This window comes from Streptomyces sp. BHT-5-2 (assembly GCF_019774615.1).
In the GTDB taxonomy this organism is placed as follows: domain Bacteria; phylum Actinomycetota; class Actinomycetes; order Streptomycetales; family Streptomycetaceae; genus Streptomyces.
The window spans coordinates 1,888,169-2,116,220 of sequence record NZ_CP081496.1 but is presented as its reverse complement, the minus strand read 5'-3'; the positions used below and the strand labels follow the sequence as shown (position 1 = coordinate 2,116,220).

Annotated in this window: 211 protein-coding genes, 1 tRNA gene, 3 rRNA genes, 1 pseudogene and 1 riboswitch (2 of these 217 cut by a window edge); of the genes and pseudogenes, 91 read left to right on the top strand and 125 right to left on the bottom strand. The window is 72.2% G+C overall.

The genetic code is table 11. The annotated features are described in order from the left end of the window. Together nagA and K2224_RS09430 are read left to right on the top strand one after the other, a co-directional pair. A protein-coding gene (gene nagA / locus K2224_RS09435; RefSeq protein ID WP_221906133.1) for an N-acetylglucosamine-6-phosphate deacetylase crosses the window boundary here: on the top strand, positions 1-742 show its 3' portion. Its footprint begins 503 nt before the window's first position; the window shows 742 of its 1,245 coding nt (coding positions 504-1,245); its start codon lies off the left edge, out of view; its stop codon occupies positions 740-742. Between the two features lie 186 nt (positions 743-928). Beyond that, positions 929-1,858: a 1-phosphofructokinase family hexose kinase gene (locus tag K2224_RS09430; RefSeq protein ID WP_221906132.1), complete on the top strand. Its 930-nt coding sequence runs from the start codon at positions 929-931 to the stop codon at positions 1,856-1,858. Between the two features lie 49 nt (positions 1,859-1,907). Here the strand turns inward: K2224_RS09430 and K2224_RS09425 are convergent, their stop codons facing one another. Together K2224_RS09425 and cdgB are read right to left on the bottom strand one after the other, a co-directional pair. Next, positions 1,908-2,801, bottom strand: coding sequence for a carbohydrate-binding protein (locus tag K2224_RS09425; RefSeq protein ID WP_221906131.1), 894 nt, complete (start codon positions 2,799-2,801; stop codon positions 1,908-1,910). A gap of 264 nt (positions 2,802-3,065) precedes the next feature. Continuing rightward, complete coding sequence (gene cdgB, locus K2224_RS09420; protein ID WP_221906130.1) at positions 3,066-4,757, bottom strand: diguanylate cyclase CdgB; 1,692 nt, start codon at positions 4,755-4,757, stop codon at positions 3,066-3,068. Positions 4,758-5,115: 358 nt separating this feature from the next. Between cdgB and K2224_RS09415 the strand changes: the two genes are divergently transcribed. Beyond that, entirely contained in the window at positions 5,116-5,724 is a 609-nt protein-coding gene (locus tag K2224_RS09415; protein ID WP_260692429.1) for a flavin reductase family protein, read from the top strand. Between the two features lie 84 nt (positions 5,725-5,808). Here K2224_RS09415 and arfB read toward each other — a convergent pair whose 3' ends face one another. Further along, the gene (gene arfB, locus K2224_RS09410; RefSeq protein ID WP_221906129.1) at positions 5,809-6,237 is read right to left on the bottom strand and encodes an alternative ribosome rescue aminoacyl-tRNA hydrolase ArfB; all 429 of its coding nucleotides are present in this window, start codon (positions 6,235-6,237) and stop codon (positions 5,809-5,811) included. Positions 6,238-6,416: 179 nt separating this feature from the next. Here arfB and K2224_RS40350 point away from each other — a divergent pair, with 179 nt between their 5' ends. Then, positions 6,417-6,545 carry a hypothetical protein gene (locus tag K2224_RS40350; protein WP_260692428.1) on the top strand — a complete coding sequence of 43 codons (129 nt, stop codon included), beginning with the start codon at positions 6,417-6,419 and terminating at the stop codon, positions 6,543-6,545. Next, positions 6,536-7,111, top strand: coding sequence for a TerD family protein (locus K2224_RS09405; RefSeq protein ID WP_221906128.1), 576 nt, complete (start codon positions 6,536-6,538; stop codon positions 7,109-7,111). The genes K2224_RS40350 and K2224_RS09405 overlap by 10 nt, the downstream gene beginning before the upstream one ends. Before the next feature lie 195 nt (positions 7,112-7,306). On the opposite strand, the gene K2224_RS09400 is transcribed toward K2224_RS09405, so the two are convergent. Next, positions 7,307-7,693: a helix-turn-helix domain-containing protein gene (locus K2224_RS09400; protein ID WP_221906127.1), complete on the bottom strand. Its 387-nt coding sequence runs from the start codon at positions 7,691-7,693 to the stop codon at positions 7,307-7,309. 146 nt (positions 7,694-7,839) lie between these two features. On the opposite strand from K2224_RS09400, the gene map reads away from it, so the two are divergent. Both map and K2224_RS09390 read left to right on the top strand, forming a co-directional pair. Continuing rightward, positions 7,840-8,607: a type I methionyl aminopeptidase gene (gene map / locus K2224_RS09395; RefSeq protein ID WP_221906126.1), complete on the top strand. Its 768-nt coding sequence runs from the start codon at positions 7,840-7,842 to the stop codon at positions 8,605-8,607. Between the two features lie 147 nt (positions 8,608-8,754). Then, positions 8,755-9,252 carry a hypothetical protein gene (locus tag K2224_RS09390; protein WP_221906125.1) on the top strand — a complete coding sequence of 166 codons (498 nt, stop codon included), beginning with the start codon at positions 8,755-8,757 and terminating at the stop codon, positions 9,250-9,252. Between the two features lie 133 nt (positions 9,253-9,385). On the opposite strand, the gene K2224_RS09385 is transcribed toward K2224_RS09390, so the two are convergent. Beyond that, complete coding sequence (locus tag K2224_RS09385) at positions 9,386-10,030, bottom strand: pentapeptide repeat-containing protein (protein WP_221909534.1); 645 nt, start codon at positions 10,028-10,030, stop codon at positions 9,386-9,388. Between the two features lie 380 nt (positions 10,031-10,410). On the opposite strand from K2224_RS09385, the gene K2224_RS09380 reads away from it, so the two are divergent. Further along, positions 10,411-11,628: an NAD(P)-binding protein gene (locus K2224_RS09380; RefSeq protein WP_221906124.1), complete on the top strand. Its 1,218-nt coding sequence runs from the start codon at positions 10,411-10,413 to the stop codon at positions 11,626-11,628. Between the two features lie 148 nt (positions 11,629-11,776). Beyond that, the gene (locus K2224_RS09375) at positions 11,777-12,775 is read left to right on the top strand and encodes a zinc-binding dehydrogenase (protein WP_221906123.1); all 999 of its coding nucleotides are present in this window, start codon (positions 11,777-11,779) and stop codon (positions 12,773-12,775) included. A 59-nt stretch (positions 12,776-12,834) separates the two neighbouring features. Here the strand turns inward: K2224_RS09375 and K2224_RS09370 are convergent, their stop codons facing one another. Continuing rightward, positions 12,835-13,938 (bottom strand): aminopeptidase P family protein, encoded by a 1,104-nt coding sequence (locus K2224_RS09370; RefSeq protein ID WP_221909533.1) that lies wholly within the window; start codon positions 13,936-13,938, stop codon positions 12,835-12,837. Positions 13,939-14,250: 312 nt separating this feature from the next. Between K2224_RS09370 and K2224_RS09365 the strand changes: the two genes are divergently transcribed. The 4 genes from K2224_RS09365 (at position 14,251) to K2224_RS09350 (ending at position 18,043) form a co-directional block, all read left to right on the top strand. Further along, positions 14,251-14,772, top strand: a complete 522-nt coding sequence (locus K2224_RS09365) for a hypothetical protein (protein ID WP_221906122.1) — start codon at positions 14,251-14,253, stop codon at positions 14,770-14,772. A gap of 138 nt (positions 14,773-14,910) precedes the next feature. Continuing rightward, positions 14,911-15,759: a DUF4097 family beta strand repeat-containing protein gene (locus K2224_RS09360; protein ID WP_221906121.1), complete on the top strand. Its 849-nt coding sequence runs from the start codon at positions 14,911-14,913 to the stop codon at positions 15,757-15,759. Positions 15,760-16,217: 458 nt separating this feature from the next. Continuing rightward, complete coding sequence (locus K2224_RS09355) at positions 16,218-17,219, top strand: ATP-binding cassette domain-containing protein (RefSeq protein ID WP_221906120.1); 1,002 nt, start codon at positions 16,218-16,220, stop codon at positions 17,217-17,219. Beyond that, a complete protein-coding gene (locus K2224_RS09350) occupies positions 17,216-18,043 on the top strand; it encodes an ABC transporter permease (RefSeq protein ID WP_221906119.1) in 828 nt (275 codons plus the stop codon). The genes K2224_RS09355 and K2224_RS09350 overlap by 4 nt, the downstream gene beginning before the upstream one ends. Before the next feature lie 100 nt (positions 18,044-18,143). Here K2224_RS09350 and K2224_RS09345 read toward each other — a convergent pair. Then, positions 18,144-18,217 (bottom strand) — tRNA-Thr (locus tag K2224_RS09345). 263 nt (positions 18,218-18,480) lie between these two features. On the opposite strand from K2224_RS09345, the gene K2224_RS09340 reads away from it, so the two are divergent. The 3 genes from K2224_RS09340 to K2224_RS09330 all read left to right on the top strand — a co-directional run bounded on the left by K2224_RS09340 (position 18,481) and on the right by K2224_RS09330 (position 21,203). Next, complete coding sequence (locus K2224_RS09340) at positions 18,481-19,611, top strand: ABC transporter ATP-binding protein (protein WP_221906118.1); 1,131 nt, start codon at positions 18,481-18,483, stop codon at positions 19,609-19,611. 417 nt (positions 19,612-20,028) lie between these two features. Next, positions 20,029-20,445, top strand: a complete 417-nt coding sequence (locus K2224_RS09335) for a hypothetical protein (protein WP_221906117.1) — start codon at positions 20,029-20,031, stop codon at positions 20,443-20,445. A gap of 29 nt (positions 20,446-20,474) precedes the next feature. Then, on the top strand, positions 20,475-21,203 hold the full coding sequence (locus K2224_RS09330; RefSeq protein ID WP_221906116.1) for a nucleotidyltransferase family protein: 729 nt from the start codon (positions 20,475-20,477) through the stop codon (positions 21,201-21,203). A gap of 348 nt (positions 21,204-21,551) precedes the next feature. On the opposite strand, the gene K2224_RS09325 is transcribed toward K2224_RS09330, so the two are convergent. From K2224_RS09325 to K2224_RS09295, 7 genes are all read right to left on the bottom strand, one after another. Beyond that, a complete protein-coding gene (locus K2224_RS09325; RefSeq protein WP_260692427.1) occupies positions 21,552-23,141 on the bottom strand; it encodes a DoxX family protein in 1,590 nt (529 codons plus the stop codon). A gap of 201 nt (positions 23,142-23,342) precedes the next feature. Continuing rightward, the gene (rlmB, locus tag K2224_RS09320; RefSeq protein ID WP_221906115.1) at positions 23,343-24,296 is read right to left on the bottom strand and encodes a 23S rRNA (guanosine(2251)-2'-O)-methyltransferase RlmB; all 954 of its coding nucleotides are present in this window, start codon (positions 24,294-24,296) and stop codon (positions 23,343-23,345) included. Between the two features lie 152 nt (positions 24,297-24,448). After that, a complete protein-coding gene (gene cysS / locus K2224_RS09315) occupies positions 24,449-25,843 on the bottom strand; it encodes a cysteine--tRNA ligase (protein ID WP_221906114.1) in 1,395 nt (464 codons plus the stop codon). A gap of 141 nt (positions 25,844-25,984) precedes the next feature. Continuing rightward, positions 25,985-26,389 carry a PPOX class F420-dependent oxidoreductase gene (locus tag K2224_RS09310; protein ID WP_221906113.1) on the bottom strand — a complete coding sequence of 135 codons (405 nt, stop codon included), beginning with the start codon at positions 26,387-26,389 and terminating at the stop codon, positions 25,985-25,987. 153 nt (positions 26,390-26,542) lie between these two features. After that, a complete protein-coding gene (gene ispF / locus K2224_RS09305; protein ID WP_260692426.1) occupies positions 26,543-27,073 on the bottom strand; it encodes a 2-C-methyl-D-erythritol 2,4-cyclodiphosphate synthase in 531 nt (176 codons plus the stop codon). After that, positions 27,060-27,821 (bottom strand): 2-C-methyl-D-erythritol 4-phosphate cytidylyltransferase, encoded by a 762-nt coding sequence (ispD, locus tag K2224_RS09300; RefSeq protein ID WP_221906112.1) that lies wholly within the window; start codon positions 27,819-27,821, stop codon positions 27,060-27,062. The genes ispF and ispD overlap by 14 nt, the downstream gene beginning before the upstream one ends. A gap of 411 nt (positions 27,822-28,232) precedes the next feature. Beyond that, positions 28,233-28,715, bottom strand: coding sequence for a CarD family transcriptional regulator (locus K2224_RS09295; protein ID WP_003953493.1), 483 nt, complete (start codon positions 28,713-28,715; stop codon positions 28,233-28,235). Positions 28,716-29,548: 833 nt separating this feature from the next. Between K2224_RS09295 and K2224_RS09290 the strand changes: the two genes are divergently transcribed. Next, a complete protein-coding gene (locus tag K2224_RS09290) occupies positions 29,549-30,166 on the top strand; it encodes a copper chaperone PCu(A)C (protein WP_221906111.1) in 618 nt (205 codons plus the stop codon). A 79-nt stretch (positions 30,167-30,245) separates the two neighbouring features. On the opposite strand, the gene K2224_RS09285 is transcribed toward K2224_RS09290, so the two are convergent. Continuing rightward, on the bottom strand, positions 30,246-30,926 hold the full coding sequence (locus K2224_RS09285; protein WP_016572018.1) for a response regulator transcription factor: 681 nt from the start codon (positions 30,924-30,926) through the stop codon (positions 30,246-30,248). Further along, a complete protein-coding gene (locus K2224_RS09280) occupies positions 30,923-32,191 on the bottom strand; it encodes a cell wall metabolism sensor histidine kinase WalK (protein ID WP_221906110.1) in 1,269 nt (422 codons plus the stop codon). Before K2224_RS09280 ends, K2224_RS09285 begins: the two co-directional genes overlap by 4 nt. A 388-nt stretch (positions 32,192-32,579) precedes the next feature. Here K2224_RS09280 and phoU point away from each other — a divergent pair, with 388 nt between their 5' ends. Beyond that, the gene (gene phoU / locus K2224_RS09275; protein WP_221906109.1) at positions 32,580-33,257 is read left to right on the top strand and encodes a phosphate signaling complex protein PhoU; all 678 of its coding nucleotides are present in this window, start codon (positions 32,580-32,582) and stop codon (positions 33,255-33,257) included. Positions 33,258-33,697: 440 nt separating this feature from the next. On the opposite strand, the gene K2224_RS09270 is transcribed toward phoU, so the two are convergent. After that, on the bottom strand, positions 33,698-34,459 hold the full coding sequence (locus K2224_RS09270; protein WP_221906108.1) for a phosphoglyceromutase: 762 nt from the start codon (positions 34,457-34,459) through the stop codon (positions 33,698-33,700). Between the two features lie 280 nt (positions 34,460-34,739). Between K2224_RS09270 and K2224_RS09265 the strand changes: the two genes are divergently transcribed. After that, positions 34,740-36,062 (top strand): MFS transporter, encoded by a 1,323-nt coding sequence (locus K2224_RS09265; RefSeq protein WP_260692425.1) that lies wholly within the window; start codon positions 34,740-34,742, stop codon positions 36,060-36,062. A gap of 58 nt (positions 36,063-36,120) precedes the next feature. On the opposite strand, the gene K2224_RS09260 is transcribed toward K2224_RS09265, so the two are convergent. Together K2224_RS09260 and mshA are read right to left on the bottom strand one after the other, a co-directional pair. Continuing rightward, positions 36,121-36,666: a YbjN domain-containing protein gene (locus K2224_RS09260; protein WP_221906107.1), complete on the bottom strand. Its 546-nt coding sequence runs from the start codon at positions 36,664-36,666 to the stop codon at positions 36,121-36,123. Then, positions 36,659-38,083 (bottom strand): D-inositol-3-phosphate glycosyltransferase, encoded by a 1,425-nt coding sequence (mshA, locus tag K2224_RS09255; RefSeq protein WP_399018107.1) that lies wholly within the window; start codon positions 38,081-38,083, stop codon positions 36,659-36,661. Before mshA ends, K2224_RS09260 begins: the two co-directional genes overlap by 8 nt. A gap of 195 nt (positions 38,084-38,278) precedes the next feature. On the opposite strand from mshA, the gene K2224_RS09250 reads away from it, so the two are divergent. After that, a complete protein-coding gene (locus K2224_RS09250; RefSeq protein ID WP_221906106.1) occupies positions 38,279-39,136 on the top strand; it encodes a class I SAM-dependent methyltransferase in 858 nt (285 codons plus the stop codon). Between the two features lie 76 nt (positions 39,137-39,212). Here K2224_RS09250 and K2224_RS09245 read toward each other — a convergent pair whose 3' ends face one another. From K2224_RS09245 to K2224_RS09230, 4 genes are all read right to left on the bottom strand, one after another. Then, the gene (locus K2224_RS09245; protein ID WP_221906105.1) at positions 39,213-40,088 is read right to left on the bottom strand and encodes a helix-turn-helix transcriptional regulator; all 876 of its coding nucleotides are present in this window, start codon (positions 40,086-40,088) and stop codon (positions 39,213-39,215) included. A 70-nt stretch (positions 40,089-40,158) separates the two neighbouring features. Next, positions 40,159-40,647 (bottom strand): NUDIX hydrolase, encoded by a 489-nt coding sequence (locus K2224_RS09240; protein ID WP_260692422.1) that lies wholly within the window; start codon positions 40,645-40,647, stop codon positions 40,159-40,161. 86 nt (positions 40,648-40,733) lie between these two features. Next, positions 40,734-41,885 (bottom strand): CHAD domain-containing protein, encoded by a 1,152-nt coding sequence (locus tag K2224_RS09235; RefSeq protein ID WP_398203057.1) that lies wholly within the window; start codon positions 41,883-41,885, stop codon positions 40,734-40,736. Between the two features lie 193 nt (positions 41,886-42,078). Continuing rightward, positions 42,079-44,394 (bottom strand): RNA degradosome polyphosphate kinase, encoded by a 2,316-nt coding sequence (locus K2224_RS09230; protein WP_221906104.1) that lies wholly within the window; start codon positions 44,392-44,394, stop codon positions 42,079-42,081. 319 nt (positions 44,395-44,713) lie between these two features. Here K2224_RS09230 and K2224_RS09225 point away from each other — a divergent pair, with 319 nt between their 5' ends. Next, on the top strand, positions 44,714-45,391 hold the full coding sequence (locus K2224_RS09225; protein ID WP_221906103.1) for a GNAT family N-acetyltransferase: 678 nt from the start codon (positions 44,714-44,716) through the stop codon (positions 45,389-45,391). 61 nt (positions 45,392-45,452) lie between these two features. On the opposite strand, the gene mshD is transcribed toward K2224_RS09225, so the two are convergent. Continuing rightward, a complete protein-coding gene (mshD, locus tag K2224_RS09220; RefSeq protein WP_221906102.1) occupies positions 45,453-46,391 on the bottom strand; it encodes a mycothiol synthase in 939 nt (312 codons plus the stop codon). 165 nt (positions 46,392-46,556) lie between these two features. Here mshD and K2224_RS09215 point away from each other — a divergent pair, with 165 nt between their 5' ends. Next, the gene (locus K2224_RS09215; RefSeq protein ID WP_221906101.1) at positions 46,557-48,413 is read left to right on the top strand and encodes a bifunctional UDP-sugar hydrolase/5'-nucleotidase; all 1,857 of its coding nucleotides are present in this window, start codon (positions 46,557-46,559) and stop codon (positions 48,411-48,413) included. A 101-nt stretch (positions 48,414-48,514) separates the two neighbouring features. On the opposite strand, the gene K2224_RS09210 is transcribed toward K2224_RS09215, so the two are convergent. From K2224_RS09210 to K2224_RS09195, 5 genes are all read right to left on the bottom strand, one after another. Then, complete coding sequence (locus K2224_RS09210) at positions 48,515-48,778, bottom strand: hypothetical protein (RefSeq protein WP_221906100.1); 264 nt, start codon at positions 48,776-48,778, stop codon at positions 48,515-48,517. A gap of 3 nt (positions 48,779-48,781) precedes the next feature. Further along, positions 48,782-49,939, bottom strand: a complete 1,158-nt coding sequence (locus K2224_RS09205; protein ID WP_221906099.1) for a WXG100 family type VII secretion target — start codon at positions 49,937-49,939, stop codon at positions 48,782-48,784. Between the two features lie 2 nt (positions 49,940-49,941). Then, positions 49,942-50,271: a type VII secretion target gene (locus tag K2224_RS09200; protein ID WP_221906098.1), complete on the bottom strand. Its 330-nt coding sequence runs from the start codon at positions 50,269-50,271 to the stop codon at positions 49,942-49,944. A 266-nt stretch (positions 50,272-50,537) separates the two neighbouring features. After that, positions 50,538-50,669, bottom strand: coding sequence for a hypothetical protein (locus K2224_RS40345; RefSeq protein ID WP_260692420.1), 132 nt, complete (start codon positions 50,667-50,669; stop codon positions 50,538-50,540). Between the two features lie 45 nt (positions 50,670-50,714). Then, positions 50,715-51,629, bottom strand: a complete 915-nt coding sequence (locus K2224_RS09195; RefSeq protein WP_313904765.1) for an NAD(P)H-binding protein — start codon at positions 51,627-51,629, stop codon at positions 50,715-50,717. A gap of 146 nt (positions 51,630-51,775) precedes the next feature. On the opposite strand from K2224_RS09195, the gene K2224_RS09190 reads away from it, so the two are divergent. Continuing rightward, entirely contained in the window at positions 51,776-53,353 is a 1,578-nt protein-coding gene (locus tag K2224_RS09190; protein WP_260692419.1) for a DUF2993 domain-containing protein, read from the top strand. Positions 53,354-53,365: 12 nt separating this feature from the next. Here the strand turns inward: K2224_RS09190 and K2224_RS09185 are convergent, their stop codons facing one another. The 5 genes from K2224_RS09185 to K2224_RS09165 form a co-directional block, all read right to left on the bottom strand. Beyond that, the gene (locus tag K2224_RS09185; RefSeq protein ID WP_260692418.1) at positions 53,366-55,045 is read right to left on the bottom strand and encodes a cell wall metabolism sensor histidine kinase WalK; all 1,680 of its coding nucleotides are present in this window, start codon (positions 55,043-55,045) and stop codon (positions 53,366-53,368) included. After that, positions 55,042-55,779 carry a response regulator transcription factor gene (locus K2224_RS09180; RefSeq protein ID WP_221906097.1) on the bottom strand — a complete coding sequence of 246 codons (738 nt, stop codon included), beginning with the start codon at positions 55,777-55,779 and terminating at the stop codon, positions 55,042-55,044. Before K2224_RS09180 ends, K2224_RS09185 begins: the two co-directional genes overlap by 4 nt. 160 nt (positions 55,780-55,939) lie before the next feature. Further along, positions 55,940-57,046, bottom strand: a complete 1,107-nt coding sequence (locus K2224_RS09175) for a S1C family serine protease (RefSeq protein ID WP_221906096.1) — start codon at positions 57,044-57,046, stop codon at positions 55,940-55,942. A gap of 122 nt (positions 57,047-57,168) precedes the next feature. Beyond that, entirely contained in the window at positions 57,169-58,200 is a 1,032-nt protein-coding gene (locus K2224_RS09170; RefSeq protein ID WP_221906095.1) for a LacI family DNA-binding transcriptional regulator, read from the bottom strand. 24 nt (positions 58,201-58,224) lie between these two features. Beyond that, positions 58,225-59,052 carry a response regulator transcription factor gene (locus tag K2224_RS09165; protein ID WP_221906094.1) on the bottom strand — a complete coding sequence of 276 codons (828 nt, stop codon included), beginning with the start codon at positions 59,050-59,052 and terminating at the stop codon, positions 58,225-58,227. Between the two features lie 247 nt (positions 59,053-59,299). Between K2224_RS09165 and K2224_RS09160 the strand changes: the two genes are divergently transcribed. After that, positions 59,300-60,223, top strand: coding sequence for a S9 family peptidase (locus K2224_RS09160; RefSeq protein ID WP_221906093.1), 924 nt, complete (start codon positions 59,300-59,302; stop codon positions 60,221-60,223). A 30-nt stretch (positions 60,224-60,253) separates the two neighbouring features. Here K2224_RS09160 and K2224_RS09155 read toward each other — a convergent pair whose 3' ends face one another. Continuing rightward, a complete protein-coding gene (locus tag K2224_RS09155) occupies positions 60,254-62,293 on the bottom strand; it encodes an ABC transporter ATP-binding protein (RefSeq protein WP_313904764.1) in 2,040 nt (679 codons plus the stop codon). After that, on the bottom strand, positions 62,290-64,023 hold the full coding sequence (locus K2224_RS09150) for an ABC transporter ATP-binding protein (RefSeq protein WP_221906092.1): 1,734 nt from the start codon (positions 64,021-64,023) through the stop codon (positions 62,290-62,292). Before K2224_RS09150 ends, K2224_RS09155 begins: the two co-directional genes overlap by 4 nt. A gap of 198 nt (positions 64,024-64,221) precedes the next feature. On the opposite strand from K2224_RS09150, the gene K2224_RS09145 reads away from it, so the two are divergent. From K2224_RS09145 to K2224_RS09120, 7 genes are all read left to right on the top strand, one after another. After that, positions 64,222-64,467, top strand: coding sequence for a MoaD/ThiS family protein (locus K2224_RS09145; RefSeq protein ID WP_221909522.1), 246 nt, complete (start codon positions 64,222-64,224; stop codon positions 64,465-64,467). A gap of 10 nt (positions 64,468-64,477) precedes the next feature. Continuing rightward, complete coding sequence (locus K2224_RS09140) at positions 64,478-65,755, top strand: hypothetical protein (RefSeq protein WP_221906091.1); 1,278 nt, start codon at positions 64,478-64,480, stop codon at positions 65,753-65,755. Between the two features lie 255 nt (positions 65,756-66,010). Continuing rightward, the gene (locus K2224_RS09135) at positions 66,011-66,712 is read left to right on the top strand and encodes a DUF2993 domain-containing protein (protein ID WP_221906090.1); all 702 of its coding nucleotides are present in this window, start codon (positions 66,011-66,013) and stop codon (positions 66,710-66,712) included. Between the two features lie 242 nt (positions 66,713-66,954). Further along, a complete protein-coding gene (locus K2224_RS41570; RefSeq protein ID WP_351473977.1) occupies positions 66,955-67,062 on the top strand; it encodes an Ms5788A family Cys-rich leader peptide in 108 nt (35 codons plus the stop codon). Positions 67,063-67,221: 159 nt separating this feature from the next. After that, complete coding sequence (locus tag K2224_RS09130; protein ID WP_221906089.1) at positions 67,222-68,067, top strand: sulfurtransferase; 846 nt, start codon at positions 67,222-67,224, stop codon at positions 68,065-68,067. A gap of 38 nt (positions 68,068-68,105) precedes the next feature. Next, a complete protein-coding gene (locus K2224_RS09125; protein WP_221906088.1) occupies positions 68,106-68,393 on the top strand; it encodes a DUF1416 domain-containing protein in 288 nt (95 codons plus the stop codon). 178 nt (positions 68,394-68,571) lie between these two features. Next, complete coding sequence (locus tag K2224_RS09120; RefSeq protein WP_221906087.1) at positions 68,572-68,871, top strand: DUF3099 domain-containing protein; 300 nt, start codon at positions 68,572-68,574, stop codon at positions 68,869-68,871. 17 nt (positions 68,872-68,888) lie between these two features. On the opposite strand, the gene K2224_RS09115 is transcribed toward K2224_RS09120, so the two are convergent. Continuing rightward, the gene (locus tag K2224_RS09115) at positions 68,889-69,254 is read right to left on the bottom strand and encodes a DsrE family protein (protein ID WP_221906086.1); all 366 of its coding nucleotides are present in this window, start codon (positions 69,252-69,254) and stop codon (positions 68,889-68,891) included. A 259-nt stretch (positions 69,255-69,513) separates the two neighbouring features. On the opposite strand from K2224_RS09115, the gene K2224_RS09110 reads away from it, so the two are divergent. The 6 genes from K2224_RS09110 to K2224_RS09085 all read left to right on the top strand — a co-directional run bounded on the left by K2224_RS09110 (position 69,514) and on the right by K2224_RS09085 (position 74,788). Continuing rightward, positions 69,514-70,125, top strand: coding sequence for an FABP family protein (locus K2224_RS09110; RefSeq protein WP_221906085.1), 612 nt, complete (start codon positions 69,514-69,516; stop codon positions 70,123-70,125). Positions 70,126-70,173: 48 nt separating this feature from the next. Next, a riboswitch (cobalamin riboswitch) is annotated at positions 70,174-70,259 on the top strand. Positions 70,260-70,378: 119 nt separating this feature from the next. Continuing rightward, entirely contained in the window at positions 70,379-71,422 is a 1,044-nt protein-coding gene (locus K2224_RS09105) for an iron ABC transporter permease (RefSeq protein ID WP_221906084.1), read from the top strand. Continuing rightward, positions 71,422-72,195, top strand: coding sequence for an ABC transporter ATP-binding protein (locus K2224_RS09100; protein WP_221906083.1), 774 nt, complete (start codon positions 71,422-71,424; stop codon positions 72,193-72,195). The genes K2224_RS09105 and K2224_RS09100 overlap by 1 nt, the downstream gene beginning before the upstream one ends. A gap of 18 nt (positions 72,196-72,213) precedes the next feature. Continuing rightward, positions 72,214-73,254: an ABC transporter substrate-binding protein gene (locus tag K2224_RS09095; RefSeq protein ID WP_221906082.1), complete on the top strand. Its 1,041-nt coding sequence runs from the start codon at positions 72,214-72,216 to the stop codon at positions 73,252-73,254. Between the two features lie 67 nt (positions 73,255-73,321). After that, on the top strand, positions 73,322-73,777 hold the full coding sequence (locus K2224_RS09090) for a Fur family transcriptional regulator (RefSeq protein WP_260692415.1): 456 nt from the start codon (positions 73,322-73,324) through the stop codon (positions 73,775-73,777). Between the two features lie 30 nt (positions 73,778-73,807). After that, positions 73,808-74,788 (top strand): folate-binding protein YgfZ, encoded by a 981-nt coding sequence (locus tag K2224_RS09085; RefSeq protein ID WP_221906080.1) that lies wholly within the window; start codon positions 73,808-73,810, stop codon positions 74,786-74,788. Positions 74,789-74,852: 64 nt separating this feature from the next. On the opposite strand, the gene dtd is transcribed toward K2224_RS09085, so the two are convergent. Next, on the bottom strand, positions 74,853-75,278 hold the full coding sequence (dtd, locus tag K2224_RS09080) for a D-aminoacyl-tRNA deacylase (RefSeq protein ID WP_221906079.1): 426 nt from the start codon (positions 75,276-75,278) through the stop codon (positions 74,853-74,855). 174 nt (positions 75,279-75,452) lie between these two features. On the opposite strand from dtd, the gene K2224_RS09075 reads away from it, so the two are divergent. From K2224_RS09075 to K2224_RS09055, 5 genes are all read left to right on the top strand, one after another. Beyond that, positions 75,453-76,211: an ABC transporter substrate-binding protein gene (locus tag K2224_RS09075; protein ID WP_221906078.1), complete on the top strand. Its 759-nt coding sequence runs from the start codon at positions 75,453-75,455 to the stop codon at positions 76,209-76,211. A gap of 53 nt (positions 76,212-76,264) precedes the next feature. Next, positions 76,265-77,287, top strand: coding sequence for an asparaginase (locus K2224_RS09070; protein WP_398202997.1), 1,023 nt, complete (start codon positions 76,265-76,267; stop codon positions 77,285-77,287). Between the two features lie 245 nt (positions 77,288-77,532). After that, positions 77,533-77,964 (top strand): ankyrin repeat domain-containing protein, encoded by a 432-nt coding sequence (locus K2224_RS09065; protein WP_221906077.1) that lies wholly within the window; start codon positions 77,533-77,535, stop codon positions 77,962-77,964. A gap of 194 nt (positions 77,965-78,158) precedes the next feature. After that, positions 78,159-78,728, top strand: coding sequence for an NADPH-dependent FMN reductase (locus tag K2224_RS09060; RefSeq protein WP_221906076.1), 570 nt, complete (start codon positions 78,159-78,161; stop codon positions 78,726-78,728). A 161-nt stretch (positions 78,729-78,889) separates the two neighbouring features. Next, positions 78,890-79,249: a helix-turn-helix domain-containing protein gene (locus tag K2224_RS09055; RefSeq protein WP_221906075.1), complete on the top strand. Its 360-nt coding sequence runs from the start codon at positions 78,890-78,892 to the stop codon at positions 79,247-79,249. 18 nt (positions 79,250-79,267) lie between these two features. On the opposite strand, the gene K2224_RS09050 is transcribed toward K2224_RS09055, so the two are convergent. Continuing rightward, positions 79,268-79,693: a VOC family protein gene (locus K2224_RS09050; protein ID WP_221906074.1), complete on the bottom strand. Its 426-nt coding sequence runs from the start codon at positions 79,691-79,693 to the stop codon at positions 79,268-79,270. Positions 79,694-80,006: 313 nt separating this feature from the next. On the opposite strand from K2224_RS09050, the gene K2224_RS09045 reads away from it, so the two are divergent. Continuing rightward, positions 80,007-80,612, top strand: a complete 606-nt coding sequence (locus K2224_RS09045; protein ID WP_260692414.1) for a TetR/AcrR family transcriptional regulator — start codon at positions 80,007-80,009, stop codon at positions 80,610-80,612. Beyond that, positions 80,612-80,986: a VOC family protein gene (locus tag K2224_RS09040; RefSeq protein ID WP_221906073.1), complete on the top strand. Its 375-nt coding sequence runs from the start codon at positions 80,612-80,614 to the stop codon at positions 80,984-80,986. Before K2224_RS09045 ends, K2224_RS09040 begins: the two co-directional genes overlap by 1 nt. Positions 80,987-81,044: 58 nt before the next feature. Here K2224_RS09040 and K2224_RS09035 read toward each other — a convergent pair whose 3' ends face one another. The 3 genes from K2224_RS09035 to K2224_RS09025 form a co-directional block, all read right to left on the bottom strand. Continuing rightward, on the bottom strand, positions 81,045-82,031 hold the full coding sequence (locus K2224_RS09035; protein ID WP_221906072.1) for an aldo/keto reductase: 987 nt from the start codon (positions 82,029-82,031) through the stop codon (positions 81,045-81,047). Positions 82,032-82,234: 203 nt separating this feature from the next. Continuing rightward, positions 82,235-82,549, bottom strand: a complete 315-nt coding sequence (locus K2224_RS09030) for a transcriptional regulator (protein ID WP_221909519.1) — start codon at positions 82,547-82,549, stop codon at positions 82,235-82,237. A gap of 56 nt (positions 82,550-82,605) precedes the next feature. Further along, positions 82,606-83,025 (bottom strand): hypothetical protein, encoded by a 420-nt coding sequence (locus K2224_RS09025; protein ID WP_221906071.1) that lies wholly within the window; start codon positions 83,023-83,025, stop codon positions 82,606-82,608. Between the two features lie 374 nt (positions 83,026-83,399). On the opposite strand from K2224_RS09025, the gene K2224_RS09020 reads away from it, so the two are divergent. Both K2224_RS09020 and K2224_RS09015 read left to right on the top strand, forming a co-directional pair. Further along, complete coding sequence (locus K2224_RS09020) at positions 83,400-84,317, top strand: putative protein N(5)-glutamine methyltransferase (RefSeq protein ID WP_221906070.1); 918 nt, start codon at positions 83,400-83,402, stop codon at positions 84,315-84,317. A 32-nt stretch (positions 84,318-84,349) separates the two neighbouring features. After that, entirely contained in the window at positions 84,350-85,228 is an 879-nt protein-coding gene (locus K2224_RS09015) for a maleylpyruvate isomerase N-terminal domain-containing protein (RefSeq protein ID WP_221906069.1), read from the top strand. Between the two features lie 142 nt (positions 85,229-85,370). On the opposite strand, the gene thrS is transcribed toward K2224_RS09015, so the two are convergent. From thrS to K2224_RS08995, 4 genes are all read right to left on the bottom strand, one after another. Beyond that, positions 85,371-86,606 (bottom strand): threonine--tRNA ligase, encoded by a 1,236-nt coding sequence (gene thrS, locus K2224_RS09010; protein WP_221906068.1) that lies wholly within the window; start codon positions 86,604-86,606, stop codon positions 85,371-85,373. A 236-nt stretch (positions 86,607-86,842) separates the two neighbouring features. Next, positions 86,843-88,039 carry a glutathionylspermidine synthase family protein gene (locus K2224_RS09005; protein ID WP_221906067.1) on the bottom strand — a complete coding sequence of 399 codons (1,197 nt, stop codon included), beginning with the start codon at positions 88,037-88,039 and terminating at the stop codon, positions 86,843-86,845. A gap of 6 nt (positions 88,040-88,045) precedes the next feature. Further along, the gene (locus K2224_RS09000; RefSeq protein WP_221906066.1) at positions 88,046-88,384 is read right to left on the bottom strand and encodes a hypothetical protein; all 339 of its coding nucleotides are present in this window, start codon (positions 88,382-88,384) and stop codon (positions 88,046-88,048) included. A 190-nt stretch (positions 88,385-88,574) separates the two neighbouring features. Next, complete coding sequence (locus K2224_RS08995) at positions 88,575-90,149, bottom strand: FG-GAP-like repeat-containing protein (protein ID WP_221906065.1); 1,575 nt, start codon at positions 90,147-90,149, stop codon at positions 88,575-88,577. 630 nt (positions 90,150-90,779) lie between these two features. Between K2224_RS08995 and K2224_RS08990 the strand changes: the two genes are divergently transcribed. From K2224_RS08990 to K2224_RS08980, 3 genes are all read left to right on the top strand, one after another. Further along, positions 90,780-91,235: a helix-turn-helix domain-containing protein gene (locus tag K2224_RS08990; protein WP_221906064.1), complete on the top strand. Its 456-nt coding sequence runs from the start codon at positions 90,780-90,782 to the stop codon at positions 91,233-91,235. Positions 91,236-91,267: 32 nt separating this feature from the next. Further along, complete coding sequence (locus K2224_RS08985) at positions 91,268-91,906, top strand: hypothetical protein (RefSeq protein ID WP_221906063.1); 639 nt, start codon at positions 91,268-91,270, stop codon at positions 91,904-91,906. Positions 91,907-92,052: 146 nt separating this feature from the next. After that, the gene (locus tag K2224_RS08980; protein WP_221906062.1) at positions 92,053-92,397 is read left to right on the top strand and encodes a DUF2516 family protein; all 345 of its coding nucleotides are present in this window, start codon (positions 92,053-92,055) and stop codon (positions 92,395-92,397) included. Between the two features lie 90 nt (positions 92,398-92,487). Here K2224_RS08980 and K2224_RS08975 read toward each other — a convergent pair whose 3' ends face one another. Continuing rightward, complete coding sequence (locus K2224_RS08975; protein ID WP_221906061.1) at positions 92,488-94,050, bottom strand: PP2C family protein-serine/threonine phosphatase; 1,563 nt, start codon at positions 94,048-94,050, stop codon at positions 92,488-92,490. A gap of 514 nt (positions 94,051-94,564) precedes the next feature. Beyond that, positions 94,565-95,686 carry a C40 family peptidase gene (locus K2224_RS08970; RefSeq protein ID WP_260692413.1) on the bottom strand — a complete coding sequence of 374 codons (1,122 nt, stop codon included), beginning with the start codon at positions 95,684-95,686 and terminating at the stop codon, positions 94,565-94,567. Between the two features lie 429 nt (positions 95,687-96,115). Here K2224_RS08970 and pstS point away from each other — a divergent pair, with 429 nt between their 5' ends. The 4 genes from pstS (at position 96,116) to pstB (ending at position 100,215) form a co-directional block, all read left to right on the top strand. Next, entirely contained in the window at positions 96,116-97,243 is a 1,128-nt protein-coding gene (gene pstS / locus K2224_RS08965) for a phosphate ABC transporter substrate-binding protein PstS (RefSeq protein ID WP_221906060.1), read from the top strand. Between the two features lie 93 nt (positions 97,244-97,336). Then, positions 97,337-98,329: a phosphate ABC transporter permease subunit PstC gene (pstC, locus tag K2224_RS08960; protein ID WP_221906059.1), complete on the top strand. Its 993-nt coding sequence runs from the start codon at positions 97,337-97,339 to the stop codon at positions 98,327-98,329. Beyond that, the gene (gene pstA, locus K2224_RS08955) at positions 98,326-99,405 is read left to right on the top strand and encodes a phosphate ABC transporter permease PstA (protein ID WP_221906058.1); all 1,080 of its coding nucleotides are present in this window, start codon (positions 98,326-98,328) and stop codon (positions 99,403-99,405) included. Before pstC ends, pstA begins: the two co-directional genes overlap by 4 nt. Before the next feature lie 33 nt (positions 99,406-99,438). Beyond that, positions 99,439-100,215, top strand: a complete 777-nt coding sequence (gene pstB, locus K2224_RS08950) for a phosphate ABC transporter ATP-binding protein PstB (protein WP_016570946.1) — start codon at positions 99,439-99,441, stop codon at positions 100,213-100,215. A 163-nt stretch (positions 100,216-100,378) separates the two neighbouring features. Here pstB and K2224_RS08945 read toward each other — a convergent pair whose 3' ends face one another. Both K2224_RS08945 and K2224_RS08940 read right to left on the bottom strand, forming a co-directional pair. Further along, a complete protein-coding gene (locus K2224_RS08945; protein WP_221906057.1) occupies positions 100,379-101,377 on the bottom strand; it encodes an inorganic phosphate transporter in 999 nt (332 codons plus the stop codon). 10 nt (positions 101,378-101,387) lie between these two features. Then, a complete protein-coding gene (locus K2224_RS08940) occupies positions 101,388-102,008 on the bottom strand; it encodes a DUF47 domain-containing protein (protein WP_067348233.1) in 621 nt (206 codons plus the stop codon). Positions 102,009-102,202: 194 nt separating this feature from the next. Between K2224_RS08940 and K2224_RS08935 the strand changes: the two genes are divergently transcribed. Continuing rightward, positions 102,203-102,619, top strand: coding sequence for a metal-sensitive transcriptional regulator (locus tag K2224_RS08935; RefSeq protein WP_260692412.1), 417 nt, complete (start codon positions 102,203-102,205; stop codon positions 102,617-102,619). Positions 102,620-102,638: 19 nt separating this feature from the next. Here K2224_RS08935 and K2224_RS08930 read toward each other — a convergent pair whose 3' ends face one another. Then, entirely contained in the window at positions 102,639-102,842 is a 204-nt protein-coding gene (locus K2224_RS08930) for a hypothetical protein (protein WP_221906056.1), read from the bottom strand. 157 nt (positions 102,843-102,999) lie between these two features. Further along, complete coding sequence (locus tag K2224_RS08925; protein ID WP_221906055.1) at positions 103,000-103,860, bottom strand: hypothetical protein; 861 nt, start codon at positions 103,858-103,860, stop codon at positions 103,000-103,002. Positions 103,861-104,110: 250 nt separating this feature from the next. Between K2224_RS08925 and K2224_RS08920 the strand changes: the two genes are divergently transcribed. Beyond that, positions 104,111-104,296: a hypothetical protein gene (locus K2224_RS08920; protein ID WP_221906054.1), complete on the top strand. Its 186-nt coding sequence runs from the start codon at positions 104,111-104,113 to the stop codon at positions 104,294-104,296. Positions 104,297-104,549: 253 nt separating this feature from the next. Continuing rightward, positions 104,550-106,130 carry an FAD-binding oxidoreductase gene (locus K2224_RS08915; protein WP_221906053.1) on the top strand — a complete coding sequence of 527 codons (1,581 nt, stop codon included), beginning with the start codon at positions 104,550-104,552 and terminating at the stop codon, positions 106,128-106,130. 76 nt (positions 106,131-106,206) lie between these two features. On the opposite strand, the gene K2224_RS08910 is transcribed toward K2224_RS08915, so the two are convergent. Next, entirely contained in the window at positions 106,207-106,947 is a 741-nt protein-coding gene (locus K2224_RS08910) for a phosphatase PAP2 family protein (protein WP_221906052.1), read from the bottom strand. 220 nt (positions 106,948-107,167) lie between these two features. After that, positions 107,168-108,172 carry a bifunctional lytic transglycosylase/C40 family peptidase gene (locus K2224_RS08905; RefSeq protein ID WP_313904763.1) on the bottom strand — a complete coding sequence of 335 codons (1,005 nt, stop codon included), beginning with the start codon at positions 108,170-108,172 and terminating at the stop codon, positions 107,168-107,170. A gap of 395 nt (positions 108,173-108,567) precedes the next feature. On the opposite strand from K2224_RS08905, the gene K2224_RS08900 reads away from it, so the two are divergent. The 6 genes from K2224_RS08900 (at position 108,568) to K2224_RS08875 (ending at position 116,391) form a co-directional block, all read left to right on the top strand. Then, positions 108,568-108,876, top strand: coding sequence for a hypothetical protein (locus K2224_RS08900; protein WP_221906050.1), 309 nt, complete (start codon positions 108,568-108,570; stop codon positions 108,874-108,876). Positions 108,877-109,490: 614 nt separating this feature from the next. Next, complete coding sequence (locus K2224_RS08895; protein ID WP_221906049.1) at positions 109,491-110,345, top strand: hypothetical protein; 855 nt, start codon at positions 109,491-109,493, stop codon at positions 110,343-110,345. Beyond that, a complete protein-coding gene (locus K2224_RS08890; protein WP_221906048.1) occupies positions 110,335-111,612 on the top strand; it encodes a hypothetical protein in 1,278 nt (425 codons plus the stop codon). The genes K2224_RS08895 and K2224_RS08890 overlap by 11 nt, the downstream gene beginning before the upstream one ends. Beyond that, positions 111,609-113,174, top strand: a complete 1,566-nt coding sequence (locus K2224_RS08885) for an SCO6880 family protein (RefSeq protein ID WP_221906047.1) — start codon at positions 111,609-111,611, stop codon at positions 113,172-113,174. Before K2224_RS08890 ends, K2224_RS08885 begins: the two co-directional genes overlap by 4 nt. Positions 113,175-113,230: 56 nt before the next feature. Then, positions 113,231-114,706 (top strand): ATP-binding protein, encoded by a 1,476-nt coding sequence (locus tag K2224_RS08880; RefSeq protein ID WP_221909516.1) that lies wholly within the window; start codon positions 113,231-113,233, stop codon positions 114,704-114,706. A 14-nt stretch (positions 114,707-114,720) separates the two neighbouring features. Next, positions 114,721-116,391: a type VI secretion protein gene (locus tag K2224_RS08875; protein WP_398203052.1), complete on the top strand. Its 1,671-nt coding sequence runs from the start codon at positions 114,721-114,723 to the stop codon at positions 116,389-116,391. A 16-nt stretch (positions 116,392-116,407) separates the two neighbouring features. On the opposite strand, the gene K2224_RS08870 is transcribed toward K2224_RS08875, so the two are convergent. The 14 genes from K2224_RS08870 to K2224_RS08805 form a co-directional block, all read right to left on the bottom strand. Then, positions 116,408-117,244: a thioesterase II family protein gene (locus tag K2224_RS08870; RefSeq protein WP_221906046.1), complete on the bottom strand. Its 837-nt coding sequence runs from the start codon at positions 117,242-117,244 to the stop codon at positions 116,408-116,410. Continuing rightward, on the bottom strand, positions 117,234-118,052 hold the full coding sequence (locus K2224_RS08865) for an SDR family NAD(P)-dependent oxidoreductase (protein WP_260692411.1): 819 nt from the start codon (positions 118,050-118,052) through the stop codon (positions 117,234-117,236). Before K2224_RS08865 ends, K2224_RS08870 begins: the two co-directional genes overlap by 11 nt. A gap of 10 nt (positions 118,053-118,062) precedes the next feature. Continuing rightward, positions 118,063-118,809, bottom strand: a complete 747-nt coding sequence (locus K2224_RS08860; protein WP_221906045.1) for a 3-oxoacyl-ACP reductase family protein — start codon at positions 118,807-118,809, stop codon at positions 118,063-118,065. A 131-nt stretch (positions 118,810-118,940) separates the two neighbouring features. Then, complete coding sequence (locus K2224_RS08855; protein WP_221906044.1) at positions 118,941-121,844, bottom strand: aminotransferase class III-fold pyridoxal phosphate-dependent enzyme; 2,904 nt, start codon at positions 121,842-121,844, stop codon at positions 118,941-118,943. A 13-nt stretch (positions 121,845-121,857) separates the two neighbouring features. Continuing rightward, entirely contained in the window at positions 121,858-123,237 is a 1,380-nt protein-coding gene (locus tag K2224_RS08850; protein ID WP_221906043.1) for a beta-ketoacyl synthase N-terminal-like domain-containing protein, read from the bottom strand. Then, entirely contained in the window at positions 123,227-124,504 is a 1,278-nt protein-coding gene (locus tag K2224_RS08845; RefSeq protein ID WP_221906042.1) for a beta-ketoacyl synthase, read from the bottom strand. Before K2224_RS08845 ends, K2224_RS08850 begins: the two co-directional genes overlap by 11 nt. Continuing rightward, positions 124,501-125,700, bottom strand: a complete 1,200-nt coding sequence (locus tag K2224_RS08840) for a beta-ketoacyl synthase N-terminal-like domain-containing protein (RefSeq protein WP_221906041.1) — start codon at positions 125,698-125,700, stop codon at positions 124,501-124,503. Before K2224_RS08840 ends, K2224_RS08845 begins: the two co-directional genes overlap by 4 nt. A 20-nt stretch (positions 125,701-125,720) precedes the next feature. Then, complete coding sequence (locus K2224_RS08835) at positions 125,721-127,076, bottom strand: beta-ketoacyl synthase (protein ID WP_260692410.1); 1,356 nt, start codon at positions 127,074-127,076, stop codon at positions 125,721-125,723. A 55-nt stretch (positions 127,077-127,131) separates the two neighbouring features. After that, positions 127,132-127,710, bottom strand: coding sequence for an acyl carrier protein (locus tag K2224_RS08830; protein ID WP_221906039.1), 579 nt, complete (start codon positions 127,708-127,710; stop codon positions 127,132-127,134). 764 nt (positions 127,711-128,474) lie between these two features. Beyond that, complete coding sequence (locus K2224_RS08825; protein WP_260692409.1) at positions 128,475-129,797, bottom strand: NAD(P)/FAD-dependent oxidoreductase; 1,323 nt, start codon at positions 129,795-129,797, stop codon at positions 128,475-128,477. 3 nt (positions 129,798-129,800) lie between these two features. Next, the gene (locus K2224_RS08820; protein WP_221906038.1) at positions 129,801-129,998 is read right to left on the bottom strand and encodes a ferredoxin; all 198 of its coding nucleotides are present in this window, start codon (positions 129,996-129,998) and stop codon (positions 129,801-129,803) included. A 125-nt stretch (positions 129,999-130,123) separates the two neighbouring features. After that, on the bottom strand, positions 130,124-131,311 hold the full coding sequence (locus K2224_RS08815) for a cytochrome P450 (RefSeq protein ID WP_221906037.1): 1,188 nt from the start codon (positions 131,309-131,311) through the stop codon (positions 130,124-130,126). A 175-nt stretch (positions 131,312-131,486) separates the two neighbouring features. Then, entirely contained in the window at positions 131,487-132,131 is a 645-nt protein-coding gene (locus tag K2224_RS08810; RefSeq protein WP_221906036.1) for a TetR/AcrR family transcriptional regulator, read from the bottom strand. Beyond that, positions 132,128-133,153, bottom strand: coding sequence for a saccharopine dehydrogenase (locus K2224_RS08805; RefSeq protein ID WP_221909512.1), 1,026 nt, complete (start codon positions 133,151-133,153; stop codon positions 132,128-132,130). The genes K2224_RS08810 and K2224_RS08805 overlap by 4 nt, the downstream gene beginning before the upstream one ends. A gap of 158 nt (positions 133,154-133,311) precedes the next feature. On the opposite strand from K2224_RS08805, the gene K2224_RS08800 reads away from it, so the two are divergent. Then, complete coding sequence (locus tag K2224_RS08800) at positions 133,312-133,980, top strand: 4'-phosphopantetheinyl transferase (RefSeq protein WP_221906035.1); 669 nt, start codon at positions 133,312-133,314, stop codon at positions 133,978-133,980. A 121-nt stretch (positions 133,981-134,101) separates the two neighbouring features. Here K2224_RS08800 and rrf read toward each other — a convergent pair. From rrf to proC, 4 genes are all read right to left on the bottom strand, one after another. After that, positions 134,102-134,218, bottom strand: a 5S ribosomal RNA gene (gene rrf, locus K2224_RS08795). 71 nt (positions 134,219-134,289) lie between these two features. Continuing rightward, a 23S ribosomal RNA gene (locus tag K2224_RS08790) occupies positions 134,290-137,412 on the bottom strand. A gap of 302 nt (positions 137,413-137,714) precedes the next feature. Then, positions 137,715-139,243: ribosomal RNA gene (locus K2224_RS08785) — 16S ribosomal RNA — on the bottom strand. Together the 16S, 23S and 5S rRNA genes form the textbook arrangement of a ribosomal RNA operon. Positions 139,244-140,365: 1,122 nt before the next feature. Beyond that, complete coding sequence (gene proC / locus K2224_RS08780) at positions 140,366-141,178, bottom strand: pyrroline-5-carboxylate reductase (RefSeq protein WP_221906034.1); 813 nt, start codon at positions 141,176-141,178, stop codon at positions 140,366-140,368. 319 nt (positions 141,179-141,497) lie between these two features. Here proC and K2224_RS08775 point away from each other — a divergent pair, with 319 nt between their 5' ends. After that, positions 141,498-142,916 (top strand): M1 family metallopeptidase, encoded by a 1,419-nt coding sequence (locus K2224_RS08775; protein WP_221906033.1) that lies wholly within the window; start codon positions 141,498-141,500, stop codon positions 142,914-142,916. 39 nt (positions 142,917-142,955) lie between these two features. Here the strand turns inward: K2224_RS08775 and sigJ are convergent, their stop codons facing one another. From sigJ to K2224_RS08755, 4 genes are all read right to left on the bottom strand, one after another. After that, complete coding sequence (gene sigJ / locus K2224_RS08770; RefSeq protein WP_221906032.1) at positions 142,956-143,921, bottom strand: RNA polymerase sigma factor SigJ; 966 nt, start codon at positions 143,919-143,921, stop codon at positions 142,956-142,958. Between the two features lie 251 nt (positions 143,922-144,172). Continuing rightward, on the bottom strand, positions 144,173-144,952 hold the full coding sequence (locus K2224_RS08765; protein ID WP_260692407.1) for a class I SAM-dependent methyltransferase: 780 nt from the start codon (positions 144,950-144,952) through the stop codon (positions 144,173-144,175). A gap of 223 nt (positions 144,953-145,175) precedes the next feature. Further along, positions 145,176-145,703 (bottom strand): hypothetical protein, encoded by a 528-nt coding sequence (locus tag K2224_RS08760; RefSeq protein WP_221906030.1) that lies wholly within the window; start codon positions 145,701-145,703, stop codon positions 145,176-145,178. Positions 145,704-145,767: 64 nt separating this feature from the next. After that, the gene (locus K2224_RS08755) at positions 145,768-146,151 is read right to left on the bottom strand and encodes an SH3 domain-containing protein (protein WP_260692406.1); all 384 of its coding nucleotides are present in this window, start codon (positions 146,149-146,151) and stop codon (positions 145,768-145,770) included. A 192-nt stretch (positions 146,152-146,343) separates the two neighbouring features. Here K2224_RS08755 and K2224_RS08750 point away from each other — a divergent pair, with 192 nt between their 5' ends. Then, on the top strand, positions 146,344-148,740 hold the full coding sequence (locus K2224_RS08750; protein WP_221906029.1) for a serine/threonine-protein kinase: 2,397 nt from the start codon (positions 146,344-146,346) through the stop codon (positions 148,738-148,740). Positions 148,741-148,767: 27 nt separating this feature from the next. Here the strand turns inward: K2224_RS08750 and K2224_RS08745 are convergent, their stop codons facing one another. Together K2224_RS08745 and K2224_RS08740 are read right to left on the bottom strand one after the other, a co-directional pair. After that, on the bottom strand, positions 148,768-148,989 hold the full coding sequence (locus K2224_RS08745; protein ID WP_221906028.1) for a hypothetical protein: 222 nt from the start codon (positions 148,987-148,989) through the stop codon (positions 148,768-148,770). Further along, on the bottom strand, positions 148,986-149,198 hold the full coding sequence (locus K2224_RS08740) for a hypothetical protein (protein ID WP_221906027.1): 213 nt from the start codon (positions 149,196-149,198) through the stop codon (positions 148,986-148,988). The genes K2224_RS08745 and K2224_RS08740 overlap by 4 nt, the downstream gene beginning before the upstream one ends. A 169-nt stretch (positions 149,199-149,367) precedes the next feature. On the opposite strand from K2224_RS08740, the gene K2224_RS08735 reads away from it, so the two are divergent. Together K2224_RS08735 and K2224_RS08730 are read left to right on the top strand one after the other, a co-directional pair. After that, positions 149,368-150,210, top strand: a complete 843-nt coding sequence (locus K2224_RS08735; protein WP_221906026.1) for a helix-turn-helix transcriptional regulator — start codon at positions 149,368-149,370, stop codon at positions 150,208-150,210. Next, positions 150,192-150,500, top strand: coding sequence for a DUF397 domain-containing protein (locus K2224_RS08730; RefSeq protein WP_221906025.1), 309 nt, complete (start codon positions 150,192-150,194; stop codon positions 150,498-150,500). The genes K2224_RS08735 and K2224_RS08730 overlap by 19 nt, the downstream gene beginning before the upstream one ends. Here K2224_RS08730 and K2224_RS08725 read toward each other — a convergent pair. The 4 genes from K2224_RS08725 to K2224_RS08710 all read right to left on the bottom strand — a co-directional run bounded on the left by K2224_RS08725 (position 150,464) and on the right by K2224_RS08710 (position 155,796). Then, positions 150,464-151,372: a S1 family peptidase gene (locus tag K2224_RS08725; RefSeq protein ID WP_221906024.1), complete on the bottom strand. Its 909-nt coding sequence runs from the start codon at positions 151,370-151,372 to the stop codon at positions 150,464-150,466. The genes K2224_RS08730 and K2224_RS08725 overlap by 37 nt on opposite strands. A 172-nt stretch (positions 151,373-151,544) precedes the next feature. Next, the gene (gene ilvD, locus K2224_RS08720) at positions 151,545-153,395 is read right to left on the bottom strand and encodes a dihydroxy-acid dehydratase (RefSeq protein WP_221906023.1); all 1,851 of its coding nucleotides are present in this window, start codon (positions 153,393-153,395) and stop codon (positions 151,545-151,547) included. Between the two features lie 163 nt (positions 153,396-153,558). After that, positions 153,559-154,383: a sugar phosphate isomerase/epimerase gene (locus K2224_RS08715; protein WP_260692405.1), complete on the bottom strand. Its 825-nt coding sequence runs from the start codon at positions 154,381-154,383 to the stop codon at positions 153,559-153,561. Positions 154,384-154,869: 486 nt separating this feature from the next. Then, positions 154,870-155,796, bottom strand: coding sequence for a Ppx/GppA phosphatase family protein (locus tag K2224_RS08710; RefSeq protein WP_221906022.1), 927 nt, complete (start codon positions 155,794-155,796; stop codon positions 154,870-154,872). Between the two features lie 57 nt (positions 155,797-155,853). On the opposite strand from K2224_RS08710, the gene K2224_RS08705 reads away from it, so the two are divergent. Continuing rightward, positions 155,854-156,744, top strand: a complete 891-nt coding sequence (locus tag K2224_RS08705) for a hypothetical protein (RefSeq protein ID WP_221906021.1) — start codon at positions 155,854-155,856, stop codon at positions 156,742-156,744. 13 nt (positions 156,745-156,757) lie between these two features. Here the strand turns inward: K2224_RS08705 and K2224_RS08700 are convergent, their stop codons facing one another. Then, a complete protein-coding gene (locus K2224_RS08700) occupies positions 156,758-158,614 on the bottom strand; it encodes a BACON domain-containing protein (RefSeq protein ID WP_221906020.1) in 1,857 nt (618 codons plus the stop codon). A 230-nt stretch (positions 158,615-158,844) separates the two neighbouring features. Here K2224_RS08700 and radA point away from each other — a divergent pair, with 230 nt between their 5' ends. Together radA and disA are read left to right on the top strand one after the other, a co-directional pair. Next, positions 158,845-160,257 (top strand): DNA repair protein RadA, encoded by a 1,413-nt coding sequence (gene radA / locus K2224_RS08695; RefSeq protein WP_221906019.1) that lies wholly within the window; start codon positions 158,845-158,847, stop codon positions 160,255-160,257. Between the two features lie 154 nt (positions 160,258-160,411). Beyond that, positions 160,412-161,533 carry a DNA integrity scanning diadenylate cyclase DisA gene (gene disA / locus K2224_RS08690; protein WP_026247638.1) on the top strand — a complete coding sequence of 374 codons (1,122 nt, stop codon included), beginning with the start codon at positions 160,412-160,414 and terminating at the stop codon, positions 161,531-161,533. Between the two features lie 240 nt (positions 161,534-161,773). Here disA and K2224_RS08685 read toward each other — a convergent pair whose 3' ends face one another. From K2224_RS08685 to K2224_RS08675, 3 genes are all read right to left on the bottom strand, one after another. Continuing rightward, a complete protein-coding gene (locus tag K2224_RS08685; RefSeq protein ID WP_221906018.1) occupies positions 161,774-162,757 on the bottom strand; it encodes an NAD-dependent epimerase/dehydratase family protein in 984 nt (327 codons plus the stop codon). A 278-nt stretch (positions 162,758-163,035) separates the two neighbouring features. Next, a complete protein-coding gene (locus K2224_RS08680) occupies positions 163,036-163,881 on the bottom strand; it encodes a hypothetical protein (protein ID WP_221906017.1) in 846 nt (281 codons plus the stop codon). Positions 163,882-164,140: 259 nt separating this feature from the next. Next, positions 164,141-164,599, bottom strand: coding sequence for a pyridoxamine 5'-phosphate oxidase family protein (locus K2224_RS08675; protein ID WP_260692404.1), 459 nt, complete (start codon positions 164,597-164,599; stop codon positions 164,141-164,143). Between the two features lie 296 nt (positions 164,600-164,895). Between K2224_RS08675 and K2224_RS08670 the strand changes: the two genes are divergently transcribed. The 5 genes from K2224_RS08670 (at position 164,896) to cseC (ending at position 170,007) form a co-directional block, all read left to right on the top strand. After that, a complete protein-coding gene (locus K2224_RS08670) occupies positions 164,896-165,855 on the top strand; it encodes an A/G-specific adenine glycosylase (RefSeq protein ID WP_260692403.1) in 960 nt (319 codons plus the stop codon). A 636-nt stretch (positions 165,856-166,491) separates the two neighbouring features. After that, positions 166,492-167,043, top strand: a complete 552-nt coding sequence (locus K2224_RS08665) for a SigE family RNA polymerase sigma factor (RefSeq protein WP_221909508.1) — start codon at positions 166,492-166,494, stop codon at positions 167,041-167,043. 209 nt (positions 167,044-167,252) lie between these two features. Then, on the top strand, positions 167,253-167,972 hold the full coding sequence (locus K2224_RS08660; RefSeq protein ID WP_221909507.1) for a hypothetical protein: 720 nt from the start codon (positions 167,253-167,255) through the stop codon (positions 167,970-167,972). A gap of 9 nt (positions 167,973-167,981) precedes the next feature. Next, on the top strand, positions 167,982-168,695 hold the full coding sequence (gene cseB / locus K2224_RS08655; protein ID WP_221906015.1) for a two-component system response regulator CseB: 714 nt from the start codon (positions 167,982-167,984) through the stop codon (positions 168,693-168,695). A 7-nt stretch (positions 168,696-168,702) separates the two neighbouring features. Beyond that, positions 168,703-170,007 carry a two-component system sensor histidine kinase CseC gene (gene cseC, locus K2224_RS08650; RefSeq protein ID WP_221906014.1) on the top strand — a complete coding sequence of 435 codons (1,305 nt, stop codon included), beginning with the start codon at positions 168,703-168,705 and terminating at the stop codon, positions 170,005-170,007. A 201-nt stretch (positions 170,008-170,208) separates the two neighbouring features. On the opposite strand, the gene K2224_RS08645 is transcribed toward cseC, so the two are convergent. Continuing rightward, complete coding sequence (locus K2224_RS08645; protein ID WP_221906013.1) at positions 170,209-170,583, bottom strand: ATP-binding protein; 375 nt, start codon at positions 170,581-170,583, stop codon at positions 170,209-170,211. After that, positions 170,583-170,777, bottom strand: a complete 195-nt coding sequence (locus tag K2224_RS08640) for a hypothetical protein (protein WP_221906012.1) — start codon at positions 170,775-170,777, stop codon at positions 170,583-170,585. The genes K2224_RS08645 and K2224_RS08640 overlap by 1 nt, the downstream gene beginning before the upstream one ends. Before the next feature lie 118 nt (positions 170,778-170,895). Here K2224_RS08640 and K2224_RS08635 point away from each other — a divergent pair, with 118 nt between their 5' ends. Then, the gene (locus K2224_RS08635) at positions 170,896-171,750 is read left to right on the top strand and encodes a helix-turn-helix transcriptional regulator (RefSeq protein ID WP_221906011.1); all 855 of its coding nucleotides are present in this window, start codon (positions 170,896-170,898) and stop codon (positions 171,748-171,750) included. Next, on the top strand, positions 171,728-172,027 hold the full coding sequence (locus tag K2224_RS08630) for a DUF397 domain-containing protein (protein WP_221906010.1): 300 nt from the start codon (positions 171,728-171,730) through the stop codon (positions 172,025-172,027). Before K2224_RS08635 ends, K2224_RS08630 begins: the two co-directional genes overlap by 23 nt. Positions 172,028-172,103: 76 nt before the next feature. Here K2224_RS08630 and K2224_RS08625 read toward each other — a convergent pair whose 3' ends face one another. Beyond that, the gene (locus K2224_RS08625; RefSeq protein ID WP_221906009.1) at positions 172,104-173,708 is read right to left on the bottom strand and encodes an MDR family MFS transporter; all 1,605 of its coding nucleotides are present in this window, start codon (positions 173,706-173,708) and stop codon (positions 172,104-172,106) included. A gap of 214 nt (positions 173,709-173,922) precedes the next feature. Between K2224_RS08625 and K2224_RS08620 the strand changes: the two genes are divergently transcribed. Further along, a complete protein-coding gene (locus tag K2224_RS08620; protein WP_221906008.1) occupies positions 173,923-174,540 on the top strand; it encodes a TetR/AcrR family transcriptional regulator in 618 nt (205 codons plus the stop codon). Here the strand turns inward: K2224_RS08620 and K2224_RS08615 are convergent. Further along, entirely contained in the window at positions 174,522-175,211 is a 690-nt protein-coding gene (locus tag K2224_RS08615; protein ID WP_221906007.1) for a M23 family metallopeptidase, read from the bottom strand. The two genes, K2224_RS08620 and K2224_RS08615, sit on opposite strands and share 19 nt — an antisense overlap. Positions 175,212-175,797: 586 nt before the next feature. On the opposite strand from K2224_RS08615, the gene K2224_RS08610 reads away from it, so the two are divergent. Further along, positions 175,798-177,243: a hypothetical protein gene (locus K2224_RS08610; protein WP_221906006.1), complete on the top strand. Its 1,446-nt coding sequence runs from the start codon at positions 175,798-175,800 to the stop codon at positions 177,241-177,243. A gap of 83 nt (positions 177,244-177,326) precedes the next feature. On the opposite strand, the gene K2224_RS08605 is transcribed toward K2224_RS08610, so the two are convergent. Then, a complete protein-coding gene (locus K2224_RS08605; protein WP_221906005.1) occupies positions 177,327-179,852 on the bottom strand; it encodes an ATP-dependent Clp protease ATP-binding subunit in 2,526 nt (841 codons plus the stop codon). A gap of 497 nt (positions 179,853-180,349) precedes the next feature. On the opposite strand from K2224_RS08605, the gene K2224_RS08600 reads away from it, so the two are divergent. Continuing rightward, positions 180,350-181,030, top strand: coding sequence for an SCO3374 family protein (locus K2224_RS08600; RefSeq protein WP_221906004.1), 681 nt, complete (start codon positions 180,350-180,352; stop codon positions 181,028-181,030). Here the strand turns inward: K2224_RS08600 and K2224_RS08595 are convergent. The 10 genes from K2224_RS08595 to K2224_RS08550 all read right to left on the bottom strand — a co-directional run bounded on the left by K2224_RS08595 (position 180,961) and on the right by K2224_RS08550 (position 189,783). Beyond that, positions 180,961-181,293 carry an Lsr2 family protein gene (locus K2224_RS08595; protein ID WP_221906003.1) on the bottom strand — a complete coding sequence of 111 codons (333 nt, stop codon included), beginning with the start codon at positions 181,291-181,293 and terminating at the stop codon, positions 180,961-180,963. The genes K2224_RS08600 and K2224_RS08595 overlap by 70 nt on opposite strands. Positions 181,294-181,450: 157 nt before the next feature. Then, positions 181,451-181,969, bottom strand: a complete 519-nt coding sequence (locus K2224_RS08590) for an amino-acid N-acetyltransferase (RefSeq protein WP_221906002.1) — start codon at positions 181,967-181,969, stop codon at positions 181,451-181,453. Positions 181,970-181,978: 9 nt separating this feature from the next. Beyond that, entirely contained in the window at positions 181,979-182,437 is a 459-nt protein-coding gene (locus K2224_RS08585) for a BlaI/MecI/CopY family transcriptional regulator (RefSeq protein WP_398204413.1), read from the bottom strand. A 169-nt stretch (positions 182,438-182,606) separates the two neighbouring features. Beyond that, positions 182,607-182,786: a hypothetical protein gene (locus K2224_RS08580; protein WP_221906000.1), complete on the bottom strand. Its 180-nt coding sequence runs from the start codon at positions 182,784-182,786 to the stop codon at positions 182,607-182,609. 58 nt (positions 182,787-182,844) lie between these two features. After that, on the bottom strand, positions 182,845-183,558 hold the full coding sequence (locus K2224_RS08575; protein ID WP_221909506.1) for a hypothetical protein: 714 nt from the start codon (positions 183,556-183,558) through the stop codon (positions 182,845-182,847). Positions 183,559-183,712: 154 nt separating this feature from the next. After that, on the bottom strand, positions 183,713-184,510 hold the full coding sequence (locus tag K2224_RS08570; RefSeq protein WP_221905999.1) for a type III pantothenate kinase: 798 nt from the start codon (positions 184,508-184,510) through the stop codon (positions 183,713-183,715). Between the two features lie 5 nt (positions 184,511-184,515). Further along, positions 184,516-185,580 (bottom strand): carboxylating nicotinate-nucleotide diphosphorylase, encoded by a 1,065-nt coding sequence (gene nadC, locus K2224_RS08565; RefSeq protein ID WP_221905998.1) that lies wholly within the window; start codon positions 185,578-185,580, stop codon positions 184,516-184,518. After that, entirely contained in the window at positions 185,577-187,340 is a 1,764-nt protein-coding gene (locus K2224_RS08560; protein ID WP_221905997.1) for an L-aspartate oxidase, read from the bottom strand. The genes nadC and K2224_RS08560 overlap by 4 nt, the downstream gene beginning before the upstream one ends. Next, positions 187,337-188,542 (bottom strand): pantoate--beta-alanine ligase, encoded by a 1,206-nt coding sequence (gene panC, locus K2224_RS08555; protein ID WP_221905996.1) that lies wholly within the window; start codon positions 188,540-188,542, stop codon positions 187,337-187,339. The genes K2224_RS08560 and panC overlap by 4 nt, the downstream gene beginning before the upstream one ends. Next, positions 188,539-189,783 carry a DUF2520 domain-containing protein gene (locus tag K2224_RS08550; protein ID WP_369357985.1) on the bottom strand — a complete coding sequence of 415 codons (1,245 nt, stop codon included), beginning with the start codon at positions 189,781-189,783 and terminating at the stop codon, positions 188,539-188,541. The genes panC and K2224_RS08550 overlap by 4 nt, the downstream gene beginning before the upstream one ends. Before the next feature lie 269 nt (positions 189,784-190,052). Between K2224_RS08550 and K2224_RS08545 the strand changes: the two genes are divergently transcribed. Next, on the top strand, positions 190,053-191,480 hold the full coding sequence (locus K2224_RS08545; RefSeq protein ID WP_260692399.1) for a low specificity L-threonine aldolase: 1,428 nt from the start codon (positions 190,053-190,055) through the stop codon (positions 191,478-191,480). A 361-nt stretch (positions 191,481-191,841) separates the two neighbouring features. On the opposite strand, the gene K2224_RS08540 is transcribed toward K2224_RS08545, so the two are convergent. Next, positions 191,842-192,189 (bottom strand): hypothetical protein, encoded by a 348-nt coding sequence (locus K2224_RS08540; protein WP_221905995.1) that lies wholly within the window; start codon positions 192,187-192,189, stop codon positions 191,842-191,844. Positions 192,190-192,289: 100 nt separating this feature from the next. Here K2224_RS08540 and K2224_RS08535 point away from each other — a divergent pair, with 100 nt between their 5' ends. Beyond that, positions 192,290-193,399: a DUF5937 family protein gene (locus K2224_RS08535; RefSeq protein ID WP_221905994.1), complete on the top strand. Its 1,110-nt coding sequence runs from the start codon at positions 192,290-192,292 to the stop codon at positions 193,397-193,399. 218 nt (positions 193,400-193,617) lie between these two features. On the opposite strand, the pseudogene K2224_RS08530 reads toward K2224_RS08535, so the two are convergent. From K2224_RS08530 to K2224_RS08520, 3 genes and pseudogenes are all read right to left on the bottom strand, one after another. After that, a pseudogene (locus tag K2224_RS08530) lies at positions 193,618-193,899 on the bottom strand (glycoside hydrolase family 75 protein); the annotation flags it as partial. 46 nt (positions 193,900-193,945) lie between these two features. After that, entirely contained in the window at positions 193,946-194,629 is a 684-nt protein-coding gene (locus K2224_RS08525) for a response regulator transcription factor (protein ID WP_221905993.1), read from the bottom strand. Between the two features lie 439 nt (positions 194,630-195,068). Continuing rightward, complete coding sequence (locus K2224_RS08520; protein ID WP_221905992.1) at positions 195,069-196,274, bottom strand: sensor histidine kinase; 1,206 nt, start codon at positions 196,272-196,274, stop codon at positions 195,069-195,071. Positions 196,275-196,591: 317 nt separating this feature from the next. On the opposite strand from K2224_RS08520, the gene K2224_RS08515 reads away from it, so the two are divergent. Then, a complete protein-coding gene (locus K2224_RS08515; protein ID WP_260692398.1) occupies positions 196,592-197,920 on the top strand; it encodes an SAM-dependent methyltransferase in 1,329 nt (442 codons plus the stop codon). Between the two features lie 101 nt (positions 197,921-198,021). After that, positions 198,022-199,164, top strand: coding sequence for an NADH-quinone oxidoreductase subunit D (locus K2224_RS08510; protein WP_221905991.1), 1,143 nt, complete (start codon positions 198,022-198,024; stop codon positions 199,162-199,164). A 238-nt stretch (positions 199,165-199,402) separates the two neighbouring features. Here K2224_RS08510 and K2224_RS08505 read toward each other — a convergent pair whose 3' ends face one another. The 4 genes from K2224_RS08505 to K2224_RS08490 all read right to left on the bottom strand — a co-directional run bounded on the left by K2224_RS08505 (position 199,403) and on the right by K2224_RS08490 (position 203,298). After that, the gene (locus tag K2224_RS08505) at positions 199,403-200,584 is read right to left on the bottom strand and encodes a hypothetical protein (RefSeq protein ID WP_260692397.1); all 1,182 of its coding nucleotides are present in this window, start codon (positions 200,582-200,584) and stop codon (positions 199,403-199,405) included. A gap of 64 nt (positions 200,585-200,648) precedes the next feature. After that, positions 200,649-201,617, bottom strand: coding sequence for an ABC transporter substrate-binding protein (locus tag K2224_RS08500; protein WP_221905990.1), 969 nt, complete (start codon positions 201,615-201,617; stop codon positions 200,649-200,651). A 71-nt stretch (positions 201,618-201,688) separates the two neighbouring features. After that, a complete protein-coding gene (locus K2224_RS08495) occupies positions 201,689-202,570 on the bottom strand; it encodes an ABC transporter permease (protein WP_260692396.1) in 882 nt (293 codons plus the stop codon). A gap of 2 nt (positions 202,571-202,572) precedes the next feature. Beyond that, positions 202,573-203,298, bottom strand: coding sequence for an ABC transporter permease (locus tag K2224_RS08490; RefSeq protein WP_221909502.1), 726 nt, complete (start codon positions 203,296-203,298; stop codon positions 202,573-202,575). Positions 203,299-203,505: 207 nt separating this feature from the next. On the opposite strand from K2224_RS08490, the gene K2224_RS08485 reads away from it, so the two are divergent. Further along, positions 203,506-204,669, top strand: a complete 1,164-nt coding sequence (locus K2224_RS08485) for an ABC transporter ATP-binding protein (RefSeq protein WP_221905989.1) — start codon at positions 203,506-203,508, stop codon at positions 204,667-204,669. 51 nt (positions 204,670-204,720) lie between these two features. On the opposite strand, the gene K2224_RS08480 is transcribed toward K2224_RS08485, so the two are convergent. The 6 genes from K2224_RS08480 to K2224_RS08455 all read right to left on the bottom strand — a co-directional run bounded on the left by K2224_RS08480 (position 204,721) and on the right by K2224_RS08455 (position 210,182). Beyond that, entirely contained in the window at positions 204,721-205,206 is a 486-nt protein-coding gene (locus K2224_RS08480) for a DUF3180 domain-containing protein (protein WP_221905988.1), read from the bottom strand. Positions 205,207-205,424: 218 nt separating this feature from the next. After that, positions 205,425-206,069, bottom strand: coding sequence for a 2-amino-4-hydroxy-6-hydroxymethyldihydropteridine diphosphokinase (gene folK, locus K2224_RS08475; RefSeq protein ID WP_221905987.1), 645 nt, complete (start codon positions 206,067-206,069; stop codon positions 205,425-205,427). Next, a complete protein-coding gene (folB, locus tag K2224_RS08470; RefSeq protein ID WP_016574864.1) occupies positions 206,066-206,425 on the bottom strand; it encodes a dihydroneopterin aldolase in 360 nt (119 codons plus the stop codon). The genes folK and folB overlap by 4 nt, the downstream gene beginning before the upstream one ends. A 382-nt stretch (positions 206,426-206,807) precedes the next feature. After that, positions 206,808-207,287, bottom strand: coding sequence for a nuclear transport factor 2 family protein (locus tag K2224_RS08465; protein ID WP_221905986.1), 480 nt, complete (start codon positions 207,285-207,287; stop codon positions 206,808-206,810). Positions 207,288-207,292: 5 nt separating this feature from the next. Beyond that, positions 207,293-208,219, bottom strand: a complete 927-nt coding sequence (gene folP, locus K2224_RS08460) for a dihydropteroate synthase (RefSeq protein WP_221905985.1) — start codon at positions 208,217-208,219, stop codon at positions 207,293-207,295. A 121-nt stretch (positions 208,220-208,340) separates the two neighbouring features. Next, positions 208,341-210,182 (bottom strand): phosphatidylglycerol lysyltransferase domain-containing protein, encoded by a 1,842-nt coding sequence (locus K2224_RS08455; protein WP_221905984.1) that lies wholly within the window; start codon positions 210,180-210,182, stop codon positions 208,341-208,343. 141 nt (positions 210,183-210,323) lie between these two features. Here K2224_RS08455 and K2224_RS08450 point away from each other — a divergent pair, with 141 nt between their 5' ends. Next, a complete protein-coding gene (locus tag K2224_RS08450) occupies positions 210,324-211,439 on the top strand; it encodes an esterase family protein (RefSeq protein WP_221905983.1) in 1,116 nt (371 codons plus the stop codon). A gap of 127 nt (positions 211,440-211,566) precedes the next feature. Here the strand turns inward: K2224_RS08450 and folE are convergent, their stop codons facing one another. The 6 genes from folE to dacB all read right to left on the bottom strand — a co-directional run bounded on the left by folE (position 211,567) and on the right by dacB (position 219,367). After that, on the bottom strand, positions 211,567-212,172 hold the full coding sequence (gene folE, locus K2224_RS08445; RefSeq protein WP_221905982.1) for a GTP cyclohydrolase I FolE: 606 nt from the start codon (positions 212,170-212,172) through the stop codon (positions 211,567-211,569). A 107-nt stretch (positions 212,173-212,279) separates the two neighbouring features. Further along, positions 212,280-214,286: an ATP-dependent zinc metalloprotease FtsH gene (gene ftsH / locus K2224_RS08440; RefSeq protein ID WP_221905981.1), complete on the bottom strand. Its 2,007-nt coding sequence runs from the start codon at positions 214,284-214,286 to the stop codon at positions 212,280-212,282. Between the two features lie 295 nt (positions 214,287-214,581). Then, positions 214,582-215,121 (bottom strand): hypoxanthine phosphoribosyltransferase, encoded by a 540-nt coding sequence (hpt, locus tag K2224_RS08435; protein ID WP_221909501.1) that lies wholly within the window; start codon positions 215,119-215,121, stop codon positions 214,582-214,584. A gap of 115 nt (positions 215,122-215,236) precedes the next feature. Beyond that, complete coding sequence (gene tilS / locus K2224_RS08430; RefSeq protein ID WP_221905980.1) at positions 215,237-216,244, bottom strand: tRNA lysidine(34) synthetase TilS; 1,008 nt, start codon at positions 216,242-216,244, stop codon at positions 215,237-215,239. Between the two features lie 195 nt (positions 216,245-216,439). Then, the gene (locus K2224_RS08425) at positions 216,440-217,594 is read right to left on the bottom strand and encodes a zinc-dependent metalloprotease (RefSeq protein WP_221905979.1); all 1,155 of its coding nucleotides are present in this window, start codon (positions 217,592-217,594) and stop codon (positions 216,440-216,442) included. Positions 217,595-217,765: 171 nt separating this feature from the next. Beyond that, on the bottom strand, positions 217,766-219,367 hold the full coding sequence (gene dacB / locus K2224_RS08420; protein ID WP_221909500.1) for a D-alanyl-D-alanine carboxypeptidase/D-alanyl-D-alanine-endopeptidase: 1,602 nt from the start codon (positions 219,365-219,367) through the stop codon (positions 217,766-217,768). A gap of 101 nt (positions 219,368-219,468) precedes the next feature. Here dacB and K2224_RS08415 point away from each other — a divergent pair, with 101 nt between their 5' ends. Further along, positions 219,469-219,960, top strand: a complete 492-nt coding sequence (locus K2224_RS08415) for an inorganic diphosphatase (protein WP_018540386.1) — start codon at positions 219,469-219,471, stop codon at positions 219,958-219,960. 147 nt (positions 219,961-220,107) lie between these two features. Here the strand turns inward: K2224_RS08415 and K2224_RS08410 are convergent, their stop codons facing one another. Together K2224_RS08410 and K2224_RS08405 are read right to left on the bottom strand one after the other, a co-directional pair. Then, a complete protein-coding gene (locus K2224_RS08410; protein WP_221905978.1) occupies positions 220,108-221,787 on the bottom strand; it encodes a threonine/serine exporter ThrE family protein in 1,680 nt (559 codons plus the stop codon). A 704-nt stretch (positions 221,788-222,491) separates the two neighbouring features. Then, a complete protein-coding gene (locus K2224_RS08405; RefSeq protein ID WP_221905977.1) occupies positions 222,492-223,181 on the bottom strand; it encodes a DedA family protein in 690 nt (229 codons plus the stop codon). A 273-nt stretch (positions 223,182-223,454) separates the two neighbouring features. Between K2224_RS08405 and K2224_RS08400 the strand changes: the two genes are divergently transcribed. Further along, the gene (locus K2224_RS08400; protein ID WP_018536454.1) at positions 223,455-223,823 is read left to right on the top strand and encodes a YbjQ family protein; all 369 of its coding nucleotides are present in this window, start codon (positions 223,455-223,457) and stop codon (positions 223,821-223,823) included. A 48-nt stretch (positions 223,824-223,871) separates the two neighbouring features. Here the strand turns inward: K2224_RS08400 and K2224_RS08395 are convergent, their stop codons facing one another. Further along, positions 223,872-224,630 (bottom strand): MerR family transcriptional regulator, encoded by a 759-nt coding sequence (locus K2224_RS08395; protein WP_221905976.1) that lies wholly within the window; start codon positions 224,628-224,630, stop codon positions 223,872-223,874. A 121-nt stretch (positions 224,631-224,751) separates the two neighbouring features. Between K2224_RS08395 and leuE the strand changes: the two genes are divergently transcribed. From leuE to K2224_RS08380, 3 genes are all read left to right on the top strand, one after another. After that, positions 224,752-225,450 (top strand): leucine efflux protein LeuE, encoded by a 699-nt coding sequence (gene leuE, locus K2224_RS08390; protein ID WP_221905975.1) that lies wholly within the window; start codon positions 224,752-224,754, stop codon positions 225,448-225,450. Between the two features lie 145 nt (positions 225,451-225,595). Continuing rightward, the gene (gene wrbA, locus K2224_RS08385; protein WP_221905974.1) at positions 225,596-226,219 is read left to right on the top strand and encodes an NAD(P)H:quinone oxidoreductase; all 624 of its coding nucleotides are present in this window, start codon (positions 225,596-225,598) and stop codon (positions 226,217-226,219) included. A 16-nt stretch (positions 226,220-226,235) separates the two neighbouring features. After that, on the top strand, positions 226,236-227,651 hold the full coding sequence (locus tag K2224_RS08380; protein ID WP_221905973.1) for a glutamate decarboxylase: 1,416 nt from the start codon (positions 226,236-226,238) through the stop codon (positions 227,649-227,651). Positions 227,652-227,736: 85 nt separating this feature from the next. Here the strand turns inward: K2224_RS08380 and K2224_RS08375 are convergent, their stop codons facing one another. Then, positions 227,737-228,052 carry the end of a PadR family transcriptional regulator gene (locus K2224_RS08375; RefSeq protein ID WP_221905972.1) on the bottom strand. The gene runs 356 nt beyond the window's last position, so 316 of the gene's 672 nt are visible here — the last part of the coding sequence; its start codon lies off the right edge, out of view; it ends in the stop codon at positions 227,737-227,739.

The following is a 228,052-nucleotide window of genomic DNA, read 5'->3' as shown; positions in this document are numbered from 1 at the left end:
GCTGCTGCGCGACCCGGACCCGGCCGAGGTCCGCCGGCTGGTCGAGGCCGCCCGCGGCACCGCCGCGATGATGACGATCGCCCCCGAACTGGAGGGCGGCCTGGACTCCGTCCGGCTGCTCGCCGACGCCGGGGTGATCGCCGCCGTCGGCCACACCGACTCCAGCTACGACGCCACCCGCCGGGCCATCGACGCCGGGGCCACCGTCGCCACCCACCTGTTCAACGCGATGCCGCCGCTCGGCCACCGTGCCCCCGGCCCGGTCGCCGCGCTCCTGGAGGACGAGCGGGTCACCGTCGAGCTGATCGACGACGGCACCCATCTGCACCCGGCGGTCCTGCAGATGGCGTTCCGCGAGGCGGGCGCCGGACGGGTCGCCTTCATCACCGACGCGATGGGCGCGGCCGGCATGAGCGACGGGATGTATCCGCTCGGGCCGATGCGGGTGGAGGTCAGGGACGGCGTCGCGCGGATCAGCGAGGGCCCCACCGCCGGCTCCATCGCGGGCTCCACGCTCACCATGGACCGCGCCTTCAAACGGGCCGTCACCGTCGACGGGCTCAGCGTCGAACAGGCCGTGCAGGCGCTCTCGTCCACGCCGGCCCGGCTGCTGGGCATCGCCGACCGGACCGGCTCCCTGGAGCCCGGCAAGGACGCCGACCTGGTCGTCCTGGACGCCGGTCACGACGTCGTCGGTGTCCTGCGGCAGGGCACCTGGCTGCGCCGCCCGCCCGGCGTCTGACGGCCCGTCGCGGCACCCCGCCCGGCCGCCCGCACCGGCGGCCGGGCGCACGGAGTGACCGACACGGGTCTGGGCCTACGGCCGTTCGCGATGGCATGATCGCTCGCGCACTTGTCCGTATGCCACCGCGGAACGCGGTGTCCTCACCCACGGCCGTCCGGCCGGCCTCCTCCTGGAGGGGAGACCATGATCCTCACGGTCACGCTGAACGCCGCCCTGGACATCACCTATCGCGTCCCCCGGCTCCACCCGCACACCACCCACCGCGTCACCGAGGTCACCGAACGCCCCGGCGGCAAGGGCCTGAACGTCGCCCGGGTGCTGGCCGCGCTGGGCCACCGCACGGTCGCCACCGGCTTCGCGGGCGGCGGCACCGGCGAGGCGCTGCGCGCCCTGCTCGCCCAGGAGCCCTTCGTCACCGACGCCCTGGTCCCGGTCGGCGGCGCCACCCGCCGCACCGTCGCCGTGGTCGACGGCGCCACCGGCGACACCACCCAGCTCAACGAGCCCGGCCCCACCGTCTCCCCCGCCGAATGGGCCGCCTTCCTCACCACCTACCGCGAACTGCTGGGCGGGGCACGGGCGGTGGCGCTCTGCGGCAGCCTGCCGCCCGGCGTCCCGGTGGACGTCTACGCCCGGCTCATCCGCACCGCCCGCACCGCCGGCGTCCCCGTCGTGCTGGACACCAGCGGCGAACCCCTGCGCCGCGGTCTGGCCGCCCGCCCCGACCTCGCCAAGCCCAACGCCGACGAGCTGGCCGCCCTCACCGGCAGCACCGAACCGCTGCGCGCCGCCCGCGACGCCCGCCGCCGCGGCGCCCACGCGGTGGCCGCCTCGCTCGGCCCGGACGGCATACTCGCGGTGACCGCCGACGGCGCCTGGCAGGCCGTCCCGCCCCGCCGGTTCGCCGGCAACCCCACCGGCGCCGGCGACTCCGCGGTCGCCGGCCTGCTCTCCGGCCTCGTCGAGGACCTCCCCTGGCCCGACCGCCTGCGCCGCGCGGTGGCCCTCTCCGCCGCCACCGTCCGCTCCCCCACCGCAGGCGAGTTCGACCCCACGATTTACCAAGACCTACTGCCGCACGTGGTGGTGACGGAACGTCCGACGGCGGCCTGAGGGCGCTGCGGCCGGGTGCCCGGCGTCAGGGGCGGCCGCCTGCCCGGTGTCAGGGCCGGTCGAGCCAGACCTGGTCGAGGTTGACCTCGCACTGGTTGCCGTTCTCGCAGGACAGCTTGACGGTGTTGGTGCCCTTGTTGAGCTGGATGAGCGACCAGGACCTGGTCCAGCCCTTGTCCCAGGCGCCCTCGGGGGCGTGGGCGAAGTTGTGCAGGCTTATCGGCCGGGTCAGCGCCTGCCCGTTGATGGTGAGCGTGAGGTTGGCGTCCTTGCCCGGTACGCCGTAGCCGACCCAGAGCTTGTACTGGCCGGGGGCGTCCACGTTGAGGGTCCAAGTGGCCGACGCGCCGGGGGTGTTCATCCCGCCGACGTACGACCCGCTGGCCGAGCGGGCGCCCGGGACGTCCTTGGCGGTCGTCGCGCCGCCTTCGAGGCGCAGGGCGCCCGCGTCGTCCTTGGGGAGGGCGCCCGGGGTGGGCTTGGTGGAGGGCTGTGTGCTGGGCTGGACGGAGTCGGCGGCCGTCGGGCCCGGATCGCCGGCGGTGTTGTCCTTGGACTGGCCGGAGTTGGTCAGCATGGCCACGCCGATGCCTATGCAGACCACGGCGACCACCGCGACCGCGCCGATCAGCAGGCCGTTGCGGCTCTTCCGGGGCGCCGGGACGGGCGGGGCCGGGCGGCTGCGGTCGGCGCCGCCGCCGGGCAGCGTCTCGGGCGCGGCGTAGTGCGCGTTCTGCCGGCCGTACGCCGACGGGCCCTGGTTGCCGTACTGGCGCTGGCCGACCGTGCGCACCTGGTTGTAGGAGGTCCGCGGGACGCCGGGCTGCCGCGCGGTGCCGGCGCCCGACGCGGCCCCGCCGCCCTCGCCGCCCTCCGAGCGGTAGAGGTGGGCGAACGGGTCGTCGTTCTCCGGCGTGTCGGCGCCGTTGTTGCCGGCCGTCATTCCGTGTCACTCCCAAGCGGTCTCTACGCGCCTGTGCGCGTCCGTGTCGCGTGCGCGGGGCTCCGCGCGGACTGCCTCTTACGGGCCTCCGGCGTCGCCGCGCCGCATCGGCGCAGCCTACCCCGTCGGGGCGCGGCCACACCGTCCCCGGACGTTCACAAGATCGCTACGGATCGGTGAACACGCGATGCCCAGGCAGGACACCGCGGATGTGAGATGCGCGGCAGCGGGCGGGGCCGCCGGCGCCCGGGCGGGTCGGGCCGCTCAGCCGGCCGCCCGCCGGTTGCTCTTCGACCGCCGCTTCTCGACGTACATCCGCTGGTCGGCCGACTCCAGCACCTCCTCGGCGGTCATGCCGCAGCTCGCCCAGCCGATGCCGAAGCTGGCGCCGACCCGGACGGCCCGGCCCTCGACCCGGATCGGCGGGACGATCGCGTTCCGCAGCCGGACCGCGAGGTCCTGGGCGTCGGCCGTGCCCAGCCCGTCGGCGAGCACCACGAACTCGTCGCCGCCGAGCCGGGCGACGGTGTCGCCGTCGCGGACGCCGCTGGTCAGCCGGCGGGCGACCTCGATCAGCACCGCGTCACCGGTGTTGTGCCCGAAGCGGTCGTTGATCGACTTGAAGCCGTCCAGGTCGCAGAAGAGGACAGCCAGGCCCTTGGCACCGTCGTCCGCGGCGCCGTCGGCGGGCGCGGAGAGGTGGACGTGGTGGTCGAAGGGGAGAGCGCCGCGGGGCGTCGGCCGGGGCTTCTCGCCCTCGAAGCCGTCGAGGCCGTCGAACGGTTCCGGCCCCTCCCCCGCGAAGCCGAGCGGGGCGCGCGGGTCGGCGCCGGCACCGGCGGAGGCGTAGGCGTCGGCGAGCGCGCTGGGCGGGCGGGAGCACAGCCGGGCGGAGAGCCGGGCCCGCAGTTCGGCGCTGTTGGGCAGGCCGGTCAGCGAGTCGTGGCTGGCCCGGTGCGCGAGCTGGAGCTCGTGCCGCTTGCGCTCCTCGATGTCCTCGACGTGGGTGAGCAGGAAGCGGGGGCCGTCGGCGGTGTCGGCGACCACGGAGTTGCGCAGCGAGACCCACACGTACGTGCCGTCGCGGCGCAGCAGCCGCAGCTCGGCGCGGCCGCCCTCGGCGGAGGTGCGCAGCAGCGTGCCGATGTCCTCGGGGTGGCAGATGTCGGAGAACGACATCCGGCGCATCGTGGAGGCCGGCCGGCCCAGCAGCCGGCACAGCGCGTCGTTGGTGCGCAGCAGCCGTCCGTGCTGGTCGCCGCCCATCTCGGCGACGGCCATCCCGCTCGGCGCGTACTCGAACGCCTGCCGGAAGCTTTCCTCACTGGCCCGCAGGGCCTGCTGCTCGCGCTCCAGGCGGACCAGCGCGCGCTGCATGTTGGCCCGCAGCCGGGCGTTGCTGATCGCGATGGCGGACTGGAACGCGTACATCTGGAGCGCCTCCTGGCCCCAGGGGCCCGGGCGGCGGCCGTTGCGCGGCCGGTCCACGGAGAGCACGCCGAGCAGTTCGCCGTTGCCGTTGGCGGCGGTGTACATGGGCGCGAAGAGGCGGTCCATCGGGTGCCACTCGTCGGGGAACCGGGGGGCGGGCCCGGCGGTGTGCCACTGCGGGACGTCGTCGTCGTCCAGCACCCAGCCCTCGGTGTACGGGATGAAGCACAGGTCGCCCCAGCGCTCGCCCATGGACAGCCGGCGCTCCCACGAGGCGCGCGAGCCGACCCGTCCGGCCATCAGCGCCTCCGCGCCCGCGCTGCCGGCCACCGCGGCGACGACGAGGTCACCGTCCGGCCGGACGAGGTTGACCGCGGCGAGCTCGAAGCCGAGCCCGGCGATCGCCCCGTCGGCGACGGACTGCAAGGTGTCCGCGAGACTGCGCGCGGTGTTCAGTTCGGCGACCACTTGGTGCAGCTGCCGCAGGGTCGCAAGACGGACATAGGGCTCCGACTCGGTCTCCATCGCTCGCTCTCCCTGAGACCTCGACAGCAACTCCACCGATTTCTTTGTCGTCCGATTCCACGCTCACTGAATCACAGTGAGCTGTTCACTCGGTACACAGGGTCAACAATTAGCGGCTCATGTGACTCAAGTCACAGTCCGTGACGGGTCGTTACCTCTCGTCGACCAGCGGCGCCGCGGCGCGCGCAAACGCCGCCCGGACGCCTCCTGAAAACTTCCTGAACGCAAATTCCGGCCACCGCCGCGGCCGGTTCCCCACCCCGGGGGCGGCGGCCGGCACCTCCGCCCCGGGACCTAGGACGCGGGTGGTCCCGGGGCCCGATGCGCACCACACCCGGGCGACGTTAGCGTGCATGGCGTGTTCACGAAGACTCCTGCCGTCACCCCGGCCACCGGCCCCGCCGCCACGGCCACCGTCGCCCTCGCCTCCCCGCCGGGCGACGGGCCGATCGCGCATGCTGTGGGGGTGAGTGACGACGAGTTCCGCGCCGCCCTGTCCCGCCTCGCCGCCGGCGTGGTGCTGATCACCGCCCACGATCCGGACGCCGGAGCGCGCGGCGAGGACGTCGGCATGACCGCGACGGCGTTCCTTTCGGTGTCCCTCGATCCGCCGCTGGTGATGGTGAGCGTTCGCAACGACTCACGGATGGACGACCTGCTGGCGCAGCAGCCGCTGTGGGCGGTTTCGGTGCTGTCGGGCCACCAACGGCACGTAGCGGGACGATTCGCGATGAAGGGCCGGATCAGCGACCGGCTGCTCTTCCAGGACATTCCTTGCGAACGGGGCGAAGCCTCCGGTGCGCCGCTCATCGGGGGCGCACTGGCGACGCTGGAGTGCCGGACCGAGCAGCGGGTGGCGGCCGGCGACCACACCCTCGTCATCGGCCGCGTCCTGGCGACGACCACGTCCGAGGTGGACGACGGGCCGCTGACGTACTTCCGGGGGAAGTACCGACAGCTGGGGTGAACGGGGCCGGCGCCAGGGAGCCGGGGGCCTGAGGGTCTGAGGGCCTGAGGCGAAGCGGCGCGGGACCCGGCGCCGGTGCGGGCCTCAGCCCCAATCGCGGCCGGAGCGGCCCCGCTTGGTGTCGCCGCGCTGCTTCTTCTCGCGCAGCCGGCGCTCGTTGATCCCCCGCGGAATGCGGGTCTTGCGCCGGGGCTTGGCCGGCGGGGCGGTGGCCTCGGCGAGCAGCGCGGCGAGCCGGACGGCCGCGGTCTCGCGGTTGCGCCACTGGGAGCGGTGGTCGGAGGCCCGCACCGTGAGCACGCCGTCGACCAGCCGGTCCGCCAGCCGCTCCAGCGCCCGCTCCTGCCACACCGGGGGCAGCGCCGTCGTCCGCGCCAGGTCGAAGCGCAACTCGACGCGGCTGTCGCTGGTGTTGACGTGCTGGCCGCCCGGGCCGGAGGAGCGCGAGAACCGCCAGACCAGCTCGGCCTCCGGGAGGACGACCGAACCTCGGATGACATGGGGCCCGGACATGCCCCCATGATCCCGCGCCGGCGGCCGCCCGTCACCTCGGTTTTCCCGGCCGGAGCGGGCCGCGGCCCTCGGGAGCGGGCATGGCGCGCCAACAGAATCGGGCGTGGCGCGCCATCAGAATCGGGCAAAGAAAGTAAAGCGGGCTGGAACCACCCGGTCGTCCCGGGGCGTTGAGATGGGTGACGGCGGCTCCGCTCCGGGCGGACCGCCGCGGCATCACCGACACCACCGACATCGGTGGCGTCAGCGGCACCACCGGCCCCAGGTCGGCGCGACTCGACGAGGAAAGGGACTTCCCATGGCTGTAAGCCTGTCCAAGGGCGGCAACGTCTCGCTCACCAAGGAGGCACCGGGCCTGACCGCCGTCACGGTCGGCCTCGGCTGGGACGTCCGCACGACCACGGGCACGGACTTCGACCTCGACGCCAGCGCCATCGCGGTCAACGCGACCGGCAAGGTCCACTCCGACCAGCACTTCGTCTTCTTCAACAACAAGTCGACGCCGGACCAGTCCATCGTCCACGCCGGCGACAACACCACCGGCCAGGGCGACGGCGACGACGAGAGCATCAACGTCAACCTCGGCGCGCTGCCGCCCGAGATCGACAAGATCGTCTTCCCGGTCTCCATCTACGACGCCGAGAACCGCGGCCAGAACTTCGGCCAGGTGCGGAACGCCTTCATCCGCATCGTCAACCAGGCCGGCGGCGCCGAGATCGCGCGCTACGACCTCAGCGAGGACGCCGCCACCGAGACCGCCATGGTCTTCGGCGAGCTGTACCGCAATGGCACGGAGTGGAAGTTCCGCGCCGTGGGCCAGGGTTACGCCTCCGGCCTGCGGGGCATCGCGCAGGACTTCGGCGTCAGCGTCTGAGACACGACGCGCGCCGCCGTGGGGCGGCGCCACCATCACCACGGCCGGGCACGCCCGGCAACGAGAGCCGGTCTCCGGGAGGGGGCCGGCTCTTGGCGTGTTCGGGGGAGTGGGTGGGTGTGGGGGGGTGTGGGCGGGGGTGGCGGCCGGCGGTCGATGAGCTTGCGGCCACCGGCCCGGTCGGCTCCGGCCGCCTCAGGCGGCTGCGCTGCTGCGCGAGGTGCGGGCCGCGCGCGGTGGGTGTTCGGTGCGTGGTGGGTGTTCGGTGCGTGGTGGATGTTCGGCGCGTGCCGGGTGGGCGGTGTGTGCGGCGCGCCGGGCGTCGTCCGGTGCCGCGTCCGGGGGCGTGGCCTGGATGACGACCTCTTCCAGCGACAGTCCGAGCGTCCCGGCGAGCGCGGCGACGGTGAAGAACGCCGGGGTCGGCGCCCGGCCGGTCTCGATCTTGCGCAACGTCTCCGCGGACAGTCCGGCCGCCGCGGCGACCTCGACCATACTCCGCGCGCCGCGCGCCGCGCGCAGCAACGCACCCAGCCGCTCGCCGCGTTCGCGTTCCCAGGGGGTCAGTGGAGTCCGCACCATGCCCGTGATACTAATACCGGTAAAGAAATACCGGTAAAGAAATACCGGTCCAAGGAAGCGGATACCGGCCCGCCTGGCCGCCCGGCGCACACTGCGGCGCACACCGGGCGGCGTGACGCGGAACGGAAAATGGGGAGGCGTATCCAATGGTGGAGATCAAGACCGACGCGGCGCTGGACGCGATGCGAGTGGCGGGCCGGGTGGTCGCGGACGCCCTGGCCGCGGCCCGCGCCGCGGCCGCCCCCGGGGTGCGGCTGACCGAGCTGGACGAGGCCGCGCGCACGGTGCTGGACGAGGCCGGTGCCACCTCGCCGTTCCTCGGCTACCGCCCGTCCTTCGCCCCCACCCCCTTCCCCGCGGTGCTCTGCGCCTCCGTCAACGACGCGATCGTGCACGGCATCCCGAACGGCTACCGACTGCGCGACGGCGACCTGGTGAGCATCGACTGCGGCGCGGTCGTCGACGGCTGGGCCGGGGACGCGGCCACCAGCTTCAGCGTCGGCACCGAGCACCCCGGGGACCGCCGGCTGAAGGAGACCACCCTGCGGGCCCTGGAGGCGGGCATCGCGGCCGCCGTCGTCGGCGCCCGAATGGGCGACGTCTCGCACGCCATCGGCAGCATCGGCCGCGCGGCCGGCTACGGCATCCCCGAGGACTTCGGCGGCCACGGCATCGGCCGGGCGATGCACGAGGACCCGCCGGTCCCCAACGAGGGCCGGCCGGGCCGCGGTTACCCACTCCGCCACGGCCTGGTCATAGCCATCGAGCCGATGTTCCTGGCCGGCGGCGACGACCACTACACCGCGGACGCCGACGGCTGGACCCTGCGCACCATCGACGGCAGCCGCGCGGCCCACTTCGAGCACACCGTCGCGGTGACGAACGACGGGCCGCGGGTGCTCACCCTGCCTTAGCGGGGCACGGTGGGGGCAGGGCACGGCAAACGCCGGGGCACGACCAGGGGCAGGGCACGACCAGGGGCAGGGCAAGGCGAGGGGCGGGGCGACGGGCCGCGAGCCCCGCCCGCCCCCGCATGCCGCCGCGCGTGGCACCATCAAGGCGTGATCGACCTCGGCTATTCCCTGTCCCGCCGCTTCCCGGACCCTCCGCAGACGGACTACCGGACCGCGGACGCGCACGCCCTGCGCCACGACCTCTTCTGCGGCGACGTCTACATCGCGGACACCGAGACCGATCGCGAGCTTTCCACAGCCTGGGGATGGGTACCGGTGCTCGACTTCGCCTGGGCGCTGTGCGACATCGTCGAGCGGCTCGACACCGACCCCCGCGGCAGCCGCTCCGCCCGTCCGATCCATGCCGAGCTGGACTTCACCGAGTCCACCGACCGGATGCTCTTCGAGCGGCGCTTCGGCTGGGTCGACGTCGCCGCCGACTGGATGCCGGCCGAGGACGCCCCCCTCACCTTCAATCACGCCGCGCTGCGCCGTGAGGCCCGCGACTTCCTGCACGACCTGGTCGCCGACCTCGCCGATATGCACGAGGGCCTCGCCGACAACCCCACCATCTGGGCACTCCAGGCCCGCTTCCCCCGTATCTGAGCCATCCCCATCCCCATCCCCATCCCCATCCCCATCCCCATCCCCTTCTCCTCCCCCTCCTGCTTCTGCTCCTCCTCGTCCCCCTTCTCCTCGTTCCCCTTCTCCCCTTTCGCCTTCCGCTCGGTCGTCCGCGTCACTCCACCCGCACGCCCACCTGGGCAGCGAACGCCGGTGCCAGATCCATGAGTTGGGCCATGCTGATCACGGCGCCGCCCAGGGAATCGATGCCCCGGGCGATCTGCAGCGCGGCGACCCCGCGCAGATCGACGTCCTTCATCCGCGCCGCCGAGAAGTCCACCCGGGCCAGGGTGCAGTCCTCGAACGACACCCGCTCCAGCTGCGCGCCCCCGAAATCCGCCTCGACCAGCACGCATCCCTCGAAGGCGACGTCCCGCAGCCTGGCCTTGCGCAGATTGGCGAAGTCGATCTTCCCGCCGCGCACCACCACCCGCTCCAGCACCGCACCGTGGAGCTGTATCCCACCCAGTCGGGCGTCCACCACCTCCACATCGCGCAACGACGCCTGCGACAGATCCGTCCCCACCCCGCGCACCCCGGTCAGCACGCTGTCGATGATCCGCGCCCGGCTCAGCACCGTCTCGTCCAGCGCGCACCGCCGCACCGCACAGTCCATGAACTGGGCGCCGCGCGCCGACTGCCCGGCCCAGTCCGCGTCGGTGAACTCCAGGCCGTCGTAGTCCCCTTCGGGCACCAGCTCCCCGCCGTCGTACGTCCGCAGCTCCGGCAGCCGCACCTCCGGCCGCCGCACCGCCCGCACCGTCTCCTGCCCGCGCCCTGCCACGCGCACCGCCTCTCGTCCGTACCGGACCCCGGGCCCGGTCTGCTCCCTGCCGCCGCGGGCCGGCTCGGCCCGCACTCCGCATTCCGCATTCCGCATTCCGCATTCCGCATTCCGCGGACCGCTCCACGCCCACCACCCATCCTGAACCACCCCACTGACAATCCCCCTTGAAACCCCATCTGACCTGCGGAAACACCCCCTCCCGCGGCGCCATGTCACATCCCGGGCACCCCCATCCGTCCCATCGACGAGCGCCCGCCCCCACGGCCGCGCGCTCCGGACCGCCGAACACGACCCCGAACCGTCGAAGACGACCTGAACCACCGAACACGACCCGAACCACCGAAGGAGCCGCCATGACCCGCCGCCCGCTCACCGTCGTCGGAGGCGGTTTCGCCGGCCTGACCGCGGCCATCTCCGCCGCCGAGGCCGGTGCCGCCGTCACCCTCCACGAGGCCCACCGCACGCTCGGCGGCCGCGCCCGCACCGCCGACGGCCCCTACCTCACCAACGAAGGCCCGCACGCCCTCTACAACCGCGGCCCGCACTGGCCCTGGCTCCGGCAGCGCGGCCTGCTCGAACCGCTCGCCCCACTGCCCCTCCGGGACGCCGCCCGGCTGCGCTTCTTCCACCGCGGCACCCTGCACCGGCAGCCCGGGCTCGGCATCCTGAAGCTGCGCGCCCACCGCGACGCACCTGTCGACCAGGACTTCCTCACCTGGGCACGCACCCACGCCGGTGAGGCCACCGTCCGCGCCGCGGCCCACTTCGTCGGCGTCGCCACCTTCCACCACGACCCCGGCAGCCTCTCCGCCGCCTTCGTCCAGGAACGGCTGCGCCGCACCACCGCCCTGCCGCCGGAGGCCCGCTACCTCGCCGGCGGCTGGGGCAAGCTCATCGAGCGGATGGCGCAACACGCCCGTGACCTGGGCGTACGCATCGAGACCGGGGCCCGCGTCGACGCCCTCCCGGAGGACCGCCCGGTCGTCGTCGCCACCCATCTGGACTCCGCCCGGGCCCTCCTCGGAGACGACCGGCTCCGCTGGACCGGCGCCCGCACGGTGCTGCTCGACCTCGCCGTACGGACCCGGCGCGGCGACCCGTTCGCGCTCTCCGGGCTGGACTTCCCCGGTTGGATCGAGCGGTTCACCGGCCCCGACCCGGGCCTGGCCCCGCGCGGCGAACAGCTCCTCCAGGGCCAGGTCGGCATCGGCCCGGACGAGACCCGCGACGACGGCGTGGCCCGCGCCGAACGCCTGCTGGACGCCGGTTTCCGCGACTGGCGCGAGCGCACCACCTGGCGCCGCACCTCGCTCTCCAACGGCCGCTCGGGAGCGGTGGACCTGCCGGGCACGTGCTGGCGCGACCGCCCGGCGATCGACCGCGGCGACGGCGTCTACCTGGCGGGCGACCAGGTCGCGGCCCCGGGGGTGCTGTGCGAGGTGTCCTTCACCAGCGCCCTGGAGGCGGTCTCGCTCGCCCTGGGCACCGGCCGCCACCCCTGCACGGCCCCGCACCGCACGACGACCACCGGGACCACCGGCACCGCCGGCACCACCGCCCGAGTCCGCTGACCCGACAACGCACCCGCACCACCACCCAGTTGACCTCAATCCAACTTGAGGTACGAGAGTGGCGGCAGTTGACCCATCCCACCGACGGGGCGGTCGCCCTCCATTGGCGACCGCCCCGCCGGGCCTCCTCAGAGGAGACGGCTCCGCCATGCGCGCAATACGGCTGCACACCTTCGGTCCCGCGGAAAACCTCGTCTGCGAAACCCTCGACGACCCGACACCGGGACCGGGCGAGGTCCGTATCGCCGTGGCCGCGGCGGGCGTCCACCTCCTGGACACCGCCCTCCGCGCGGGCCTGGAGGGCGGCCCCGCACCACTGCCCGAACTCCCGACCGTGCCGGGCCGCGAGGTCGCCGGCACCGTCGACGCCGTCGGCGAGGGCACCGACCCCGCCTGGCTGGGCCGCCCGGTCGTCGCCCATCTCGGCATGGTCCCGGGCGGCTACGCCGAACTGGCCGTCACCACCGTCGACCGGCTGCACACCCTCCCCGACGGGCTGGACGCGGCCCAGGCCGTCGCCATGATCGGCACCGGCCGCACCACCCTGGGCGTCCTGCGCTGCGCGGCCCTCAGCGCCGACGACACCGCGATCGTCCCGGCGGCCGCCGGCGGCATCGGCTCACTCCTCGTCCAGCACGCCAAGAACACCGGCGCCACGGTCCTCGGCCTGGCCGGCGGCCCCGCCAAGGTGGCCCACGTCCGCGACCTGGGAGCCGACCTCGCCCTCGACTACACCGACCACAACTGGCCGGTCCTCGCCCGCCGTTTCCTCGACGAGCGCGGCGTCCCCGGCGCCACCCTCGTCTTCGACTCGGTGGGCGGCGCCCCGGGCCGGGCCGCCGTGGACCTCCTCGCCCGCGGCGGCCGCCACCTGGTCTTCGGCTGGTCCTCCGGCGGCCCGCTGGAGTTCACCGACGCCGAACTCGCCGAACGCGGCATCACCTCCGAGTCCGTCCTCGGCGCCCCCATGCTGGCCCGGGTCGGCGGCACCAACCCCCTCCGCACCCTGGAGACCGCCGCCCTCGCCGAAGCCGCCGCCGGCCGCCTCGTCCCCACCGTCCAACGCTTCCCCCTCGCCGAGGCCGCCGCCGCCCACCGCGCGCTGGAGTCCCGCGGCACGATGGGGAAGGTGGTGCTGGTGCCGTAGAAGCAGGGGCGGGGTGGCGGCTCGGACCACGGAGACCGGAAGCGACGAACGCGCACCCCCTACCCCACCACCGCCAACTCCCGCCCCGTCACGTTCAGCCGCCGCCCGCCGTCCTCCGTGCACACGACGATGTCCTCGATCCGCACCCCGAACCGCCCCGGCAGATAGATCCCCGGCTCGATCGAGAAGCACATCCCCGGCACCAGCGGCAGATGCTCGCCCTCCACCATGTAGGGCGGCTCGTGCGTGGTGACCCCGATGCCGTGCCCGGTCCGGTGGATGAAGTACTCGCCGTAGCCCGCCGACTTGATCACCTGCCGCGCCACCCGGTCGATCTCCTGGCACGCGACACCGGGCCGCACCGCCTCGAACGCCGCCTGCTGCGCCTCCCGCACGATCTCGTGCACCGTCCGCTCCTCGGCGCCCGGCTGCCCGACGTGCACGGTCCGCGTGGTGTCGGACCCGTACCCGTCCTTCAGCCCGCCGAAGTCGAGTACGACCATGTCGCCGTCCTCGATGACCCGCTCCCCCGCCTCATGGTGCGGATCGGCCCCGTTGGGCCCCGACCCGACGACCGTGAAGTCCACCTGGCTGTGCCCGTGTTCGATCAACAGCCGCGCCAGGTCCGCCGCCACGTCGCACTCCCGCCGCCCGGCGAACCGCACCCCCAGGACGTCCTGGTACGTCGCGTCCGCGGCCGCCCCCGCCGCCGCCAGCCGCTCCACCTCGTATGCGTCCTTGACCGCGCGCAGCATCGGCAGTGCCTCCGTCAGCGCCGCGTACCCGGCCCCCGGGAGCGACCGCTGCAACCCGAGCAGATGCAGCGCCCACATCCCGTCCGCCACCCCGTAACGCCCCTGTGGCACCAGCCACTTGCCCAGCTCGGCGTAGGGATCCGACCCATCGGTCCAGCCCGCCACCTCCAGCGCCCCGGCCCCGGCGGCCCGCTCCGCGTCCGGTCGCTCCAGTACGGGCACCAGCAGCCGGCCCGCCCGGCCCGGCTCGATCACCAGCGCCGTCAGCCGCTCGGTGACGGCCGTCGGCCGGTACCCGCACAGCCACACCAGATCCGGCCCCGGCGTGACGATCAACCCGGCCAGCCCGGCCGCCGCGGCGGCATGCCCGGCCCGTGCCATCCGCTCCTCGTACGCCTCGCACGTCATCGAAGTCACCATGCCGCGAATCTACGCCGCGCCACGCCCCGCACACCGGTCCCCGCACACACTGCCCAGGCTTGGCGCACCGCCTGGCGCCACTTGGCGCCACTCGACACCACCCGGCGCCAGCCTGGCGTCAGCCAGCGCCACGGGGCGCCATTCCACGCCCCAAAGAGCACACAAACGCCCGCCGCACCACCACGACCCAGCCAGCAGAGAACTCGTTTCCGCAGCTCAGAGGCACATTCACGGGAACCCGCTCCCATAGGGCGCCACCCACACTTGCGTATGGCGCCATAGTGATGCCATGATGACGTCATGGACCTCACGCCGTATGTCGACACTCTCCGCCGTGAACTCGCGGTGGCCGCCGAGGCCGGCGGGGACGATGCCCGCGAGTTGGCCGAGCGACTCACCGCCCCACTGGAGTCGGCGACCCGTCTGGCCATGCTCAATGTGCTCTCCGCGGCGATGGACGAGATCACCCGTGAACTCGCCCCCGGCTCGGTCGACGTACGACTGCGCGGCCTGGACCCCGACTTCGTGGTGACCCCGCCCCCCTCCGACAGCCGCCCCACGGAAGCGGCCGCCGCGCCGGTCGAACCGCTCACCGCCCTGGTTCCGGCCGACGGGGAGGAGGGCGGCACCGCCCGGGTCAACCTGCGACTGCCGGCGCACCTCAAGTCGCGTGCCGAGGAGGCCGCGAGCCGCGAGGGCCTGTCGGTCAACGCCTGGCTGGTGCGGGCGGTCTCGGCCGCGGTCGGCGCCGGCGGCACGCAACCCCGCACCACCGAACGCACCCGCACCATCGGGCAAAGCTTCACCGGCTGGGTCCGCTGACACCGGCTGGCTCCGCCGACACCACCCGCACCCGCACACCCACCCCGGGCCCGCCCCGCGCGCCCGCCCGCACCGCCCCGCTACTTCATCACGTCCCTCCCCAGGGACGCTTCAAGGACTCATGAGGACGGTACCGCCATGCCTTCTTTCGACACTCCCGAGCCGATTTCGGTCACCGCCCACCTCACGGCCGGCTCCCTGCGCCTCACCGCCGGCGACCGCACCGACACCGTCGTCCAGACCCGGCCCCGCGACCCGAAGAAGGACGCCGACGTCCGGGCCGCCGAACAGACCGAGATCACCTACACCGGCGGCGTCCTCTCCCTCCGCACCCCCAAGCCCCGCTACCTGGTGGGCCGTACCGGCACCGTCGACATCACCGTCGAACTGCCCACCGACTCCCGCATCGAGATGACCGGCGACTGGGCCCAACTCCTGGGCGAGGGCCGCCTGGGCGAGGTCCGCGTCAAGAAGATCTCCTCCGGCGACGTCCGCCTGGACACCACAGGGCCGCTCCACCTCAACGTCACCCACGGCTCGATCACCGTCGACCGTGTCAACGGCCCGGCCGAGATCGCCACCAGCTCCGGCAGCCTGCGCGTCGGCATCATCGACGGCACCGCAACCCTGAAGAACTCCCACGGCTCCACCGTCCTCGGTGCCGCCCTGGGCGAGGTCCGCGTCAGCGCCGCCAACGGCGACGTCGACATCCAGCGCGCCGAGAGCTCCGTGACCGCCACCGCCGCCCACGGCACCCTGCGCGTGGCCGACGTCGCCCGTGGCACCACCCAGCTGGAAAACGCCTACGGCGCCATCGAAATCGGCATCCGCCAGGACACCGCCACCTGGCTCGACGTCAACTCCGAACGGGGCCAGGTCCGCAACATGCTCAACCCCACCGACACCCCCCACGCGACCGACGACACCCTCGAAGTCCGCGCCCGCAGCCGTTACGGCAACATCGACATCCGCCACGCCCGCCCCTGACCACCACGCCCACCACGCCCCATCCCCCGCCACGCACCAACGCGCCGATGCCGCCGGCCACTTAGACCCATCTGGCCACTTCGCCCCATCCGGCCGCCACGACCCGCCTGGTCACTTCAGCCGCTCCAGCCCCCCATGGGCAGGCGCCGCGCATGCCACTGTCATGCCCACGCCGAGTAGCGCGGTCGCACCGCGGTCCATAGCCACCCCCTTCCCCAACGCCCAGCGCCGCCGCCCCCATCAAGAACGGCACGGCCCCCAAGGGCGGGTGGACACCCCACGGCACCCAGGCGCCCCCGGCACGCCCGCCCCCCTGGCACCACACGGCACATGACAGCTGCCACATGACACCTGGCACATGGCACCCCGCAGCACCACACCTCCCTCCTCAACCGGCCTCCTCAACCGGCCTCCTCAACCGCCCTCCTCAACTCCCGCCCCAGAAAGGCCCACCCACCATGAACACCCCACCCCGGACATCCACCACCACACGAGCGGACGCGATCTCCGCGACCGGCCTGCGCAAGTCGTACGGCGACAAGGTGGTGCTCGACGGCATCGACCTGCGCATCCCCGAGGGCACGATCTTCGCCCTGCTCGGCCCCAACGGCGCCGGCAAGACCACCACCGTCGAGATCCTCTCCACACTGATCACCGCCGACGCGGGCCAGGCCCGGATCGCGGGCCACGACGTGACCTCCGATGCCGGCTCGGTACGCCGCCGGATCGGCGTGACCGGTCAGTTCGCCGCCGTGGACGGCCTGTTGACCGCCAAGGAGAATCTCCTCCTCATGGCCGACCTGCACCACCTGAGCAAGCGCGAGGGCCGCCGCCGCGCCGCCGAGCTGCTGGCGCGGTTCGAGCTGACCGAGGCGGCCCGCAAGAACGTCGCCACCTTCTCCGGCGGTATGCGCCGCAAGCTCGACCTCGCGATGACCCTGGTCGGCCGGCCCCGGATCATCTTCCTCGACGAGCCGACCACCGGCCTGGACCCGCGCAGCCGCCGCGTCATGTGGGAACTCATCCGGGACCTGGTGACCGATCAGGGCGTGACCATCTTCCTCACCACGCAGTACCTGGAGGAGGCCGACCAACTCGCCGACCGCATCGCCGTACTGGACCACGGCAAGCTGGTCGCCGAGGGCACCGCCCACGAACTGAAGCGCAGAATCCCCGGCGGCCACATCCGCCTCCGGTTCACCGACGAGGCCCACCTCGCCGCAGCAGCCGACCTCTTCGGCACCGCCACCCCCGACGCCGAGTCACTCACCCTCCGGATCCCCGGCGACGGCGCCCTTCCCCACCTCCGCGCCGTACTCGACGCCCTGGACAGCACCGGCATACGGGCCGAGTCGCTCACCGTGCACACCCCCGACCTCGACGACGTCTTCCTCACCCTCACCGGCCGACAGCACGCCGCCCCGGCCCACCCCAACACGCAGAAGGAGTCCGCCCGATGAGCACCGCCACTGCGGCCGCCGCCACCGCACCGGCCGCCCCCGCCCGCTCCTACGCCCTGCGCGACGCCATGACGATGCTGCGCCGCAATCTCAAGCACATGCGGCGCTACCCGTCGATGACGATCTCGATCGCCGTCATGCCGGTCCTGATGCTGCTGCTGTTCGTGTACGTCTTCGGCGGGGCCCTCGGCACCGGTATCGGGGCGGGCGCCGACCGCGGCGACTACATCAACTACGTGGTCCCCGGCATCATCCTGATGTCCGCCACCTCAGGGGCGGTCGCGACCGCGGTGTCCGTCTGCACCGACATGACGGAAGGCATCATCAACCGCTTCCGGACGATGTCGATCTCCCGCGGCTCCGTGCTCACCGGCCACGTCCTCGGCAGCGTCATCCAGGTCACGGCGGTCCTCGCCCTGGTCACGGGCGTCTCCCTCGCGATCGGCTTCCGGCCCGACGCCTCCCCGGTCGAGTGGCTCGCCGCGTTCGGCCTGCTGGCCTTCCTGGCGTTCGGCCTGGCCTGGCTCTCCGCCGCGATGGGCATGGGCGCCAAGACCGTCGAGTCCGCGTCCAACGCCCCGCTCCCGCTGACCTTCCTGCCCTTCCTCGGCAGCGCGGTCGTCCCCCCGGACTCCATGCCGACCGGCCTGCGCTGGTTCGCCGAGTACCAGCCCTTCACCCCGATCAACGAGACCCTGCGCGGCCTGCTCCTCGGCACCCCGATCGGCAACAACGGCTGGCTCGCCCTCGCCTGGTGCACCGCCCTCACCCTGGCCGGCTACCTCTGGTCCCGCACCACCTTCAACCGCCAGCCCACCCGCTGACCCACCAGCCCCCCACACACAAACGGCCCCGGGCAGAAAGCCCGGGGCCGAACCAGACACCTCCCTGGGCCGAAACCCCAGGTCAGCGCGGTGTGCTCAGAGCCCCCTGTCGGATTCGAACCGACGACCTTCGCTTTACAAGAGCGGTGCTCTGACCAGCTGAGCTAAGGAGGCGTGCCGGAAGAAGTGTACCCAGGCGCACCCGGTGCCGGTTGCCTTATGCGGGACCGGACGGTCCAGGCCCGGGCGCGCCGGTCCGAACGACCGCATTTCGTGACCGTCGGCCTACTGACACCCGGCCCCGGCGCGGGTAGCGTCACCAGCGGTTTGCCGCTGTGGACTACACCACTTCGCGTGAGGGCGTCCCGGTGGCGGCCGCCCACTCCATTCCTTTACTCGGATCGTCCGGCACGTTCCTGCCGGTGAAGGGACACAACATGGCCACGGTCACGTACGACCAGGCGACCCGGATCTACCCGGGTGCCGACAAGCCCGCCGTCGACAAGCTCGACATCACCATCGAGGACGGCGAGTTCCTCGTTCTCGTCGGGCCCTCCGGATGCGGCAAGTCCACCTCGCTGCGGATGCTCGCGGGGCTGGAGGACGTCGACGGGGGCGCCATCCGCATCGGCGACCGGGACGTCACCCACCTGCCGCCCAAGGACCGGGACATCGCCATGGTGTTCCAGAACTACGCGCTCTACCCGCACATGACGGTCGCCGACAACATGGGCTTCGCGCTCAAGATCGCCGGTGTGCCGAAGGCCGAGATCCGGCAGAAGGTCGAGGACGCGGCGAAGATCCTGGACCTGACGGAGTACCTGGGGCGCAAGCCGAAGGCGCTGTCGGGCGGTCAGCGGCAGCGGGTGGCGATGGGGCGGGCGATCGTCCGGGAGCCCCAGGTGTTCCTGATGGACGAGCCGCTGTCCAACCTGGACGCGAAGCTGCGGGTACAGACCCGTACGCAGATCGCGGGCCTGCAGCGCCGCCTCGGGATCACGACGGTGTACGTCACGCACGACCAGGTCGAGGCGATGACGATGGGCGACCGGGTCGCGGTCCTCAAGGACGGGCTGCTCCAGCAGGTCGACTCGCCGCGGAACATGTACGACCGGCCGGCCAACCTCTTCGTCGCCGGCTTCATCGGCTCGCCCGCCATGAACCTTGTCGAGGTGCCGATCACCGACGGCGGCGTGAAGTTCGGCAACAGTGTCGTACCGGTCAGCCGGGAGGCGCTGGTCGGTGCCGAGAACGACACGACCGTGACGGTCGGCATCCGGCCCGAGCACTTCGACATCGTCGAGCAGAACGGGGCGGCCGCCGCATCGCTGTCCAAGGAGGCCGCGGACGCCCCGGCCGGCCTGGCGGTGACGGTCAACGTCGTCGAGGAACTGGGCGCCGACGGCTACGTCTACGGGACGGCCGAGGTCGGCGGGGCGGTCAAGGACCTGGTCGTACGGGTCAACGGCCGCCAGGTGCCGGCCAAGGGCGCCCAGCTGCACATCGTCCCGCAGCCGGGCGAGACGCACGTCTTCTCCACGTCCACGGGCAAGCGGCTGACCGACTGACCGACTGACGGAGCCGGCCGGGGCGGGCGGCCCCGCGGACGGCCCCGGCGGACGACGTGAGCCGTCCGCCGGGCCGGAAGTCGGCGCCGCCCCGCGGGGTTTACCCCGGCGGCCGTGTGGGGTACTGCGGGCCCCGCACCGCCGTCGGGCCGTCGGCGCATCCGCGCCGGTGCCGGCTCCGGAGCACGGGCGGCCCTCGGGAGCCCCGCTCCCGCGGGCCCGGGAGCGGGGCGAGGCCAGGGGTGACACCCCTCGCACCGCACCCCGCGGACGCCTCGTCGAGCCCGGCAAACCCCGCCCCGGAAACGGCTTTTCAGACCAGTGCGTCAACCCAACAACCGCACCGACTAGCCATTCCGTCCCCCGATAAGGTGACGAAATGTCGCCAAATCATCACTCGTCGCTACCATCTCGACCGTGAACTCCGCAGCCCGCCGTATCGGCCGATCTCTCGCCCTCGTCCTGCCCGTCGTCCTCGTGCTCTCCGGGACCCTCGCGGTCACCCGCGTCCCGTGGGCCTCGAAGACCACCGAGTCGCAGGTGCTCACCGCTTCCTCCGGCAAGGTCTCCACCAAGGCCGGCCCCCGTGCCGCCCAGGACGTCCTCCGGGACCGCCTCCTCGTGGAACTCCAGGAGAAGGACCCCGGCGTCGCCCTGACGCACCTTCAGGAGGCCACCACCGCCCGGCCGTCGCTGGCCAAACACTGTGCCTCCATCGCCCGCGCCCTCGGCCGCGCCGCGGTCGCCAAGTACGGTGCCGCACACCGCGCCCAGGAGTTCTCCCGCCCGGTCTGCGACACCTCCTTCGCCTCCGGTGTGGCCGCCGGCCAGTGACCGTTGCTCGCACCGCTTAGGGTGCGACCATGACCGGCGCCCCGCATCCCCACCCCACACAGGCCGTGGTCCTGGCCGGCGGCCAGGGCTCCCGTCTCCGCCCGTACACCGACGACCGCCCCAAGCCGATGGTCGAGATTCCCGGCACCGGAACCCCGATCATCGGCCATCAGCTGAACTGGCTCGCCGAAGAGGGCGTCACCGACGTCGTCATCTCCTGCGGGCACCTCGCCGAGGTCCTCCAGGACTGGCTGGACCGCGCCGAACTCCCCTTGCGCGTCACGACCGTTGTCGAGACCGAGCCACTGGGTCGCGGCGGCGGCCTGAAGCACGCCGCCGGCTCCCTGCCGCGCCCGGACGAACCCTGGTACGCCACCAACGGCGACATCTGGGCCCGCTTCCCGCTCCGCGAGATGGCCGCCTTCCACGAGGAGCGCGACGCCGTGGCCACACTGGCCCTGGCCCGTCCGCGCATCCCCTGGGGCGCCGTCGAAACCGACGCCTTCGGGCACGTCCTGGACTTCATCGAGGCCCCGCCCTCCCCGTATCTGATCAACGCCGGCGTCTACGTCTTCGCCCCGGCGTTCACCGCGCTGCTGCCCACCCGGGGCGATCACGAGCGCACCACCTTCCCGCGCCTCGCCCGGGAACGCCGGCTGGCCGGCTACCCGCTCCCCCAGGGGGCCTACTGGCGCGCCATCGACACCGCCAAGGACCTCTCCGAGGCCGCCAAGGAGCTGGCCGCACACGGCCGTTGAAGCCCGTTGGAGCCCATTGGAGCCCCGTTGGGAGCAAGCTCCGTCGAAAGGCCCCGGAGACGCCGCTCAGGCGCCGCTGAGGCGCCCTTGCAGCGGACGCCGCTCAGGACGCCGCTGAGAAGCCCTTGAAGCGCCGGTGACGGCCCGTACGTCCGCGGCCTTGCCGCCGGGGCGGACACCCCCACCTCCTTGACCCGGCCCGGCCCCTCGCCGGCAACGGACGTCGCGCGCCCTCCCCCTCCCCGTCCCTCAAAAACCACCCCCAACGCAACCGTCCCCGACCCCCGCCCCTACAGCCAGTGGCTATGAAGGGTCGGGTGATCGGGGACGGACGCGGCGCCGGGCGGGTCAGCCCAGCAGACCGCCGAGGGTGCTGCCGTGGCCGGAGTCGCCGCCGGGGGTGCCGGAGCTGGAGCTGCCGCCGCTCGTGCCGCCGCCGGTGCCGCCCGAGCCGGACGGCGACTGGGTGCGGCCGGGGGACCGGGTCGGCGCCGACTGCTGCGGGGCGCTGGTCGTCGCGCCGGGCCGGCGGGCCGAGCCACCGGTGCGGCCGCCCGTCGACGGGGTGCCGGCGGCCGAGGCCGACGGCGTACCGGGCCGGTGCGGCTTGTGCGAGGCGCCGGTGGCCGGGCCGCCGGCGCGGCCGGGGAGGCGGTGGCCGGGGCGGGCGGCGTGGTGACCGGGGTGCGGCAGCGGGGAGCCGGGGAGGTTGTTGATCGCGGGCTCGCCGGGCCGGGGCACCGTCGGCACCCGAGCGGTCCGTACGGCGCCGCCCAGCAGGGAGCCGATGAGCAGGGTCAGCCCGGCCACCACCGCGGTCATCACGGCCCCGCGGCGCAGGACCCGGCGGCGCAGCGCGCCGACCTCGACGCGCGGGCCGAGCCGCCGCCACGCCTCGCCGGCCAGCCGGGCGTCCATGGAGTAGACGGGGGCGCCCGCGATGATCAACGGGCTCCAGGCGGCGAGGTAGATGATGTCGGGGGCGTCGTAGGCGGGGACGGTGCGCCAGCTGACGGTCATCAGCAGCGCCGCGGAGAGCAGCGCGCCGAACGCGGCGGCGACCCGCTGCCACAGTCCGCAGATGGTCAGCACGCCCACCACGACCTGGAGGAACGCCACCGTCAGCCCGGCACCGACCGGGTGCGCGACGGCGAAGTCCCGCAGCGGGAGGGTCAGTTCCCAGGGGTGCAGGGAGAGCAGCCAGGTGACCATCGAGCCGCGCTGGCCGCCGTCGAAGTAGACGGGGTCGCAGAGCTTGCCCATGCCGGCGTAGACGGAGATCAGCCCGAGGAAGATCCGCAGCGGGAGCAGGACGACGCCGAGGTTCATCCGGCGGCCGGGGTAGTAGGCGTGCCGGACGGCGTCGCCGCCGCCGCGGCGCCGGACCGCGCTGTCGTAGGGCTCGCGGTCCCCGAACCGGCCGTCGTGCCGGCCGTCCTCGTCGTACCGCTGGCCGGGGAGCCGGGCGGAGACGGCGGGGGTGCCGCGCGGCAGGGTGTCCTCGACGTCGACGGGGCCGCGCTGGCCGACGACGGTGGAGGCGGGGGTGGGGGCGTCGCCGAGCCGGACCCTGGGCAGGACCTGGGTCGTGCCGACGTCCTCGGCCGGGCCGCGGTCCAGGCCCTGGCTGGCGTCGCGCACCGCGTGCAGGAGCTGGGTGGTGGCGCCGGCGGTGCCGCCGGGTTCGGTGCGGCCGCTCCAGACCACGGGCGTGCGGCGTCTGGGCGGCGATCCCCTCAGGGCGGGGACGCGCGTGGTCTCGGCCAGTGCGCCGGCGGCCACGGGAGCGGCGAGCTGTACGCGGAAGCTGGCGTGGTTGACGATGACCTGCGCGGGATCGCACGGCACCTTGACCGAGCTCAGGACCGGCTCGTCGTCGAAGCTCGACGACGAGCGTCCCCCCGTAGGCGTGCGGGGTGTTCTGGTGTCCACGCTCATCTAACCGAGTGACCCGCGGTTAAGACACTGCCTTGACCGGCCCGATCTGTCCGAGACCCGTCAAAAGATCACGTGATACGGCGGGGACACACGGAGCGTCATGCTTCCCCCAAGCTCTCGGCCGGACTCGGCCAGGGCACCCGTCCCCGGGGCCGGACGCCCGGCCCCGGGGCAGCGGCCGGGAACGCCCGGCTGCCTCGGTCAGCCGCGGCGGCGCGCCGCCTCCCACAGGACCACGCCGGCCGCGACACCGGCGTTCAGCGACTCCGCGCCGCCCGGCATCGGGATCCGCACGCGCAGGTCGCAGGTCTCGCCGACCAGCCGCGACAGGCCCTTGCCCTCGCTGCCGACGACGATCACGACCGGGCCGTCCAGGGCCTCCAGGTCCTGCAGCTCCACATCGCCGTCCGCGGCCAGGCCGACCACCGTCATCCCGGCCTTCTGGTACGTCTCCAGGGCCCGGGTGAGGTTGGTGGCGCGGGCGACCGGCGTACGGGCCGCGGTGCCCGCGGAGGTCTTCCAGGCGCCGGCCGTCATCCCGGCGGCGCGGCGCTCCGGCACGACCACGCCGTGGCCGCCGAAGGCCGAGACGGAGCGGACGACGGCGCCGAGGTTGCGCGGGTCGGTCACGCCGTCCAGCGCGACGATCAGCGGGTCCTCGCCGGCGTCGAGGGCGGCGGCGGCGAGGTCCTCGGGGTGCGCGTAGTCGTACGGCGGGATCTGGGCGACCAGGCCCTGGTGGTTGAGGCCGTTCGTCATCCGGTCCAGCTCGGCGCGGGGCGCCTCCAGGAGGTTCAGCCCGAGCTCGGTGGCGAGCTGGAGCGCCTCGCGCACCCGCTCGTCGTTGTCGATGAACTGCTGCACGTACAGGGTGGTCGCGGGGACGCCCTCGCGGAGCGCCTCGACGACCGGGTTGCGGCCCACGACCAGCTCCGCGGTGCCCTTGGCGCCGCCGCGCCGCGGGGCCGGCCGGCGGCTCGCGGCCTGCTTGGCCTTGGCGTTGGCGACGCGGTTCTTGACGTGCCCCTTGCGGGCGGACGCGGGCGGGGTCGGGCCCTTGCCCTCCAGGGACCGGCGCCGCTTACCGCCACTGCCGACCTGAGCGCCCTTCTTGTTCGACGTGCGGCGGTTCCTGCGCTGGCTGTTGCCGGCCATGGGTCACCTGTTTCTTCACTGCTCTCGACGTCTCGCGACGTGGAGTGGGTACGTACGTATGGATTGAGTGTCGCCCGCAGCCACCGGGAAGGGCGAATCCGGCTGGTGGCCGGGGGTGCGGCCGGTCCCCGGGGCGGGCCCCGGGGCCGGACTCAGGACAGCGACCAGCGCGGGCCGGACGGGGTGTCCTCGATGCTCAGGCCGGACTGCTGGAGCTGGTCGCGGATGGCGTCGGCGGTGGCGTAGTCCTTGCGGGCCCGGGCGCCCTGCCGCTGCTCCAGGACGAGGCGGACGAGGGAGTCCACGACGCCGTGCAGGTCGGCGCCGCGGTCCGCGCCGCCGCCGGACCAGCGCTCGTCGAGCGGGTCCAGGCCGAGCACCCCGAGCATCGCCCGCACCTCGGCGAGCCGGGCCACCGCGGCCTCCTTGTCGTCGGCGGTCAGCGCGGAGTTGCCCTGCCGGACGGTGGTGTGGACGATCGCCAGCGCCTGCGGGACGCCCAGGTCGTCGTCCATCGCCTCGGCGAAGGCCGGCGGCACGTCGGCCGCGGGCTCGACGACGCCGGCCTTCTCGACGACCCGCTGGACGAAGCCCTCGATCCGGGCGAACGACGACTCGGCCTCGCGCAGCGCCTCCTCGCTGTACTCGATCATCGAGCGGTAGTGCGGGGTGCCGAGGTAGTAGCGCAGCACGATCGGCCGCCAGCGCTTGACCATCTCCGAGACCAGCACGGAGTTGCCCAGCGACTTGGACATCTTCTCGCCGCTCATGGTCACCCAGGCGTTGTGCGACCAGTACCGGGCGAAGTCGTCGCCGTACGCCTTGGCCTGCGCGATCTCGTTCTCGTGGTGCGGGAAGACGAGGTCGACGCCGCCGCCGTGGATGTCGAAGGCGGTGCCCAGGTACTTGTGGGCCATCGCCGAGCACTCCAGGTGCCAGCCCGGGCGGCCGCGGCCCCAGGGGGTCTCCCAGCTGGGCTCGCCCTCCTTGGCCGCCTTCCACATGGCGAAGTCGCGCTGGTCCCGCTTGCCGGTCTCGCCCTCGCCGGACGGCTGGCGGAGGTTGGCCAACTCCTGGTTGGAGAGCTGGAGATACTCCGGGAAGGAGCGCACGTCGAAGTAGACGTTGCCGTCGGCGGCGTAGGCGTGGCCGCGCTCGATCAGGCCGCGCATCATCTCGATCATCTCGGGGATGTGGCCGGTGGCGCGCGGTTCGTAGGTGGGGCGCAGACAGCCGAGGGCGTCGTAGGCCGTGTTGAAGGCGACCTCGTTCTCGTAGCCGATCGACCACCACGGGCGGCCCTGCTCGACCGACTTCTGGATGATCTTGTCGTCGATGTCGGTGACGTTGCGGACGAACGTCACGTCGTAGCCGCGGTGGGCGAACCAGCGGCGCATGATGTCGAAGTTGAGTCCGGACCGGATGTGCCCGATGTGCGGAGCGGCCTGCACGGTCGCACCACAGAGGTAGATCGAGACACAGCCCGGCCGGAGCGGGGTGAAATCGCGAATCTGCCGGGCGCTGGTGTCGTACAGGCGAATTGTCACGGGACCAGGGTAGTCGGAACGCGGGAGTGCCCCGTGCCCTGTGGAGCACGGGGACACGGAAGCGTCGCGGCCGCCCGGTTCGCCGCTCGATCCGTACGGATTCCTCCCGGGCGGCGGGATTCCGCCGCCCGGGACGGAGGCTCAGATCCGGCCGACCACCTTCCGCGGGGTGATCCGGACCACGACCCGCTGGTCGTCGTCGGCCGAGGCCGGGTTGAACTCCGCGTACGACTTGCCGGTGTACTTCCTCGACAGCTCGTCGATCAGCTCCTGGCCGCCCTCGGTGCTGAGGGTGGCGGTGCCGCGGATCTCGGCGTAGCCGTACGGCGCGTCGAAGGGCTGGAGGACGACCGAGACCCGGGGGTCGCGGCGGATGTTCCGCTCCTTGCGGCGGCCGACGGTCGTCGAGATCAGCAGGTCGTCACCGTCCCGTTTGACCCAGACCGGGGACAGCTGGGGGCTGCCGTCCGGCTGGATCGTCCCCACCGTCACGAAGACGGGAGAGTCGAGCAGCTCCTTGAGCTTGTCGGAGAGCGTTGCAGTCACGAAGGATCCTTCCCGAGGGCCGAACCGATGGCTTCCGATGGCTTCTGCTGAAGACGAGTACCCCGTTTCCGGCCCAACGCCCTTGTGGCGCCCGGCATTCCCGCGCGGTGCGGCCAATCGGCGGAAGGGATCGTTCCGGCCCGCCCGGCTCCCTCAGCCGGTGCGCACCACCAGGGCGGTGGCGATCGCGGCCAGCCCCTCGGCACGGCCGGTCAGCCCCAGCCCGTCGGTCGTCGTGCCGGAGACCGAGACCGGCGCCCCGACGGCCGCCGACAGCGCCCGCTGCGCCTCGGCCCGGCGCTTGCCGACCTTCGGGCGGACGCCGATGACCTGCACCGCGACGTTGCCGATGGCGAAGCCCTCGGCGCGGACGATCCGGGCCGCCTCGGCCAGCAGCGTCACGCCGGAGGCGCCGGACCACTCCGGGCGGGAGGTGCCGAAGTGCGCGCCGAGGTCGCCGATGCCGGCCGCGGAGAACAGCGCGTCGCAGGCGGCGTGCGCGGCCACGTCGCCGTCGCTGTGCCCGGCCAGGCCGTAGCCGTCGCTCTCCGCGGCGTCCCAGAGCAGCCCGGCGCACCACAGCTCGCGCCCCTGCTCGAAGGCGTGCACGTCGGTGCCGACCCCGACGAGGGGGATGCCGGGCAGCGCGGCAACCGGCTGCGCGGACGGGTCAGACATAGCCATCGGTGGCCCTCCTGCGGGCGAGTACGGCCTCGGCCAGGACGAGGTCCAGCGGCCGGGTCACCTTGAACGCCTCCTCGTGGCCCGGGACGAGCACCACCGGCTCCCCGAGCCGCTCCACCAGCCCGGCGTCGTCGGTGGCACCCTCGCCCTCGACGACGGCCCGGTGCGCCTTGAGCAGCGTCGGCAGGTCGAAGCCCTGCGGGGTCTGCACGGCGCGCAGCTGCGACCGCTCCGGGGTGCCGACCACCGGTTCCGGTGCGCCCTGGGGCCGCGGTTCGACCTGCTTGACGGTGTCGGCCAGCGGCAGCGCGGGGACCACGGCCGGGGCGCCGGCGCGGACCGCCTCGATGACCGCGTCCACGGTCTCGACCGGGACCAGCGGCCGGGCCGCGTCGTGGACCAGCACCACGTCGATGCCGTCCGGCAGCGCGGCGAGCCCGAGCCGGACCGACTCCTGGCGGGTGGCGCCGCCGGGGACCACGGTCAGCTCGGTGCGGTCGGCGAGCGGGTGGGCGTCGAGCAGGCGGCGCACCTCGTCGGCGCCGTCCGGCGGGGCGACCACGACGAGGTGTGTCACGGCGCGCGAGGCGGCCATCGCGCGGACCGCGTGGACCAGCATCGGGGTGCCGCCGAGGGTGCGCAGCGCCTTGGGGGTGCCGGGACCGAGCCGGACACCGCGGCCGGCGGCGGGGATGACCGCCGCGGTGCGTGCCGGAGTGGTGCGGGCCGGGGGAGAAGGATCTGACATCGATGGCTCCGGAAGTCCGGGCGAGCCCGGAATTGGGGCAGACAGGTTTGTTTCCTCGGGCGAGGTGGGTATGGCCTGGGGAGTGCCGGGCGTCACGCCTTGACCGGAACCCTTCCGTGACGCCGGTCGGGGCAGCAGCCCGAGCCCGGCACGCCACCAGAGGCTTCCCCGCTCGTCGAGTCCGGGGAGCGCCCGGCGGGCTTCAGCGAGGAAGCCGCCGGCTCGGTGTCCGGCCTTCCCCCGCACCACCCGCGGACAGGTCCCTCGCAGATACACCACAGCCCGCAGATATGCCGCAGCGCCCGGCAACAGACCCTCCGCTTCGGGAGGCGGTCGTCACTCGGGCACCGCGGCATTGTTGCGTTGCTGCTGCGTCGTCGTTCTTGCCCGTCGCAGTCGGCGTGCGCGTCGTCAGGACGCGAGGACCTCGTCGAGCAGGGCCTCGGCCTTGTCCTCGTTGGTGTTCTCCGCGAGGGCGAGCTCGCTCACCAGGATCTGGCGGGCCTTGGCGAGCATCCGCTTCTCACCGGCGGAGAGGCCGCGCTCCCGCTCACGCCGCCACAGGTCGCGCACGACCTCGGCGACCTTGATCACATCGCCGGAGGCGAGCTTCTCGAGATTTGCCTTGTAGCGACGGGACCAGTTCGTCGGCTCCTCGGCATACGGTGCACGCAGCACCTCGAAGACCCGGTCCAGCCCGTCCTGACCAACCACGTCGCGTACGCCGACGAACTCCGCGTTGTCCGCTGGCACACGAACAGTCAAGTCGCCCTGGGCGACCTTCAGCACCAAGTAGGTCTTGTCCACGCCTTTGATCTGGCGAGTTTCGATGGCCTCGATCAGCGCGGCCCCGTGATGGGGATAGACCACGGTGTCGCCAACCTTGAACGTCATGTGACAGGTACCCCTTCCGTGGCTATCCATGCTAACACGGGAACGGGCCGTTCTGAATGGCGTTTTCGCAGGTCAGGGCATATCTCGGGGCTTGACAACAGCGCCCGTGACGTGCTGCGCAGGGGGCCGCGGCCCAGGTATTCGCAGGTCGGAGGCGCTTCTCGGGCACCCGGAATGCCGCCCGCCGCACACCGGAAACTCAATGATCAATGAGCCGAACGTCCCGATTTGCACCGATCCTCATGAGCGAGTTCCGCTACTCCGTTCGGACGCTTGGGGCGACTCGGGCGCGATTCCCGGAATTGATCAACACTCCCGCGTGCCGGTGTGTGATCAATTTCGGGCGGCATGTGCATTCCTTGTGAATACCGCTTTTCACAGGGGGAAACACCCTGGCCACCACTCGAACAGCCGCATGCCGAATATGCCTCCCCGTTCTCCGGACCCGTTCTCCGGAGATCGTCGGCGGGATCCGGGACGAGTTCCCGACGAGATCGACGCCGAGATCGCCCCCGAGATCGACAGCGGGGACGGGATCCGGACCGGGGCCGGGGCCGGGCACCGGAAATCGCGAGCCGGGGGGGGTCCGGACCGTCCGCCCGGCGTCCCCGCCTCGGGCGGACCGGGCCGGGCGGCGGCCGCGTGATCGCGCAGGGGGCGGGTCGGGTGCGGGACCGCGAGGACGGCTCGGTAACCTAGCGGCGCTGACCAACCCTTAGGGCGGCTTTACGTGCCCGTCGCCATGACGCGTACGCAGGGCCCGCCCCAGCCGTCCATCCGCGACCGGGCACGAACGTTCGGCCGCCGTAGCTCGTCAAGGAGATGCCGCCGCCGTGAGCCGCAGCCTTCGACGCGGCGTCCTCGCCGCCACCGCCCTCTCGCTGTCGATCGCCACCCTGTCCGCGTGCGCTGCCGGGAACGACGCCCAGACGCTGGGGGTCAAGCCGGACAACGCCGAGATCAGCGTCGGCACGATCAAGGTCCAGAACGCCAACGTCGTCACCCAGCCCGACGTCAACGCAACGGGGCCGGCCGCGATCACCGCGACGGTGTTCAACTCCGGCGACAAGGACCAGCAGCTGACCGGGATCGCGGTCGACGGCACCGGCCAGTCGGCCAAGCTGTCGCCCGGCAAGATCACCGTGCCGGCCGGCGGGTCCGTCGTGATCGGCGGCAAGGGCAACGCCAGCGCCCTCCTGGAGAGCGGCCGGGAGGCCGTCCAGGACGGCAACGCCCAGCCGCTGACCTTCACCTTCAACTCCACCGGCAAGGTGAAGCTGAGCGCCTTCGTCGTCCCGGCGAAGAACATCTTCGAGAGCTACGGTCCGTCGGTGACGCCGCAGCCGTCCACCTCCGCGAGCGGCAAGCCCTCGGAGTCGGCCAGCCCCTCGGGCTCGGCCTCCCCGTCGGGCTCCGCCTCGCCCTCGGAGTCGGCGCACGCCGGCCACTGAGGCCCGCAGCAACAGGTGAAGGGGCGCCCCTCCGGTCGGGAGGGGCGCCCCTTCACGCAGATCGCTCGCGGGCGGCGGCCTACGGCTCGAACTTGTAGCCCAGGCCGCGGACCGTCACCAGATAGCGCGGGGCCCCCGGGTCGGGCTCGATCTTGGCGCGCAGCCGCTTCACATGGACGTCGAGGGTCTTGGTGTCGCCCACGTAGTCGGCGCCCCAGACACGGTCGATCAGCTGCATGCGGGTCAGCACCCGGCCGGCGTTGCGCAGCAGCATCTCCAGGAGGTCGAACTCCTTGAGCGGCAGGTCCACCTTGCCGCCGGAGACCGTGACGACGTGGCGGTCCACGTCCATCCGGACCGGGCCGGCCTCCAGGGCCTGCGGGGCGACTTCCTCCGGCTCGCCGCGGCGGCGCAGCACGGCGCGGATCCGGGCGACCAGTTCGCGCGAGGAGAAGGGCTTGGTGACGTAGTCGTCGGCTCCTATTTCGAGACCGACGACCTTGTCGATCTCGCTGTCCTTGGCGGTCACCATGATGACCGGGACGTTGGAGCGGCCGCGCAGCTGGCGGCAGACCTCGGTGCCGGGCAGGCCCGGCAGCATCAGGTCCAGCAGGACGAGGTCGGCGCCGTTGCGCTCGAACTCGTCCAGGCCGTCGGGGCCGGTGGCCGCCACGGCGACCTCGAAGCCCTCCTTGCGGAGCATGTACGACAGTGCGTCGCTGAACGATTCCTCGTCCTCGACGACGAGCACTCGGGTCACGGAAGGACCTCCGGGGCTGGGTGAGCTGGGAGCGGGTCGTTGAAGGTCTCGTACGGGCGGTCCTCGTCGTCGAGGCCCTCGGTGGTGAGGTCCGGGTGCCGTTCGCGGTTGCGTACGGTGCCGGCCTCGGGGAGACGCAGGGTGAAGGTGGAGCCCTGTCCCTCAGCGCTCCACACCGTGACCTCCCCGCCGTGCGAGGCGGCCACGTGCTTGACGATGGCGAGGCCGAGGCCGGTCCCGCCGGTGGCGCGGGAACGCGCCGGGTCCACGCGGTAGAACCGCTCGAAGATGCGGTCGCGGTCCTTTTCGGATATCCCGATGCCCTGGTCGGTGACCGCGATCTCGATCAAGTCGCCGCCGGGGGCGGAGACCCGTCGGCCGGCGATCCCGACGCGGGTGCGCGCCGGGGAGTAGTTCACGGCGTTCTCGACGAGGTTGCCCAGGGCGGCGGCGAGCTGGCCGCGGTTGCCCCAGACGGTGAGGTCGCCGGTGCCTCCGGCGGCGATGGTGATCTGCTTGGTGCCGGCCTGCTGGCGGCAGCGGTCGACCGCCTCGGCGACCAGTTCGTCGACCGGGACGGACTCGGAGTCCTCCAGCGGGTCGTCGTTCTGCACCCGGGAGAGGTCGATCAGCTCCTGGACGAGGTTGGTCAGGCGGGTGGCCTCGTTCTGCATGCGGCCGGCGAAGCGGGTGACGGCCTCGGGGTCGTCGCTGGCGTCCATCACGGCCTCGGAGAGGAGCGAGAGGGCGCCGACCGGGGTCTTGAGCTCATGGCTGACGTTGGCGACGAAGTCCCGGCGGACCGCCTCGATGCGGCGGGCCTCGGTGAGGTCCTCGACCAGCAGCAGGACCAACCGGGAGCCGAGCGGGGCGACCCGGGCGGAGACCGCCAGCGCGTCGCCGCGGCCGGTGCCGCGCCGCGGCAGATCGAGCTCCACCTGGCGTATCTCGCCGTCCCGGCGGGTGTCGCGGGCCATCTGGAGCATCGGCTCGACGGCGAGCCGGCCGCCGCGGACCAGCCCGAGTGCGTACGCCGCGGAGCTGGCCTTGACGACCGTGTCGGCCTCGTCGAGGACGACGGCGGAGGAGCGCAGCACGGACAGGACGGTGTCGACGCCGGGGGGCAGGACCGCCTCGGTGTGCAGGGACGTACGGGTGGGCTTGGCCTGGTCCCGCTCGCTCCAGCGGAACGCCAGCATGGCGAAGACGCCGGTGCAGAGCCCGGCGATCGCTGCCACCGCGGCGACGGCCGCGTCCACGTTCATGAATCCAGAGTATGTGCCGGTTCCGACACTCCCCCAGCGCTGGAAGGCGCTGCTCGGACACCCTTCGCCCAGAGTTCACCGGGACGTCGGTGACGGTTCACCGATCGCGCCGGCGGGGCGGGGCCGGAGCCCTGGCGGCCTCGGCCGCGACTCCCAGAATTCACCTTCAGGACGGCGGTGGTTCACCCCGGATGGGACCGCAGGTCGTGATCCGGCCGCACATTGAGGGTGCGGGAGCTGCCGGCGGCCGGTCCGTGGGAGCGTGGGCGCAGCGGCCACCTCCCACTCTGCACCGCACACCCCCCACGAGCCACGATCCCCCGAATCCCCCGAACCACCGGAATCCCCCGGAAGCACTCGGAACCATCGAAGCGAGAGAAGGTCACTGATGCGGGACGCGTACCACGAGGAGCTGGACTCGATCAGCGAGGGCCTGGTCGAGATGGCCCGGCTCGTCGGCTCCGCGATCGGGCGCGCCACCACGGCGATACTCGACGCGGATCTGAAGCTGGCCGAAAACGTCATCGCCGCCGACGAGAAGGTCGACGACCTCCAGCGCGACCTGGAGGCGCGGGCCATCGCCCTGCTCGCCCGCCAGCAGCCGGTCGCCACCGATCTGCGGATCGTCGTCACCTCCCTGCGGATGAGCGCCGACCTGGAGCGCTCCGGCGACCTGGCCCAGCACGTCGCCAAGCTGGCCCGGCTGCGCTTCCCGGAGCGGGCGGTGCCGCGCGACCTGCACGCCACCATCCTGGAGATGGGGCAGCTGGCGCAGCGCCTGATGGCCAAGGCCGGCGAGGTCATCATCACCAAGGACGTCGATCTCGCGCTGCAGTTGGAGCAGGACGACGACGCCATGGACCTGCTCCACCGCGCGCTGTTCCAGCACCTGATGGACGACCGGTGGAAGCACGGCATCGAGACGGCCGTGGACGTGACCCTGCTGGGCCGCTACTACGAGCGGTTCGCGGACCACGCGGTGTCCGTGGCCAAGCGCGTCGTCTACCTCGTGACCGGCGAACATGCCGACGAGATCAGCTCGCCGGCGACGGTGGAGGGCGCGTAACGTGCGCCCACGCGCCGTTGACGCGCCTGTGCACCCGGGCTTGCAATAAGCACCAGGTGACCCCTAGGAGGCGAATAGATGGCACTCATGGCGGACTCCCCGAACCCCACGTCCCAGGCCGAGCCGACGGCTGCCGGTCGGCCGCTGCTCCCGTTGCTCAGCGGATGCAGTTGCGGACCAGGCTGTGGCTGCGGCTGCCAGTCGGGCGGCCCGTGCCAGTGCGGCGGCAGCTGCTGACGAGCGGCTCCCACCGCGGCCCGACGGACCGGTGACACCGCGGCCCCGGCTCGCCGATCGCCCTGATCGGCCGGCCGGGGCCGCGCCGTCTCCCGGGCCGGAAGTCCCTCGGAGAGGCAGCACACGTCCCCGGAGCCGGGGGCACGAAACCCCCGCCCACGACCCGACCGGGCCGCGGCGGGGGCTGCGGGTGCAGGGCTGGGTTACTTCTTCTTGCCCTGGTTCTTCACGGCCTCGATGGCGGCCTTGGCGGCCTCCGGGTCGAGGTAGGTGCCGCCGGGGTTGACGGGGCGGAAGTCGGCGTCGAGCTCGTAGGAGAGCGGGATGCCGGTGGGGATGTTCAGGCCGGCGATGTCCGCGTCGGAGATCTGGTCGAGGTGCTTGACCAGGGCGCGGAGGCTGTTGCCGTGGGCGGCGACCAGCACCGTGCGGCCGGCGACCAGGTCCGGGACGATGCCGTCGTACCAGTACGGGAGCATGCGGACGACGACGTCCTTGAGGCACTCGGTCCGCGGGCGCAGCTCCGGCGGGATCGAGGCGTAGCGCGGGTCGTCGCTCTGGGAGAACTCGGTGCCGTCCTCCAGGGCGGGCGGCGGGGTGTCGTAGGAGCGGCGCCAGAGCATGAACTGCTCCTCGCCGAACTCGGCCAGGGTCTGTGCCTTGTCCTTGCCCTGGAGCGCGCCGTAGTGGCGCTCGTTCAGCCGCCAGGTGCGGTGGACCGGGATCCAGTGGCGGTCGGCGGCCTCCAGGGACAGCTGCGCGGTGCGGATGGCGCGCTTCTGGAGGGAGGTGTGCACGACGTCGGGGAGCAGGCCGGCCTCCTTGAGCAGCTCTCCGCCGCGGACCGCCTCCTTCTCGCCCTTCTCGTTGAGGTTGACGTCCACCCAGCCGGTGAACAGGTTCTTCGCGTTCCACTCGCTCTCGCCGTGGCGGAGCAGGATCAGCTTGTACGGTGCGGTGGCCATGCGGTCGAGCGTAATCGACGCCGGACGGTGTCCCCGCGCGCGGCTGCCACCTGCGGGGACGGGGGCGCGGGGCGGTCGGTGACGTTTGACGCTTCCCGTCAATTGGGTGGCCGGCCGACCCCCCGGTTTGTAGTTTGCGTCTGGCGCTTTCGCCACTTACCGCGGCGGAGCGCCGCGCAGCGCACCGTTCAGCGTCGAACGGTGCGCGTCCGGCGCCGTCACCGCAGCACGCCCGCCCGTCCGCCCGACGGACGCGGCCCGGCATCCAGGGGGAAATGTCATGCCCGCGCCCATAAGTGAGCCCCGGCCCGGGGGCCTGTCCCGGATCCGACGGGCCGCCGTGGAGAGCGTCTCCGGTCTGCCCCGGCAGTTCTGGTGGCTGTGGACCAGCACGCTGGTCAACCGGCTGGGTTCGTTCGTCGCCACCTTCCTGGCCCTCTATCTCACCGTCGAGCGCGGCTACTCGGCCTCCTACGCGGGCCTGGTCGGCGCGCTGTACGGGCTGGGCGGGGTGATCTCGTCGGTGGGCGCGGGGGTGCTCACCGACCGGCTCGGGCGGCGTCCGACGATGCTGATCGCTCAGCTGTCCTCGGCGGTGTTCGTGGCGCTGCTGGGGTTCATGACCGATCCGGTGGCGATCGCGGCGGTGGCCGGTCTGGTCGGCATGGCGACGAACGCCTCGCGGCCGGCCGTGCAGGCGATGATGGCGGACATCGTCGCCCCCGAGGACCGTGTGCGCGCGTTCTCCCTGAACTACTGGGCGATCAACCTCGGCTTCGCCTTCTCCTCCACCGCGGCCGGGCTCATCGCCGAACACGGCTATCTGGCCCTCTTCCTGGGCGAGGCGGCGCTCGTGCTGGCCTGCGCGCTGGTGGTGTTCTGCAAACTGCCGGAGTCCCGTCCGCAGGCGGGCGGGGCGGCGGACGCGCCGGCGGAGGCGGCCGGCGCCGCGCACGTCTCGATGCTGACCGTGCTGCGCGACGGCCGCTTCATGACCGTCGTCGGGCTCAACCTCCTGCTGGCGCTGCTGTTCCAGCAGGCGTATGTCTCGATGCCGGTGTCGATGGGGCGGGCCGGCTTCTCCAGCGCCGACTTCGGGATGGTCATCGCGGCCAACGGCGTGCTGATCGTGCTGCTGCAGATCCCGGTCACCCGCTTCATCGAGCACCGCAGCCCGGCCGTGCTGCTGATCGGTTCGGCGCTGCTGGCCGGCTACGGCTTCGGGATGACGGCGCTGGCCGGCTCGGTCGCCATGTACGCGGTCGCGGTCGCCGTCTGGACCCTCGGCGAGATCATCAACTCGCCCACCCAGATGGGCCTGGTGGTCCGCCTGTCGCCGGTGCACGGCCGCGGCCGCTACCAGGGGATGTACTCGCTGTCCTGGTCCGTCGCCTCGCTGACCGCACCGCTGCTGGGCGGCACGGTCATCGACCACTACGGCCCCGATGCGCTCTGGGCCGGCTGCGCGGTGGTCGGCACGGTCGCCGCGGCGGGCTACGGGCTGCTGCTGCGGAGGCTGCCGGGGCCGGCGGCGGCGTCCACGTCGGCCGCTGCGTCTGCGACTGCCACCACCTCTGCCACCACGACCACGCCGACGTCGTGAAGTGGGCGTCGGCCACCCGGAGTCGGGAGGCGGGAGCCGACGTTCGTGAGGTGAGGCGTCAGCCCTCGGGGCGTTCCTCCGGGGCGTCCCGGGTCAGGCGCTCGAAGGCGGCCAGGTTGCGGGTGGACTCGCCGCGGGCGACCCGCCAGGCGTACTCCTTGCGGATCGCCGAGGCGAAGCCCATCTCCAGAAGGGTGTTGAAGCTGCCGTCGGCGTTCTCCAGCACGGTGCCGAGGATCCGGTCCAGCTCGGCGGGGGTGACGGCGGCCAGCGGGAGCCGGCCGACGAGGTAGATGTCGCCGAGCTTGTCGAGCGCGTAACCGACGCCGTAGAGGCGGGTGTTGCGTTCGAGGAGCCAGCGGTGGACGGCCTCGTGGTTCTCGTCCGGGCGGCGGACGACGAAGGCGTTGATGGAGAGCGAGTGGCGGCCGACGATCAGCGAGCAGGTGGTGGAGAGCTTGCGGGTGCCGGGCAGCTTGACGACGTAGGTGCCCGCGGTCGGCGACTCCCATTCGAGCTCCGCCTCCCGCAGGGTGCGCTCGATGACCGCACCGGCGTCCGCCGCCTGCCGCTCGCCCCCGGAGGGCTGCCGTTCCTCAGCCATGCAGCGATCGTAGGTGACGGCGGCGCTCCTGCATCGCGGCGGTGTAGACGTCGGCGGTCGCGGTGGCTGCGGTGTCCCAGCCGAAGGACTGGGCGTGCCGGGCCGCCGCGCCGCCCATCCGGGCCGCCAGCGACGGGTCGTCGAGGAAGCGGCGCAGCGCCCGGGCGTAGTCGGCCGGGTCGTGGCCGGCGACCAGGAAGCCGCTGACGCCGTCCCGCACGGCCACCGGCAGGCCGCCGACCGCGGCCGCGACGACCGGGGTGCCGCACGCCTGGGCCTCGATCGCCACCAGTCCGAACGACTCGCTGTACGAGGGCATGACCAGGACGGACGCGGCGCGGTACCAGTCGGCGAGCTGCTCCTGGCCGACCGGCGGGTGGAACCGCACCAGATCGGCGATGCCCAGCCGGGCGGCCAGCTTCTGCAGGCCCTCGGGCCTGGCCAGCCCGCTGCCGCTGGGCCCGCCGACCACCGGGACCACCAGCCGGGAGCGCAGCGAGGGGTCCTCGTCGACCAGCGCGGCGGTGGCGCGCAGCAGGACGTCGGGGGCCTTCAGCGGCTGTATGCGGCCGGCGAAGAGCGGGACGACCGCGTCCTGGGGCAGGCCCAGGCGGGCCCGGGCGGCGGCCCGGCTGGCCGCGACATCGTCCCCGGCGGCCCCCGCGGCGCCCTCCGCCAGCGGCCGGAAGCGGTCCAGATTGACGCCGGGGTGGACCACCGCGACCTTGCCGGGCTCGGCGTCGTAGTGCCGGACCAGCTCGTCGGCCTCCTCGGCGGTGTTGGCGATCAGGCGGTCGGCGGCCTCGACGATCTGGGTCTCGCCGATGACCCGGGCGGCCGGCTCGGGGGTGTCGCCGGCGGCCAGCGCGGCGTTCTTCACCTTGGCCATGGTGTGCATGGCGTGCACCAGGGGGACCCGCCAGCGCTCCGCGGCCAGCCAGCCGACGTGGCCGGAGAGCCAGTAGTGGGAGTGGACGAGGTCGTAGTAGCCGGGACGGTGGCCGGCCCAGGCCTGCATCACGCCGTGGGTGAAGGCGCACAGCTGGGCGGGCAGCTCCTCCTTGGCCAGCCCCTCGTACGGGCCCGCGGCGACGTGCCGGACCAGGACGCCGGGGGCCAGCTCGACGCTGGGCGGCAGCGCGGCAGTGGTGGCCCGGGTGAAGATCTCGACCTCGATGCCGAGCGCGGCGAGCTTGCGGGCCAGCTCGACGATGTAGACGTTCATCCCGCCGGCGTCGCCGGTGCCGGGCTGGTGGAGCGGCGAGGTGTGCACGCTGAGCATCGCCACCCGGCGGGGGCGGCGGGCCCCTCCGGGCAGGCGCAGCCGCGCCGGGCCCGCGAACTGGCCGCCCGCGCGCTTGGACGGCGCGGGCGGTCCCCCGTGCCGGCTGCGGAGCCTGGACACATATTGGCTCACTGCGAGCTACCTCCTAGGCGGGCGGGCGGTGCGCCTCCGGTCCCCTGCAACAACGGCGGACCGGCATCCATTTCCGTCCGGCCCGCCGCCTTCGAAGTTTCTTCGTACTTTGCCAAAGCGTGATCCCGGGGCGGAGAGCGCCCCTGGTCAGGGCACCGGGGCGGGCCTTCCGCCGCGACCCCATACCCTCGATGCATGGCCCGCCGCTCCCCCGTTTCCGCCTCCCGCACCGCCGCCCCGGCCCCCGCGCCGTCCCGCCCGGTCGGAAACGCCACCCGCGGCACCACCAACCCCAACCGGCTGCGCCGCATGGACCGCTGGATCGCCGCCGAGCACGCCGCGGAACTGCGCCGCTCCGCCGACCCGGTCGCCGTCGACCTCGGCTACGGCGCCGCCCCGTGGACCGCGGTGGAGCTGCTCGGGCGGCTGCGCACGGTGCGGCCGGACGCCCGGGTCGTCGGCATCGAGATCGATCCGGCCCGGGTCGCCGCCGCCCTCCCGTACGCCGCCGCCGGGCTGGACTTCGTCCACGGCGGCTTCGAGGTGCCGCTGCCCGGCGGGCCCGGCCGCGCCCCGGTCCTCATCCGGGCCGCGAACGTGCTGCGCCAGTACGACGAGGAGGAGGTCGCCGCGGTCTGGGCGCGGCTGTGCGCCCGGCTGGCGCCGGGCGGGCTGCTGGTCGAGGGCACCTGCGACGAGGTCGGGCGGCGCCACGTCTGGGTCGCGCTGGGCCCCGAGGGCCCCCGCACGGTCACCTTCGCGGCCCGTCTCGGCTCCCTCGACACCCCGTCCGACCTGGCCGAACGGCTCCCCAAGGCGCTGATCCACCGCAATGTGCCGGGCGAGCCGGTCCATGCCTTCCTGCGCGACTTCGACCGCGCCTGGGCCAGCGCCGCGCCGCTCGGCTCACTGGGCGCCCGTCAGCGGTGGCGCGCCGCCGTCGCCGCCCTCGCGGCGGACTGGCCGCTGGCCGGGGACCCGCGCCGGCGCCGCCAGGGCGAGGTCACGGTGCGCTGGGAGGCACTGGCCCCGCGCGGCGGCGCGACGGCCTGAGCCCGGCGGCGGGCGAGGGGCGGGACGGGCACGGCCCCGGCCACGCCCCGTCGGCCACGCCCCGTCGGGCCCGTCCCTAGGACGGGCTCCCGGCCGGGACCGGTGTGCCGGCCGCCAGGGTGCGCAGTCGGGCCTCGGAGGCCGAGCCGGGCGGCGCGGTGTACGTCATCAGCACCTGGTCCGGGTCGGCGGCCAGCCGGAAGCTCTCGAAGGTGACGGTCAGTTCCCCGGCCTCCGGGTGCCGGATCCGTTTGGTCCCGCGCAGGCACTCGTACACCCCCTGCGCCGCCCACATCCGGCGGAACTCCGGGCTGCGGTCGAGGAGTTCGCCCACCACCTCGCAGATCCGCGGGTCGTCCGGGTGCCGGCCGCTGTCGGCGCGCAGATTGCCGACGACCTCCTCGGCCTTCCGCTCCCACTCCGGGTAGAACTCCCGCGCGGCCGGTTCGAGGAAGACCAGCAGGGCGGTGTTCCGCCGCTCCGGCGGCAGCCCGTCGAGGTCGAAGGAGAGCCGGCCGCCGGCGCCGTTCCAGGCCAGGATGTCCAGACCGCGGCCGAGCACCACGGCGGCCACCGACGGGTCCATCGCCTCCATGAGCTGCCGGATCTCGGGCCGGACGGTCTGCGCCGGCATCGGTCGGCAGCCGTCGGGGCCCGCGGCGGGACGGCGGCGCGGCACCGCGACGTTCCGCAGGTAGGTCACCTCGCCGTGCGACAGCCGCAGGGCTCGGGCGATGGCGTCCAGGACGGAGTCGGAGACGGCCGGCGCCCGGCCCTGCTCGATCCGGGTGTAGTAGTCCACGCTGATGCCGGCGAGCCGGGCGACCTCCTCGCGCCGCAGCCCGCGCACCCGGCGGCGGCCGAAGCCGTCGGGCAGGCCGACCTCGGCCGGGTCGAGCGCGGCGCGGCGTGCCTTGAGGAAGGCACTGATCTCGATTTCCCCGTGGAGCATCACTCCAGTATGCGCCGGTCATCGGAGGGCGGGATTCCGCCCGGCCGGCCGCCCGTCCGCGCCCGGCCGCTCAGTCGCCTCCGCCCGCCGTCCGGCCGGTCGCGTGCAGTGCCCCGAGCAGCGCCGCCACCAGGTCCCGGTCGCGCTCCTGGGTGAGCAGGGCGCGGGCCGCGGCCGGCGGCAGCCACAGGACGCGGTCCACCTCCTTGTTGGGGATGAACCCGCCGCCGGTGGCCTCGGCCGCCCAGTAGCGGACCTCCTTGGGGCGGCCGCCGACCTCGTAGCGCACGGTGGGGAGTTCCGGGCCCGGCTCACAGGTGGTGCCGGTCTCCTCCAGCACCTCGCGCAGCGCGCCCCGGCGCGGGTCCTCCCGCGGCTTCAGCTTGCCCTTGGGATGCGACCAGTCGTTCCACTTCGGCCTGTGTACCAGGGCCAGCTCGATGCCGTCGCCGCCGCGCGCCGGGCGCCACAGCACGCAGCCCGCCGCCCGGATCGGTCCGGCCGCCGGCGCCCGGCCGCCGGCCGCTCCACCGCCCTTGCCCCCCGTGGTCCTGGCCATCGTTCCCCCTCTTCTCCCGTCTCTTCTCCCGTCCCGCCTGTCTTTCACGTCTCGCCCGTCGCTCCCGTCGCTCCCGTCGCTCCCGTTCAGCCGGTGCGCTCGGTGGACGGGCCCGGCAGCCACACCCGCCCGAAGGCGTAGCGGGCCGCCTCGACCTCGTGCCGCTGGTCGGCGTGGAGCACGCCCAGCGCGTACGCGGTGGCCGGCGCGATCCGCGGTGTACGGGCCGCGGCGGCGGCAGCGGCGGCGGCCTCGGCGGCGTCGCGGTGCTGCGCGAGGGCCCGGCCGGACGCGGTCAGCCGGGGGTCGCTCGCGTCCGGGGCCACCACCTCCCGGCCGTAGTGGCTCAGCCGGATCAGCTGGCGGACCTGGTGCCAGGGCGCGTCCTGGTGCGGGTCCACGGCGAGCGCGGCGGCGTTGTACGGGTGGCCGGCGCGGGCCAGCGGCAGGGTGGCGACCGCCTCGGCGAGCCGGCGGTGCGCCTGCTCGGCGAGCGGCGGCAGCGCGTCCGCGGCGGACAGTTCGGCGGCCCGGCGGGCCAGCGGCGCCTCGGAGGCCAGCACCGCCACCGCGTCCGCGACGGCGTGGAAGCGGGACGAGCCGAGTGCCTGGAGCGCGGCGGAGTGGGCGCGCGTGCGGGCGAGGGTGAGCTGCCGGTCGAGCAGCGCGCCGGCCCGCGCCGCGCCGACGGCCAGCGCGCTCTCCTCGTCCGGCTCGGCGGCAGGGGGCGCGGCGTAACCCGCTCCAGTGGAGCCGGTGCTTGCACCGGGGGTGGCCGCGGCGGACGCGACCGGGCGGGCGTCCCGGGCGCTCCGGCCGCCGCCCCGGGCCCCACGGCCGCCCCGCTCGGCCGGGCGCTCGCCCCGCCCGGTCAGCCGCTGGAGCGCCGCCATCAGCCGGTCGCGGCGTGCCACGCACGCCTGCTCGCGGGCGAACGTGCCGCTCAACCACCCCAGTTCGGTACGGAGTTGATCGGCCCAGACCTCCTCGGTCAGCGGCCGGAAGGTGTAGAGCGTGGCGCTGATCCGGCGGGCGGCGCGGCGCAGCTGCCGGGCCGCCTCGCCCGCGCCCGCCGCGTCCGGCCCGGCCTCCCGGTGGAGCCGCAGACTGCGCAGGAAGTCCGCGGAGTGCCGGTGCAGGTAGCCGGCCAGCACCTCCTCGGCCGTCCGCCCGGCGAGCCCGGGCCCGGGGCCGCCGCCCCCGTACGCCGCCCCGTTGGCAGCCTCCCCGCTCCGCATCCCGTACGGACCCCCGTCCGTCCCGTGCAGCGCCTCCCCGTACACCCGGTCCCCGTACACACCGTCCCCCGGCCCGTCCACCACTGCGGCGCAGGCCCCCGGCGCGCGGCCGGGCTCGTATCCGATTGCGCTTCCGATTCCGCTTCCCGTGCCGGTACCGAGGAGACCGGGCCGCGGCTCCCCGGCCGGCCGGTCATGTCGCTGGGCCACGCCGGCGCCTCCGGGCGTCGATGAGCATTTCCTGTACGTTCCGCAGCGGGGTGCCGTCCGCGTCCACCGCGTGCCGGGTCCAGTCGCCGTCCGGGCCGAGGTGCCAGGACGAGGTGGTGTCCGAGGTCCCGGTCTCCAGCAGGCGGTTGAGGGCCGCCCGGTGGGCCGGGTCGGTGACCCGCACCAGCGCCTCGATCCGCCGGTCGAGGTTGCGGTGCATCATGTCGGCGCTGCCCAGCCACACTTCGGGCTCGCCGCCGTTGCCGAAGGCGAAGACCCGGGAGTGCTCCAGGAAGCGGCCGAGGATGCTGCGGACCCGGATGGTCTCGCTCAGTCCGGGCACCCCGGGGCGCAGCGCGCAGATGCCGCGCACCCAGATGTCGACCGGCACCCCGGCCTGCGAGGCCCGGTAGAGCGCGTCGATGACCGCCTCGTCGACCATGGAGTTGACCTTGATCCGGACGTAGGCGGGGCGGCCGGCGCGGTGGTGCGCGGCCTCCTTGTTGATCCGCTTGACCAGCCCGTCGCGCAGCGACGTGGGCGCCACCAGCAGCCGACGGTAGGTCTCCCGCCGGGAGTAGCCGCTGAGGCGGTTGAAGAGGTCGGAGAGGTCGGCTCCCACCTGCGGGTCCGCGGTCAGCAGCCCGAGGTCCTCGTACAGCCTGGCCGTCTTGGGGTGGTAGTTGCCGGTGCCCACGTGGGAGTACCGGCGCAGGGTCTCGCCCTCCTGGCGCACCACCAGGGAGAGCTTGCAGTGGGTCTTGAGCCCGACCAGGCCGTAGACGACATGGCAGCCGGACTCCTCCAGCTTGCGGGCCCACTTGATGTTGGCCTGTTCGTCGAAGCGCGCCTTGATCTCCACCAGGACGAGCACCTGCTTGCCGGACTCCGCGGCGTCTATCAGGGCGTCGACGATCGGGGAGTGGTCGGAGGTGCGGTAGAGGGTCTGCTTGATGGCGAGCACGTTCGGGTCGGCGGCGGCCTGCTCCAGGAACGCCTGCACGGAGGTGGAGAAGGAGTCGTAGGGGTGGTGCAGCAGGACGTCGCGGTTGCGCAGCGCGGCGAAGATGTCGGGCGCGGACGCCGACTCCACCTCGGCCAGGTCGCGGTGGGTGCCCGCCACGAACTTGGGGTACTTCAGCTCCGGGCGGTCCAGCGCCCCGATCCCGAACAGGCCGGTCAGGTCGAGCGGCCCGGGCAGCGGGTAGACCTCGGCCTCGGAGACCTTCAGCTCCTGGACGAGCAGGTCCAGCACGGCCGGGTCGATGCTCTCCTCGACCTCCAGGCGGACCGGCGGCCCGAAGCGCCGCCGCATCAGCTCCTTCTCCAGGGCCTGGAGGAGGTTCTCGGCGTCGTCCTCCTCCACCTCCAGGTCCTCGTTGCGGGTCACCCGGAACATGTGGTGCGCCCGCACCTCCATCCCCGGGAACAGCTCCTCCAGGTGGGCGGCGATCACGTCCTCGATGGGGACGTAGCGCTGCGGGGACGCTTCCAGGAAGCGCGAGAGCAGCGGGGGAACCTTCACTCGCGCAAAGTGATCATGCCCGCTGACCGGATTGCGGACGACCACCGCGAGATTCAGCGACAGCCCGGAGATGTACGGGAAGGGGTGCGCGGGGTCCACGGCCAGCGGCGTGAGCACCGGGAAGATCTGCTGCCGGAACAGCGTGAACAGCCGGGCCTGCTCCTTCTCCGCCAGATCGGGCCAGCGGATCAGGTGGATGCCCTGATCGGCCAGCTCCGGCGCGACGTCCTGCTGGAAGCAGGCGGCGTGCCGCGCCATCAGCTCGCGGGAGCGCGTCCAGATCTGGTCCAGCACCTCGCGGGGCTGGAGCCCGGAGGCCGAGCGGGTGGCGACGCCGGTGGCGATCCGGCGCTTGAGGCCCGCGACCCGGACCATGAAGAACTCGTCCAGATTGCTGGCGAAGATCGCCAGGAAATTGGCGCGTTCCAGGAGCGGGGTGGCCGGGTCCTCGGCCAGCTCCAGCACCCGCTCGTTGAACCCCAGCCAGCTGCGCTCGCGGTCCAGGAAGCGGCCGCTGGGCAGTTCCTCGCCGTTCGCACCCGGGACGCCGTGGTCGTCGTACGCGTCCGGATCGGCGTCCAGGTCGGGTTCCAGCCCGGAGACGGCGCGCCGGACGGCGTGCGGGCGGTGCGCGGCGATCGAGCCCACGGACGGCTGCTGCACCGGGGGCTGCTGCACCGGGGGCTGCGGCATCGCAGAACCTGCCGCCCTCGGCGGTTCCTGGGCGGGCATCTCGGGCTGGGCCGGGGCCTGAGCGCTGCGCTGCTGCTTCATGTCCTTATTCTTCCGCGCTCGGGCGCTTCCAGGCGCGCCAGAGGGCGGCGGCGCGACTTCGAGCCGCGGACTGGGGACGTTCGGCACAGCGGGCTGCATTCAGTGATGCTTGCAACTGATGTTGAACCGCTGGTAACGAGGACATGGCGACCGGGCAAGCGGGACACCACTCCCAGGTGCCGCCCGGCCGGCCCGCCCCTCGACGATCTTCACAGCCGCCAATGCGGGCAAAGCATCGGAATCGGAAGTCGGACCGATGCCACGGCCGCATCCGGGAAAGTCCGCTGCGCCGTCCACGCCCGCTGCCTACGCTGAGCGCGTGCTCAGACCTTCCACGTCCTCCATACCCCCGCTGCCACCGCTCCCGTTCACCCCCGACTACCCGCTGCGGACCGAGCGCCTGGACCTCCGCCCGGTGCGCCACGACGACTTCGATGCCGTCCACGCCTACCGGCGCCGCCCCGAGGTCTGCCGTTACCTCTACGGAGGCCCGCACGACGAGGCCGCCTCCCGCGCCTTCGTCGCCGAGAAGGCGACCCGCACCACGCTGCGCGAGTCCGGCGACTTCCTCCAGCTCGCCGTCGTGCTGCGGGAGACCCACACGCTGGTCGGCGACGTGACGTTCGTCTACACGCGCCGCGAGCACCGCCAGGGCCGCATCGGCTACGTCTTCAACCCCGACCACGCCGGCCACGGCTACGCCACCGAGGCCGCCCGCGCGCTGCTGAGGCTGGGCTTCGAGGAGCTCGGACTGCACCGGATCCAGGCCGAGTTGGACGGCCGCAACACCGCCTCCGCCCGGCTGCTGGAGCGCCTGGGCATGCGCCGCGAGGGCCATCTGCGGGAGAACGAGTTCCTGGACGGCGGGTGGAGCGACGAGGTGATCTACGCGATGCTGGCGCGCGAGTGGCACGACCAGCGGAAACAGGAGCACCGGCGGGAGCCGGGGCACCAGCAGGAGCAGCAGCCCCAGGGACAGCGGGCCCGGGAGGCATGACGGCGGTGTGCCGACGGCGGGGCGGCGGCCGACACCGCCCCCGACCGCCCCGCCCCCGGGATCACGTCTCCGACCGGTACATCAGGTCCGTCTCGTGCGTCTCGAACCCCAGCCGCTCGTACACCGTCACCGCGGCCGCGTTGTCCGCGTCCACGTAGAGCATCGCGGTGGCCAGCCCCTGCGCCGCCAGGTGCCGCAGCCCGATCGAGGTCAGCGCCTTGCCCAGGCCGCCGCCCTGCGCGCCCGGCCGCACCCCGAGGACGTACACCTCGCCCAGGCCCTCTTCGGCGTGCACCTTCGTCCAGTGGAAGCCGACCAGCCGGCCGTCCCGCTCGGCGAGGAAGAAGCCCTTGGGGTCGAACCACGGCTCGGCCTTGCGGTCGTCGAGGTCGCGCTGGGTCAGCGAGCCCTGCTCGGGATGGTGCGCGAAAGCCTCGGCGTTGACCTCCAACCAGGCCGCGTCGTCGCCGTCCGGCTGGAACGTCCGCACCGTCACCCCCTCCGGGAGCACCGGCTCCGACAGGTCGAGGTCGGCCAGCGGCCGCCGCATCTGCCGCAGCTCGCGGAACATCGTCAGGCCCAGCGTCTGCGCCAGATGCCGGGCGGCCGGGTGCCCGCCGTGCGCCCACACCCGCAACCGGCGCCCGGACTGGACCAGCAGCTCGCCGCCGAGCGCCCGGCCGTGGCCGCGGCCGCGGTACCCCGGGTGGACGACCAGTTCGGCGGCCGGCGCCTCCACCGGGTCGGTGTCCTCCAGCTGCCCGTAACCGACCAGCTCCTCACCGCTCTCTCCCGGCGCATACACCAGCAGATGCCGTACGCCCACCCGCCGGCCGCCCCGCAGCTGGAGCCGTCCCTGCTCGGACACGGCCGGCTGCCCGTCCGTCCGCGCGGCCCGTTCGATCAGTTCGAGGACGGCCGCGGCCCCTTCCGGCGCGAGCTCGTCGACCACCTGGATCCTGCGTCCGGCCCGGCCCATCTCCTGTGCAGCGTCAGTCATGCCTGAAGCGTACGACGCTGCCGCGGCGTCATGGAGGCGGCGCGGACGCCCGCCGCGCCCCGCATCGCCACCGCCCGGCCACCGGGCCGTGAGCCGCCGCCCCTGTTCCGCTACGCGCGTCGACAATATGCTGCCCCCGCTCAGCAGCATCAACGGAGGGGAACCATGCCACCGACATCCCAACGCCACGGTCTCGCCCGCAGATTGGCGGCCGGCGCCGCCGTGCTCGCCACCGCCGCGGGCCCCGTTGCAAGCACCGGCTCCACTGGAGCGGCTTACGCCGCGACCCCTGCTGCCACCGCCGGGCCCGCCGGCGCCGACAGCGGCCGCGCCCACCGCCCGGCCGGCACGGTCGACGTCCAGCTGCTCTCCTTCAACGACTTCCACGGCAACCTCGAACCGCCGCAGGGCTCCTCCGGCACCGTCGAGCAGCTCCAGGCCGACGGGTCCCGGAAGACGATCCCGGCCGGCGGCGTCGAGTACCTGGCGCAGTCCCTCCGCACCGCCCGCAAGGGCCACCCGTACTCCGTCACCGCGGCGGCCGGCGACCTCATCGGCGCCAGCCCGCTGCTCTCCGGCCTCTTCCACGACGAGCCGACCATCGAGGCGATGAACAGGCTCGGCCTCGACGTCACCTCCGTCGGCAACCACGAATTCGACGAGGGCCGGGCCGAGTTGACCCGGATGCAGCGCGGCGGCTGCCACCCCAAGGACGGCTGCTACGAGAAGGGGAAGACCTTCAAGGGCGCCGACTTCCCCTACCTCGCCGCCAACGTCACCGACGACCGGACCGGCAAGCCGATCCTCAAGCCGTACACGGTCTGGCAGCACAAGGGCGTCAAGATCGGCTTCATCGGCGTGACGCTCAAGGGCACACCGGACATCGTCAACGCCGACGGCGTCAAGGGTCTGACCTTCCACGGCGAGGTCGAGACGATCAACAAGTACGCCAAGATCCTCGACCGCCAGGGCGTCAAGGCGATCGTCGCCCTGATCCACGAGGGCGGCATGCCCGCCTCCACGTCGTACAACTACGACTGCGACAGCCCCGGCCCGGGCGCAGGCATCTCGGGCCCGATCGTCGACATCGCCAAGCACGTCACCCCCAAGGTCGACGCCCTGGTCACCGGCCACACCCACCAGTCCTACACCTGCACCATCCCGGACCCGGCCGGCCACCCCCGCACGGTCACCTCCGCCGCCTCCTACGGCCGGCTCTACACCGACACCACGCTCACCTACGACCGCCGCACCCACGACATCGTGCGCACGGCGGTCCACGGCCCGCACGCCGCCAACCACGTCGTCGACCGCACCGGGCCCAAGGCCGCGGACATGACGTCCCTGATCGCCCGCTGGAACAAGCTGGCCGCGCCTGTGGCGAACAAGCCGGTCGGGTACATCTCCGCCGACATCAACGGCCGCGGCGCCGGCACCCCCGAGGAGCCCCTCGGCGACCTCGTCGCCGACGCCCAACGGGCCGCCACCAGGGCCCCCGACAAGGGCGGCGCCCAACTCGCCCTGATGAACCCCGGCGGCATCCGCTCCGACCTCGCGTACAAGGCGTCGGGCAACGAGGGCGACGGCGTCGTCACCTACGGCGAGGCGTTCACCGTCCAGCCGTTCACCAACATGACCAACGTCGTGGACCTGACCGGCGCCCAGCTCCTGACCGCCCTCCAGCAGCAGGTCAGCGGCCCCAACGAGGCGTCCCCCAAGATCCTCCAGATCTCCGAGGGCCTCACCTACACCCTCGACATGACCAGGACCGGCGCCGCCCGCGTCGTCGCCGACTCGGTCAGGCTCGACGGCGCCGCCCTGGACCCCGCCAAGACCTACCGGGTCGCCATGAACGAGTTCCTGGCCGGTGGCGGCGACGGCTTCCCCGCGCTGAAGCAGGGCACCCACAAGTACGTCGGCCCCTCCGACCTGGACGCCCTCACCGCCTACCTGACGGCCCACTCGTCCCCGACCAACCCCCTCGCCCCGCCGAAGGCCGATCGGATCACGGTGGTGAAGTAGCCGCCTGCGGGCGGCCGTTCGGGTCGCCCGTCCCCACACCTACGGCCCCGGCCGTCCGCCCGTGCGGCGGGCGGCCGGGGCCGCCGCGGTCGGCACACGCGTCACAGCAGGTGGAAGGCGAAGCCGAAACAGGGGACGGCGACGGCCAGACCGATGACGAAGACCAGCGGCCCGAACAGATGGTTGAACCAGGTCTTCCCTTCCTTGACGCGCCAGAGGCCGACGGTCAGGTAGACACCGGCAACGGTGATCGGGCACCCGACGAAGAACCCCAGGAGCAACTGGAACGTGCCGCCCCAGCCAGGATCGTGTTTCGGGATGTGCGCGACCCCGGCCAGGATCACGGTGCCGGCCTCTTGGAGCACGGCCTAACCCGCCTCCTTCTCGGCTTCGTCCATGTCCTTGTCGAGGCCCTGGAGGTCGGACTCGATCCCGCCGCCGCCTTCGTAGATCGCCGTGTTGAGTCCGGTGCCGAAGCCGTCCCGGTACATCGTGTCCTTGAACCTGTGGTGTTCGGCAACGTTCTCGCCGCCGAGGCTGTGCCCCTCCATGCCGCCGAGAAGGCGGTCGCCGGCGTGGTTTCCGAGGGCACCGGTGACGGCGTTCGTCCCCACATCCCACACGGTGTCCGCACCGCCCTTCTCGTCGTCCGTCAAATCGGCGGTGAGACCGCCGACCACATTGCCGAACGCACCATTGACGGTGTTGCCCGCCCGGCCCTCACCGCTGAGCACTTTGCCGACCGCGCCCGTCAGCTTCGCACCCTCCGCAAACGACGCTCCGCCGGCGGTGAACACGGCTGTGCCCGCGGCTTCCTTGCCGGCGGTCTTGAAATCCTTGCCCACCGTCACCGGCTGACCGGTGAGCGCCTGGTTGATCATCATGCTGCCCGAGTCGGCGACGAAGTTCGTGGCGAAGCTCTCCGCGCCCTTCATGAGGAACTTGCCGCCGATCCGGGCCACCGCGGTGAGCATCTTCTCCAACGTCGCCGCGGTCTCCGCGCTCATGCCGCCGAAGCGCTCCAGCAGCGCCGCCACCTTCTCGGCCGCCGAGGTGAACAGCTTCACCAGGTCCACGACCTTGGCGACCTTCGCGGCGACGGCCGTGTTGGCGACGAGGTCGGAGAGAAATCCGGTGAACACGGACAGCGCGGCGCCGAGCACCTCCATCTCGGCGATCTGCACGCAGATGTCGATGATCTCTTCGTTGATCTTGTCGATCTCGCCGGCGAACTCCCGCAGCCCGTCCGCGACATGGTGGAAGTTGTTCGCGACGTCGGTGACGGTCTTCTTCTGGTCCTGCCAGTGCTTCTCGAAGGCGTCCCGGGCCGCGCCGTGCCAGCCCTGCTTGTCGACGCCGTCGACGGCGCGGTCGAGAGCCCCTACGACCTTGGTCAGGTCATTGCCCATGGCGTCCCAGCCGCGGGCGATCTCGCGAAGCGTGTCGCCGTTGCCGCCGGGCAACTCCACACCGAACGCCTGGAGGATCTCCAGGACCTTGCCGTCGATCCAGCTGTTGACGCTCACCGTCACACCGCCTGGTAACGGGGCACGGCCTGGAGGTGGCCGACGGCCGCCTGGTCCGCCTCCGCGTACTGGGACGCGTTGATCCGCAGCCGGTCGGCGTCACTGTTGAGCACCTGGGGCAGCTGACCCAGCGCCTTGATCGTGCTGCTCAGCAGCGTCTGGTACTTCTCCATCGCGCCGTCGCAGGCACCGAGGATCCCGAACGCCTCCCCGACCTCCGCCGACGTCGCCGCGAAGGAACGGATCGGGCCGTCCAGATCCGTCGCCTGCAGGTCGAACTTGTCCGCCAGATCCGTCAGTGCCGTCGGCTCGACGCCGAACTGCCCGCTCATCCCGCTCCCCCCGTCCGATCACACACAAGGCTTCAGGAGTACGCCGGGAGCCACGGCAGGGAAAGGATCTTTAACGGGTCCCGGATACGGGATTGGGCTGCGCTTTACGTTCATGGCCCCGCCCATACCCGAACGTGGCCCGATCGGGACCGGGGCCCGCACCCTCCTGTATGGCCGCGTACACCACGACCACACGGAGGGCGTCAGCCGCGAAAACGGTACGAACGACCCTCACGGCCGCACGACGGCTCTTCCAGGCATCGAGGTCACACCGCCGCCGCCCCCGCCCACAGTTCCTCCGCGTGCTCCACGAACCGGTCGGGCATCCCGCCCGACTCGTACCGCTTCAGGTGCGGCAACGCAACGTCGCCGCGAACGCGGGCTGCTGCGGCGTCCACAGGAAGTAGTTCGTGTACCCGGCGAAGAACAACCGGGCGTCGCCGTCAGGAGAAGTCCGCCGCGTGGTCCCGGGCCCACTGGGCGAAGGTGCGGGCCGGGCGGCCGGTGACGCGTTCGACCGTGTCGGTCACCGGGAAGGCCGGGGCGTCCACCGTCGAGCCGAAGAGGCCGACGAGTTCGCGGGCGGCCGCCAGCGGGAAGTGCGGGCCGGCCATCGCCTCCGCGGCCTCCTCCTCCGAGATCCGCTCGATGCGCACGGGGCGGCCGACGGCCTCGGCGATGACGGCGACCTGCTGGGCGTTGGTGAGCACCTCGGGGCCGGTGAGGCGGTGGATGCGGTGGACGTGGGCGCCGGTGCGGTCCAGGAGGGCGACGGCGGCGACGTCCGCGAGGTCGGCCTCGTGGACCGGCGCACCCTGGGCGTCCGGGTGCGCGTCGCGGACCACGCCGGTCGCGCGGATCGCCGGGGCCCAGCCGAGCGCGTTGGTGGCGTAGTTGCCGCCGCGCAGGAAGGTCCACTCCACGCCGGACGCGCGGACCGCGCGCTCCACGGTGGCGTGCATACGGGAGATGAAGTTGGTCTCGTCGGCGGGTGTGTCGCTCACCCCCTGGGAGGAGTTGAGGACGATGCGGGGGACGTTCGCCCGCACGGCGGCGTCGATCAGCCGCTGCGCGGACTCGGCGCCGCCGGCCGCGAGGTTGAGGAAGAGGGCGTCGGCACCGGCCAGGAGCGGGGCGAGGTCGGTGTCCTCGGCGAGGTCGGCGCGGACCACCTCGGCCCGGTCGGGGAGGGCGGCACGGGCGGGGTCCCTGGTGAGGGCGCGGACCGCGACGCCCTCCTCCAGCAGGCGGTCCACAAGACGGCGGCCGATATTGCCGGTTGCTCCGGTGACGACGATCACGGGCTCCTCCAGAGGGGCGCGAAGATGGCGGCGGAAGCCCGCCGGGGTGTCGGTCAAGATCGACGGTGGTTCAGTGACGGTAGTTCAGCGGGGCACAAGAGCGCGGCAAGATTTCGCCAAGGACGGCCGGACGTCTTTCGCGTTCCTCACATTCCGTGAGCATGACTTGCGCTGCCGGGTGCCGCTCATGGTGGGATGTGCTGATGCGAACCCCCACCCGCATGTCGTCACCCTCGTCCCCAGCGGCACGCCCGGCCGCCTCCGCTTCCGAGGCCGGCGACCAGCCCCACATAGCCGGGCATCCGCACAGACCGCAGCAGGACGGCTTCGGAGCGCATCCGCAGGGCGACACCAGAGAACTCCCGCAGGTCGGCCCGGCCAATCCGTACGCGGATCTGGCCGCACTCGCCGACCCGGAGCCGGGTGCGTACGGCCAGGACAGCCATGACGGCCGTGACGACGGCTATGACAGTCACGGCAGCCACGACCGTCACGACGGCTATGACGGTCGCGGCAGCTACGACGGTCAGGGCGGCTACGACGTACGTGGCGGCCACAACGGGTCGGGGAACACGGCGGGTTACGACCCGTCACCTCACGGGAGCGGCCGTTTCGCCGACCGTGCCACCGACGACGATCCGCTGGGGCTGGGCCTGCGCTCGGACGACGAGGACGACACCTGGTCGCCCCCGAACCACCGGAAGCTGAAGCGGGGCGTCAGCCGCTTCGCCGCCGTCCCGCGCACCATCAAGGCGCTGGTCGCGCTGGCCGCCTGCGCGGGGGTGCTCGCGCTCGGCGACCGGTTCGCCGTGCTGTACGCGCAGAACAAGGCCGAGGAGCAGGTGAAGACGGCCCTGCACCTGCACGCCCGGCCCGAGGTGGACATCCACGGCTTCCCGTTCCTCACCCAGGTCTTCGACAAGCGGCTGGACCAGGTCGACGTGGTGATCCCGGACGTCGCGGCGGACCGGGTCTCGCTGGCGAAAGTGGCGGCCACGGCGCGGGACATCCGGCTCGACGGCGATCTGCCGAGCGCCATCAAGGGCGCCACCATCGGCCAGATGCACGGCAGCGTGCTGCTCGCCTTCGACGACATGAACCGCGAACTGGGCGCCTCCCAGGTGAAGTTCAGCGCGCTGGGGGCCAACGGGGTGCGCGCCGACGGCCGGCTGCCCATCGCGGGGCACACCCTGCGCGTACGGGCCGAGGCGCGCATCCGGCGCATCGGCGACCGGGGGATCTCCACCGAGATCGGGCAGATGCGGCTGGACATCGGCGACATGGCGATCTACCGGCCGGGCACCGGCGAGGAGGAGGGCCTGCGGCTGACCCGGAAGGGCGCCGCGGAGCTGAGCCGGCAGGCCGCCAAGGTCAAGGCGATGCTCAGCATTCCGGCGATCGCCCAGCGGATCGGCATCCCCAAGGAGTACCTCGACGACGCCCTGCGCAGCGACGACAAGCTGCACGACCTGATCGGCTCGCCGCACTTCGTCCACCAGCTGATGCAGGTCAACCTCGTCGACGTGGTCATGGACCACCCCTGGCTGCTCCAGAAGGTCGGCATCGACGCGAAGGTGCTCGGCGCCCTCACCGGCCTGACGAAACCTCAGCTCGCGGACCGGCTGGCGCTCTCCTTCCAGCTTCCGAAGACGCCGGGGGATGTGCGGCTGCGCAACATCACCGTGGAGAGCGACGGCATCCACGCCGACCTGACCGGCACCGACCTGCCGTTCGGCGACGCGGCCAAGGGCAGGACGGCGGAGAAGGCACCCGCGAAGTAGCCGGCCGGGGCGTCACCGCTCGGGGGGCTGCCCGGGGAACTGCCCGGGCGGCGTCCCTTCGCCTCCCGCGTCGTCCCGTCCCGGTATGTCCGGCGGCGGGGTGGGCGCGCCCGGCATCGTCAGCAGGGCCTCCGTGCCGCCGCCGGGGGCGTTGCGCAGGCGTACGCCGCCGCCGGCCTGCTCGGCCGTGCGGGCCACGATCGACAGGCCCAGACCGCTGCCGGGCAGGCTGCGGGCGGACGGGGAGCGCCAGAAGCGCTCGAAGACGTGCGGGAGTTCCTCGGGCGGGATGCCGGGGCCGTGGTCCCGGACGGTCAGCGCGCCGCCCGTCAGCCGGATCTCGACCGTGCCGCCGGAGGGGCTGAACTTCACCGCGTTGTCGAGGAGGTTGACCACCGCGCGCTCCAGTGCGGGCGGTTCGGCGCGGACGTACCAGGGGTCGAGGTCGGCGGTGAGGGTGAGCGAGGGGCCACGCAGCCTGGCTCGTTCGAGCGCGGTGCCGACGATGTCGTGGAGGGCGACCACCCGGACGGCCGCCGTGCCGCCGGCGGTGCCCGTCTCCGGTGGGCGGGAGAGGACCTGGAGGTCGCCGATGAGCGCCGCCAGCTCCCCCATCTGGGCCTTCACCGAGGCGAGCAGGGCCTCCTTGTCGGCGGCCGGGATCGGGCGGCCGGAGCGCTCGCTGCGCTCCAGGAGGTCGATGTTGGTCCGCAGCGACGTCAGGGGCGTGCGCAGCTCGTGGCCGGCGTCGGCGATCAGCTGCTGCTGGAGGTCGCGGGAGGCGGCCAGCGCGGCGGTCATCGCGTTGAACGACCGGGAGAGGCGGGCGATCTCGTCCTCGCCGTCGGTGGGGATGCGGATGGCGAGGTCCTGAGTGCGGGCGACGTGCTCCACGGCGGCGGTCAGCCGGTCGACGGGCTTCAGCGCCGCCCTGGCCACCCACAGCCCGGCCGTCGCCGCGCCCAGCACCCCGACCCCGGCGACGACCAGCAGCACCAGCGCGAGCTGGTTGAGCGGGTCGGTGACCTGGTCCATCGGCGCGGCGACGGAGACCGCCAGCCGGTTGCCCTGGATGTCGGTGAGCGGGCCGCGGTAGGGGACGGTCGAGACCCGCATCGGGGTGCCGTTCTCGTCCTTGGTGGTGTGGACGGCGCTGGCCAGCCGGCCGTCGGCGACCGCCTCGTCCGCCCGCTGGGCGGGGATGGGCTGCTTGTTCGGCGAGGTGCAGACGTAGCCGGAGGGGGTGACGAGCTGGATGGTGTACGGGGTGGGCTGGAAGCGGACGTTGAGCGGGGTGCCGGCGCAGCGGGCGCCGAGCGCCTGGACGTAGTCGCCGGGGACGTCGACCGTGCTGAGGGTGGTGTCGAGCTGCTCGGTGAGCCGGTCGCGGGTGATCAGCCAGCAGGCGGCGGCCGACAGCGCCACCGCGAAGGCCACCGCGACCGCGATGAGCAGCGACAGCCGGGAGCGCAGCGGCAGCTGACGGAACCGCGTCAGCCCGGGCACGCCGCCCGTCGGGGGCGAGGTCTCCCCACCGGGCACGCCGTGCGCCTCGTGGTCGTCATGGCCCTGCGCCGGGTGGCCGTGGGCCGCCGGCCCGTGGGCCGCCTGCTCGTGGGCCGCCGGCCCGTCCGTCTCCTGCCCGTCCATCGGTCGGCCGTGCGCCGGGTGGGCGTCGCCGGTGCCGCTCATTCCGCACCGCCCCCCAGCCGCAGGACGTAGCCCACCCCGCGCACGGTGTGGACCAGCCGCGGCTCGCCGCCCGCCTCCGTCTTGCGGCGGAGGTACATCACGTACACGTCCAGGGAGTTGGAGGTCGGTTCGAAGTCGAAGCCCCAGACGGCCTTGAGGATCTGCTCGCGGGTGAGGACCTGCCGGGGGTGGGCCAGGAACATCTCCAGGAGCGTGAACTCGGTGCGGGTCAGGTCGACCGGGCGGTTGCCGCGGGTCACCTCGCGGGTGGCGAGATTCATCCGCAGATCGGCGAAGCCCAGGAGCTCGCTCTCGTCGGGCCGGGCGGTGCCGGCCGCCGCGTACGCGCTGCGGCGCAGCAGGGCGCGGATCCGGGCCAGCAGCTCGTCCAGCTCGAAGGGTTTGACGAGGTAGTCGTCGGCGCCGGCGTCGAGGCCGGTGACGCGGTCACCGACGGTGTCCCGCGCGGTCAGCATCAGGATCGGCACGGTCACCCCGCTCGCCCGCAGCCGGCGGGCGGCGGTCAGTCCGTCCATCCGGGGCATCAGCACGTCCAGCACGATGAGTTCGGGGTCGTAGGCGGCGACCTTCTCCACCGCGTCCAGTCCGTCGACGGCCTGCTCGGTGCCGTACCCCTCGAAGGCGAGGGAGCGCTGGAGCGCCTCGCGGACCGCGGGCTCGTCGTCGACGATCAGGATGCGGGCGGGGTGATCACCGTGCTCGGCGGGGCTCATGTGCGTGACTACCTCGGATGACGTTGCTGACGGCCGGCTGGACCTGTGCTGCTGGCTTCAGCCTGACACGGATGCCGCGCGGACGGACGCCCTGTGGAAAACCCTCCGCGGTTCTCCACCGCCCGGCGGCGCCCCCGGCCGGAGGCCCGCCCGGCCCTGCTCAGACCCCGCTGTTCCCGCCGTTGCCGCCGCTGCGCAGCGTGTCGAGGTCGGCCTTGACGGTGTTGATCGGGATGGCGAAGCCGAGGCCGACGCTGCCCGCCTGGCTGCTGTCCGACGAACTCGGCGAGTACATGGCCGAGTTGATGCCGATGATCTGCCCCTGCATGTTGATCAGGGCGCCGCCGGAGTTGCCCGGGTTGAGCGCGGCGTCGGTCTGTATCGCCTTGTAGGTGGTCTTGGACGAGCCGGTGTCGCCGTTGTACTGGTTGCCGCCGAACTCGAACGGCCAGCCGCCGCCACCGCCGAAGAAGCCACGGCCGCCGCCCTGCCCCTGGCCCTGCCCCTGGCCGTCCTCCTTGGGGACGGAGACATCGCGGTTGAGCGCGGAGACGATGCCGCTGGTCACCGAGCCGGTGAGGCCCTCCGGCGAGCCGATCGCGACGACCGGGTCGCCGACCACGAGCTTGCTGGAGTCGCCGAGCACCGCGTGCGTCAGCCCCTTGGCGCCGGTGACCTTGATCAGGGCCAGGTCCTTGCCCGGGTCGGTGCCGACGACCGTCGCGGCCTTCCTGCTGCCGTCGCTGAAGGTGACGCTCACCGTGCGGGAGCCGGCCACCACGTGGTTGTTGGTGACGATCTCGCCGCTGCTGGTGATCACCACGCCGGAGCCGGTGGACTCGCCGCCGCCCGTGCGCGCCTTGATCTCGACGATGGCCGGGCTGACCGCCTTGGCCACCCCCGCGACCCCGGTACCGCCGCCGGTGTTCTGCCCGGCGTTGACGAGCGAGGTGGAGACGCCGCCGCTCGTGCCGCCCTGCTGCGTGGCACCCGCGATCAGCGCCGCGCTGCCGCCGCCGATCAGACCCGAGGCCAGGGCCACCGCGGCGATCAGCGCGATCGGCCGCCGGGCCCGGCGCCGCGGCTCCGGCGCACCGGGAGCACCCGCCACCGCTGCGTCCGGCGTGTACGGGGGCGGCGGCGGCACGTCACCGCGGAAGCGGTCCGCGCCGTGGTCGCTGCTGTGGCCGGTGCCGTACTCGGTGCCGTAGGCGTACGGCCGGTCCTGGGGCATCTCTTCGCCGCTGCGGCGGTAGCTCTCGGTCATGCCCACGACTCTGCGACCGCTGCATGAGAACCGTCTGAGAACGCCCTGAGAGACCCAACAGAAGTGGGTATGCCCGGTATAAGGCCGCACGTCCGCACGGTCGTTGACTCCTCGGACACGCTCTAGGGAGTGCCGCCGCAGCCGCAGGACCGCCGCACCACCAGCCGCGACGGGAACTGCCGCAGCCGCTCGCGGCGCGAGCCGACCACCCGCAGCCCGTCGTCCAGCACCAGGTCCACCGCCGCCCGGGCCATCGCCTGCCGGTCCGAGGCCACCGTCGTCAGCGGCGGATCGGTGAGCGCGGCCTCCTTCACGTCGTCGAAGCCGGCCACCGCCAGCTCGCCGGGGACGTCGATCCGCAGCTCGCGGGCGGCCCGCAGCACACCGATGGCCTGGTCGTCGGTGGCGCACATGATGGCCGGCGGGCGGTCCGGCCCGGAGAGCAGCCGCAGCGCGACCTGGTAGGCGTCGTAGCGGTTGTAGAGCGCCTGGAAGTAGCGGCCCTCCGTCGAGCGCCCGGACTCCAGCATGGCCCGCCGCCAGCCCTCGACGTGGTCGGTGACCGGGTCGCCGGACTTCGGGGTCTCCTCGGTGCCGCCCAGGAAGGCGACGTACTCGTGGCCGTGCTCCAGGAGGTGCCGGGTCGCCAGCTGCGCGCCCCAGATGTCGTCGGTCATCACCGCGACGTCGTCGATGGCGTCCGGCCGGCGGTGCAGCAGCACCACCCTGGCGTCCCACGCCTCGATCTCCGCGGCGGCGTGCTCGCTGGGGCCCTGACTGATCAGGATCAGCCCGGACACCCGCATCCCGAGGAACGCGCGGAGGTAGTGCACCTCGCGCTCGTCGATGTAGTTGGCGTTGCCGACCAGCACCATCTTGCCGCGCTCGGACGCGGCCTGTTCGACGGCGTGCGCCATCTCCGCGAAGAACGGCTGCCGGGTGTCCGGCACGATCAGACCTATGAGGTCGGTGCGGCGGGACGCCATCGCCTGCGCGACCCGGTCGGGCCGGTAGCCGAGCTCCTTGATGGCGGCGAGCACCCGCTCACGCGTGGCCGGGGCGACCGGCCTCGGTCCGTTGTTGATGACGTAACTGACGACGGCGGTGGACGTCCCCGCCAGTTTTGCCACATCATCCCGCGTCACCTTGGCCACGCGCGGCAGTCTACGCGGGTGGTCCTACCGGCGGGCAGGCTGCGCGGACGCGGATTTCCCGTCCGACGTGGAAGAACGTGCGGGCGCGCGTCCGTCTACCGGCCCGTCCACGCCACCGCCCTTCTTCGCCCCCTGTGTGGTGTCCTCCTGCGCCTTGGCCTCCGCGGCGGCCCGCTCCACCTTCTCCGGCACCACGAAGCGGTAGCCGACGTTGCGGACCGTGCCGATCAGCGACTCGTGCTCGGGGCCGAGCTTGGCGCGCAGCCGCCGGACGTGCACGTCCACCGTGCGCGTACCGCCGAAGTAGTCGTAGCCCCACACCTCCTGGAGGAGCTGGGCGCGGGTGAAGACCCGGCCCGGGTGCTGCGCCAGGTACTTCAGCAGCTCGAACTCCTTGAAGGTCAGGTCCAGGACCCGGCCCTTGAGCTTGGCGCTGTAGGTGGCCTCGTCCACGGAGAGGTCGCCGGTGCGGATCTCCATCGGGCCGTTGTCAGTGGTGATCTGCTGGCGGCCCATCGCCAGCCGCAGCCGCGCCTCCACCTCGGCCGGCCCGGCGGTGTCCAGCATCACGTCGTCGACACCCCAGTCGGCGGTGACGGCGGCCAGTCCGCCCTCGGTGACCACCAGCACCAGCGGGCAGCCGGGCCCGGTGGACCGCAGCAGCTGGCACAGGGATCGCACATGCGGAAGATCACGACGGCCGTCGATCAGTATGACGTCGGCCCCTGGGGTGTCGATCAGGGCCGGGCCCTCGGCGGGGGCCACCCGGACGCTGTGCAGCAGCAGGCCGAGCGCCGGAAGCACCTCCGTCGATGGCTGGAGGGCGTTGGTCAGCAGCAGAAGCGAACTCACTTCCGACCACCTACCCGGTTTCCGGCGAGCCTCATCCTGAACGGCTCGCTGTCCTGCACGCTTCGCTTGCCCATGACGTCTGGTTCCTCCTCGGTCCCTGCGACGGGGGCACCACCCGGCTGGGCCGGGGGTCTGCGGCACTGCTTCGTACGGGGTGCTCCCGGTCACACGCTCTGCGTGCGTGAAAGCACAAAAGGACCCGGGGGCGACGCTGCCCGGATCCTTCTTGCCCAGCAGAATAGCTCACATGAGCTGCGGACCCGAGGCCGACTTTGCACCTTCTTGTGTTCCGTCGATCACTTCGAGTGGTCATCGCGCGGTGCTGTTGACGGACGACGGCGTGCGCATCGAGGCCGCCCGCACCCCCCGGATCCCGCTTCCACAGGCCCCGTCCGGCCCTTCTCCGGAGCCGCCGTCCGCCCCCGTGGGCGACCTCGCCGTGGTGCTCGCGCACGGCTTCACCGGCTCCCTCGAAAAGCCCGCGCTGCGCCGCGCCGCGGCCGCGTTGTCCCAGCACGCGGACGTGATCACGTTCTCCTTCCGGGGGCACGGCGGGTCCGGCGGGCGCTCCACCGTCGGCGACCGGGAGATCCACGACGTGACCGCCGCGATCCGCTGGGCCCGTTCCCTGGGCCACCGCCGGATCGCCACCGTCGGCTTCTCCATGGGCGGCTCGGTCGTGCTCCGGCAGGCCGCGCTGCACGGCCGGCGGGGGCCTGACCGCGGCCGGGGGGAGCACGGGGAGCGCACAGGTGCGTGCCCGGACGCAGTGGTCGCCGTCAGTGCCCCCGCCCGGTGGTACTACCGGGGCACCGCGTCGATGCGGCGCCTCCACTGGGCCGTCACCAGTCCCACCGGCCGGCTGGTCTCCCGCGTCGGCCTGCGCACCCGGATCCACCCCGCGGAGTGGGACCCGGTGCCGCTCTCCCCCGCCGAGGCCGTCCCGTTGATCGCCCCGACCCCGCTGCTCCTCGTCCACGGCGACCGCGACCCCTACTTCCCGGTGGACCACCCCCGCATGCTGATGGCCGCCGCCGACCCCGCCACCACCGCGCTCTGGCTCGAACGGGGCTTCGGCCACGCCGAGAACGCCGCGGGGCCGGAACTGCTGCGGAGGATCGGCGAGTGGGTGGTGGCGCGGACCGGGCAGGGGCTACCCCCTGCTCTTTAAGAGCAAGGGGTAGGGCCGGCCCGCCGCGCGTCAGCCCGTCTCCGCCACCGCCTCCGCGAACTGGGCCGCGTACAGGCGGGCGTAGGCCCCGTCCGCGGCCAGGAGCGTGTCGTGGGTGCCCTGTTCGACGAGGGAGCCGTCCTCCATCACCAGGATGACGTCGGCGTCCCGGATGGTGGAGAGGCGGTGCGCGATGACGAAACTGGTCCGGCCGCTGCGGAGTTGGGCCATGGCCTGCTGGATGAGGACCTCGGTGCGGGTGTCGACGGAGCTGGTGGCCTCGTCCAGGACGAGGATGGCCGGCTCCGCGAGGAAGGCGCGGGCGATGGTGATGAGCTGCTTCTCGCCTACCGAGACGTTGCCGCCCTCCTCGTCTATGACGGTGTCGTAGCCGTCGGGGAGGGTGCGCACGAAGCGGTCGACGTGGGTGGCCCGGGCGGCCGCGACGACCTTGTCGCGGGAGGTGCCCTCGGGGGCGCCGTAGGCGATGTTCTCGGCGATGGTGCCGCCGAAGAGCCAGGTGTCCTGGAGGACCATGCCGATGTGGCCGCGCAGCTCCTCGCGGGACATCCGCGCGACGTCCACGCCGTCGAGGGTGATCCGGCCGCCGCGGACCTCGTAGAACCGCATCAGGAGGTTGACCAGGGTGGTCTTGCCGGCGCCGGTCGGGCCGACGATGGCGACGGTCTGGCCGGGGCGGACGGTGAGCGAGAGGTCCTCGATGAGCGGCTTGTTCGCGTCGTAGCGGAAGGAGACGTGCTCGAAGGCGACCTGGCCGGTGACGTGCTCGGGGCGGGCCGGCTGCTCGCTGTCGGGGTCCTGCTCGTCGGCGTCGAGGAGTTCGAAGACCCGCTCGGCGGAGGCGACACCGGACTGGACGAGGTTGGCCATCGAGGCGACCTGGGTCAGCGGCTGGCTGAACTGGCGGCTGTACTGGACGAACGCCTGGACGTCGCCGATGGACAGCGCCCCGGCGGCCACCCGCAGGCCGCCGACCACGGCCACCAGCACGTAGTTGAGGTTGCCGACGAACATCATCGCGGGCTGGATGATGCCGGAGATGAACTGGGCCTTGAAGCCCGCCGCGTAGAGCGCCTCGTTCTGCTCGCGGAAGAGCTCGGCGGACTCCTTCTGCCGGCCGAAGACCTTGACCAGCGAGTGCCCGGTGTACATCTCCTCGATGTGCGCGTTGAGCTTGCCGGTGGTCTTCCACTGCTGGACGAACTGCGGCTGGGCGCGCTTGCCGACCTTGGTGGCGACCACCACCGAGACCGGCACGGTGACCAGCGCGACCAGCGCCAGCAGCGGCGAGATCCAGAACATCATCACCAGCACGCCCACGATCGTCAGCAGCGAGGTCACGATCTGGCTGAGGGTCTGCTGGAGCGTCTGCTGGATGTTGTCGATGTCGTTGGTGGCGCGGGAGAGCACCTCGCCGCGCTGCTGCCGGTCGAAGTAGCTCAACGGCAGCCGGGCCAGCTTCTCCTCGACCTGTCCGCGCAGCCGGAAGACGGTGCGCTGGACGACGCGGGTGGCGATCCGGGCCTGGACGAAGCCGAACAGCGCCGAGCCCGCGTAGATCAGCGCGACCCACAGCAGGACCGTGCCGACCGCGCCGAAGTCGGTGTGCGGGCCCGGGTCCACCGGCATGCCGGCGACCAGGTCCGCGAGCCCGCCCTGGCCGTGCGCCCGCAGGAACTCGGCGGCCTGCGCCCTGGTCAGGCCCTCGGGCAGTCGGCGGCCGACGATGCCGGCCATGATCAGGTCGGTGGCCCGGCCCAGGACCTTCGGCCCGACGACGGTCAGCGCCACGCTGAGCACGCCCAGCAGCAGCGCGACCGCGATGATGCCGCGCTCCGGGCGCATCTGGGCCAGCAGGCGCTTGCCGGAGCCCTTGAAGTCCATGGACTTGTCGATCGGGCCGCTCATCATGCGGGCCATCGGGCCGGCGCCGGGGCCCGGCCCGCGGCGGGGGGCCGAGGCGGGGGCCGGTCCGGAGGCGCCGGCGGGCGCCTCTCCGGAGGCCCGGTCCGTGCCGGTGGCCGGGCCCTGTTCGTCCTCGGTGGTCATGCCGCCTCCTGCTCGGTGAGCTGGGAGAGCACGATCTCCCGGTAGGTCTCGTTGCCGGCCATCAGCTCGCCGTGGGTGCCGGTCCCCACGATCCGGCCCTCGTCCAGGACCACGATCCGGTCGGCGCCGCGGATCGTTGCGACCCGCTGGGCGACGATCACCACGGTGGCCCGGTCGGTCTCCCGGGCCAGCGCGGCGCGCAGGGCCGCGTCGGTGGCGTAGTCGAGGGCGGAGAAGGAGTCGTCGAAGAGGTAGATCTCGGGCTTGCGGACCAGGGCGCGGGCGATCGCCAGCCGCTGCCGCTGGCCGCCGGAGACATTGGTGCCGCCCTGCGCGACCGGCGCGTCCAGGCCGCCCTCCATCCGCTCGACGAAGTCCCTGGCCTGCGCGGTCTCCAGCGCGTGCCACAGTTCCTCGTCGGTGGCGTCGGGATTGCCGTACCGCAGGTTGGTGGCGACCGTCCCGGAGAAGAGGTACGGCTTCTGCGGCACCAGGCCGACCACGGAGGCCAGCGTCTCCGGGGCCAGGGTGCGCACGTCCTCGCCGTCGACCAGGACGGTGCCGCCGGTGGCGTCGAACAGCCGCGGTACCAGCCCGAGGAGGGTGGACTTGCCGGCACCGGTGGAGCCGATGACGGCGGTGGTCTCGCCGGGGCGGGCGATCAGGCTGACGTCCCGCAGGACCGGCTGCTCGGCGCCGGGGAAACGGAACTCCACGTCCCGGAGCTCCAGTTCGCCGTGCCGGCGCAGCGTGGTGACCGGCTCGGCGGGCGGGGTGACGCTGGACTCGGTCGCCAGCACCTCCTGGATGCGCTCGGCGCAGACCTCGGCGCGCGGCAGCATCATCACCATGAACGTCGCCATCATGATCGACATCAGGATGTACATCAGGTAGCTGAGGAAGGCCGTCAGCGCCCCGATCTCCATCTTCTGCGCGTCGATGCGCAGCGCGCCGAACCACACGACGGCCACGCTGGAGAGGTTCACGATCAGCATGACCAGCGGGAACATCATCGACATCAGCCGGCCGGCGCGCATCGAGACGTCGTAGAGGTCGGTGTTGGCCCGGGCGAACCGCTCGCGTTCGTGGTCGTCGCGGACGAAGGCGCGGATGACGCGGATGCCGGCGATCTGCTCGCGCAGCACGCGGTTGACGGTGTCGATGCGCTCCTGCACCCCGCGGAACAGCGGGCGCAACCGGCGCACGATCAGTGAGACGAGGATCCCGAGGACCGGGACGATGACCAGGAGGAGCGCCGACAGCGGCACGTCCTGGTTGAGCGCCATGACGATGCCGCCGACGCACATGATCGGCGCCGAGACCATCATCGTGAACGTCATCAGGACCAGCATCTGGACCTGCTGGACGTCGTTGGTGGTGCGGGTGATCAGCGACGGGGCGCCGAAGCCGCCCATCTCGCGGGCGGAGAAGGACTGCACCCGGTCGAAGACGGCGGCCCGGACGTCCCGGCCGAGCGCCATGGCCGTACGGGCGCCGAAGTAGACCGCGCCGATCGCGCAGGCGATCTGGAGCACCGTCACCGCGATCATGAAGGCGCCGACGCCGAAGATGTAGCCGGTGTCGCCCTTGACGACACCGTTGTCGATGATGTCGGCGTTGAGGGTCGGCAGATACAGCGTGGCGAGCGTCTGGATCAGCTGGAGCAGGACGACGAGGGATATGGAGCGCCTGTAGGGCAGCAGATGCGCCCGCGCGAGTCGGAGCAACACAGCCCGGAAGCCTATGCGAACACTTGCCTTCGGCAACCGAATTTCTCCGAACACCGCAGGAATCGACACGGATCGCCGGAAAGTCTTTACCCGAACTTGTCCGAACTTGCCCGGAACCGGGTCGGCCGCCGCGTACGCCATCATGGAGGCGGCAAGAGCCCCCGACATGAAGAGGCCGCCGTGACAACAACTGGCACCGTGCGCTACTGGGCCGCGGCCAAGGCCGCCGCGGGCGCCGCCGAGGAGCCGTACGCGGCGGCGACGCTCGCCGAGGCGCTGGACGCGGCCCGCGCCGCGCACACCGCGAACCCGGAGTTCGCCCGCGTCCTGCTGCGCTGTTCCTTCCTGGTGGACGGCGTCCAGGTCGGCTCCCGCGATCATGCGGAGGTGCCGCTGAGCCAGGGCGGCACCGTCGAGGTCCTGCCGCCGTTCGCCGGAGGATGAGCAGAGGGCCATGAGCGACAACCAGCCGCAGCACCAGAACCCGTACGACCCGTACTCCCCCTACGGCACCCCGTACGAGCAGCAGCCCTACGACCCCTATATGCAGCAGCACCAGCCGCAACAGCAGCCACCGCTCCCCCAGGCCCAGCAGCCCCAACAGCCCTACGGCTACGAGGCATACGGGCAGCAGCAGCCGCAGCACCCCGCCCCGCAGTACGGCCAGGACGCCTACGGGCACGGGCACGACGCCTACGGGCAGGACGCCTACGCCGCCCCGGCGCCCCCGCCGCACCAGGGCACCTACGCGGCGCCCCACCAGAACGCCCCCCAGGTCCCGGACCGGACCGGCGACCTGGCCGGCCACCAGGCTGCCCGGCAGGCACCCCGGCACGCCGCGCCGCAGGCCCCCCATGAGGCCGCGCACGGGCCCACGGCCGCCGCCGAACCGGTGCCGGCCGGCCACCCGGAGCCGCAGGCCGCCGCGTCCGAGCCGGCCGCCGCCTCTGCCGCCCCCGCCGTCCCCGCGGCCCCGCTGAAGCCCAACCAGCTCGCCCGCCTCGAAGGCCGCTCGCCGATCATCCCGCCCGGTATCCAGCCGGCCGCGCTGACCGCGCTGCTCGCCCTGCTGCTGGCGCTGGCCGCCCCGGTCGCCCGCCCGTTCCTGGCGGTTCCGGTGGTGCTGCTGCAGGCCGTCACCGCCGCCGGCTGGTTCCGGCTCAACGGCATGTGGCCGGCCCGCCAGGGCATCGCGCTGGCCTTCCTCGGCGGCCTGGCCACCGACGCCGGACTGCTGGCTACCCCGCACGAGGACGCGCCGCTGGTGGCCATCGGCACGCTCGGCGTGTGGTGCCTGCTGGTCATCGTCCTGCAACTGCGCAACCACTCCAGCCCGGACGAGCGGATGTACGCGCTCACCGCGGGCCTGACGTCGTCCGCGCTGGCGGTGCTCGCCGCCGGCCAGCTGGCCGCGGACCCGGACGCGGTGGTGGTCGGCGCCGTCGCGGTCGCCCTGGCGGCGCTCGCCCGGGCGCTGCCGCTGCCCGGCCCGCTCACCCTGGTGCTCGGACTGCTGGCGGGCGTCGGCGGCGGCATCGCGGCCGGCCGGCTGACCGGCATGGGGACGGCCGGCGCCCTGCTGGGCCTGGCCGCCGGCGGCTGCGCCCTGATCGGCCTGCGGGTGGCCAGCTACGACTACCCGTCGAAGTTCGTCCACATGACCGCGGGCGTCGCCCTGCCGCTGGCCCTGGCGTCCCCGGCGGTCTACGTCCTGGGCCGGGCGCTGGGGTAGCCCCGGGCCGGCCACACAGCGCCGCGGCGGCCGTACGGAGCGCAGGGTTCTGCGCCCGGTACGGCCGCCGCTCCCGTTCCGGCGACCGGTTCGTCTAGGGTCTGTCCGATGGGTCAGGGCCGGCCCCGGCCATGACCCACCGGGCGGGCCCCAGGGTTCCCCGGAAGCGGGCTGGGGGCCCGCGTACGGATTGCACGGAACTCAGCCGGGGCGGGCCCCGGTCCGGCTGCTGTCACAAGTGGGGGTAGTGGTTCGATGCGCGCACTGAAGGTGCTGCTGGTGCTCGTCGTGATATTCGGCGGGCTGTTCGTGGCGGCCGACCGCGTGGCGGTCAATCTCGCCGAGAGCAAGGCCGCGGACAAGCTCCGCAGCATGAACGGGATCACCTCGACGCCCGAGGTCTCCATCAAGGGCTTCCCCTTCCTGACCCAGGTCGCCGGACGGAACCTCGACGAGGTGGACGCCGAGCTCGACCACGTGGCGGCGCGTTCCGCGGGCCGCACGCTGACCCTGAAGCACCTGTCGGCGCAGTTCCACGACGTCGCGCTGACCAGCGACTACAGCTCCATCGACAGCGCCGCCTCGGCGACCGCCACCGCCCAGATCAGCTTCGCGGACATGACCAACGCGGCCGGTGGCGGCGTGCGGATCTCCTACGGCGGCGAGAAGAACGGCCGCGCCCAGGTCAAGATCTCCCCCAACGTCCCGCTGCTCAGCTCGTTCGACGTCACCGGCTCGATCGACATCGTCCACGGCGACACGGTCCGGGTGCGGGCCGACACCGTCCCCGCGATGTGCCGGGCGCTCCCCGGCTGCGAGCGCAAGGTGCGGGACCAGACCGACCACGGCTGGAAGCTGGACCAGCTGCCGGGCAGCCTGAAGCTGGAGAAGGTCACCACGACCGCGCAGGGCATCTCGGTCACCGCGTCCGGCACGGACGTCAAGCTCACCCGCTGAGCCGCCCTCGGGTGGCGGACCGCCCCACCGGCCGCCGCCCGAGCCCGCCAACCGGGCCCATCCCACCCGGTCCATTTCCTGAGACACCCCGGTCCGTACGCCAGACCCCCACCTGCGACTGCGCCCCGCCGGGCGCTCCGCGCCCCTTCTCCCGGCGCACGCATCCCGCATCGCGGGCAATCACGTCTCGCCATTTGACACACCGGTGACATGCCGCGCTCCGCCTCCCTACGATCGGACCCATGCAGAGCGCATTGAGCGGTCTCCGTCCACGGGGACAGGCGGTACTCACGAAGCGGCGGGCAGTCGACCTGTGCCGCGTCGCCGCCATGCTCTGTCGCCCCGCCTGACGGGCCGTTCGTCCCCGTCACCCCGGCCGGCCGCCCCTTGAGGCCGCCCCCTCACGAGTCCCCCGTACAGCGCCGCGCGCCCGATCGCGCCGCGCCGTCCGGCGTACGCGTGCACCCCTCAAGCCCGCCCCCCGCAACTGCCCCGGAGGAGAGAAGACCATGAGCCGTAGCGACGTCCTGGTAGACGCCGACTGGGTCGAGGCCCACCTCGAGGACCCGAAGGTGGTGCTCGTCGAGGTCGACGAGGACACCTCGGCCTACGACAAGAACCACATCAAGAACGCCGTCCGGATCGACTGGAAGAAGGATCTCCAGGACCCGGTCCGCCGCGACTTCGTCGACCAGGAGGGCTTCGAGAAGCTGCTCTCCGCGAAGGGCATCGCCAACGACGACACGGTCGTCCTCTACGGCGGCAACAACAACTGGTTCGCGGCGTACGCGTACTGGTACTTCAAGCTCTACGGCCACGACAGCGTCAAGCTGCTCGACGGCGGCCGCAAGAAGTGGGAGCTGGACTCCCGCGACCTGGTCGACGGCTCCGAGGTCCCGCGGCGCCCGGCCACCGCCTACCAGGCCCAGGCCCAGGACACCTCGATCCGCGCCTTCCGCGACGACGTGGTCGCCGCGATCGGCGACAAGAACCTGGTCGACGTCCGCTCGCCCGACGAGTTCAGCGGCAAGCTGCTGGCCCCGGCTCACCTCCCGCAGGAGCAGTCGCAGCGCCCCGGCCACGTGCCCAGCGCCCGCAACATCCCGTGGTCGAAGAACGCCAACGACGACGGCACCTTCAAGTCGGACGACGAGCTCACCGCCCTCTACGAGGAGGAGGCCGTCGACCTCGCCAAGGACACCATCGCCTACTGCCGGATCGGTGAGCGCTCCGCGCTGACCTGGTTCGTGCTGCACGAGCTGCTGGGCCAGACCAACGTCAAGAACTACGACGGTTCCTGGACCGAGTACGGCTCGCTGGTCGGCGTCCCGATCGAGCTCGGCGCCAACAAGTAACCCCGAGAGCCCCCTCCCTACCCCTCAAGGAAGTACCCATGTGTGGAGCACAGGCCGGCGGCCCGGACGCCTCGACCATCAAGCCCGGTGAGACCACCATCCAGGGCAGCGTGACCCGCGACGGCCAGCCCGTCACCGGTTACGTCCGCCTGCTGGACAGCACCGGCGAGTTCACCGCCGAGGTCCCCACCTCCGCGACCGGACAGTTCCGCTTCTACGCGGCCGAGGGCACCTGGACGGTGCGCGCCCTCGTGCCGGGCGGCAGCGCGGACCGCACGGTCGTCGCGCAGAAGGGCGGGCTGTCGGAGGTCGCCATCGCCGTCTGACGGCACGCGCGCGTACGGATCCGCGATCCGGGTCCGTAGGGCCGGAGGGCCGCACCCCAGGGGTTTGGACGCCTTGGCTGTGGGGTGCGGCCCTCCGTGCTGCCCCTGTGCGGCGGGCCGCCCGTAACGGCCCTCCCACGGGCTTCTTTCCGGGACCCGGCGGACTTACCGTGGATGTATGTCCGCGCATGCGCATCACCGGCTCACCCCGCCGCAGCGCCGCCACCGCCGGTACTTCGTCCTGATGGGCGTGTGCCTGATGCTGTTCGTGCTGGCGTGGAGCGTGGTGCGGCTGTGGTCCGTGCCGGCCGCGGTCGCGATGTGCGTCGTCGCCATGGTCATCCCGCCCTGCGCGGCCGTCGTCGGCAACCGCCGCGAGCCGGGCGAGCGCTGGTGGGACGAGTCCGGCGACCCGGAGTCCGACCGCTGGTGGCGCGAGCTGGACGACCGCGACGACGAGGACCGCCGCCGGAGCTAGGGCCCGCGCCCCGGGCGTCAGTAGACGAGCGCCTGCACGCCGTCCGGCATGATCTCGCTGACGAACAGCTGGGAACCGGCGATGCCCGCCCCCTCGATCAGGTCCGACTCCTCGATGTCGCGCCGCGCCGCGCACTGCGTGCAGACCGTGATCGCCCCGCCGCCCGCGCGGATCCCCTCGATCAGCTCCGGCAGCGGCGCCGCGTGCGGCAGCTCGAACTCCGCCGCCCGCCCCGGCAGCGCGAACCACACCGACTCCCCGGTCAGCCACAGCGACACCTCGACGCCGCTGGCCACCGCCACCGCCGCCACCGTGAACGCCTGCGAGCACCGCTCGGGCGCGTCCGCACCCGCCGTCACCTTGATCACGAGCTTCTTCGCCATGGGCCCAGCGTAGGCGTGGCGGACCCGACGCGGACCTCACAGCGCCGCCGCCGAGGGCGCCGACTAGACTCTCAGGCGGTCCGTAACACCTCACTCCGCCCAAGGAGCGCGCTCGTGCTTGAGGCATTCTTCACCACCCTGCTGGTTCTGGTCGCCGTCGGCGTGATCGCGTTCGCCGGGCTGACCTGGAAGAAGCTGTACCAGGGCCAGCGCTGAGCGCCCACCCCTCTCCCGCCCCCACGACAGATCGCCTGAGCTCATGATCGAGATCCCGTCCGACCTGAACCCGTCGCTGGTCCCGCTGGCCTTCCTCCTCGGCCGCTGGGAGGGCGCGGGCGTCTTCGCCCGCGTCGGAGACGACGACACGCAGGCCCCCGGCGTCGAGAAGTGCAACTTCGGCCAGGAGGTCGTCTTCTCCCACGACGGCCGTGACTTCCTCGAGTACACCTCGCACACGTGGGTGCTCGACGAGGAGGGCAGGAAGGTCACCGCGCTGGAGACCGAGACCGGCTTCTGGCGCGTGGACGCGGACCGCCAGGTCGAGGTCGTGATGACCCGCGACCAGGGCGTCGTCGAGATCTGGTACGGCGAGCTGGCCGACCAGAAGCCGCAGATCGACCTGGCCACCGACGCCATCGCGCGGACCGCCGCGGCCGGCCCGTACACCGGCGGCAAGCGGCTCTACGGCTACGTCAAGGGCGACCTGATGTGGGTCGGCGAGAAGTCCACCCCCGAGGTGCCGCTGCGCCCGTACATGTCCGCGCAGCTGAAGAAGGTCACCGACCTCAAGGAGTGGGCCGAGAGCCTGCCCGACGACATGCCGGACGGCGTCGCGTTCTTCCGCCCGGACGGCACGCCGTACGAGGGCTGAGCCCCGGGGCCGCCCGGCCCGCACCACAACTTCATGACGCGCCCCGCGGGGGAAGTCCGGTGAGAGTCCGGCGCTGACCCGCAACGGTAAGCGGAACGCCCCGCGAAGGGCGCGTTCCACAAGCCCGATCGCCCGCGGCGGCGCCGCATCCGCACCGACTCGCCGTGGACTGCGAGGGGACGCCGCCGACGCCTGGGCACGGGCCGCTGCTCCTTACGTACACACGCGGCCCGAGCCGAAGGTCCGACCACCCTTGGCACGTCCCGCCCGCACCCTCCCGCTGGCCGCGGCCCTCGCCGCCGCCCTGCTCGTCTCGCTGCTGTGCGGGACCGCCCTCGGCGCCGCCGGCATCGGCTGGCCGCAGGTGCTGCACCATCTGGCCGCCGGCCTGACCGGCGGCACCATACGGCCCGACGAGGTCCCCGCCTACACCATCGTCTGGGAGCTGCGGTTCCCCCGCGCGGTGCTCGCCGCCGTCGTCGGCGCCGGTCTCTCGGCCATCGGCGTCGCCGTCCAGGCCCTGGTCCGCAACGCCCTCGCCGACCCCTTCGTGCTCGGCATCTCCTCCGGCGCCGCGGTCGGCGCCAACACCGTGCTGCTCTTCGGGGCGCTGGGCGCGCTCGGCGTCTGGGCGCTGTCCGTCTCGGCCTTCGTCTCCGCGCTGCTGGCCATGGCACTGGTCTACGCGGCCGCCCGCACCGCCCACGGGCTGACCCCGATGCGACTGGTGCTGACCGGCACCGCGATGTACTACGGCTTCTCCGCGGTCACCACCCTGATGGTGTTCACCGCCGACCGCGGCGAGGCGGCCCGCTCGGCGATGATGTGGCTGCTGGGCAGCCTCAGCGGGGCCGGCTGGGGCTCGGTGCCGATCGCCGCCGCGGCGGTCGTCGCGGCCCTGGCCCATCTGCTGCTCTCCGCGGGCCGGTTGAACGCCCTGGCCATGGGGGACGAGACCGCCGCGGCGCTGGGCGTGGACCCCGAGCGGCTGCGCCGCGAACTGTTCGTGGTGGCCGCCGCGGCCACCGGCACGGTGGTCGCGGTCAGCGGCGCGATCGGCTTCGTCGGGCTGATGGTGCCGCACGCCACCCGGATGTTGGTCGGCGCCGACCACCGCCGGGTGCTGGCCGTGGCGCCGCTGCTCGGCGCGGTGCTGCTGGTCTGGGTCGACCTGCTCTCCCGGGTGCTGCTGGCCCCCGTCGAGCTGCCCGTCGGGGTGATCACCGCCGTGCTCGGCGTCCCCTGCTTCGTGCTGCTGATGCGGCGGCGCGGCTACACCTTCGGAGGCGGTGCCTGATGCGGCTGGACATCACCGGGCTGTCGGTGGCGGTGGCCGGGCGGCGGCTCGTCCACGACGTCGGCCTGACCGCCGACAGCGGCCGGCTCATCGGGCTCGTCGGCCCCAACGGCAGTGGAAAGTCGACCCTGTTGCGCTGTGTCTACCGGGCGCTGCGCCCGGCCGCCGGCACCGTCCGGCTCGACGGCACCGACCTGCACGGGCTCACCGCCCGCGAGGCCGCCCGGCTGCTGGCCGCGCTGCCCCAGGAGGGCGGCACCGACTTCGACTTCACCGCCGCCGAGGTCGTCGCGATGGGGCGGCTGCCGCACCAGCGCGGCTCCGGCCGGGCCAGTGCCGCGGACCGCGAGATCTGCGACCGGGCGCTGGCCCGGGTCGGCGCCGCCCACCTCGCCGAACGCGGCTTCCTGCGGCTCTCCGGCGGCGAGAAGCAGCGGGTGCTGATCGCCCGCGCGCTGGCCCAGGAGCCGCGGGTGCTGGTCCTCGACGAACCCACCAACCACCTCGACATCGCCCAGCAGTTGGAGGTCTTGGCGCTGGTCCGGGACAGCGGGCCGACGGTGCTCGCCGCGCTGCACGACCTCAACCTCGCCGCCGTGCACTGCGACGAGCTGTACGTCCTCGCCGACGGCCGGATCGTCGCCTCCGGCGCGCCGCACGACGTGCTCACCGCCGAGCTGCTCGCTTCAGTCTTCGGCGTCCGCGCCCACCGTGTGCACCACCCCGAAACCGGCGCCGTCCAGCTGCTGTTCGACCGCCTGCCCGCCTCCTGAGGACCCGAGGACCACCCCGTGCCGAACACTCCCCGCGCCGCCCGCCGCGGCCTCCGTCCCGCCGCCCTGCTCGCCGCCCTGGCCCTCGCCCTCACCGGCTGCGGCGCCCACGTCGCCGAGGACGCCGGCGGCGGCGACGGCGACCGCGCCTCCGGGCACTACCCCGTCACCGTCACCAACTGCGGCACCCCGGCCACCTACGCGCGCGCCCCGCGCCGCGTGGTCACCAACGACGTCGGCATCACCGAGATCATGTTCGCGCTCGGCCTTACGGACCGGATGGCCGGCTACGCCATGCCCGACGACAAGGGCGACCTGTCCAAGGTCCCCTGGAAGGCCGCCTACGGCAAGGTCCCCTGGCTGTCCAAGAAGGCCCTCACCAAGGAGATGGCCCTGGACGCCGGGGCCGACCTGGTCTTCGCCGGCTGGAACTACGGTTTCGGCGAGGGCAACGGCCTGACCCCCGCCGCCCTGAAGAAGCTCGGCATCGGCTCCTACGTGCTGACCGAGTCCTGCCACAACGGCACCGACGGCGGCGCCCGCGGGGTGCTGCCGCCCCTGGAGGCGCTCTACGCCGACCTCGCCGCCCTCGGGAAGATCTTCGACGTCGAGGACCGCGCCCAGGCCCTGATCCGCACGTACAAGAAGCAGGTCGCCGAGGCCGCCGCACACACCCCGGCCCACCGCCCCACCGTCTTCCTCTACGACGACGGCCGCGACAAGCCGCTGACCGCCGGCCGGTACGCCGGCCCGCACGACATCATCACCAAGGCCGGCGGCGACAACGTCATGAAGGACCTCAAGGACTCCTGGACCACCGTCGGCTGGGAGACCGTCGTCGCCCGCGACCCCGACGTCATCGTCATCAACAACTACGGCGACACCACCGCCGCACAGAAGAAGGCGTTCCTGGAGTCCTACGCCCCGCTCGCCGGCGTCTCCGCGGTCCGGAACCACCGCATCTACGTCATGGACTACGCCGAACTCGTCGAGAGCCCCCGCAACCCCACCGCCATCGGCGACCTGGCCCGCTACCTGCGGGGCGTGCACACCGGCTGACCCGGGCGGCGCGGATGGCCGACTCCGGGGCATGCACACGGCCCGGCCGCCCTCCTACACTGGCCGTGTGGTGACCACCGACTGGCAGAGCGACCTCCGCAGGCGCGGATACCGCCTGACCCCGCAGCGGCAACTCGTCCTGGAGGCGGTCGACAGGCTGGAGCACGCCACCCCTGACGACATCCTCACCGAGGTGCGCAAGACCGCCGGCGGCATCAACATCTCCACCGTCTACCGCACGCTGGAGCTGCTGGAGGAGCTGGATCTGGTCAGCCACGCCCACCTCGGGCACGGGGCGCCCACCTACCACCTCGCCGACCGCCACCACCACATCCACCTGGTGTGCCGGGACTGCACGGACGTCATCGAGGCGGACCTGTCGGTCGCCGAGCCGTTCGTCGCCACCCTCCGCGAGCAGTTCGGCTTCGACACCGACATGAAGCACTTCGCGATCTTCGGCCGGTGCACGGCCTGCACGGACCGGGCCGCGCAGGGCGGCGAGCGCACCAAGGGGAACGCATAGGACCGGCGCCGCTGGTCGTAGGCTGGGCGCATGCTGCGACATTCATCCGCCAGCCCCCTGCTGTCGCTGCCCGGCGCCGTCCCCGCCGAGGCCCCCGACGAAGGCGTCGCCGCGCACTACGGCGACCTGTTCCGGGAGCAGCGCGCCCTCGCCGACGGGTCCGGCTTCGTGGACCTCTCGCACCGCGGCGTGCTCACCGTCAGCGGTCCCGAGCGGCTGAGCTGGCTCCATCTGCTGCTCACCCAGCACGTCACCGAACTCCCGCCCGGCCAGGCCACCGAGGCGCTGATCCTCTCCGCGAACGGCCATGTCGAGCACGCGCTCTACCTGGTCGACGACGGCGGGACGACCTGGATGCACACCGAGCCCGGCAAACAGGAGGCGGTGCTCGCCTACCTGGAGAGCATGAAGTTCTTCTACCGGGTCGAGGTCGCCGACCGCACCGGGGAGTTCGCCGTCGTCCACCTCCCGGCCGGCTCCATCGTGGAGGCCCCCGAGGGCACCGTCGTCCGGGAGACCTCGTACGGCCGCGACCTCTTCCTGCCGCGCGCCGAACTGGAGCCGTTCGCCGCGGCGCACGGGCCCGCGATCGGCGTGCTGGCGCTGGAGGCGCTGCGCGTGGAGGGGCACCGCCCGCGGCTGGGCCTGGAGACCGACCACCGCACCATCCCGCACGAGGTCGGCTGGATCGGCAGCGCGGTCCACCTCCAGAAGGGCTGCTACCGCGGCCAGGAGACCGTCGCCCGGGTCCAGAACCTCGGCAAGCCGCCGCGCCGCCTGGTCTTCCTCCACCTCGACGGCAGCGAGGTCCACCTCCCGCCGCACGGGACGCCGATCCGGCTGGCCGCGGACGGCGAGGAGGGCCGCCAGCTCGGCTTCGTCACCACCTCGGCCCGCCACCACGAACTCGGCCCGATCGCCCTGGCCCTGGTCAAGCGGAACGTCCCGACCGACGCCCCGCTGCTCGCGGGCACCACCGCGGCATCCCAGGAGGTCGTGGTCGAACCGTAGGGGATCCGTTCCCCTCCCGCTACGAGCCGCCCCGGCCCCCGCCGCCCCCGGCCCCGACCGCCCCTCAGACGTCGACGAGTACCGTGAACGGCCCGTCGTTCGTCAGCGAGACCTTCATGTCGGCGCCGAACCGCCCGGTCGCCACCTGCGCGCCCAGCGCCCGCAGCTGCGCGACCACCTCGTCGACCAGCGGTTCGGCGACCGGACCGGGGGCGGCGGCGTGCCAGGTGGGACGACGGCCCTTGCGCGCGTCACCGTAGAGAGTGAACTGGCTGATCACCAGCAGCGGCGCCCCGTTGTCCGAGCAGGACTTCTCGCCCTGGAGGATCCGCAGCGTCCACAGCTTCCGGGCGAGCTGCGCGGCCTTCTCCGGGGTGTCGTCGTGCGTGACGCCCACCAAGGCGCACAGCCCCTCCCCGACGATCTCCCCGACCGTCTCGCCCGCCACCTCGACGCGTGCGCCGTTCACCCTCTGCACCACAGCTCGCATACCCGCCATCATGCCGGGCCGCCCGGACGGCGCGGCGCGGGTACCCCCACAAGGGCCGTTCGAGTGCCATGGCCCTGCACACGGCCCGTACACAGTGGCACGATGCGTGCACGCGGTGCGTTTCACGGACACCATGCCCTGGATGCGGCACCGGACGAGGGGACGGAACGATCCATGACCACACTCGGCGCCGGCCGGACACCCGGCCCCGTGCCAACCGCCCGTACGGCACCGGCAGGCAGCCCGCCGGCCCGCCCCACCCCGCCGTCCGGCCGTACGAGACCGGCCGCCCCGGAGACCCCGGCCGCCCCGGAGGCCCCGCACGCCCCGACCACCACCGCCCCGGCGCCGGCTCCCGCCGCGCCCGCCCGTACCGAGGACGACCCCATGCTCCAGGCCGGCCAGGCGCAGACCGCCCGCCCCCCGCAGCAGCGCGACCGCTTCCGTCCGGCCGGCCCACCCGAGCTGTCCGGGCTGAGCCTGCCCGAACTGCGCGTGGTGCGCCGTGACTGCCAGCAGGAGGAGGCCGACCTCAGCTATCTGCGGCGGCTGCTACAGGGCCGGATCGACATCCTGCGCGCCGAGACCGCCCGCCGCACCGGCTCGCACTCACCGCTGCTGGACCGGCTGCCGGAGATCCTCACCGACCTCCCGTCGCGCCAGCGCTCGTCCGCGCGCCATGTGACGCTGGGCACCCCGCACAGCGAGGAGTACCGCCGGCTCGCCGACGAGATGCTCGGGGAGGTCGAGCTGTCGGACCTCACGGCCCGTACGGACGAGGAGTTGCAGGACGGGATGGGGCGGCTGATCCGCTACGAGCGGCAGATCTCGCAGCGCCGGCACTCCCTGCAGCGCACGACCGACGATTGCAGCGCGGAAATCGCGCGAAGGTACCGTGAAGGCGAAGCACAAGTAGACGACCTGCTGTCCTGACCGGCCACGAGCCGCCTCCGGGGAGCGGGTCCCCGTCCCCCGGAAGGCCGGCCGTGACCTCGTCCTCCTCCTCGTCCACCCCGATACCCGAGCAGGCGCCGTCCTCGGCGGCCGCCGTCCCGTCGGGTCCCGCGGTCCCGTCGCCGGTGCTCGCCGAGGTCGTCCGCTCCGGCTTCGTCGAGGGGCGGCACCGGGGGTCGCTGGTGGTGCTGGCGGCCGACGGGAGCGTCGAGCAGGCGCTCGGCGACGTGGCCGCGCCGGTCTTCCCGCGGTCGGCGAACAAGCCGATGCAGGCGGCGGCGATCCTTCGGGCGGGCCTGGAGCTCTCCGGGGAGCGGCTGGCGCTGGCCGCGGCGAGCCACTCCGGCGAATCGTTCCACCTCGACCTGGTGCGGACCATGCTCGCCGAGCACGGGCTCACCACCGAGCACCTCCGGACGCCGCCGGACCTGCCGCTGGACCCGGAGGAGGCGGAGCACTACCTCGCCGCCGGCAAGGTCCGCGAACCGCTGGCCATGAACTGCTCCGGCAAGCACACCGCGATGCTCGCGGCCTGCGCGCTCAACGGATGGCCGCTGGAGACGTACCTGGAGCCGGACCACCCGCTCCAGCAGCTGGTCCTGGACGTGGTGCGCACCGCGGCCGCCGAGGAGGTGGCCCACATCGGCGTCGACGGCTGCGGGGCGCCGCTGATGTCGCTGTCGCTGACCGGCCTGGCGCGGTCCTACCGCCACTTCGTCCTCGCCGAGCCGGGCACGCCGGAGCGGCGTGTGGCCGACGCGATGCGGGCCCACCCCGAGTACGTCGCGGGCACCCGCCGGCCCGACACCTGGCTGATGCGGGCCCTGCCCGGCACCCTCTCCAAGATGGGCGCCGAGGCGGTGCAGGCGCTGGCCCTGCCGGACGGCCGGGCCGTGGCCTTCAAGATCGACGACGGCGCGGGCCGCACCCTGGGGCCGATCCTCGCCCGGGTCCTGCGCGGTCTGGGCATCGACGACCCGGTGCTCGCGCGCATCGAGGACGCGCCGCTGCACGGGGGCGGCAGCCGGGTCGGGGAGATACGGGCGGCGTTCTGACCCGCGCGGGTGTCGTGCGGGTGTCGTGCGGCCGGTTCGTGCCGGGGCGCGCGGTTCGGGTGATCAGGTGGGCTCCGGCGGGGTCCGCGCCCCGCCGCGCCCCTGGTCGGACGCCGGTCGCCGGCCCCGACCCGGCGGAATCCGCGCCCCCGCATCCGCCCCGCGGGGGGCCGGGAAAACTTACAGTGGCCGTGCATCCGTAACGCATACCGATACCCACGACCACAGCAGGAGGCCGGCGACCAATGAGCGAGACGAATTCCGAGCCGCGGGGGCCCGAGTCGATCGAGCACGCGCACGACCCCGAGGTGCTGCAGCTCGCGGCCAAGGTGTTCGACCTGGCGCGGCACGGGGACACCGACACCGTCGCCGCCTATGTGGACGCGGGCGTGCCCGCCAACCTGACGAACGACAGGGGCGACTCCCTGGTGATGCTCGCCGCCTACCACGGCCACCCGGCCACCGTGGAGGCCCTCCTGCAGCGGGGCGGCGACGCGGACCGCGCCAACGACCGGGGCCAGACCCCCCTCGCCGGTGCGGTGTTCAAGGGCGAGGACGAGGTCGTGAAGGTCCTTCTGGCGCACGGTGCCGATCCGTCGGCCGGGACGCCGTCGGCGATCGACACGGCCCGGATGTTCCAGAAGACGGAGCTGCTGGAGCTGTTCGGCGCGGAGTGAGGGCGGCGCCGCCGCGGCGCGCCTCGGCGGCCGGCCGGTACCGGGGCGAGTCACCCCTCCTCGCCCCTTCCCCGCCGTCCCCCTCTTCCCTCCTCGCCCCTTCCTCCCCCTTCGTTCCTCGGGCACTTGACCTCAATTTCGATTGAGGTTTTAGCGTCATCGGCGTCGCACCCACCTGCCACGAAGGGCTCCAGATGTCCGCACCGCGCTACACCCTCGCCGTGATCGTCGCCAGCACCCGCGAGGGCCGGTTCGCCCCGGTCGTCACCGAGTGGTTCACCCGGCACATCAGCGCCTCCCACCCGCAGCTGACCGTCGACGTCATCGATCTGGTCGAGGTCCGTCCCTACGAACTCCGGCACGGCAGCGAGGAGTTCCTCGCCTACGCCAAGCGCGTCGAGCAGGCGGACGCGTTCGTGGTCGTCACACCGGAGTACAACCACTCCTTCCCGGCCCCGCTCAAGCACGCGGTCGACCTGCTAAAGGCCGAGTGGCAGGCCAAGCCGGTCGGCTTCGTCTCGTACGGCGGGATCTCCGGCGGCCTGCGCGCGGTCGAGCAACTGCGGCTGGTCTTCGCCGAGTTGCACGCCACCACGATCCGGGAGACGGTCAGCTTCGCGCTCACCGGCGGCCCCTTCGACGACGCGGGCCGGCTGCGCGACCCGGCTCCGGTGGCCCGGGCCGCCGACGCCCTGCTGAACCAGCTGACCTGGTGGGCGGTGGCCCTGCGGGAGGCGCGCCTGGCCCGCCCGTACGGCAACTGAGCCGGCGTCGCGCCGGGCGCCGCACGGGCGTCCGGCGCGACGCCGCCCGTCACCGATCACCGATACTGGACGCGGGGTCGCGCGCAACCGGCGCACCCTGCGGCGCGGTACGGTCCGCGCAGGAACGCGACAGAACGCGACGGAACGCGAAGGGGATCGGCGTGGGCGGGCGGAAGGGGCCCTACGAGTGCGGCCTGGACGCCGCCGTGGACGTCATCGGCGGCAAGTGGAAGGTGCTGCTGCTGTGGGCACTGGCCCAGGAGCCCCGGCGGTTCGGGCAGTTGCGTCGGGAGCTGCCGGGGGTCAGCGAGAAGGTACTCGCCCAGCAGCTCCGCGAGTTGGAGGCGGACGGCATCGTCCACCGCGAGGCATTCGACCAGGTCCCGCCGAAGGTCGAGTACACGCTGACCGAGCTGGGCACCTCGCTCAACGAGGCGCTGGTGCCGCTGGGCTCCTGGGGTCGGCGGCACATGGCCCACCTGGAGGCCACCCATCCGCGGCGGCACCCGGAGGGGGCCTGAGCGCGGGGCAGGGCACGGCTACCGCTCCGCTCCGGTCGGCTCCGCAGGTCCCTCCTGTACCGCCCAGCCGTTGCCGTCCGGGTCGCTGAAGTAGACGAACGAGTTCCACGCGCCGCCGGGGCCGTCGGCGAGCGCCCCGTTCTCCACATGCCGAACGGGGCCGACCGGCACCCCGCGGGCCAGCAACTCCCCGCGCGCCGCGGCCACATCGGGCACCACCAGCTGCACGCCCTGCACCGAGCCGGGCTGCGCCGGCGTCACACCGTCGCCCGCGCCCAGGACGATCGAGCAACCGGAACCGGGCGGGGTGAGCTGGACGATCCGTGCGCCGTCGTCGAGCCGGATGTCGAGATCGACGGCGAAGCCCACCTGCTCGCTGTAGAAGCGCTTCGCGCGTTCCACGTCGCTCACCGGAATCGGCACCAGTTCGAGCTTCCATTCCATGGCGTGTCGCCCGCCTCGGCCGGTGTGTGTTCGGTCGCCTGCCCTTGAAAGGTCTCCCGAAAGGACTCCTGAGGAGCTCCTGAAGAGCTCCTGCAAAGGTCTCCACTCGCCTTTTCAGAAGTCTAGGGAGGACCGCGCGGCCGCGCCTCCCGTACATCGACACATCGGCCATCGACCATCGACCATCGACCAACGGGACCGGAACATCGGCGTCGACCCATTGACGGAGTGAGTACTCACTCCGTACGCTGTCGTCATGTCGTCAGCGAACCCTTCCGCAGACAGTCGGCCGCCCCGACGCCGCGCCCCAGGCATGAGCGTCGAGCAGCGCCGAGCCATGATCGTCGCCGCCGCCCTCCCGTTGATCGCGGAGCACGGCACGGCCGTCACCACCAGTCAGATCGCCCGCGCCGCCGGGATCGGCGAGGCCACGGTCTTCCGCGCGTTCAAGGACAAGGACGAGTTGCTGGACGCCTGCGTGGCCGAGGCGGTGGGCGTCGACCACGTCCTGCGCGAACTGGCCTCCGTCCCCCTGGACCAGTCCCTGACCACCCGCCTCACCGAGGCCGCCGAGGCGCTCTGCGCCCATATGGAGCGCATGGGCACCGTCGTCCGGAGCCTCTACGCCACCGGGCACCGCCGCGAGCGCCCGCATCCGCCGGAGCCCCGCGCGGGCGAGGCGCCCCCGGAGGACGCCCGGACCCGGTCCTTCCTCGCCATGCAGGACGCCCTGGTCGAGCTGATCGAACCGGACCGGGAGGCGCTGCGGCTGAGCCCCGAGCGGGTCGCCGCCGCCTTCCTGGGCCTGCTCTTCAGCCGGCTGCCGTCACCCGCCGGCCCGGCCCACGGACCGCTCGCCACCGAGGAACTCGTCTCCGTGCTGCTCCACGGCACCCTCACCGACCCCAGGAGCACCTGATGCCCGTCACCCTCAACCACACCATCGTGCCGGCCGCCGACCACCGCGCGGCGGCCCGCTTCTTCGCCTCGGTCATGGCCTTGCCGGAACTTCCGCCGGCCGGCCGCGACGGCCACTTCGCCCCGGTCCGGGTGAACGAGACGCTCACCCTGGACTTCATGACCGTCCCCGACGCCCAGGCCCACCACCTGGCCTTCGACGTCGATCCCGAGACCTTCGAGGGGATCCTCGACCGCCTCCGGTCGGCGGGCATCCCCTTCGGCAACGAGCCGGGCCACCCGGACAACGGCCGGACCGACCACCCGCTGTGCCCCCGCGGCCTGTTCTTCCGCGACACCGACGGCCATCTCTACGAGGTGATGTCACCGGCGTGAGCCCGACCGGGCGGGCAGGCGGGCCGACGGACTCACCGGCCTTGCCCGCCCTCCCGGCTCACTTGTCGACGAAGGACAGGCTCGTCGCGTCGTAGCGGGTGCCGGCGACCCGGTCGGCGGGGGCCGCGGCGTCGATGGCGGCGAGCTCCTCGGCGGAGAGCCGCACCTCCAGGGCCGCGAGGTTCTCCTCCAGGTACTTCCGGCGGCGGGTACCGGGGATCGGCACGACGCCCTCGCCCCGGTGCTGCACCCAGGCCAGCGCCAACTGGCCCGTGGTGACGCCCTTTTCGGCGGCCAGCTTCTCCAGTGTCGCCACGATCGCGAGGTTCTGCTCCAGGTTGCCGTCGGCGAACCGCGGCTGGGTGCGGCGCACATCCGACTCCGGCAGGCCCTCCACCGAGGTGTAGCGACCCGTCAGGAAGCCGCGTCCGAGCGGCGAGAACGGCACCAGGCCGATGCCCAGCTCGCGGCAGACCGGGGCGATCTCCTGCTCCAGATCACGGGTCCACAGCGACCACTCGCTCTGCAGCGCGGCGATCGGGTGGACCGCGTGGGCCCGCCGGACGGTCTCCGCGCTCGCCTCGGAGAGCCCGAGGTGGCGCACCTTGCCCGCGGCGACCAGCTCGGCCATCGCGCCGACGGTCTCCTCGATCGGCACGTCGGGGTCGACGCGGTGCTGGTAGTAGAGGTCGATGTGGTCGACGCCGAGCCGGCGCAGCGAGGCGTCGCACGCCTCGCGGACGTAGGCGGCGTCACCGCGGATCCTCGTCGGCTCGCCGAGGCGGTTGGCGAAGCCGAACTTGGTGGCCAGCACCACCTCGTCGCGCCGTCCGGCGATCGCCCGGCCGATCAACTCCTCGTTGTGGCCCGCCCCGTAGAAGTCGGCGGTGTCCAGCAGGGAGACGCCGAGGTCGAGCGCGTGGTTGAGGGTCGCGATCGACTGGTCGTCGTCCGAGGCACCGTAGCCATGGCTCATCCCCATGCACCCGAGCCCCTGCGCCGACACCGCGAGTCCCCCGAGGTGGCGGGTGGGAATCTCCATCATGCTGCTGCCTCCTGGCACGTACGACGAACAGAGAGAGCCGGGGGAGAGAACGAACTGCCGTCGCCCCCCGATCCGTTCATGACGGTAGGAGTTGGAGTGCGCTCGAAGTCAACCGATCTTGACGGGACGCGCTCGGAGCGGCACCGTGCGGCGCCCGTCGGGCCGTCGGGGCTACCGGTCGGCCGGTCGCGCGGCTGGCCCGGTCAGTCGTCGGCGCCCGCTATGGCGCGCAGCGCCCGGCAGTGCGCGGCGAAGGCGGCCCGGCCGTCCGCCGTGAGGGCGAGCCAGGTGCGCGGGCGCTTGCCGACATAGCCCTTGGTGACGGCGACATAGCCGGCCTTCTCCAGGGTGGCGACCTGCCGCGACAGGACCGAGTCGCTCACCTCGACCGTATCGCGGACGAACGCGAACTCGGCCTTCTCGGCAGCCGCCAGGGTCGCCACGATGGAGAAGCGGACCGGGGCGTGGATGACCTCGTCCAGGCCGTGGCGTGGATGGCTTCCGGCCCGCGGGGCCACCGCTCCACCCGCCGGGCCGGAGCCCGTGGACACCGCGTCCGTCTCGTGCGCCTCCGTCACCGCCGGGCCTCCAGATATCCGCCTATGAGGCCGGGGAGGGAGACGGCGACGGCGCCCGGCACCCACCATGTCGCGTCGCCCGGGAAGGACATCACTCCGGGCACCAGCACCGCGCCGTAGAGCAGCCCCCAGGTGCCGATCAGGATGCCGTGGCGCCTGCCGAACCCTCGCCGGGCGACGCGCTGCCGGGCCGCGTAGACCGACAGCCCGGCGATCACCGCGACCCAGAACCCGACACCCACCCCCACCCCGTACGGCGCCTTCACCAGCCCGACGGCGAGCACCATCAGACCGGCCGCGCAGCCGAAGACGACCTGATACCGCGCGGCCCACGCCGTGCTCCTGCGGACCGTCGAACCCAGCTCCGCCGCGCGGGCCAGCGCGGCCGCCGCTTCGCCGGATGCGTACTCCCCCATGACCATCCCCCTCATCAGTCCTGCACCTGCACTGCCGTCGCTCACACTTTCGACACTCACCATGCTGACAAGAACTTTCCAAAATGACAAGTACTTTCCAGGAAGCCGGAACTGACGCTGCGACGGGCGGACTGCTCCCTCCTGACCGTTGATCACCAGGTCGGGTACTGTGGCCCCGGCCGTCGGCGGCCCGTTTGGTTGTCGGCGGATTCCGCGTTCGCCCGTGTACGCAGCGACCCCGAGGAGGTGAGACCGATTCCCCGCCAGTCCCGGCAGGTGCTCCCGGCTCACGTCCGTGCGTCCGTCCCCCTGAGGTGACCGCCCGACATCCGTGACCCGGGAAGCGCCCTCGGCATCCCGAAAGGCTCACCGCCATGTCGTCGTCCCAGTCGCTGTCTCAGTCGTTGTCCCAGCCGTCGCCCCAGCCGTCGTCCCGTTCCGCACTCCCGTCCTCCGTCGTCGACAGGCTCCGCGTCGCCGGTTGCGTCTTCGCCGAGGACGAGGCCGCGTTGCTCGTCGCCGCGGCCCGCACCCCCGAGGGCCTGGCCGCCATGGTGGAGCGGCGAGTGGCCGGCCATCCCCTGGAACACGTCCTGGGTTGGGCCGAGTTCGGTGGTCTGCGGGTCCGCGTTGACCCCGGTGTCTTCGTGCCGCGCCGGCGCACCGAGTTCCTGCTCGGGCAGGCCGTCGCCCTCGGGCGGGCCGTTGCGCGGAGCGGGCGGCGCCCCGTCGCGGTCGATCTGTGCTGCGGCTCCGGCGCCGTCGGGGCCGCGCTGGCCGCGGCGCTGGGCGCGGTCGAACTGCACGCCTGCGACATCGAACCGGCCGCGGTGCGCTGTGCCCGCCGCAATGTGGCCGCGGCTGGCGGACGGGTCCACGAGGGCGACCTGTTCGACCCGCTGCCCGTCGGCCTCCGGGGACGGATCGACGTCCTGACGGCGAACGTCCCCTACGTCCCCACCGAGGAGGTCGGCCTGTTGCCGTCGGAGGCCCGCGAGTACGAGCCGCTGGTGGCGCTCGACGGCGGCGCGGACGGGCTGCACGTGCTGCGGCGGGTGGCGGCGGAGGCGCCCCGGTGGCTGGCGCCGGGCGGCCACCTGCTCGTCGAGACCGGTGAGCGGCAGGCGGACCGGGCCGTCGCGGCCTTCCGACGCAGCGGGCTGCTCCCCCGCGTGGCCGCCTCCGACGAGCTCTGCGCCACCGTCGTGATCGGCACCCGACCGCCCGCCGTCGCCGTAGAGCCGCCCACCGCGGCCGGAGCGGCCGGAGCGGCCGGAGCGCCAACCCCCTGAGCATTGTCGGTGGTGCGCCGTACGGTGGTCGTATGGCTTCGATGAGCTACGACCGTCACTGTGCCGAAATCGTCGCCCAGACCGCCCTGTTGAGGACCCGGGTCGAGGGTGCGGACCTCTCCGCGCCGGTGCCCACCTGCCCCGGTTGGACCCTCGCCCGGCTGCTGCGCCATCTGGGCGGGGCGCACCGCCGGGTGGAGACGCTCGTCCGGACGAGAGCGACCGGTCCGGTGCCCGACGGCCCGGCCGGTGACGTCCCCGGTCCCGCCGACGGGGACGGGTCCGCGCTCGCCGCCCGGCTGACCGAGGGCGCCGACCGGCTGGCCGACACGCTGCGCGCGGCCGGCCCCGAGGCGGCGGTGTGGACGCCGGGCCCGGGCGCGACGTCGGCGTTCTGGGCGCGGCGGATGGCGCACGAGACGGTGGTGCACCGCGCGGACGCCATCTTCGCCACCGCACAGGCTCCGGGTGGTCCGGCCGTGGCCGACCGCCCGTTCGCGGTCGTGGAGGACGTCGCCGTGGACGCCCTCGACGAGTGGATGTCCTTCGGCTCCCTGCCGGCCGTACTGGAGCGCGGCCCTCGCATATCCGCCTTCCTGGGCACCGGCCGCACCCTCCGCCTCCAGGCCACCGACGGCACCCCCGAGGCCGCCGCGGACTGGCTGGTCGACCTCGACGCCGACGCGCTCAGCTGGCACCGCCCGCCGCCCCTCGCCCCCTCCACCCCACCGGCCACCACCACCGTCCGCGGCGCGCTCAACGACCTGCTGCTGCTCGTCTACGGCCGGCTCCCCGCACGCGGCCCCGTCCCTGCCCCGGTCGCCGCAGGCACCGGCCCGGTGGAGATCCTCGGCGAGGCCCCGTTGCTCGACGCCTGGCTGGAGGCCGTCGGCTGCTGGCTCAGGGAGTGAGGCGACGCGGGACGGCCGGCGGCGGAGGCGGCGGCCCGCCCGGCACCACGGCGTCGAAGAGCGGCCAGCCGTCGACGAAACGGCCCGGGCGACAACGGCCGGGCAGCAACGGGCCCGTACGGCAGGCGGTCCGTGCGAGCCCTCATCCCTCCGGCCACAGCTCTCCCCGCCGCCCCGCCACCACCGCCGCGATGCGGGCCAGTGCCTCGGCGGCGGGGAGCGGTGCCGGGCGGCGGCCGTCGCGCAGGCGGAGGGCGACGAGGTCGGCGGGGGCCTCACGGGGGCCGATGACGGCCTGGTAGGGAGCGCGCCGGGCGGCGCGGATCCGGGCGCCGAGGGTGCCCTGGGCGGGGCCGACGAGTTCGGCCCGCAGGCCGCGTTCCCGACAGCGCCGCACCAGCCCGTCGGCGTGCGGCAGTTCGTCCTCGGAGACCGGGAGCACCGCGAGCTGGACGGGGGCGAGCCAGGCCGGGAAGGCGCCGCCGTGCTCCTCGATGAGGTGGGCGACGGCGCGTTCGACGCTGCCGATGACGGCGCGGTGGACCATCACGGGCCGGTGCCGGGCGCCGTCGGGGCCCGCGTAGGACAGGTCGAAGCGGCGCGGCTGGTGGAGGTCCACCTGGACGGTGGAGAGGGTGGCCTCGCGGCCTGCGCGGTCGGCGATCTGCACATCGATCTTGGGGCCGTAGAAGGCGGCCTCGCCCCCGGCGGCCTCGTAGGCCACCCCGGAGCCGTCCAGGACCTCGGTCAGCAGGGCCGACGCCCGCCGCCACATCGCGGGATCGGCGACGTACTTGCCGCCCTCCCCGGGGAGCGAGAGGCGGTAACGGGCGGCGCGGATGCCGAGGTCGGCGTAGGCGCGGCGGATCAGGTCCAGGGCCGCGCGGGCCTCGTCGGCGACCTGGTCGAGGGTGCAGAAGATGTGCGCGTCGTTGAGCTGGATGGCACGGACGCGGGTGAGCCCGCCGAGCACCCCGGAGCGCTCCGAGCGGTACATCCCACCCAACTCCGCGATCCGCAAGGGGAGTTCACGGTGACTGCGGGGGCGTGCGCGGTAGATGAGGGCGTGGTGGGGGCAGAGGCTGGGGCGCAGTACGACCTGTTCGCCGCCGAGGTCCATGGGCGGGAACATGTCGTCGCGATAGTGGTCCCAGTGGCCGGAGATCTCGTACAGCTCGCGCTTGCCGAGGACCGGCGAGTAGACGTGCCGGTAGCCGGCGCGGCGCTCGGTCTCGCGGATGTACTCCTCCAGTGCGTGCCGCACCGCCGCGCCGTCCGGCAGCCAGTAGGGCAGTCCGGCGCCCATCAGCGGATCGGTGTCGAAGAGGTCCAGCTCGCGGCCGAGCCGGCGGTGGTCGTGGGCGGGTGCGGTGTTCATGGCGGTCTCCTCGCGGGTACGGGCGAGTGACCACACGGCGAAGCCCCGGGGCACTCGCCCCGGGGCTCGACGACTCGGAAGTCAGTGGTCAGCGCGCCGGGACTGTCTCCGGCGTCGTCGTGAAGGACAGAACTGCGCGCTGCATGCCGCAGACCGTAGCAGCGCACCCCGGCATCCGCACCGGGTTTTTCATCCGCCTCCCCATCCGCCCCCCGTCCCCGTTCTCATCCCCGTTCTCATCCGCTGTCCCCTCCGATGAGGTGCGGCACGAACCGCGCGTACCCGTCGGTGACCAGTCCGGCCGACTCGCGGATGCCGAGGCCGGCCGCCTCGTCGTCGACGACCCAGGCGCCCAGCACCACCCGGTTTCCGTCGAAGTCCGGCAGCGGGGCCAACTCCTGGTAGCAGCAGGGTTCGTCGCGCAGGACGGCTGCGGATCCCGAGGGGTGGACGGTGACCCCTTCACCTTCCCTTCCCAGCAGCGGTTTGGCGACGTATCCGGGGCCGGCGGGCAGGTCGCGGGGGCCGTCCAGATAGGCGGGCAGGAGGTTGGGGTGGCCGGGGAAGAGCTCCCAGAGGACCGCCAGCAGTGCCTTGTTGGAGAGCAGCATCTTCCAGGCGGGCTCGATCCACAGGGTGGAGCCGGTGGCGCCGCCGTTGTCGAGGGTGTCCAGGACGTGCGGGCCGAAGGCGTCGGCGGCCAGCCACTCCCAGGGGTAGAGCTTGAAGCAGGCGCGGACGAAACGCAGCTGCTGGTCGACGAAGCGCCCGGAGAGCCGGTCCCAGCCGATCTCCTCCATGGCGATCGCCTCGGTGGCCAGGCCCGCCTGTTCGGCCGTCTCGCGCAGGTAGGCGACGGTCATCAGGTCCTCGCCCAGCTCGTCGTCGGCCGAGTGCGCGAAGTGCAGCGGGGCGCCGGGCGGCAGCAGCGCCGCCTGCCGCTTCCAGGCGGCCACCAACCGCTCGTGCAGCGAGTTCCACTGGTCGGCGGCCGGGAAGCGGTCCTCCATCCAGAACCACTGCGGGCTGGCGGCCTCCACCAGGGAGGTGGGGGTGTCGGCGTTGTACTCCAGCATCTTGGCCGGGCCGGTGCCGTCGTAGCGGAGGTCGAACCGGCCATAGACGGAGGGGAGTTCGGCGCGGCGGCGCCACGCCTCGGCGACCCGGGCGGCCAGGCGCGGATCGGTGAGGCCGAGGTCGGCGAACCGGTCGTGGACGACGATGTGCTCGGCGGCGGCCAGGCACATGCCGTGCAGTTCCTCGACGACCCCCTCCAGTTCCTCGATCTCGTCGACCGAGAAGGAGTAGTAGGCGCTCTCGTCCCAGTAGGGGCGCAGCGAGTCGTCGGGGTACCGGGTGAGCGGGTAGATCAGGCCCTGGGCCTCGACGATGCCCTGCCAGTCGGGGCGGGGCTCGGTGCGGTGGCGGCGCATCCGGCGTCAGCCGCCCGAGGAGCCGTGCCGGGAGCCGAAGCCCCCGCGGGTGACGGCGGCGCTCTTGTCGAACGTGCCGCCCTTGGCGTAGCGGCCGGAGCCGCCGGAGCCGTAGTACCAGCGGCCGGACGTGGTACCGGCCGCACCACCCGACGAGGAGCACTGCGCCGGGCTGAGCACGCGGTATCCCAGGGCGCCGTCGTAGCTCCTGGGGTCCACGCAGCGCTTGTCCGGCTCCGATCCACAGGAGGTGAGGGCCGCGGCCAGCGCGCCCATGCCCCCGAGGACGACGGTGCCGGAACGCAGCCGCCGCCGTATCTGTCCGGATTCCACCTTGCGCACCATGCTGACCCCCGTCTGTCCGTACGCGACAACCTCCGTCGCCCGCCCACCCTAGGCTTCCCACTCCACGGACCGATACGGCGGGCGGGTACCCCGCCGCACGCGACCGCATCACTCCCCTACCCGGCTCTCCCCCGCGCCCGCCCGACGAGCATCGCCCCCCGATCCGCTCGCCGGGCGCTCGGGAGCCCGGTCAGGCGAGGGATTCGATGTTCTGCCAGCCGCTCCTGCCGACCACGGTGGCCTCGCCGTCGACCGGGTCGCCGTCGGCGTTCCGCCCGCCTGCGTAGTGGAGCAGGGTGCCCTCGCGGGTGGTGGCCCACAGATCGGCGATCCCGTTCCGGTCGGCGTCCGCCCCTCCGGCGATCAGCGGGCGGTTGAGCGGGTTCCAGCCACGGCGGCCGTATGGGGTGCGGTCGTCGAAGGTGCCGTCGGGCCGGCCGCGGTAGAGCCAGAGAATTCCGCTCGTGCTCTCGCGTACGAGCAGGTCGGGGCGGCCGTCGCCGGTCGCGTCGCCGGGCGCGGTCAGCGTCATGGGCGCCCAGCCGCGGGCACCGATCTGGATGCGGGGCTTGAGGTGCGGCTTGTCGGCGGGGTCGCCCGGGTAGAGCCACAGCTTGTCGTCGTAGCCGGCGACCAGGTCCGGGTGGCCGTCGCCGGTCAGATCTCCGACGCTGACGATCTGGCTGTCCGCCGGCAGACCGGAGCCGATACGGACGCGTGCGCCCAGGGTGCCGTCGCCGTTGTTGGGGTAGAGCCACAACTCGCCGCCTATGCGGGCGATCAGGTCCTCGCGACCGTCGCCCGTGTAGTCGCCGCGGTGCGTGACGGCGGCCCCCGACCAGCCGCCGGTCCCGATGACCCGGTGGCCGCCGGTGAACGTGCCGTCGCCGCGCCCGCTGTAGAGGCGGAGCCTGCCGGCGTCGTCGACGGCGACCATGTCGGGACGGCCGTCTCCGGTCATGTCGCCGGGTACGGGTGCTCCGCGCAAATACACGATGATCGGCGCGTGGTCGGAATAGCCGTTGGGCTCCCCGCTGTCGGGCTCGTTGGGAGACGTGTCCATGCGCGACTTGTCGATGTCCCAGTGCGCAACGCGACTCGATCCCACGGCTCTGGTGAAGAAGAAGTGGTCGAGCTTATTGGTATTGCGGTAGGTGTAGCCGTCGATGGCCCGGTCGAGGCTGTCGGTCAGCGGTTTCATCTGCGCGGCATCCGCGTTGCGGTTGAAATCACCGCCGAGCAGAACGTCGGTGTTCGCATCCGCGCCGAGGTGACGCTCGACGTTGAGAATCTGCTGGCCGACGCGCGGGTCCTCGCCGGACTTGATGTGGGTGGTGCAGACGCGGGTGGTCCACCCTCGCACCGTGGCGCACAGGATCGGCAGGGTCTGCTCGTCCTTACCGGACGGGTCCGCGGGCAGGGTGTTCTCGGTGGTCGTTTCCTCGATGGCGCCCTTTACCGCGAGCGCCACCCCGAGTTCGCCTTTCAGACCGTTACGGCAATGGGCGGCGCCGTCGCTCTCGCGTGCCCCCACGGCGTGCCGGACGGACCACTCCGGGCCGAGTTTCGTGTGCAGCAGATCCACGTGACTTCCCGGGGCGTTGCCGCACACCTCCTGCAGCATCACCACGTTCGCCTGGTGCTCGTCGACCAGCTGCTTGACCTGGTCGACCTTCTGTTCCGGGGCGTTCCGGTAAGGGCAATACCCGGCCTCGCCCCGGTCACCGCCCGCCTCGCCGCAGATATTCCAGGAAATTGCCCGCACCTCGGGAGTGCTGCGCTGGGGCGCGACGGAAGGGGCCGAAATTTCGGATGGGGCAGCGGCGCCGAGCGGAGCCGCGACCGCCGGGGCCGGCGCCGCAGCAAGCGCCAAGACGGCGAGCAGGACGCCGGAAATTCGTATAGGAATGCGTTTCACCCGAGGATCCTATCCTCGGGTGAAACCCCACTCTCACCGGCAACGAAATATCCAGCGCATTCGAGGAACTACCGGGTACCGCAGCCGCATTCCCCAACGATAGAACATCGCCACCGGCCAACTGGCTTCGGGGGCCGCGAACACGACCAGCACATCCACGCGCCCGGCGCGAAGTACCCACCGTAGCCGACGAATTCAGCGGAGCCGGCGGCGCGACGCACGACGAATTCCAGGTTCATGAAGCAACCAGAATCCCCTAAACCCCACGGGCATCGGAAGGATTCCCTCCTCGCCCGTCGTCACCACCATTACACCGACCCCGCAGGGGATTCCCGCGCCGCTTCCGGGCCGGACGGCCTCGCTCCGTCGACGCGACGAGCGGGCGACACCGGCCCCGCGCCCGCCGCCCGGTATGTCGCACACCACTCCTGCTAGCGCTTGCTTGCAATAGTTAGCACTACCGTGCAGTATCGATGCATGGCATCACTCAACGTCGGCAATCTCGGCGAGTTCCTGCGGGAGCAGCGGCGCACCGCGCAGCTGAGCCTGCGGCAGCTGGCGGATGCCGCGGGGGTGTCCAACCCGTACCTCAGCCAGATCGAGCGTGGTCTGCGCAAACCGAGCGCGGAGATCCTCCAGCAGCTCGCCAAGGCACTGCGGATATCCGCCGAGACGCTGTACGTCCAGGCCGGCATCCTGGACGAACGGCGCGCCCCGGACGGCACCGGGGTGCAGACCGCGATACTCACCGACCCGTCGCTGAACGAGCGGCAGAAGCAGGTCCTGCTGCAGATCTACGAGTCCTTCCGCAAGGAGAACGGGCTCGGCGGCGGCGAACCGGCCGGCGGCACCGCGCCCCGGTCCGGCGACGGGCCCGAGGACGACGACCACCCCCATGAGACAGAGGCCGACGGCGGCCCGCACGCCACCTGAGCAACCCCATCGTTTCCAGGAGGAACCACGTCATGGCCATCACCACCGATGACCTCCGCAAGGCCCTGACCGACGCGACCCCGCTGTACGCCCTGGCCGGTACCGCCGACCTGGCCGCCGAGAAGCTGGGCGAGGTGCCGCAGCTGGTCGAGAAGCTGAAGGCCGAGGCGCCCAAGCGCTTCGAGTCGGTCCGCAGCACCGACCCCAAGGACATCCAGGCCCTGGTCACCAAGCAGGCCAAGGAGGCCCAGGAGAAGCTGGGCGAGCTGCTGGGCTCGCTCGACGGCGACCTGAAGAAGTTCCGCGACCAGGCGCAGGAGCTGGCGCTGCGCGGCGTCGGCCGGGCCGCCGAGGTCGCCGTGCAGGCCCGCGAGACCTACGACGAGCTGGCCGAGCGCGGCCGCGGCGCGGTGCAGAACTGGCGCGGTGGCGCCGCCGAGCAGGTCGAGGAGCTGGCGGTGGCGATCGAGCCGGAGCACAAGGCCGAGGCGAAGAACGGCGCGGAGACCGGCGGCCGCGCCAAGACCGTGCCGGCCAACGGCACCCGCCCCGAGGCGAAGGCCACCGCCTCCACCGAGACGAAGGCCGCCGGGGCGAAGAAGCCGGCCGCCCAGCGCAAGCCCGCCGCGGGCCCGGCGAAGAAGAGCACCCCGCCGTCGTCGGCGAAGTGAGCCGCCGGTGAGCGCCGGTCATCGGGCGGGCCGGGCACTTCCCACGTGCCCGGCCCGTTGTCCCGGTACGGTGGGGCCCCAGGACCCACACGACCCACGATGACAGCCCGACTCCCAGGGCGAACGGCTAACGGCAGGTGGACGGCGTGCTGATTTACGGATTCCAGAGCATTCTGAGCTGGGTTCAGCTCGCCCTCGGCGTCTATGCGGCCGTGATGCTGATCGACGCGGCCACCCGCCGCGAGGACGCCTACCGCGCGGCCGACAAGCAGAACAAGGGCATGTGGCTGATCTTCCTGGGCCTGGCCACCGCGCTGCTGTTCCTGCTGCCGATGCTGTCGTTCCTGCCGATCATCGGCGTGATCGCGGTGATCGTCTACACCGTCGACGTCCGGCCGGCGCTGCGCGCGGTGGCCGGTGGCGGCCGTGGCCCGCGCCGCCGCGGCTCCAGCTCGGACGGCCCCTACGGGCCGTACAACGGCGGCCGCTAGGTCTCGGCCTCGCCCCCCGGTGCGGCCGGGCCCGTCTCCGCTCCGGGCCCGGCCGCCCGGCGGGGCCGGCCCTGGTTCGTCGGACGGGGTCTAGCGCCGGTCCAGCAGCAGGACCGCCACATCGTCCGTGAGCTCGCCGCCGTTGAGGGCACGGACCTCGCGCACCGACTCCTCCAGCAGCTCCTCGCCCTGCAGGCCGTTCGCCATCTGGCGGGCGACGAGCTCGGTCATGCCCTCCTGGCCCAGGCGCCGGTTTCCCTCGCCGATGCGGCCCTCGATGAGGCCGTCGGTGTACATCAGCAGGCTCCAGGCGGCGCCCAGCTCGACCTGGCGGCGCGGCCAGCGGGCCTCCGGCAGCAGCCCGAGCGCCGGGCCGCCGAACTCGTACGGCAGCAGTTCCGGCCGCCGACCGGCGCGGGCCAGCAGCGGCGCGGGGTGGCCGGCCAGGCACACCCCGGCCCGGTGGCCGTCCTCGGAGATGTCGACGGTGCACAGCGTCGCGAAGATCTCGTCGTCGGAGCGCTCGTTCTCCAGCACCTTCTGGAGGGTGGCCAGCAGCTCGTCACCGTACAGCCCGGCGAAGGTCAACGCCCGCCAGGCGATGCGGAGTTCGACGCCGAGCGCGGCCTCGTCGGGGCCGTGGCCGCAGACGTCGCCGATCATGGCATGGACGGTGCCGTCCGGGGTGCGGACGGTGTCGTAGAAGTCGCCGCCGAGCAGGGCGCGGCTGCGCCCGGGCCGGTAGCAGGCCGCGAAGCGCAGCTCGGAGCCGTCGAGCAGCGGGGTGGGCAGCAGGCCGCGCTCCAGGCGGGCGTTCTCCTGGGCGCGCAGCCGGGACTCGGTGAGCTGGCGCTGGGCGAGGTCGGCGCGCTTGCGTTCCACGGCGTAGCGCACCGCGCGGCTGAGCACCTTGCCGTCCAGCTCGTCGCGGAAGAGGTAGTCCTGGGCGCCCACCCGCACCGCGTCGGCGGCCCGCTCGGCGTCCGTCTCGCAGGTGAGGACGAGGACGGCCTGCGCGGGGGCCATGCGCAGGACGTCGCGGAGCACACCCAGCTCGTCGCCCCGGGAGCCGCCGGTGGTCCGTGCCTCGCCCTCGGCCGGGGTGAGGTCGAGCAGGATGCAGTGCACGTCGTCGGTGAGCAGCCGCTCGGCCTCGGTGAGGTTGCGGGCGGTGCGCAGCCGGACCTTGCGGCCGGCCCAGTCCCACATCTCGGGGACGTGGCTGTTGGGGTCCTCGCCTATGAGGAGCAGGGTCAGCCCCTGGGCGGGCGGCTCGGGCGGGGGGTCCGGCAGCGGCTCGGCGGCGGCCGGGGCCTCGACTGTGGCGGAGAACACGGTGCCGTTCGCCGGGTCGGGCGCATGACCGGCCGCGGGGCGGGCAGCGGTCCGTCCGGCCGGGAGCCGGTGGTCCGCGGCCGGGCGCGGCAGCTCGGCCGCCGGCAGGTCCCGGGGCAACGGGGCGGGGCGGGCGGCGGCGAGGGGCGTCGGGGGTGCCTCCGGCGCGGTCTGCGGCGGGTGGGAAGCCCCGGAGCAGGCCCCGTGCGCCGGCATGCCGACGGCGGCGGCGCGGGCGGTTTCCGCGCAGCCGGGGTCCACCGGTCCTGCCTCGTGCGGCAGCACGTCCGTCCGCGGGCGCGGTACGGGTACGGGCATGGGTCTGCTTCCTTCCCTCCCCCCGAGGGGTGCGGCGGCATACCGATCGGCACACCGCCGTGCCCGGTTCGACCCCGCTCGTCGGTCTGTTCGGCGGGGCGCCATCGGGCGTCGAAGGGCGACCATAGCGTCCGGACCGTGCGGCACGGAATGCCCTTTGGCACGCGGCCTTCGTCATATGCCAAAGCCGGGAGTGCATTTCACCTGCGGCGGCCGGGAGGGGGAATGACGAACATCACCCCGGCCGGACGCATTCCGTTGCCGGACAGCTACCGCGCCACTACGGAAAGACATCCTCCGGCCGCTTCCGCGAGCCCACCCTTCGGAATTCAACAATCCGGCGGTGCGGCAGCGCTCGGCACCGCCGCGCATTCCGTGCATTCCGCTCGCACGGAACGGAAATGCACGGAAACGGTGGGCGGAACGGAAGGGGCGGAGGGCACGGAAGGCGCGGCCGGAGAATGTCCGGAATCGCCCCCTGCCGCCGTCACCGGCGGCGCGGGCGAGGGTCCGCTCAGCGGGCCGGGTCCCCGTCCGGGCGGACGACGCCCAGGATCGGCATCGAGCCGGCGCCCGTGAGCGTCACCTGCCGGCCGGGCCGCGGGGCGTGCACGATCGCGCCGTCCCCGACGTACATCCCGACATGGCTGGCGTCGGAGAAATAAATGACGAGGTCGCCCGGTCGCATATCCTTGAGCGCCACCCGGGGCAGCTGCCGCCACTGCTCCTGCGAGGTGCGCGGAATCGTCCGCCCGGCGGCCTGCCAGGACCGCAGGGTCAGCCCCGAGCAGTCGAAGGTGTCCGGGCCCACCGCACCCCAGACGTAATCCTTGCCGATCTGCGAAGTGGCGTACGAAATCGCCTTCTTGCCCTGCTCGGATGCTTTGTTGGTGATGTCCCGGAGTACGCCGGAGTCGAGCCATTTCTGCTGGGCGAGCAGCGCCTGGTCGTCCTCCAGTTTCCGCAGCCGTTCCTTTTCCTTGGCGGCCAGTCGGGATTCCAGCTTTTTCGCCGCGTCGATCCTGTCGTTGATCTCCTTGCGGGCGGCGTCCTTCTTCCGACGGTCGGCGTCCAGTTGCTCCCAGCGGTGACTGGCGTCCTGGGCGTAGCCCTGCAAGTCACTCTGGAGGTGCGTGAGTTGGCTGATCACGCCCTTGACGGCCTGCTGTCCCTTGCGGGTCAGATCGGCGTTGGCCAGGAAGGACTCCGGGTCGGGGCTGAGCAGCAGCTGCGCCTCGGGGGGAATGCCGCCGGTGCGGTACTGGGCGCTGGCCAGCGCACCGGCCCGACGCTTGAGGGCGGCCAGCCGCTGCTGGCCGGAGTCGATGGTGCGGGCCAGCTGGACGATCTTCTTCTGCTGGAGCTGGACCTGCTCCTCGGCGGCGTTGTAGTCGTCGGTCGCCCGCTCCGCGGTGCGGTAGAGGCCCTCGATCTCCTTGCGCACCTCGTCGAGGTGGCGGGCCTCGCCGCCGGGGGACGGCGCGGGGTCCGGGGACCGCTGCGCCGCCGTGGCCGTCCCACCGAGCAGCCCCGTGGCACAGAGGACGACCGCGGTGCAGACCGCCAGCCGGCCGCCCCGTAGGCCCCATCCCGCACTCGCGTCCCGAACGCCCTGTTGTGCCCCCTGGCTCCCCACCAGTCACCTCCGGTCGTTCCGCACCGATTCGTGTGCTCTCCTTCGGCGCGGATGCTGCCATACCGACCGGTAATCCAACAGAGCGACGGGCCGGTTCGTGGAGGGGAAAGCGGGAGGTCCACCCGGAACCAGGCACTCCGGGCGGCGCCGCCGACCGGATCCGGGCGCTCTCCGGCGACCCTTCACGACCGCGCCCCCGGCCCCGCGCACGCCCCGGAAACCGCCGCCCGCGCCGACTCGGCACCGCACTCAGCCGACGGCCGAGGTTCACCGCGTGTTCACTCCGCTCCATCGGCCGCTTCACCTGATCTGCCTAATTTCGGCCGTGCTCGGTGCCCGTTCCGCCGGAAGAGGCGACGCGACACCACCTCGTCCCGTCACACCCCGCTCGCCGCGGAAACGGCGCGCACCAGGAAGGAACTCTCGACAGTGAAGCTTCAGCGCAAGAACCGGGTTCGCGCCCTCGCCGTTGGCGCTCTCGCCGTCTCCGGTGCCCTGGCCCTGACCGCGTGCGGCTCCGACAACACCACCGGGGGCAGCGGTGGCGGCGGCAGCTCCGCCAAGGCCGCCAACATCAAGTGCGACGGCAAGGGGAAGCTGCTCGCCTCCGGCTCCTCGGCGCAGAAGAACGCGATGGACGTCTGGGTGCAGAACTACGCGGGCGCCTGCCAGGGCACCGAGATCAACTACCAGCCCACCGGCTCCGGCGCCGGTATCACCACCTTCCTGCAGGGCCAGACCGCCTTCGCCGGCTCCGACTCCCCGCTCAAGCCCGAGGAGATCACCAAGTCGAAGGCCGTCTGCAAGGGCGGCCAGGCGATCGACCTGCCGATGGTCGGCGGCCCGATCGCGGTCGGCTACAACGTCCCCGGCGTGGACAACCTCGTCCTGGACGCGCCGACCCTGGCGAAGATCTTCGACTCGCAGATCAGCAACTGGAACGACCCCGCGATCAAGAAGCTCAACCCGGGCGCCAAGCTCCCTGACCTGAAGATCCAGGCGTTCCACCGCTCCGACGACTCGGGCACCACCGACAACTTCACCAAGTACCTCAAGGCGGCCTCCGGCGGCGCCTGGAAGCACGAGCCGGGCAAGAAGTGGGAGGGCACCGGCGGCCAGGCGGCGTCCGGCTCGGCCGGCGTCTCCTCGCAGGTCAAGCAGACCAGCGGCGCGATCTCCTACTTCGAGCTGTCCTACGCCACCTCGGGCAAGATCCCGACGGTCAAGGTCGCCACCGGCGCCAAGGCCCCGGTCGAGGCCACCGTCGACAACGCCTCCGCGGCGATCGCCGCGGCCAAGCCGGCCGGCCAGGGCAACGACCTCGCGCTCAAGCTCGACTACGCCACCAAGGCCGAGGGCGCCTACCCGATCACCCTGGTGACCAACGAGATCGTCTGCGACAAGGGCAACAAGGCCGACACCCTGCCCGCCACCAAGTCCTTCCTCACCTACATCGCCGGCAAGGACGGCCAGGACGCCCTCAAGGCCCTCGGCTACGCCCCGCTCCCGACCGAGATCGCCGACAAGGTCCGCAAGACCGTCGCGACGCTCTCCTGACCCGCCGGCGGCGGCCCGGTTCCCCCGGGCCGCCGCCCTTCCGGTGCACCGCCGCACCGGAGCCCGCTCGGGCTCCGCAGACCGGAGAAACCCATGGACTACTCGACATCGCCGCTACCCGACACACCACCGCCACCGGCCGCGAGCCCGGTCTCCGGCAAGGCGGTCCGCCCCGGTGACCGGATCTTCCTGGGGCTCTCCCGGGGCTCCGGCATCGCCCTCCTGGTGATCATGGCCGCCATCGCGGCCTTCCTCACCTACCGCTCGGTCCTCGCCATATCCGGCGACAAGAGCAACTTCTTCACCACCCTCGACTGGAACGCCATCGGCACCGAGCCCAAGTTCGGCATCGCGGTGCTGGCCTTCGGCACGGTCGTCAGCTCGCTCATCGCGATGCTCCTCGCGGTGCCGGTCGCGGTCGGCATCGCGCTGTTCATCTCGCACTACGCGCCCCGCAAACTCGCCTCGCCGCTGGGCTACGTCATCGACCTGCTCGCCGCCGTCCCCAGCATCGTCTACGGCCTGTGGGGCGCGCTCTTCCTCGTCCCGAACCTCGGCGGTCTCTACGGCTGGCTGAACGACTACCTCGGCTGGACCGGGATCTTCAGCTACAGCAACGGGGCCGCCCGCTCGCTGTTCACCGTCGGCATCCTGCTCGCGATCATGATCCTGCCGATCGTCACCAGCGTCAGCCGGGAGGTCTTCCTCCAGGTCCCGCGGATGCACGAGGAGGCCGCGCTGGCCCTCGGCGCCACCCGCTGGGAGGTCATCCGGATGTCGGTGCTGCCCTTCGGCCGCTCCGGCGTCATCAGCGCCTCCATGCTCGGCCTGGGCCGCGCGCTGGGCGAGACGATGGCGGTGGCCACGGTCCTCTCGCCGAGCTTCCTGATCAGCGCCAGCCTGCTGGACCCGGGCGGCGGCACCTTCGCCCAGAACATCGCCAGCAAGTTCAGCGAGGCCGACACCTTCGGCCAGGACGCCCTGATCGCCTCCGGCCTCGTCCTCTTCGTGATCACCCTGCTCGTCAACGGCGCCGCCCGGCTGATCATCGCCCGCCGCAAGGAGTACTCGGGGGCCTCCTCATGACCGTCGCCACCAGCCACCGCCACCGCAAGGTCGCCGAGCCGCGCGCCTCGCTCGGCCTGAAGCAGTCCCGGCTCCCCCGCTGGACCCTGCCGGTCCTCGCGCTGGCCGCCGTCGGCGCCGGTTGCGGCACCGGCCTGGCCGCCGGCCTGGACTCGACGCTCCAGTGGGGCCTGATCGCCGCGCTGCTCTTCGTCGTCGTGACGTATCTGCTGACCGCGGCCGTCGAGGGCACCCGCCAGGCCAAGGACCGGCTGGCCACCAGCGCCGTGTGGACCGCCTTCCTGCTCGCCGTCGTCCCGCTCGCCTCGCTGCTGTGGGAGACCGTCGCCCGCGGCACCAAGGTCCTCGACGGCTACTTCCTGTCCCACTCGATGGGCACGCTGCCCGACGCGATGCCCGGCGGCGGCGTCTACCACGCGATCGTCGGCACCCTGGAGCAGGTCGGCCTGGCGACCCTGATCGCCGCCCCGCTCGGGCTGCTGACCGCGATCTACCTCGTCGAGTACGGCCGCGGCACGCTCGCGAAGGTCGTCACCTTCTTCGTCGACGTGATGACCGGCATCCCGTCGATCGTCGCCGGCCTGTTCGTCCTGTCCGTGTGGATCCTGATCCTGGGCTTCGGCCCGTCCGGCTTCGCCGGCTCGATGGCGCTGGCGATCCTGATGATGCCGGTCGTGGTCCGCTCCACCGAGGAGATGCTCAAACTCGTCCCGAACGAGCTGCGCGAGGCGTCCCTGGCCCTCGGCGTCCCCAAGTGGCGCACGATCCTGAAGGTCGTCCTGCCCACGTCGATCGGCGGCATCACCACCGGCGTGATGCTGGCCATCGCCCGCATCACCGGTGAGACCGCCCCGGTACTGCTGCTGGTGTGGGGCGCCAAGACGATCAACAACAACCCCTTCGACGGCGCCCAGCAGTCCCTGCCGCTCTACGTCTTCCAGCAGTGGCAGCAGGGCTCCGACGCCTCCTACGACCGGGCCTGGGCCGCGGCACTCGTGCTGATCGCCTTCGTCATGGTCCTGAACCTGGTGGCCCGCGGCATCGCCCGCTGGAAGGCCCCCAAAGCCGGCCGCTGACCGAGCCGCGAACAGAAAGAAGCAGTGATTTCCATGGCCAAGCGAATCGACGTCAGCGGCCTGAACGCCTACTACGGTGCCCACAAGGCCATCGACGACATCTCCATGACCGTCGAGCCCCGCTCGGTGACCGCCTTCATCGGCCCCTCCGGCTGCGGCAAGTCCACCTTCCTGCGCACCCTGAACCGGATGCACGAGGTCACCCCCGGCGGCCGCGTCGAGGGCAAGGTGATGCTGGACGACGAGAACCTCTACGGCTCGGGCGTCGACCCGGTCGCCGTCCGCCGCACCGTGGGCATGGTCTTCCAGCGCCCCAACCCGTTCCCCACGATGTCGATCTTCGACAACGTCGCGGCCGGGCTGCGCCTGAACGGCAAGTACCGCAAGAGCGAGCTGAAGGACGTCGTCGAGCGGTCCCTGAAGGGCGCCAACCTCTGGAACGAGGTCAAGGACCGCCTGAACAAGCCCGGCTCCGGCCTCTCCGGCGGCCAGCAGCAGCGGCTGTGCATCGCCCGCGCCATCGCGGTCGAACCGCAGGTGCTGCTGATGGACGAGCCCTGCTCGGCGCTCGACCCGATCTCCACCCTCGCCATCGAGGACCTCATCGGGGAGCTGAAGGAGCGCTTCACGATCGTCATCGTGACGCACAACATGCAGCAGGCCGCCCGCGTCTCGGACCGCACCGCGTTCTTCAACCTGGCGGCGGTCGGCAAGCCCGGCAAGCTCATCGAGATCGACGAGACCGAGCGGATCTTCTCCAACCCGTCGGTCCAGGCCACCGAGGACTACATCTCCGGCCGCTTCGGCTAGGCCGCCGGACCTCCCGTCGGCCCCCGTCGGCCGCCCACCGGTGTCCTGCGGTGCTGCATGGCGGTGCCACCGCAGGACGAAGGGCCCGCCCCCTCCCAGTGGGGGCGGGCCCTTTCGCCGCGCTACGAGTGGCCGGACGACACCGGCCGTCAGCCGAAGGCCGTCAGCCGAAGGCCAGCTTGATCAGCCAGAACGCCAGGGCCGCGACCAGCGCCGCGGCCGGCATGGTGATGAACCAGCCCATCACGATGTTCTTGGCCACGCCCCAGCGCACCGCCCGCGGCCGCTTGGTCGAGCCGACGCCCATGATCGAGGCGGTGATCACGTGCGTGGTGGAGATCGGCGCGTGGAACATGAAGGACGCGATGTACATCACCGAGGCGGAGGTGGTCTCCGCGGCGAAGCCCTGCGGCGGGTCCAGCTCGATGATCCGCCGGCCCAGCGTCCGCATGATGCGCCAGCCGCCCGCGTAGGTGCCCAGCGACATGGTGATCGCACAGGCCAGCTTGACCCACAGCGGAATGGCGTCGTCGGCCTTCTCGACATCGGCGATGACCAGCGCCATCACCACGATGCCCATGGTCTTCTGGGCGTCCTGGAGGCCGTGCCCGAGCGCCATGCCCGCCGCCGAGACCGTCTGCGCTATGCGGAAGCCGCGCTTGGCCTTGTGCGGGTTGGCCTTCCGGAACAGCCAGAGGATCACGACCATCACGAGGTAGCCGAGCACCAGCCCGATCACCGGCGAGATGAACATCGGGAGGACGACCTTCGAGATCACCCCCGACCAGATCACCTCCGTCCCGCCGGCCAGCGCCGCGCCGACCATGCCGCCGAACAGCGCGTGCGAGGAGGACGACGGCAGGCCGAAGTACCAGGTGACGAGGTTCCAGACCACCGCACCGAGCAGCGCGGCGAAGAGGATGCCCATCCCCTTGTCGCCGTGCGGGGTGGCGATCAGCCCCTCGCTGACCGTCTTGGCGACGCCGCTGCCCAGGAAGGCACCGGCGAGGTTCATCACGGCCGCCATGGCCAGCGCCGCCCGCGGCGTCAGCGCCCGCGTCGAGACCGAGGTCGCGATGGCGTTGGCCGAGTCGTGGAAGCCGTTGGTGTAGGTGAATCCGAGCGCGACCCCGATGGTCACGATGAGCGCGAAGGTGTCCATGGCTTAGGGCTCAGGACTCCTTGACCGCGATGGTCTCGACGGTGTTGGCGACGTGCTCGAAGGCGTCCGCCGCCTCCTCCAGGATGTCCACGATCTGCTTGAGCTTGAGCACCTCGATGGCGTCGTACTTGCCGTTGAAGAGGTGCGCCAGCAGCTTGCGGTGGATCTGGTCGGCCTGGTTCTCCAGCCGGTTGACCTCGATCCAGTACTCGGTGAGGTTCGACATCGTGCGGAGGTTCGGCATCGCCTCGGCGGTCAGTTCGGCCGCCCGCGCCAGCACCTCGATCTGCTGCTCGATGCCCTTGGGGAGCTCCTCGATCTTGTAGAGGACGACCAGATCGACGGCCTCCTCCATGAAGTCCATGATGTCGTCGAGCGACGAGGCGAGGGCGTAGATGTCCTCGCGGTCGAACGGCGTGATGAACGAGGAGTTGAGCTGGTGGAAGATCGCGTGTGTCGCGTCGTCCCCCGCGTGCTCCGCCGCCCGCATCCGTTCGGCGATCTCGGCCCGTGCGGAGGCGTCCGCCCCGAGCAGTTCCATCAGGAGCTTGGAGCCTGTGACGATGTTGTCCGCGGACGCCGCGAACATGTCATAGAAGCTCGTCTCCCTGGGGGTCAGACGAAAGCGCACGTGAAATCCTCGGGGTACAGCGGATTCGGTCGAGTTGATGCTAGGCGCATCATCCAGCCACAGCTAACCGGCATTCCTTCAGTGTCGCCCATCGGGCAGCATGCTCTGCACGGGGTACCGCGGGTGCCCGCAAATTTCGGTACGATATACCCGCCGGGGGTATACGGATCGCCTCAATACCACGGGAGATGGCCATGACGACCACGGAAGCGGGCACCGGCGGCGGCACCGCAGCCGCACCGGCCTGCCACGGCCCCCAGCCGGAATCCACCCCCCTCACCGGGCCGGAATCTGTGACCGATACCGCTGTGCAGACTCCGGCCCCGGGCGGCCACGGCTACGCCAAGCAAAAGGACGCGCACATCAAGCGACTGCGCCGCATCGAGGGCCAGATCCGCGGACTGCAGCGCATGCTCGAAGAAGACGTCTACTGCATCGACATACTCACCCAGGTCTCGGCGAGCACGAAGGGCCTTCAGTCCTTCGGTCTCCAGCTGCTGGAGGAGCATCTGCGGCACTGCGTCGCCGACGCGGCCGCCCAGGGGCCGGACGCCATCGACGCCAAGGTCCAGGAGGCGACCAAGGCCATCGAGCGGATGCTGCGGAGCTGACGGCCGCGGTGCCGGCACATCACGGCGGGTCCGGGGCCTCCCGCTCGGCCCCGCCGTCCCGTGGGGGCCCGGCCACGTGCAGAAGTTCGTCGATCCGGTCGGTACTGAGCCGGTCCTCGCTCGCGGCCGCCGCCGCGATCATCAACTCACCGGTGAGATCGATCTCGGCGAGGGCCACCTGCTCCTGAACCGTCGGATGGCGATGGGCGGGCACGTCCGACACCTCCTCCCTTCGAGCGCCTTCCCACGCCGCGGTGGTTAACGCCAGCGTAGGGAGGGCCGCCCGCCGCGCACATGGCACGGAAGGACCATTTCCGCGCCCGGCGGCCCCGACGGTCACCCCACACCCGCTTCGCTCGCGCGGGCCCCCGCCTCCCGTCCTACGAGGACGCCGAGGCGATCTTCCCGGTGTAGATGTCCCGCCGGTCCGGCAGCCGCACCACGACCCTGGATCCAAACCCGTACAGCTCGGTCGTGGACGTCACCGCCGCCCCCGCCGGCGCCCCGTTGGCGAAGTGGAACCGCTGACGGACCTTGCGCAGCCGCCCGGCGTCGTCGAGATACGCGTCGAACGGCACCACGTCGGTGGTGAACCCTTTTTCCGCGGCCACCAGCGCGGGCCTGCTCCGCCCCGACGCCGCCCCGGCGGCCGCGGTCAGATCGGTCGTCCCCCGGTAGTGCCGCACCACCGAACCGCCCAGCCGCTCCTCCCCCTGGTACGTCACCTCCCGTGCGCCGCGCAGGAGTTCGGCGGCGGCCAGCGGATCGGTGGCCCCGCCGGTGACCAGATTCCCGTCGGAGAGCGTCGCGGTGTCCACCCGCACCCACTTGTCGTCCGGCACGCCCGCCCCGCGGTTCTTCATGAACAGCGCGCCGGGCGCCAGGATCTCGGTGATCGGCTGGTGGCCGCCGCTGGGCTTGCCCTTCAGATCCGGCAGCACCACCCGCAGCTGACCGCTGGCGGCCCCGAAGTCATAGCCCCCGGCGCCCCGGATCGCCACCCGCGTCCCGCCGCTGACCGTCTCCATCACCGTGCGCACCTTGGCGGTGCCGGCCCGGACCAGCGCCTCCACGCTCCGTCGCAGCTGCACCGCGGCCGCCGCCGGCCCGGGCACCATCTGGTCGTCCGCCGCCGCCCCGTCCGGGGAGCAGCCCGTCGTCGCCAGCAGCCCCGCCATCAGTCCCGTCCCGCACACCACGGCCGCGGCGACCGCGCCCCCTCGCCTGTCCTGCACCACCATGCGTACGAGCCCCCTCGGCCGCTGCGTCCGGGACCGCCTGGGCCGGCCGGTCCCTCGGGACGGTCGGACGTCCCGCCCCGACTCGTCTGACGGTGCGTCGACCGCTCCGTTCAACGACCGTTGGGGGGCCTCGTCACGCTCGGGGGGAGGGAGCGCAGCCCCTGTCGCCGAACTCCCGTCGTCGCCCGGAGGGCGGGCCGGGCGACGACCCGGCAGACGGGAGTTCGACGACAGGGGCTAGCGTGGCGGGGTGCCCGAAACAGTGCCGCACCGCACCTTCACCACCGAGCGCGGTTCCTTCTGTCTGGCCCGTTGCGACTGCGGGTGGACGGGGATGGCCCGGCGGGCCCGCTCCCAGGCGCGGGCCGATGCCGAGCGGCATCTGGCCGCCGTGCGGGGCGACTCGGACGCCGGCTTCGAACATCCGGCGGAATGACCGGATCCGTTCCGGGAACCCCGCACCCCCCGTGGCGCATCTCATGGGGGTAGTGAGGGTCACAACAGCACCGTGCAACAACGGACTTCACTCGCGGTACCGGGCGTAACGGCACAACGGGGACGTGCCCGGCCGGTCCCGCCGGGAGCGGAGTCGCGCCCGGTGCGGTGTCCCGCACGCGCCCCGCGACCGACGGCCGGACGACGGGCGGGCCGGGGCCGGACCGTACGACAACCAAGGGGGATTCATCCCAGTGAAGCGGCGCACACTCCTGACGGCCGGCGGCGGACTCGCGGCCACCTCCCTCGCCTGGGCGACCGGCTGCGACGGCCCGGGCGGCGGGCGCGCCGCGGCCGCCGGCACCGCCGGGAACGCCATGACCAGCGCGGCCGCCGCCAAGAGCCCCACCACACAGGCCGCCTGGAACGCGCTCGGCAAGAGCCTGGACGGCGATCTGATACGCGCGACCGACGCCTCCTACGCCTCCGCCCGGCGCCTCTACAACACCCGTTTCGACACCCTCAAGCCGTCCGCCCTGGCCTACGTCAAGCACCCCGGCGACATAGCCGAGTGCCTGGCCTTCGCCCGCCGCTACAACGCCCCGGTCGCCATCCGCAGCGGCGGCCACTCCTACGCGGGCTACTCCAGCGGCGACGGCAAGCTCGTCATCGACGTCTCGGCGCTGAACAAGGTCGGCGCGCCCTCCGGCGGCATCACCCGGATCGGCGCCGGCGCCAAGCTCATCGACGTCTACGAGGGCCTGGGCCCGCACGGCGTCACGGTGCCGGGCGGCTCCTGCCCCACCGTCGGCATATCCGGCCTGACCCTGGGCGGCGGCCACGGCGTGGTCTCCCGGGCGTACGGGCTGACCTGCGACAGCCTGGTCGGCGCCACCGTCGTCACGGCCGACGGCAAGACCGTCGACTGCGACAAGGACCACCACCCCGACCTCTTCTGGGCGTTGCGCGGCGCCGGCAACGGCAACTTCGGCGTGGTCACCGAACTCCGCTTCCGCACCCACCCGGCGCCCCGCGCGGTGATGGCGTACCTGACCTGGCCGTGGTCGAAGGCCGCGGCGGTGCTGGGCTCCTGGCAGAAGTGGGGCCCGGACCAGGCCGACGAGATATGGTCCGCGGCCCACTTCGACGCCCGCCCCGGCGGCACCCCGGGGGTCTCCGTCGCCGCGTTCTCGCTCGGCTCGCACGACGACCTCAAGAACGCACTGGACCGGCTCGCCGACCAGCCCGGCGGCCCCGGCCCGGCCACCCACGTCAGCCTCAAACCGATCGGCTACCTGGACGCGATGGAGTCGTACGCCGGCTGCTCGTCCAAGTCCACCGCGCAGTGCCACATGCCGGGCACGCTGCCCGGCCACACCGGTGCCGGCACGCTGGGCCGGGAGACCTACGCCGCCCGCTCGCACTTCTTCGACCGCTCGCTGTCCGCGGCCGGCATCCAGACCCTGCTGGCGCAGATCGAGACCGGCGGCCGCAAGGGCGTCACCGGCAACGTCGCACTGACCGCGCTGGGCGGCGCCGTCAACCGCGTGGGCACCGGCGACACCGCCTTCGTCCACCGCCGTTCCCGCTTCCTCGCGCAGTACCTGGCGTCCTGGCCGGCCGGGGGCTCCGGCGCGACCCGCACCGCCTGGCTGAACGGCTTCCACACCGCGATGCAGCGCCACTCCTCGGGCGCGGCGTACCAGAACTACACCGACCCCGGCCTGTCCGACTGGAAGTCCGCCTACTACGGGGCGGCCGGCGCCCGCCTCGACAAGGTCAAGCAGAGCTACGACCCGCAGCGGCTGTTCAGCACCTTCGCCCAGGCCCTCTGAACCACCCGCACGCCCCCGACAGGCCGATGGCCCGGCCCCCTTTTCCCCAGGGGCCGGGCCATCGTCCTGTGCGCCGTCAGGCGGCCAGGTCCTCGTCCCGCTCGCGGTGGCGCGGCGTCGGCTCGGCGGCGACCACCGGGCCGGCTCCGCCCTCGCCCTCGTCCTCGTCCTCGTCGCCGTCCGCCGCCGGCTCCGCCGCCCGGCCCCCGGCCCGCACCAGCCAGCTCAGCGGCGACCGTTCCACCGCCGCCGTCAGCGGCACCAGCGCCGCCTGCGCGAGCGGCGCCAGCAGCAGCGCGACGGCCGTGCCGAGCGCGAACCCGCCGATCACGTCCGTCGGGTAGTGCACGCCCAGGTAGACCCGGCAGAAGCCTTCGAGCAGCGCCAGCCCGATCCCGACCAGTCCGAAGCGGCGGTGCGCGACGAACAGCCCGACGCCGACGGCCATGGTGAGCGTGGCGTGGTCGCTGACGAACGAGAAGTCGCTCTTGCCGGGGATCAGCACCGTGAGCCCGGCGTGGTCCTTGAACGGCCGTGGCCGCTCGACGAATCCGCGGATCGGGATGTTGGCCAGCAGCGCCAGCCCGGCGGCCAGCGGCGCCCAGACCAGCCCGGCGATCGCGGCCGCGCCGTCCGGCCGGCGGCGGGCGCTCCACCAGGCGAGCAGACACAGCACTCCGAGGGCGGCGATGATGCCGTACTCACCGATGAACTCCATCGCGCCGTTCACCCAGTGCGGGGCGTCCTTCGCGAGGCCGTTGATGCCGTCGAGCACGTCGACGTCGGGGTTCGGCCCCTCGAATGCGAGTCCAGCCATCTACCGTGGCCCCTTATCTTCCGCGCGCCACGCGAGCGCCGCCTAGTGCTGCCAACCCCCGTTGTCGATCTGTGTGGCCGTCGAGCCCGTGCCGCCGTGCGCGCTGCTGTGTCCCCACGCCAGGGAAACGCCTCGCGCACCCGCGGCGTTCCACTCTCCACGGGATGATCACCAGGACGTTATCGAAGCTTGACACGTCACCGCAGTTCAGGACTTATGTTCACCCGCCGTTCCGGGTCGGGAGCGCTTTCGCGCCATCGGACGTGACGCGGGTGGCGCCGATGTAGTCCGGTGTGTCGATCTTGTCGAACCGGATGACCGCGCCGGTGTAGGGCGCGTTGATCATGTATCCGCCGCCGACGTAGATGCCCACGTGGTGGATGGAGCGCGGGTCGTTCAGGTCGTAGGCGAAGAACACCAGGTCGCCCGGGAGCAGCTCGTTCCGCTTGGGGTGCGGGCCGGCGTTCCACTGGTCGTTGGCCACCCGCGGCAGTTCGATGCCCACCGATTCGTACGCGGCCTTGGTCAGCCCGGAGCAGTCGAACCGACCGCCCTGGTCCGCGGTGCCGTTGCCGCCCCACAGATACGGCGTGCCGAGCTTGCCCTGCGCGTAGTAGATGGCCGCCGCGGCCTGTCGGGAGGGCGCCACCGGGGCGGTCGGCGCCTCGAAGCTCCTGGCCAGCGTCGTGATGGTCTTCACGTAGTCCTGCGTCTCGCGGTACGGCGGCACGCCGTTGTACTGGATGACGCGGTAGGCACCGGCGTTGTAGGCCGCGAGCATGTTCTCGGTGGCGTTGCCCGCCGCGCCCTTCACATAGCTCGCCAGCTCGCAGTCGTACGACGCGGCCGACGGGATGGCGTCCGCCGGGTCCCAGATGTCCTTCTTGCCGTCGCCGTTGCCGTCGATGCCGTGGGTGGCCCACGTCCCGGGGATGAACTGCGCTATCCCGCGGGCGTCCGCGGGGCTCCGGGCGTGCGCGTTCCACCCGCTCTCCTGATAGAGCTGGGCCGCCAGCAGCGCCGGGTTGATGGCCGGGCAGAGCGTCCCCCACTTCGCCACCAGCGACTGGTACGCGGCCGGCACCGCACCCTTGGCCAGCCCCACCGCCCGGCCGGCGGCCCCCGCCAGTCCGGCCGCCGCCCCGTACGTACCGACCACGAGCAGCCCGATCAGGCAGAGCATCAGCCCCACCCCGATCCCGCTGCCCACCCAGAATTTCCGCACCCCCCAACCCTCCCCCATTCAGGCCCGGTTCACAGCCCTTTCGCCGGCCGTCGCGCACCCGGCGGCCGCACCGCGGCGCACGGGGCGGCGCACGGGGCGCTTCGAACGGTGTGCGATTCCCGTCACATCCGCTTTCCGGTGCGATCGGACCGCCGCTCCGCCGCTGTCGCCCACCCGGCAGTTATTGCTCAGAGTTATCACCCGTGATACACACAGTGAGAAAGGGGGAGGGGCGGGCGGCGCGGGAGCCCGTGGACGCCACACCCCCACCGGATCCGTCGAAGAATGCCGCCAAGTCGACATCTGATGGCGTCTTTGTCGGCGAAGATAGAGACTGATCCCGTGCCGGACAACACGGTTCGGCAACTACCCATCAAGGGGCGGTGAGTTCACACATGTTCATTGCGGCCCAAAAGGGCGACATCACCACCATCATCGGCGGAATCGCCCCGGACTGGGGCCCGTTCGGCAGCCTGGGCAACGAGGCCCGGGTGATGGTCGAAGTCATCATGGCGGTGGCGATCCTGCTCTGCCTCGGCATCGCCATCTGGGGCGCCGCCAAGCAGCGCATCGGCGCCACGGCGCTCCGCGACACCTTCAGCGCCGAGCAGGGCAAGGGCCTGATCGTGGCCGGCCTCACCGGCGTCTTCATCATCGGCTCACTGGGCACGCTGTTCACCATCGTCTACGGCATGGCCGTCTAGCCGGCCGGCGCGCGGTCGTTCGGCGCGGTCGGTGCGGCGCGGTTCCGGCGCGGCGGACTCCCCGCCCGCCGACCGACCCCGCCCCGGACCCCGCGCCGTCCGGGCGCACGGCAGGGCCGCGTCCCTCAGCCCTGCCCGCCGCCACCGGTCACCACACCGCGCACGTCGGCACGTGCCCGTCCCGGCGCCGCACCGCATGCGCCCCCGCCTTTCCTCCCTCCGCCGTCCCGTGCCCTTCCGTACCCCCGGAACGTCCCACCCCCCTGCCCGAGGCACCATGCTGACGCCCCCTCACCCCGGCCCGCGGGTCCCTGAGCCGCGCCGTGACCACGCCCGCCACCAGCGGGCCGATTGGGCCGCCCGCGGCGCGGGGACAGGTGCTTCCGGAGACCGGCAGCCCGCGGCGGGCACGCGACGGACCACGGGAACAAACCGCCCGGAGCCGCCCATTCACCCCCGTCGCCGAGCAACTGAGGAACCGTCACGGTGAGATGTACTCGTACCACTTCACCCGAGCCGCCGCCCGCGCGGCTACGGTCGTATGAAGGCGGCACACCAACGGCACGGACGGCGAGGGCGGCAGCCGCGAGGGCGGCAGAGGGGGCACAGGCGCGATGAGCATCGGCGACGACGGAGGCTACGGCGACGACCGCGGCTCCGGCACGGGCCAGACCAGAACCAGACTCCCGGACGGCGAGAGCGACACCTACGGCACGCCCCGCCGCGGCCGGTCCGGCCTCTCCAGCCGCAACCTCGTCACGGTCGTCGGCGTGGTCGTCCTGCTGATCGCGGCCATCGCCTTCGCCAACCGCGGCGACAGCGGCAACGACGGGACCGACACCGGCTCCGGCGGCTCCCCCAAGGACCGGGCCGCGGCCCAACCCACCGCCCCCACCGGCACCAAGCCGGTCACCGGCAAGTCCGCCGGCATCGCCACGGGCTTCCCGAAGACGGAACAGGGGGCACAGTCGGCGGCGGCGAACTATGTGGTGGCGCTGGGCAGCGACGGTATGTACAACGCCGTTCGGCGGCAGGAGATTGTCCGGTCCGTCTACGCACCGTCGGAGGCAGCGGCACGCGAGGGCGAACTCGACAAGACATACGCGAACCCCACCCATCTCAAGCAGTTCGGCCTCAACCCGGACGGCACGGCTCCAGAGGGCATGACGTTCATCTCGCGCGCCAACCCGGTCGGCGCGAAGACGGAATCGTTCAAGGGCGACACGGCCAAGGTCTCGGTCTGGTACTCGGCCCTCTTCGGCCTCGCGGGCGCAAAGTCCCAGAAGCCGGTCACGGAGAGTTGGTACACCGCCACCTACGACCTCCAGTGGGCCAACGGGGACTGGAAGGTCGTCGACTTCACGCAGCAGAACGGCCCCGCCCCGATCGGGCGCGACCAGGCCGTCGCGTCGGCCGATGACATGACCAAGGCCGTGCAAGGCTACGGAGGTTTCACCTATGCCCGGTAAGCCCAAGCACCGCCGTGTGTTCTCGGTCGCCGCCGGGCTGACCGGCGCGCAGTCCTTGGTCCTCATGCTCGCGACGCGTGCTGTGGCTGCGCCACCCAACCCCTGCGACGGCTTCAGCGGCCCCGCGCTGCGGGACTGCCAGCAGCAGAATCAAACCGGGGGCGGCTCGCTGCCGAGCAACCCCCTCGACAACAACCCCCTCGACCCCCTCGGTTCGCTGGCGCAGGGTTGTGCGAAGGCTGCTGCGTGGATTGTCGATAAATTGTCGGGGGCGGTGAAGGCCACTTCGCAGGTGGACTTCACCAATTCGGCGTTTCTGCGGCAGTACGCGGTGGTCTTCGCCGCGTCGACCGTACTGACGCTCGTGCTGTGGCTGCTGGCCGTCGCCAAGCGGGCCGTGCGGGGGGTGCGGCTGACGGAGGCGATCAGCGAGGCGGTCGGGTTCCTGTGGCTGACGGTGCTGGCGTCCGCGTTCACGCCGCTGATCCTGTACACGGTGGTGTCGGCGACCGACGGGGTCACCGAGATCATCGCGAAGGGGACGGGGGCGCAGACCGACACGTTCTTCGGGGCGTTCTCACAGGCGTTGACGAAGGGGACCGACATCGGCGGCGGGCCGATCATGCTGATCGTGGTCTCGCTGGTGTCCGTGCTGGCCGCGGGTGTGCTGTGGCTGGAACTGGTGATCCGGGCCGCGCTGCTGTACGTCGGGGCGCTGCTGGGGACGGTGGTGTACGCCGGGCTGGTCGACAAGAACATGTGGGGCCATGTGCGGCGTTGGGCCGGCATCATGATCGCGGTGATCATGGTGAAGCCGGTCATCGTGATCGTGCTGGGGATCGCCGGCGCGCTGTCCGGGGACAAGGGGCCGAACGCCTTCTCGGCCGTGGTGTCCGGGCTGGCCATCATCGTCCTGGCGATCTTCGCCAGTGCGGTGATCTATCGCTTCGTGCCGGGCTTCGGTGACGAGATGGTGTCGGCGCGCAGCAGCAAGGGCCGGGCGACGGACGGGAGTCAGGCGGCCGCCATGATCTCCTCGCCGGCGGCGCTGGTGTCGCAGGGCATCAAGACGCACAGTTCCCGCCGGTCGGGCGGGGACGGCGGCGCGCAGGGCGGGCAGTCCCGGCCGGCCGACGCGGTCTCCGGCGGCGTCGCCGCCCACGGTTCCCGTTCGAGCTCGTCGGCCCCGGCGGCCCCGTCGCCCCGGGCGAACCCCGGCCCCGGCGGCGCCCGCCCCGGCAAGGCACCTGGAGGTGAGGGGCGTTGAGCACGCCGTCCCATCCGATCGCGCCGCGGCGCACGTATCTGATCGGCCGCGCCCGGCCCAATGCCGTCATCGGCAAGAACCGGGAGACCGGCGAGGTCGCGCTGATCATCGCCGGTGCGTTCCTCGGGATGATGTGCGGGCTGCTGGTGCCCTCGCTCCCGCTGCGGATCGCCTCGCTGACCGGCTTCCCGGTGCTGGGGCTGGCCGTGGTCTACGTGCCGTACAAGGGGCGCACGTACTACAAGTGGTTCGAGGTCCGGCGGAGTTTCCGCCGGACGGTCCGCAAGGGAGGGGCGGTGTACCGCTCCGGGGCGATGGAAGCCGGCGTACGGCTGGACGGGAGGGAAGTGGAGATCGGGCCGCCGCCCGGTATCGGGCGGATCAGTTGGCTGTCGGCGCCGTTCGGGCCGGACGAGATCGCGGTGCTGCTGCACGCCGACCGGCGGACGGTGACCGCGGCGATCGAGATCGAGGGGCCGGGCGTCGGGCTGCGGGACAGCGAGGACCAGGAGGCTCTGGTCGACCGGTTCGGCACGCTGCTGAAGCACGTCGCCAACGGGGACGGCTTCGTGACGCGGCTGCAGATGCTGGCGCGGACGCTGCCCGCCGACCCGGACGCGCACGCCAAGGACGTCGCCCAGCGGGGCGCCGTCGACTCCCCGCGGTGGCTGCAGGAGTCGTACGACCAGCTGCAGTCGATGGTGTCCACGTCCTCCGAGCAGCACCGGGCCTATCTGGTCGCGTGCATGCACTACACCCGGGAGTTGGCCACGGAGGCGGTCACCATGGCCCGGGCCGCGGCCGCCCAGCGCACCGGGCTGCTGCGCCGGAAGCTGGACCGGGACGCCGGGCTGGCGGTGGTGATGGCGCGCGAGCTGACCGACATCTGCGCCCGGTTGACGGAGGCGGACATCCGGGTGCGGCAGCCCCTCGGACAGGCGCGGCTGGCGTCGCTGGTGCACTCCATGTACGACCCGGACCACCCGATCGACCACATCCAGGCGATGAGCCGGCGCAACGCCTGGCCGGCCGAACTGGACGCGACCGAGCCGACGTACCTCCAGGCCAAGACCCGGGAGTCGTCGACCCGGGCGCCCTGGTGCCACGCCACCGCCTGGGTCAAGGAGTGGCCGCTGACCCCGGTGGGCGTCAACTTCCTCGCGCCGCTGCTCGTCCACACCCCGGACGTGATCCGGACGGTCGCGGTCTGCATGGACCTGGAGCCCACCGAGGTGGCCATCGAGCGGATGCTGACGGAGAAGACGAATGACGACGCGGAGGCCAGCCGGGCGGCGAAGATGAACCGGGTCGTCGACCCGCGGGACGTCGCGCACCACGGGCGGGTGGACCAGCGCGGCGAGGACCTGGCGTCCGGCGCGGCCGGGGTCAACCTCGTCGGCTACCTCACCGTCTCGTCCCGTTCGCCCGAGGCGCTGGCCCGCGACAAGCGGACCATCCGGGCCTCGGCGGGCAAGTCCTACCTCAAGCTGGAGTGGTGCGATCGGGAACACCACCGGGCGTTTGTGAACACCCTTCCGTTCGCGACCGGTATCCGCCGCTAGTCCGGTAGCCGCCGCCAACGCCGCTGCAAGCCCAGGGAGGCGCGTACGTCATGGCCATGTTCGATCCGCTCGGTGCCCTCACCGAAGCCTTCACCAGTTTCCTGTTCGGGAAGGTGGAGACGACACGGCTGCCCGTACGCACCTCCACCGGCCAGGCGCAGGCCGTCTATCTGCCGACGGCGGCGCCGGGCCTGGGCGACTCGGGCGTCATCATCGGGCGGGAGGTGTACTCCGGCAAGGGGTACATCTACGACCCGTTCCAGCTGTACGGGCAGCAGCTGCCGGCGCCGCACTGGCTGGTCCTCGGCGAGTCCGGCAACGGCAAGTCGGCGCTGGAGAAGACCTATGTGCTGCGGCAGTTGCGGTTCCGCGACCGGCAGGTCGTGGTGCTGGACGCACAGGGCGAGGACGGCGTCGGCGAGTGGAACCTCATCGCCCAGCAGCTGGGGATAACGCCCATCCGCCTGGACCCGGCCGCCGCCCTCAACGGCGGCATCCGCCTCAACCCGCTCGACCCCTCGATCACCACCACCGGCCAACTGGCCCTGCTCCGGACGATCATCGAGGTCGCCATGGGCCACGGTCTGGACGAACGTTCCGGGTTCGCCCTGAAGGTGGCGCACGCGGCGGTGCTCAGCACCTACGAGGACGGGGAGGGCGGAGCGGACGGGGAGGGCGCGGCGAAGAGCGCGTCCCGCGGCCGGCAGCCGGTGCTCTCCGACATCGTCGAGCAGCTGCGGCATCCCGAACCGGCGTCCGCCGAGGCGATGAACGTCGACATAGACGACGTCCGCGCCTGGGGCCTGGACGTGGCGCTGGTGCTGGACCGGCTGGTCGACGGCGACCTGCGCGGCATGTTCGACGGGCCGACCTCGGCCGGCATCGACCTGGACTCGCCGCTGATCGTCTTCGACCTCTCGCACATCGACCGGAACTCCATCGCGATGCCGATCCTGATGGCGATCGTCGGCGTCTGGCTGGAGCACACCTGGATCCGCCCGGACCGCAAGAAGCGGATCTTCCTGGTCGAGGAAGCCTGGCACATCATCAACTCGCCTTTCGTGGCGCAGCTCTTCCAGCGGCTGCTGAAGTTCGGCCGCCGACTGGGCCTGTCGTTCGTGGCCGTCGTCCACCACCTCAGCGACGTGGTCGACGGCGCGGCCGCGCGGGAGGCCGCGGCGATCCTGAAGATGGCGTCCACCCGGACGATCTACGCGCAGAAGGCCGACGAGGCGCGCGCCACGGGGCTGGTGCTGGGGCTGCCGCGCTGGGCGGTGGAGATCATTCCGACCCTGACCCCGGGCATCGCCGTCTGGGACGTCAACGGCAACGTCCAGGTGGTCAAGCACCTCATCACCGAGGCGGAGCGGCCACTGGTCTACACCGACCGGGCGATGACCGAGTCGTCGGCCCTGCCGACGGACGAGGCACGGGCCCTCTCCCTGGCGGCGGACGCCGAGGCCGAGGCGCGCGCCGAGGCCATCGCGCTGGCACGGCAGTTGCGGGACGAGTCGAGCGAGACGGTGGCGTGAGTCGCGGATACGGCGTGCAGCGCGGGTACGACGACGAGGACGCGTACGGGTACGGCCCCGGGGGCGGTCGCGGGTACGGCCCCGGGGACGGCCGGGGCGCGGGCCGGCCCAGGGGCCGGGGCGTGCCCGACGCCCTGCTGGTGGGGCTGATCGGCTTTCTGCTGGGGCTGACGCTGGTGGTGTGGACGGCGACCGGGCTGGCCGGCCTGTTCGCACACGGCGGCTGGCCGTCGGGGGTGACGTACGGCGGTACGCCGATGGCGCTGCGGCATCTGGTCGCCGCGCCGCATGACATGGCGGCGGCCTGGCCGAACACCCCGAAGGCGGAGCTGTCGGGCTACGGGCTGTTCTGGGGGCTGTTCGTCGGCGAGTTGCTGGTGCTGCTGGTGCTGGGGATCTTCGTGCTGGGGACGGTCGCTCGGTACCGGGCCGTCCGGGCGGCCCGACGGGCGCAGGGCGGACAGCGCAGGCGGACCGGGCGGGGGCGGGCCGGCGCGCCGGGCATCCCCGCCGGTGCGGAGCCGCAGCCGGGGTCGGTCGTGGCCGAAACGGCCGTCGGGGGGACGACGGCCGTGCCGGGCGCTCCGCCGGCCGCGCCGCAGCCGACCGCCCCGCCGGTGCCCGCCGTTCCGCAGACGCCCGCCGAACCCATCGTGGCCGCCGAACCCGCAGTGCCGGCCGTCCCGCAGGGGCCGTTCGGGGCCGCGGCGCCCGCGCCCGCGGCCGCGCCGACGACCTCCGTCCCGGAACCCGCGCTCCCCCGCGTCGAGTTCGGCCCCGACCGGGCCGCCGCCCGGGCCGCGGCGCTGGCCGTCGCCACCGCCGCCCCCGGCCCGCTGGTCGTCGCCACCACCGACCCGGCGCTCTGGGCCGAGACCAAGGACGCCCGCGCCAAACTGGGCCCGGTGCCGGTCTACGACCCCACGCACCGCCTGGACACCCCGGCCCGGCTGCGCTGGTCGCCCGCCGCGGGCTGCGAGGAGATCGGCACCGCCGCCGCCCGGGCCGTGGCGCTGCTGGCGCCGGTCCGGCCGGCCGGCGCCCTGGACTCGGCCGTCGCGGACGCCGCACAGACCCTGCTGCGCTGCTGGCTGCACGCCGCCGCGCTGGACGGCCGCCCGTTCCGTCAGCTGCACCGCTGGGCGCACGCCGCGGGCGGCGCCCAGGAGCCGGTCCGCATCCTGCGCACCCACACCAAGGCGGCCGCCGGGCAGGCCGGGGAACTGGAGTCGGTGCTCACCGCGCACACCGAACGCCGTGAGCTGGCAAAGGAGTTGGTCGGACGGGCGCTGACCGCACTCTCCTCGGTCCATATCCGCGACGCCAGCAATCCGCTTCGATCGGATGCGCTCGTTCTCGAATCATTCATCGCCGAGGGGGGAACGCTGTACGTGGTGGGCGAGTCCCTTGAGAACCCGCGCACCGACCCGGGTGCGATGCCGCTGCTCACCGCACTCCTCTCGCACGTGGTCGAGCACGGCCGCCGCATGGCCGAACGGTCATCCGACGGTCGGCTCGACCCACCACTCACCCTCGTCCTGGACGACATCGCGGCGCTGGCCCCGCTGCCCGCGCTGCCGGGCCTGCTGGAGAGCGGCCGGGCGCGCGGGCTGCTGACGCTGGCCACGATGCGCTCCCGCGAGCAGGCCCGGGCCCGCTGGCCGCAGGACTTCGCACCGGCCTGACGACACCGGACACGCCCTAGCCGGCCACCGCCGCCACCGGTCGCGGCGGTGCCGTGACCAGGTGGTCGGCCAACTCCGCCCAGTGGCCGGAGAGATAGAAGTGGTCGCCGCCGGGGAAGACCCGCAGCCGGAAGCCGCCGGCGGTGTGCTGCCGCCAGGCGGCCACGTCCTCGACGTCGACCAGCGGGTCGTCGTCGCCGGTCAGCGCGGTGACGGGGGCGGCCAGCGGCGGTCCGGCCCGGTCCCGGTAGGTCTCCACCGCCCGGTAGTCGCTGCGGACCACCGGCAGCGCCATGGCCAGCACGTCCGGGTTGTCCAGCAACCGCGGGTCGGTGCCCCGGGTCCGCCGGATCTCCTCTATCAGGCCCTCGTCGTCCCGTAGGTGGACGGTGCCGCCGCGCACCCGGGACGGCGCCCAGGCACTGGAGACGAGCAGATGCGCCGGGCCGGTCCCAGCACGCTCCAGGAGGCGGGCCACCTCGTAGGCCACGAGGGCGCCCATGCTGTGCCCCAGCAGGATCAGCGGGCGGCCGGCCAGCGGCGCCACCGCCCGGTGCACACCGGCCGCCAGCGCCCGCAGGTCCTCGACGCGGGACTCCCGGATCCGGTCGTTCCGGCCCGGGTACTGGACGGCCAGCACCTCGTACGGGCGGCCGCCGGCGGCGCGCGCGGCCACCGCGGTGGCCAGCGGCCGGTAGGCGCCGGCACCGCCGCCCGCGTGCGGGAAGCAGACGACCCGGGCGGCGCCGGCCGCGGGCTGCGCCGGCCCCGGGCGCAGCCGGCGCAGCCAGGGGTCGGCGGCCGGGGCCGGCCGGGGCCGCGGCAGGGTGAGCGCCGTGCCGTCACATCCCACGGGTGTAGCCCCCGTCGACGGTCAGGGACTGCGCCGTGATCGCGGCCGCCCGGTCGGAGGCCAGGAAGCCGATCAGCTCGGCGGCCTCCCGGGCCTCCACCAGCCGCCGCAGCGGGATGGACTTGCGCGCCTGGCGCAGCATCCGTGCCGGGTCGGCGCCGATCTCCTCGGCGGAGGCGGCGATCTCGCGGCGCAGCATCGGGGTGTCGATCCAGCCCGGCAGCACGGCGTTGACGGTGATGCCGCGGGCGGCGAGGTCGAGGGCGAGGCCCTTGGTGTACCCGATCAGGCCGTGCTTGGAGGCGCAGTAGGCGGTGTTCCGCATCTTGCCGGCCTTGCCGAGGATCGACGAGACGTTGACGATCCGGCCCTTGTCGACGAGGTGTTCCAGGCAGGTGGCGGTGACCGCGAAGGTGCCGTGCAGGTTGATCTCCAGCACCCGCAGCCAGGTCTCCTCGTCGTCCGGGCCGTTCTCGTCGGCGACGCCGGCGTTGTTGACGAGGATGTGCAGCGGCCCGGCGGCGCGCAGCGCGGCGCGCAGGGCGCCGCGGACCGCCTCCCGTTCGCGCAGGTCCGCGACGAGCGCGGTGGCCCGCGCGCCGAGGTCGCGCACCTCCTTGGCGACGGTGTCCAGCTGTGCGGCGTCCCGGTCGAGCAGGACCAGCCGGGCGGCGCCGGACTCGGCCAGCAGCAGGGCCACTTCGCGGCCGATGCCCTGGGCGGCGCCGGTGACCACCGCGGTCCGGCCGGCCAGCTCACCCGGTACCGGGGCCGCGACGGGGGTGGTCAGTTCACTCATGTCACTCATGGCCGGCACCTCACGCCATCTTCAGGCCGCCGTCGACGTGCAGTACCTCGCCCGTGGTGTAGGTGTTGCGCGGGCTCGCGAGGTACGCCACGGCGTCGGCGATCGTCTCGGGTTCGGCGTACTTCTTCAGCAGCAGCCGGCTCATGATCTCGTCCTCGCCGTGGGCGCGGATGGTGTCGGTCATCTCGGTGTTGATGACGCCGGGGGCGACCGCGTTGACGAGGATGTTCCGGGAGGCCAGCTCCACCGCCATCGCCTTGGTGAAGGACTCCAGACCGCCCTTGGCCGCCGCGTAGTTGGACTGCCCGCGGCCGGGCTTGGCGGCGGACGAGGAGGAGATGTTGACGATCCGACCGTAGCGCTGCCGCAGCATCGCGGGCGCCACCGCCTGGACGGTGAGCATGGGGGCGACGAGGTTGGTGCGCAGCACGTCCTCGATGTCCGAGAGCCGCTGGTTGACCAGCAGTTCGTCGCGGGTGATCCCGGCGTTGTTGACCAGGACGTCGATCCGTCCGAAGGCGGCGCGGACGTCGGAGACGATCCGCCGCGGCACCTCGGGGTCGGAGATGTCCCCCTGGTACAGCTCGACCTTCCGGCCCAGCTTGGCGATCTGCTCGGCGACCTGTTCCGCCTCCGCCGTCGCGCTGCGGTAGTTGAGGGCGACGGCGCAGCCCTCCTCCGCCAGCCTGACCGCGATGGCGCGGCCGATGCCCCGGCTGCCGCCGGTCACCAGTGCCACCTGGCCTGCGAATTCCATGACGCTGAGGTCCTTTCGGGTCCTTGGGGGGTACGGCGTGGGGGGAGGCCGGGCGCCGCACGCGGTGGTTGCCTGCGACGGGTCGCGTGCGGCGCCCCGGGGGGATACCCCCGGCGTCGGCCGGGGGAGGCTCACACGGAGTGCGCGCTCTTGTAGTCGGCCAGCCGCAGCCCGTGGGCGTCGGCCAGTGCGGCAATGTCGATGACCTGCCGGCGGCTGATGTTCCCGTAGGAGTAGTGCCGGTCCAGGCCGGCCAGGCCCATCAGCGCGGTCTCCGCCATGCAGGCGAAGAGCTGGCCGGCCTCCAGGAAGGCGCGCGCCGAGGGGTGCAGGCTCTCGCCGTTGGGCGTGGCGACGATGCCGCCGAGCATGTACGCCAGGTCGGGCCGCTGCGCGGCCAGGTCCGGCACCGCGTTGTTGGGGACCGCGATGTCGCAGACCACCGCGTCCGACGCGAAGTGCTCCCCGGTCAGGAACGGTTCGGGGCTGTTGGAGGCGCACAGCACCAGCTGCGCCTTGTGCAGCGCGTCGGTGTCCTGGGTGACGGTCAGGAACGGGTCCTGGCCGTACCGCTCCTCCAGGTAGGCGGCGATCTCCTGGCCGCGGTCGGCGTCGTCCGGGTCCTCGGCGGACGCCCCGTCGGCCAGCCACTTGGCGATCAGCGGTTCCTCGGTCAGGCGGGCCGGGATGCCGGCCAGTTCGCCGCCCTCCGTGATCCGCGCCCACGCCTCCTGGTAGATGCCGTGCACGGTGTGCCGCAGCCGCCGCGCGGAGCCGTCCCGGCGGCTGCCGACCAGCACGATCCGGCTGAGCTTCTCGGCGAACAACTGGCTGTAGACGGAGGCGATGTTGCCGGCGGCGCCGACCACCGCGAGCGTGGCGTCGCCGACCGCGAAGCCGCGGTCCCGCGCGCCGCGCTCCATGGCCTGTACGCCCATCGCGACGGTCAGCGCGTTGCCGGAGGTCAGCGCGATGCCGGGGACGTTCAGCGAGGTGCAGTTGTTGGTGACGATCGAGGTGTACATGCCGAGCCCGGCGACCTCGCAGCCGTCCTCGCGGGCCGCCTGCACCCGCTCCTCGACGTCCGCCCGGATCCCGGCGACGTCCCCGGACGCCAGATAGCCGCCCATCTGCTCCGAGCCCACCATCAGCGGGTACAGCGCGAACTCCACGGCGCTGCCCAGCGGCGAGTCGATCCGCACGCCCGGGTAGGGCGCCGCCTTCTTCACCGGGTCCATGCCGAGCACGAACGAGCGCAGCGCGGCGTCGCTCAGGTCGGCCAGCGCCGGGTCCACCTGCCGCAGATGGGCCGGGGTGATCAGGTGGTTGACGAACGCCACCTTGCGGACCGGGCCGGTCACCGGGCGCGGCGCGCCCTGCTCGTAGCCCTCGACCGCACCGCGGAAGTCGCGGATCTCGGCCCGCGGCTTGGGGATCGTCCGGTCGCTGGCGGGGTGCACCAGGTGCAGGGTGTCCTCGTAGCGCAGGATGCGGCAGAGCCGGTCCAGCGCGCCGCGCAGCCGCTCGATCTCCTCGTCGGTGAGGAACGCGGACGGCTGGATGCGCAGCACGTTGCCGGCGCTGCCGGTCGGCGCGATCCGGATCCGCTCCTGGCGCAGCAGATAGCCGGAGAGCAGATAGCCCAGCGCCCCGGTGTAGGCGCTGCCGCGCAGCACCATGGAGCGGGCCTCGCCCTGCTCGCGCAGCTGGACGCCGACGAACAGGCCCTTGCCGCGGATGTCCTCGATGACGTCCGGATAGGCGGACTTGAGGTCGGCCAGCATCTCCACCAGCCGCTCGCCGCGCTCGGCGACCCGCCGGTACACCTTCCCGTCGTCGGCCTCCAGCATCTCGACGACCTTGCGGGCGACGGACGAGGAGAAGTCGTCCATGGCGAACGTCGAGCTGTGGATCAGGTCGAACTCGCCCTGGTACAGGGACCGGCGGACCAGCATCGCCGAGATCTTCGCCACGCCGCCGCCCAGCGACTTCGACAGCGTGTAGTAGTCGCCGCGCAGCCCGATCAGCGAGCTGGCCAGGAAGGCGCCGCAGCGGCCCATGCCGCTCTGCACCTCGTCGACGATCAGTGCGGTGCCGACCTTGTTGCAGAACAGCCGGATGGCGCGGCCCTGTTCGGCGGTGAGTGCGTGGATGCCGCCCTCGCCCTGCACCGGCTCGACCATGAAGGCGGTGATGGCGGGGAAGTCCCGCTCCACGACCCGCACCCGGCCGTCCTCGACCTCGGTGTCGAGCAGCACCACCCGCTCGTCCTCGGCGATCCGGTCCAGCAGCTCCGGCCGGTCCATGGGGACGAAGCGGACCCGGGTGCCGAGGTTCTGGAACGGGGCGCGGAAGCCGGTGTTGTAGGTGAGCTGGACGCTGCCGACGAGCTTGCCGTGGAAGGACCGCTCCAGGGCCAGGAACAGCGGCTTGGTGGCCAGCGCCGCCCCGTTGTGGGCGCCGATCGCGGCCAGCAGCCCCTCGATGCCGGCGGCCGGGGCGACCTGCCCCTGGAGGGCCGGCAGTTGGTAGGCGTCCGGGTCGACGGTGGCCGCGCCGCGGCGGACCGCGTCCCGGGCCGCCTCCAGGTGGGCCGCGGTCTCCTCGGCCAGCGCCGCCGCCTTGGTCACCCGGACCAGCTCGGCGTGCTTGACGGCCGCCTCGACGGCCTCGGCGCCGCTGTTGCCGAAGGTGGCCAGGTACGGCTCCTTGATGCCGGTCTCCCGGCGGACGACGTCGCTGAGCGCGGCGCCGAGCCGGCCGGCCTCGCCGCGCAGTGAGAACTGGGCGTGCACGGCCCGGTTCCGGTCCAGCAGCCCCTTGGCGTGGGCGACGATCTCCGGGTGGTTGTGGCCGAGGATCAGCGAGCCGTAGCCGCCCATCAGGTCCAGGACCGGCACCAGATCGCCCTGGTCGTCGCGGTGGTAGAGGGTGTTGCCCTCGGCCCGCTCGTACTCGACGTCCAGCCCCAGGGCGGTGAACACTCGCCCCATCTGCGGCTGTACGAACTCGGTGAACGCTGAGGTGGTGGACATGACTGGTGGTCTCCTAGACGAGGTGCGGCCGCTCGGCGAGCAGGGCGCCCGCGAACCCGTTGAAACTGCTGTGCAGGCTGAGGACGGTGTCGATCCGCCGCTTCCGGGCCGTTCCGGTGACGAAGTCGGTGCCGTCGTCCGGCGGGGTCGCCAGGTGCGCGATCGGCGGCAGCTCACCGGCGGCGAACAGGCTGGGCGCCAGCGCCAGTTCGGCCAGCGGTCCGGCGGCCCCCAGGGTGCCGGTGACCGGCCGCACCGAGCTGACCGGGACGCCGCTGTCCTTCAGCAGCGCCCGCAGCAGCTCGGCCTCGGCGGCGTCGTGGTGGACGGTGCCCTTGCCGTCGGCCAGGACGGCGCCGAGGGTGTCCGGCGTCACCCCGTGCGCGGCCATCAGTCCGCGGGCGCTCTCGGCCAGCGCGGCCGGGCCGACACCGCTGTCCACGGCCGGCCGCAGCGCCGCGCCGAGCACCGTGACCAGCGGGCGGGCCCCGCGCGCCGCGGCGTCCCCGGCCCGCTCCAGGACCAGCGCCACCGCGCCCTCGGCCAGCACCGTGCCGTCCCGCCCGGCGTCGAAGCTGCGCAGCGGGGCGGCGCCGTCGGCGCCGGCGGTGAGGTTGCCGGCACGGTACTGCGCGGCCAGCTTCAGCGGCTCGTTGTAGCTGCCGGCGCCGACGACCAGCGCGGTGTCGCAGTCGCCCTGGCGGAGGCTGAACGCGGCCCGCTGGAGGGCGCCGAGCGCCGCCCCGGCGTCCTGGACGAAGGCCGCGCAGTCGCCGCGGAACCGCCGGGCGATGCTGACCAGCGCCAGGGTGTTGTTGTTCAGCGCCCGGATGACGGTGAACGGGTTGAAGGTCGCGGCGTTGCCGAACGCCTCCGCCACCACCCGCGTCAGGTCCGCGCCGACCTGCCGCGAGGTGTCGGTACGGGCCTGGTCGAGCGCCTTGTGGAAGGCGGCCACGCTCAGTTCGGTGGAGTCGTCCTGGGCGACGTAGAGGCCGCGCCGCTCCTCGGGGACGGCCTGCCAGCTCTCGCCGGCCTGCCGCATGGCGTCCTCGGCGGCCAGCACCGCGTTGAAGGTGAACGCGGTGCCGAACTTCCGCAGTTTGTGGGGGACGCTGTCCCGGCTGAGCTGCTGGAGCTCGGCGGGGACGTGCCCGAAGTGGGTGATCCTCCGCGTCCGTACGTAGGGGTCCTGGTACGGCGAGAGCGCGGTCCGCGCCTCCCGCCACGCCGTCCACAGTGCCTCGGGCCCGCGCCCGGTGGGCAGCACGGCGCCGATGCCGGTGACGACGATCGCGTCGGGGGCGAACGCGCCGGGCCCGGCGCTGCCGAAGCTCTCGGCGCTGTCGGCGCCGGGAGGAGTTCCGGTGCTCGAAACGATGTCAGTGCTCATAACCACGCACCACCAGACTGGCGTTGAGTCCGCCGAAGCCGAAGGAATTGCTCACAGCCGCCGACACCTCCTGGTACCGCGCCTTCTCCGGCACGTAGTCCAGGTCGCAGGCCGGATCCGGGTTCTCCAGATTCAGCGTCGGGGGCACGATGCCGTCCCGGACGGACAGCACGGTGGCGATCAGCTCGGGCGCGCCGGCGGCGGCGATCAGGTGCCCGAGCATGGTCTTGTTGGCGGTCACCGCCAGCTTCCGGTAGTGCTCGCCGGCCGCGAACACGTCCTTGATCGCCCGGGTCTCGATCGGGTCGTTCAGCGGCGTGGAGGTGCCGTGCGCGTTGACGGAGTCCACCGCCTCGGGCACCACCCCGCCGTCCGCCAGCGCCCGGCTCATCGCCAGCGCCGCGCCGTGCCCCTCCGGGTGCGGGGCGGTGACCTGGTGGGCGTCCAACGAGCTGCCGAAACCGGCCAGTTCGGCGTGGATCGCCGCACCCCGCCGGCGGGCGCTCTCCTCGCTCTCCAGCACCAGCATGGCCGCGCCCTCGGCGGCCACCAGCCCGCTGCGGTCCCGGTCGAAGGCCCGGCACAGCCGGTCCCCGAACAGCTCGGAGGTGGACGGCGCGCCCAGCAGGTGCAGCCCGGTCATGGTCGGCAGGTTCAGCACCGAGTCGGCGCCGCCCACCACCATCGCGTCCACCTCCCCGCGCCGGATCATCCGCATTCCGTGGCCGATGGCGTGGGTGGCGCCGGCGCAGGCGGTGGAGAAGTTCAGCGCCGGGCCGCGCAGCCGGTGCCGGGCCGCGATCCCGGCGGCCAGCGCGTCGTTGGTGCAGAACAGGCCGCTGGCCCGGTCCAGCCGGTCGCGCCGGGCGAACAGCGTCTGCCAACTGGGCGCGCCGTCCTCGCCGATCGCGTGCAGCAGCTCGTAGGGGTCGCGCTCCGGTACGCCCGAGCCGACGGCGGTGCCGATCCGGCCCACCGTGCCCGGGGCGTCGATGCCGGCGTCGGCCAGCGCCTGTGCGGCGGCCGCCAGCCCGAAGCGGGCGCGCCGCTCCAGCGGCCGCGCCGGGTCCGCCTCGGCGCCGTACCGCGCGGCGAACTCCGCGTCGTCGACGGGCGCGGCGTAGCGCACCGGGAAGTCGTCGACGCCGGGCGGCCGCCAGGCGCGGATCGCCGACCGGCCCGCGGTCAGCCCCTCCCACATGGTCTGCCAGTCGAGCCCCAGTCCGCAGACGGCGCCCAGTCCGGTCACCACGACGCGGCGGCTCATTTCCCGGCTCCTTCCAGTACGACGGCGCACACCTGGCCGCGTGCGCCGCAGGCCAGCACCAGGGCCCGCGGGGCGGGCAGCGCCTCCTCGCGCACCGCCTCGCCGTCGGCGGCCAGCCGCCGCCCGGTGGCCAGGCCGTGCAGCGCCAGCAGCGTGTGCGCCAGCGGGTGGGCGGGGCCCAGCACCCCGGTGGCGCGCTCGGCGGTGAACGCGGCGGGCCGGTCCGCGGTGCCCGCGAAGACCCGCTCCAGGGCGGCGTCCTGGGCCCGTGCGGTGTCCGCCGTCCAGGCGGCGTCGGGCAGCACCCAGCCGATCCCGCCGGCGTCCGTGCCGGCCGTCTCCAGGGCCGCGTGGACGGCCTCGGCGATCGCCTCGGCCCGGTCCTCGGGCCCGGCGCCGAACGCCCGCCCGTAACCGGCCAGCCGCGCCCCCGGCGCCCCGGACCCGGCGGACGAGCCGTCCGGCCCGCCCGCGCCGCCGTCCGCGCCGCCGCCCCGCTCGGCGAGCAGGAAGGCCGCGCCCTCCCCCGGCACCGCCCCGTTCCACCCCAGCTCTTCGTACTGCGCGAAGAGCAGTGGATGCACCTTGGGGCTCACCGCCCCGACCAGCGCCGCCTCGTTCTCCCCCTCCGCGACCGACAGCGCCCCGTCGATCAGGGCCTGCAGCCCGGCGTCGGAGAACGGCGAGTACGCGGCCATCGCCCCGGTCAGCCCGAAGGCCGCCGAGATGTGCGCGGCCGCGGTGCTGTTGAGGTGGGACAGCCCGCTGAACGGCGGGACCTCCCGGCCGTAGAGGGCGGCGACCTCGGCCGGCGATCCGGCGGCCCGGTGCAGCCGGTCCAGCGCGGAGAACCGCAGCAACTCCTCGTCCACGGTGGGCAGTCCGAGGTAGAGACCCCAACCGGGGCCGCCGACCGGACCGCGCTCCGCCGGACCGGCGAGCGCCAGCCGCGCCCCGTAGAGCGCCATCCGGGCCTGCTTCTCCGAGGTGCGCAGGACCCTGCGGTGCACCCCGAGGGCGGCCGCGTCCGGGTCCGCCACCAGGAAGGCGGTGTCGAACTCCGGCCACGGGCCCGCCAGCGCCTCGGCCGGACTGCGGGTGTCCTTGCCGGCGACCAGGGCCTCCCACAGGTCGCCCGGACCGGTCCCGGCCGCGGTGTGGAGCCCGGGCGCGGTCAGCCGTACGTGATGCCTCATCGTCGCCGTCATCGCCGCGCTCACCCCGCCTCGGCCAGGACCAGGGAGCAGTTCTGGCCCCCGAAGCCGAAGGAGTTGGACAGCACCGCGGTCACCCGCGCCGGGCGCCGCTCGGTGACGACGTCCAGCCCGGCGGTCACCTCGTCCGGCTCGGTGAAGTTCAGGGTCGGCAGCAGCGTCTGCCGCCGGAGGCTGAGCACCGACAGCACCGCCTCGGCCGCCCCGCTGTTGGCCAGCGAGTGCCCCATGGCGGACTTGTTGCCGGTGACCGGGAGCGTGGCGGCCCGCGCCCCGAAGACGGTGTGCAGGGCCGCCGCCTCGCAGGTGTCGTTGGCCTCGGTGGAGGTGCCGTGCGCGTTGACGTGGTCGATGTCGTCCGGCCCGAGCCCGGCGTCGGCCAGCGCGGCCCGCATGCACTCCGCGTAGTCCGAGCCGTCCCGCGAACTGGACGTCATCTTCACCGCCTCGGTCACCCCGGCGTACCCGGCGACCCGGGCCAGGATGCGGGCGCCGCGCGCCTCGGCGTGCGCCCGGGACTCCAGGACGAGGAAGGCCGCGCCGTCCCCGATGACGAAGCCCGAGCGGTCCTTGTCGAAGGGGCGGCTGATCCGCTCCGGGTCCTTCCCGTCCACCGGGGCGAGCGCGCCCACCCCGTAGAAGGCGGTGATCGAGGTCAGCGTGGTCAGGCTCTCGGCGCCGCCGGCCAGCGCCACGTCCAGCGCACCGCTGCGGATGTAGCGGTAGGCGCTGCCGATCGCCATGCCGCCGGCGGCGCAGGCGTCCGCGTGGGTCTCCAGGACACCGGACGCGCCGAAGTAGTCGGCGAGCGCGGCGGTGGCGGTGTCCGGCTGGATCCGCGCGTGCCGGTCCGGGTCGAGCCCGCCGGCGCCGGCCGCGTCGGCTCCGCCGGCCGCCGCGGCGCCGTCGAGCGCCTCCAGGTAGCCGTCCAGGTCCAGGGCCGCGGCCTCGTGGTCCACATGGGCGGCCAGCGTGGTGAGTTCGGCCGGCTCCATGACCATCCGGTTGCAGGCGAGGAAGAGGCCGCCGCGCTCGCTGTCCAGCCGGCGCGGCAGTCCGCTGCGCTCCCATGCCTGGGCGGCGGCGTGCCAGGCGAGGACGCCGGCCGGTCCCAGCGGCCCGGCCTCCTCGGGCGCCGCGTCCGCGAGCGCCTGCCGGACATGGGGGTCGATGTGGGCAGAGACGGCGCAGGGGACGCCCCACTCCTTGTGGAGGGGGTGCTCGGCGATGAGCGTGCGTCCTTCCGCGATGTGGTCGAACAGCGCCTCCGGGTCGGTCAGTTGCCCGGCGACCAGGCCGATCCCGGTCACCACGACCTCGTGTTGGGCCCCGTGGGATATGTGGGGTGTCACTTGCATTCCTTTCGCACGACTCGCACGACGAGCGACGCCTTCCGCACCGGCCGCCGGGCGGTCAGCCGACGGGCTGGGCGTGCCCGAGGGCGGCCAGCGCGCTCCGGACGCCCTCGGCCATCACCTCGTCGCCCGTGGCGGCCTCCAGCGCGGCACCGCAGCCGGCGCAGACCGCCTTGCCGGACGCGGCCGGCTCGGCCTTGTCGGCGCCGCACTCGGTGCAGTTCTCGGGCAGGTGGTCGAAGATCGCGTGGGTGAAGGCGGCCCAGTGGGCACTGGTGGCCGCGGCGGCGACCTCGTAGGGCCGCTGGCCGGCGTGCACCTGCTCGGCGGAGTAGCCGAACGCGCTGCGGCGCAGCACCTCGGCGGCCAGCTCGGTGATGCCGCCGCGCTCGTCGTAGAGCTGCTCGGAGCCGCCGAGCACCCCGGCGAGCTGGTCCAGGACATTGGACTTCGGCAGCGCCACGCCGAGCTTGGTCTCCATTTCGAAGCGGAATTCGACCAGGTCGAGGGATTCCGCGCCGAGGTCGCCGACGAGGGTGGCGTCCGGGGTGATCTCGTCGGTCCCGGTGCCCAGGACCTGGGCGAGCCCCTCCCGTACGATCTCCTGGATCTGCTCGGCCTCGTAGGGGTTCTGCATGGTTCTCTCCTCGTTTCTGAGCACTCTGAAGACCACCGTCGACCGGCCATGGGGAATCGTCGACCAGCCATGGAAATTCTCTGGAAACGGCAGCGGAAAATATCCGACAGCGTTTAATCGAAAGCTCGCACCAGCCGCCCCGGAAATACACAGGACACTGTGGGCGCGATAGAGGAAGCCCGCTGCGCAAGCCTTGCGAAGTCGTCCGGAATTTCAGCCGACGACCGTCACCGCAGACTCGCGCATGGCGAACGATTGATGATGGATTACGCGCCCGAGACAAGATTCGGCGCCGTCAGAACGATGGGCGCACCTACGGGCACACGAGAAAGGAAACGCTTCCGGAGATTCGGAAGCCGCGATTCACGCGCTGGTGAAAGCGCTACACATGACCATCCCCCGATAGCAAATGATCCCCCGACACCTGCTTGCGCAAGAACGGGCCGCACATTGTCGGCGGCCACCTCGTCGTGACGCACTCACAAAGCCCGCTCCGCCTCTCCTGGAGGCGTGACAAAAACGCTACCAGAGCCATCCGGGACCGTCACTCGTTTGTGCGATAGGTCACTTGACCCAAAGCGCTCGGGAAAGTGATGAAAATTAGGGGGGTTTACGGGGGGTAACCCAGGATGCCGCCGGCTCGAACAGTGAACCCCTATCAATATGAATGGCGCGTTAACTTTTCCATTGTCGCGGAACTTCTCGGGCGACGGAACGTCTTCGGTCACGGCACAGAATTCCGGCCACCGGCCGGATGCCGCCGCTCAGCCCGCGGCCCCGCCCCAGGCCGGCACCTCGTCGGAGCCCCGGCCCGGCGCCCCGCCGGACACCCCGGCCGCCTCCGCCGCCCCCCGCTCCTCCTGGAGCCGCCGTGCATACCCCGCCAGCCGCTTCCCCAGATTCACACTCACCGCACCGACCAGCCGGCCCGCCCGGTAGTGCGCCTCCACCAACTTCTCCGACCCCGGCTCGCCCTCCTCGACGACCACCCGGTCCCCGGTCCCCGGCAGCCCCACCGACTTGATCCGCAGCCCGAACGCCGACGTCCAGAACGACGGCACATGCGCATACGACCCGGCCGCCGCCGGCCCCGCCAACAGGTTCCGCGCCGCCGACTCCCCCTGCGCCGCCGCGTTGCTCCAGTGCTCCAGCGCCACCGGCCCGTCCGCCGACCGCACCGCATCGCACCGCGCCACGTCCCCGGCCACCACGATCCGCGGATCGATCCCCCCGGCCGCCCCCGTCACACCCACCTCACCCAGCGCACCCGCCACACCCGGCACCTCCGCCGTCCGCGCGAACAGCCGCTCGTCGCAGTGCACCCGCCCGCCCGGCAGCGCCAGCCCGGACCCCACCAGCCATCCCGTGGCCGGCACCATCCCGATCGCCACCACCGCCACCTCGGCCGGCAGCACACTCCCGTCGGCCGACTCGACCCCGGCGACCCGCGCCCCCTCCGCACGAAAACCCCTCACCCCGATGCCCATTCGCAGCTCCACCCCGGCCCGCCGCGCCGCCGCGGCCACCACGTCCGGCACCGTCCCGCCCAGCGCCCGCAACGGTCGCCCGAACGGCTCCAGCAACGTCACCCGCACCCCGAGCCCCAGCCCGACCAGCGACGACGCCAACTCCACCCCGACGAAACCCGCCCCGACGACCACCACCTCACGGGCCCCGCCGTCGACCGCCGCACGCAGCGCCCGGACGTCGTCCAGCCCCCGCACCGTCAGCACCCCGGCCGGCACCTCCCCGGGCCAGGCCCGCGCCCGCGCCCCGGTCGCCAGCACCAGCCCGTCGTACGGCAGCTCCACGCCGTCGGCCAGCCGCACCCGGCGCCGCTCCCGGTCCAGCCCGACGGCCGCGGTCCCCCGGACCCAGCGGGCGCCGAAGTCCTCGGCGCCCGCCAGCCGGATGTCGTCCGCGGTGAGCGTCCCGGACACCACCTGCTTGGTCAACGGCGGCCGGTCGTAGGGGAGTTCCACCTCGTCCGACACCACCGTCAGCGCCCCGGAGAACCCCCGGGCCCGCAGCTCCCCGGCGGCCCGGACACCGGCCAGGCCCGCGCCCACCACCACGACCTCGCGCAAGGCTCAGGCCCCCTCGACCGAGATCGCCCGCACCGGGCACGCCCGCGCCGCGGCCGCCACCTTCCCCGCCAACTCCGGCGCCGGGTCCGGCGTGACGACCAACTGCTCGTCGTCGTCCAGCGCGAAGACCTCCGGCGCCACCAGCGCACACTGCCCCAGCCCGTCGCACAGCCCGTAATCGACCGAGATCCGCACCGTCATGTCCGCCAACTCCCCTTAATCCCATGCCAGTTACGCGACCGGGGAACATCCCCGCCGCACCCGCACCCGTCCGCGGTCGGCGGCACGCCCCGCACCGGACCGCCCCGCCGACCACCGGGACGCCCCTACTCCGCCGCCCGCGCGTAGCGCAGCGGCAGCTCCTCCAGCCCCCGGATCGCATCCGAGGCCAGCCATCGCACCTCGTCCGCCGGCACCCCGAGCTCCAGCGTCGGGAACCGGTCCAGGATCTCGGTCAGCGCGATCGTCGCCTCCTGCCGGGCCAGCCGCTGCCCCAGGCAGAAGTGCGGCCCCATCCCGAACGCGACATGCTGCGCGGTGGCCCGCCCGAGGTCGAAGGTGTGGCCGTCCGCCCGCACCTCCGCGTCCCGATTGGCCGCGTTCAACAGGAACCGCACCAGCTCGCCCTTGCGGATGGTGACCCCACCGGCCTCGATGTCCTCAAGTGCCACCCGGTTCACCGTGGTCATCGCCGACCCCCGGAACCGCAGCGCCTCCTCCACCGCCGCCCCCACCAACGACCGGTCCGCGCGCAGCGCGGCCAGCTGCTCCGGGTGGGTGAGCAGCTCGTACAACGCGTTGGCCAGCAGGTTCGTCACCGTGTCGTGCCCCGCGATCAGCAGCACCGCGGCGAACGACGACAGCTCCTCGTCCGTCAGCCCGGTACCGTCCTCGAACCGCGCCGCGATCAGCTCACCGAGCAGGTCCTCCGTCGGCTGCGCCCGCTTGGCCCCGATCAGCCCGACGCAGTACCCGAACAGCTCGCCCGCCGACGTCTGCATCGCCTCCAGCGACGGCGCCGCCGAGATGTCCATCGCCCACTTCCGGAACGGGTCCCGGTCCTCGTTCGGCACCCCCAGCAGATCGCAGATCACCTCCAGCGGCATCGGGTAGGTGAACGCGTCGATGAAATCCACCGTCCCGCTGTCGCCCAGCTTCTCCAGCAGCTGCCGGGTGATCTCCACGATCCGCGGCTCCAGCCGCCGCACCGCCTTCGACGCGAACGCCGCGGTCACCAGCCGCCGGTAACGGGCGTGCCCCGGGTCGTCCTGTTCGAGCAGCATCACCTGCAGCCCCGGGACCAGCGCCCCGTGCGGCGCATGCGTGTGGACGTCGTTGGACAGCCGCGGATCGCTCAGCAGCTCCCGGGTCAGCGGCGCGCTCAGCACCGTCCAGGTCTCCTGCTGGTTCAACTGCCGCGTACGGACGATGTCGTGGTCGGCGGCGAGCCGCGCGAGCTCCTGCTCCAGACCCGCCGTGGCCGCCAGCTCGGCCAGATCGATTGCCTCGGACATGACGAACTCCCCCTGGATGTGCCATGGATGACGGGCCCCCGGCCCAGGACGCGACGCACCCGCCACAGCCCCGGGCCGACCGACCCCGAGAAAACCGCACCGGACACCGCGGTCCGACGGCTGAAACACACCGGACACCGACGCCCGGCGGCTGAAAACGCCCGGGTCCTACGCCCTAGTCCCGGAGCAACTGAACGGCCTGCCGGGCGAGTTGCTCGTCCATCGCGCCCGACCGGCTTCCGGCGATCCCCGACCGCATCAGGGCCGCCCCCTCGACCAGCGCCACGAACGTCTCGGCCCGCGCCCGGCAGAAGTCGGCGGACCACTCCGGCCGCCCCTGCTGCACATACGCCTCGACGTGCGCCACGTACTTCAGGTAGAACTCCCGGACCACCGCGGCGATCTCGTCGTCCCGCGCCGCCAGCGCCCACACCTCGACATACAGCCGGACGAGCTGGGGGTCCTCCTGCTCGGCCAGGACCACCGCGACCACCTCGGCGGGCTCCGCCCGACCGCCCTCCGGCACCTCGATGACCGTCGGGTCCTCCCGGCTCATCCGCAGCCCGGTGGTCTCCGCCAGCCGCTCCAGCGACCGGTCCAACGCCCGCTCCAGCACGGCCTTGATCAGATCCGCCCGGGTCGGGAAGTAGTGCTGCAGATGCCCGACCCGCACCCCCGCCTCACCGGCGATGGCCCGCAGCGACGCATCCGCGTTGCCCTTGGCGACCAGTACGGACTCGGCGGCATCGAGCAGACTCGTCCGCCGCAGGTTCCCCTGCCGCGTCAGCTGCGGCTTGCCGCCGCCTTTCTCCTCGCTCATGACACCGTGACCTCGACCCCTGCCTTCTCCAGCGCGGAGACGACGTCCTGCGGCACCGGCGTCATCTCGGGGAACACCACCCCGGTGGGCGCCTTCGCACCGTCCGCACCCAGCACCCGACGCAGCCCCAACAGCCCGCCCAGCGCGGTCAGATGAGCCTGCCCCGCGGCATCCCGGACGATCGCGGTGCGCTGCTCCCCGCCCCGCCCGCGGACGTCGATCCGCAACAGCGCACTGCCGCCCTCGCCCGGCGAGTACAGCATCCCGCGCCGCGTCTTCTCGAACGAGTCGCCGCGTCCCCACCGGAAGAACCCGGTCTTCTTCAGCGCCAGCAGCGTGGACGTCGACGAGTTCGCACTGAACCCGATCCGGGTGATCGCCGTGTCCACCCCCAGCACCAGCGGCAGCGTGAACTGCTCCGGCGTGTCGAGCCGCGCCACCTTCGTCCGGTGCTCACCGATCTGCACGAACCCGGCATCGCTCAGCGGCATGATCATCCGCCGCTCGCCGTTCTCCGTGACCTCGTAGTCCAGCCCCAGCCGGTCCATGAACTCCACGGAGTCGGTGCCGGCCCGGTCCTTCAGGTCGTACCGGATGGCGATCTGCACCCCGGCCGCCCCGCCCAGCTCGGCCGCCAGCGCCGCGGTGACCAGCGCGCTGACCCCGCCCATCCAGCTCGACGACAGCAGCACCGGCGCGGTCGGCGGATTGACCGCCGCCACCGCCGTGGCCCGCTGCAACCGCGCCGTCCACCGCGTGATGTCCACATACGGCACCCCGCCGCGGATGGCGGCCAGCATCACCCGGTCGTCCGGGTCGTTCACCGTGCTGATCACGGCCCGCACCTTCGCCGCGAACGGCTCCGGATCACCCAGGTCCCAACGCCGCACCTCTGCCCCGACCTCGTCGGCCAGCGCCCGCCCCTTCTCGGGCGTACGCCCGGTGAGCAGTAACGGCCATGAGGGGGCGGCGAGGCGGGCCAGATCACCGCCGACGGTCCCGTAACCGCCGACCACGAGCACCGGACCATTCACATCAAGCTGGAGGTCATCGTCCACACCGCAGACATTAGGTCAAGCGACCTAGAATCGGCAACGCCCGCCATTGTCGCCCCCGTCACATAGAGTCGTCATCCCACGGGCCGTCACCTCCGGCCCCCACCCCAGGAGTTGAGCCCCCCATGCTCATCGAGCACGTCCTCCCCCCGCACGCCGTAGGCGAGGACACCCTCGGTGACCCACCCCTCACCACCCCCACCGGCCTCTTCCCCGTCGAGGAACGCGAGATCGCCCACGCCGGCGAGAAGCGCCGCCGCGACTTCGTCACCGCCCGCCGGTGCGCCCATCGCGCCCTCGCCCGCCTCGGCCTCCCCCCGACCCCGGTCCCGCCCGGCCCCACCGGCGCCCCCACCTGGCCCCCCGGCATCACCGGCAGCATCACCCACTGCGCCGGCTACCGCGCCGCCGCCGTCGCCCGCACCACCGACCTCCCCCACCTCGGCATCGACGCCGAGCCCCGCGCCCCCCTGCCCGACGTAGTCCGCGACGGCATCACCACCCCCACCGAACGCACCCACCTCCATGACCTCACCGCCACCCACCCCGACATCCCCTGGGACCGCCTCCTCTTCAGCGCCAAGGAATCCGTCTACAAGACCTGCGCCCCCCTCGCCCCCCGCCCCCTCCAATTCGACGACGCCGAAATCACCTTCGCCCCCGACACCCGCACCTTCACCGCCCGGCTCCTCCTCCCCTGGCCCGCCGGCATCCCCGCCCCCGTCCTCCCTGGCCGCTGGCACACCGCCCACGGCATCCTCCTCACCGCCACCACCCTCCCCCACCCCGCCTGACCCCACCCAGGCTCTACCTGCCCCCACCCGGGCTTTCCTGAGATACAACGCAAGGACATACAACGCAAAAAAGCCTCGTTCCCCGAGTCGAAACTCGGGGAACGAGGCTTAATCAAAACTTGTTCGGCGGCGTCCTACTCTCCCACAGGGTCCCCCCTGCAGTACCATCGGCGCTGAAAGGCTTAGCTTCCGGGTTCGGAATGTAACCGGGCGTTTCCCTAACGCTAAAACCACCGAAACACTATGAAACTTAGAACAACCGTTGGTCTGTTCGTGGCTTCAGAACCAACACAGTGGACGCGAGCAACTGAGGACAAGCCCTCGGCCTATTAGTACCAGTCAACTCCACACCTTACGATGCTTCCATATCTGGCCTATCAACCCAGTCGTCTACTGGGAGCCTTACCCCATCAAGTGGGAGGGAGCCCTCATCTCGAAGCAGGCTTCCCGCTTAGATGCTTTCAGCGGTTATCCTTTCCGAACGTAGCCAACCAGCCATGCCCTTGGCAGAACAACTGGCACACCAGAGGTCCGTCCGTCCCGGTCCTCTCGTACTAGGGACAGCCCTTCTCAAGACTCCTACGCGCACAGCGGATAGGGACCGAACTGTCTCACGACGTTCTAAACCCAGCTCGCGTACCGCTTTAATGGGCGAACAGCCCAACCCTTGGGACCGACTCCAGCCCCAGGATGCGACGAGCCGACATCGAGGTGCCAAACCATCCCGTCGATATGGACTCTTGGGGAAGATCAGCCTGTTATCCCCGGGGTACCTTTTATCCGTTGAGCGACGGCGCTTCCACAAGCCACCGCCGGATCACTAGTCCCTACTTTCGTACCTGCTCGACCCGTCAGTCTCACAGTCAAGCTCCCTTGTGCACTTACACTCAACACCTGATTACCAACCAGGCTGAGGGAACCTTTGGGCGCCTCCGTTACCCTTTAGGAGGCAACCGCCCCAGTTAAACTACCCACCAGACACTGTCCCTGATCCGGATCACGGACCCAGGTTAGACATCCAGCACGACCAGAGTGGTATTTCAACAACGACTCCACACCAACTGGCGTTGGCGCTTCACAGTCTCCCACCTATCCTACACAAGCCGAACCGAACACCAATATCAAGCTATAGTAAAGGTCCCGGGGTCTTTCCGTCCTGCTGCGCGAAACGAGCATCTTTACTCGTAATGCAATTTCACCGGGCCTATGGTTGAGACAGTCGAGAAGTCGTTACGCCATTCGTGCAGGTCGGAACTTACCCGACAAGGAATTTCGCTACCTTAGGATGGTTATAGTTACCACCGCCGTTTACTGGCGCTTAAGTTCTCAGCTTCGCCAACCCGAAGATTGACTAACCGGTCCCCTTAACGTTCCAGCACCGGGCAGGCGTCAGTCCGTATACATCGCCTTACGGCTTCGCACGGACCTGTGTTTTTAGTAAACAGTCGCTTCTCGCTGGTCTCTGCGGCCACCCCCAGCTCAGGAAGCAAGTTCCCTCACCAGAAATGGCCCCCCTTCTCCCGAAGTTACGGGGGCATTTTGCCGAGTTCCTTAACCATAGTTCACCCGAACGCCTCGGTATTCTCTACCTGACCACCTGAGTCGGTTTAGGGTACGGGCCGCCTTGAAACTCACTAGAGGCTTTTCTCGACAGCATAGGATCATCCACTTCACCACAATCGGCTCGGCATCAGGTCTCAGCCTTAACGTGCGACGGATTTGCCTATCACACGGCCTACACCCTTACCCCGGGACAACCACCGCCCGGGCTGGACTACCTTCCTGCGTCACCCCATCGCTTACCTACTACAAGTCTGGTCCGTCGGCTCCACCACTCCCCTCAACTCCGAAGAGATCAGGGCGGCTTCACGGACTTAGCATCGCCTGATTCAGTACTGGGCGCTTCAAAGCGGGTACCGGAATATCAACCGGTTGTCCATCGACTACGCCTGTCGGCCTCGCCTTAGGTCCCGACTTACCCTGGGCAGATCAGCTTGACCCAGGAACCCTTAGTCAATCGGCGCAAGAGTTTCCCACTCTTGTATCGCTACTCATGCCTGCATTCTCACTCGTGAACCGTCCACAACTCGCTTCCACGGCTGCTTCACCCGGCACACGACGCTCCCCTACCCATCACAACAGGCGTTAGCCCTCATGCTGCAATGACACGACTTCGGCGGTGTACTTGAGCCCCGCTACATTGTCGGCGCGGAATCACTTGACCAGTGAGCTATTACGCACTCTTTCAAGGGTGGCTGCTTCTAAGCCAACCTCCTGGTTGTCTCTGCGACTCCACATCCTTTCCCACTTAGCACACGCTTAGGGGCCTTAGTCGATGCTCTGGGCTGTTTCCCTCTCGACCATGGAGCTTATCCCCCACAGTCTCACTGCCGCGCTCTCACTTACCGGCATTCGGAGTTTGGCTAAGGTCAGTAACCCGGTAGGGCCCATCGCCTATCCAGTGCTCTACCTCCGGCAAGAAACACACGACGCTGCACCTAAATGCATTTCGGGGAGAACCAGCTATCACGGAGTTTGATTGGCCTTTCACCCCTAACCACAGGTCATCCCCCAGGTTTTCAACCCTGGTGGGTTCGGTCCTCCACGAAGTCTTACCTCCGCTTCAACCTGCCCATGGCTAGATCACTCCGCTTCGGGTCTAGAGCGTGCAACTCAAACGCCCTCTTCGGACTCGCTTTCGCTACGGCTTCCCCACACGGGTTAACCTCGCTACACACCGCTAACTCGCAGGCTCATTCTTCAAAAGGCACGCAGTCACGACGCAAAGAACAAGTCTCTGCGCGACGCTCCCACGGCTTGTAGGCACACGGTTTCAGGTACTATTTCACTCCGCTCCCGCGGTACTTTTCACCATTCCCTCACGGTACTATCCGCTATCGGTCACCAGGGAATATTTAGGCTTAACGGGTGGTCCCGCCAGATTCACACGGGATTTCTCGGGCCCCGTGCTACTTGGGTGTCTCTCAAACGAGCCGCTAATGTTTCAGCTACGGGGGTCTTACCCTCTACGCCGGACCTTTCGCATGTCCTTCGCCTACATCAACGGTTTCTGACTCGTCCCACAGCCGGCAGACTGCAGAAAAGAGATCCCACAACCCCGCACTGGCAACCCCTGCCGGGTATCACACCAATACGGTTTGGCCTCATCCAGTTTCGCTCGCCACTACTCCCGGAATCACGGTTGTTTTCTCTTCCTGCGGGTACTGAGATGTTTCACTTCCCCGCGTTCCCTCCACACTGCCTATGTGTTCAGCAGCGGGTGACAGCCCATGACGACTGCCGGGTTTCCCCATTCGGACACCCCCGGATCAAAGCTCGGTTGACAGCTCCCCGGGGCCTATCGCGGCCTCCCACGTCCTTCATCGGTTCCTGGTGCCAAGGCATCCACCGTGCGCCCTTAAAAACTTGGCCACAGATGCTCGCGTCCACTGTGCAGTTCTCAAGCAACGACCAGCCACCCACCACCCCAACCCGAAGGCTGAGTTCACTGGGGCCGGCGTTCGAAGGGCAAGCAACGCTCGCACCCTCAGACACCCAACAGCGCGCCCGACCCGACCAGATGAGACCCCGCGTTCCACGCCGAAGCAGTACTAACAGTCCCCATCACGATCGTGCCGAATAGTCAACGTTCCACCCATGAGCAACCAGCATCAGACACTCGCTGATGTACTGGCCTCTGACCAAACCGAAGCCTGGTAAGAAGTGCTCCTTAGAAAGGAGGTGATCCAGCCGCACCTTCCGGTACGGCTACCTTGTTACGACTTCGTCCCAATCGCCAGTCCCACCTTCGACGATTCCCTCCCACAAGGGGTTGGGCCACCGGCTTCGGGTGTTACCGACTTTCGTGACGTGACGGGCGGTGTGTACAAGGCCCGGGAACGTATTCACCGCAGCAATGCTGATCTGCGATTACTAGCAACTCCGACTTCATGGGGTCGAGTTGCAGACCCCAATCCGAACTGAGACCGGCTTTTTGAGATTCGCTCCACCTCACGGTATCGCAGCTCATTGTACCGGCCATTGTAGCACGTGTGCAGCCCAAGACATAAGGGGCATGATGACTTGACGTCGTCCCCACCTTCCTCCGAGTTGACCCCGGCAGTCTCCTGTGAGTCCCCATCACCCCGAAAGGCATGCTGGCAACACAGAACAAGGGTTGCGCTCGTTGCGGGACTTAACCCAACATCTCACGACACGAGCTGACGACAGCCATGCACCACCTGTACACCGACCACAAGGGGGACCCTGTCTCCAGAGTTTTCCGGTGTATGTCAAGCCTTGGTAAGGTTCTTCGCGTTGCGTCGAATTAAGCCACATGCTCCGCTGCTTGTGCGGGCCCCCGTCAATTCCTTTGAGTTTTAGCCTTGCGGCCGTACTCCCCAGGCGGGGAACTTAATGCGTTAGCTGCGGCACGGACGACGTGGAATGTCGCCCACACCTAGTTCCCAACGTTTACGGCGTGGACTACCAGGGTATCTAATCCTGTTCGCTCCCCACGCTTTCGCTCCTCAGCGTCAGTATCGGCCCAGAGATCCGCCTTCGCCACCGGTGTTCCTCCTGATATCTGCGCATTTCACCGCTACACCAGGAATTCCGATCTCCCCTACCGAACTCTAGCCTGCCCGTATCGAATGCAGACCCGGAGTTAAGCCCCGGGCTTTCACATCCGACGCGACAAGCCGCCTACGAGCTCTTTACGCCCAATAATTCCGGACAACGCTCGCGCCCTACGTATTACCGCGGCTGCTGGCACGTAGTTAGCCGGCGCTTCTTCTGCAGGTACCGTCACTCTCGCTTCTTCCCTGCTGAAAGAGGTTTACAACCCGAAGGCCGTCATCCCTCACGCGGCGTCGCTGCATCAGGCTTTCGCCCATTGTGCAATATTCCCCACTGCTGCCTCCCGTAGGAGTCTGGGCCGTGTCTCAGTCCCAGTGTGGCCGGTCGCCCTCTCAGGCCGGCTACCCGTCGTCGCCTTGGTGAGCCATTACCTCACCAACAAGCTGATAGGCCGCGGGCTCATCCTTCACCGCCGGAGCTTTCCACACACAGAAGATGCCTCCGTGTGTCATATCCGGTATTAGACCCCGTTTCCAGGGCTTGTCCCAGAGTGAAGGGCAGATTGCCCACGTGTTACTCACCCGTTCGCCACTAATCCCCGACCGAAGCCGGTTCATCGTTCGACTTGCATGTGTTAAGCACGCCGCCAGCGTTCGTCCTGAGCCAGGATCAAACTCTCCGTGAATGCTTCCCCGTAATCGGGGCGAACACCACGAGAGCGGAACCACAAGGAGGAATAATCCCCGCGGTTCACAGCGTCCTCGCTGTGCGCCTCCCAAAGCTTTGGAAGGACTTTCAAAGGAACCTCGCCCCAACATGATGTTGGAGACGGGGTATCAACATATCTGGCGTTGACTTTTGGCACGCTGTTGAGTTCTCAAGGAACGGACGCTTCCTTCGGCCTGCCCTCGCGGGCTTCCTCCGGGCGCTTCCCTTCGGTCTTGCGTCTCCGACTCTATCAGACCCTTTCGGCCCTGATTTCCGCCGGTGCGATCCGGCCTTTCGGCTTTCTCGCGGTTCCGACCTTACCAGATCCGTTTCCGTCTCTGGCCCCCTGCCGGAGCGGGGCGGCCGTTTCGCTTTCGCTTTTCGGCCTTTCCGACTTTATCAGATCTTCTTTCCGTTCCGGTCCGCTTCTCGGTGAGTTGCGGGCGGTTCGAATTTCGATCCGATTCCCCTGTCGGCGGGGTGTTCACTACGTTAGCGGAATTCCTCGGTGACGCCTAATCAGACGCCCGGAACAAATTTCGACATGCGAAATTCAGTCCCGTTGAGGGGCCGTGCAGTAGTGGGTTGCCGCGAAGCGGCGGGATGGCTGTCCGGGGCCGTCGGCTCCGTGACAACTCGGAGAACACTACACGAGCGGTCGGGGTGCTTCAAACCCCTGTGGTGGAAGGGGCTGACGGGTGGGTTGAGGGCACGGTCGCACCTGCGCTCGTACAGCTGTGGCGGCCTGTCTGACGGCGGTCGCACCAGCGGAGTGTGCCTGACCACGGTCGTCGCTTCGGCGGCCGTTCGCCTTTCTCCGGTGGCGACGTGGAGGGGGGTTGGGCGGGTGTTGGGCCCGTAGGGGGGAGGGGAACGGATCCCGTAGGGGGTGGGAGGGCCCCCTGCGGGGCCACAACGGTGGGGGGGGGTGGGCGGTATTCCCGCAGGGGGCCGGGGGCTGCAAAGGAACGGAGCTGGGCCGTGCGGAGCCAGGCCACGGGGGCCGGGGACATGGTGGGCCCCGGAGATTGGGGATTGGGGATTGGGGACTGCAGAGAGGCGGGGCGCGGGGGGACTGGGGACCGTCGGGTGGCGGGGGTTAGTTGTTGTTGCCGGTGGCCAGTTCGCGGCTGCGGTCGCGGGCGGCTTCGAGGGCGGCGATCAGGGCGGCGCGGACGCCGTGGTTCTCCAGTTCGCGGATGGCGTTGATGGTGGTGCCCGCGGGGGAGGTGACGTTCTCGCGGAGCTTGACGGGGTGTTCGCCGCTGTCGCGGAGCATCACCGCGGCGCCGATGGCGGCCTGGACGATCAGGTCATGGGCCTTGTCGCGGGGCAGGCCGAGCAGGATGCCGGCGTCGGTCATCGCCTCCACGAGGAAGTAGAAGTACGCCGGGCCGGAGCCGGAGAGGGCAGTGGCGGCGTCCTGCTGGGACTCCGGGACGCGCAGCGTCTTGCCGACGGTCGCGAAGATCTCCTCGGCGAGGGTGAGGTGCGCGGCGGTGGCGTGGGTGCCGGCGGAGATGACGGACATCGCCTCGTCGACGAGGGCGGGGGTGTTCGTCATGACCCGGACGACCGGGGTGTCGGGGGCCAGCCGCTCCTCGAAGTACGAGGTCGGGATGCCGGCGGCGCCGCTGATCACCAGGCGGTCGGCGGGGACGTGCGGGGCCAGCTCCGTCAGGAGGGTGCCCATGTCCTGGGGCTTGACGGTGAGGATCAGGGTGTCGGCGGCCTTGGCGGCCTCGGCGTTGCTGACCGCCTCGACGCCGTAGCGGGAGCGGAGCTGTTCGGCGCGCTCCTGACGGCGGGCGGTGACCAGCAGGTCGGAGGGTGCCCAGCCACCGCGGATCATGCCGCTGAGCAGGGCTTCGCCGATTTTTCCGGTGCCGAGTACGGCGACCTTCTGGGCCATGCGTTCACCTCGCCGGTGGTGCGTGATCTGTCGGGGCCATCCTCGCACCGGGGGGTGCGGGGGTGTGCCGGGTGTCCACGGAGCGGTCGGTTCCGGCCACGGCCGCCGGTGGCCCCTCGCCCGCACCCCTTGCCGACCTTCGGCGGCCCTCAGGCGAGGGCTCTCGTGCCGCGGCCCTCGGGCGGCCGGCCCCGCATGACCGGCCTCGCCGCGCCGTGATCCGCGTCGCACTCGAAAGGATCCGCGATCGGTTTCGTCGGAATTGACCGTAAGGTCGGTGAACTTGTCCTTGCCAGCCGTCCCCCGTCCGAGGAGTGCCTTGAAGCGTCGCCCCGTCCGTGTCTGCGGTGCCGTCGCCGCGCTGTCCGCCTCCCTGCTGCTGTCCTCCTGCACGTCCCAGGGCACGGCCGTCAAGGGGAAGGCGGGCAGCGGCGGGGTGGGCGACCCGGTCTTCCCGGCGCTCGGCAACGGCGGCTACGACGTACGCCACTACGGCCTCGACCTCAGCTACGACGTGGCCGAGCAGCACCTGGACGGCACCGCCGCGATCACCGCCGAGGCCGGCGAGGACCTGCGCTCCTTCCAGCTCGACCTCCAGGGGATGACGGTGACCGGCGTCCGGGTCGACGGCCGGGACGCCGACTTCAGCCGTAAGGGGCACAAGCTGGTCGTCCGCCCGTCCGTCGGGATCGGCAAGGGCGACGAGTTCCGGACGACCGTCAGCTACCGGGGGACGCCGGAGGAGATGCAGGACATCGGCGGCGGCTCGGAGGGCTGGGTCAAGACCGCCGACGGCGCGTTCGTCTCCGGGGAGCCGGCCGGGACGATGACGTGGTTCCCCGGCAACAACCACCCCAGCGACAAGGCCGCCTACGACTTCCGGATCACCGTGCCGGAGCACTACACCGCGGTCGCCAACGGCGAGCTGAAGTCCAAGCGGACCACCGGCGGGCGGACCACCTACGAGTGGCACAACGCCGAGCCGATGGCCAGCTATCTCGCCACCGCGACCATCGGCAGGTTCGACGTCCAGGAGTCCCGCACGCCGCAGGGGCTGCCGGTCTACCTCGCGGTGGACCCGCAGGAGGCCAAGGCCAGCAAGGAACCGCTGTCCCGGCTGCCGGAGATCCTCGCGTGGGAGAGCAAGCTGTTCGGGCCGTATCCGTTCTCGTCGGCCGGCGCGATAGTCGACCACACCCCCGAGCGGATCGACTGGGGGGCGCTGGAGACCCAGACCAAGCCCGTCTACGCCGGGGCGCCGGACACCTCGACGGTGGTGCACGAGACCGCCCACCAGTGGTTCGGCGACTCGGTGACGCCGAAGACCTGGCGGGACACCTGGCTCAACGAGGGCTTCGCGACCTACGCCGAGTGGCTGTGGGAGGAGCACAAGGGCGGCCGCACCCCGCAGCAGCAGTTCGACGCGCTCTACGACTCCGACGAGGACGACGACCGCTGGGACTTCCCGCCGGGCCTGGTGCCGTCGCCCGCGGACGTCACCGGGACACCGGTCTACGAGCGCGGCGCGATGGTGCTCCAGCAGCTGCGGAACGCCGTCGGCGACAAGACGTTCTTCTCGATCCTCAAGGAGTGGCCGGAGAAGTACCGGCACGCCAACGCCGACAGCGAGGACTTCGTCTCCTTCTGCGAGCAGCGCACGGACGAGGACCTGACCGACCTGTTCGACGACTGGCTCTACGGGGAGGGCCAGCCGGACTGGGAGTACGAGGCGGCCTGAGGGCGAGGGGCGGGCGGTCCCTCGCCCCTCGCCCCTCGGTCACTGGTCCCCGAGATCCAGGTGCCCGAGCTTGTCCGGGTTGAGCACGGCGTCCACCTCGGTGATCAGCCCGCCGTGCACCGTGAAGGACAGCACCCCGGCCGAGTACGCCCCCGTCCCGTCGGTGAAGACCATCCCCGGCGCCCCGTTGACCTCCCGGACGTCCAGCCGCATGGCCGCCGGGTCGAAGCCGCGGGTGACCAGGCCCCAGACGTAGCGGGCGACCTTCTCCCGGCCCAGCACCGGCCGGCGGGCCGCGGTCACCTTGCCGCCGCCGTCCGAGCGCCACACCACCTCCGGGTCGAGGACGTTCAGCAGCGCCTCGAAGTCCCCGCCCATGACGGCCGAAAGGAACGCCTCGACGGTGCGCCGGTGCTCGGCCGCGTCGACGGTCCGGCGCGGCGCCTCGGCCCGCACCCGGCGGCGGGCGCGGGAGGCCAGCTGCCGCACCGAGTCCGGGGTGCGGCCGACCGCCTCGGCGATCTCCGGGAACGGCACCGCGAAGACGTCGTGCAGGACGAACGCGGTCCGCTCGGCCGGGGTGAGCCGCTCCAGGACGGTCAGCAGCGCCATGCCCACGGACTCGTCGAGGGTCACCCGGTCCTCGGGGCCGTCCGGCACACCGGCGCGGCCCGCCCCCGGGGACCCGCCGGCGGCGCCCTCCAGCACCGGCTCGGGCAGCCACGGCCCGACATACAGCTCGCGGCGGGCCCGTGCCGAGCCCAGCAGGTCGTAGCAGATCCGGCTGACCACGGTGGTGAGGAAGCCGCGCGGGCTCTCCACCGGCGGTTCTGCGGGCAGTGCCTGCCAGCGCAGCCAGGTCTCCTGCACCGCGTCGTCGGCGTCGCTGACCGTCCCCATGATCCGGTAGGCCACGGCCCACAGCCGGCCCCGGTGCTCCTCGAACTGCGCCAGCCGCTCCGCCCGGACCCGCTCGTCCGCCGCCCCGCGTCCCCGCTCCGTCATCGTCTGCTCCCGCCTCCCTGGCCCTCGGCCGCGGCCCGTTCACCGGCGGCCTCCGGGACGGGGACGACGCTACGGGGTGGAGTGTGACAGGGCGGGGCGCGGTCGGGGCACGGGTGCGTTCCGACGGGCACTGTCTGATGCCGACCAGAGGCCGACCAGATGCCAACCACCGGACGGGGACGGCCTGACGGGAACCGTCCGACGGCGACTGCCCGACGACGGCTGCCCAACGACGGCTGTCTGACGGGGAATCAGGGCGCGGGACGGCGGACGACGGTGAGGTCGAGGGCGTACGCCTCCTCGACCTGGCCGTCCGGGAAGACCTCCAGGAGCGCGGCCCGTTCGTCCGCCAGAACGGGCGCGGCGGCCGCCGGCCCGAGCGTGGCGAAGTACGAGCGGCTGCCGAGCATCGCGAGATGGGTGGCGAGCGGGACGGTGCGGGTCCAGTGCAACACCCGGGTCTCCGGGCGCAGGCCCAGCCCCAGACCGCGGATCAGATCGGCGGCCTCGGGAGCGACGCCGTGGGCGTGGTAACCGGGCAGCCGGCGGGAGAGCCGGGCCTCCTGGGCGGCGACCCACGGGGTGTCCGGGTCGGGCACGTTCCACCACAGCGCCAGCGCGCCACCCGGCCGCAGCACTCTCATCGCCTCCGGGACGGAACGGGCCGGGTCGGTCCAGTGCCACGCCTGCGCATAGCCGACGAGGTCGAAGGCGGCCTCGTCGGCGAACGGCAGCGCGTCGCCGCTGGCCCGCACCAGCGGGATGCCGGGGTGCCCGGCACGCAGTCGGGCGGCCATCGCCGGGCCCGGCTCCACGGCCGTGACCCGCGCGCCGCGCGCCCGGAGCAGCCCGCTCGCGATCCCGGTCCCGGCGCCGACGTCCAGTACCCGGGCCCCGGCGAGCGGCCGCCCCGCCAGCTCCTCGACGGCGTCGAACAGGGCCGGCGGATAGCCGGGCCGGGCGGCCGCGTACTGCGCGGCGACGGAGTCGAAGGCGCGGGAGAGGGTGCGGTGGTCGGGCGGCCAGGACACCTCTCGTGCTGACGACTGCGGCTGCCGGGTCGGCTGCGAAGCCCGCGGCGACTGTGGCTGCGGGGACGTCTGCGACGGCTCCGGCTGCGGTGCCTGTGATGACTGCGGTGACTGCGGTGACTCCGGTGGCGTCATGGCAGCCATCCTGCCCACGGCGGCGGCCCGAAGAACGGCACGGCGCCTTCGACGGGCGACGGCCCGGCCGCTCGGGCGGGCTCGGGCCCTACCGGCGCTTCTTCCCCGCGCCCTTGCCCTTCGTGCCGCGCGCCGCCGGGTTCCCCGCGCGGGTTCCCCGGCGGCGGACGTGCCGGTCCCGCGCCGCCTCGTACTCGGCGCGGCGGAGCTTCTCACCGGGCGCCTCGGTCAGACTGCGGCAGAAGTAGGCGAGCAGCGTGCCGATGAAGCCGATGAGCATCAGGCTCTGCATCGAGCGCTCGGAGGCGCTGTCGGCCGGCAGGTCCGAGCGGCGCACGAACCCGTCCCAGGTGCGGCGGAACGCCAGCGCGCTGCACACCGCGACGCCGGCCACCACCAGCCCGTTCACGAACCCGCCGACGGCGGCCTGCTCCAGCCCCTGGAAGGCGAACCGCAGCACCAGCCCGCCGAACGCGGCGAGCGCCAGCGACCCCACCGCGACACCGGCCCGGCGCAGCCCGTAGCCGCCGTCGTGCTCGACCCAGGTGGTGCCGAAGAAACGGATCTCCGCCGGCTTCGGCTCACCCGGGGTCGCGGTCCGCTGCGTGTCGCTCATGCCCCCGATTATCCCCGGGCGCCCCGGGGCCGTGCCGGACGGCCACCGGGCGCCCGACCCGCCGTCAGTCCATGCAGCTGGGCGCGACCATCCCGCTACTGCCGGTGTGGACGTAGGTGTCGGAGACGTACTCGCCGGGCCCGATGTTGTCCCAGAGGTTGGAGGTGCCGTACGGGCCGACGACCCACTGGCCGCGCATCTGGCAGCGGATCTGCACGCGGGCGCCTATCGGCAGTTGCCGGACCAGCGCGGTGTTGGTGCCCGCACCCTGGCGGACGTTGACGCGGTATCCGGGTGCGACGGGGTAGCTCGACCCGCCGGCGAGCGCGACGCCGGCGACCGCCGCACCGAGCGGGGCGGCCTCGGCCACCGCGTCGCCCACCGCGCCCGCCCCCGTGCCGTCCGCCGCGTCCGGTCCGGCGCTCCCCTGGAAATCCTGTGTGGTCATGCTGCTTCCCCCCGTTTACGGATGGCTGCCCGTCGTTGCCGGGCAGTGCGTGGCCGGGCGTCCGTTCGATGCCCGCGACGCGCACGCTAGCAAGCCTCACCCGTCCCGGACGTGCCATGGACTAGGCTCCGCGCGTCGCACTTGCGACCGAAAACACAGCGCTTCGCACGGGGAAGACACGGGGGTGGAACGATGCCGCCGCTGCGCGATTCCGGGTCCGGCCCGGAAGCGGATCGTCCGGAATACGCCGGGCAGTACCGCCTGGAGGCGCGGCTGGGCTCCGGCGGCATGGGCGTCGTCCACCTGGCCCGGTCCTCTTCCGGACTGCTGCTCGCGGTCAAGGTCATCCACGCCGAGTTCGCTCAAGACCCGGAGTTCCGGGGGCGGTTCCGGCAGGAGGTGGCCGCCGCCCGGCGGGTCAGCGGCGCCTTCACGGCCCCCGTCGTCGACGCCGACCCGGACGCCGAACGCCCCTGGATGGCGACCCTCCACATCGCCGGCCCGACCCTCTCCGCCCATGTGAAGCGGAACGGCCCGCTGGCTCCCGCCGAGGTGCGGCAGCTGGGCGCCGGGCTCGCCGAGGCGCTGCGCGACATCCACCGCGCGGGTGTGGTGCACCGCGACCTCAAGCCCGGCAACGTGCTGCTCGCCGCCGACGGCCCGAAGGTCATCGACTTCGGCATCTCGCGCCCCGACGACAGCGAGATGCGCACCGAGACCGGGAAGTTGATCGGGACCCCGCCGTTCATGGCGCCCGAGCAGTTCCAGCGGCCGCGCGAGGTCGGCCCCGCCGCGGACGTCTTCGCCCTCGGCTCGGTGCTGGTGCACGCCGCCACCGGCCGCGGCCCGTTCGACTCCGAGAGCCCGTATCTCGTCGCGTACCAGGTGGTGCACGACGAGGCGGAGCTGTCCGGCGTGCCGGACGAACTCGTCCCGCTGGTCGGGCGCTGCCTGGCCAAGGACCCGGCGGACCGCCCGACGCCGGACCGGCTGATGCAACTGCTGCGCACGGACGCGCCGATGACGCTGCCGGCCGACGTCGCGTCCCGCGGCGAGGCGCTGCCGGAGACGGTCACCGGCACCCGGATACCCGCCCCCCGGCGGCCGGTCCGCGCCGAGTCCACCCCGCCGCGCGCCGAGACCACGCATGTCCGCGCCCGTATGCCGGATGCGTCCCCCGCGCCCGCCGCCCCGCCGGCCGTACCGCCCGTTCCCGAGGCCACCCCTGGGAAAGCCCCCGGGGAAGCCCCCGGCCGGGATTCCGGGCGAGACTCCGAACGGGTTTCCGGGCGCGATGCCGGGAACGCCCGCGGGAAGAACACCCGCATGAGCCCCCCGACCAGCCCGCGGCAGGGCCGTCGTCGCCTTCTCCTCCGGGCCGCCACGGCGCTCGCCGCCACCGCCGCCGTCGCGGTCGCCGCCACCTGGGCCTTCACCGCCCTCGCCGGATCCTCCGACGACGACCCGGCCCTCCAGACCCACGCGTCCCGCGTCCCGCGCACCGCCTTCCACCCCTGGCGCACCACGATCGTCGAGCGGCCCGCCGGCCACAACGCCGAGATGCCCTACTGCACGGCCGGCACCGACGCCGTCTTCTGCGGCCAGTCCGGCCTTCCGGCGGCCCGACTCGCCCCCGGCACCGGTGAGGTGACATGGCGTCACAAGGGCGCCCCCGCAGGCCCGGAGGCCGCCTCCCCGACCGCACCCGTCCTCTCCGGCGGCTTCCTCTACGCCTTCACCGCCGACGGCAGGCGCCTGCTGGCCCTCGACCCGTCACCGCACGGCGACGGCGCCCTGCGCTGGAGCCTGGACGTCTCCCCCTACGAGGGCGGCGCCGCGGTGGTCGGCGACCGCATCCTCCTCGCCGCCGCCGACGGCACGATCACCGCCCTGGACACCGCGACCCACACCCAGCGGTGGCACAAGCGCTTTCCCGGCCACCGCATCCCCCACTTCACCACCTACGACGACCCGCACACCGCCTACGCCGCCGAAACCCTCACCAGCGGCCCCACCCCCACCACCCAACTCACCGCCATCAACCCCTCCGACGGCACGGTCCGCTGGTCCCACCGCCTCCCCGGCACCCTCACCCTCGCCGGCCCCACCGCCACCGGCGCCCTCTTCCTCACCATCGGCGACCCGATCTACGACGGCTCGGTGACCGGCGTGCTCCGCTTCGATCCGGCCACCCACCGCACCGACAAGCGCCCCCTCGCGGCGCCCCTGCACGGCGTCTCCGCCGCCGTCGAGGGCGAAACCGCCTACCTCCTCGCCGAGGGCGGCGCCCTCCAGGCCGTCGGCGACCGCACCTGGGACACCGAGACCTCCGTCAGCCGCGGCTCGGCCCCCGTCATCAGCGGCGACCGCCTCTACTTCACCGCCGCCGACGGCCGCCTGCTCGCCGTCGACACCACCTCCGGCGCCCTCCTCGGCCAGACCCCACCGCGCCTGACCGCCACCCGCCACAACGGGTTCCTCCAGGCACTCCCCGCCCCCACCCTGGACACCGCCCACGGCCGCATCTACGCCGCCTCCCCCGACGGCACGGTCTTCGGCGTGGCCACCGGCGACCCGGCCCACTGGTGAGGCCGCCGGGGCCGTCACCCTTCTTGGTCAGACGGACCGCGCGCTGTGCCGGTTGAGTTCCGCGACGTGGCCGCTCAGCGCGGCGGACACCGCGACCGGCTCGATGTCCTCGGGAGCCGCGTCCCACTCCACCCCGCCGCCCAGCGGCCGTAGTTGGAAACACGCCCCCTCGTGGTCCATGACCCGCCCGACCCGATCCCGCAGCCGGTCCCACACGATCTCGCCCTTCGCCGGGTCGCGGCCGCTCACGACAGCACGCCCCTGCCCCCGATGACGGCGGCCAACTTCCGCGCGGTCTGCGGGTTGCAGCGCCCCAACTCGATCAGCGGACGCGGCGGTTGACCGCAGTACGTCACCAGGTCGAGACCGAGCGACGGCAGCACGATGCCGTTCCGTTTCAGCGCGTCGGCCAATGCGCCGAGCGCCGCTTCCGCCTCGACGATGTTCTCCCTCGTCATGGAGCTGCTCCTTCTGCCGTTTCCCTGCCGGAGACGCCGGAGCACGACTACCGTACGTGTTCCGGTCATTACGAGAATGGCGAAGGAAAGGCGCGCGGACGCCGTTTGCGGACTGCGTTGCGTCGCCCCGAGCCGGACCGTGCCACACCTTCCACGGAGGGCAGAAACCATGCCACCGCGACGAGCGATCAGCGGACGGAGCCAGGAACCACGCCAGCGGTTCACGGAGGAACTGCGCAGACTGCGCCAGCAGAAGGGCGACAGCCTGCGGCAGCTCGGGGAGGCGCTCGGCTGGGACTGGTCCCTGTTCGGCAAGATGGAGAAGGGCCAGACCTTGGGCAGCCCAGAGGTCGCCGAGGCCCTTGATCATTACTACGGGACGCCTGGACTGCTGCTAGCCCTTTGGGAGTTGGCGGCCGCCAACCCTTCGCAGTTCAAGGAGCGGTACCGGCGTTACATGACGCTGGAGCAGGAAGCGGTGAGCCTCTGGCATTACGCCGTCGCCAGCCTCCCCGGTTTGCTCCAGACAGAAGAATACGCACATGAACTGCTTGCGGCGGGCGGCCTGGACGGGGATGAGCTGACGCGGCAAGTTGAGGCGCGTATAGGACGGCGCGAGGTACTGATGGGCGGCGATGCACCACCGTTCCGCACCATCCTGTCCGAGGCCGTGCTGCGTACCCCGCTGGGGGATGCCAACGAGTGGCGGAAGCAACTCGAACACCTGGTGATCATGGGCGAGTGCAAGAACGTTGTCGTTCACGTGCTGCTACATGACGCTGGACTCCACGCCCTGACCAACACCAACACCATGTTCCTGCGAGGCGCGAACGGCAGCACCGTGGCATGGGTGGAGACCGGATATTCCGGCGAACTTGTCGAGGAATCGGCTTCGGTTGAGCGTCTGCAACACGCGTACGATGCGGTGCGTGACCTGGCGTTGAGCCCGGCCGACTCGCGGAAGTTCATCATCCAGACGTTGGAGGAAGTGCCGTGCGACGCATCGACCTGAGCGCTGTCACCTGGCGCAAGAGCTCGTACAGCAACCAGGACGGAGGAGAGTGCCTTGAGGTCTCCGACGACCTCCTGGCCAACGCCACCTGGCGCAAGTCCAGCTACAGCAACCCAGACGGTGGGGCCTGCATCGAGGTCGCCGACAACGTCCCCGCCCTCGTCCCCGTTCGGGACAGCAAGGACCCCCAGGGACCCGCGCTCGTCTTCGAGGCGGCGGCCTGGGGGGCCTTCGTCGCCGGCATCAAGGGGCGTCAGGGGTTGGGGGTCACCTCGAAGCCCGCGCCGTAGATGTCGTGCTTGGGGTCGGCGGTCTCGCGGGCGCGCAGGTCGGCCAGGATGTTCGCCGAGCTGGTGTAGTTGAAGGGCGGCAACTGGAGGGTGATCGCCTTGGTGATGCCCGCCCAGGGACCGGCCGCCTGGAACTTGTTGGCCTGGGACGGGAGATCGGTGCCCGGCACGTGCCAGATGACCGGGCCGCCCGAGTCGCCCGCCTTGTTCACGGCCGGCGCCCGGTAGATGCCGTTGTCGTTGTTCATGACGGTGCCGTACCACGTGCCCGTCTGCCCGGACGTGATGATCTCGTTGTTGCCCGTCGTCAGCAGGCGCTCGTCGTCACGCGCGGGATTCAGGGCGTTCGGACTGACCGGCCCCTTGGGGTACTTCAGCACGCCGGTCTGCTTCAGGTGCGGCCCCTGCGAGGAGAGCGTCACCTGCGGCAGCAGCTCGATGACCATGTAGTCCTTGGTGGCGTGGCCCGTCTGCGAGCCCTCCGGGTCCTTGAAGTAGCGGACATGGCCGATCGGGCCGTACTTCGGGTCGTTGCGGTCGATGACGGGGATGATGTCGTCCGGGATCTCGTGGTCCGCGTACTTCCCGGACTTGTCGCGGATGCAGTGGCCCGCCGAGATGGCTATCTTGCGCTGGTGGTCGTCGGTCCCCACGGCCCCGATGGTGCAGAAGAGGTCGGTGGAGTTCGGGGGGAACGAGATCTGCATGCCGTTGTAGACGCGCTTCGACTCGGTCTGCGCGGTCTGCGCGGCGTGGCGGGCCGAGGGTGCGTCGGCGTGCGCGGTGGCCGCGGCGGTGCCGAGGGAGCCGGCGAGCGCCAGGGCCGCGACGAGCCCCGGCACCGTACGAATCTTCCTGGTCTTACCGATCACGTGTCGTTCCTTCCGTGCTGGCGATGGCTCGACGCCATCCTGAACGACCGCCATGAAAGACCGATGTAATCGACGTCATCGAGTAACCGAGTAATCGACGTAGCGAAGGACCCCGGCCGCCGGAAGTCTCACGGCGGACGGGGCCCTTACGACACGAGGTGCGGCCCGGGGCTCAGCCCAGCTTGCTCACGTCCCGGACCGCGCCCTTGTCGGCGCTGGTGGCCATGGCCGCGTACGCGCGCAGGGCGGCCGAGACCTTGCGGTCGCGGTTCTTCGGGGCGTAGACGCCGCCGAGCGCCTCCCGGCGGGCGGCCAACTCCTCCTCACCCACGAGGAGTTCGATGGAGCGGCTGGGGATGTCGATGCGGATGCGGTCGCCGTCCTCGACGAGGGCGATGGTGCCGCCGGAGGCCGCCTCGGGGGAGGCGTGGCCGATGGAGAGGCCGGAGGTGCCGCCGGAGAACCGGCCGTCGGTGACCAGGGCGCACGCCTTGCCCAGGCCGCGGCCCTTGAGGAACGACGTCGGGTAGAGCATCTCCTGCATGCCGGGGCCGCCCTTGGGGCCCTCGTAGCGGATGACGACGACGTCGCCCTCCTTGACCTGCTTGTTCAGGATCTTCTCGACGGCCTCTTCCTGCGACTCGCAGACCACGGCCGGACCCTCGAAGGTCCAGATGGACTCGTCGACGCCGGCGGTCTTCACCACGCACCCGTCGACGGCGATGTTGCCCTTGAGGACGGCCAGGCCGCCGTCCTGGGAGTAGGCGTGCTCGACGGAGCGGATGCAGCCGCCCGCGGCGTCCACGTCCAGGGTCTCCCAGCGCTCGGACTGCGAGAACGCGGTCGCCGAGCGCTTGCAGCCGGGCGCCGCGTGCCACAGCTCGACCGCCTCGGCGGACGGCGAACCCCCGCGCACGTCCCAGGTCTTGAGCCACTCGGCGAGGGTGGCGGAGTGGACGGAGTGCACGTCCTCGTTGAGCATGCCGCCGCGGTAGAGCTCGCCGAGGATGGCGGGGATGCCGCCGGCGCGGTGCACGTCCTCCATGTAGTACGTGCCGCCGGGGGCGACGTTGGGGGCGACCTTGGCCAGGCACGGGACGCGGCGGGAGACCGCGTCGATGTCCTTGAGGTCGTAGTCCAGACCGCCCTCCTGGGCGGCGGCCAGCAGGTGCAGGATCGTGTTGGTGGAGCCGCCCATGGCGATGTCCAGGGCCATGGCGTTCTCGAAGGCGGCGCGGGTGGCGATGTTGCGCGGCAGGACGGACTCGTCGCCGTCCTCGTAGTAGCGCTTGGTGATCGCAACGACCGTGCGGCCGGCGTTCTCGTAGAGGGCGCGGCGGGCGGTGTGGGTGGCGAGCACCGAGCCGTTGCCGGGCAGGGAGAGGCCGATGGCCTCGGTCAGGCAGTTCATGGAGTTGGCGGTGAACATGCCGGAACAGGAGCCGCAGGTCGGGCAGGCGTTCTCCTCGATACGCAGCACGTCCTCGTCGGAGACGCTGTCGTTGACCGAGTCGACGATGGCGTTGATCAGGTCCAGCTTGCGGACGGTGCCGTCCACCAGCGTGGCCTGGCCGGCCTCCATCGGACCGCCGGAGACGAACACGACCGGGATGTTCAGGCGCATCGCGGCCATCAGCATGCCGGGGGTGATCTTGTCGCAGTTGGAGATGCAGATCAGCGCGTCGGCGCAGTGCGCCTCGACCATGTACTCGACCGAGTCCGCGATCAGGTCGCGGGAGGGCAGGGAGTACAGCATGCCGCCGTGGCCCATCGCGATGCCGTCGTCGACGGCGATGGTGTTGAACTCACGCGGCACGGCACCCGCGGCCCGGACGGCGTCGGAGACGATCCGGCCGACCGGGGCGAGGTGGGTGTGGCCGGGCACGAACTCGGTGAAGGAGTTGGCGACCGCGACGATCGGCTTGCCGATGTCCTCGCTCGCTACGCCCGAGGCCCGCATAAGGGCGCGGGCGCCCGCCATGTTGCGGCCATGGGTAACGGTGCGGGACCTCAGCTCGGGCACGATGGTCACTCCCTCGGGTTACGTACGTACGGCAGCATCGCCATACGGCAGCTGATCCCGAGATTACGCTCTTGATCCAGGATCCGGACACCGTCTCCGGTATGTGAGATGCCCGACCGCAGTGCGGACGGCCCCGCGCCCGCGGCGGTGCGTCGCGGGGCGGCTACTTGCCGGGGACCCAGTTCGGAGACGCCAGATGGAGACGGGTGAAGGCCAGCGCTTCCGCCAGGTCGGCCTCGCGTTCGGCGGCGGACATCGCCCGGCGGGTGTTGACCTCGACGACCACATGCCCCTCGAAGCCGGTGGCGGCGAGCCGTTCCAGCAGCTCACCGCAGGGCTGGCTGCCGCGTCCCGGCACCAGGTGCTCGTCCTTGGCCGAACCGTTGCCGTCGGCGAGGTGGACGTGCGCCAGGCGGTCGCCCATCCGCTGGACCATCTCCATCGCGTCATGGCGGGCGGTGGCGGTGTGCGAGAGGTCGACGGTGAAGTGCCGGTAGTCGTCGTTGGTGGGGTCCCAGTCGGGCGCGTAGGCGAGCATCTCGCGGTCGCGGTAGCGCCAGGGGTACATGTTCTCCACCGCGAACCGGACGTCCGTCTCGCCCTCCATCCGCCAGATGCCGCGGACGAACTCCCGGGCGTAACTGCGCTGCCACCGGAAGGGCGGGTGCACCACGACCGTGGAGGCGCCGAGCTTCTCCGCCGCGGAGCGGGCGCGCTGGAGCTTGACCCACGGGTCGGTCGACCAGACCCGCTGGGTGATCAGCAGACACGGTGCGTGCACGGCCAGCACCGGCACACCGTGGTAGTCCGAGAGCCGGCGCAACGCCTCTATGTCCTGGCTGACCGGGTCGGTCCACACCATGATCTCGACGCCGTCGTAGCCCAGGCGCGCGGCGATCTCGAAGGCCGTCGCCGTCGACTCCGGATAGACCGAAGCCGTGGACAGCGCGACCTTCGCGTCAGGGATGCGCACCACTGGCTCTGTCACGAGGGACAGCGTACGGGCCGAAATCCGGCACAGGGCCAGGACGTGAGCACCGCCACGGCTCCCCGACGCAACCCCTGTGACCCCCGACAACCCCTGCGACACCTGTGACGCCCCGGCCCTCGCCCCCCATGTGATCTCCGCCGCATCCACAAGGAAGACCCACACATCCCCACCGGCCACAACACCCGAAGCCGCCGCCCAAACCCACCGGGCCGCACCCGCCCTGAACCAGGCACGCACACCCGCACCGGACCGCACCCGGCGGTCCACCTCAGGGGACGCCCCACGTCAGCCGCCCGCCCGGCACCGAGACGGCGGGAAAGCCGCGACCCCCACCAGGCGCGGCCACCCCAGCCGATACGGCACACGCAGCCGACAACGTGGAACGGCCACCAACACACCCCCCGCCGCCACGGCGAGCACCCCCCACCCACCGGGCCCGGCGGAATCGCCAACCCACCGCAACCACAACGTGGGAAGCCACCCCTACGGCAGGTGATCCAACCGCCGCAAAATAACCCCCTCCCGCAACGCCCAAGGACAGATCCCCAGGCTCTCCACCCCGAACAGATCCATCGCCGCCTCGGCCACCAGCGCCCCCGCCAGCAGCTGCCGCGACCGCCCCTCGGACACCCCGGGCAGCCCGGCCCGCTCCCCGGCGCTCATCTGGGCCAGCCGCGGCACCCACTCCTCCAGCTTCTTGCGCGACAGGTCACGCTGGACGTACAGCCCCTCCGCGGACCGCGCCGCCCCCGCGATCCGGGCCAGCTGCTTGAACGTCTTGGACGTCCCGACGACCTGGTCGGGCGTGCCGTGCCGGGAGAAGTCGCTGACCACCCGGGCGATCCCGGCCCGCACCCGGCGCCGCAGCGCCCGGACGTCCTCCGCGCCCGGCGGGTCCTCCCGCAGGTCCGTACCGGTCAGCCGGCCCGCGCCGTACGGCAGCGAGACCGCCACGTCCGGGTCCTCGTCCAGCCCGTAGGCGATCTCCAGCGAGCCGCCGCCGATGTCCAGGACCAGCAGCCGGCCGGCCGACCAGCCGAGCCAGCGGCGGGCGGCCAGGAAGGTCAGCCGCGCCTCGTCCTCGCCGGAGAGGACCTGGAGGGTGACGCCGGTCTCCTCGGTGAGGTGGCGCAGCACCTCCTCGCCGTTGGTGGCCTCGCGGATCGCGGAGGTGGCGAACGGGAGCACGTCCTCGACGCCCTTGTCCTCGGCGACCTGCATCGCCTCCAGGACGGTGGCCACCAGGCGGTGGACGCCGGCCTCGCTTATCGCGCCGGACTCGTCGAGGAGTTCGGCCAGGCGCAGTTCCGCCTTGTGCGAGTAGGCGGGCAGCGGGCGCGCGCCGGGGTGTGCGTCCACCACCAGGAGGTGGACCGTGTTCGAACCCACATCGAGGACACCGAGTCTCATACGGGGAAACCTACTGCCGCGGCGGGAGACAATTGGTGCCGGCCGTACGCTGGACCCGTGGCAAAGACGAAACAGGCGAAGCACGAAAAGGCCCTGAAGAAGGAAGAAAAGCGGCGCGCCAAGGCCGCCGCGGCCGCGGATTCCGCCGCGGAGTCGGCCGCGCAGTCCGGCGACGGGGCCACGGCCGACGAGGTCGGTCTCGACTTCGCCCGCGCCTGGGTCACCTTCCCCGACCCGGGCGACGACGAGCAGCTCTTCCGCTGCGACCTGACGTGGCTGACGTCCCGCTGGACCTGCATCTTCGGCAGCGGCTGCCAGGGCATCCAGGCCGGCCGGGCGGACGACGGCTGCTGCACGCTCGGCGCGCACTTCTCCGACGAGGAGGACGAGGAGCGGGTCGCCCGGCACGTGGCGCGGCTCACGCCCGACCTGTGGCAGTTCCACGACGTCGGCACCGACACCGGGTGGGTCGAGGAGGACGAGGACGGCGAGCGGCAGACCCGCCGCTGGCAGGGCTCCTGCATCTTCCAGAACCGCCCCGGCTTCAAGGCCGGCGCCGGCTGCTCGCTGCACATCCTCGCGCTGCGCGAGGGCCGCGAGCCGCTGGAGACCAAGCCGGACGTCTGCTGGCAGCTGCCGGTGCGGCGCACCTACGACTGGATCGACCGGCCGGACGACACCCAGATCCTCCAGGTCACCATCGGCGAGTACGACCGCCGCGGCTGGGGCCCCGGCGGCCACGACCTGCACTGGTGGTGCACCTCGGCGACGTCCGCGCACGGCGCCGGCGAGCCGGTCTACGTCACGTACAAGCCGGAGCTGACGGAGCTGATGGGCAAGGCCGGCTACGCCAAGCTCGCCGAACTGTGCGAGCAGCGGCTGGCGTCCGAACTCCCGCTGGCCCCCCACCCGGCCGACCCAGGGCCGCGGCGGGCCGACGCGCAGTAGCCCGCCCCACCCCTCAGCGCGGCGGCCGCGCAGTCTGCGACGGCTTCGGCGGGTTCGGCGGGTCGGACGCGTTCGGCTGCCCCGGCGGCTCCGACCGCGGGCTCGCCCCCGTGGTCGGCGCGGACGTCGGCGCCGGACTCCCGGTCGGCCCGGGACGCGTGGGCGACGGAGCCGACGGAGACGGTGCCGGGTGGGTCGGACGCGTCGGGGACGGCGTCGGCGCGGGCCGCGTCGGCCCGGGCCTCGGCCGCGGCGACGGGTGCGACGGCTGCGGTCGCGGACGCGTCGGGTGCGGACTGCCGGACGCGGGCCGCCCCTGCCCCTGCGCGGGCTCGGTCGCCCCGTGTCCCTTGAGGTTGATGACGGTGCCGCCGGGCTCGATGGCGATCGCGGACCGCCAGTTCCCGTCCGGCTCCCGGTCGTGGTCCACATAGACCGTGACCTTGGTGATCTGTCCGGGCTCCAACTGCCCGGCGGTGCGGCTCAGTTGGATCCAGGGCGCGGCGGTCGACGCCTGCCAGCGCACCGGGGTGCCGCCGGAGGCGCGGATGGTGATCACGGTGTTGCCCTCGGCCGGCTGCGCGTCGACCGTCAGCCGGCCCGGCCCCTTCTCCTCCTGGCCGCCGGGCGGCGTCGGGCCGCCGCCCAGCACCGCGACGGAGACGTCCGACAGCCCGTCGCCGAACGGCAGTCCGGGGCGCCGCGGCACCGACGGCCGGGCGTTGCCCGCGTTCTCGTACGGGCGGTGGCCCGGCTTGCCGTCCCCCGGCCCCGCGACCTCGTTGGCCGCCACCGCCGACAGGACGTCCGCCTCGCCCGTCTCCGGGGCGCTGCGGTACGCCGCCCACAGCGCGAGCACCGGCGCCGCCAGCACCGTCGCCACGACGGTGCTGGTCAGCATCCGGTTGCGGCGCCGGCGGCGGCGGGCGGAGCGGTCCGTGGGAGCGACCGGGAACCCCCTGCGGTCGTAGCGTGGAGAACCGTTTGCTCCACCGCTCCGGCCGCCCTTCGCGGGCGCGGCCCCCGGTACGCCCTCGGCCCGCCCCGACCGGGACTCCGACGCCGCCGTCAGCGCCGCGCACACCGCCGAACGGTCCGCGGTGACCAGCGGCAGCGCGCCCTGGGCGGCGGGCGCGGTGCCCGGCCACGGCCCGGCGGCGGTGGCCCGCTCGGCGGTCCGGCGGCACTCCGCGCAGTCGTCGACATGGCGCACCAGCTCCCGGCGGAGCGCCGCGCCCAGCAGCATCTGGCTGTCCCCGGCCAGCCGGGCCACGTCCGGACATCGCCCGAACTCGACCACCGCCAGCGCCGCCCGGGTCCGCTCCACCTCGCAGGACGCGGCGCCCAGCAGCGTCCGGGTGGCGCCCGGGTCGGCGCCCGTCACCGCGGCGATCTCCTCCGGCGCCAGCCGGTGCCGCACCGACAGCTCCAGCACCTCGCGCTGCTCGGGGGTGGTGCCGGCGGCCTCCGGCCAGGCCAGCGCGGCCAGTTCGCGCCGGCGCGCCGGTGTCCGGTCCGGATCGGGCGGGCCGACGGCGTCCGGGGCGGCCTGCTCGGTGAGCCGCCGTAGGCACGCCCAGCGGGCCAGGGCGTAGAGCCAGGGGCGGAAGAGCGCCGGGTCGCCGGGGCGGCGGCCGTGCTGGCGCTCGGCGAGCGCGAGGGTCTCGCCGAGGACCACGGCGGCCGCGTCGTGCTCGCACAGCACGGACAGGCAGTAGGTGAACAACCCGTCCAGATGGGGCTCGTAGCGGTCCTGGTGCTCGGGGCGGGCGGGCCGCCCGTCGGTCTGCGTCCGGTGCCGGCGCGACGCGGGGGTGCGCGACCGGTGTGCGCCGGTGGTGTGCGTAGGGTGCTCGGGCCTGCTGCTCATCACCCCGGCGACGGTAGGCGGATGATGCAGCCGCTCCTGTGTAGCGGGCCCACTTTTAACCCGTACGGGTGACCATCTCCCTCAAAAGGGGACACACATCTGCTAAATGCCGGTCGCACGCGCACGGCGCACGCCACCCGGACGGCGCAATCTCCCGCCGCGGCGTCCACTCCGCCCGACAGCAGCCCTCGGGAACGTCCGCTGTCATACCCCGCCGCTACGGTGGCGTCATGGCAACTCGCAAATCGTCGGCCAAGGAGCGCCCCTCGTACCGCTGCACCGAGTGCGGCTGGACCACCGCCAAGTGGCTCGGCCGCTGCCCGGAGTGCCAGGCGTGGGGCACGGTCGAGGAGTTCGGCGGCACCCCCGCGGTGCGCACCACCGCGCCCGGCCGGGTCACCACCGCCGCCCTGCCCATCGGCCAGGTCGACGGCCGGCAGGCCACCGCCCGCCCGACCGGCGTGCCCGAGCTGGACCGCGTCCTGGGCGGCGGGCTGGTCCCCGGCGCGGTGGTGCTGCTGGCCGGCGAGCCCGGCGTCGGCAAGTCCACCCTCCTGTTGGACGTCGCCGCCAAGGCGGCCTCCGCCGAGCACCGCACGCTCTATGTGACGGGCGAGGAGTCCGCGAGCCAGGTCCGGCTGCGCGCCGACCGCATCGGCGCCCTCGACGAGGATCTCTATCTGGCGGCCGAGACCGACCTCTCCGCCGTCCTCGGCCATCTGGACAGCGTCAAGCCCTCGCTGCTGATCATGGACTCCGTGCAGACCGTCGCCTCCCCGGAGATCGACGGCGCCCCGGGCGGCATGGCCCAGGTCCGCGAGGTCGCCGGCGCCCTGATCCGGGCCTCCAAGGAGCGCGGCATGTCCACGCTCCTGGTCGGCCACGTCACCAAGGACGGTGCGATCGCCGGCCCCCGCCTCCTGGAGCACCTGGTCGACGTCGTCCTGCACTTCGAGGGCGACCGGCACGCCCGGCTCCGCCTCGTCCGCGGCGTGAAGAACCGCTACGGCACCACCGACGAGGTCGGCTGCTTCGAGCTGCACGACGAGGGCATCACCGGCCTCGCCGACCCCTCCGGCCTCTTCCTGACCCGCCGCGACGAGCCGGTGCCCGGCACCTGCCTGACGGTCACCCTTGAGGGCCGCCGCCCGCTGGTCGCCGAGGTCCAGGCGCTGACCGTCGACTCCCAGATCCCCTCCCCCCGGCGCACCACCTCCGGCCTGGAGACCTCCCGGGTCTCGATGATGCTCGCCGTCCTGGAGCAGCGCGGCCGGATCAGCGCCCTCGGCAAGCGCGACATCTACAGCGCCACGGTCGGCGGGGTGAAGCTCAGCGAGCCGGCCGCGGACCTCGCGGTCGCCCTCGCCCTGGCCAGCGCGGCCAGCGACACCCCGCTGCCCAAGAACCTCGTCGCGATCGGCGAGGTCGGGCTGGCCGGCGAGGTCCGGCGGGTCACCGGCGTGCAGCGCCGCCTGGCGGAGGCGGCCCGGCTCGGCTTCACACACGCCCTGGTTCCCACCGACCCCGGCAAGATCCCCGACGGAATGCGGGTCCTGGAGGTCGGCGACGTCGGCCAGGCACTGTCCGTGCTGCCCAAGCGGGTCCGCCGGGAGGCCCCGCGGGAGGAGGAAGCGCGCCGGTAGACTTTGCCCCGGTCTAGGGCCTGTCCGACGGGTCGGGCCCTAGGGCGCAGCCCCGCACCGCCGTCCCGCCGCCGGCCACGTACGCTCCGAGTGGTACGCACCGCGGCACCGGCCGGGCGGCCCGGACCGACAGACCATGCGACGGAGGAGTGCAGTGGCAGCGAACGACCGGGCGTCGTCTCCCGGCAGGTCCGCAGGGACCGGCACCGAGAGCCTGATGCGCGCCTCGCTGAGCGCCGTCGCGCCCGGTACGGCCCTGCGGGACGGCCTGGAGCGCATTCTCCGCGGCAATACGGGCGGCCTGATCGTCCTCGGCTTCGACAAGACCGTCGAGTCGATGTGCACCGGCGGCTTCGTCCTCGACGTCGAGTTCACCGCGACCCGGCTGCGCGAGCTGTGCAAGCTCGACGGGGCGCTGGTGCTGGACAAGGACATCACCAAGATCCTCCGGGCCGGGGTCCAGCTGGTGCCGGACGCCTCCATCCCCACCGAGGAGACCGGCACCCGCCACCGCACGGCCCAGCGGGTCTCCATCCAGACCAACTTCCCGGTGGTCTCGGTCAGCCAGTCCATGCGCCTGATCGCGCTCTACGTGGACGGCGAGCGCCGCGTCCTGGAGGAGTCCGCGGCGATCCTCTCCCGCGCCAACCAGGCGCTGGCCACCCTGGAGCGCTACAAGCTCCGGCTCGACGAGGTCGCCGGCACCCTCTCCGCCCTGGAGATCGAGGACCTGGTCACCGTCCGCGACGTCTCCGCGGTCGCCCAGCGCCTGGAGATGGTCCGCCGGATCGCCACCGAGATCGCCGAGTACGTCGTCGAACTGGGCACCGACGGCCGGCTGCTGGCCCTCCAGCTGGAGGAGCTGATCGCCGGGGTGGAGCCGGAGCGCGAACTGGTCGCCCGCGACTACGTCCCCGAGCCCACCGCCAAGCGCTCCCGCACGGTCGCCGAGGCACTGGCCGAGCTGGACGCCCTCAGCCACGCCGAACTCCTCGAACTCCCCATCGTGGCCCGCGCATTGGGCTACAGCGGCTCTCCTGAGACGCTGGACTCGGCGGTCTCGCCGCGCGGCTTCCGGCTGCTGGCCAAGGTCCCCCGTCTCCCCGGCGCGGTCATCGACCGCCTGGTCGACCACTTCGGCGGCCTCCAGAAGCTCCTCGCCGCCAGCGTCGACGACCTCCAGGCCGTCGAGGGCGTCGGCGAGACCCGCGCCCGTTCCGTCCGCGAGGGCCTCTCCCGCCTGGCGGAGTCCTCGATCCTGGAACGGTACGTCTAGGAGGCGCGCAGCAGGCGCGCAGTACACGTGCCCCACGGGGCGGTGCTTGTGCCCGTCGTGCGGGGACACCCGCCTGCGGGAGCAGCCGCCCTGCGGGAATAGCCACCCTGCGGGAATACCCTGCCCCCGCCGGTGCGTTGGGACCCCGCAGGGGGCGCTCGCGGCCCCTACGGGATCCGTTCGCATCCCCCTTAGGGCCCCGCCCACCGCCCCGGACCCCGGCGCCCCGCCTCTCCCCGTCTACCCCAGCACCGCCGCCTCCTTGTCCGCCGGCAGGCCCGGTGCCGGCCGGTCCGGCCGCTGCGGCGCGGTCCCGCCGATACCGCGCAGCCACGCCCATGTGTCCGCCACCGTCTCGCCGACCGGCCGGCAACGCAGCCCGGCCGCCACCGCCTTGGCGACGTCTCCGCCGTGCATCACGTCGTGCAGCTCGCCCGGCGGCAGCCAGACCGGCAGTTCCGTCCACGGCTCGATGCCCGCCGCGAGCACGTCCTCCGGCGCCGTCCACCGCAGTTCGGCCGACGAGCCGGTCACCCGCGCACAGCTCTCCAGCAGCTCGCCCATCGTGGCGTGCCCCGGCTCGCTGACCAGGTTGTACGGGCCGGAGCGCCCGTCCCGTACGGCGTCCAGGGTCCACTCCGCGAGGTCGCACACGTCGATGTACTGCAGCGGCAGTTCGCGCGGTCCCGGCGCGAGGACCGGGCCGCCGCGGGCGATCCGGTTCAGCCACCACGGCAGCCGCCCGATGTTCTCGTACGGGCCGAGGACCAGCCCCGCGCGGACCAGCAGCGCGCGGTCCCCGAACGCCTCGACCGCGGCGAGCTCGCCGCCCCGTTTGGCCTGTGCGTAGTCGTCGGCGTCGGTGGCGTCCGGCGAGCCCGCCACCAGCGGCGCCGTCTCGCTGATCCGCTGCCCGGGCGGGTACGCGTACACCGACCCACTGGAGATGTACGCGTAGGCCCCGACCCGGCCGGCCAGCAGCCGGGCGGTGTCCCGGACCGCCGTCGGCGCGGCGCTCCAGGTGTCCACGACGGCGTCCCACTCGCCGTCCTCAAGGGCGGCCAACCCGCCCTCCGCCAACCGGTCGCCGTGGCGCACCGCGGCCCCTTCGGGCGGCGCGTGCCGCCCCCGGTGGAAGACCGTGACGTCCCAGCCCCGGGCCAGCGCCGCCTCGACCAGCGCCCGCCCCACGAACTCCGTTCCGCCCAGCATCAGTAGCCTCATGCCGGGGACTGTGCCCGAGCGGCCCGCCCGCCACTACCGGGGCACGCTCTGAGCGAATCCCCCACGGGCGGAACTTCCGGAGGCACCTCTTCCGGTCATCCGGGACGCGCCCTGCGCCCCGCGCCCGCGCGGGAATACCCGCCCCCCGCCGCCGCGTTGAGGCCCCGCAGGGGGCGCTCGCGACCCTTACGGGATTCGTTCGAACCCCCCTTAGGCCCCCACGAGCGCCCTCGGCGCCCCCGCCCCGGGGACACTCCGTCCCCGTCCCCGCCCCGGCCTCAGTCCTTGGTCAGTTCGAACGTCGTGTGGACCGGCGCCAGTCCCGGCACCTTCGCCTGGATCAGGTACTCGCCGGCCGGCACCGCCGCCGTGCTCGGCGTCGCGCACTGGGGCCCGCTGGCCCGGCGGTCCCACTCGACGGTGCGGGTCACCGCGCCCTTGGCGGGCACCTGGAGCAGCGCCGGGGCAGCACCGGTCGAGCAGTCGTCGGAAGCCCACACCGGGTCGTCGCCCGCGGTGTCGGTGATGGTGAGCACCGCCGCCCTGCGCCCGAGGTTCACCTTGCAGGCCGCGGCGCCGGAGTTCGCCACCGTGACCCGGAACTTCGGCTTGTCGTCGGGGGCGTAGCTGTCCTTGACGCTCTTGAGCGTCAACTTCACCGTTTCGGGGCCGCAGTTGGGGAGCGACGGGCCCGCCGCGACGACATCGCCGCCCGCGGGCAGACCGATCACCGCGCCACCGGAACCGGCACCGCCCGTTCCGGAACCGCCGCCGGTGCCCCCGCTGCCACCACCGCTCCCGCTGTCCGATCCCTCACCGCCCGCCGACCCGGAGCCCGAACCTCCGTCCGACCCCGACGCGCCGCCCGCTCCCGACTGGTCGCGCCCGCCGGGCTTTTGGTCGTTGACCGGGCCGGTGGGCGCGGGCCCCGGCGTGATGGAGGCGGCGGGCCCTGATCCGTGCGCGCCCCTGCCCGCGTCGGCCGTCTGCTCGTCGTCCCCGCCCATGGCGAGCACCCACACCACCAGGGCGATCAGGAGGACGAGGACGGCCAGCGCAACGGCCCTCCGCCGCCAGTAGATGGAGGAGGGAAGCGGCCCGATCGGATTGCGCAGTGATCCCACGCGAAAACTCTACGAGAGATCCGCACCGGCACCGGCCAGTACCCGCCGCATCGGGCTGCAACTTTTCACATCATCGGCCCGGCGACGGCCCGTCCACAGTTGCCCGCACCGGCGTTCCCGTCCCTGACACCGAAAACCGGCCAACGCGCTCCGGCGCCTCCGGCTCCACTGCCGCCGGACCCCGACTCGACGCCCAACGGCCTGACTCGCCATCAGCCAACGCTCGCCGCGTCCGCTGCCGCGTATCCCCCGTGCCGCCCTACCCCCGCCACTCCTCCTTGTGCCCGAACCCCTGCGCGTTGTCGATCAGCCGCAGCCAGTCCGGGCGCAGTTCCCACAGCGCGGTGCGTTCCAGGGCCGCGCGCAGCCGTTCGTCGGCCTCGACGAACGGGAAGCGCGCGGTGTAGAAGCGCCACCCGGCGGCCCGCGCGTCCCCGCTCAACGGACGGCAGCCGCCGCGCCCCTGAATCCCGGTCAGCCCGCTCCACTCCTGGCCGTCCCGCTGCACCGTGAACGCCACCCGCGCGCCCGGCTTCCCCAGGGCCTGGCCGTGCCGGGTGCTCGCCGCGGTGACGAAGTACAGCACCGGCGCCCCTTCGGCGGCCGTCGCGGCGGCGTAGAGCACCGCGCACGCCTGCGGCCCGTCCTCGTCCACGTAGGCCAGCGTCACCGTGGTGTGCCCGTCCAGCGCCCGCCGGATGGCGGCGGGGCAGGCCACCGCCCCACTCCTCTCCCCGGCAACGTCCCGGGCCGCTCCCCCGGCCACTCCCCGGACCACGTCACCGCCCGCATCCGCCCGGCCCCCGGCACTCTGTGAACCGCTCGTCTCCTCCATGCCTGCATCCTCGTACGCCCCCACCGCCCCGCGCGCACCGGCCCGGGGCTCCGGCGGGTGCGACCGCCGGTAGCCCCCGCCCGCCGCCGGCCGGCCTTCCTGCGTGTGGGTGGGCGCGCGGCGGGGCGGGGCGGGTGCGTTTCCCGGGGGCGCGCGGGCGTGCCAGGATCGGCAGTGCCATGACTTCCACGCCTGCCATTCCCAGTGCCATGACCGCCGTCGCCGAGAACGCCTCCGCCGCCGCATCGGCCGCGGAGGCCACGGACGGGACCGGGCTGCACGGCCCGGTCACCGACTGGTTCGCCGAGCACGCTCGCGACCTGCCCTGGCGCCGCCCAGAGGCGGGCGCCTGGGGTGTGATGGTGAGCGAGTTCATGCTCCAGCAGACCCCGGTGAGCCGTGTGCTGCCGGTGTACGAGCAGTGGCTGGCCCGCTGGCCGCGGCCCGCCGACCTCGCCGCGGAGCCGCCGGGCGAGGCGGTGCGTGCCTGGGGCCGGCTCGGCTATCCGCGGCGCGCGCTGCGCCTGCACGCCGCGGCCTCCGCCATACAGGAGCGCCACGGCGGCGACGTCCCCCGTGAACACGCCCAGCTGCTGGCGCTGCCCGGCGTCGGCGAGTACACCGCGGCGGCCGTCGCCTCCTTCGCCTACGGGCAGCGGCACGCGGTGCTGGACACCAACGTCCGCCGGGTCTTCGCCCGCGCCGTCACCGGCCGCCAGTACCCTCCGAACGCCACCACCGCCGCCGAGCGCAAGCTCGCCCGCGCCCTGCTCCCCGAGGACGAGGGCCTCGCGGCCCGCTGGGCGGCGGCCACGATGGAGCTGGGCGCCCTGCTCTGCACCGCGCGCGCCCCGGAGTGCCACCGCTGCCCGATCGCCGCGCAGTGCGCCTGGCGGCTGGCCGGGGCGCCGGCCCACGACGGTCCGCCGCGTCGCACCCAGGCGTACGCGGGGACCGACCGCCAGGTGCGCGGCAAGCTGCTGGCCGTCCTGCGGGACGCGGTCACGCCGGTCCCGCAGGGTGCGCTGGACGCGGTGTGGGACGAGCCGGTGCAGCGGGCCCGCGCGCTCGACGGGCTGGTGTCGGACGGCCTGGTGGAGCCGCTGGGCGGCGGCCGCTACCGCCTGCCGCACTCCTGACCCGCCACCGCGGCACCATCACGCGGCGGCACCGGGAGCCCTCGGCCGCACCGGGACGGACGCACCGGCCGCACCGCCCGGCGCCCCTCGACCGTCATCTATGTCACGGTCCCGTCATGTAACGACCTCGCCGTTCCGTACGTCTTCACGGGCGCGACTCCCTCCCCGGGGGCCGCGCCCGTCGGCTTCGGCCCACCGGAGGCCCGCCAGAGGCACATCGGAGGCCCACCGGACGCCCCGGGAACGCACAGGAAGCACACCGGGAAGCACACCGGGCAACCGTCGGGCACGGCCCGCCGCCCCAAACCGGCCGCCGCAAGGATGGCCGGAAAGCGCCCCCATACGGCGCGTTCCACGCCGCTCCGGCGGCCATGGGAACCCCACGCGGTTCCCGGGGGACCTTCGTCCCTCTCGTCGGGGCCGCTCATCCGCCGCGAGTATGACGCCGCTCCGGCCCCCGTCAGCCCGAGGTATGACGCCCGGCGGGCTGTTACACAACCGACGGTTTTCCGTGCACTCGTTGAGGGGCCGACGCACATTACGTCGCAACACCCCCTCCGTAGCGTCTTTCTCGTGCTGGAGACGACTGCCGGCACGGACAACGCGGGGAAACGAAAGCGGATCGGAGGCGTCGGGATGGCGACCAGCGGCGGCAAGGTACTGGACTTTGAAGAGTACGTGCGGACCCGGCAGGATGCCCTGCTGCGCAGCGCCCGGCGCCTGGTGCCGGACCCGGTCGACGCCCAGGACCTGCTCCAGACGGCCCTCGTCCGCACCTACGGCCGCTGGGACGGCATCGCGGACAAGTCGCTGGCCGACGCCTACCTCCGCCGCGTCATGATCAACACCCGTACCGAGTGGTGGCGCGCCCGCAAGCTGGAGGAGGTGCCCACCGAGCAGCTCCCGGACGCCAGCGTCGACGACGGCACCGAGCAGCGCGCCGACCGGGCCCTGCTGATGGACATCCTCGGCGTGCTCGCCCCCAAGCAGCGCAGCGTCGTCGTGCTGCGGCACTGGGAGCAGATGAGCACCGAGGAGACCGCGGCCGCGCTCGGCATGTCCACCGGCACCGTCAAGAGCACCCTGCACCGGGCCCTCGCCCGTCTCCGCCAGGAGCTGGAGAACCGCGACATAGACGCCCGCATCCTGGAGCGCGGGCAGCAGGAGCGGGAGCGGTGCGCGGCCTGACCGGCGGCGCGACGGGAAGCACTTCCGCCGGCACGACCGGCGACGTAACCAAGCCCACAGCCCGGCTCACGGCTCGGCGCGCGACAATTCTCCTCAGGAGCGGCGCCCGGGCCCGCGGCGGCAGCGGGTACGGCGACTGTGCGAACGGCACGGTGAGCGGGAGCGGATTGTCCAGATACAGGCTGACCAGGGGCCTGGCCAGAAGCGGACTGACCAAGGGCGGCGCGGCCACAGCGGGTGTGGCCGCCGTCGGCCTTTTGCTTGCCGGCTGCAATCCCGGTGGCGAGGGCATACGCAAGGAAGGCTCCGCGAGCCACACCCCGGCGCCCCGGGGCGCGGTGACGTCCTCACCGGCGCCCACGCCCGGCACGCACTACAAGAAGGTCAACGCGGTCAAGCTGCTCGCCGCCGACCCGAAGGTGGGCGCGGACGTGAAACGGGCCGTCGCCAAGCCGTGCGCGGCCGACGAGTACCCGATCGAGGTGACCTACGCCTCGCTGACCGGCAGCAAGGCCCCCGACGTCATAGTCAACGTCATGACCTGCGCGGATTCCGTCGGACTGGGCGCGTACGTCTACCGCGAGCGGCCCGGCGCCCGGAACGGGTATGACAACGTGTACGCGAACGAGCAGCCGTCGGTCTACGCCGGAGTGAGCAAGGGCGAGCTGGAGGTCTCCAAGCAGACCTACGCGGCGGGCGACAAGGTGTGCTGCCCCTCGGGGGAAGATGTCATGACGTACCACTGGGCGAACGACCACTTCACCGAGTACGACCGGTACCACACCGACTACAGCAAGACCGCCGTCGGCGGCACGGGCGACGACGCCACCACCGGCGCCGACCCCGACACGACCACCGACCCGACCACCGGCACCAACGCCGACCCGACCACCGAGACCGCCGACGGAACCCCGGCAGCGGAGGGCTGAGAGAACCACATGGCCGACACCCACGTGCTCTTCGTCGAGGACGACGACGTCATCCGCGAGGCCACCCAGCTCGCACTGGAGCGGGACGGCTTCGTGGTCACCGCCATGCCCGACGGACTCGCGGGCCTGGAGGCGTTCCGCGCCAACCGTCCCGACATCGCGCTGCTCGACGTGATGGTCCCCGGGCTGGACGGCGTGAGCCTCTGCCGCCGTATCCGCGACGAGTCCACCGTCCCCGTGATCATGCTCTCCGCCCGCGCCGACTCGATCGACGTGGTGCTCGGGCTGGAGGCCGGCGCCGACGACTACGTCACCAAGCCGTTCGACGGCGCGGTGCTGGTCGCCCGGATCCGCGCCGTGCTGCGCCGCTTCGGCCACGCCAGCGGCCCGGACGACCGCGCCGGCGCCGGCGCGGGGGACTCGGCCGACCTCGCGGAGGCCGTGCTGCGCTTCGGCGACCTGGAGGTCGACACCGAGGGCATGGAGGTCCGCAAGGGCGGCGAGACCGTCGCGCTGACGCCGACCGAGATGCGGCTGCTGCTGGAGTTCTCCACCGCGCCGAACACCGTCCTCTCCCGCGATCGGCTGCTGGAGCGGGTCTGGGACTACGGCTGGGGCGGTGACACCCGGGTCGTGGACGTCCACGTCCAGCGGTTGCGCGGCAAGATCGGCCAGGACCGGATCGAGACGGTCCGCGGCTTCGGATACAAGCTGAGAGGCTGACACCTCGGTGGTCAGGCTGGCCCTGCGAACGGGCCTGAGATGGAAACTCAGCGCCGCGATCGCGCTCGTCGGGGCGCTGGTCGCGGTGGCGTTGAGCCTTGTCGTGCACAACGCCGCGCGGGTCTCCATGCTCGACAACAGCCGCGACGTCCAGATAGAGCGGCTCAACTTCACACAGAAGATCTTCGAGTCGACCAATCGCCTCCAGTTCGGCGCGAAGATCGACGATCCGAGGCTGCCCAAGGATCTCCGCAAGGAGGTCGCCGAGGGCGAGAAGGCCACGTATCTGGAGGACACCGGGCAGACCGCGCCCGACGTGTGGGCGGCCTCGCCGCTCGGCAACGGCCGGGTGCTGTCGCTCCACGACCGCTTCCCCGACCGTTTCGCCGTGCTCGACGACCTCGACCAGGCGCTGCTGATCGGTTCCACGGCCGTGGTCGTCGGCGGCTGTGCGCTGGGCGTCCTGGTGGGCGGGCGGCTCTCCAAGCGGCTGCGGAAGGCGGCCGCGGCGGCCGGGAAGCTGGCCGACGGCGACACCTCCGTCCGGATCCGCGACGAGGTCGGGAGCGGCCGGGTCCGTGACGAGACGGACGATCTGGCGTGGGCGGTGGACGCCATGTCCGACGCGCTCCAGCAGCGGATCGAGGCCGAGCGGCGGGTGACGGCGGACATCGCGCACGAGCTGCGTACGCCCGTGACCGGGCTGCTGACCGCCGCCGAACTGCTGCCCCCCGGTCGCCCTTCCGAACTGGTCCGCGACCGGGCCCAGGCCATGCGCACCCTCGTCGAGGACGTGCTGGAGGTGGCGCGGCTGGACGGCCATGCCGAGCGCGCCGAGCTTCAGGACGTCGCGCTGGGCGAGTTCGTCACGCGGCGGGTGCGCGCGCTCGATGCGGGCGTCGCGGTTGAGGTCATCCGTGACGCGGAGGTCTCCACCGACCCGCGCCGCCTCGAACGCATCCTCGGCAACCTCATCGCCAACGCGTCCCGGCACGGCAAGCCGCCCATCGAGGTCAGCGTGGAGGGCCGCGTCATCCGGGTCCGCGACCACGGGACCGGCTTTCCGGAGGCGCTGCTGCGGGAGGGGCCGAGCCGTTTCCGTACCGGCAGCAGCGACCGGGCCGGCGTCGGCCACGGCCTGGGGCTGACGATCGCCGTGGGCCAGGCGCGGGTGCTGGGCGCCCGGTTGACCTTCCGCAACGCGGACGAGCTGACGGACGGGTCGACGGGCGCGGTCTCCGTGCTGTGGCTCCCGGAGAACGCGCCTACGGCCACCGGGAGCTTTCCGGTGATCCAGCTGCCGGATCGCTGAGCCGGGCGGCTGCCCGGTAGGGCCTGCGGTTCGTCTGCGGCTCCGGTGGGGGCCGGCGCTGTGCGGCTTCTCTCCGTGGGTGGGGCCGGAGGGGCTGCCCCGGGGTCCGTCCTCGGTGCGGGCGCATCTGGTACGTGGATGACGAATACCCCGGCGTTCGCTCCAGATCCTGCGGGCGAACCCCGGGACATCCCCTCCGGCCTACGCCGTCGCCGACTCTCCCGCCACTTCGCACCAGACCGTCTTGCCGGCCTCCTCCTGCCGCACGCCCCACCGCAGCGCCACGGCGTCCAACAGCGCTATCCCGCGCCCGCCCTCGTCGTCCGCGGCGGCCCGGAGCAGTACCGGCAGGGCCCGCGGCTCGGGGTCGACGACCTCGATCCGCATCCGCCCGTCCCCGGTCCGGCCGACGTGGACGGTGACGGGCGTGCCCTCGCCCACGTGCCGGATCACGTTGCCGACGAGTTCGCTGACGCACAGTTCGACCTCGCAGGTCGCCGCCGTGCCGAGATGTGCGCGGAGGGCCCGCCGCAGCAGCGGGACCTCCTTCGGTACGGCGAGCAGCCGTACGGTCATCACCGCGCCGCCGCCTTCCACAACGCCTCGGCCAGTTTGCGGGCGGTGGCCATGTTGCAGTTGCCGAGCGCGACGAGGGGTGGCGGATAGGCCCCTGCGAACGAGGGGAGTTCGATGCCGAGGGAAGGGAGCGTGATGCCGTGGACCTTCAGCGCGTCCCTGAGTTCCTCGGCGCATTCGTGCACGTCGTTCATGGTCCTTCACCTTCCAGTGGCGCATCGTGACGAAACGCTCACAGCGTGATGGCATGCGGCGTACCTTCGGAAGGGAATCGGCGTTTAACGCCCAACTGACAAGTGGTGGTGGTGAGTCATGTCCCCGCGCAAGGATCCCGACCCGTCGTCGAGTGTCCCGTCCTTCTACGGCGCCGAGTTGCGCTACTTGCGGGAGAGCGCGGGCCTCACACTCGACCAGTTGGTAGACGGCAGCTTCCGCGGCGCACCGCTGCTGAGCCGGATTGAGCGCGGCGAACTCGGCATGCCGATGGACCTTGCGGTTCACATCGACAAGAGGCTCAAGACGGACGGTTTCTTCCAGCGCCACTGTGAGAACGTGCAACAAGCACGCCGCTCCGGCATCGCCGCGTACTTCGCAGATGTCGTGGAAATGGAGGTCCGTGCGACGACGGTCGAGGAGTGGGCACCTGGCGTCTTCCCTGGACTTTTGCAGACCGACGCCTACGTCCGACAACTCGTACGAACGGGCAAGCCCTGGTTGAAGGCCAAGGAGGTCGAGAAGCTTGTCCGCGCACGAATGGCGCGCGCCGACTTCTGGAAGCGCGACGACCACGCCTACTACTGGGGCATCCTGCACGAGTCGCTCATTCGTCGACCAACTCTGCCGCCCGATCAGATGGCCGACCAGCTGGACCACATCGTCGCAGTGATCCGAAACAGCGGGAGCGTTCTTCAACTCTTGCCCGAAGCCGCGGCAACAGGCCCCAACATGATGGGGGATCTGCGAGTCATGGCCTTTCCCGATGCGCCCACCATCGCCTACACCGAGAACGTCCACAGCGGCCAAGTCATCGACTTCCCCCCGCTCGTGACGGAGTATCGGAGGTCGTACGATCTGCTCAGGGCTGCCGCACTGCCGCCTGAGGCGTCCCTGCCCATGATCGAAGAAGCGGCGAAGGGCTATCGACATGAAGCGCAGCTACAGGATTGACCTGAGCACTGCCATCTGGCGCAAGAGCAGCTACAGCAACCCTGACGGCGGCAATTGCATCGAGGTATCAGACGACTTCCTTGGCACCGCCACCTGGCGCAAGAGCAGCTACAGCAACGGCGACGGCGGCGACTGCATCGAAGTGTCCGACGCCCTCCCCGACCTCGTCCCCGTCCGCGACAGCAAGGACCCGCACGGCCCGGCGCTCGTGTTCCCCGCCGCCGACTGGACGGCGTTCGTCGCGGCCATCAAGGACGGCCAACTGCCCAGCGCCTAACGGGAAACGGCCCCTGGTGCACGTGACTAACACACGTGCACCAGGGGCCGTTCGCTGTCCGCGGGCCGTCAGGCCATCAGACGGCCTCGACGACCATCGGCTTCTCGGCGGCCGTATCGGCCGCCTTCGCCGCCGGGCCGCTCCCCCGCAACGGCACCTCCTTGAGGAACCACGCCGCGACGAAGCCGACGACGCTGATGATCGCGCCCCACAGGAACACCTGGTGCGCGCCGGAGGCCACCGCGTGGGCGTACGCGTCCTTCACCGGTGCCGGCAGGCTGGGCAGGGTCTTCGGGTCCATCTGGGCGCCGCCGCCGGTCATCTTCGCGCCGGCCGCGGCGCCGAGCTTCTCGATCATCGTGTCCTTCACCTGGTTGGTGAAGAGCGCGCCGAGGATCGCGACGCCGAACGAGCCGCCGATGGTGCGGAACAGGGTCGCGGACGAGGAGCCGACGCCCATGTCCTTCATCTCGACGCTGTTCTGCGCGATCAGCATCGTGGTCTGCATCAGGAAGCCCATGCCGGCGCCGAGTACGGCCATGTAGAGGCCGGAGGTGAGGCGCGTGGTGCCGACGTCCATCAGGGACAGCAGGGCCAGGCCGAGGGTGATCAGCGCGCCGCCGCCGGTGACGAAGATCTTGTACTTGCCGGACTGGGTGGTGACCCGGCCGGCGACCAGCGACACCGCCATCATCGACAGCAGCATCGGCAGGAGCAGCAGGCCGGAGTTGGTGGCCGAGGCGCCCTGGACGGTCTGCTGGAAGAGCGGCAGGAAGGTCATCGAGCCGAACATCACGAAGCCGACCAGGAAGCCGATCACCGTGACGAGCGAGAAGTTGCCGTTCCGGAAGATCCGCAGCGGCAGGACCGGGTCGCTGACCTTGCGCTCTACGAGGACGAAGGCGACCAGCGCGACGAGGGCGAGCACGCCCAGGCCCACGATCTGCTTCGACAGCCAGTCGTACTCGGTGCCGCCCCAGGTGGTGAGCAGCACCAGCGAGGTGATGCCCACGGTCAGCAGGGCCGCGCCGGCGTAGTCGATCCGGGTCTGCGACCGCTTCTTCGGCAGGTGCAGCACGGCCGTGACCATGACCAGGGCGATCGCGCCGAGCGGGAGGTTGATGTAGAAGCTCCAGCGCCAGCCGAGGTGGTCGGTGATGCTGCCGCCGACGAGCGGTCCGCCGATCATCGCGATGGCCATGACGCCGGCCATCATGCCCTGGTACTTGCCGCGTTCCCGCGGCGGGACGAGGTCGCCGATGATGGCCATGACGCCCACCATCAGACCGCCCGCGCCCAGGCCCTGCACGGCGCGGAAGCCGATCAACTGGCCCATGTCCTGGGCCATGCCGGACAGCGCGGAGCCGATCAGGAAGAGCACGATGGACGTCAGGAAGACGCCCTTGCGGCCGTACATGTCGCCGAGCTTGCCCCAGATCGGCGTGGATGCCGCGGTGGCCAGCGTGTAGGCGGTGACGACCCAGGACAGGTGCTCCAGCCCGCCCAGTTCACCGACGATCGTCGGCATCGCGGTGCCGACGATCATGTTGTCCAGCATCGCGAGGAGCATCGCGATCATGAGCGCGAAGACCACCATCCGCACGCTGGCGGATCCTCTGCCCGCGCTCTGCGCCGGCTCCGGTATTTCCCCCGTCGGGGTCGCTTTCCGCGACATCCCCATCACTTCCCCATCGTTTCTTACTTACTTGCCGCCCGGCTAGTTTTGTACAGTGCAGAAGGTAAGGTAGTTACTAGCCGGGCGTCAAGTAAGTTTCTTGGCGCCGGGGTGGATAGGTCCGTGACCAGCGGGGCAGCAGATGATTGCCGGGAAACGGGTCGGGTCCCGCCCCGTACCGACACCCCGCCCCGACGCCGTCGTCACGCAGGAGAACAGCATGAGCAGCGCATCACAGCCGCGCCGGGGGAACACCCGTCAGCGCATCCAGGACGTCGCCCTGGAGCTGTTCTCCGAACACGGCTACGAGAAGACCTCGCTCCGCGAGATCGCCGAGCGGCTCGACGTCACCAAGGCCGCGCTCTACTACCACTTCAAGACCAAGGAAGACATCGTCATCAGCCTCTTCGAGGACCTTTGCCGGCCCATCGACGAGCTGATCGCCTGGGCACAGGAGCAGCCGCGCACCCTGGAGACCAAGCAGGAAGTGATCCGCCGCTACCACGAGTCGTTGCGGTCCGCCGAGCCCCTTTTCCGCTTCATGCAGGAAAACCAGGCCACGGTCCGGGAACTGACCATCGGCCTGCGCTTCAAGGAGCGGATGCTGACCCTCTACGGCCTGCTCAAGGAGAACGACGCGGAGCTGGTGGACCAGGTGCGCTGCCTCACGGCGCTGTTCGCCATGCACGCGGGGATGTTCGCGATGCAGGACATGGAGGGCGACCCCGAGGAGAAGCGCGAGGCCATCCTCAGGGTCGCCACAGAGCTGGTCACGGCGGCCAACCCGCCGGGCCGCCGGCCAGCGCGGCCGGACTCGGCTCAGACGGCGTCGTCGTGAGCCCGCAGGAATCCGGTCGGCTCGATGCCCGACCCGTAGTTGGGGCCGGTGCGGACCTCGAAGTGCAGGTGCGGGCCGGTGGAGTTGCCGGTGCTGCCGGACAGGCCGATCTGCTGGCCGGTGGAGACCTGCTGGCCCACCTGGACCTGGATCTGTGACAGGTGCGCGTACTGGGTGTAGATCCCGTTCGCGTGCTTGATCACGATCGCGTTGCCGTAGGCCGGGCCGTCGCCGCCGCCGTTCGGGCCGGCCTTGACGACGGTGCCCTCATGGACGGCGTGGACCTGGGTGCCGGTCGGCACGACGAAGTCCTGACCGCTGTGCTTGTGCGCCCAGTGGCTGCCGGCGATGCCGAAGGGCTCGCCGAGGACGTACTTCTCGACCGGCTTCACCCAGGCGTCGGCCTTCTTCGCCGCGTCGACCTTGGCCTTCGCCGCGGCCGCCTTGGCGTCCGTGGCGGCCTTGGCCTGCGCGTCGGCCTGCGCGGCCACGGCCTTGCTCGCGCCCGCGGTCAGGTGCAGCAGCCCGCCGTCGGCGGCGGTGGCGACACCGGCGCCCAGCGCGGCCGTGACACCGGCGCCGGCGGCCACGACGGCCACCCGGTGACGCAGCGCGTACTTACCGGCCTTGGCGGACTTCCTGGAATTACGTATCGCGGCGAACTTCGACATGCGGGCTTTTCCTCCGGAGAGAAGTGAAAGGGTTTTCCCGGCTGCGGTCCGGGAGAGCCATTCCTTGGTAACCCGCCTCCGCCGCACCGCCAAGGGGCGCTTTCTACTACCGGGGCCCGTAATAGTCGGGGCGCGCGACGGTTCCCGACGCATCGCCCACGCCGGTTCATTACCACGCCGCTGACCTGCTGCTTCATCCCCACCGGCACGCTTCCACCCACCCCCGAGAATTCCCCTACTCCCGCTAGTAGGGCGCAAATACTTGTGCGCCATGTCACGAGACGAAAGGCTTCTCAAGTGACCCGCGTTACACAATTCGGGGAGGTGTTGTGACGCGCGTTACGGGAAAAGTTGTGACCTGCGTTACGCAATTCTGAAAAGGCGGGTGGATGCGAGATCCGAAAACGCCTGACCGGGCCCCGCCCGTCCCTCTAACCTGATCCGAACTCGACCGCGACCGCGCCGAACGCATCCTGGCCGACGCCCTCCCGGCCGTCCCCGCCGCGGCCTCCCAGGGCCCCGCCCCGGCCGTCTTCCGCCACCTCCTCCACCGCAGCGGCCTGCTGCGCGAACCGGCCCCGGCACCGTGGACTTCATCCACCGCACCTTCCAGGACTACCTGGGCGCCAAGGCCGCCGTGGAGGAGGGCGACTTCGGGCTGCTGGTGCAGCGCGCGCCGGATTCCCAATGGGCCGACGTGATCCGCATGGCAGTGGCCCACGCCCGCCCGCGCGAACGCGCCGAGCTGTTACGGGGGTTGCTCGCCCGCGGCGAACTGCGCACCGACCTGCTGGCGATGGCGTGCCTGGAGCACGCGACGGAGATCGATCCGTCGGTCCGCGAGGAGGTCAACGCGCGGACGCGGGCGATCCTGCCCCCACGCACCCGCGAGGAATCACAACTGCTCATCGAGGCGGGACCGCTCGTCCTGGAACTCCTGCCCGGCCCGGAGGGCCTGGAAGACGACGAGGCCCAGGAGGTGATCGTCACCGCCGCGACCATCGGCACCGATGCGGCACTCGAATGCGTCAAGCGCTTCCGCGACCACCCGTCCCCCATCGCCCGTGCCCAACTCGCTTATCAGTGGGCGAAATTCGACACTGATCGCTATACGGAAGAGGTCGTCCAACACCTCGACACCAACACGAACGTCACCCTCTCCTCCCCTGCCGAACTCCGTGCCCTCAAAGCCCTTGGGGGACGACCCCGCACAACCGTCAGCGGCGGGTTCATCGCCGAGGAACTCCTCGACGCCCTCCACCCGCACCAGGTCACTCACCTGACCCTGGCCGACAACCCGGACCTCAGCGACCTCACGTTCCTCTGCGACTTCCCCGTACTGGAATCCCTGACTCTGGAGGACTGCCCAGCCGTCACAACCGTCGCGCCACTCGGCGGCCTGCTCCTGCGCCACTTGGGAGTCACTGGCCGCGCCGACACCGGCGTACGCACTCCACGGGGCCTCGACTGCCTTAGCCACCTGAATTCACTGGTGCTCTACGTCCCGCTCCCGCCGGAGGGCCTGGCAGCCTTCCCTGCGGACGCCCCCTTGACCACCCTGGTCCTCGGCCAGCGCGTTCTTCCCGACTTCTCCCGTCTCACGTCCTGGCCGGGCTTGAAAGAGATCCACCTCCAGCGAATCACGGACGCTTTCGCCGCGGAACGCTGGCAGGCCCTCACTCTCCTCGGCCGCTTGGAGACCTTCGCCTTCGGCTTGGCGGAAGGCGAAACCTCCACTGGCATTCCCCCGGGCCTCCAACTCCCCCAGGTAACGGCCCTCAGTCTCCTCAACACAGGACACCGCTCCCCCACCGAATTCGCCGAGCAGCTGCGCACGGCTCTCCCGGCCTTTCCCAACATCCGCGCGCTCCGGCTCCACGGCCTGATCGGCGGCACCATCGATCTCGCCCCCGTGGAATCCCTCCCGGCCCTCCAGGACCTCCGCCTCTTCCACCTCCCCCCTCCCCCGACCACCCCCTCACCCCTCCCGCCCCACCTCAACATCACCCTCTTCCCCCGCCCCCGCACGTAGAGGGACCAGGCGCAGGGCACACAAAACCGCCCCGGAACCGTCGATCGAACGGTTCCGGGGCGGCTGCGTATCTCAGGTACGGGCTACGCGTCCTTGCTCAGGTTGGGACCCGACCCACCCGTCGCGGACTCCACCGGCGGGGCGCTCGGCACCGCCGACTTCTCCTCGCCGCGGAAGGTGAACGTGGCGGTCTCGCCTTCGCCCTCCACGTCGACGACGACGATGTGGCCCGGACGCAGCTCGTTGAAGAGGATCTTCTCCGAGAGGGCGTCCTCGATCTCGCGCTGGATCGTGCGGCGCAGCGGACGGGCGCCGAGCACCGGGTCGTACCCGCGCTTGGCCAGCAGCGACTTGGCCTCGCCGCTGAGCTCGATGCCCATGTCGCGGTCCTTCAGGCGCTCGTCCACCTTGGCGATCATCAGGTCGACGATCTGGATGATGTCTTCCTGCGACAGCTGGTGGAAGACCACGGTGTCGTCGACACGGTTGAGGAACTCGGGCCGGAAGTGCTGCTTGAGCTCTTCGTTGACCTTGGCCTTCATCCGCTCGTAGCCGGTCTTGACGTCGCCCTGGGCGGCAAAGCCCAGGTTGAAGCCCTTGGAGATGTCCCGGGTGCCGAGGTTGGTGGTCATGATGATGACCGTGTTCTTGAAGTCCACGACCCGGCCCTGGGAGTCGGTCAGGCGACCGTCCTCCAGGATCTGCAGCAGCGAGTTGAAGATGTCCGGGTGGGCCTTCTCGACCTCGTCGAAGAGGACGACGGAGAACGGCTTGCGGCGGACCTTCTCGGTCAGCTGGCCGCCCTCTTCGTAGCCCACGTAGCCGGGAGGCGAACCGAAGAGCCGCGAGACCGTGTGCTTCTCGCTGAACTCCGACATGTCGAGGGAGATCAGTGCGTCCTCGTCGCCGAAGAGGAACTCGGCGAGGGTCTTGGACAGCTCGGTCTTACCGACACCGGACGGGCCGGCGAAGATGAACGAGCCACCGGGGCGCTTGGGGTCCTTCAGACCCGCGCGGGTGCGGCGGATGGCCTGCGAGAGCGCCTTGATGGCGTCCTTCTGGCCGATGACGCGCTTGTGCAGCTCGTCTTCCATCCGCAGGAGCCGGCTGGACTCCTCCTCGGTGAGCTTGAAGACCGGGATGCCGGTGGCCGTGGCCAGGACCTCGGCGATCAGCTCCTCGTCGACCTCGGCGACGACGTCCATGTCGCCGGCCTTCCACTCCTTCTCCCGCTTCGCCTTCGCGGCCAGGAGCTGCTTCTCCTTGTCGCGCAGGCCGGCGGCCATCTCGAAGTCCTGCGAGTCGATCGCGGACTCCTTCTCGCGGCGGACGTCGGCGATCTTCTCGTCGAACTCGCGCAGGTCCGGCGGCGCGGTCATCCGGCGGATCCGCATCCGGGAGCCGGCCTCGTCGATCAGGTCGATCGCCTTGTCCGGCAGGAAGCGGTCGGAGATGTAGCGGTCGGCGAGGGTGGCCGCGGCGACCAGCGCGGCGTCCGTGATGGACACCCGGTGGTGCGCCTCGTAGCGGTCCCGCAGGCCCTTGAGGATCTCGATGGTGTGCGGCAGCGACGGCTCGGCGACCTGGATGGGCTGGAAGCGGCGCTCCAGGGCCGCGTCCTTCTCCAGGTGCTTGCGGTACTCGTCGAGCGTCGTGGCACCGATGGTCTGCAGCTCGCCGCGGGCCAGCATGGGCTTGAGGATGCTGGCCGCGTCGATGGCGCCCTCGGCGGCACCCGCGCCGACCAGGGTGTGCAGCTCGTCGATGAACAGGATGATGTCGCCGCGGGTGCGGATCTCCTTGAGGACCTTCTTCAGGCGCTCCTCGAAGTCACCGCGGTAGCGGGAGCCGGCGACCAGCGCACCCAGGTCGAGGGTGTAGAGGTGCTTGTCCTTGAGGGTCTCGGGCACCTCGCCCTTGACGATGGCCTGGGCCAGGCCCTCGACGACCGCCGTCTTGCCGACGCCGGGCTCGCCGATGAGGACCGGGTTGTTCTTGGTGCGGCGGGACAGCACCTGCATGACCCGCTCGATTTCCTTCTCGCGCCCGATGACCGGGTCGAGCTTGGTCTCCCGGGCGGCCTGCGTGAGGTTGCGGCCGAACTGGTCCAGGACGAGGGAGGTCGAGGGCGTGCCCTCGGCGGGGCCGCCGGCGGTGGCGGCCTCCTTGCCCTGGTAGCCGGAGAGCAGCTGGATGACCTGCTGCCGCACCCGGTTCAGGTCGGCGCCCAGCTTCACGAGGACCTGGGCGGCGACGCCCTCGCCCTCGCGGATCAGGCCGAGCAGGATGTGCTCGGTGCCGATGTAGTTGTGGCCGAGCTGGAGGGCCTCGCGGAGCGACAGCTCCAGGACCTTCTTGGCACGGGGCGTGAAGGGGATGTGGCCGGACGGGGCCTGCTGGCCCTGGCCGATGATCTCCTCCACCTGCTGGCGGACCGCCTCGAGCGAAATGCCGAGGCTCTCCAGGGCCTTAGCGGCGACACCCTCACCCTCGTGGATCAGACCCAGGAGGATGTGTTCGGTGCCGATGTAGTTGTGGTTGAGCATCCGGGCTTCTTCCTGAGCCAGGACGACAACCCGCCGCGCACGGTCGGTGAACCTCTCGAACATCGTTAATCGCTCCTCAGAGCGGTCAGGCAGTAAGGGGTCGGTCCCCTCCCTGTCCTTCCGCATGCTAGTCCCGCAGGGCGGGACAGCTCATTCCAACTGCCGACACCCGTCCGGATCGCCCCCGCTCCGACGGGGAAATTTACTGCCGAACAGCTGACATCTGCTCCAACTCGATGGTGCGAGACGATGTTCCCGCAGGCCAGGCATATACGCATGCCGCCACTACGCCCGTGGCGAACGCGAGCCTTGCCGACACACCGCCCGCCGCCGACCAAAGGCGGCGACGAACTGCCGAGGGCGCCGGTCACAGCGTCTCTTCCCACTGAGACTGTCTTACCCGCCGCCACTGACACTCCATGCGGCGCGGGCCTTTTCCCTCCGCTACGGGCGAACACCCGCACATCCGGGAATGCCTCCACACCCCCTCCGCAATATACGGAACGCAACTACCCGCGCACCCTACGTAACCTTCCGTGGGGTCGGGAGTTGCACCGGACATGGCCCGCGCCCTTCCGCGACCCCGCTCCCCTCTCTCCACCGTCCGCCGGTGGTACGAGGACGAGCTCGGCTGGCCGACCACCGGCACGGAGCCGGTGGAGCTGCTCACGGGGCTGCGCTTCGACGTCCTGGAGATGCCCGCGGACGCGGGGCGTGCCGTGCTGCGGCGGATGCCGCGCACCGGCCCGGTCGCGCTGCTGCGGCCCGTACGGGGCGGGAAGCGGGCGGAGGATCGGCCGAAACTGCTCCTGCTGATCGCGCCCGGTGGCGCGGAGGAGCTCCCGGAAATCCTGGAGTGGCTGGAGTGGGGCGCGCTCGCGGCGGATCTCACGGCCCGCGGGGCCGGGGAGCGGATGCCCGCACCGGCGCCGCCCTCAGGGGGCACTGCGTCCGGCGGCTGCGGCGCGCGGGAGGCCGCGGGATGGGTGCGGCCTCCCCGGCCTGGGTACGAGGCGGAAAATCGCCTGCCCACCACGGGGTTCGGGACAGGAATCGGGGACGGTGGGGGCGCCCCCGACCTCGTACGGCTCGTGAGCGCGGCGGCGACAGAGTGCCTCCGGGCCCGGTTGGTACGTGCTCGTAATCGCCAATCGGATCGCGCGTACGGCGATCAGCCGTTGGCCTTCTCGAATGCCTCGCGAATGTCGGCGGGGACGCGGCCACGGTCATTCACGCTGTAGCCGTTCTCCTTCGCCCAGGCACGGATCTTCGCGGTGTCCGGGGAGCCGGCGGACGCCGCACGGGTCTTGCCGCGGCCGGCGGAACGGCCACCGGTCTTGCGACCGGCCTTCACGAACTCGGCCAGCCCCTCGCGCAGCTTGTCCGCGTTGGCGTCGGAGAGGTCGATCTCGTAGGACTTACCGTCGAGCGCGAACGTGACGGTCTCGTTGGCCTCGCCGCCGTCGAGGTCGTCGACAAGAAGAACCTGAACCTTCTGTGCCACCAGGATTCCCTTTCATCGAATGTGGATTACGACGGAAAGCAAACCGCTTTTCCGGGAAAAACACAAACCCTTGGGTAGGGTTCACTTGCCCACAGAGCGGGGAACGCATGCTTCCGTAGCCATGAGATAGGGGAGCGATTCGGACATAGAACGCTGATCACAGGTGCAGAAGCATGCGGCTGTTGCCCAGGGTGTTGGGCTTCACTCGTTCGAGGCCCAGGAACTCCGCAACGCCCTCGTCATAGGAACGCAGCAGTTCGCTGTAGACATCCCCGTCTACGGGAGTCTCGCCGATCTCCACGAAGCCGTGCTTGGTGAAGAAGTCGACTTCGAAGGTGAGGCAGAAAATGCGCCGCACTCCCAGCCACCGCGCGGTGGCCACCAGCTTGTCCAGGACCTGGTGGCCGACCCCGGTGCCCAGCATCCTCCGGTCCACCGCCAGAGTGCGGACCTCGGCCAGGTCCTCCCACATGACGTGCAGTGCTCCGCAGCCGACGACCTCGGCGTCGCTGTCCCGCTCGGCCACCCAGAACTCCTGGATGTCCTCGTAAAGCGTGACGGTCGCTTTGTCGAGCAGGATCCCGTCACGGACGTAGGCGTCGATGAGGCGACGCACGGCCGGTACATCGCCGGTCCGGGCCCGGCGGACCGTGAGCCCTTTTGAATGCGCTGGCATGCCGGGACGCTATCGCCCCTTGCCGCCGGCCTCCGCTCCGGGTTCATCCCCATCGCCGGCCGGCGCTTCCGCCACGGCTTCCGGCTGTTCTTCCCGGGCCCCTTCCCGGGCCGCCGCCTGTTCTTCCTCCGCTTCGGCGCGATCGTCGACCTGCACCATCCGCACGGCATCGCGGAGCGCTTGCCGCTGTTCCGACGACATCATGCCGAAGAAGGCCACCAGCGCGGCCGCGGGGTTGTCACTGGCGGACCACGCTTCGTTCATCAGTGCGGCCGAGTAGGCGGCGCGAGTGGAGACCGCCTCATATCGATAGGCGCGACCTTCGGCTTCGCGGCGCACCCAGCCCTTCTGATGGAGGTTGTCCAATACGGTCATGACGGTGGTGTAGGCGATCGACCGTTCCTTCTGGAGATCCTCCAGAACTTCTCGAACGGTGACCGGGCGGTTCCACTCCCACACCCGCGTCATCACCGCGTCTTCCAGATCACCCAAGCGTCTCGGCACACAAGAAGAATAGTGGGAGATGTCGCGAATGCCGGTTGATCTCGTTGCGTTTGGTCCGGAAAAAGGAAGTACGGCCCGGGACGAGCAATCCCGGGCCGTACTGTGCGGGTGGTCCGCAGAAAATGGCGGAGGTTCAGGCGCGGAAGGGCTTGGGCTCCTGTCCTGCGGCCTCGGCGCGGGCGAACGCCTCGTCGACGGCCGCGTCCTCCTTCGACTTGTTCTGGCCGCCCTGGCTCTTGATGATCGTGACGATCAGGCAGGTGAAGGCGACGGCCATCACTACGGGCGGGAGCAGCGCGGCGACGTAATCCATGGCAGGGGCCTCCTCAAGGCGTGAGCCCGCGACGATACCCAGCCAGAGTACGCAGCACTCAGGCGGTCCTGGTCTCCGGGGGCGGGGCGGGCTTCCGTCGGGGCGGGAAGACCTCACCGGGGGTGGGGATGGGCCGGTCGGGCCGCGGCGCCTTGGGGCGCGGCGCGGGCTTGGGCGGCTCCCGGCGGGGCTCCGGGCGCGGTTCACGCCGGGGATCCGCCCCGGGTTCCGCTCCCGGGTCCGCCCCGGAGTCCACCCCGCCGCGCGAGGCCGTGGTGGAGGGCCGCGGCCGGCTGCCGGTGCGGCCGCCCGCCGGGGCGTCCAGGGAGGCGCCTGAGCGGCCGCCTGGCAGCGCGCGCAGGCGGACCCGTACGGATTTGTCGGCCACTCGCTCACAGTGCCGCAGCAGGGCGCTGCGGCGCTTGCGCTCGGCCTCGGCGGCGGGCCGGACGAGCAGCGAGCGCAGTGCGGCGAGGTCGTCGGGGGCGGGGACGTGGCCGGCCGCCAGCGCCTCCTTGAGCCGGGTGAGATAGCCGGCGGCGGCACCGGGCAGGGCGTCGCGGTAGCGGGCGAGGTCGGCGAGCAGGAAGGCGCGCAGGCGGGCGCCTTCGCGGACCGCCTCGTCCACCGCCTCGGCCAGCCGGAGGTATTCCTGGACGTCCTGCGACGCGTCCGCGCCGGAGTCGCCCTGGGGCGCGGCGGTAGAGGTCGTCTGGAGGGCATGGGCGAGGGCGCGACGAAGCACACGCAACTCATCGGCGCCGAAGGCCATGCCGCCGCGGGATCCGTATGGCATTGGCATGGGGCGACTTTACGACCTATTCGGACAAAAGCCGCTTAATTCGCCACGCAATGGCGCGGCAGCGGGCCGCCTGTCACACGGGCGCGCCAGTACGGAACCGCCGCGCCCCGTCCACCGCGGCCCGTTACAGGCGCCCGACGTTGCGCTCGTACACCAGCCGCAGGCCGATCAGGGTCAGCCAGGGCTCGTGCTCGTCGATCACCGAGGACTCGCCGAGCACCATCGGGGCCAGCCCGCCGGTGGCGATCACCGTCACGTCGTCCGGGTCGTCGGCCAGTTCCCGGGCCATCCGCTGCACCACGCCGTCCACCTGGCCCGCGAAGCCGTAGAGGATGCCGGACTGCATGGCCTCGACGGTGTTCTTCCCGATGACGCTGCGCGGCCGGGCCAGCTCGATCTTGCGGAGCTGGGCGCCCTTGACACCCAGGGCGTCCACGGAGATCTCGATACCGGGGGCGATCACCCCGCCCACGTACTCGCCGCGGACGCTGACCGCGTCGAACGTGGTCGCGGTGCCGAAGTCGACGACGACGGCCGGGCCGCCGTACAGCTCGACGGCCGCCAGGGCGTTGATGATCCGGTCGGCGCCGACCTCCTTGGGGTTGTCCATGAGGATCGGCACGCCGGTCTTCACGCCCGGTTCCACCAGGACGGCCGGGACGTCCCCGTAGTAGCGGCGGGTGACCTCGCGCAGCTCGTGGAGCACCGAGGGGACCGTGGAGCAGATGGAGATGCCCTCGATGTTGTCGCCCAGGTCGTCCCCGAGCAGCGGGTGCATGCCCATCAGACCCTGGAGGAGCACCGCCAGTTCGTCGGCGGTGCGCCGGGCGTCGGTGGAGATCCGCCAGTGCTCGACGATCTCCTCGCCGTCGAACAGGCCCAACACGGTGTGGGTGTTGCCCACGTCGATGGTCAGGAGCATGGGGGTCAGCGGCTCTCGTCGTCGTGGGCGGCGGCCGGGGCGTCGGCCGGCTCGTCGCTCTCGCGGAGGTCCAGGCCGATGTCGAGGACCCGGGCGGAGTGCGTGAGCGCGCCCACCGCCAGGTAGTCGATGCCGGTCTCCGCGTACGCGCGGGCGTTGTCGAGGGTGAGCCGGCCCGAGGACTCCAGCATCGCGCGGCCGGCGACCAGCTCCACGGCCTCCCGGGTCTGCTCGGGCGTGAAGTTGTCCAGCAGGATCAGGTCGGCGCCCTCGGCGAGGATCGGCGGGATCTGGTCGAGCCGGTCGACCTCCACCTCGATGGGCACTCCGGGGAACTCGTCGCGCACGGCCTTGAACGCCTCGGCGACGCCGCCCGCCGCCACGACGTGGTTGTCCTTGATGAGCGCCGCGTCGCACAGCGACATCCGGTGGTTGACGCCGCCGCCGCAGCGCACCGCGTACTTCTCCAGGGCGCGCAGGCCCGGCGTCGTCTTACGGGTGTCGCGGACGTCGGCCTTGGTGCCTTCGAGGGCGTCGGACCAGGCGCGGGTCAGGGTGGCGATCCCGGACAGCCGGCCCAGGAGGTTCAGCGCGCTGCGCTCGGCGGTGAGCAGGTCGCGGGTCCGGGTGGTGACGGACAGCAGCTTCTGGCCGGCCACGACCCGCTCGCCGTCCTCCACGTGCCGCTCGACCGCGAACTCGTCGGTGCACACCACCGAGAGCACCGCCTCGGCGATCCGCAGGCCGGCGATCGTGCCGTCCTCACGGGCGGTGAAGTCCCCGGTGGCGACGGCGTCTTCGGGGACGGTCGCCACGGTGGTGACGTCCACGCCCTGGTCGAGGTCCTCCTCGATGGCCATGTGCGCGATGTCCTCCACCTGGACGGGGTCGAGGCCGGCGGCCACCAGGAGCGCGGCCAGGTCCGGGTCGAGGCCGCAGGTCATCGGGTCCAGCTCGTAGGCGTCGCCGTCGCCGGCGGCGCACCCGCAGGCGTCGCCGCAGCCTCCGCCTTCGGGGACGGCGCCGGGCCGGCCGATCTGGAGGAGGGGGAGGTCGGGGGTGCTGCTCACGGGGTGCGCTCCGTATCGGGAAGAGGGGTGGGCTGGGGGGCGGGGCCGGCGGTCGGCGGGAAGCCGGCGGTCTCGGTGGTGTGGACACCCAGGGTGCGGTCGGCGCCGAGGGTGATGCGGAAGTGCCGTCGCCAGGAGGCATCGTCGCGGTCGGGGTGGTCCTCGCGCCAATGGCAGCCGCGGGTCTCCTCGCGGCGCCGCGCGGCGGCGACCAGGACCCGGGCGACGCACAGCAGGTTGGTGGCCTCCCAGGCTTCCACACCCGGCTCGGGGGCCTTGACAGAAGCGAGAGCGGGGTCCGCGGCAGCCTCGACGGCCTCCCGGTGGAGCCGGTCGAGGTCGTCGGCGGCCCGGGCCAGGCTGGCCGCGCTGCGCAGTACACCGGCGCCGGCGGTCATGATCCGCTGGACGGCGGTGCGGGCCTCGGGCACCAGCAGGGGCAGCGGGGCACGGGCCTCCACGGGGGCGGCGGCCGGGGCCGGCGGCCCGTCGGCGGCGATGTCGTCGGCGATCCGCTCCGCGAACACCAGGCCCTCCAACAGGGAGTTGGAGGCCAGCCGGTTGGCGCCGTGCACGCCGGTGCAGGCCACCTCGCCGCACGCGTAGAGGCCGGGGACGGTGGTCCGGCCGTGGAGGTCGGTGCGGACGCCGCCGGAGGCGTAGTGGGCCGCCGGGGCGACCGGGATCGGCTCGGTGACCGGGTCGATGCCGTGCGCCCGGCAGGCGGCCAGGATGGTCGGGAAGCGGTGCTCCCACATCTCGGCACCGAAGTGGCGGGCGTCCAGGTACATGTGCTCGGTGCCCTGCTCCTGGGCGCGGCGCGTGATCGCCTTGGCCACGATGTCGCGCGGTGCCAGCTCGGCGAGTTCGTGCTGTCCGACCATGAATCGGGTGCCGTCCGCGTCGACCAGGTGGGCGCCCTCGCCGCGCACCGCCTCGGAGATCAGCGGCTGTTGGCCCTCGGCCTCCGGCCCCAGGTAGAGCACGGTCGGGTGGAACTGGACGAATTCGAGGTCCGAGACCTCGGCGCCGGCGCGCAGCGCCAGGGCCACCCCGTCGCCGGTGGAGACGGCAGGGTTGGTGGTCGCGGAGAACACCTGGCCCATGCCCCCGGTGGCGAGCACCACCGCCGGTGCGTGGACGGCGCCGACGCCGTCGTGCTGGCCCTCCCCCATGACGTGCAGGGTGACGCCGGCCGTGCGGCCCTCGGCGTCCGTGAGGAGGTCGAGGACCAGTGCGTTCTCGATGGTGCGGAGTCCCGCGGCGCGGACCGCGGCGACCAGCGCGCGGGAGATCTCCGCCCCGGTGGCGTCGCCGCCGGCGTGTGCGATCCGGCGGCGGTGGTGGCCGCCCTCCCTGGTGAGCGCGATCTCGTCGCTCCCAGGATCGGTGTCGAAACGTGCGCCGGCCCCGATCAGCCGGTGGACGGCGGCCGGGCCCTCGGTGACCAGCGTCCGCACGGCCTCCTCGTCGCACAGGCCGGCGCCCGCGACGAGGGTGTCGGCCAGGTGCTGCTCGGGGCTGTCGCCGTCTCCCAGGGCCGCGGCTATCCCGCCCTGTGCCCAGCGGGTGGAGCCGTCGTCGAGCCGGGCCTTGGTGACGACGACGGTCCGGCGGCCGGCGGCGGCGCAGCGCAGCGCGGCGGTGAGCCCGGCGACGCCGGAGCCCACCACGACGACGTCGGCCGTGATGGACCATCCGGGGGCGGGGGCGCTGAGGCGTATGCCGGTGGGGCCGGCGGCGGTTCCGGTAGCGGTCATCGGGTCGCTCCGAGGGGGCCTGGGGGTGGGGTGGACTTCCTGGTCTTCCGGGTGGCACCGGAGGCCGGCCCGGGTGCGGGCCTGCCCTGGGGGCCGGCGTGCCGTTCCTGGGCGGCGTCCGGGTGCGGGGCGGCGTCCGGGTGCGGGGCCGGGCTCGCAGTGAACACGAGCCGGATGTTGTCGATGAGCCGGGTGGTGCCGACCTTGGCGGCCACCGCGAGGATCGCCTCGCCCTCGAACCCGTCCGGGACCTCGGTGAAGTCCCGGGGGTCGATCAGGGCCAGGTAGTCCAGGTGGAGCGGCGGGTCCAGTTGGCCGGCGTCCTCCAGGACGGCGCCGGCCGCGGCGCGGGCCACGGACGGGCCGTGCGGGGGGCCCGCGGCGGCGTAGGCGACGGCGTGCGCGTCGGCGGCCGCCCGGTCCTCCCCGAGGGCGGCCAGCGCCGCGGAGCGGTCCTGTACGGGATGCCCGGTGGAGGCGGCGCGGGCGCGCAGCGCCTCTTCGGCGGTGAGCCGGTCGCGGGCCGCGAAGAGCGCCCCGGACAGGGCGAGTGCGGTGCGCCGCTCCGGGCCGGAGAGATAGCGGTTGCGGCTGGAGAGGGCCAGTCCGTCGGCCTCCCGGATCGTGGGGACGCCGACGATCTCGACCGGGAAATTCAGGTCGGCGGCCATCCGCCTGATCACGGCGAGCTGCTGGGCGTCCTTCTCCCCGAAGAACGCCAGGTCCGGTGCGGTCAGATGGAGCAGCTTGGCGACGACGGTGAGCACCCCGTCGAAGTGGCCGGGGCGGCTGGCGCCCTCCAAGACGGTGCCCATGGGGCCCGCGGAAATACGGACCTGCGGCTCCCCTCCCGGATAGACCTCGTCGACCGCCGGTGCGAAGACGGCGTCCGCACCCGCCCGGCCGGCCAGCGCCACGTCCTCGTCCAGGGTCCGCGGGTACCGGTCGAGGTCCTCGCCCGCCCCGAACTGCAGCGGGTTGACGAACACCGTGACCACCACCTGCCCCTGCGGGCCCACCCGCTCCCGGGCGGCCCGGACCAGGGCGCCGTGCCCCTCGTGCAACGCACCCATGGTCATGACAACGGCTCGTGCGCCGCCCTCGCGCGGCAGCGCCCGCAGGTCCGCGGCGGTGCGCACGAGCTGGGGCCCGGACGCCGCTCGGGAGGCGTCCGGGGTCGGGCTGACGGGCGAGGAGGTCATGAGTCGCCTCCGTTGGGGCCGGGGTTGCGGGAGTCGGGGGCGCCGGGGGTGTCGTCCGGGGCGGCTGGGGGGTTGGGGGTGTCCGAGGCGTCTGGGGTGTCGGACGGGCCCGGGGCATCCGGGGTGTTCACGGTGCCTGGGGTGGCTGGGGTACCCGGGGTAGCTGGGCCGCCTGGGGTGGTTGGTGTGTCGGGGACGTCGGCGCCATGGGGTGCGTCGTGGTCACGCTCGTCCTCGGTGGGCGTGGCGGTGGGGGTGTCGGTGGACGCGTCGGAGGGCGGCCGCTCTCCGGTAGTGGTGGCGTGGCCGGCAGCGGATCGGCCGGCGGCTCCGTCGGGAGCCGGTCCCGCGAGCACGTCCAGCAACTCCGCGGCCAGCTCCGGCTTGAGGAGACCGTGCGCCAGCGCCCGGTCGGCCGTCGTACGGGCCATGGCCAGATAGCCGGCGACGGCCTGGGGTGCGTGCTTGCGCAGCTCCGCCACGTGGACCGCGACGGTGCCCGCGTCCCCCCGGGCGACCGGGCCCGTCAGGGCGGCGTCACCGGACCGCAGCGCGTTGTCCAGGGCCGCGCCGAGCAGCGGGCCGAGCATCCGGTCCGGGGCCCGTACACCGGCCTTGGCGAGTAGTTCCTTGGCCTGCGCCACCAGGGTGACCAGGTAGTTCGCACCGATCGCGAGCGCCGCGTGATACAGCGGACGATCGGACTCCGCGATCCACTCGGGCTCCCCGCCCATCTCGATGACCAGCGCCTCCGCGGCCATCCGCAGCTCCTCGGGCGCGGTCACCCCGAACGGGCAGCCGGCCAGCCGCTGCACGTCCACGGAAGTGCCGGTGAAGGTCATCGCCGGGTGCAGGGCCAGCGGCAGCGCACCGGCCCGGGTGGCCGGCTCCAGCACCGCCGTCCCGAACCGGCCGGAGGTGTGCACCAGCAGCTGGCCCGGCCGTACGGCACCGGTCTCGGCGAGGCCGCTCACCAGGTCGGCCAGGGCGTCGTCGGGGACGGTCAGCAGCACGAGGTCCGCACGGGCGAGCACCTCGGCCGGGGGGACCAGCGGGACGCCGGGCAGCAGCTCGCCGGCACGCCGGCGGGAGGCGTCGGAGACCCCCGAGACGGCCACCGGGCGGTGCCCCGCGAGCTGCAGCGAGGCGGCGAGCGCAGGTCCGACGCGGCCTGCCCCGACGACTCCGACGGTGAGCCGGGCGGGCCGGTCCTGGGCCTCGATGGAGGAATGTTGGTTCACGCGGCGACGGCCTTCCGTTCCAGTCCGCGAGGGGTACCGGACGATTCGTCGCCATGCTACGCGAGGAGGCCCCGCCGCCCTGAGAGTTGTACGGAGGGTGAGACGAGGGTCTCGGAGCAGAACCGGAACGCCGGAATGGGGCCGAAACAGACCGCTCCGGCGCGATTCGGAGAGTTATCCACAGGGCTCGCGGCGGCGATCGCGGCTGGGTGATGATCGATGCCACAGCCCGCGCGGACGGCGCGGGGCGACACGGAGGTGGGGGGATCATGGCCGAGGTCGGAAAGCACACAGCGGACACCGGAAAGCAGCCGGCTGAGGACGGGGAGCAGACAGGAAAGGGCGGCGAGCGGACGGAGGCCGGGGGCGGCTACGGGGTCGGGGACATGGCCGGAGTCGGGGACGGGGACGGCGACCGGGACCAGGGCCGGGAAAGGATTGACGCCACGACCACTGCTGACCCGACGGACGGCGATGAGGCGAACGAGCCGGACGGGACGGACAGGCCGAGCGGGACCGACGGGGCAGACGGAACGGACGAGGCGAACAAGAGGCACGGGACGGACGATCGGGCCCGGCGGTTCGCCGCCTACCGGGGTTCGCTGCGGACACTGTGCGGTCGCCCACCGGAGACCATCGCCGAGCGGTTGTCCCGTCTGACGGCCGACGCCCCCGGTGTGTACGACCTCGCCGACTGGACGGACGTCTACGGCAACGACGACGGCATCGTCGGCGAACTGGAGCGCCGGACGGCCGAGGCCCTGGGCACCGCGGCCGCGGTGTTCTTCCCGACAGGCACGATGGCGCAGCAGGTGGCCCTGCGCTGCTGGGCGGGCCGCACGGGCAACGCGACGGTCGCCGGCCACCCGCTGTCCCATCTGGAGATGCACGAGCGCGATGCCTACGCGGTCGTCAGCGGGCTGCGCATGGTGCATCCGACGAGCGCCCCGCGTCTGCCGACGGCCGCCGAGATCTACGACCTCCAGGAGCCGTTCGGCACCCTCGCCCTCGAACTCCCGCTGCGCGACGCCGGATACGTCCTCCCCAGTTGGGAGGAGCTGGAGTCGACGGTGGCCGCGGCGCGGGAACTGGACGCGGTGGTGCACTTCGACGGGGCCCGGCTCTGGGAAACCGGCCCGCACTTCGGCAGGTCGCTCCCGGAGATCGCCGCCCTCGCGGACAGCGTCTACGTCTCCTTCTACAAATCGCTGAACGGCATGGCCGGCGCCGCGCTGGCGGGCACCGAGGAGTTCGTCGCGGAGGCCCGGGCCTGGCGCCACCGTTACGGCGGCCAGCTGTTCCAGCAGTGGCCGATCGCGCTCGCCGCCCTGGTCGGGCTGGACCGCGAGCTGCCCCGGTTGCCGGTGTATGCGGCCCACGCCAAGGTCGTCGCCCGGGCGCTGCGCGAGGGGCTGGCAGAGGCCGGCGTGCCGTGGTTCCGGGTGCACCCCGAGGAGCCGCACACCCACGAGTTCCAGGTATGGCTGCCATACCCGCCGGACGTTCTGAACGAGGCCGGTACCCGTCAGGCGGAGGAGACCCGGACGACGCTCTTCCGCAAGTGGTACGAGCCGACCCCGGCCGGACCGCCGGGTGTGACGATGACGGAGGTGACGGTCTCGTCCCTGGCACTCGAATGGACCGCGGAAGACATACGCACGGCAGTGGGCGACTTCGTCCGGCGTATTGAGGAGTGAGGGGTGAGTCCGCCTGGCCATGTCCGTCCAGGCGGGCGGACCCGGCACAGCGAGGCCCCGTCGAATGCGGTGTGGCGTGAAGGAGAGGGAACGGGCAGTGCTGACGCGGGGCGGCCCGACGTGGGTGGTGCCGGCGTGGCCTGGTACGTCGGCGCCCGGTCTGTTGGGTCTGGTCTGTCGAGCCCGCACCGCGTGTCCTGGCACGGTCTGGCCGGATCCGGCTAGTCCGGTCTGGGCTTGTCCGAGTGGCTCGTCCGACCTGGGCTTGTCCGGGTGGGCTCGTCCGGCCCGGGCCCGTCCGGGGCGGTGAGGGGCGTTCCGTTGTGGGGCGTTCGGAGGTTGCCGGTGCCTGGGGCGGGGCTCAGGTGCAGGGCGTTGCTGCCTGGCGCTTGTTCTTGTGCTCTGCGCGGGGCATTTCGGGGGCGGGGTGGGCGGGGGCGGGGCGGGAGGGGGCGGCGGGGGCGGCGGGGGCGGCGGGGGCGGCATTCAACGTTCGGAAGCCGCGGACGAACAGCGCCGCCCGGCGGACGAGCCGTCCCTCGCGTCCCCACCAGCGTTCCGCGGGGTCGGTGACCACGGCCTGGAAGCGGTGCCACTGCCGGATCTCCCGGGCGGTGCGGACGACGGCCGCGTCCGGGGCCGGCGGCGCGGCCTCGCCTCGCTGGGCGGCGCGGTAGCTGTCGAGGAGGTGCTGCTGCAGGGCGTTCATGGCCCTCACTCTGGGGTGGCCGGGCGGCCCGTGGCGCGTCGATTGACGAGAGCCGTCAATCGACGACACCGCAGGTCACGGCCTCACGCATGATGGGGACATGGCCAACGTCATCGACATCACCGGGCTGCCGCCGGAGCGCCTGGTCTTCGCACCCTCGCCGCTGGCCGAGCTGAGTGCGGCGCTGCACGCGCTGTCCGAGCCGGGCCACCACCCGGGCCTGCACGGCTGGGTCACCGCGACCAACGCCGGTCTGAAGACCGACCTCGCCGACCGGTTGTGCGAGGCGGACTTCCTGTGGGGGTCCTCGCGTTCCGACATCCTGCTGCCCGCCCGCCCCGGGGCGTCGCTGGCAGAGGAGCTGGACCAGCTGGACCAGATCGACGACGAGCGGTTCGTGGCCGCCTTCTTCGAGATCAACTGCTCGGCCCGGTACACCCGCCCCACGCCGTCGCCCCTGGTCGACGCGGGTGAACGGGCGCGCGTACGGGAGATGGCGGCGGCCCGCGGCCCGCGCCAGGCAGCCTTCACGGACCGGATGCTGACCGACCCCGACGGTCTGCGGGTGTGGCTGCGCCGCCTGTTCCAGGACTGCGAGGACGCGTTCTTCGGCGACATCTGGCGGCGGGTGGGCATCCAACTGGCCGCCGACGCCCGCCACAAGACCGAGCTGCTGCGCCGCAAGGGCCTGGCCGAGACACTGACCGCGACGTCGCGGGCGTTGACGCTGGACGAGGCGCAGGACGCCGGCGGCACCACCCGGATCCTGGTCGACAAGCTGGCCAGTGGGCGCACGACGGCCTTCGCCGACCCCGCCGACCCCGGGGTCACCTTCCTGCCGACGTCGTTCGGCTGGCCGCACCTGCTGTTCAGCCACGCCCCCGGCTGGCGTCCGGTCGTCCAATACCCGATCGCCAGCCCCGAGTTGCCGGCGTCCGCCACGCTGGAACTCGTCCAGCAGCGGCTGGAGGCACTCGGCCACCCGATGCGGATGCGGCTGTGCCGCACGCTCTCGCGCGGGCCGCACACCACAGGAGAGTTGGCGACCGCGTTCGGCATCACGTCGCCGGAGGTGTCGCGGCATATCGCGGTGCTGAAGAAGGCGGGGCTGCTGCAGACCCGGCGGCGCGGGCGTTACGTACTCCACCAGTTGGATCTCCAGGTGGTGGCCCGGCTGGGCAGCGACTTCCTGGAGGGCGTGCTGCGCTGAGGGGTGGGCCCCGGCGGACGGCCCACCGGACGGACAGCGGGACCGACGGACAGACCAGCAGGTCGACGGCCAGTCGGCCGGCCAGACCGGCAATCCCGAAGCCTGAACGGCAGGAGCCTGTAAGCCGGGGCCTGGAAGTCGGGGCCCGGAAGTCGGGAAGCCGGGAAGCCAGGCGGCTGGGAGGCCCGCCGGGCCGGCCGGCCGTCGCACCCAGCGTTGAACAGCAGGCAGGTGACGCCCGAATCGGCGCCACCGGTCTCGGGGTTGGGCTCGACGCCCAGGGCCTTGGCGGCCGCGTAGGACGCCTCGTCGATGATCTTGTCGGGTCCGGTGTCGCCCACGACGGCGTACTCGACCTGGTTGTCGTGGATGACGGCAACGACGACGCCGCCCTTGATGCCCGCGGACTCGTAGTTCCAGATACCGCCGCTGGGCACCACGACGTAGGGCGGCTTCGCGGTGTTCAACGGCTTGCCGTCGGACTGGCGGATCGCGGTGTCGCCCAACGCCGCGATCCCGAACCGGCGACCGGCCTGATCCCGTGCGCTACGCCCCGGCGCCCCCGGCCCGGACCAGCCCCGTCTCGTAGGCGAGCACCACCGCCTGGACCCGGTCCCGCAGGCTCAACTTCGTCAGGATCCGGCCCACATGGGTCTTGACCGTGGCCTCGGACAGCACCAGCCGCGCCGCGATCTCACCGTTCGACAGCCCCTGCGCGACGAGCAGCAGCACCTCGCGCTCGCGCTCGGTCAGCCGCTCCAGCTCGGGCCGTGCGGGCTCGCCGCCGGTGTTGGGCAGCATGGGGGTGAAGCGGTCCAGGAGGCGGCGGGTGGTGGACGGGGCGACGACCGCGTCCCCGCTGTGCACCGCCCGGATCGCGGCGAGGAGTTCGTTCGGCGGGACGTCCTTGAGCATGAAGCCGCTGGCCCCGGCCTTCAGCGCGGAGAACGCGTACTCGTCCAGGTCGAAGGTGGTCAGGATGAGCACCTTCGGGGCGCCTTCGGGCTGGCTGCCCCCGCAGATCCGGCGGGTGGCCTCGACCCCGTCGAGGTGCGGCATCCGGACGTCCATGAGGATCACGTCCACCTCGGTGGAACGCAGCACCTCCAGGGCCTCCGCCCCGTTGCCCGCCTCGGCGACGACCTCCATGTCGGGTTGTGCGGCCAGCACCATCCGGAAGCCGGTGCGCAGCAGCACCTGGTCGTCGACGAGCATCACGCGGATGGTCATGGCAGGGGAATCCCTTCACGGGGCGGCGGGGCCGACGGGGTCGGCGGGGACGGTGAGAACAGGCGGGACGGCGGGAACGGGTGGGACGGCGGGAACGGGTGGGCTGGCTGGTGCCGTTGGGGCAGTCGGAGCGGTGGGAGCAGTGGGAGCGTTTGGCGCGAACGGGGCGGGCACGGACGGAGCCGGGACGAACGCGTCCGGGACCATGGCGGGCAGGAGGCGGGACGGACGGAGCCGCGTCGCAGGGGGCCGGCCAAGGAGCGCCGCGCCCCCACAACGAGACGCGACGCCCCATGCCCCGGCGAACCGGGACGCGACGCCCCCGCACCGGCAAACGGGCCCCCGACGGGCCCGGAGCCACCGGCCCCAGTCCCCGTCCCGGCCCCACCCCACCGAGGCTCGCCGTGCCGGACCCCGGCCCGCGGCGAGGGCGGCCTGCTCATCGCTCCGCCTTGAGCGGCAGCACGGCGTTGACCCGGAATCCGCCGCCCGGACGGGGACCGGCGTCGAGGATGCCGCCGACCATGCCCACCCGCTCGCGCATACCGATCAGGCCGTGGCCGAGCCCGTCCGAGCCACCCGACTCGTAGAGCTCGTGCTGCGCGCCCCGGCCGTCGTCCTCGACGAGGAGATCGAGGTCGTCGGCCCGGTAGGTGAGGCGGACGGTGGCGCTGACGCCGGGGCCGCCGTGCTTGCGGGTGTTGGTCAACGCCTCCTGGACGATGCGGTACGCGGTCAACTCGACGCTGCTGGGCAACGGGCGTGGCTCGCCGACGACCCGGAAGTCGACCGGCAGCCCCGCGCCCCGGACCTGGTCTATGAGGTCGGCGAGCTGCTCGACGCCGGGCTGGGGAACATACTCCTCGCCCTCGGCCTGCTCGCCGGTGCGCAGCACGCCCAGCAGCCGGCGCATCTCGGCGAGCGCCTGGCGGCCCGTGCCGGAGATCGTCTCCAGCGCCTGCCGGGCCTGCTCGGGCGTGGCGTCGAGGACATACGCGGCGCCGTCGGCCTGGACGACCATCACCGAGACGTTGTGCGCGACGACGTCGTGCAGCTCGCGGGCGATCCGGGCGCGCTCGGCCGCGACCGCGATCCGGGCCTGGGCCTCGCGCTCCTTCTCCAGGCGGGCGGCCTTCTCCTCCAGCTGCGCCCAGTAGGCCCGGCGGGTGCGGATCGAGTCGCCGAGCACCCAGGCCAGTACGAACGGCACGGTGAACAGCACCATGAAGAAGACCACGGCCCAGACCGGCAGGTGGACGGGGCCTTCCCGGAAGCGGAGTTGGGTCAGGCCGGGGCCGACCAGCGCGGCGGCCAATGCGAGGCGTGAGGCCCAGCGGCGGGCCGCGGTCTCCGAGGCGACGGTGTAGATGATCACCATCATCGAGAAGTCGCCGATGTTGGGCGGGACGTTCAGGATCAGCTGGCCCACGCCGAGGCCGATGGCCAGCAGCAACATCTTGACCGGGTACTTCCGGCGCAGGGCGATGACCAGGCACAGGCCGATGCCGAAGACCAGGCCGATGACCTTGCCCTCGAAGCCCGGCCGGGAGATGACCCACAACCCGGTGATCCCGAAGAGGAGGAAAGCCCAGAAGCTGTCCACTCCCGTCGGGTGCCTGCGGAGGAAGTCATAGAGGCGCTGCACGTAACCCAGCGTAGGCAGCGCAAGCAGGTAGAAGAGTCAACCGGAGGGGCGATCCTCTTCAATAGGGCCTACTCCGCTAGGTGGAGGCGGTCTGCGCCAATTGTGTCGCCCCTGGGGTCGATCCGTGGTCACGCTGCCCCGCCGAGCCCATGCCGTTTGCAGGAATACGTCCGTGACCAGGGGATTCCTCTCCTGCCCGGCTCGTACCCCAGGCCGACCGCCCCACCACGGGTCGATGCCGACGCCGCCGACCGCCCCCGTAGGGGAGGTGACCGCCTCCACGTACGGGACGCGCCGGCCCCCGTACCGTGGTGCCCGTGACGACAGAGGGACAGGGGCAGGCACGGCCACAGGCGCAGGGGCAGCCGCAGCCACAGGGGCAGGCACAGGGACCGGGAAGCGGTTCAGCGGCGAACGAGCACCAGCAGGCCCGACGAGAGCCGGCCGACGCCGACCGCCTCACCTGCCCGGCCACCGGCACCACGCCCGCCACACCCACCACACCCACCGGCCCGGCAGCGCCCAGCGCCCCCGCCCCCCGCCACTCCCCCTGGCGTAGCTGGCGGGAGGCGGCCGAGGAGGCGCTCTACGGCCCGGACGGCTTCTACACCCGCCCCGGTGGCCCCGGCCCCGCCGGCCACTTCCGCACCTCGGTCCACGTGTCCCCGCTGTACGCCGGCGCCGTCGCCACCCTGCTCCGCCGGGTCGACGCCGCCCTCGGGCATCCGGACGGGCTGGCCCTGGTGGACGTCGGCGCGGGGCGCGGCGAGCTGTTGACCGGCGTGCTGGCGGCCCTCCCCGAGGAGGTGGCCGGACGGCTGCGCCCGTATGCGGTCGAACGCGCCGCGCGCCCCGAGGGCCTCGACCCCCGCATCTCCTGGCGCGCCGATCTGCCCGCGCCGGGCTCGCTCACCGGCCTGCTCTTCGCCAACGAGTGGCTGGACAACGTCCCGCTGGACGTCGTCGAGACGGACGCCGAGGGCGTGCCGCGCCGGGTCCTGGTACGGGCCGACGGCACGGAACGGCTCGGCCCGCCGGTCGACGGCCCCGACGCGGAGTGGCTTGCCCGCTGGTGGTCGCGCGCCGCGCCGGGCGCCTCCGGCGAACCCGCCCCCGGGCTGCGCGCCGAGGTCGGCCGCCCCCGGGACGCCGCCTGGGAGCGCGCCGTCCGCGTCCTCCGTGCCGGGCTCGCGGTCGCCGTCGACTACGCCCACCGGCGCGCCGACCGGCCGCCCTTCGGCACCCTCACCGGCTTCCGCGCGGGCCGCGAGGTCCGGCCCGTCCCGGACGGCAGCTGCGACCTCACCGCGCACGTCGCGCTGGATGCCTGCGCCGGTCCGGACGCCGAGCAGCTGACCCAGCGCGCCGCGCTGCACGCCCTCGGGGTGACCGGCCGCCGCCCGCCGCTCTCCCTGGCCACGACCGACCCGGCCGGCTACGTACGGGCGCTCGGCGCGGCCGGTGACGCGGCGGAACTGACCGATCCAGCGGGTCTGGGCGCCTTCGGCTGGCTGCTGGAGCCGGTCGGCGGGACGGCCTGCGCCGGACTGCTCACCACCAGCGCCGACAACACCGACCACACCAACCATGCTGGCAACACCACCAGCGCCGGCAAGACCGACAGCACCGGCAACACCGCCGACTGACGCACCGAACGCGACACCACCCCACCCCGGCACCCCCGCCCGCCCCTTCCACACCACGGACCGCGCCGTTCCGCATCGTCCCGTCCTGCGACACTGTCCCCATGACGGAGACGACGGTCGGCATCGGCGGCGCGGCGGAGAGCACCGACATGGTGCTGAACATCGGCCCGCAGCACCCCTCCACGCACGGCGTGCTGCGGCTGCGCCTCGTCCTGGACGGCGAGCGCATCCGGCACGCCGAGCCGGTGATCGGCTATATGCACCGCGGCGCCGAGAAGCTCTTCGAGGCCCGCGACTACCGCCAGATCATCATGCTCGCCAACCGCCACGACTGGCTGTCGGCATTCTCCAACGAGCTGGGCGTGGTGCTCGGCGTCGAGCGGATGCTGGGCATGGAGGTGCCCGAGCGCGCGGTGTGGACGCGCACGCTGCTCGCCGAGCTGAACCGCGTCCTGAACCACCTGATGTTCCTCGGCTCGTACCCGCTGGAGCTCGGCGGGATCACCCCGGTCTTCCACGCGTTCCGGGAGCGCGAGGAGCTGCAGACCGTCATGGAGGAGATCTCCGGCGGCCGGATGCACTACATGTTCAACCGGGTCGGCGGCCTCAAGGAGGATCTGCCCGCCGGCTGGCTCGGCCGGGCCCGGCAGGCCGTCGCCGACGTCCGCTCCCGTATGGACGTCTTCGACAACCTGGTCCTGGGGAACGAGATCTTCCGCGGCCGCACCCGGGGCGTCGGCACGCTGGCCCGTGAGGCGGTGCACGCCTACGGCGTCTCCGGGCCGATCGCCCGCGCGTCCGGCGTCGACTTCGACCTGCGGCGCGACGAGCCGTACCTCGCGTACGGCGAACTGGGGTCCACGCTCAAGGTCGTCACCAGGGAGGAGGGCGACTGCCTGGCCCGCTTCGAGTGCCTGCTGGAGCAGACGCACAACTCCCTCGACCTCGCCGACGCCTGCCTGGACCGGATCGCGGAACTGCCGCCCGGCCCGATCAACCAGCGCCTGCCGAAGGTCCTCAAGGCCCCCGAGGGCACGACCTACTCCTGGACCGAGAACCCGCTCGGCATCAACGGCTACTACCTGGTCTCCAAGGGCGAGAAGACGCCGTACCGCCTGAAGTTGCGCTCCGCGTCGTACAACAACATCCAGGTGCTGACGGAGCTGCTGCCGGGGACCCTGGTCGCCGACATGGTCGCCATCCTGGGGTCGATGTTCTTCGTGGTCGGCGACATCGACAAGTAGGCGGCGAGGGCCCGCGGTCGGAGGCGACGGAGGCCGGGAGCAGGACTGCTCGACAGCCGGGGCGTCCGCATACGGCACAACGGGCATACGGCACAACGGCGGGGAGGCGTCCGCCCGTCCACAGGCTGTGGACGGGCGGACGCCTCCCCGCCGCTCACTACGTTCTGCCGCCCTACGTTCTCCTGCTTTCTACTGGCTCCGCTGTCCTGCACCGCGCCCCGCTGCCGCCTTCCGGCGTTCAGGAGATGGCGCTGCGCAGTTCGGCGAGGTCGAGCTGTTCGGTCTCGTCGTGGGCGGTCAGGTCGATGACCTCGCCGGCGCCGTGCGTCGTCTCCCCGTCGGCGACCGCGCCACCGGGCGCCTCGTCGCCGGAGGGCGCTTCGCCGGACGCCTCGCGCCCGACTATGCCGCCGTGCTCGGCGTCCGCGGAGTTCCCGGAGTCGCCCGGGTCCTCGGAGCCCTCGGACTCCGTACGAGCCTCCGTGCGGGCCTTGGCGCGTGCCGTCTGCTCGGCCACCGCCTCGTCGCCGACGACGTCCGCCAGGTCCTCCTCCAGCGGCGCGGGCAGCTCGTTGCGGGGGACGGTGGCGTTGCCGAAGAAGTCGAAGCCGCCCAGCGTGCGGGGCACGGACGGGCGGGCCGGGGCGATCGCGGCGGCGGCCGGCACCGGGCGGAGCGCCGATCCGCCCACCCCCTGCGCGGCGGCCGCCCCGGTCTTCCCCTGGCCGGTCGCCTCGGGGTTCTCCGGGGCACCGGTGTCGGGCCGGCCGGCGCGCTGTGCGGCGGCGCGCTGCCGGGCGGCGTTGCGGGCCAGCTCGCGCAGCGCGCGGTCCGCCTCCGCGAACGTGGCGGTGGGTCGGCCCCCGGCCGCGCCGTCCGTCCTCCCGGCGTCCGGCGCCGGGCGGCCGCCGCCGGTCTCCGGCTCACGGCGGGCCGGTACGAGCCCGCCCTCGGGGGCCGGCTGCCCGGCCTCGATGGCGAGCAGTCGGCGGCCCTCCAGGGCACTGGCCCGCTCGGTCTCGGCGTTGGCGTAGCGGCGCAGCAGGGCGGCGTGCTCACTGCGCAGCCGGGCGAGTTCGGCGCGCTTGGCGCGGAGCTTGGTGTCCAGGGCGGCGCGGATCTCGCGCGACTCCTCGACGTCCGTCTCCAGCTCCGCGATCCGCTCCTCGGTGCGCCACTCGTCGCGCGCCCGGGCCCGGGTCAGCTCGGCGACCCGCTTGCCGGCCTTGCGGTCCCAGGTCCGCAGCAGGACGGCGCCGGTGACCGCGGCGGCCGCGGCACCGGCGGCGAGCACCCGTTGCACGAGGTCGTCGCCGACGAACCACGCGCCCGTGGCACAGGCAATTGACGCACCGGCGACCGTCGATGGAGGAAGCAGCCGGTGGAGGGGTGGGGAATGGCGGTGGCGTCCTCGTGGCATGGCCAGAAACTTACCGTGCGTGCGAGACCTATGGGGCCACGCATACGGATCCGTTCCCGGCTGGTTACTTCTTGACCAACCCCTTGGACTCCAAATATGCCTGCGCCACATCGGCGGGCTTCAAGCGCTCGGCATCGACCTTGCGGTTCAAGTTGATCAAGTCCTCGGTGGTGAGCGTCTTCGTGATCTTGTCGAGCGCGGCCGCGATCTCCTTGTCGCCGGCGCTCTTGGCATTCAGCACCGGCAGCACATTGTCGGCGTTCTGCAGCTTCTTGTCGTCCTGGAGAAGCACGAGGCCGAAGTTGTCGAGAGTGGCGTCCGTGGTCGTGGTCAGCACGAGTTGGTCGGTGCCGTCCTTGACCGCCTGCTTGGCCTGCGGCGTCCCCACGCCCTTGGGGTCGATGCCGGCGACGGTGATGCCGTAGGTCTTCTCCAGACCCGGTTTGCAGAACACCCGCGTCTCGCACTCCTCCCCCGCGGCGAGTTTGACCTTCTGATGAGAAAGGCCCAGGTCGGAGAGTGTCCGAAGCTTGTTCTCGGCGGCGAATTCCTTGGTCACCGCGAAGGCGTTCTGGTCGGTGGCCGCGCCGGCCGGGAGCACCTTCAGTCCGCGCGGCTCGGCCAGCTTCTCCAGCGCCGCGACCGTCTTGGCGATGTCGCTGGAGGCCACCGGCTTCGCCTTGGCGCCGTTCTTCTTCGCGTTGAGGAATTCCGCGAGGGTGGAGGCGTATTCCGGGACGACGTCGATCTGGCCCTTCTCCAGGGCCGGTTCATACAGCTCGCGATTGGCCAGCGTCTGAACCCGTGGGTGGTAACCGGCATCGGCCAGGACCCGCGAATAGATCTCGGCGAGCACCTTCGACTCGGTGAAGCCCGCCGAGCCTATGACGATCTCGCCCTTGCCCCCGTCCTTGCCGCCCTTCTGCTCCAGGCTCTGCCCGCCGCACGCGGCCAGCCCGGCGGCCAGCGCCACCACCGTCCCCGCGGCGAGCGCGGTACGCGCCGTGCGGGCCGTACGTGCTGTGCTGCTCATGGAATTCCACTCCGTCCGTTCGGGATCAGGTCGGTCGAGACGTCTCGGGCCGGGGCCGGGCGGCCCTGCCGTCACACTTCCGTCGCCCGCCCGGGAGGCGGGCCGGGAGTCGAGCCGGACGGGGCCGCATGGGCGCCCTCGGCGAGCGCGCCGGCCCCGGAGAGCCTCCCGCCCCCGGCCGGGGAAGCGCCGGACGCGGCCTGGGGGTTGACGGCCGGGCCCTGGGCCGGAGCCGGCGCACCGGCAGCCGGGCCGCCCGAGGCCGGGCGGCTCCCGCGCCGCGCCCGCCGCCGTCCCCGCATCGGGTCGAAGGACCGGTCCACCAGCACCAGCACCCCCTCCACCAGCAGGGCCAGCAGCGCCACCAGGACCGCGCCGGCCACCACCTGCGCGGTGTCGTAGTTGCCGAAGCCGGCGGTGATGATGCGGCCCAGGCCCCCGCCGCCGGCCAGCGCGGCCAGCGTCGCCGTGGCCACCACCTGGACCGCCGCCGAACGCAGTCCGGTCATGATCAGCGGGTAGGCGAGCGGTATCTCCACCCGCAGCAGCAGCTGCGGCCCCGACATGCCCATCCCCCGGGCGGCCTCGACCACATCGCGGTCCGCCTCCCGTATGCCCAGATGGACGTTGGTCAGCAGCGGCGGCACCGCGAACAGCACCAGCGCGATGATCGTCGGCCAGTCGCCGTGCTTCCCCAGCGGGCTCAGCGTCAGCAGCACCAGCACCGCGAAGGTCGGCACCGCGCGCCCCACATTGGAGAGGTTGACCGCCAGTGCGCCGCCCTTGCCGATGTGCCCGAGCCACAGCGCCAACGGCAGGGCCGTCAGGCAGGACAGCAGCAGGCAGAGACCGCTCAGCCAGAGATGCTCGCCGAGGCGGTGCCATACGCCCTTCTCCCCGGCCCAGTTGGCGGCCGTGGCCAGCCACTGCCAGGCACCCGTGATCGCGTCCACGCTCACCCCACCGCCTTCGCCACGGCCGCACCGCGCCGCACCCGGTGGCCCTTGGACCGCGCCCGCGTCCACGGCGTGAGCAGCCGCTGCACCCCGAGCAGGAGCAGATCCGCCACCAGGGCCAGCAGCACGCACAGCACCGACGCGGTCAGCACCTCGGCCTTGAAGAAGCCCTCCAGGCCGCTGGCTATGAGATTGCCCAGGCCGCCGTAGCCCACCACCGAACCGATGGTCGTCATCGCCACCGTCGAGACCGTGGCGATCCGCACACCGGCCACCAACGCCGGGAGCGCGAGCGGGAGTTCCACCTCGAACAGCAGCCGGGCCGGCCCGTATCCCATCCCGCGGGCGGCCTCCCGGACCTCGGCGGGTACCGCGTCCAGACCCGCGAGGATGTTGCGCACCAGGATCGTCAGCGAATAGAGCACCAGGCCCGTGACGACGACCGACGGCGACACCCCGAAGACGGGCGTCAGCAGCGCGAACATCGCCAGCGACGGCACCGTGTACAGCACCGTCGTCAGCCCCAGGACCGGCCCCGCGACACCGCGCCGGTGCCGCGCCAGCAGCGCCAGCGGGAAGGCGACCAGCAGTCCGAGCAGCACCGACACGACCGTGATGCCGACATGCTGGAGCGTGGCGTCGATCAACTCCTGGCTCCGGGTGTGGAGATACTCGCCGCAGATCCAGTCGTTCCGCTCCAGGCAGCTCGGGCCGCCCTGGGCCATTACCTGAGGACCTGTCAGCACTTCGGCCGCACGCACCGGTGCCTCCACCGCCGTCACCTCCCCCGCTCGCCGATACCGTGGTGACTGTCTGCGACCCTAACCCCCACCACTGACAATCGCCGCGGCCCGGTCTCCACTCGCAACACCGCGTTCACGGCACGTGCGCACGACACGTACACAATGGGCCCGTCCACACAGGGGGAAAGCATGATCCGCTTCGAGCACGTCACCAAGCGCTACGCCGACGGCACCACGGCCGTCGACGACCTCTCCTTCGAGGTCGCCAAGGGCGAACTCATCACCCTCGTCGGCCCGTCGGGCTGCGGCAAGACGACCACGATGAAGATGGTGAACCGGCTCATCGAGCCCACCGACGGCCGCATACTCCTCGACGGCGAGGACGTCGCCGACGCCGACCCCGTCGAACTCCGGCGCCGTATCGGCTATGTCATCCAGCAGGTCGGGCTCTTCCCCCACAAGACCGTGCTGGACAACACCGCCACCGTCCCGCACCTCCTCGGCCGCCCGCGCAAAACGGCCCGGGCCCGCGCCGCCGAACTCCTCGACCTGGTCGGCCTGGACCCGTCCGTCTACGGCGACCGGTACCCCGACCAGCTCTCCGGCGGCCAGCGGCAGCGCGTCGGCGTCGCCCGCGCCCTGGCCGCCGACCCGCCCGTGCTGCTGATGGACGAGCCGTTCGGCGCGGTCGACCCGGTCGTCCGCGAGCACCTCCAGAACGAGTTCCTGCGCCTGCAGTCCGCGCTCCACAAGACCGTGCTCTTCGTCACCCACGACATCGAGGAGGCGGTCCGGCTCGGCGACCGCATCGCCGTCTACGGTTCCGGTCGGATCGAGCAGTTGGACACCCCCGCGACGGTCCTGGGCGCCCCGGCGACCCCGTACACCGCGGAGTTCGTGGGCGCCGACCGCGGTCTGAAGCGGCTCGCGGTCACCCCCGTCGAGGCCGCCGACCTCGAAGAGCCGCCGGTGGTCCGGCTGGACGACCCGGCCGCGCGGGCCACCGAGGCGCTCGCCGCCGCCGGCGCCCCCTGGGCCGTCGTCCTGGACGCCGACGGGGTGCCCCACGGCTGGGTGGCGGCCGAGGCGCTCACGGACGCCGACGGTCCCGCCACCGTCCGCGGCCGGGCCCGCCCGATGGCCGAGGCGGTGCAGCTCGGCACCCCGCTCCGGCAGGCGCTGAGCACCCTGCTCCAGCACGACGCGGGCTGGCTCGCGGTCCTCGACGGCGACCGCTACCGCGGCGTCCTCACGCCCGCCGCCCTGCACGGCGCGCTGCGCCGCGCCACCACCGCGGACGCCGCCGACCTCCCGCGCGTCGAGGTCGCCCTGGACACCGTCCCGCGGGGCTGAGAAACCGCGTCCGGGCCCCGGCCGGACCCGTACGGCCCGGCCGGGCACCCGTCACGTCCGCGCCGCCCCGGGGTCCTCGTCGTCGTCGCCCTCCGGCAGCTTGCAGACCCGCTCCAGGAAGATCGCCGCGGCGACCACGGCCGCCCCGGCCAGCACCGAGAAACCGGCGTACACCGCCTGGGTGCGACGCGCACCGTCCGCCCCCGACGTCAGCAGGAAGACCCCGACGCCGCCGTACAGGCCCGCGACCAGCGAGGCCACCAGGGCGCTCGCCTGGCCGAAGACCACCGCCCGGGCGGCCACCAGCGGATCGACGCCCTTCGCGCCGGGCCGCCGCTCGCGCTGCGCCCGCAGCCGACCCCGCAGGGACAGGGCGGTGGCGGCCAGCACCGCGGCGATCAGCGCCAGCACGATGGGCGCCGCCACCGGCACGCCGGGCAGGGTCCCGAAGGAGTCCCACAACCGGGCGCCCGCCCAGGCCAGGATCCCGGCCACCACGAACAGCCCGACCAGGATCTTGATCCGTAGTTGCTTCACCGAGCGATCGCCCCTCGCACCGTCCCGGTCATCCGTGCCGCGATGACCGAGTCTGCTCTCATGGCCGCACGCACCGGTGCGGCCGCCGTATCCGTCGTGTCCGTCCGGCCGCCCGCGCACGCACTCCTGCGCCGCCGGCGTCCTCGCGCCAGTACATCAGCGCTTCCGGCCTCCCGGACGCATCGCCGCCGTACGCAGCCGGCCCGCAACCCTAACGACTACTCCGGCAGCCGCAGTTCCAGGTCCGCCCGGAGGTTCACGCCGTCGCTGCCGACCGCGGCCAGCAGGGCGGCCACCGCACCACGGCCCGGAACCTCCGCCTCCGGGTCGATGTCGTGCCACGGCACCAGGACGAACGCCCGCTCGTGGGCGCGCGGGTGCGGCAGCGTCAGCCGCGGGTCGTCGGAACGCACGTCCTGATAGGCGAGGATGTCGACGTCGATGGTGCGCGGACCCCAGCGCTCGTCCCGCACCCGCTCGAAGGCTTCCTCGATGGCGTGCCCGCGCTCCAGGAGGGACTCCGGCGGCAGCGTCGTCTTGATCAGCACCACGGCGTTGAAGTACGAGGGCTGGGAGCCGGGGTCGACGCCCCACGGCTCGGTCTCGTAGACCGGGGAGACCGCCTTGACGCGGACGCCCGGGGTGTCCTCCAGCGCGTCGACGGCGCCCTGGAGCGTCTCCAGGCGGTTGCCGAGGTTGCTGCCCAGCGAGATCACCGCGCGCTTGGGGTTGGAGAGCGTGATGTCCGCGGCGTCCACCTGCTCCACCACGGAGGCGGGCACGGGCTGGACGGTCGGGTCGTTGACGGGATCGGTGTGGGCGGCGCGGGAGGTGGCGGGGGCCGGCTGGTGGGTGGTTTTCATACTCGGCTCCGAGTGATGGTGATGGTCACGTCATCGAAGGGGACGGTGATCGGTGCGTCCGGCTTGTGGACCACCACTTCCACCTCCTGCACCCCCTCGTGCTTCAGGCACTGATCGGCGATGCGCTCCGCCAGGGTCTCGATGAGGTCGACGGGCTCGCCTTCGACGACGGCCACCACCTCCTCGGCGACGATGCCGTAGTGGACGGTCTTCGCGAGGTCGTCGGAGGCGGCCGCCGGGCGGGTGTCCAGGCCGAGGACCAGGTCGACGATGAAGGTCTGGCCTTCCTCGCGTTCCCGGGGGAACACCCCGTGGTGTCCTCTGGCCTTGAGCCCACGCAGCGCGACACGATCCACGCGAATCACTCCCACTGGTCCGGCGGCACCTCTGGCGCCACTGTTCGTCGGATTCGGGCAGCCAACCAGAGCCGTCCGGCGACGCTGCCCCATTCGAATCTACCTGCGAGCACCGACAGTGCTCGCCCATGGGGGCTATGGACAAGGCCCCGTTCTGCCGCTAGGCCGGTCCGCGCGGGCAGCCGGGCAGAGCGCGGGAGATCATCCGCGCGGCCTCTTACCCCCGCACACCCGTCCCACCCCTACCCATGCCGCACTTGGCTCGAACGGGTGCGCCCCGCCTGGTCCGCTGACGCCGGGCACGCCGGCGCACACCCCCGGACGGACATGCTTGTGAAGCCACTCACATGTCCGCGGAATGGGACACTCTCCGGGCCGGCGCTCACAGCCGCCCGGCGGGCCCGTTCTCCTCGTCCTCGTCGGCGTCGTCCCCCTCGTCGTCCTCGCGGTCGGCGAGCACCGGCGAGCCGTGGTGCGACCAGACCCGCCAGCCGTCCTCGGTCCGCCTGAAGACGTTGGTCGCCACGACCAGCTGGCCGATCAGCGGCCCCACCGAGCCGTCGTCCTCGGCCGGACCGCCGCTGAGGATGTTCTCGGTGCACGTCACCAGCGCGGTGTCGCCGATGACGTCGATCTCCACATCGGTCAGAAAGAACTGGATGTACTCGGTGTTCGCCATGATCAGGGCGTAGGAGCGCAGCACCTCGCCGCGCCCGCGCAGCACCGGCCACCCGGGATGGACCACGCTCACCTGGCCGTCCAACCACAGCTCGGACAGCGCCTCGTGGTCGCCGCGCTCGATGGTCTCGTACAGCGCGGTGTTCGCCTGCTCGACCAGCTCGATGTCCGTCCGTGGGCCCAAGCCGCTCACTTCGTCCCCGTCGTCGTCGTACCGCCCACCCGGTCCACGCCGAACGCACCGGCGCCCCCGGCCGCCCCCGCCGCGCCCTCGACGGCACGGGCCACCCGCACCGCGTCCGCGCTCGCCCTGACCTCGTGCACCCGCACCGCCCAGGCCCCCTCTCGCGCCACGATCGCCGACACCGCCGCCGTCGCGGCATCGCGCTCCCGGGCCGGCGGTGGAGCGGCACCCTCGCCGCCTGCCAGCACCCTGCCCAGGAAGCGTTTCCTCGAAGCGGCGACCAGCAGCGGTCGGCCAAGCGCCCGCAGCCGGTTCAGCTGGGCGATCAGCGCCAGGTCGTGCGGCGCCTCCTTGGCGAAGCCCAGCCCCGGGTCGACGATGATCCGCTCCGGGTCCACCCCGCCGGCCACCGCGCGCTCCAGGCTCACCGCCAGCTCGTCGACCACCTCGCCGACGACGTCGGCGTAGACGGCCCGGTTGTTCATGTCGATCGACTGGCCGCGCCAGTGCATCACCACGAACGGCACGTGGTGGTCGGCGACCGTGGGCACCATCGCCGGGTCGGCGAGCCCGCCGCTGACGTCGTTGACCAGGCATGCGCCGGCCTCCACGGCCTGTGCGGCCACCGCGGCGCGCATGGTGTCGACGGAGACCACCACCCCCGCCGCGGCCAGCTCGCGCACCACCGGGACGACCCGGCGCAGCTCCTCGGCCTCGTCCACCCGGGGCGCGCCGGGGCGTGTCGACTCGCCGCCGACGTCGACGATGTCGGCGCCCTGGGCCACCAGGTCCAGACCGTGTTTGACGGCGAGTTCGGTGTCGAACCACTCGCCGCCGTCGGAGAACGAATCGGGCGTCACGTTCACGACGCCCATCACCGCGCAGCGGTCCCAGTCCGGCAGTCCGGCCACCCGGCCGCGCAAGGTACTCATGGCACCAGCGTAGGCCGTGTGCCGACCGGCCGGATTGCCCCCGCCGACTGGGCGGACCCGCCCTCCGACGGGCCGCCCGCACACCCCCCGAAGGGGCACCGGACCGGCCCGCCGGTCAGCGTCAGGCGACCTTCTCCAGCGCCCCGGCCGCCAGCACCGACTCCTCCAGGTGCTCGCAGGGCCGCGGTTCGGCGGCCTTCCGGCGGCGCAGCACCCGCGGCAGCTCCAGGTACCCCTCGGCCTGGAGCGTGGCCAGGCCGATCCGCGGGATGTCCCGGCTGTTGCGGAACACCACGAACCGCGGCTCCCAGCGTGGCCGGAACTTGTCGTTGAACTTGTACAGCGACTCGATCTGGTACCAGCGGGACAGGAACAACAGCGTTCCGCGCGTCACCCGCATCACCGGCCCGGCGCCCAGCCGCTCGCCGCGCTGGAGGTAGGAGCGGAAGACCGCGAAGTTCAGCGAGAGCTGCTTGATCTTCAGGTCCGGCGCGGCCTGCAGCGCGGCGACGATCAGCAGCTCGTTCATCCCCGGGTCGGCGCTGCGGTCCCGCCGCATCACGTCCAGGGACACCCCGTCGACGCCCCACGGGACGAAGTACTGCATCGCCTTCAGGTCGCCGAACGGGCCCGGCTCCTCCCCCTCGGCGACCGGCAGGTGCGCGGTGGCGATCACCGCGTCGCCGTCGGCCGCCGCGTCGACCCGGCCCAGCGCCATGGAGAAGCCGCGCTCCTCCTGGGTGTCGCGCCAGGCGTCCACGGCCTTCTGGACCCGCTCCAGCTCCTCCGGCCCCAGGTCGCGGACCCGGCGCACCTGGGTGGTGTAGCCGTTGCGCTCGATGCGCTTGACCATCTGCCGTACGTTGCGCATGGCGCGGCCGGACAGCGAGAAGTCGGCGACGTCGACGATCGCCTCGTCACCCAGCTCCAGCGCGTCCATGCCGGTCTCCCGCGTCCACACCTGGCCACCGGTCTCGCTGCAGCCGTGCACCGCCGGCGTCCAGGAGTGCGCCCGCGCCTCCTCCATGAAGCGCTCGATGGCGCCCGGCCACGCCTCGACGTCCCCGATCGGGTCACCGCTGGCGAGCATCACGCCGGAGATCACGCGGTAGCAGACCGCGGCCTTGCCGGACGGCGAGAACACCGCGCCCTTGTCCCTGCGCAGCGCGAAGTAGCCCAGCGAGTCCCGGTCGCCGTGCCGGGCCAGCAGCTCCCGCAGCCGCTGCTCGTCCTCGTCCGTCAGCCGGGCCGCCGGGTGCTCCGGGCGGAAGGCGAGGTAGGCGGTGGTGGCCACGGTCAGCAGGCCCAGCGCACCGAGCGAGTAGCCCACGGTGTAGTCGACGCCGTTGGTGTAGGCGACCGGCCCCTCGAAGCCGAAGAGCCCCCACAGGACGTGCTCGGCGCGCGCCCCGAACGACGGCGAACCGACGATCTTGTGCGGATGGGAGCTGACGATCACCATTCCGAGGCCGAAACTCACCCCTCCGAGGACGACGAAGTTGACCACCGCCCGCCAGCGGCTGCGCGGATCGGGCAGCGCCGAGAATTCCCTGCGGTGCCACACCAGCAACCCCAGCAGCACCAGCGACAGCGTGGCCCCGAAGACCGAGTGCCGGTGGACCAGCTGGGCGGCGATCCCCACCGGCAGCAGCGCCACCGCCGCCACCCAGGCCCGCCGCTTGCGCCGCTTGAGCCCGTGGGCCAGGAGCAGCAGCAGGATCCCGACGACGAGCGAGGCGGAGGCGGCCAGCGGGCTCACCGCGCCCGGCAGCACCTCGGCCACCGCGTGCACCCGGCTGTGCCGGAAACGCGGGAAGATCCCGGAGAACAGATTCAGCAGTCCGACCACGACGCCGGCCGAGCCCACCAGGCCGGGGACCGCCGCGGGCCGCGGGCCGCGGAGCCAGCGTGGCGCAGACCACGCAACCTTCTCCGACTTTTCGCCATCTAGCCTGTCAGACATCACTTTCCCGTCGCCCCGGTCGAGAGAACGTGCGAGCCTTGGTCGCAGCATCTGGACTTTTGCGCCCTGTATGACGGCGTCTCAGGGCTCGGGGTTCCACTTGCGGTCCGGATGGCCCGGCCGCCCGGAAGAAAGCACGACATGGGTCTCACCAGCAAGAAAGTGCTGCTTCTTGCCGTACTGGTCGCGGTGGCGCTGTTCGTTCTGACGATCTGGCTCTGGCCGCGGCTCTCGAAGGGCAACTGGCGCGCTGTGCTCGGCCGTATCGGCCTGCTCTTCGCGACGCAGGTCTCGCTGTTCGCTGCGATCGGTCTGTTCGCCAACAACACCTTCGGCTTCTACGCCTCCTGGGCCGACCTCTTCGGCCAGGAGCAGGAGCCGGGTGTGGTCACCAACTACAAGTCCGGTCCGAACGGCACCAGCCTGAAGATGCTGGGCACCGAGCGCCTGAGCATCCAGGGCGCCTCGGTCCCGGCGACCGCCGGCCGGCTGGACAAGGTCCTGATCCGCGGCGAGAAGTCCAAGATCGCCAGCCCGGCGTACGTCTACCTGCCGCCGCAGTACTTCCAGAAGCAGTACGCGCACAAGAAGTTCCCGGCGGCGGTGGTCCTCACCGGCTACCCGGGCACCGCCGAGGCGCTCTACAAGAAGCTGCACTACCCGCAGACCCAGTACGACCTGCTCAAGGAAAAGCGGATCCAGCCGACCGTCCTGGTGATGATGCGCCCGACCGTGGCCCCGCCCCGCGACACGGAGTGCGTGGACATACCCAACGGCCCCCAGACCCAGACGTTCTTCACCCACGATCTGCGGCACGACATCAGCGGCCAGTACCGCGTCGGCAAGGACGCCAAGAGCTGGGGCATCATGGGCGACTCCACGGGCGGCTACTGCGCTCTGATGATGACCATGCGCAACCCCCACGCCTACTCCACGGCCGTGTCCCTCTCCGGTGACTACAAGGCGCCGATCGACGCCACCACCGGCCCCCTCTTCGGCGGCGACAAGCAGCTGCAGCGGGAGCACGACCTGCACTGGCGGCAGCAGCACCTGCCCGCTCCCCCGGTGAACCTGCTGGTCACCAGCAGCAAGCACGGCGAGAGCAACTACAAGCCCACCCTGAAGTTCATCGAGAGCACCAAGTCGCCGTCCAGGGTCGCGTCGATCATCCTCGACAGCGGCGGCCACAACTTCAACACCTGGCGCCGGGAGATCCCGGCCGCCCTGGAGTGGATGGGCGGCCGGCTCAAGGCCTGACGCCCCGCACGACCCGGCAGCGCAGCGGCCCGGGGCCCCGGCGATCTCCGCCGTGGGCCCCGGGCCGCTCTTTCGTTCTCCGGCCGCCGCACGCCCCGCAGGGCGCCGGGCGGCCGGTTCACCGGCCTCAGCGGGCCAGTATCAGGCTCATCGCCTCGGCCCGCGTCGCGGGATCGCGCAGCTGCCCGCGCACCGCGGACGTCGTCGTCTTCGCCCCCGGCTTGCGGACCCCGCGCATCGTCATGCACATGTGCTCGCACTCGACGACCACGATCACACCGCGCGGCTCCAGGATCTTCATCAGCGAGTCGGCGATCTGGGTGGTCAGCCGCTCCTGGACCTGCGGACGCCGGGCGAACACATCGACCAGCCGGGCCAGCTTGGACAGCCCGGTGATCTTGCCGTCGGTGGACGGGATGTAGCCGACGTGGGCCACGCCGACGAACGGCACCAGGTGGTGCTCGCAGTTCGAGACCACCTCGATGCCCTTGACCAGCACCATCTCGTCGTGACCGAGGTCGAAGGTGGTGGTGAGCACGTCCTCGGGCTTCTGCCAGAGCCCCGCGAACAGCTCCTTGTAGGCCCGGGCCACCCGCGCCGGCGTCTGCAGCAGGCCCTCGCGGTCCGGGTCCTCGCCCACCGCGATGAGCAGCTCGCGCACGGCGTTCTCGGCACGCTTCTCGTCAAACGTGCCGATCACGCCCTCGACGTCCAGCGTCACAGGGTCCGTCATGGTGCCTCGTTCCTCCTGGGCCCGCTCGAAACGCGGAAAGCCGCGCCTCCCAGGCTAAAACCTCGGGAGGCGCGGCGTGTATTCCGGGTGCCCGGTGGGGCGTCGGCTCAGCTCTCCGAACGCGGTTCCTCGGGCGCGTCCGCCTTCTCCATGGAGACCGGCTGCGCCGCGGAGCCGTTGGCCGGGGCCAGCTCCTTGGGCGACAGCACCGGCGGGCGGGTCGAGGGCGTACGGCGCGAGGAGCCGGTCCACGCCGGGCGGGCCGGGCGCTTGACCACGTGCTTGAAGATCTCGGCGATCTGCTCCTTGTTGAGCGTCTCCTTCTCCAGGAGCTCCAGCACGAGGTTGTCGAGGACGTCGCGGTTCTCGACGAGGATCTCCCACGCTTCGTTGTGCGCGGTCTCGATGAGCTTCTTGACTTCCTCGTCCACCAGCGCGGCGACCTCTTCGGAGTAGTCGCGCTGGTGAGCCATCTCACGGCCCAGGAACGGCTCGGAGTTGTCCGTGCCGAACTTGATCGCGCCGAGCCGCTCGGTCATGCCGTACTGCGTGACCATCGCGCGGGCGGTCGCGGTCGCCTTCTCGATGTCGTTGGCGGCACCGGTGGTCGGGTCGTGGAAGACCAGCTCCTCCGCCGCGCGGCCGCCCAGCATGTATGCCAGCTGGTCGAGCATCTCGTTGCGGGTGGTGGAGTACTTGTCCTCGTCGGGCAGGACCATGGTGTAGCCCAGAGCCCGGCCGCGGGACAGGATCGTGATCTTGTGGACCGGGTCGGAGTTCGGCGAAGCCGCCGCGACCAGGGCGTGTCCGCCCTCGTGGTACGCGGTGATCTTCTTCTCCTTCTCGGACATGATCCGGGTCCGCTTCTGCGGGCCGGCCACGACGCGGTCGATCGCCTCGTCCAGGAAGTGGTTGTTGATCAGCTTCTCGTCGCTCCGGGCCGTCAGCAGCGCGGCCTCGTTCAGGACGTTGGACAGATCGGCACCGGTGAAGCCGGGGGTGCGCTTGGCGACGGCCGAGAGGTCGACGTCCGGCGCGACCGGCTTGCCCTTCTGGTGGACCTTGAGGATCTCCAGCCGGCCCTGCAGGTCCGGACGGTCGACGGCGATCTGCCGGTCGAAACGGCCGGGGCGCAGCAGCGCCGGGTCGAGGATGTCCGGGCGGTTCGTGGCGGCGATCAGGATCACGCCGCCCTTCACGTCGAAGCCGTCCATCTCGACGAGGAGCTGGTTCAGGGTCTGCTCGCGCTCGTCGTGGCCACCGCCGAGACCCGCACCGCGGTGCCGGCCGACGGCGTCGATCTCGTCGACGAAGACGATCGCCGGGGCGTTCGCCTTGGCCTGCTCGAAGAGGTCGCGGACCCGGGAGGCACCGACACCGACGAACATCTCGACGAAGTCGGAGCCGGAGATCGAGTAGAACGGGACGCCCGCCTCACCCGCGACCGCGCGGGCGAGCAGCGTCTTGCCCGTACCGGGCGGGCCGTAGAGCAGCACACCCTTGGGGATCTTGGCTCCGACGGCCTGGAACTTCGCCGGCTCCTGCAGGAACTCCTTGATCTCGTGGAGCTCCTCGACGGCCTCGTCGGCACCCGCGACGTCCGAGAAGGTCGTCTTGGGGGTGTCCTTGGTGATCAGCTTCGCCTTCGACTTGCCGAAGTTCATCACCCGGGAGCCGCCGCCCTGCATCTGGTTCATCAGGAACAGGAAGACGACCACGATGAGTACGAACGGCAGCAGCGAGAGCAGCACGCCGACGAACGGGTTCTGCTTCGACGGCGAGACCGTGTACCCGTCCTTGATCTCGCCGGTCTGGTACTTGGCCTGCAGGTTCTTCGCCAGGTCGACGCCCTGGTCGCCGATGTAGCTGGCCTGGATCTTGTTGGATCCGGCGATCTTGTTGTCGCCGGACAGCTCGATCTTGATCTTGTTCTCGTCGCCGGTGGTGAGCTCGGCGGACTTCACCTTGTTGTCAGCGATCGCCTTGACGACCTGACCGGTGTCCACCGTCTTATAGCCGCCGGACGAGCCGACGACCTGCATCAACACGACCACGGCGAGGACGGCCAGCACGATCCACATGACCGGCCCACGGAAGTATCGCTTCACGTCCATCCACACGGAGCCACCTAAGGCCCCGTCCCTCCTGCCACAGTGAGGCACAACGCCCCCGGGAGGGCTGGTCGTGCGTACGGTGTGTATTACTGGCCCGAAAACAGATTGCCTTCGGACGGTACCCCAGCATTGTCACCCGGCGCCCGTGCCGGCGGGGAACAATGAAGCCCGGGATTCCCCTTCTCCCTGCTCCAACGGCGGGAAACCCCGTAGGGTTCCCGCCCGCGACACGGGCCGCCCGAGTCCTGGTCGGACCCGTCCGGCCACTGCGGCCGGACGAGCACGGGGTGGGCTCTCAGCCGCCGTAGACGTGGGGCGAGAGGGTACCGACGAACGGCAGATTGCGGTACTTCTCCGCAAAGTCCAGGCCATACCCCACGACGAACTCGTTGGGAATGTCGAAGCCGATCCACTTCACGTCGATGGCGACCTTGGCCGCGTCCGGCTTGCGCAGCAGCGTGCACACCTCCAGCGAGGCGGGCTCGCGCGAACCGAGGTTCGACAGCAGCCACGACAGCGTCAGACCCGAGTCGATGATGTCCTCGACGATCAGGACGTGCTTGCCCTTGATGTCGGTGTCCAGGTCCTTGAGGATCCGGACCACACCGGAGGACTGGGTGCCCGCGCCGTAGGAGGACACGGCCATCCAGTCCATCGTGACGGGGGAGGACAGGGCACGCGCCAGGTCCGCCATCACCATCACCGCGCCCTTGAGGACACCGACGATGAGCAGGTCCTTGCCCGCGTACTCCGCGTCGATCTTCGCAGCCAGCTCGGCCAGCTTCGCGTCGATCTCTTCCTTGGTGATGAGCACCGACTGAAGGTCGGCGCCCATGTCCTTGTCGTCCACCCGTGCCACTCTCGTTCGGTTCGGTGTGCAGATCGGTCGTCGAACTCACGAAGCGGGAACCGGTCGTGAGGTCACGAGGCAGGGCGCGATCCCGTGCGGCTCAGCCCTGCCGAATGACCAGTCTGCCACCCTGCCGTCGCACACCCACGCGCCCGGGGAGGTTGATGGCCCCCTGGCCCCTCCAGGCGGTGATCAGCCGGTCCACTTCCTCGATGTGGCGGGCGAAGAGCGAACCGGCCGGCGAACCGGCCGCGATGACGGCCCGGCGCAGCACCCGGCGGCGCACCGCGGGCGGCAGCGCGAAGAGCCCGGCGACGTCCAGCGTGCCGGCCTCGTCGACGATCGCCGTCTCGGCCTCGGCGGCCCAGGCGTCCAGTGCGTCGGCGTCGTCGCGGGAGAGTTGGGCGGTCCGGGCCAAAGCCTCGACGACGCCCTTGCCCAGGCACTTCTCCAGAGCCGGCAGCCCCTCGTGCCGCAGCCGTGAGCGGGTGTAGGCGGGGTCGGTGTTGTGCGGGTCGTCCCAGACGGGCAGCGCCTGGATCAGGCATGCCGTACGGGCGGTCTGCCGGTCCAGGTCCAGGAAGGGGCGGCGGTAGCGGCCGTTGGTCCCGGTGGCCGCGGCCATGCCGGAGAGCGAGCGGATCCCGGAGCCGCGGGCCAGCCCCAGGAGGACGGTCTCCGCCTGGTCGTCGCGGGTGTGGCCGAGGAGGACCGCGCTGGCGCCGTGGCGGTCGGCGGTGGCGTCCAGAGCGGCGTAGCGGGCGTCCCGGGCGGCCGCCTCGGGGCCGCCGGTCCGGCCCACCTCGACTCCGACGACCTCGACGGGATCGAGCTTGAGGGCCCGCAGCCGCAGGGCCACCTCGGCGGCGCGGAGGTCGGAACCCTCCTGCAGGCCGTGGTCGATGGTCACGCCCCCGGCACGGACGCCCAGTTTGGGGGCTTCGAAGGCGAGGGCGGAGGCGAGCGCCATCGAGTCGGCGCCGCCGGAGCAGGCGACGAGCACGAGGGGTGCCTCGGGCCGGTCCTGCGCGCAGTGGTGGGTGAGCACGTCGTGGAGTACGCGGCGGACCGCCAGGCGTATCGCGGCGACCGCTGGATGGGGACCCATGTCCGTTTCCAATCGTTCAGCTGGGGGACGAGCCTCGGGCCGAGGTCGGCACTTCGTCACACAGAGTGCCTAGATGGTGACAGAGGCGAGCAGTTCCCCGAGCATTGCACGCCTATCCACCGGTCACGGTCCCTCAGACGGGTGATTGAAGGGGCGCTCTTCTGCCGCGCGGCGTGCCCGGCTCGCATCATGTGCTTATGGTGCCCCGTCCGCCTTCCGGTGCACCCGCGCGACCCAGTCCGCCGGTTTGGCGATCTCCTGCTTGGTCGGGAGCGTGTTCGGCGACGTCCAGACGCGGTTGAAGCCGTCCATGCCGACCTCCTCGACGACGGACCGCACGAACCGCTCACCGTCACGGTACTGCCGCAGCTTGGCGTCCAGCCCCAGCAGCTTCCGCAGCGCCTGGTCCAGCCGGCCCGCGCCGCTGGCCCGCCGCTTCTGGAACTTCTCCCGGATCTCCGCCACCGAGGGCACGACCTCGGGCCCCACCCCGTCCATGACGAAGTCGGCGTGCCCCTCCAGCAGCGACATCACCGCGGTGAGCCGCCCGAGGATCTCCCGCTGCGCGGGCGTCTGCACCAGGTCCACCAGCGACCGGCTCTCCTCGCCCTCCTCGCCCTCCGGCTTGGCGCCGGCCAGCGACTGCGCGGCCTCCCGCAGCCGCTCCAGCAGCGTCCCCGGGTCGATGTCGGTCTCCGCGAGGAAGGACTGGACCTCTCCCTCGATGTGGTCCCGCAGCCAGGGCACGGCGCTGAACTGGGTCCGGTGGGTCTCCTCGTGCAGGCACACCCACAGCCGGAAGTCGTGCGGCGCCACGTCGAGTTCGCGCTCCACGTGGACGATGTTCGGCGCCACCAGCAGCAGCCGGCCGCCCTGCGACCCGGCCGGCAGGTCCCGCGAGGCCGGGGCGAACGTCTCGTACTGGCCCAGCACCCGCGAGGCCAGGAACGACAGCAGCATGCCCAGCTCCACGCCGGTCACCTTGCCGCCGACCGCACCCAGCACCGCGCCGCCCGGGGTCGCCGACCGCCGGTCCTCCATCTTGGCGAGCAACGGCTTCAGCACCGCCCGGAACCCGGCGACGTTGGCCCGGATCCAGCCGGGCCGGTCCACCACCAGGACCGGCGTGTCGTGCGGTACCGCCCCGCCCGCCTCACCCGGCACGCCGGGCTGCGCCATCCGGGTGAACGCCCGGACGTGCTCCTCGGAGGACTTGGCGTGCCGGCGCAGCTCGGCGACGATCGCCCGCGCCTCGTCCCGGCTCACCTCCGGACCGGGCCGTACGAACCGGGTCGCGGTCGCGACCGCGAGATTCCAGTCGACCATCTCGACACCACCGATGCTCGTCATGGGTTCACGGTACGGGGACCGCTCCGCTATGGGGTAGCCGACGGGGTCGCTGCGCTCGGCCGGCTTCCCACGTTGTCGGCTTTCCCGCCGCGGAGGTTCTCGCCGTTGCGCCTGCGGCGCGGGTCCGCTGCGCGGGGCTGTCGGGTGCGGTGCCGGGCCTCGGTGATCGGGTTAGCGGCAGCCGCAGTTGGCGACCGTGGAGGCCATGCGGTCCAGGGCCTTCTGGGCGGCCTGGGCGTCGGTGGTGCCGGTGGTCATGAAGGTGAAGGCCAGGAGGCGGCCGTCGGCGTCGACGACGGTGCCGGCGAGGGTGTTGACGCCGGTGAGGGTGCCGGTCTTGGCGCGGACGGTGCCGGCGCCGGCGGTGTCGCCCACGTAGCGGCCGCTGAGGGTGCCGGTGAAGGCGGCGACCGGGAGGCCGGTGACGACCGGGCGGAGTTCCGGCTTGCCGGGTGCGGCGGCCGCCAGCAGGAGGCGGGAGAGGAGGTTCGCGGAGACCTTGTCGTCCCGGTCCAGGCCGCTGCCGTCCTCGAAGACGGCGCCGGCCAGCGGGAGGTGCTGGGCGGCCAGCGCGTCCCGCACGGCCTTGGCGGCGCCCTCGAAGCTGGCGGGCTGGTGGGCGGCGAGGGCGGTCTGGCGGGCCAGCGCCTCGGCGATGTCGTTGTCGCTGTAGGTCAGCATCCGCTCGACGAGGGCGGAGAGCGGCAGGGAGTGGACGACGGCGATCCGCTCCGGGTTCTCGGGGGCGCGGGCCTCTTCGGGGTCTCCGGTGACGGTGATACCGCGTTCCTTCAGGAGGCCCGCGAAGGTGCGGGCGGCGTCGCCCGCGGGGTCGGTGGAGCGCGGCGCGGTGCCGTGGTCGCTGTCGTCGAGGCGGCCCTCGTCGGCCATCAGGGCGCTGACCGGGGCGATGTTCTCGTTGGGACCGATGGGGTGCTCGACGGGGCCGGTGAAGGCCGAGGCGTCGTAACCGAGGCCGACGGTGGTGAGCTTGCGCTGCCGGAGGGCGTGGGCGGTGGCGTCGGCGAGGGCGCGCAGGCTCGCCGGCTGGTCGCCGGGCCCCGGGGCGGCAGCGTGGGCGGTCAGGGTCGGGTCGCCGCCGCCGACCAGGACGATCCGGTCCTTGCCGGCCAGCACCACCCGGGTGTCGATGCGGTGGTCGGCGCCGAGCCGGGAGAGCGCGGCCACGGCGGTGGCGAGCTTGACGGTGGAGGCGGGGGTGGCCACCTGGTCCGGCTTCTCGCCGAAGACCTGCCGGCCCGCCGCGACGTCCACGACGGACGCGGTCCGCAGCGGCCCCAGCGCCGGGTCGGCCAGGAGCGGGGCGAGCGCGTCGGCCAGTCCGGCGTCGGTGGGCGCGGGCGCGGCCCCGCCGCGGCCCACCGCGCCACGTACAGGCCCGCCGAGCGCGGTCAGCACCGCCGGCGCGCTGGGCGCCGGACCGGGCGCCCGGCCGTCGTCGTGATGCTCGCCACCTGTCGCCGGAGCGGGGACCGCCGCCGCCCGCTCGGCCGTACGCTGACCGGAGTCCCACGGCCCGGCCGCCGTCACCACGGCGACCGCGACCGCCAGACCCGTGGCGGCGGACACCGCTGTCAGCTGCCAGGTCTGCCGCGTCTGCCGAGGTGCGGCCCGCCACGCCTGCCGTGCGGCACCCGATGCCGTGTGCGCAGTGCGCCGTGCGGCCCGTGCCGCGGTGCGTGCGGAACGCCCGGCCCGGCGTGCCGCCACCCGCGCGGAACGCTGCGCCGACTGCCATCTGACCTGCCACATTCGGGTCTCGGGCACTTCGGACCAGCCCCTTTCGCCACCACACACCTGCGTGGGGGACACTTAATCACCAGACGTATGTGTTGATCATGGAGGAGCCACCCGTGGAGTTCGACGTCACCATCGAGATCCCGAAGGGTTCGCGGAACAAGTACGAGGTGGACCACGAGACCGGTCGGATCCGCCTGGACCGTCGACTCTTCACCTCGACCAGCTACCCGGCCGACTACGGCTTCGTCGAGAACACCCTCGGCGAGGACGGCGACCCGCTGGACGCGCTGGTCATCCTGGACGAGCCGACCTTCCCCGGTTGCCTGATCACGTGCCGCGCCATCGGCATGTTCCGGATGACCGACGAGGCCGGCGGCGACGACAAGCTGCTGTGCGTCCCCGCCTCCGACCCGCGTGTGGAGCACCTCCGCGACATCCACCACGTCTCGGAGTTCGACCGCCTGGAGATCCAGCACTTCTTCGAGGTCTACAAGGACCTGGAGCCGGGCAAGTCCGTCGAGGGCGCCGACTGGGTCGGCCGCGCCGACGCCGAGGCCGAGATCGAGCGCTCCTACAAGCGCTACGAGGCGCAGGGCGGGCACTGACCCGACCGACGGAGCGGGTCCGGCGGCGACGGGGTTCCCCGGGGCTCCGCACGCCCGCCGGCGCGCTCTGATTTTCGTACGCGAACGGGCGGCACCCATCTGGGGGCCGCCCGTCGTCCGTGTCGTGGGTTCCGGTGCCCGGGCCGCTCAGAAGCCGCGGGTCCGCTTGGCCGCGCGGCGCCCCGCGCCGGCCTCGGTGAGCCCTGGCGCCCGCAGGAAGAGCCGCGCCACCTCGCCTCCGAGGTTGACCCCGACCGCGATCGCGAGCGCCAGCGAGGCGGCCTTGATCAGCGACGAGAAGCCCTCCAGCAGGTTCCCCTGGGCGAAGTTGAGCAGCCCGAAGTAGGTCGCACTACCGGGGAGCAGCGGGCCGATGGCCGCGGTCACGTAGGGCAGCGCGGAGGCGTAGCGGTACCGGGAGAGCAGCTGGCCGAAGAGGCCGACGAGGCCGGCGGCGATGGCCGTGGAGGGCACCGCGTTGAACCCGGCGGTGGCGGTCAGCGCCCCGTACACCACCCACGCGACCCCGCCGTTCATGGTCGCGAACGCGACGGTGTGGCGCTCCTGTTGGAGCAGGACGCAGAACGCCAGCGCCAACAGCATCGACGCGATGGTCTGCACCACCGGCTCGTTGTAGAGCCGCAGCGCCTGCTCGGGGTTGAGCCGTTGGAGGCCGGGGTCGGCCTGGAGTCCGATGTAGAGCACGGACAGCACGCCGACGACGATGCCGACGATGAGATAGCCGACCTCCAGCAGACGTGCGGCGGCGGTGATGTAGTAGCCGGTCAGCCCGTCCTGCACGGAGGCGACCAGCGCCCGTCCCGGGATCAGGGCGAACAGCCCACCGGTGATCACCGCGGAGGACTGCACGTTGGAGTGCGCCAGGGCGAAGACGACCCCTATCGCGGCGGGCGGCATCGCCGCGACCACGAACTGGTAGAACTCCGGCAGCCCGCGCGCCGACGCCAGCCAGGCGATCCGGTCGCCCAGCATCGAGCCGAGGGCCGCCGCGATGAACACCAGCGTCCCGCCGCCGACGAGCATGCTCGCCGCGCCGGAGAGCAGCCCGGAGGCCACCGTCAGCGCCCAGCTCGGGTAGGGGTGCCGGTTGCGGCGGATCTCCGCCAGCCCGCGGTACGCCTCCTCGAGGCTGATCCCCTCCGACGTGATCTCGTCCACCAGCCCGAAGACCGCCGACAGCCGGTTGTAGTCCACGCCGCGCCGCCGGACCGTCCGGCTGGCGGTGACCGGGTCGTCCACCAGTGACGGCTGGTACGAGATCGACAGCAGGGTGAAGGTGACGGTCGGTTCGACCCGCTCCAGCCCGTAGGCGTGCGCGACGCCGAACATCGCCGCCTCGACGTCCTCGGCGCCCTCACCGCCGGCCAGCAGGATCTCGCCGATACGCAGCGTCAGGTCCAGGACGCGGGGCACGGCGGGGCCGACGCCCTCCTCCTCGCCGCGCTCCGCGCGTTCGGGCACCGGCCGCTCGTGGATCGGCATCCGCAGCATGGTGCGCATCCGGTCCTGCCACGGCGCTTCCTTGGTCAGGCTGAGCACGGGTATCCCGTGCGGCGGGGTGAACGTCGGCAGCGGGGTCTGGCCGGTGGTGCTCCCCGGCGGGGCGAACGCCGACCCCTCGGGCTCCGCCGGTGCCTCCGCCAGCAGCCCGTCCGGCAGCGCGAACTCGGAGGTGGGGTGCTCCTCCTCGGGAGGCGGGGGCAAAGGTACGCCCAGTGGGGGCGTGAAGGCGCTGCGCGCCTCGTCCGACGGTTTGCGTTCCTCGGGGAGACCGTTTCCGCTTCCGCGGGATGGTTCCGACGACACCTGTCCCCACTCCTCTTACGTACGCCTCCTGCCGACCGGTCATGCACACGATGCCGTATGGCTGCGCCGCCCGCTTCTTCGGGGCTCCCCCCACGTTGTCGGCTGTTCCGCCGTAGGGGTTCGCCTTGCGGCGCTTCGCCTTTGCGCCTGGCGGCGCGTTGCCGGTCCGCTGCGCGGGGGCTGTTCCGGCCCGCTTCGCGGGCGTTGTTGGTCCGCTGCGCGGGGCTGTCGGGTGCGGTGCCGGGCCTCCGGGGCAGGGGGTGTCCGGACTGCTGCGCTTTACGTCCGGACACACCCCCTGCCCCTCCGACCCGTCCCCTCCCGTGGGTGGGAGGGAAAGACGGTGAGTGGGGGCCGAGCGAAGCGGTCCTCTGCGGGTCGCTCATCGATTGACCGGCGATCACCCATCAGCCCGGAGCCTGCACTGGCCCACCGGACAGACGCCCCAACTGACCTGTGATCCGACCCCCAACGGGAGGGGACGGGCCGGAGGGGGTGGTGTGTCGGACGTAAAGCGCAGCAGTCCGACACACCACCCCCGCAGGCCCGGCACCGCACCCGACAGCCCCGCGCAGCGGACCAACAATGCCCGCGAAGCGGGCCGGAACAGCTCCCGCGAAGCGGGCCAGAAACGCGCCGTCAGGCGCAAAGACGCGAACCCCTACGGCGGGAACGCCGACAACGTGGGATGGACCCGCCGAGCGTCAACGCTTGGCGTGGCGGCCCCGCCCCTGCGCGCGGGCCGCCGTCGCCGGAGCCGGCGCCGGCTCCCGCTTCGCCTTCCTCCGGGCACGGAGGAATTCGATGGCAACCGGCACCACGGAGATCAGCACGATCGCGACGAGGATCAGCTCGATGTTCTTGTGGACGAACTCGACGTTGCCCAGCGCCGCGCCCAGTAGCGTCACGCCGGCGCCCCACAGCGCGCCACCGATGATGTTGAAGATGATGAAGGAGCGGTACGGCATCCGGCTCACGCCCGCGATGATCGGCGTGAAGGTGCGCACGATGGGCACGAAACGGGCCAGGATCAGCGACTTCGGGCCGTGCTTCTGGAAGAAGTCGTGTGCCTTCTCGACGTTCTCCTGCTTGAAGAGCCGTGAGTCGGGGCGGCTGAAGAGCGCCGGGCCGACCTTGCGGCCGAAGAGGTAGCCGGCCTGGTCGCCCAGCACCGCCGCCAGCACCACCAGCGTGCACACCAGCCACAGCGGCTTGTCGATCTTGTCCGTGGTCACCATCAGGCCGGTGGTGAACAGCAGCGAGTCCCCGGGCAGGAAGAAGCCGATCAGCAGCCCGGACTCCGCGAAGACGATGAGCAGGACGCCGATCAGGCCGAAATTCGTGATCAAGTAGTCCGAGTTCAGCCACTGGGGACCGAGCGCGAGAGTATTCACGGGGTGAAGGCTCCTGGGTCGAGGGCGCCCGGCTCGCGCGGTGCGACGAGCTGAAGCGAGGGTGCAGGCGCGGTGTGCGGCCCAAAGCTATCAACGGACTATGACGAGCCGTGGTTCCAGGCGCAGCCCGGGCTCGGGGCTGCGCGGCCGCCCCGGAGCCGGGTCCGACGACGGCCACCGGCGCCTTTCGCACCCACCCGAGCGCGCCCGACCGCTGGCCGCTCCCTCCGGCCCGGGTGATCCTGGCCGGAGGAAGGGCAGGAGGTGCGGAGCATGGGCATCGAGGAGTACGGCGGCGGACAGCACGCGCAGTCCGACGTCCTGGTCGTGACGACCAACGACGTACCGGGGTTTCACGTGAAACAGGTGATCGGCGAGGTCTTCGGCCTCACCGTGCGCTCCCGGCACCTCGGCAGCCAGATCGGCGCGGGCCTGAAGTCGATGATCGGCGGTGAGCTGCGCGGGCTGACCAAGACCCTCGTCCAGACCCGCAACCAGGCCATGGAACGCCTGGTGGAACAGGCCCGCTCCCGCGGTGCCAACGCCGTGCTGATGTTCCGCTTCGACGTCACCGAGGCCGCCGACGTCGGCACCGAGGTCTGCGCCTACGGCACGGCCGTGGTGCTGGAGCCCCAGGGCTGAACGACGTCGGCGGCACGGCGGTGGATCAGCACCACGACGCGGGGACGCTCACAGGTGCCGCACCGCGTTGGCCAGCATCGCGTCCCGCATGTACACCGCGAGCCCGGGCCGGATCGCCTCGTACGTGGCGGTGAACCGCTCGTCCGCGACGTACATCTCGCCGAGTCCGGTGTGAATCTCGTAGGTGCAGTCGTAGTACGCCCCGCCGATGAAGCGCCGGTGCTCCTCGGCGACGTCCATGGCCGCCTCGGAGTCCGCCGGCACCCCCTGCGCGAGCAGGTCCGCCATCTTGCGGTGGATGGCGTCGAACTCCGCCGTCAGCCGCTTCCAGTCCTCCTTGGTGTACGCGGCGGTCCGGCGCTGCGACTCCTTGTAGGGGTCGGTGCCGCCCCAGCGCTGTTCGACCTCCTCCGCGTACCGGTCGGGGTCGAAGTCGCCGAAGACCTCGAACTTCTCCTCCGGGGTGAGCCTTACGTTCATCCTGCGTGCCTCCATTGCGCGTTCGACGGCGGCGGCCATGTGCTGGAGTCTCCCGATCCGCGCGGTCAGCAGGTCGTGCTGGCGCCGCAGATGCGCCTGCGGGTCCGCGTCCGGGTCGTCCAGGAGGTCCGCCACCTCGTCGAGCGGAAAGCCGAGCTCCCGGTAGAACAGGATCCGCTGGAGCCGGTCCAGGTCGGCGTCGCCGTAGCGGCGGTGTCCCGCGTGGCTGCGCTCGCCGGGCACCAGCAGCCCGATCTCGTCGTAGTGGTGCAGGGTCCGCACCGTCACTCCGGCGAAACCGGCCACCTGCCCTACCGAATAGCTCACTTCCGCTCCCTCGTCGGTCATCGGTACGCGCTTCACGATGGGTCCTCACGCGGCGTGAGGTGCAAGTCCGGATGCTGAAAAGCCGGTGAGGCGGCGCGTCGGCGGGTGAGATCCTCCGCGCATGCTCGGAATAACGGATCTGTCCACCTACTTGGTGGGCCTCGCCCTGATCATCCTGCTGCCGGGGCCGAATTCGCTGTACGTCGTCTCGGTGGCCGCCCGCCGCGGCCGCCGGGTGGCATACCGGGCGGCGGCGGGTGTGCTGTGCGGCGACACGGTGCTGATGACGCTGTCGGCGGGCGGTGTGGCCTCGTTGCTGAAGGCCAGCCCGGTGCTGTTCGGGATCGTGAAGTTCGCCGGCGCGGGCTATCTGACGTGGCTGGCCGTCGGGATGCTGCGCGGCGCCTGGTCCCTGTGGCGCGGCGGACGGGCGGCGCTGCGGGACGCGGCGGCCGAGCAGGCCGGCGGGGCGGCGGACGGGGCCCCGGCCGGCGCGGCCCCGAAGAAGGCGCCCGCCGAGCGGCCGTTCCGCCGGGCGTTCGTGGTGAGTCTGCTCAACCCGAAGGCGATCCTGTTCTTCATCTCGTTCTTCGTGCAGTTCGTGGACCCCGCCTATGCGCACCCGGTGCTGTCGTTCGTGGCGCTCGGCGCCTGGGCGCAGCTGTTCAGCTTCAGCTATCTGTCGCTGCTGATCTTCAGCGGGACGTTCCTGGCGGCGACCTTCCGGCGCCGCAAGCGGCTGACGGCCGGCCTGTCCGCGGGCGCCGGCGCCGCCTTCCTCGGTTTCGCCGCGAAGCTGTCGCTGGCCAGCGCGAGCTGAGCGGTGCGGGCCGGCGCCCGCGCGGCGCCGTTCCCCATGGCCGGGCCGGGTCCGCACGGGCCCGGCCCGGCCGCGCTTCCACTGGGCGAACCCTGGAGGCCATGCGCACCTTATGCCCCTATTGTCGGGTTCCAGGAGGTGCGTCATGCCCCTGCACGACGTCAACGTCGCCGTCATCTACTACTCGTCGACCGGCACCATCGCCGAACTGGCCCGGCTGATCGCGGACGCCGCCGAGCACGCCGGCGCCGACGTCCGGCTGCGCCGGGTCGCCGAGCTCGCCCCGCAGGCCGCCATCGACTCCAACCCGGCCTGGGCGGCCAACGTCGCCGCCACCGCCGACATCCTGGAGGCCACCCACGACGACATGGTCTGGGCGGACGCGGTGCTGTTCGGCACCCCCACCCGCTTCGGCAACGTCACGTCCCAGCTCAAGCAGTTCATCGACACCCTGGGCGGCCTGTGGCAGCAGGGCCGGCTGGCCGACAAGGTCTACAGCGGTTTCACCGCCTCCCAGTCCGCGCACGGCGGCCAGGAGTCCACTCTCCTGGCGCTCTACCACACCGTCCACCACTTCGGCGGCATCCTCGTCACCCCCGGCTACACGGACCCGGCGAAGTTCGACGACGGCAACCCCTACGGCACCTCGCACGTCGGCGGCCCGGAGACGCCGCTCGACGCCGCCGTCCGGACCGCCGCCCGCATCCAGGCGGAGCGGGTCGTGCAGTTCACCAAGGCGATCAAAACCGGTCTGGCCGCCACCGGTTGACGAAAGGCCGCAGCAGATGACCCTCCACAAAGGTGCCTACGAACACGACCGCGGCCGCCGCGGCCACCCGGTGAACCCCTTCTACGGCGAGGCCGACCCGACCTCCGGCATGGAGACCTCCCCGCCGCGGCACACCCTCCCCCGGGGCCCGATCTCCCCGCACACCGCCTACCAGTTCGTCCACGACGAGCTGATGCTGGACGGCAACGCCCGGCTCAACCTCGCCACCTTCGTCACCACCTGGATGGAGCCGCAGGCCGACGTCCTGATGTCGGAGTGCCGGGACAAGAACATGATCGACAAGGACGAGTACCCGCGCACCGCCGAACTGGAGCGGCGTTGCGTGGCGATGCTCGCCCACCTCTGGCACGCCCCCGACCCGCACGCCGCCATCGGCTGCTCCACCACCGGCTCCAGCGAAGCCTGCATGCTCGCCGGCATGGCCCTCAAACGCCGCTGGGCCCGACGCAACCAGGACCGCTATCCGGGCGCCGCCCGCCCCAATCTCGTCATGGGCGCCAACGTCCAGGTCTGCTGGGAGAAGTTCTGCAACTTCTGGGAGGTCCAGGCCCGCCAGGTCCCCATGGAGGGCGACCGCTTCCACCTCGACGCGGACTCCGCCGCCGCCCTCTGCGACGAGGACACCATCGGCGTCGTCGCCGTCCTGGGCTCGACCTTCGACGGCTCCTACGAGCCGGTCGCGGAGATCTGCGCGGCGCTCGACGCCCTCCAGGAGCGCACCGGCCTGGACGTCCCGGTCCATGTGGACGGCGCGTCCGGCGCCATGATCGCGCCGTTCCTCGACCCCGATCTCGTCTGGGACTTCCGCCTCCCCCGGGTCGCGTCCATCAACACCTCCGGCCACAAGTACGGCCTGGTCTACCCCGGTGTCGGCTGGGCGCTCTGGCGCGACCAGGTCGCGCTCCCCGAGGAGCTGGTCTTCCGCGTCAACTACCTGGGCGGCGACATGCCGACCTTCGCCCTCAACTTCTCCCGCCCCGGCGCCCAGGTGGCCGCCCAGTACTACACCTTCCTGCGCCTGGGCCGGGAGGGATACCGCGCCGTCCAGCAGAGCACCCGCGACGTGGCCCGCTCGCTGGCCGAACGGATCGGCTCGCTGGGCGACTTCCGGCTGCTCACCCGGGGCGACCAGCTGCCGGTCTTCGCCTTCACCACCGCCGACGACGTCACCGCCTTCGACGTCTTCGACGTGTCCCGGCGGATGCGGGAGCGCGGCTGGCTGGTCCCCGCCTACACCTTCCCGCCCGACCGCCAGGACCTCTCCGTCCTCCGCGTGGTCTGCCGCAACGGCTTCTCGCTGGACCTGGCCGACAACTTCCTGACCGACCTGGAGCAGCTGCTCACCGAACTCCGCCGGCAGTCCGCCCCGTTGAGCCGCCCGGAAGAGGTCGCGACCGCCTTCCACCACTGACGAGACGGCGGGCGCGCCCCATCGGAGAGCCCCATGCGCGAGCCTCCAGGGAGGGGCCCGGGAGAACCCCGAACGCCCCGCGCCCTCAGCCTGCGCCGCCCTTCCCGCCGCCCTCGTCGTCGTCCGCCCGGCCGTCGTCCCCTCGCACCGCGTACGGGTTCTCCTGGCCCTCCCGCAGCACGCCCACGAACGGCTCCCCCTCGCCGGCGAAGACGTACGCCCCGCCCTCGATCCGCGCGATCAGCCCCCGGGTCCACGCCGCGCCGCTGTCCGCCTCGTGCACCCACATGTGCATGATCTCGCCGATGTGGCCGAGCTGTCCGGGACCGTCCTCGGGCACATAGGACGAGGTGACCGTGGCCCGCCACTCCTCCAGGGCCCGCACCCGCTCCCTCAGCAGC

Bases quoted from the DNA above. Each gene is read 5' to 3' on its own strand.
- K2224_RS41570 (WP_351473977.1), top strand. From the start codon at position 66,955: ATGCAGAGCGCATTGAGCGGTCTCCGTCCACGGGGACAGGCGGTACTC.
- K2224_RS08485 (WP_221905989.1), top strand. From the start codon at position 203,506: ATGATCCGCTTCGAGCACGTCACCAAGCGCTACGCCGACGGCACCACG.
- K2224_RS08810 (WP_221906036.1), bottom strand. From the start codon at position 132,131: ATGAGCGAGGAGAAAGGCGGCGGCAAGCCGCAGCTGACGCGGCAGGGG.
- K2224_RS09120 (WP_221906087.1), top strand. From the start codon at position 68,572: ATGTCCGCGCATGCGCATCACCGGCTCACCCCGCCGCAGCGCCGCCAC.
- K2224_RS09380 (WP_221906124.1), top strand. From the start codon at position 10,411: ATGACCCGCCGCCCGCTCACCGTCGTCGGAGGCGGTTTCGCCGGCCTG.
- K2224_RS09375 (WP_221906123.1), top strand. From the start codon at position 11,777: ATGCGCGCAATACGGCTGCACACCTTCGGTCCCGCGGAAAACCTCGTC.
- K2224_RS08590 (WP_221906002.1), bottom strand. From the start codon at position 181,969: ATGCCAGCGCATTCAAAAGGGCTCACGGTCCGCCGGGCCCGGACCGGC.
- K2224_RS09175 (WP_221906096.1), bottom strand. From the start codon at position 57,046: ATGACCGAGAGCTACCGCCGCAGCGGCGAAGAGATGCCCCAGGACCGG.
- K2224_RS08490 (WP_221909502.1), bottom strand. From the start codon at position 203,298: ATGGCCCAGGGCGGCCCGAGCTGCCTGGAGCGGAACGACTGGATCTGC.
- K2224_RS09270 (WP_221906108.1), bottom strand. From the start codon at position 34,459: ATGGCCACCGCACCGTACAAGCTGATCCTGCTCCGCCACGGCGAGAGC.
- pstC (WP_221906059.1), top strand. From the start codon at position 97,337: ATGGACTACTCGACATCGCCGCTACCCGACACACCACCGCCACCGGCC.
- mshD (WP_221906102.1), bottom strand. From the start codon at position 46,391: ATGACTGACGCTGCACAGGAGATGGGCCGGGCCGGACGCAGGATCCAG.
- K2224_RS08545 (WP_260692399.1), top strand. From the start codon at position 190,053: ATGGCCGAGGTCGGAAAGCACACAGCGGACACCGGAAAGCAGCCGGCT.
- cdgB (WP_221906130.1), bottom strand. From the start codon at position 4,757: ATGGAGACCGAGTCGGAGCCCTATGTCCGTCTTGCGACCCTGCGGCAG.
- K2224_RS08585 (WP_398204413.1), bottom strand. From the start codon at position 182,437: ATGACGCGGGTGTGGGAGTGGAACCGCCCGGTCACCGTTCGAGAAGTT.
- K2224_RS08840 (WP_221906041.1), bottom strand. From the start codon at position 125,700: ATGAGGCATCACGTACGGCTGACCGCGCCCGGGCTCCACACCGCGGCC.
- ftsH (WP_221905981.1), bottom strand. From the start codon at position 214,286: ATGGACGTGAAGCGATACTTCCGTGGGCCGGTCATGTGGATCGTGCTG.
- K2224_RS09230 (WP_221906104.1), bottom strand. From the start codon at position 44,394: ATGAAGCAGCAGCGCAGCGCTCAGGCCCCGGCCCAGCCCGAGATGCCC.
- K2224_RS08975 (WP_221906061.1), bottom strand. From the start codon at position 94,050: ATGCCCGTACCCGTACCGCGCCCGCGGACGGACGTGCTGCCGCACGAG.
- folK (WP_221905987.1), bottom strand. From the start codon at position 206,069: ATGAAAACCACCCACCAGCCGGCCCCCGCCACCTCCCGCGCCGCCCAC.
- K2224_RS09355 (WP_221906120.1), top strand. From the start codon at position 16,218: ATGAACACCCCACCCCGGACATCCACCACCACACGAGCGGACGCGATC.
- K2224_RS08450 (WP_221905983.1), top strand. From the start codon at position 210,324: ATGGGTCTCACCAGCAAGAAAGTGCTGCTTCTTGCCGTACTGGTCGCG.
- K2224_RS08800 (WP_221906035.1), top strand. From the start codon at position 133,312: ATGCTCATCGAGCACGTCCTCCCCCCGCACGCCGTAGGCGAGGACACC.
- K2224_RS09180 (WP_221906097.1), bottom strand. From the start codon at position 55,779: ATGAGCCCCGCCGAGCACGGTGATCACCCCGCCCGCATCCTGATCGTC.
- K2224_RS09015 (WP_221906069.1), top strand. From the start codon at position 84,350: ATGGCTTCGATGAGCTACGACCGTCACTGTGCCGAAATCGTCGCCCAG.
- folE (WP_221905982.1), bottom strand. From the start codon at position 212,172: ATGACGGACCCTGTGACGCTGGACGTCGAGGGCGTGATCGGCACGTTT.
- K2224_RS09280 (WP_221906110.1), bottom strand. From the start codon at position 32,191: ATGAACGTGGACGCGGCCGTCGCCGCGGTGGCAGCGATCGCCGGGCTC.
- K2224_RS09295 (WP_003953493.1), bottom strand. From the start codon at position 28,715: ATGACGTTCAAGGTTGGCGACACCGTGGTCTATCCCCATCACGGGGCC.
- K2224_RS09215 (WP_221906101.1), top strand. From the start codon at position 46,557: ATGCCACCGACATCCCAACGCCACGGTCTCGCCCGCAGATTGGCGGCC.
- K2224_RS08760 (WP_221906030.1), bottom strand. From the start codon at position 145,703: ATGAGCGACACGCAGCGGACCGCGACCCCGGGTGAGCCGAAGCCGGCG.
- K2224_RS08670 (WP_260692403.1), top strand. From the start codon at position 164,896: ATGACTTCCACGCCTGCCATTCCCAGTGCCATGACCGCCGTCGCCGAG.
- proC (WP_221906034.1), bottom strand. From the start codon at position 141,178: ATGGCCCAGAAGGTCGCCGTACTCGGCACCGGAAAAATCGGCGAAGCC.
- K2224_RS08815 (WP_221906037.1), bottom strand. From the start codon at position 131,311: ATGTCCGAGGCAATCGATCTGGCCGAGCTGGCGGCCACGGCGGGTCTG.
- K2224_RS08820 (WP_221906038.1), bottom strand. From the start codon at position 129,998: ATGACGGTGCGGATCTCGGTCGATTACGGGCTGTGCGACGGGCTGGGG.
- K2224_RS08750 (WP_221906029.1), top strand. From the start codon at position 146,344: ATGCCGCCGCTGCGCGATTCCGGGTCCGGCCCGGAAGCGGATCGTCCG.
- K2224_RS08455 (WP_221905984.1), bottom strand. From the start codon at position 210,182: ATGTCTGACAGGCTAGATGGCGAAAAGTCGGAGAAGGTTGCGTGGTCT.
- K2224_RS08880 (WP_221909516.1), top strand. From the start codon at position 113,231: ATGTTCGATCCGCTCGGTGCCCTCACCGAAGCCTTCACCAGTTTCCTG.
- panC (WP_221905996.1), bottom strand. From the start codon at position 188,542: ATGACCTCCTCGCCCGTCAGCCCGACCCCGGACGCCTCCCGAGCGGCG.
- K2224_RS09035 (WP_221906072.1), bottom strand. From the start codon at position 82,031: ATGATGGAGATTCCCACCCGCCACCTCGGGGGACTCGCGGTGTCGGCG.
- K2224_RS08615 (WP_221906007.1), bottom strand. From the start codon at position 175,211: ATGTCGAAGTTCGCCGCGATACGTAATTCCAGGAAGTCCGCCAAGGCC.
- K2224_RS09265 (WP_260692425.1), top strand. From the start codon at position 34,740: ATGCCCGCGCCCATAAGTGAGCCCCGGCCCGGGGGCCTGTCCCGGATC.
- pstB (WP_016570946.1), top strand. From the start codon at position 99,439: ATGGCCAAGCGAATCGACGTCAGCGGCCTGAACGCCTACTACGGTGCC.
- K2224_RS08600 (WP_221906004.1), top strand. From the start codon at position 180,350: ATGGCCCGCGCCCTTCCGCGACCCCGCTCCCCTCTCTCCACCGTCCGC.
- K2224_RS09045 (WP_260692414.1), top strand. From the start codon at position 80,007: ATGAGCGTCGAGCAGCGCCGAGCCATGATCGTCGCCGCCGCCCTCCCG.
- K2224_RS09000 (WP_221906066.1), bottom strand. From the start codon at position 88,384: ATGGTGCGCAAGGTGGAATCCGGACAGATACGGCGGCGGCTGCGTTCC.
- K2224_RS08570 (WP_221905999.1), bottom strand. From the start codon at position 184,510: ATGCTCCTGACCATCGACGTGGGCAACACCCACACCGTGTTGGGCCTG.
- map (WP_221906126.1), top strand. From the start codon at position 7,840: ATGGTGGAGATCAAGACCGACGCGGCGCTGGACGCGATGCGAGTGGCG.
- K2224_RS08580 (WP_221906000.1), bottom strand. From the start codon at position 182,786: ATGGATTACGTCGCCGCGCTGCTCCCGCCCGTAGTGATGGCCGTCGCC.
- K2224_RS09400 (WP_221906127.1), bottom strand. From the start codon at position 7,693: ATGGTGCGGACTCCACTGACCCCCTGGGAACGCGAACGCGGCGAGCGG.
- phoU (WP_221906109.1), top strand. From the start codon at position 32,580: ATGCGGGACGCGTACCACGAGGAGCTGGACTCGATCAGCGAGGGCCTG.
- K2224_RS09155 (WP_313904764.1), bottom strand. From the start codon at position 62,293: ATGACCACCGAGGACGAACAGGGCCCGGCCACCGGCACGGACCGGGCC.
- K2224_RS09350 (WP_221906119.1), top strand. From the start codon at position 17,216: ATGAGCACCGCCACTGCGGCCGCCGCCACCGCACCGGCCGCCCCCGCC.
- K2224_RS08855 (WP_221906044.1), bottom strand. From the start codon at position 121,844: ATGTCCACCACCTCAGCGTTCACCGAGTTCGTACAGCCGCAGATGGGG.
- K2224_RS09075 (WP_221906078.1), top strand. From the start codon at position 75,453: ATGACCACACTCGGCGCCGGCCGGACACCCGGCCCCGTGCCAACCGCC.
- K2224_RS08735 (WP_221906026.1), top strand. From the start codon at position 149,368: ATGCCACCGCGACGAGCGATCAGCGGACGGAGCCAGGAACCACGCCAG.
- K2224_RS09125 (WP_221906088.1), top strand. From the start codon at position 68,106: ATGTGTGGAGCACAGGCCGGCGGCCCGGACGCCTCGACCATCAAGCCC.
- K2224_RS09160 (WP_221906093.1), top strand. From the start codon at position 59,300: ATGAGCTGCGGACCCGAGGCCGACTTTGCACCTTCTTGTGTTCCGTCG.
- K2224_RS08990 (WP_221906064.1), top strand. From the start codon at position 90,780: ATGGCATCACTCAACGTCGGCAATCTCGGCGAGTTCCTGCGGGAGCAG.
- K2224_RS08985 (WP_221906063.1), top strand. From the start codon at position 91,268: ATGGCCATCACCACCGATGACCTCCGCAAGGCCCTGACCGACGCGACC.
- K2224_RS09065 (WP_221906077.1), top strand. From the start codon at position 77,533: ATGAGCGAGACGAATTCCGAGCCGCGGGGGCCCGAGTCGATCGAGCAC.
- ispF (WP_260692426.1), bottom strand. From the start codon at position 27,073: ATGGCTATGTCTGACCCGTCCGCGCAGCCGGTTGCCGCGCTGCCCGGC.
- K2224_RS08605 (WP_221906005.1), bottom strand. From the start codon at position 179,852: ATGTTCGAGAGGTTCACCGACCGTGCGCGGCGGGTTGTCGTCCTGGCT.
- K2224_RS09260 (WP_221906107.1), bottom strand. From the start codon at position 36,666: ATGGCTGAGGAACGGCAGCCCTCCGGGGGCGAGCGGCAGGCGGCGGAC.
- K2224_RS08425 (WP_221905979.1), bottom strand. From the start codon at position 217,594: ATGACGAGCATCGGTGGTGTCGAGATGGTCGACTGGAATCTCGCGGTC.
- tilS (WP_221905980.1), bottom strand. From the start codon at position 216,244: ATGGGTCCCCATCCAGCGGTCGCCGCGATACGCCTGGCGGTCCGCCGC.
- wrbA (WP_221905974.1), top strand. From the start codon at position 225,596: ATGCCCCTGCACGACGTCAACGTCGCCGTCATCTACTACTCGTCGACC.
- K2224_RS08400 (WP_018536454.1), top strand. From the start codon at position 223,455: ATGGGCATCGAGGAGTACGGCGGCGGACAGCACGCGCAGTCCGACGTC.
- K2224_RS08935 (WP_260692412.1), top strand. From the start codon at position 102,203: ATGACGACCACGGAAGCGGGCACCGGCGGCGGCACCGCAGCCGCACCG.
- K2224_RS09430 (WP_221906132.1), top strand. From the start codon at position 929: ATGATCCTCACGGTCACGCTGAACGCCGCCCTGGACATCACCTATCGC.
- K2224_RS08850 (WP_221906043.1), bottom strand. From the start codon at position 123,237: ATGAGCACTGACATCGTTTCGAGCACCGGAACTCCTCCCGGCGCCGAC.
- K2224_RS09200 (WP_221906098.1), bottom strand. From the start codon at position 50,271: ATGAGCGGGCAGTTCGGCGTCGAGCCGACGGCACTGACGGATCTGGCG.
- K2224_RS08865 (WP_260692411.1), bottom strand. From the start codon at position 118,052: ATGAGTGACATGAGTGAACTGACCACCCCCGTCGCGGCCCCGGTACCG.
- K2224_RS09405 (WP_221906128.1), top strand. From the start codon at position 6,536: ATGGCTGTAAGCCTGTCCAAGGGCGGCAACGTCTCGCTCACCAAGGAG.
- K2224_RS09110 (WP_221906085.1), top strand. From the start codon at position 69,514: ATGATCGAGATCCCGTCCGACCTGAACCCGTCGCTGGTCCCGCTGGCC.
- K2224_RS09365 (WP_221906122.1), top strand. From the start codon at position 14,251: ATGGACCTCACGCCGTATGTCGACACTCTCCGCCGTGAACTCGCGGTG.
- K2224_RS08665 (WP_221909508.1), top strand. From the start codon at position 166,492: ATGGCGACCAGCGGCGGCAAGGTACTGGACTTTGAAGAGTACGTGCGG.
- pstA (WP_221906058.1), top strand. From the start codon at position 98,326: ATGACCGTCGCCACCAGCCACCGCCACCGCAAGGTCGCCGAGCCGCGC.
- K2224_RS09425 (WP_221906131.1), bottom strand. From the start codon at position 2,801: ATGACGGCCGGCAACAACGGCGCCGACACGCCGGAGAACGACGACCCG.
- K2224_RS08895 (WP_221906049.1), top strand. From the start codon at position 109,491: ATGAGCATCGGCGACGACGGAGGCTACGGCGACGACCGCGGCTCCGGC.
- K2224_RS08560 (WP_221905997.1), bottom strand. From the start codon at position 187,340: ATGACCGCTACCGGAACCGCCGCCGGCCCCACCGGCATACGCCTCAGC.
- K2224_RS08510 (WP_221905991.1), top strand. From the start codon at position 198,022: ATGACGGAGACGACGGTCGGCATCGGCGGCGCGGCGGAGAGCACCGAC.
- ispD (WP_221906112.1), bottom strand. From the start codon at position 27,821: ATGTCAGATCCTTCTCCCCCGGCCCGCACCACTCCGGCACGCACCGCG.
- cseB (WP_221906015.1), top strand. From the start codon at position 167,982: ATGGCCGACACCCACGTGCTCTTCGTCGAGGACGACGACGTCATCCGC.
- K2224_RS08505 (WP_260692397.1), bottom strand. From the start codon at position 200,584: ATGCCACGAGGACGCCACCGCCATTCCCCACCCCTCCACCGGCTGCTT.
- K2224_RS09025 (WP_221906071.1), bottom strand. From the start codon at position 83,025: ATGGGGGAGTACGCATCCGGCGAAGCGGCGGCCGCGCTGGCCCGCGCG.
- K2224_RS08755 (WP_260692406.1), bottom strand. From the start codon at position 146,151: ATGACCACACAGGATTTCCAGGGGAGCGCCGGACCGGACGCGGCGGAC.
- K2224_RS08860 (WP_221906045.1), bottom strand. From the start codon at position 118,809: ATGGAATTCGCAGGCCAGGTGGCACTGGTGACCGGCGGCAGCCGGGGC.
- folP (WP_221905985.1), bottom strand. From the start codon at position 208,219: ATGAGTACCTTGCGCGGCCGGGTGGCCGGACTGCCGGACTGGGACCGC.
- K2224_RS09330 (WP_221906116.1), top strand. From the start codon at position 20,475: ATGACCGGCGCCCCGCATCCCCACCCCACACAGGCCGTGGTCCTGGCC.
- K2224_RS08525 (WP_221905993.1), bottom strand. From the start codon at position 194,629: ATGACCATCCGCGTGATGCTCGTCGACGACCAGGTGCTGCTGCGCACC.
- K2224_RS08910 (WP_221906052.1), bottom strand. From the start codon at position 106,947: ATGGCTGGACTCGCATTCGAGGGGCCGAACCCCGACGTCGACGTGCTC.
- K2224_RS09250 (WP_221906106.1), top strand. From the start codon at position 38,279: ATGGCCCGCCGCTCCCCCGTTTCCGCCTCCCGCACCGCCGCCCCGGCC.
- K2224_RS09115 (WP_221906086.1), bottom strand. From the start codon at position 69,254: ATGGCGAAGAAGCTCGTGATCAAGGTGACGGCGGGTGCGGACGCGCCC.
- K2224_RS09245 (WP_221906105.1), bottom strand. From the start codon at position 40,088: ATGCTCCACGGGGAAATCGAGATCAGTGCCTTCCTCAAGGCACGCCGC.
- arfB (WP_221906129.1), bottom strand. From the start codon at position 6,237: ATGTCCGGGCCCCATGTCATCCGAGGTTCGGTCGTCCTCCCGGAGGCC.
- K2224_RS09135 (WP_221906090.1), top strand. From the start codon at position 66,011: ATGCGCGCACTGAAGGTGCTGCTGGTGCTCGTCGTGATATTCGGCGGG.
- K2224_RS08890 (WP_221906048.1), top strand. From the start codon at position 110,335: ATGCCCGGTAAGCCCAAGCACCGCCGTGTGTTCTCGGTCGCCGCCGGG.
- K2224_RS08540 (WP_221905995.1), bottom strand. From the start codon at position 192,189: ATGAACGCCCTGCAGCAGCACCTCCTCGACAGCTACCGCGCCGCCCAG.
- K2224_RS08740 (WP_221906027.1), bottom strand. From the start codon at position 149,198: ATGACGAGGGAGAACATCGTCGAGGCGGAAGCGGCGCTCGGCGCATTG.
- K2224_RS09040 (WP_221906073.1), top strand. From the start codon at position 80,612: ATGCCCGTCACCCTCAACCACACCATCGTGCCGGCCGCCGACCACCGC.
- rlmB (WP_221906115.1), bottom strand. From the start codon at position 24,296: ATGGCCGGCAACAGCCAGCGCAGGAACCGCCGCACGTCGAACAAGAAG.
- K2224_RS08710 (WP_221906022.1), bottom strand. From the start codon at position 155,796: ATGAGACTCGGTGTCCTCGATGTGGGTTCGAACACGGTCCACCTCCTG.
- K2224_RS08645 (WP_221906013.1), bottom strand. From the start codon at position 170,583: ATGACCGTACGGCTGCTCGCCGTACCGAAGGAGGTCCCGCTGCTGCGG.
- K2224_RS09340 (WP_221906118.1), top strand. From the start codon at position 18,481: ATGGCCACGGTCACGTACGACCAGGCGACCCGGATCTACCCGGGTGCC.
- K2224_RS09100 (WP_221906083.1), top strand. From the start codon at position 71,422: ATGCGGCTGGACATCACCGGGCTGTCGGTGGCGGTGGCCGGGCGGCGG.
- K2224_RS08945 (WP_221906057.1), bottom strand. From the start codon at position 101,377: ATGGACACCTTCGCGCTCATCGTGACCATCGGGGTCGCGCTCGGATTC.
- thrS (WP_221906068.1), bottom strand. From the start codon at position 86,606: ATGAACACCGCACCCGCCCACGACCACCGCCGGCTCGGCCGCGAGCTG.
- K2224_RS09240 (WP_260692422.1), bottom strand. From the start codon at position 40,647: ATGGCCAGGACCACGGGGGGCAAGGGCGGTGGAGCGGCCGGCGGCCGG.
- K2224_RS08845 (WP_221906042.1), bottom strand. From the start codon at position 124,504: ATGAGCCGCCGCGTCGTGGTGACCGGACTGGGCGCCGTCTGCGGACTG.
- dtd (WP_221906079.1), bottom strand. From the start codon at position 75,278: ATGCGAGCTGTGGTGCAGAGGGTGAACGGCGCACGCGTCGAGGTGGCG.
- K2224_RS08640 (WP_221906012.1), bottom strand. From the start codon at position 170,777: ATGAACGACGTGCACGAATGCGCCGAGGAACTCAGGGACGCGCTGAAG.
- K2224_RS09085 (WP_221906080.1), top strand. From the start codon at position 73,808: ATGCTGCGACATTCATCCGCCAGCCCCCTGCTGTCGCTGCCCGGCGCC.
- K2224_RS09325 (WP_260692427.1), bottom strand. From the start codon at position 23,141: ATGAGCGTGGACACCAGAACACCCCGCACGCCTACGGGGGGACGCTCG.
- K2224_RS08900 (WP_221906050.1), top strand. From the start codon at position 108,568: ATGTTCATTGCGGCCCAAAAGGGCGACATCACCACCATCATCGGCGGA.
- K2224_RS08625 (WP_221906009.1), bottom strand. From the start codon at position 173,708: ATGGGGATGTCGCGGAAAGCGACCCCGACGGGGGAAATACCGGAGCCG.
- K2224_RS08835 (WP_260692410.1), bottom strand. From the start codon at position 127,076: ATGCAAGTGACACCCCACATATCCCACGGGGCCCAACACGAGGTCGTG.
- dacB (WP_221909500.1), bottom strand. From the start codon at position 219,367: ATGTGGCAGGTCAGATGGCAGTCGGCGCAGCGTTCCGCGCGGGTGGCG.
- K2224_RS09360 (WP_221906121.1), top strand. From the start codon at position 14,911: ATGCCTTCTTTCGACACTCCCGAGCCGATTTCGGTCACCGCCCACCTC.
- K2224_RS09235 (WP_398203057.1), bottom strand. From the start codon at position 41,885: ATGCGGAGCGGGGAGGCTGCCAACGGGGCGGCGTACGGGGGCGGCGGC.
- K2224_RS08925 (WP_221906055.1), bottom strand. From the start codon at position 103,860: ATGGTGGTGCAGGACAGGCGAGGGGGCGCGGTCGCCGCGGCCGTGGTG.
- K2224_RS08630 (WP_221906010.1), top strand. From the start codon at position 171,728: ATGAAGCGCAGCTACAGGATTGACCTGAGCACTGCCATCTGGCGCAAG.
- K2224_RS09370 (WP_221909533.1), bottom strand. From the start codon at position 13,938: ATGACGTGCGAGGCGTACGAGGAGCGGATGGCACGGGCCGGGCATGCC.
- hpt (WP_221909501.1), bottom strand. From the start codon at position 215,121: ATGGGCGCCGACCTTCAGTCGGTGCTCATCACCAAGGAAGAGATCGAC.
- K2224_RS09190 (WP_260692419.1), top strand. From the start codon at position 51,776: ATGCGAACCCCCACCCGCATGTCGTCACCCTCGTCCCCAGCGGCACGC.
- K2224_RS09060 (WP_221906076.1), top strand. From the start codon at position 78,159: ATGTCCGCACCGCGCTACACCCTCGCCGTGATCGTCGCCAGCACCCGC.
- K2224_RS08575 (WP_221909506.1), bottom strand. From the start codon at position 183,558: ATGGCCTTCGGCGCCGATGAGTTGCGTGTGCTTCGTCGCGCCCTCGCC.
- K2224_RS08700 (WP_221906020.1), bottom strand. From the start codon at position 158,614: ATGAGCAGCAGGCCCGAGCACCCTACGCACACCACCGGCGCACACCGG.
- K2224_RS08685 (WP_221906018.1), bottom strand. From the start codon at position 162,757: ATGAGGCTACTGATGCTGGGCGGAACGGAGTTCGTGGGGCGGGCGCTG.
- K2224_RS08620 (WP_221906008.1), top strand. From the start codon at position 173,923: ATGAGCAGCGCATCACAGCCGCGCCGGGGGAACACCCGTCAGCGCATC.
- K2224_RS09130 (WP_221906089.1), top strand. From the start codon at position 67,222: ATGAGCCGTAGCGACGTCCTGGTAGACGCCGACTGGGTCGAGGCCCAC.
- radA (WP_221906019.1), top strand. From the start codon at position 158,845: ATGGCAACTCGCAAATCGTCGGCCAAGGAGCGCCCCTCGTACCGCTGC.
- sigJ (WP_221906032.1), bottom strand. From the start codon at position 143,921: ATGACGGAGCGGGGACGCGGGGCGGCGGACGAGCGGGTCCGGGCGGAG.
- K2224_RS08635 (WP_221906011.1), top strand. From the start codon at position 170,896: ATGTCCCCGCGCAAGGATCCCGACCCGTCGTCGAGTGTCCCGTCCTTC.
- K2224_RS08535 (WP_221905994.1), top strand. From the start codon at position 192,290: ATGGCCAACGTCATCGACATCACCGGGCTGCCGCCGGAGCGCCTGGTC.
- K2224_RS08830 (WP_221906039.1), bottom strand. From the start codon at position 127,710: ATGCAGAACCCCTACGAGGCCGAGCAGATCCAGGAGATCGTACGGGAG.
- K2224_RS09185 (WP_260692418.1), bottom strand. From the start codon at position 55,045: ATGAGCGGCACCGGCGACGCCCACCCGGCGCACGGCCGACCGATGGAC.
- K2224_RS09020 (WP_221906070.1), top strand. From the start codon at position 83,400: ATGTCGTCGTCCCAGTCGCTGTCTCAGTCGTTGTCCCAGCCGTCGCCC.
- K2224_RS09050 (WP_221906074.1), bottom strand. From the start codon at position 79,693: ATGGAATGGAAGCTCGAACTGGTGCCGATTCCGGTGAGCGACGTGGAA.
- K2224_RS08500 (WP_221905990.1), bottom strand. From the start codon at position 201,617: ATGAGCAGCACAGCACGTACGGCCCGCACGGCGCGTACCGCGCTCGCC.
- leuE (WP_221905975.1), top strand. From the start codon at position 224,752: ATGCTCGGAATAACGGATCTGTCCACCTACTTGGTGGGCCTCGCCCTG.
- K2224_RS09140 (WP_221906091.1), top strand. From the start codon at position 64,478: ATGAGCGACAACCAGCCGCAGCACCAGAACCCGTACGACCCGTACTCC.
- K2224_RS09005 (WP_221906067.1), bottom strand. From the start codon at position 88,039: ATGCGCCGCCACCGCACCGAGCCCCGCCCCGACTGGCAGGGCATCGTC.
- K2224_RS08380 (WP_221905973.1), top strand. From the start codon at position 226,236: ATGACCCTCCACAAAGGTGCCTACGAACACGACCGCGGCCGCCGCGGC.